This is a genomic window from Vibrio sp. B1-2 (assembly GCF_963888445.1).
GTDB classification, from domain to species: Bacteria; Pseudomonadota; Gammaproteobacteria; order Enterobacterales; family Vibrionaceae; genus Vibrio; species Vibrio anguillarum.
Genome location: NZ_CAWPJH010000022.1, coordinates 57,672 through 288,357, shown reverse-complemented (window position 1 = coordinate 288,357; position 230,686 = coordinate 57,672). Strand labels below are relative to the sequence as shown.

At 44.2% G+C, this 230,686-nt stretch carries 199 protein-coding genes, 2 tRNA genes and 1 pseudogene (2 of these 202 only partly in view); 107 read left to right on the top strand and 95 right to left on the bottom strand.

Translation table 11 applies throughout. From position 1 onward, the window contains the following. From AACQ75_RS09575 to trmY, 7 genes are all read left to right on the top strand, one after another. Positions 1-246, top strand: partial view of a metalloregulator ArsR/SmtB family transcription factor gene (locus tag AACQ75_RS09575; RefSeq protein WP_017046037.1) — the 3' portion only. Its footprint begins 84 nt before the window's first position; only the last 246 of its 330 coding nucleotides appear in the window; the start codon falls outside the window, past its left edge; the stop codon is at positions 244-246. 84 nt (positions 247-330) lie between these two features. After that, the gene (gene arsB, locus AACQ75_RS09570; RefSeq protein ID WP_170888553.1) at positions 331-1,389 is read left to right on the top strand and encodes an ACR3 family arsenite efflux transporter; all 1,059 of its coding nucleotides are present in this window, start codon (positions 331-333) and stop codon (positions 1,387-1,389) included. Between the two features lie 368 nt (positions 1,390-1,757). Next, positions 1,758-2,099, top strand: coding sequence for a metalloregulator ArsR/SmtB family transcription factor (locus AACQ75_RS09565; RefSeq protein WP_088733488.1), 342 nt, complete (start codon positions 1,758-1,760; stop codon positions 2,097-2,099). A gap of 21 nt (positions 2,100-2,120) precedes the next feature. Next, on the top strand, positions 2,121-3,122 hold the full coding sequence (locus tag AACQ75_RS09560) for an ArsJ-associated glyceraldehyde-3-phosphate dehydrogenase (RefSeq protein ID WP_170888552.1): 1,002 nt from the start codon (positions 2,121-2,123) through the stop codon (positions 3,120-3,122). A gap of 12 nt (positions 3,123-3,134) precedes the next feature. Next, a complete protein-coding gene (locus AACQ75_RS09555; RefSeq protein ID WP_170888551.1) occupies positions 3,135-3,632 on the top strand; it encodes a cyclin-dependent kinase inhibitor 3 family protein in 498 nt (165 codons plus the stop codon). 42 nt (positions 3,633-3,674) lie between these two features. Then, the gene (gene arsJ, locus AACQ75_RS09550; protein ID WP_094124586.1) at positions 3,675-4,907 is read left to right on the top strand and encodes an organoarsenical effux MFS transporter ArsJ; all 1,233 of its coding nucleotides are present in this window, start codon (positions 3,675-3,677) and stop codon (positions 4,905-4,907) included. Positions 4,908-4,986: 79 nt separating this feature from the next. Further along, positions 4,987-5,586 (top strand): tRNA (pseudouridine(54)-N(1))-methyltransferase TrmY, encoded by a 600-nt coding sequence (trmY, locus tag AACQ75_RS09545; RefSeq protein WP_170888550.1) that lies wholly within the window; start codon positions 4,987-4,989, stop codon positions 5,584-5,586. On the opposite strand, the gene AACQ75_RS09540 is transcribed toward trmY, so the two are convergent. Further along, positions 5,583-8,459: an HD domain-containing phosphohydrolase gene (locus tag AACQ75_RS09540; protein ID WP_339605552.1), complete on the bottom strand. Its 2,877-nt coding sequence runs from the start codon at positions 8,457-8,459 to the stop codon at positions 5,583-5,585. The genes trmY and AACQ75_RS09540 overlap by 4 nt on opposite strands. Positions 8,460-8,648: 189 nt before the next feature. Here AACQ75_RS09540 and AACQ75_RS09535 point away from each other — a divergent pair, with 189 nt between their 5' ends. Both AACQ75_RS09535 and AACQ75_RS09530 read left to right on the top strand, forming a co-directional pair. Beyond that, positions 8,649-9,392, top strand: a complete 744-nt coding sequence (locus AACQ75_RS09535) for a phosphatase (RefSeq protein ID WP_013868021.1) — start codon at positions 8,649-8,651, stop codon at positions 9,390-9,392. Positions 9,393-9,490: 98 nt separating this feature from the next. Continuing rightward, on the top strand, positions 9,491-9,877 hold the full coding sequence (locus AACQ75_RS09530) for a cytochrome b562 (protein ID WP_013868020.1): 387 nt from the start codon (positions 9,491-9,493) through the stop codon (positions 9,875-9,877). 46 nt (positions 9,878-9,923) lie between these two features. Here the strand turns inward: AACQ75_RS09530 and AACQ75_RS09525 are convergent, their stop codons facing one another. From AACQ75_RS09525 to uhpT, 4 genes are all read right to left on the bottom strand, one after another. Then, positions 9,924-11,258, bottom strand: coding sequence for an MFS transporter (locus AACQ75_RS09525; RefSeq protein ID WP_019281865.1), 1,335 nt, complete (start codon positions 11,256-11,258; stop codon positions 9,924-9,926). Positions 11,259-11,277: 19 nt separating this feature from the next. Next, positions 11,278-12,813, bottom strand: a complete 1,536-nt coding sequence (gene uhpB / locus AACQ75_RS09520; protein WP_069212029.1) for a signal transduction histidine-protein kinase/phosphatase UhpB — start codon at positions 12,811-12,813, stop codon at positions 11,278-11,280. Further along, positions 12,813-13,418 (bottom strand): transcriptional regulator UhpA, encoded by a 606-nt coding sequence (uhpA, locus tag AACQ75_RS09515; protein ID WP_026028260.1) that lies wholly within the window; start codon positions 13,416-13,418, stop codon positions 12,813-12,815. Before uhpA ends, uhpB begins: the two co-directional genes overlap by 1 nt. Before the next feature lie 195 nt (positions 13,419-13,613). Further along, complete coding sequence (uhpT, locus tag AACQ75_RS09510) at positions 13,614-15,008, bottom strand: hexose-6-phosphate:phosphate antiporter (protein ID WP_017048964.1); 1,395 nt, start codon at positions 15,006-15,008, stop codon at positions 13,614-13,616. 344 nt (positions 15,009-15,352) lie between these two features. Between uhpT and AACQ75_RS09505 the strand changes: the two genes are divergently transcribed. Continuing rightward, positions 15,353-15,718, top strand: coding sequence for a hypothetical protein (locus AACQ75_RS09505; protein WP_026028259.1), 366 nt, complete (start codon positions 15,353-15,355; stop codon positions 15,716-15,718). Positions 15,719-15,747: 29 nt separating this feature from the next. Here the strand turns inward: AACQ75_RS09505 and gloA2 are convergent, their stop codons facing one another. Together gloA2 and AACQ75_RS09495 are read right to left on the bottom strand one after the other, a co-directional pair. Continuing rightward, positions 15,748-16,131 carry an SMU1112c/YaeR family gloxylase I-like metalloprotein gene (gene gloA2 / locus AACQ75_RS09500; protein ID WP_017046047.1) on the bottom strand — a complete coding sequence of 128 codons (384 nt, stop codon included), beginning with the start codon at positions 16,129-16,131 and terminating at the stop codon, positions 15,748-15,750. Positions 16,132-16,140: 9 nt separating this feature from the next. Further along, positions 16,141-17,064, bottom strand: a complete 924-nt coding sequence (locus tag AACQ75_RS09495; RefSeq protein ID WP_094127192.1) for a LysR family transcriptional regulator — start codon at positions 17,062-17,064, stop codon at positions 16,141-16,143. A gap of 175 nt (positions 17,065-17,239) precedes the next feature. On the opposite strand from AACQ75_RS09495, the gene AACQ75_RS09490 reads away from it, so the two are divergent. After that, positions 17,240-18,436, top strand: a complete 1,197-nt coding sequence (locus tag AACQ75_RS09490) for a glycine C-acetyltransferase (protein WP_170888548.1) — start codon at positions 17,240-17,242, stop codon at positions 18,434-18,436. Next, complete coding sequence (gene tdh, locus AACQ75_RS09485) at positions 18,433-19,464, top strand: L-threonine 3-dehydrogenase (RefSeq protein ID WP_170888547.1); 1,032 nt, start codon at positions 18,433-18,435, stop codon at positions 19,462-19,464. The genes AACQ75_RS09490 and tdh overlap by 4 nt, the downstream gene beginning before the upstream one ends. 166 nt (positions 19,465-19,630) lie before the next feature. On the opposite strand, the gene AACQ75_RS09480 is transcribed toward tdh, so the two are convergent. Together AACQ75_RS09480 and AACQ75_RS09475 are read right to left on the bottom strand one after the other, a co-directional pair. Next, complete coding sequence (locus AACQ75_RS09480) at positions 19,631-19,990, bottom strand: diacylglycerol kinase (RefSeq protein WP_013868010.1); 360 nt, start codon at positions 19,988-19,990, stop codon at positions 19,631-19,633. A gap of 350 nt (positions 19,991-20,340) precedes the next feature. Then, positions 20,341-20,850: a cytochrome b/b6 domain-containing protein gene (locus AACQ75_RS09475; RefSeq protein WP_017048335.1), complete on the bottom strand. Its 510-nt coding sequence runs from the start codon at positions 20,848-20,850 to the stop codon at positions 20,341-20,343. Between the two features lie 273 nt (positions 20,851-21,123). Here AACQ75_RS09475 and AACQ75_RS09470 point away from each other — a divergent pair, with 273 nt between their 5' ends. Continuing rightward, positions 21,124-23,079 carry an LTA synthase family protein gene (locus AACQ75_RS09470; protein ID WP_038170427.1) on the top strand — a complete coding sequence of 652 codons (1,956 nt, stop codon included), beginning with the start codon at positions 21,124-21,126 and terminating at the stop codon, positions 23,077-23,079. A 110-nt stretch (positions 23,080-23,189) separates the two neighbouring features. Continuing rightward, positions 23,190-23,405 carry a DUF3820 family protein gene (locus AACQ75_RS09465; protein WP_026028377.1) on the top strand — a complete coding sequence of 72 codons (216 nt, stop codon included), beginning with the start codon at positions 23,190-23,192 and terminating at the stop codon, positions 23,403-23,405. Positions 23,406-23,422: 17 nt separating this feature from the next. On the opposite strand, the gene AACQ75_RS09460 is transcribed toward AACQ75_RS09465, so the two are convergent. Together AACQ75_RS09460 and AACQ75_RS09455 are read right to left on the bottom strand one after the other, a co-directional pair. Further along, positions 23,423-23,767, bottom strand: coding sequence for a YajD family HNH nuclease (locus AACQ75_RS09460; protein ID WP_010318547.1), 345 nt, complete (start codon positions 23,765-23,767; stop codon positions 23,423-23,425). A 121-nt stretch (positions 23,768-23,888) separates the two neighbouring features. Next, a complete protein-coding gene (locus AACQ75_RS09455; protein ID WP_088733472.1) occupies positions 23,889-24,371 on the bottom strand; it encodes a L,D-transpeptidase family protein in 483 nt (160 codons plus the stop codon). A 290-nt stretch (positions 24,372-24,661) separates the two neighbouring features. Here AACQ75_RS09455 and AACQ75_RS09450 point away from each other — a divergent pair, with 290 nt between their 5' ends. Then, on the top strand, positions 24,662-26,809 hold the full coding sequence (locus AACQ75_RS09450; RefSeq protein WP_170888546.1) for a GGDEF domain-containing protein: 2,148 nt from the start codon (positions 24,662-24,664) through the stop codon (positions 26,807-26,809). Positions 26,810-26,856: 47 nt separating this feature from the next. Here AACQ75_RS09450 and AACQ75_RS09445 read toward each other — a convergent pair whose 3' ends face one another. From AACQ75_RS09445 to AACQ75_RS09415, 7 genes are all read right to left on the bottom strand, one after another. After that, positions 26,857-27,573 carry an SIMPL domain-containing protein gene (locus AACQ75_RS09445; protein ID WP_026027736.1) on the bottom strand — a complete coding sequence of 239 codons (717 nt, stop codon included), beginning with the start codon at positions 27,571-27,573 and terminating at the stop codon, positions 26,857-26,859. Positions 27,574-27,691: 118 nt separating this feature from the next. Then, the gene (locus AACQ75_RS09440; protein WP_170888545.1) at positions 27,692-29,344 is read right to left on the bottom strand and encodes a BatD family protein; all 1,653 of its coding nucleotides are present in this window, start codon (positions 29,342-29,344) and stop codon (positions 27,692-27,694) included. Beyond that, the gene (locus tag AACQ75_RS09435; RefSeq protein ID WP_170888544.1) at positions 29,338-31,227 is read right to left on the bottom strand and encodes a vWA domain-containing protein; all 1,890 of its coding nucleotides are present in this window, start codon (positions 31,225-31,227) and stop codon (positions 29,338-29,340) included. Before AACQ75_RS09435 ends, AACQ75_RS09440 begins: the two co-directional genes overlap by 7 nt. Then, a complete protein-coding gene (locus AACQ75_RS09430; protein WP_170888543.1) occupies positions 31,220-32,188 on the bottom strand; it encodes a vWA domain-containing protein in 969 nt (322 codons plus the stop codon). Before AACQ75_RS09430 ends, AACQ75_RS09435 begins: the two co-directional genes overlap by 8 nt. Positions 32,189-32,195: 7 nt before the next feature. Then, complete coding sequence (locus AACQ75_RS09425) at positions 32,196-32,666, bottom strand: DUF4381 domain-containing protein (RefSeq protein WP_013867999.1); 471 nt, start codon at positions 32,664-32,666, stop codon at positions 32,196-32,198. Continuing rightward, on the bottom strand, positions 32,663-33,589 hold the full coding sequence (locus tag AACQ75_RS09420) for a DUF58 domain-containing protein (protein WP_017048975.1): 927 nt from the start codon (positions 33,587-33,589) through the stop codon (positions 32,663-32,665). The genes AACQ75_RS09425 and AACQ75_RS09420 overlap by 4 nt, the downstream gene beginning before the upstream one ends. Before the next feature lie 20 nt (positions 33,590-33,609). Then, complete coding sequence (locus AACQ75_RS09415) at positions 33,610-34,566, bottom strand: AAA family ATPase (RefSeq protein WP_064626305.1); 957 nt, start codon at positions 34,564-34,566, stop codon at positions 33,610-33,612. 282 nt (positions 34,567-34,848) lie between these two features. On the opposite strand from AACQ75_RS09415, the gene AACQ75_RS09410 reads away from it, so the two are divergent. Beyond that, positions 34,849-36,765, top strand: a complete 1,917-nt coding sequence (locus tag AACQ75_RS09410; RefSeq protein ID WP_170888542.1) for a methyl-accepting chemotaxis protein — start codon at positions 34,849-34,851, stop codon at positions 36,763-36,765. Between the two features lie 58 nt (positions 36,766-36,823). After that, positions 36,824-37,024 carry a restriction endonuclease subunit S gene (locus tag AACQ75_RS09405; protein WP_013867995.1) on the top strand — a complete coding sequence of 67 codons (201 nt, stop codon included), beginning with the start codon at positions 36,824-36,826 and terminating at the stop codon, positions 37,022-37,024. A 119-nt stretch (positions 37,025-37,143) separates the two neighbouring features. Here AACQ75_RS09405 and AACQ75_RS09400 read toward each other — a convergent pair whose 3' ends face one another. Then, on the bottom strand, positions 37,144-37,824 hold the full coding sequence (locus AACQ75_RS09400; RefSeq protein ID WP_013867994.1) for a DsbA family oxidoreductase: 681 nt from the start codon (positions 37,822-37,824) through the stop codon (positions 37,144-37,146). 272 nt (positions 37,825-38,096) lie between these two features. Here AACQ75_RS09400 and AACQ75_RS09395 point away from each other — a divergent pair, with 272 nt between their 5' ends. Continuing rightward, positions 38,097-39,464, top strand: coding sequence for an alpha-amylase family protein (locus AACQ75_RS09395; protein ID WP_088733463.1), 1,368 nt, complete (start codon positions 38,097-38,099; stop codon positions 39,462-39,464). Positions 39,465-39,539: 75 nt separating this feature from the next. On the opposite strand, the gene AACQ75_RS09390 is transcribed toward AACQ75_RS09395, so the two are convergent. Further along, complete coding sequence (locus tag AACQ75_RS09390) at positions 39,540-41,408, bottom strand: methyl-accepting chemotaxis protein (RefSeq protein ID WP_026028379.1); 1,869 nt, start codon at positions 41,406-41,408, stop codon at positions 39,540-39,542. Between the two features lie 97 nt (positions 41,409-41,505). Continuing rightward, positions 41,506-42,114 carry a hypothetical protein gene (locus AACQ75_RS09385; protein WP_017043337.1) on the bottom strand — a complete coding sequence of 203 codons (609 nt, stop codon included), beginning with the start codon at positions 42,112-42,114 and terminating at the stop codon, positions 41,506-41,508. 176 nt (positions 42,115-42,290) lie between these two features. On the opposite strand from AACQ75_RS09385, the gene AACQ75_RS09380 reads away from it, so the two are divergent. After that, positions 42,291-43,397 carry a 1-acyl-sn-glycerol-3-phosphate acyltransferase gene (locus tag AACQ75_RS09380; protein WP_026028217.1) on the top strand — a complete coding sequence of 369 codons (1,107 nt, stop codon included), beginning with the start codon at positions 42,291-42,293 and terminating at the stop codon, positions 43,395-43,397. Positions 43,398-43,456: 59 nt separating this feature from the next. Here AACQ75_RS09380 and AACQ75_RS09375 read toward each other — a convergent pair whose 3' ends face one another. Then, positions 43,457-44,083: a hypothetical protein gene (locus AACQ75_RS09375; RefSeq protein ID WP_013867989.1), complete on the bottom strand. Its 627-nt coding sequence runs from the start codon at positions 44,081-44,083 to the stop codon at positions 43,457-43,459. A 121-nt stretch (positions 44,084-44,204) separates the two neighbouring features. Continuing rightward, positions 44,205-44,507, bottom strand: a complete 303-nt coding sequence (locus AACQ75_RS09370; protein ID WP_010318562.1) for a YfcZ/YiiS family protein — start codon at positions 44,505-44,507, stop codon at positions 44,205-44,207. Between the two features lie 510 nt (positions 44,508-45,017). Between AACQ75_RS09370 and AACQ75_RS09365 the strand changes: the two genes are divergently transcribed. Beyond that, the gene (locus tag AACQ75_RS09365) at positions 45,018-45,479 is read left to right on the top strand and encodes a TetR/AcrR family transcriptional regulator (RefSeq protein ID WP_013867986.1); all 462 of its coding nucleotides are present in this window, start codon (positions 45,018-45,020) and stop codon (positions 45,477-45,479) included. A 93-nt stretch (positions 45,480-45,572) separates the two neighbouring features. Here AACQ75_RS09365 and nadE read toward each other — a convergent pair whose 3' ends face one another. After that, complete coding sequence (gene nadE / locus AACQ75_RS09360; RefSeq protein ID WP_170888541.1) at positions 45,573-46,403, bottom strand: ammonia-dependent NAD(+) synthetase; 831 nt, start codon at positions 46,401-46,403, stop codon at positions 45,573-45,575. A gap of 104 nt (positions 46,404-46,507) precedes the next feature. Here nadE and AACQ75_RS09355 point away from each other — a divergent pair, with 104 nt between their 5' ends. The 6 genes from AACQ75_RS09355 (at position 46,508) to AACQ75_RS09330 (ending at position 51,781) form a co-directional block, all read left to right on the top strand. After that, a complete protein-coding gene (locus AACQ75_RS09355) occupies positions 46,508-47,020 on the top strand; it encodes a nicotinate-nicotinamide nucleotide adenylyltransferase (RefSeq protein WP_164996821.1) in 513 nt (170 codons plus the stop codon). Positions 47,021-47,060: 40 nt separating this feature from the next. After that, a complete protein-coding gene (locus AACQ75_RS09350) occupies positions 47,061-47,570 on the top strand; it encodes a hypothetical protein (protein ID WP_064626298.1) in 510 nt (169 codons plus the stop codon). A 507-nt stretch (positions 47,571-48,077) separates the two neighbouring features. Beyond that, positions 48,078-48,644 (top strand): diaminobutyrate acetyltransferase, encoded by a 567-nt coding sequence (ectA, locus tag AACQ75_RS09345; protein ID WP_017046068.1) that lies wholly within the window; start codon positions 48,078-48,080, stop codon positions 48,642-48,644. 11 nt (positions 48,645-48,655) lie between these two features. Then, positions 48,656-49,921, top strand: a complete 1,266-nt coding sequence (ectB, locus tag AACQ75_RS09340; protein WP_170888540.1) for a diaminobutyrate--2-oxoglutarate transaminase — start codon at positions 48,656-48,658, stop codon at positions 49,919-49,921. Positions 49,922-49,930: 9 nt separating this feature from the next. After that, positions 49,931-50,317 (top strand): ectoine synthase, encoded by a 387-nt coding sequence (locus AACQ75_RS09335; RefSeq protein ID WP_017048323.1) that lies wholly within the window; start codon positions 49,931-49,933, stop codon positions 50,315-50,317. 48 nt (positions 50,318-50,365) lie between these two features. Then, positions 50,366-51,781: an aspartate kinase gene (locus tag AACQ75_RS09330; RefSeq protein WP_094166021.1), complete on the top strand. Its 1,416-nt coding sequence runs from the start codon at positions 50,366-50,368 to the stop codon at positions 51,779-51,781. A gap of 133 nt (positions 51,782-51,914) precedes the next feature. Here AACQ75_RS09330 and AACQ75_RS09325 read toward each other — a convergent pair whose 3' ends face one another. The 6 genes from AACQ75_RS09325 to proV all read right to left on the bottom strand — a co-directional run bounded on the left by AACQ75_RS09325 (position 51,915) and on the right by proV (position 57,796). After that, a complete protein-coding gene (locus tag AACQ75_RS09325) occupies positions 51,915-53,261 on the bottom strand; it encodes a magnesium transporter (protein WP_017046070.1) in 1,347 nt (448 codons plus the stop codon). Further along, a complete protein-coding gene (locus AACQ75_RS09320) occupies positions 53,258-53,824 on the bottom strand; it encodes a mechanosensitive ion channel domain-containing protein (RefSeq protein WP_013867977.1) in 567 nt (188 codons plus the stop codon). The genes AACQ75_RS09325 and AACQ75_RS09320 overlap by 4 nt, the downstream gene beginning before the upstream one ends. Positions 53,825-53,960: 136 nt before the next feature. Beyond that, positions 53,961-54,491, bottom strand: coding sequence for a MarR family winged helix-turn-helix transcriptional regulator (locus AACQ75_RS09315; protein ID WP_013867975.1), 531 nt, complete (start codon positions 54,489-54,491; stop codon positions 53,961-53,963). Positions 54,492-54,495: 4 nt separating this feature from the next. Beyond that, complete coding sequence (gene proX, locus AACQ75_RS09310) at positions 54,496-55,503, bottom strand: glycine betaine/L-proline ABC transporter substrate-binding protein ProX (protein ID WP_170888539.1); 1,008 nt, start codon at positions 55,501-55,503, stop codon at positions 54,496-54,498. After that, complete coding sequence (proW, locus tag AACQ75_RS09305; RefSeq protein ID WP_170888538.1) at positions 55,500-56,606, bottom strand: glycine betaine/L-proline ABC transporter permease ProW; 1,107 nt, start codon at positions 56,604-56,606, stop codon at positions 55,500-55,502. Before proW ends, proX begins: the two co-directional genes overlap by 4 nt. Positions 56,607-56,608: 2 nt before the next feature. Beyond that, positions 56,609-57,796, bottom strand: coding sequence for a glycine betaine/L-proline ABC transporter ATP-binding protein ProV (proV, locus tag AACQ75_RS09300; protein ID WP_170888537.1), 1,188 nt, complete (start codon positions 57,794-57,796; stop codon positions 56,609-56,611). A gap of 288 nt (positions 57,797-58,084) precedes the next feature. On the opposite strand from proV, the gene AACQ75_RS09295 reads away from it, so the two are divergent. The 6 genes from AACQ75_RS09295 (at position 58,085) to AACQ75_RS09270 (ending at position 66,779) form a co-directional block, all read left to right on the top strand. Next, entirely contained in the window at positions 58,085-58,960 is an 876-nt protein-coding gene (locus AACQ75_RS09295) for a tetratricopeptide repeat protein (RefSeq protein WP_088733455.1), read from the top strand. 187 nt (positions 58,961-59,147) lie between these two features. Then, entirely contained in the window at positions 59,148-61,058 is a 1,911-nt protein-coding gene (speA, locus tag AACQ75_RS09290) for an arginine decarboxylase (RefSeq protein WP_026027469.1), read from the top strand. After that, positions 61,059-61,988: an agmatinase gene (gene speB / locus AACQ75_RS09285; RefSeq protein ID WP_013867969.1), complete on the top strand. Its 930-nt coding sequence runs from the start codon at positions 61,059-61,061 to the stop codon at positions 61,986-61,988. A 266-nt stretch (positions 61,989-62,254) separates the two neighbouring features. Continuing rightward, positions 62,255-64,165 (top strand): methyl-accepting chemotaxis protein, encoded by a 1,911-nt coding sequence (locus tag AACQ75_RS09280; RefSeq protein WP_017043354.1) that lies wholly within the window; start codon positions 62,255-62,257, stop codon positions 64,163-64,165. Between the two features lie 53 nt (positions 64,166-64,218). Next, positions 64,219-65,901 (top strand): pyridoxal phosphate-dependent decarboxylase family protein, encoded by a 1,683-nt coding sequence (locus tag AACQ75_RS09275; RefSeq protein WP_170888536.1) that lies wholly within the window; start codon positions 64,219-64,221, stop codon positions 65,899-65,901. 158 nt (positions 65,902-66,059) lie between these two features. Further along, on the top strand, positions 66,060-66,779 hold the full coding sequence (locus tag AACQ75_RS09270; RefSeq protein WP_170888535.1) for a carbonic anhydrase: 720 nt from the start codon (positions 66,060-66,062) through the stop codon (positions 66,777-66,779). Between the two features lie 120 nt (positions 66,780-66,899). Here AACQ75_RS09270 and AACQ75_RS09265 read toward each other — a convergent pair whose 3' ends face one another. The 3 genes from AACQ75_RS09265 to AACQ75_RS09255 form a co-directional block, all read right to left on the bottom strand. Further along, the gene (locus AACQ75_RS09265; protein ID WP_094151859.1) at positions 66,900-68,615 is read right to left on the bottom strand and encodes a putative bifunctional diguanylate cyclase/phosphodiesterase; all 1,716 of its coding nucleotides are present in this window, start codon (positions 68,613-68,615) and stop codon (positions 66,900-66,902) included. Positions 68,616-68,907: 292 nt separating this feature from the next. Beyond that, entirely contained in the window at positions 68,908-70,212 is a 1,305-nt protein-coding gene (locus AACQ75_RS09260) for an inosine/guanosine kinase (protein ID WP_013867964.1), read from the bottom strand. A 113-nt stretch (positions 70,213-70,325) separates the two neighbouring features. Next, positions 70,326-70,802, bottom strand: coding sequence for a CreA family protein (locus tag AACQ75_RS09255; RefSeq protein WP_026028212.1), 477 nt, complete (start codon positions 70,800-70,802; stop codon positions 70,326-70,328). A 188-nt stretch (positions 70,803-70,990) separates the two neighbouring features. On the opposite strand from AACQ75_RS09255, the gene AACQ75_RS09250 reads away from it, so the two are divergent. The 3 genes from AACQ75_RS09250 (at position 70,991) to AACQ75_RS09240 (ending at position 74,194) form a co-directional block, all read left to right on the top strand. Next, complete coding sequence (locus tag AACQ75_RS09250; protein WP_013867962.1) at positions 70,991-71,500, top strand: hypothetical protein; 510 nt, start codon at positions 70,991-70,993, stop codon at positions 71,498-71,500. Positions 71,501-71,570: 70 nt separating this feature from the next. After that, the gene (locus AACQ75_RS09245; RefSeq protein ID WP_170888534.1) at positions 71,571-73,361 is read left to right on the top strand and encodes an HD domain-containing phosphohydrolase; all 1,791 of its coding nucleotides are present in this window, start codon (positions 71,571-71,573) and stop codon (positions 73,359-73,361) included. Positions 73,362-73,501: 140 nt separating this feature from the next. Continuing rightward, the gene (locus tag AACQ75_RS09240) at positions 73,502-74,194 is read left to right on the top strand and encodes an HAD family hydrolase (RefSeq protein ID WP_029189709.1); all 693 of its coding nucleotides are present in this window, start codon (positions 73,502-73,504) and stop codon (positions 74,192-74,194) included. On the opposite strand, the gene AACQ75_RS09235 is transcribed toward AACQ75_RS09240, so the two are convergent. Continuing rightward, a complete protein-coding gene (locus tag AACQ75_RS09235) occupies positions 74,151-74,363 on the bottom strand; it encodes a hypothetical protein (protein ID WP_010318303.1) in 213 nt (70 codons plus the stop codon). The two genes, AACQ75_RS09240 and AACQ75_RS09235, sit on opposite strands and share 44 nt — an antisense overlap. A gap of 114 nt (positions 74,364-74,477) precedes the next feature. Then, positions 74,478-75,146: a DUF2238 domain-containing protein gene (locus tag AACQ75_RS09230; protein WP_064626276.1), complete on the bottom strand. Its 669-nt coding sequence runs from the start codon at positions 75,144-75,146 to the stop codon at positions 74,478-74,480. Positions 75,147-75,413: 267 nt separating this feature from the next. Between AACQ75_RS09230 and AACQ75_RS09225 the strand changes: the two genes are divergently transcribed. Further along, positions 75,414-76,076: a DNA-J related domain-containing protein gene (locus AACQ75_RS09225; protein ID WP_017048307.1), complete on the top strand. Its 663-nt coding sequence runs from the start codon at positions 75,414-75,416 to the stop codon at positions 76,074-76,076. 166 nt (positions 76,077-76,242) lie between these two features. Here the strand turns inward: AACQ75_RS09225 and AACQ75_RS09220 are convergent, their stop codons facing one another. The 4 genes from AACQ75_RS09220 to tesA all read right to left on the bottom strand — a co-directional run bounded on the left by AACQ75_RS09220 (position 76,243) and on the right by tesA (position 81,980). Next, on the bottom strand, positions 76,243-77,898 hold the full coding sequence (locus AACQ75_RS09220; protein WP_170888533.1) for an ABC-ATPase domain-containing protein: 1,656 nt from the start codon (positions 77,896-77,898) through the stop codon (positions 76,243-76,245). 87 nt (positions 77,899-77,985) lie between these two features. Further along, entirely contained in the window at positions 77,986-79,896 is a 1,911-nt protein-coding gene (locus tag AACQ75_RS09215; RefSeq protein ID WP_170888532.1) for a sensor domain-containing phosphodiesterase, read from the bottom strand. 200 nt (positions 79,897-80,096) lie between these two features. Further along, positions 80,097-81,296: an enoyl-ACP reductase FabV gene (fabV, locus tag AACQ75_RS09210; protein ID WP_170888531.1), complete on the bottom strand. Its 1,200-nt coding sequence runs from the start codon at positions 81,294-81,296 to the stop codon at positions 80,097-80,099. Positions 81,297-81,377: 81 nt separating this feature from the next. Continuing rightward, a complete protein-coding gene (gene tesA / locus AACQ75_RS09205; protein WP_170888530.1) occupies positions 81,378-81,980 on the bottom strand; it encodes a multifunctional acyl-CoA thioesterase I/protease I/lysophospholipase L1 in 603 nt (200 codons plus the stop codon). Between tesA and AACQ75_RS09200 the strand changes: the two genes are divergently transcribed. The 3 genes from AACQ75_RS09200 (at position 81,979) to AACQ75_RS09190 (ending at position 86,851) form a co-directional block, all read left to right on the top strand. Further along, positions 81,979-82,653 carry an ABC transporter ATP-binding protein gene (locus AACQ75_RS09200; RefSeq protein ID WP_013867953.1) on the top strand — a complete coding sequence of 225 codons (675 nt, stop codon included), beginning with the start codon at positions 81,979-81,981 and terminating at the stop codon, positions 82,651-82,653. The genes tesA and AACQ75_RS09200 overlap by 2 nt on opposite strands. Beyond that, positions 82,653-85,094 (top strand): ABC transporter permease, encoded by a 2,442-nt coding sequence (locus AACQ75_RS09195; protein WP_170888529.1) that lies wholly within the window; start codon positions 82,653-82,655, stop codon positions 85,092-85,094. The genes AACQ75_RS09200 and AACQ75_RS09195 overlap by 1 nt, the downstream gene beginning before the upstream one ends. A 275-nt stretch (positions 85,095-85,369) precedes the next feature. Continuing rightward, a complete protein-coding gene (locus tag AACQ75_RS09190) occupies positions 85,370-86,851 on the top strand; it encodes an FAD-dependent oxidoreductase (protein ID WP_445285782.1) in 1,482 nt (493 codons plus the stop codon). A gap of 44 nt (positions 86,852-86,895) precedes the next feature. Here the strand turns inward: AACQ75_RS09190 and AACQ75_RS09185 are convergent, their stop codons facing one another. The 3 genes from AACQ75_RS09185 to AACQ75_RS09175 are packed head-to-tail and all read right to left on the bottom strand — an operon-like array spanning position 86,896 to position 89,338. Further along, a complete protein-coding gene (locus tag AACQ75_RS09185) occupies positions 86,896-87,825 on the bottom strand; it encodes a 5-oxoprolinase subunit C family protein (RefSeq protein WP_170888527.1) in 930 nt (309 codons plus the stop codon). Further along, on the bottom strand, positions 87,822-88,541 hold the full coding sequence (locus tag AACQ75_RS09180) for a carboxyltransferase domain-containing protein (protein WP_170888526.1): 720 nt from the start codon (positions 88,539-88,541) through the stop codon (positions 87,822-87,824). The genes AACQ75_RS09185 and AACQ75_RS09180 overlap by 4 nt, the downstream gene beginning before the upstream one ends. A 53-nt stretch (positions 88,542-88,594) precedes the next feature. Then, complete coding sequence (locus AACQ75_RS09175) at positions 88,595-89,338, bottom strand: 5-oxoprolinase subunit PxpA (protein WP_026027410.1); 744 nt, start codon at positions 89,336-89,338, stop codon at positions 88,595-88,597. A 208-nt stretch (positions 89,339-89,546) separates the two neighbouring features. Here AACQ75_RS09175 and galE point away from each other — a divergent pair, with 208 nt between their 5' ends. Next, positions 89,547-90,563: a UDP-glucose 4-epimerase GalE gene (gene galE, locus AACQ75_RS09170; RefSeq protein ID WP_026029077.1), complete on the top strand. Its 1,017-nt coding sequence runs from the start codon at positions 89,547-89,549 to the stop codon at positions 90,561-90,563. A gap of 95 nt (positions 90,564-90,658) precedes the next feature. Here galE and AACQ75_RS09165 read toward each other — a convergent pair whose 3' ends face one another. Continuing rightward, the gene (locus AACQ75_RS09165; protein WP_026029078.1) at positions 90,659-92,086 is read right to left on the bottom strand and encodes a methyl-accepting chemotaxis protein; all 1,428 of its coding nucleotides are present in this window, start codon (positions 92,084-92,086) and stop codon (positions 90,659-90,661) included. Positions 92,087-92,273: 187 nt separating this feature from the next. Further along, positions 92,274-93,491, bottom strand: a complete 1,218-nt coding sequence (locus tag AACQ75_RS09160) for an aromatic amino acid transport family protein (RefSeq protein ID WP_017046094.1) — start codon at positions 93,489-93,491, stop codon at positions 92,274-92,276. Positions 93,492-94,098: 607 nt separating this feature from the next. Between AACQ75_RS09160 and AACQ75_RS09155 the strand changes: the two genes are divergently transcribed. Continuing rightward, positions 94,099-95,364: a DEAD/DEAH box helicase gene (locus tag AACQ75_RS09155; RefSeq protein ID WP_017046095.1), complete on the top strand. Its 1,266-nt coding sequence runs from the start codon at positions 94,099-94,101 to the stop codon at positions 95,362-95,364. A gap of 10 nt (positions 95,365-95,374) precedes the next feature. Here the strand turns inward: AACQ75_RS09155 and AACQ75_RS09150 are convergent, their stop codons facing one another. The 3 genes from AACQ75_RS09150 to AACQ75_RS09140 form a co-directional block, all read right to left on the bottom strand. Continuing rightward, positions 95,375-96,085, bottom strand: coding sequence for a TetR/AcrR family transcriptional regulator (locus AACQ75_RS09150; protein ID WP_013867941.1), 711 nt, complete (start codon positions 96,083-96,085; stop codon positions 95,375-95,377). A 123-nt stretch (positions 96,086-96,208) separates the two neighbouring features. Further along, entirely contained in the window at positions 96,209-97,213 is a 1,005-nt protein-coding gene (gene ltaE, locus AACQ75_RS09145) for a low-specificity L-threonine aldolase (protein ID WP_013867940.1), read from the bottom strand. A 109-nt stretch (positions 97,214-97,322) separates the two neighbouring features. Beyond that, positions 97,323-97,838, bottom strand: coding sequence for an NUDIX hydrolase (locus AACQ75_RS09140; protein ID WP_170888525.1), 516 nt, complete (start codon positions 97,836-97,838; stop codon positions 97,323-97,325). A gap of 277 nt (positions 97,839-98,115) precedes the next feature. On the opposite strand from AACQ75_RS09140, the gene AACQ75_RS09135 reads away from it, so the two are divergent. From AACQ75_RS09135 to AACQ75_RS09120, 4 genes are all read left to right on the top strand, one after another. After that, positions 98,116-99,774, top strand: coding sequence for an ATPase RavA domain-containing protein (locus AACQ75_RS09135; RefSeq protein ID WP_094133667.1), 1,659 nt, complete (start codon positions 98,116-98,118; stop codon positions 99,772-99,774). Positions 99,775-99,783: 9 nt separating this feature from the next. Further along, positions 99,784-101,229, top strand: coding sequence for an ATPase RavA stimulator ViaA (viaA, locus tag AACQ75_RS09130; protein WP_019283198.1), 1,446 nt, complete (start codon positions 99,784-99,786; stop codon positions 101,227-101,229). Between the two features lie 346 nt (positions 101,230-101,575). Beyond that, positions 101,576-101,662: transfer RNA gene (locus AACQ75_RS09125), tRNA-Leu, on the top strand. A 37-nt stretch (positions 101,663-101,699) separates the two neighbouring features. Further along, positions 101,700-101,773: transfer RNA gene (locus tag AACQ75_RS09120), tRNA-Cys, on the top strand. A gap of 132 nt (positions 101,774-101,905) precedes the next feature. Here AACQ75_RS09120 and choV read toward each other — a convergent pair. The 7 genes from choV to AACQ75_RS09085 form a co-directional block, all read right to left on the bottom strand. Continuing rightward, positions 101,906-103,093, bottom strand: a complete 1,188-nt coding sequence (gene choV / locus AACQ75_RS09115) for a choline ABC transporter ATP-binding protein (RefSeq protein ID WP_170888524.1) — start codon at positions 103,091-103,093, stop codon at positions 101,906-101,908. Between the two features lie 2 nt (positions 103,094-103,095). Further along, entirely contained in the window at positions 103,096-103,944 is an 849-nt protein-coding gene (gene choW / locus AACQ75_RS09110; RefSeq protein ID WP_017048787.1) for a choline ABC transporter permease subunit, read from the bottom strand. Between the two features lie 49 nt (positions 103,945-103,993). Continuing rightward, a complete protein-coding gene (locus AACQ75_RS09105) occupies positions 103,994-104,938 on the bottom strand; it encodes a choline ABC transporter substrate-binding protein (RefSeq protein WP_047689625.1) in 945 nt (314 codons plus the stop codon). Between the two features lie 36 nt (positions 104,939-104,974). Continuing rightward, positions 104,975-106,675, bottom strand: coding sequence for a choline dehydrogenase (gene betA, locus AACQ75_RS09100; RefSeq protein ID WP_170888523.1), 1,701 nt, complete (start codon positions 106,673-106,675; stop codon positions 104,975-104,977). Positions 106,676-106,693: 18 nt separating this feature from the next. Continuing rightward, a complete protein-coding gene (gene betB, locus AACQ75_RS09095) occupies positions 106,694-108,154 on the bottom strand; it encodes a betaine-aldehyde dehydrogenase (protein ID WP_170888522.1) in 1,461 nt (486 codons plus the stop codon). Positions 108,155-108,175: 21 nt separating this feature from the next. Further along, a complete protein-coding gene (betI, locus tag AACQ75_RS09090) occupies positions 108,176-108,769 on the bottom strand; it encodes a transcriptional regulator BetI (RefSeq protein ID WP_017046103.1) in 594 nt (197 codons plus the stop codon). 216 nt (positions 108,770-108,985) lie between these two features. After that, positions 108,986-109,774 carry a lipase family protein gene (locus AACQ75_RS09085; protein WP_170888521.1) on the bottom strand — a complete coding sequence of 263 codons (789 nt, stop codon included), beginning with the start codon at positions 109,772-109,774 and terminating at the stop codon, positions 108,986-108,988. A gap of 749 nt (positions 109,775-110,523) precedes the next feature. On the opposite strand from AACQ75_RS09085, the gene AACQ75_RS09080 reads away from it, so the two are divergent. From AACQ75_RS09080 to AACQ75_RS09055, 6 genes are all read left to right on the top strand, one after another. Continuing rightward, complete coding sequence (locus AACQ75_RS09080; protein ID WP_212755005.1) at positions 110,524-112,089, top strand: AIPR family protein; 1,566 nt, start codon at positions 110,524-110,526, stop codon at positions 112,087-112,089. Positions 112,090-112,674: 585 nt separating this feature from the next. Next, positions 112,675-115,263, top strand: a complete 2,589-nt coding sequence (nirB, locus tag AACQ75_RS09075; protein ID WP_170888520.1) for a nitrite reductase large subunit NirB — start codon at positions 112,675-112,677, stop codon at positions 115,261-115,263. Between the two features lie 2 nt (positions 115,264-115,265). Then, positions 115,266-115,601, top strand: coding sequence for a nitrite reductase small subunit NirD (gene nirD / locus AACQ75_RS09070; protein ID WP_170888519.1), 336 nt, complete (start codon positions 115,266-115,268; stop codon positions 115,599-115,601). 142 nt (positions 115,602-115,743) lie between these two features. After that, entirely contained in the window at positions 115,744-116,556 is an 813-nt protein-coding gene (locus AACQ75_RS09065; protein WP_170888518.1) for a formate/nitrite transporter family protein, read from the top strand. A 68-nt stretch (positions 116,557-116,624) separates the two neighbouring features. Then, a complete protein-coding gene (cobA, locus tag AACQ75_RS09060; RefSeq protein ID WP_017047244.1) occupies positions 116,625-117,380 on the top strand; it encodes a uroporphyrinogen-III C-methyltransferase in 756 nt (251 codons plus the stop codon). Between the two features lie 63 nt (positions 117,381-117,443). After that, on the top strand, positions 117,444-117,917 hold the full coding sequence (locus AACQ75_RS09055) for a LabA-like NYN domain-containing protein (RefSeq protein ID WP_010319683.1): 474 nt from the start codon (positions 117,444-117,446) through the stop codon (positions 117,915-117,917). Here AACQ75_RS09055 and AACQ75_RS09050 read toward each other — a convergent pair. Next, positions 117,906-118,106 carry a DUF2986 domain-containing protein gene (locus AACQ75_RS09050; protein WP_010319684.1) on the bottom strand — a complete coding sequence of 67 codons (201 nt, stop codon included), beginning with the start codon at positions 118,104-118,106 and terminating at the stop codon, positions 117,906-117,908. The two genes, AACQ75_RS09055 and AACQ75_RS09050, sit on opposite strands and share 12 nt — an antisense overlap. A 97-nt stretch (positions 118,107-118,203) precedes the next feature. Between AACQ75_RS09050 and AACQ75_RS09045 the strand changes: the two genes are divergently transcribed. Then, positions 118,204-118,608 carry a nitrous oxide-stimulated promoter family protein gene (locus tag AACQ75_RS09045; RefSeq protein WP_202599014.1) on the top strand — a complete coding sequence of 135 codons (405 nt, stop codon included), beginning with the start codon at positions 118,204-118,206 and terminating at the stop codon, positions 118,606-118,608. A 16-nt stretch (positions 118,609-118,624) separates the two neighbouring features. Here the strand turns inward: AACQ75_RS09045 and AACQ75_RS09040 are convergent, their stop codons facing one another. Both AACQ75_RS09040 and trxC read right to left on the bottom strand, forming a co-directional pair. Then, a complete protein-coding gene (locus tag AACQ75_RS09040) occupies positions 118,625-119,785 on the bottom strand; it encodes an MFS transporter (protein WP_017047243.1) in 1,161 nt (386 codons plus the stop codon). 193 nt (positions 119,786-119,978) lie between these two features. Continuing rightward, positions 119,979-120,413, bottom strand: a pseudogene (trxC, locus tag AACQ75_RS09035) (thioredoxin TrxC). A 189-nt stretch (positions 120,414-120,602) separates the two neighbouring features. Between trxC and AACQ75_RS09030 the strand changes: the two are divergent. Then, positions 120,603-121,694 carry a ketoacyl-ACP synthase III gene (locus AACQ75_RS09030; RefSeq protein WP_088733430.1) on the top strand — a complete coding sequence of 364 codons (1,092 nt, stop codon included), beginning with the start codon at positions 120,603-120,605 and terminating at the stop codon, positions 121,692-121,694. Between the two features lie 89 nt (positions 121,695-121,783). Here AACQ75_RS09030 and glpC read toward each other — a convergent pair whose 3' ends face one another. From glpC to glpA, 3 genes are read right to left on the bottom strand one after another with little or no spacing between them, the layout of a single operon-like run. Continuing rightward, a complete protein-coding gene (gene glpC / locus AACQ75_RS09025; protein WP_094130348.1) occupies positions 121,784-123,010 on the bottom strand; it encodes an anaerobic glycerol-3-phosphate dehydrogenase subunit GlpC in 1,227 nt (408 codons plus the stop codon). Continuing rightward, entirely contained in the window at positions 123,007-124,320 is a 1,314-nt protein-coding gene (gene glpB / locus AACQ75_RS09020; protein ID WP_170888517.1) for a glycerol-3-phosphate dehydrogenase subunit GlpB, read from the bottom strand. Before glpB ends, glpC begins: the two co-directional genes overlap by 4 nt. Then, positions 124,317-125,966, bottom strand: coding sequence for an anaerobic glycerol-3-phosphate dehydrogenase subunit A (glpA, locus tag AACQ75_RS09015; protein ID WP_170888516.1), 1,650 nt, complete (start codon positions 125,964-125,966; stop codon positions 124,317-124,319). The genes glpB and glpA overlap by 4 nt, the downstream gene beginning before the upstream one ends. Before the next feature lie 529 nt (positions 125,967-126,495). Between glpA and AACQ75_RS09010 the strand changes: the two genes are divergently transcribed. Beyond that, positions 126,496-127,350 carry an MIP/aquaporin family protein gene (locus AACQ75_RS09010; RefSeq protein WP_170888515.1) on the top strand — a complete coding sequence of 285 codons (855 nt, stop codon included), beginning with the start codon at positions 126,496-126,498 and terminating at the stop codon, positions 127,348-127,350. 52 nt (positions 127,351-127,402) lie between these two features. Continuing rightward, positions 127,403-128,923, top strand: coding sequence for a glycerol kinase GlpK (glpK, locus tag AACQ75_RS09005; protein WP_026027462.1), 1,521 nt, complete (start codon positions 127,403-127,405; stop codon positions 128,921-128,923). Between the two features lie 149 nt (positions 128,924-129,072). Here the strand turns inward: glpK and AACQ75_RS09000 are convergent, their stop codons facing one another. Both AACQ75_RS09000 and AACQ75_RS08995 read right to left on the bottom strand, forming a co-directional pair. Further along, positions 129,073-129,324 (bottom strand): YgjV family protein, encoded by a 252-nt coding sequence (locus AACQ75_RS09000; RefSeq protein ID WP_010319896.1) that lies wholly within the window; start codon positions 129,322-129,324, stop codon positions 129,073-129,075. A 307-nt stretch (positions 129,325-129,631) separates the two neighbouring features. Beyond that, the gene (locus tag AACQ75_RS08995; RefSeq protein ID WP_010319897.1) at positions 129,632-129,949 is read right to left on the bottom strand and encodes a DUF496 family protein; all 318 of its coding nucleotides are present in this window, start codon (positions 129,947-129,949) and stop codon (positions 129,632-129,634) included. 190 nt (positions 129,950-130,139) lie between these two features. Between AACQ75_RS08995 and AACQ75_RS08990 the strand changes: the two genes are divergently transcribed. The 6 genes from AACQ75_RS08990 (at position 130,140) to luxQ (ending at position 136,510) form a co-directional block, all read left to right on the top strand. After that, the gene (locus AACQ75_RS08990) at positions 130,140-130,343 is read left to right on the top strand and encodes a hypothetical protein (protein WP_026027876.1); all 204 of its coding nucleotides are present in this window, start codon (positions 130,140-130,142) and stop codon (positions 130,341-130,343) included. Between the two features lie 57 nt (positions 130,344-130,400). Further along, positions 130,401-131,054: a YceH family protein gene (locus tag AACQ75_RS08985; RefSeq protein ID WP_013867914.1), complete on the top strand. Its 654-nt coding sequence runs from the start codon at positions 130,401-130,403 to the stop codon at positions 131,052-131,054. Continuing rightward, entirely contained in the window at positions 131,055-131,378 is a 324-nt protein-coding gene (locus tag AACQ75_RS08980) for a GIY-YIG nuclease family protein (RefSeq protein ID WP_013867913.1), read from the top strand. It begins immediately after the preceding gene. Between the two features lie 95 nt (positions 131,379-131,473). Then, positions 131,474-132,625: a conjugal transfer protein TraF gene (locus AACQ75_RS08975; RefSeq protein WP_170888514.1), complete on the top strand. Its 1,152-nt coding sequence runs from the start codon at positions 131,474-131,476 to the stop codon at positions 132,623-132,625. A gap of 222 nt (positions 132,626-132,847) precedes the next feature. Next, positions 132,848-133,948: an autoinducer 2-binding periplasmic protein LuxP gene (locus tag AACQ75_RS08970; protein WP_170888513.1), complete on the top strand. Its 1,101-nt coding sequence runs from the start codon at positions 132,848-132,850 to the stop codon at positions 133,946-133,948. 15 nt (positions 133,949-133,963) lie between these two features. Then, entirely contained in the window at positions 133,964-136,510 is a 2,547-nt protein-coding gene (luxQ, locus tag AACQ75_RS08965) for a quorum-sensing autoinducer 2 sensor kinase/phosphatase LuxQ (protein WP_170888512.1), read from the top strand. A 17-nt stretch (positions 136,511-136,527) separates the two neighbouring features. Here luxQ and AACQ75_RS08960 read toward each other — a convergent pair whose 3' ends face one another. The 6 genes from AACQ75_RS08960 to yccS all read right to left on the bottom strand — a co-directional run bounded on the left by AACQ75_RS08960 (position 136,528) and on the right by yccS (position 143,306). Beyond that, positions 136,528-137,193, bottom strand: coding sequence for a PilZ domain-containing protein (locus tag AACQ75_RS08960; RefSeq protein ID WP_019282225.1), 666 nt, complete (start codon positions 137,191-137,193; stop codon positions 136,528-136,530). A gap of 143 nt (positions 137,194-137,336) precedes the next feature. Beyond that, positions 137,337-138,881, bottom strand: a complete 1,545-nt coding sequence (gene glpD, locus AACQ75_RS08955; RefSeq protein ID WP_170888511.1) for a glycerol-3-phosphate dehydrogenase — start codon at positions 138,879-138,881, stop codon at positions 137,337-137,339. Positions 138,882-139,075: 194 nt separating this feature from the next. Continuing rightward, positions 139,076-140,335, bottom strand: a complete 1,260-nt coding sequence (locus AACQ75_RS08950; protein WP_170888510.1) for a hydroxymethylglutaryl-CoA reductase — start codon at positions 140,333-140,335, stop codon at positions 139,076-139,078. An 87-nt stretch (positions 140,336-140,422) separates the two neighbouring features. Next, positions 140,423-140,722, bottom strand: coding sequence for a hypothetical protein (locus tag AACQ75_RS08945; RefSeq protein WP_170888509.1), 300 nt, complete (start codon positions 140,720-140,722; stop codon positions 140,423-140,425). Between the two features lie 67 nt (positions 140,723-140,789). Next, positions 140,790-141,014 carry a hypothetical protein gene (locus AACQ75_RS08940; RefSeq protein ID WP_170888508.1) on the bottom strand — a complete coding sequence of 75 codons (225 nt, stop codon included), beginning with the start codon at positions 141,012-141,014 and terminating at the stop codon, positions 140,790-140,792. Between the two features lie 138 nt (positions 141,015-141,152). Next, on the bottom strand, positions 141,153-143,306 hold the full coding sequence (gene yccS, locus AACQ75_RS08935) for a YccS family putative transporter (protein WP_094130320.1): 2,154 nt from the start codon (positions 143,304-143,306) through the stop codon (positions 141,153-141,155). Between the two features lie 182 nt (positions 143,307-143,488). On the opposite strand from yccS, the gene helD reads away from it, so the two are divergent. Next, a complete protein-coding gene (gene helD, locus AACQ75_RS08930) occupies positions 143,489-145,552 on the top strand; it encodes a DNA helicase IV (protein ID WP_170888507.1) in 2,064 nt (687 codons plus the stop codon). Positions 145,553-145,655: 103 nt separating this feature from the next. Here the strand turns inward: helD and AACQ75_RS08925 are convergent, their stop codons facing one another. Together AACQ75_RS08925 and torT are read right to left on the bottom strand one after the other, a co-directional pair. Then, entirely contained in the window at positions 145,656-146,111 is a 456-nt protein-coding gene (locus AACQ75_RS08925; RefSeq protein ID WP_026027464.1) for a methylglyoxal synthase, read from the bottom strand. 52 nt (positions 146,112-146,163) lie between these two features. After that, a complete protein-coding gene (gene torT / locus AACQ75_RS08920) occupies positions 146,164-147,165 on the bottom strand; it encodes a TMAO reductase system periplasmic protein TorT (RefSeq protein ID WP_017047230.1) in 1,002 nt (333 codons plus the stop codon). 88 nt (positions 147,166-147,253) lie between these two features. On the opposite strand from torT, the gene torS reads away from it, so the two are divergent. Further along, positions 147,254-150,151 (top strand): TMAO reductase system sensor histidine kinase/response regulator TorS, encoded by a 2,898-nt coding sequence (gene torS / locus AACQ75_RS08915; RefSeq protein WP_249339348.1) that lies wholly within the window; start codon positions 147,254-147,256, stop codon positions 150,149-150,151. 143 nt (positions 150,152-150,294) lie between these two features. Here torS and pyk read toward each other — a convergent pair whose 3' ends face one another. Further along, positions 150,295-151,758 carry a pyruvate kinase gene (gene pyk / locus AACQ75_RS08910; RefSeq protein WP_170888505.1) on the bottom strand — a complete coding sequence of 488 codons (1,464 nt, stop codon included), beginning with the start codon at positions 151,756-151,758 and terminating at the stop codon, positions 150,295-150,297. A gap of 187 nt (positions 151,759-151,945) precedes the next feature. Continuing rightward, positions 151,946-153,325, bottom strand: a complete 1,380-nt coding sequence (locus AACQ75_RS08905; RefSeq protein ID WP_026028333.1) for an MFS transporter — start codon at positions 153,323-153,325, stop codon at positions 151,946-151,948. Between the two features lie 275 nt (positions 153,326-153,600). Between AACQ75_RS08905 and AACQ75_RS08900 the strand changes: the two genes are divergently transcribed. The 3 genes from AACQ75_RS08900 to AACQ75_RS08890 are packed head-to-tail and all read left to right on the top strand — an operon-like array spanning position 153,601 to position 158,556. Further along, a complete protein-coding gene (locus tag AACQ75_RS08900; protein ID WP_094146905.1) occupies positions 153,601-154,953 on the top strand; it encodes an ABC transporter substrate-binding protein in 1,353 nt (450 codons plus the stop codon). After that, a complete protein-coding gene (locus tag AACQ75_RS08895; protein WP_170888504.1) occupies positions 154,950-157,298 on the top strand; it encodes an ATP-binding protein in 2,349 nt (782 codons plus the stop codon). The genes AACQ75_RS08900 and AACQ75_RS08895 overlap by 4 nt, the downstream gene beginning before the upstream one ends. After that, positions 157,288-158,556: a sigma-54-dependent transcriptional regulator gene (locus AACQ75_RS08890; protein ID WP_013867894.1), complete on the top strand. Its 1,269-nt coding sequence runs from the start codon at positions 157,288-157,290 to the stop codon at positions 158,554-158,556. Before AACQ75_RS08895 ends, AACQ75_RS08890 begins: the two co-directional genes overlap by 11 nt. A 181-nt stretch (positions 158,557-158,737) precedes the next feature. Here AACQ75_RS08890 and AACQ75_RS08885 read toward each other — a convergent pair whose 3' ends face one another. After that, a complete protein-coding gene (locus tag AACQ75_RS08885) occupies positions 158,738-159,886 on the bottom strand; it encodes an iron-containing alcohol dehydrogenase (protein ID WP_029189759.1) in 1,149 nt (382 codons plus the stop codon). A 165-nt stretch (positions 159,887-160,051) separates the two neighbouring features. On the opposite strand from AACQ75_RS08885, the gene AACQ75_RS08880 reads away from it, so the two are divergent. After that, on the top strand, positions 160,052-160,933 hold the full coding sequence (locus tag AACQ75_RS08880) for an AraC family transcriptional regulator (protein ID WP_017047225.1): 882 nt from the start codon (positions 160,052-160,054) through the stop codon (positions 160,931-160,933). Between the two features lie 356 nt (positions 160,934-161,289). Beyond that, entirely contained in the window at positions 161,290-164,445 is a 3,156-nt protein-coding gene (locus AACQ75_RS08875) for a chitinase C-terminal domain-containing protein (RefSeq protein WP_170888503.1), read from the top strand. 111 nt (positions 164,446-164,556) lie between these two features. Here AACQ75_RS08875 and glgC read toward each other — a convergent pair whose 3' ends face one another. The 4 genes from glgC to AACQ75_RS08855 form a co-directional block, all read right to left on the bottom strand. Beyond that, positions 164,557-165,771 (bottom strand): glucose-1-phosphate adenylyltransferase, encoded by a 1,215-nt coding sequence (glgC, locus tag AACQ75_RS08870; RefSeq protein ID WP_064626209.1) that lies wholly within the window; start codon positions 165,769-165,771, stop codon positions 164,557-164,559. A gap of 168 nt (positions 165,772-165,939) precedes the next feature. Continuing rightward, on the bottom strand, positions 165,940-167,850 hold the full coding sequence (locus AACQ75_RS08865) for a sensor domain-containing diguanylate cyclase (RefSeq protein WP_170888502.1): 1,911 nt from the start codon (positions 167,848-167,850) through the stop codon (positions 165,940-165,942). A 183-nt stretch (positions 167,851-168,033) separates the two neighbouring features. Beyond that, the gene (locus tag AACQ75_RS08860; RefSeq protein ID WP_017046411.1) at positions 168,034-168,558 is read right to left on the bottom strand and encodes a hypothetical protein; all 525 of its coding nucleotides are present in this window, start codon (positions 168,556-168,558) and stop codon (positions 168,034-168,036) included. Positions 168,559-168,694: 136 nt separating this feature from the next. Beyond that, positions 168,695-169,066, bottom strand: a complete 372-nt coding sequence (locus AACQ75_RS08855) for a YgiW/YdeI family stress tolerance OB fold protein (protein ID WP_026029118.1) — start codon at positions 169,064-169,066, stop codon at positions 168,695-168,697. 157 nt (positions 169,067-169,223) lie between these two features. On the opposite strand from AACQ75_RS08855, the gene AACQ75_RS08850 reads away from it, so the two are divergent. From AACQ75_RS08850 to modC, 4 genes are read left to right on the top strand one after another with little or no spacing between them, the layout of a single operon-like run. Beyond that, positions 169,224-170,699, top strand: a complete 1,476-nt coding sequence (locus tag AACQ75_RS08850) for a cobyric acid synthase (RefSeq protein ID WP_047689695.1) — start codon at positions 169,224-169,226, stop codon at positions 170,697-170,699. Position 170,700: 1 nt separating this feature from the next. Further along, positions 170,701-171,474 carry a molybdate ABC transporter substrate-binding protein gene (gene modA / locus AACQ75_RS08845; protein WP_170888501.1) on the top strand — a complete coding sequence of 258 codons (774 nt, stop codon included), beginning with the start codon at positions 170,701-170,703 and terminating at the stop codon, positions 171,472-171,474. Further along, entirely contained in the window at positions 171,464-172,153 is a 690-nt protein-coding gene (gene modB / locus AACQ75_RS08840; RefSeq protein ID WP_017046414.1) for a molybdate ABC transporter permease subunit, read from the top strand. Before modA ends, modB begins: the two co-directional genes overlap by 11 nt. Then, positions 172,153-173,259, top strand: coding sequence for a molybdenum ABC transporter ATP-binding protein ModC (gene modC / locus AACQ75_RS08835; RefSeq protein WP_170888566.1), 1,107 nt, complete (start codon positions 172,153-172,155; stop codon positions 173,257-173,259). Before modB ends, modC begins: the two co-directional genes overlap by 1 nt. Before the next feature lie 117 nt (positions 173,260-173,376). Here the strand turns inward: modC and AACQ75_RS08830 are convergent, their stop codons facing one another. Then, on the bottom strand, positions 173,377-173,814 hold the full coding sequence (locus tag AACQ75_RS08830) for a DUF3069 domain-containing protein (RefSeq protein WP_017046416.1): 438 nt from the start codon (positions 173,812-173,814) through the stop codon (positions 173,377-173,379). A gap of 138 nt (positions 173,815-173,952) precedes the next feature. Here AACQ75_RS08830 and AACQ75_RS08825 point away from each other — a divergent pair, with 138 nt between their 5' ends. The 9 genes from AACQ75_RS08825 (at position 173,953) to AACQ75_RS08785 (ending at position 183,226) form a co-directional block, all read left to right on the top strand. Further along, on the top strand, positions 173,953-174,900 hold the full coding sequence (locus tag AACQ75_RS08825; protein ID WP_170888500.1) for a diguanylate cyclase domain-containing protein: 948 nt from the start codon (positions 173,953-173,955) through the stop codon (positions 174,898-174,900). 191 nt (positions 174,901-175,091) lie between these two features. Further along, on the top strand, positions 175,092-175,397 hold the full coding sequence (locus AACQ75_RS08820; protein WP_017048759.1) for an Hpt domain-containing protein: 306 nt from the start codon (positions 175,092-175,094) through the stop codon (positions 175,395-175,397). Between the two features lie 4 nt (positions 175,398-175,401). Beyond that, positions 175,402-176,577: an HDOD domain-containing protein gene (locus tag AACQ75_RS08815; protein ID WP_170888499.1), complete on the top strand. Its 1,176-nt coding sequence runs from the start codon at positions 175,402-175,404 to the stop codon at positions 176,575-176,577. Positions 176,578-176,613: 36 nt separating this feature from the next. Then, a complete protein-coding gene (locus tag AACQ75_RS08810) occupies positions 176,614-176,979 on the top strand; it encodes a response regulator (RefSeq protein WP_013867878.1) in 366 nt (121 codons plus the stop codon). Continuing rightward, entirely contained in the window at positions 176,976-177,557 is a 582-nt protein-coding gene (locus AACQ75_RS08805) for a chemotaxis protein CheC (RefSeq protein WP_013867877.1), read from the top strand. The genes AACQ75_RS08810 and AACQ75_RS08805 overlap by 4 nt, the downstream gene beginning before the upstream one ends. A 9-nt stretch (positions 177,558-177,566) precedes the next feature. Beyond that, entirely contained in the window at positions 177,567-178,874 is a 1,308-nt protein-coding gene (locus tag AACQ75_RS08800; RefSeq protein WP_170888498.1) for a sensor histidine kinase, read from the top strand. A 26-nt stretch (positions 178,875-178,900) separates the two neighbouring features. Continuing rightward, positions 178,901-180,232 carry a sensor histidine kinase gene (locus tag AACQ75_RS08795; RefSeq protein ID WP_170888497.1) on the top strand — a complete coding sequence of 444 codons (1,332 nt, stop codon included), beginning with the start codon at positions 178,901-178,903 and terminating at the stop codon, positions 180,230-180,232. A gap of 4 nt (positions 180,233-180,236) precedes the next feature. Further along, positions 180,237-181,895 (top strand): EAL domain-containing response regulator, encoded by a 1,659-nt coding sequence (locus AACQ75_RS08790; protein ID WP_170888496.1) that lies wholly within the window; start codon positions 180,237-180,239, stop codon positions 181,893-181,895. Continuing rightward, positions 181,871-183,226 (top strand): HD domain-containing phosphohydrolase, encoded by a 1,356-nt coding sequence (locus AACQ75_RS08785; protein WP_013867873.1) that lies wholly within the window; start codon positions 181,871-181,873, stop codon positions 183,224-183,226. The genes AACQ75_RS08790 and AACQ75_RS08785 overlap by 25 nt, the downstream gene beginning before the upstream one ends. A gap of 41 nt (positions 183,227-183,267) precedes the next feature. Here the strand turns inward: AACQ75_RS08785 and AACQ75_RS08780 are convergent, their stop codons facing one another. Continuing rightward, the gene (locus tag AACQ75_RS08780) at positions 183,268-184,971 is read right to left on the bottom strand and encodes an FAD-dependent oxidoreductase (protein WP_170888495.1); all 1,704 of its coding nucleotides are present in this window, start codon (positions 184,969-184,971) and stop codon (positions 183,268-183,270) included. 52 nt (positions 184,972-185,023) lie between these two features. Beyond that, positions 185,024-185,209, bottom strand: coding sequence for a YgaP family membrane protein (locus AACQ75_RS08775; RefSeq protein WP_017042380.1), 186 nt, complete (start codon positions 185,207-185,209; stop codon positions 185,024-185,026). A gap of 132 nt (positions 185,210-185,341) precedes the next feature. Between AACQ75_RS08775 and AACQ75_RS08770 the strand changes: the two genes are divergently transcribed. From AACQ75_RS08770 to AACQ75_RS08700, 15 genes are all read left to right on the top strand, one after another. Then, positions 185,342-185,671: an ArsR/SmtB family transcription factor gene (locus tag AACQ75_RS08770; protein WP_013867870.1), complete on the top strand. Its 330-nt coding sequence runs from the start codon at positions 185,342-185,344 to the stop codon at positions 185,669-185,671. 30 nt (positions 185,672-185,701) lie between these two features. Continuing rightward, positions 185,702-186,121 carry a YeeE/YedE family protein gene (locus AACQ75_RS08765; RefSeq protein ID WP_013867869.1) on the top strand — a complete coding sequence of 140 codons (420 nt, stop codon included), beginning with the start codon at positions 185,702-185,704 and terminating at the stop codon, positions 186,119-186,121. A gap of 10 nt (positions 186,122-186,131) precedes the next feature. Continuing rightward, positions 186,132-186,590, top strand: a complete 459-nt coding sequence (locus AACQ75_RS08760; protein ID WP_170888494.1) for a YeeE/YedE family protein — start codon at positions 186,132-186,134, stop codon at positions 186,588-186,590. 56 nt (positions 186,591-186,646) lie between these two features. Then, positions 186,647-187,666: an efflux RND transporter periplasmic adaptor subunit gene (locus AACQ75_RS08755; RefSeq protein WP_411848012.1), complete on the top strand. Its 1,020-nt coding sequence runs from the start codon at positions 186,647-186,649 to the stop codon at positions 187,664-187,666. Between the two features lies 1 nt (position 187,667). Further along, on the top strand, positions 187,668-190,814 hold the full coding sequence (locus AACQ75_RS08750; RefSeq protein WP_170888493.1) for an efflux RND transporter permease subunit: 3,147 nt from the start codon (positions 187,668-187,670) through the stop codon (positions 190,812-190,814). A gap of 231 nt (positions 190,815-191,045) precedes the next feature. Continuing rightward, positions 191,046-192,476, top strand: a complete 1,431-nt coding sequence (locus AACQ75_RS08745) for a transporter substrate-binding domain-containing diguanylate cyclase (RefSeq protein ID WP_170888492.1) — start codon at positions 191,046-191,048, stop codon at positions 192,474-192,476. Between the two features lie 544 nt (positions 192,477-193,020). Continuing rightward, the gene (gene nrdD, locus AACQ75_RS08740) at positions 193,021-195,141 is read left to right on the top strand and encodes an anaerobic ribonucleoside-triphosphate reductase (RefSeq protein WP_170888565.1); all 2,121 of its coding nucleotides are present in this window, start codon (positions 193,021-193,023) and stop codon (positions 195,139-195,141) included. 23 nt (positions 195,142-195,164) lie between these two features. Further along, on the top strand, positions 195,165-195,632 hold the full coding sequence (gene nrdG, locus AACQ75_RS08735; protein WP_013867863.1) for an anaerobic ribonucleoside-triphosphate reductase-activating protein: 468 nt from the start codon (positions 195,165-195,167) through the stop codon (positions 195,630-195,632). Between the two features lie 62 nt (positions 195,633-195,694). Then, positions 195,695-196,876 (top strand): amino acid aminotransferase, encoded by a 1,182-nt coding sequence (locus tag AACQ75_RS08730; RefSeq protein ID WP_170888491.1) that lies wholly within the window; start codon positions 195,695-195,697, stop codon positions 196,874-196,876. A gap of 28 nt (positions 196,877-196,904) precedes the next feature. Then, a complete protein-coding gene (locus AACQ75_RS08725) occupies positions 196,905-197,525 on the top strand; it encodes an ATP-dependent zinc protease family protein (RefSeq protein ID WP_088733400.1) in 621 nt (206 codons plus the stop codon). Between the two features lie 315 nt (positions 197,526-197,840). Beyond that, positions 197,841-198,788: an exopolyphosphatase gene (locus tag AACQ75_RS08720; protein ID WP_170888490.1), complete on the top strand. Its 948-nt coding sequence runs from the start codon at positions 197,841-197,843 to the stop codon at positions 198,786-198,788. A gap of 251 nt (positions 198,789-199,039) precedes the next feature. Further along, entirely contained in the window at positions 199,040-200,857 is a 1,818-nt protein-coding gene (locus AACQ75_RS08715) for an extracellular solute-binding protein (RefSeq protein WP_170888489.1), read from the top strand. A gap of 9 nt (positions 200,858-200,866) precedes the next feature. Further along, the gene (locus AACQ75_RS08710; protein ID WP_013867858.1) at positions 200,867-201,952 is read left to right on the top strand and encodes a microcin C ABC transporter permease YejB; all 1,086 of its coding nucleotides are present in this window, start codon (positions 200,867-200,869) and stop codon (positions 201,950-201,952) included. Further along, positions 201,949-202,992, top strand: coding sequence for an ABC transporter permease (locus AACQ75_RS08705; RefSeq protein WP_170888488.1), 1,044 nt, complete (start codon positions 201,949-201,951; stop codon positions 202,990-202,992). The genes AACQ75_RS08710 and AACQ75_RS08705 overlap by 4 nt, the downstream gene beginning before the upstream one ends. Beyond that, a complete protein-coding gene (locus tag AACQ75_RS08700; protein WP_088733397.1) occupies positions 202,989-204,581 on the top strand; it encodes an ABC transporter ATP-binding protein in 1,593 nt (530 codons plus the stop codon). Before AACQ75_RS08705 ends, AACQ75_RS08700 begins: the two co-directional genes overlap by 4 nt. A 116-nt stretch (positions 204,582-204,697) precedes the next feature. Here the strand turns inward: AACQ75_RS08700 and AACQ75_RS08695 are convergent, their stop codons facing one another. Together AACQ75_RS08695 and AACQ75_RS08690 are read right to left on the bottom strand one after the other, a co-directional pair. Then, positions 204,698-205,489, bottom strand: a complete 792-nt coding sequence (locus AACQ75_RS08695) for an EAL domain-containing protein (protein WP_094163402.1) — start codon at positions 205,487-205,489, stop codon at positions 204,698-204,700. Positions 205,490-205,767: 278 nt separating this feature from the next. After that, positions 205,768-206,403, bottom strand: a complete 636-nt coding sequence (locus AACQ75_RS08690; RefSeq protein ID WP_026027861.1) for a hypothetical protein — start codon at positions 206,401-206,403, stop codon at positions 205,768-205,770. A 341-nt stretch (positions 206,404-206,744) separates the two neighbouring features. On the opposite strand from AACQ75_RS08690, the gene AACQ75_RS08685 reads away from it, so the two are divergent. After that, positions 206,745-207,284 (top strand): cytochrome b, encoded by a 540-nt coding sequence (locus AACQ75_RS08685; protein WP_017047204.1) that lies wholly within the window; start codon positions 206,745-206,747, stop codon positions 207,282-207,284. Next, entirely contained in the window at positions 207,281-207,850 is a 570-nt protein-coding gene (locus tag AACQ75_RS08680; RefSeq protein WP_013867851.1) for a YceI family protein, read from the top strand. The genes AACQ75_RS08685 and AACQ75_RS08680 overlap by 4 nt, the downstream gene beginning before the upstream one ends. Positions 207,851-207,946: 96 nt before the next feature. On the opposite strand, the gene AACQ75_RS08675 is transcribed toward AACQ75_RS08680, so the two are convergent. Next, positions 207,947-209,719, bottom strand: coding sequence for a methyl-accepting chemotaxis protein (locus AACQ75_RS08675; RefSeq protein WP_170888487.1), 1,773 nt, complete (start codon positions 209,717-209,719; stop codon positions 207,947-207,949). A 194-nt stretch (positions 209,720-209,913) separates the two neighbouring features. On the opposite strand from AACQ75_RS08675, the gene AACQ75_RS08670 reads away from it, so the two are divergent. Next, positions 209,914-210,519, top strand: coding sequence for a beta-phosphoglucomutase family hydrolase (locus AACQ75_RS08670; RefSeq protein ID WP_096037098.1), 606 nt, complete (start codon positions 209,914-209,916; stop codon positions 210,517-210,519). A gap of 27 nt (positions 210,520-210,546) precedes the next feature. Here AACQ75_RS08670 and AACQ75_RS08665 read toward each other — a convergent pair whose 3' ends face one another. Next, positions 210,547-211,020: an FKBP-type peptidyl-prolyl cis-trans isomerase gene (locus tag AACQ75_RS08665; RefSeq protein WP_064626184.1), complete on the bottom strand. Its 474-nt coding sequence runs from the start codon at positions 211,018-211,020 to the stop codon at positions 210,547-210,549. A 19-nt stretch (positions 211,021-211,039) separates the two neighbouring features. Beyond that, positions 211,040-211,666 (bottom strand): thiol:disulfide interchange protein DsbA/DsbL, encoded by a 627-nt coding sequence (locus AACQ75_RS08660; protein WP_105976952.1) that lies wholly within the window; start codon positions 211,664-211,666, stop codon positions 211,040-211,042. Positions 211,667-211,820: 154 nt separating this feature from the next. Here AACQ75_RS08660 and AACQ75_RS08655 point away from each other — a divergent pair, with 154 nt between their 5' ends. Next, positions 211,821-212,438 carry an OmpA family protein gene (locus AACQ75_RS08655; RefSeq protein ID WP_013867846.1) on the top strand — a complete coding sequence of 206 codons (618 nt, stop codon included), beginning with the start codon at positions 211,821-211,823 and terminating at the stop codon, positions 212,436-212,438. A 113-nt stretch (positions 212,439-212,551) separates the two neighbouring features. Here the strand turns inward: AACQ75_RS08655 and tkt are convergent, their stop codons facing one another. Both tkt and tal read right to left on the bottom strand, forming a co-directional pair. Beyond that, entirely contained in the window at positions 212,552-214,546 is a 1,995-nt protein-coding gene (tkt, locus tag AACQ75_RS08650) for a transketolase (RefSeq protein ID WP_170888564.1), read from the bottom strand. 75 nt (positions 214,547-214,621) lie between these two features. Beyond that, positions 214,622-215,572: a transaldolase gene (gene tal / locus AACQ75_RS08645; protein WP_170888486.1), complete on the bottom strand. Its 951-nt coding sequence runs from the start codon at positions 215,570-215,572 to the stop codon at positions 214,622-214,624. Positions 215,573-216,027: 455 nt separating this feature from the next. Here tal and AACQ75_RS08640 point away from each other — a divergent pair, with 455 nt between their 5' ends. Continuing rightward, positions 216,028-217,020 carry a sugar-binding transcriptional regulator gene (locus AACQ75_RS08640; protein ID WP_013867843.1) on the top strand — a complete coding sequence of 331 codons (993 nt, stop codon included), beginning with the start codon at positions 216,028-216,030 and terminating at the stop codon, positions 217,018-217,020. A 176-nt stretch (positions 217,021-217,196) separates the two neighbouring features. Continuing rightward, complete coding sequence (locus tag AACQ75_RS08635) at positions 217,197-218,477, top strand: glycoside hydrolase family 18 protein (protein WP_445285783.1); 1,281 nt, start codon at positions 217,197-217,199, stop codon at positions 218,475-218,477. 55 nt (positions 218,478-218,532) lie between these two features. Here AACQ75_RS08635 and AACQ75_RS08630 read toward each other — a convergent pair whose 3' ends face one another. From AACQ75_RS08630 to moeA, 3 genes are all read right to left on the bottom strand, one after another. Further along, positions 218,533-219,363 carry a sulfurtransferase gene (locus tag AACQ75_RS08630; protein WP_170888484.1) on the bottom strand — a complete coding sequence of 277 codons (831 nt, stop codon included), beginning with the start codon at positions 219,361-219,363 and terminating at the stop codon, positions 218,533-218,535. 75 nt (positions 219,364-219,438) lie between these two features. Next, complete coding sequence (gene moeB, locus AACQ75_RS08625; protein ID WP_017046935.1) at positions 219,439-220,188, bottom strand: molybdopterin-synthase adenylyltransferase MoeB; 750 nt, start codon at positions 220,186-220,188, stop codon at positions 219,439-219,441. A gap of 8 nt (positions 220,189-220,196) precedes the next feature. Beyond that, entirely contained in the window at positions 220,197-221,432 is a 1,236-nt protein-coding gene (moeA, locus tag AACQ75_RS08620; protein WP_013867839.1) for a molybdopterin molybdotransferase MoeA, read from the bottom strand. Between the two features lie 152 nt (positions 221,433-221,584). Here moeA and folE point away from each other — a divergent pair, with 152 nt between their 5' ends. Continuing rightward, a complete protein-coding gene (gene folE / locus AACQ75_RS08615) occupies positions 221,585-222,238 on the top strand; it encodes a GTP cyclohydrolase I FolE (protein WP_013867838.1) in 654 nt (217 codons plus the stop codon). A gap of 115 nt (positions 222,239-222,353) precedes the next feature. On the opposite strand, the gene msrB is transcribed toward folE, so the two are convergent. The 3 genes from msrB to AACQ75_RS08600 form a co-directional block, all read right to left on the bottom strand. Further along, positions 222,354-223,487, bottom strand: a complete 1,134-nt coding sequence (gene msrB, locus AACQ75_RS08610) for a peptide-methionine (R)-S-oxide reductase MsrB (protein ID WP_170888483.1) — start codon at positions 223,485-223,487, stop codon at positions 222,354-222,356. Positions 223,488-223,632: 145 nt separating this feature from the next. Further along, the gene (locus tag AACQ75_RS08605; protein ID WP_170888482.1) at positions 223,633-225,381 is read right to left on the bottom strand and encodes a formate--tetrahydrofolate ligase; all 1,749 of its coding nucleotides are present in this window, start codon (positions 225,379-225,381) and stop codon (positions 223,633-223,635) included. Positions 225,382-225,499: 118 nt separating this feature from the next. Further along, complete coding sequence (locus AACQ75_RS08600; RefSeq protein WP_013867835.1) at positions 225,500-225,643, bottom strand: hypothetical protein; 144 nt, start codon at positions 225,641-225,643, stop codon at positions 225,500-225,502. Positions 225,644-225,775: 132 nt separating this feature from the next. On the opposite strand from AACQ75_RS08600, the gene AACQ75_RS08595 reads away from it, so the two are divergent. Beyond that, on the top strand, positions 225,776-226,510 hold the full coding sequence (locus AACQ75_RS08595; RefSeq protein ID WP_047688384.1) for an RNA methyltransferase: 735 nt from the start codon (positions 225,776-225,778) through the stop codon (positions 226,508-226,510). Positions 226,511-226,637: 127 nt separating this feature from the next. On the opposite strand, the gene fdxA is transcribed toward AACQ75_RS08595, so the two are convergent. Beyond that, the gene (gene fdxA / locus AACQ75_RS08590; RefSeq protein WP_010318513.1) at positions 226,638-226,961 is read right to left on the bottom strand and encodes a ferredoxin FdxA; all 324 of its coding nucleotides are present in this window, start codon (positions 226,959-226,961) and stop codon (positions 226,638-226,640) included. 213 nt (positions 226,962-227,174) lie between these two features. Between fdxA and AACQ75_RS08585 the strand changes: the two genes are divergently transcribed. After that, positions 227,175-228,794, top strand: coding sequence for an NAD(P)/FAD-dependent oxidoreductase (locus AACQ75_RS08585; protein WP_170888481.1), 1,620 nt, complete (start codon positions 227,175-227,177; stop codon positions 228,792-228,794). Positions 228,795-228,952: 158 nt separating this feature from the next. Continuing rightward, entirely contained in the window at positions 228,953-229,627 is a 675-nt protein-coding gene (gene yjjG / locus AACQ75_RS08580; RefSeq protein WP_013867832.1) for a pyrimidine 5'-nucleotidase, read from the top strand. 68 nt (positions 229,628-229,695) lie between these two features. On the opposite strand, the gene rnk is transcribed toward yjjG, so the two are convergent. Further along, the gene (gene rnk, locus AACQ75_RS08575) at positions 229,696-230,103 is read right to left on the bottom strand and encodes a nucleoside diphosphate kinase regulator (RefSeq protein ID WP_170888480.1); all 408 of its coding nucleotides are present in this window, start codon (positions 230,101-230,103) and stop codon (positions 229,696-229,698) included. Between the two features lie 173 nt (positions 230,104-230,276). Here rnk and phnR point away from each other — a divergent pair, with 173 nt between their 5' ends. After that, positions 230,277-230,686: the 5' portion of a phosphonate utilization transcriptional regulator PhnR gene (gene phnR / locus AACQ75_RS08570; RefSeq protein WP_026027711.1), read on the top strand. It continues 301 nt past the right edge of the window; the window shows 410 of its 711 coding nt (coding positions 1-410); the start codon lies at positions 230,277-230,279; the stop codon falls past the right edge of the window.

Below are 230,686 nucleotides of genomic sequence, written 5' to 3'. Positions count from 1 at the left end.
TTGTGTGTGTGTGATTTAATGAATGCGTTGCAATTAAGTCAGCCAAAAGTGTCTCGTCATTTAGCTGAACTGAGAAAAAATGAGCTAGTGATTGATGAACGGCGCGGTAAGTGGGTGTACTACCAAATCAATCCTGAGCTGGAAAGTTGGATGGTGCAGATATTGGACATCACGCTGAGCCACAATACCGCATTGATTGCGCAAGAGCTAACGCGTATTGCTGGCCCATCTTGCCAAAATGAATGAAATTTTAGCGTTACTATGTCGCCATGGCTGTAAGTAGAAAGTTGTGCGCGGCTCCCTTTTTAGACTGACCGAGAGATGTGATGTATGAGTGAATTACCTGTCTGCGCAGAAGCCTCTGCAGCCGAAAAAATGAGTCTTCTCGATCGCTATCTAACCTTGTGGATTTTCCTTGCTATGGGGCTCGGGGTAGCGATCGGTGTCTTCTTTCCGCAAGTGGCGCAATGGAATGAAAATATGTCGGTCGGTTCGACCAATATTCCGCTGGCGATCGGTTTGATTTTGATGATGTATCCACCACTGGCAAAAGTGAATTACAGCCTACTAGGTGAAGTGACTCGTGATAAACGCGCCATCACACTCTCTTTAGTGATGAACTGGATTGTCGGGCCTATCTTGATGTTTGCATTGGCGATCATTTTCTTACGCGATTATCCCGGTTATATGGTCGGACTGATCTTAATTGGTCTGGCGCGTTGCATCGCGATGGTATTGGTGTGGAATGATATCAGCGGTGGGAACAAAGAGTACGGCGCAGCGTTGGTGGCGCTCAACAGTGCATTTCAAATTGTCACTTACAGTTTTATGGCGTGGCTATTTATTACTGTTTTGCCGCCGTATTTTGGGCTCGAGAGCTTTGTGGTTGATATTACCATTCTCGATATAGCAGAAAGTGTGCTGATTTATCTCGGTATCCCATTTTTAGCTGGTTTTTTAAGTCGCAAATGGTTGATGGCCGCGAAAGGTGAGCAATGGTACAACGAGGAGTTTATTCCGCGTATTTCACCGATTACGCTAGTGGCACTACTAGCGACGATAGTTTTGATGTTCAGCCTGAAAGGCGAGATGATCATTGAACTGCCGATGGATGTGATACGCGTTGCCATCCCTTTAGTGATTTATTTCTTAGTGATGTTTTTTGTCAGCTTTTTCATTGGTAAAAAACTGGGCATTCCTTACGATCAAAATGCCTCAATTGCTTTTACCTCATCAGGCAACAACTTTGAACTGGCGATTGCCGTTTCGATTGCTGTGTTTGGTTTAAATTCCGATCAAGCATTTGCGGGTGTGATTGGGCCCTTGGTTGAAGTGCCGGTGTTGATTGCCTTGGTCAACGTTGCGTTGCGTATGAAAAAGAAATACTAGCGCTCTCTGAGTCCGAACTTCAGGATATTTTTCTCATTAAATTTCATAACCGTAGACTGTTTTGAAAATGTGAAATGTTTGTGAATGAGTTAGAAACGTCATCTATGTTCTGCTACGCACGAACTCTTGATCCCAATGTTGCGATGCATCGGGGTATGATAGGCGTATCAAAAATAGATCTATTGGGAAATCGATTGTAATCAAAATGCCACAAAAGCCCTGCAACATACCATCAGCTATTTTACTGCTCGCTTTAGCATTGTTCTCTGAAGTCAGCGGTAACTTTTATTTAGCGGTAACTTTTCTATTGACAGCGATTTCTTTTTATATAATACATATGCATATCCGCATATGCAGAGATAAGTAAAATGCTACCTCATCAGTTTTTTAAATTGCTGTCCGATGAAACACGGGTGCGCTGTTTACTCATGATTGCACGCGAGCAACGAGTGTGTGTCGGCGAGTTGACACAAGCGTTAAATGAGAGCCAACCGAAAATTTCTCGCCATCTGGCTCTACTTCGTTCCAGTGGCGTGGTGGTTGATACAAGGCAAGGCCAATGGGTGTTTTATCGGTTATCGGACCAACTACCCGGATGGATGAAAAAACAAATTCAAGGGCTGATGGAATCCAACTGCCTGAAAAAAGAATACCAACAAGATATGCAAAGGCTGGCAGAGATGGAATCTCGCCCAGAATGCTGTGTTTAGAAGGGATAAAAGGAAATAAAGATGTCGATTAAAGTCGGAATTAACGGATTTGGCCGCATTGGTCGTTTAGCATTAAGGGCGTCATTTGATTGGCCAGAGATCGAATTTGTCCAGATTAACGACGTTGCGGGTGACGCGGCGACCTTGGCTCATTTGCTCGAATTTGATTCAATACAAGGCCGTTGGCATCACCAAGTGACAAGCGACGGTAATGCGATCATTGCCAACGGTAAGGTTATTCGTACCTCACAACAAAAAGCGATCAATGATGTGGATTGGTCTGGTTGTGATGTGGTCATCGAAGCCACGGGAAAACACCGCAAATCTGAGTTTTTGAATCAGTATCTCGCGCAAGGTGTCAAACGCGTGGTGGTATCGGCTCCGGTAAAAGAAGCGGGGATTGTCAATATCGTGGTTGGGGTCAATGACCACATCTTTGATCCACAAATACATCAGATTGTTACGGCCGCTTCTTGCACCACCAACTGCATTGCGCCTATCGTCAAAGTGATTCATGAGCAACTGGGTATTGAACATTCCTCGTTTACGACCATTCATGATTTAACCAACACGCAAACCATTTTGGATGCACCGCATAAAGATCTACGCCGCGCTCGTGCGTGTGGTATGAGCCTTATCCCGACCACAACCGGTTCTGCGACAGCGATTGTGGAAATCTTCCCCGATCTGAAAGACAAAATTAACGGTCACGCGGTGCGTGTGCCGCTAGCCAATGCCTCGTTAACCGACATTATTTTTGATGTGAAACGCGATACCAGCGCGGAAGAAGTCAACGCGCTACTGAAAGCGGCTTCAGAAAATGAGCTCAAAGGCATTCTCGGTTTTGAAGCGCGCCCACTGGTGTCGATTGATTACAAAGGCGATCAACGCTCAACGATTGTCGACGCACTCTCGACCATGGTGGTGGGCAAGCGCATGGTGAAAATTTACGCTTGGTATGATAACGAAATGGGTTACGCAACGCGTACCGCAGAATTAGTACGCAAAGTCGGTTTGGCATAAAGGAGCAAAGAAATGACACATCCTACATGGGAACTGCCTGTTGCAGAAAACAGCGCTGGTTTGGTATTGACGCCTTGCCCGGGGACAAAAGATCTTCCTCTGGTTGAGAGTATTGAACAACTGAGATCTCAAGGTGTTACCGTTGTGGTGACGGCTCTAAGTCACGAAGAGATGCAAGAGAAAGGTGTTGGTGACTTGCCTAAAGTGGTTGAGCACGCGGGGCTGCAATGGTTTCACGCCCCAATTGAAGATGATTGCGCGCCCGACCATCAGTTTCAAACGCATTGGCAAAGTATCTCCCCGTCACTTCATCAGGCGCTTGCCAAGGGAGATAAGATTGCCATGCATTGCATGGGTGGATCGGGTCGTACTGGTTTACTTGCTGCTCATTTATTGCTGGAGAAAGGTTGGGAACTGCAAAACATTATTACTCACGTTCAATCATTAAGACCGGGTGCGTTTACCAAAGATGTACAAGTTGAGTACATCAAACAATTTGTTAATCAATAACAGTCCCAAAGAGCTGCCTTAGGCGGCTCTTTTGCAAAGAGAGTGATTATGCTGTCTCAACTCAACCAAAACGTTCGCCAGTACATGCTAGTGACTTTTAATTATTGGAATTTTACCGTCACTGACGGCGCGCTGCGCATGTTAGTGGTGTTGTATTTTTATGATTTGGGTTATTCGACCTTAGCGATTGCGTCTTTGTTTCTCTTTTATGAATTTTTTGGCGTGGTGACGAACCTGATTGGCGGTTGGCTTGGTGCGCGTTTAGGGCTGAATCGCACCATGAATATTGGCCTTGGCATGCAAATATTCGCGCTCTTGATGCTTGCTGTACCTGCTGCATGGTTAACCATTCCTTGGGTGATGGCGGCGCAGGCGTTATCGGGCATCGCAAAAGATCTCAATAAAATGAGTGCAAAAAGTGCGATCAAAACGTTAGTCCCTGAAAATGCACAAGGCGCACTCTATAAGTGGATAGCCATTCTTACGGGTTCAAAAAACGCTCTAAAAGGGGCCGGCTTTTTTCTCGGTGGCGTCTTGCTCTCTTGGATCGGCTTTCAATATGCGGTAGCGGCTATGGCGGCGGTATTGCTGTTGGTTTTTATCGGCAGTTTGCTTAGCTTGCAAGCCGATATTGGCAAAGCCAAAACCAAACCGAAATTTTCAGAGATTTTCTCCAAATCGCGCAGCGTGAATATTTTATCGGCGGCTCGCCTATTTTTATTTGGCGCGCGAGACGTTTGGTTTGTGATTGCCTTACCCATTTATCTGGGCAGCGTTTTTGGTTGGGATCACAGTGCCGTGGGCGGCTTTTTAGCGTTATGGGTGATTGGCTACGGCGTGATCCAAGGGTTTGCTCCTAAAATAACGGGCAGTGCTTCAGACCAAGTGCCAGATGGGCGATCTGCGCTCGGTTGGGCGGCGTTACTGGCGCTGATTACCGGTTTGATCGCCTACAGCATTCAAGCGCAGTGGCATCCGGAAGTCGTGATCATCGCGGGGTTACTGCTTTTCGGCGCGGTCTTTGCGATTAACTCATCGCTGCATTCCTATTTGATCGTGAGCTATGCCAAGGGGGATGGTGTATCGCTTGATGTTGGTTTTTACTACATGGCAAACGCGATGGGGCGTTTAATCGGTACCGTACTTTCCGGGTGGGTTTTCCAACTTTGGGGATTAGCGGCGTGTTTGTGGGTTTCGTTTGGTTTTTTGCTGCTGACCACTCTCATTTCATTGGGGCTCCCGAAAAGCAAAGCTGTGTTGACGAGCGAACCGTAGCTTCACCAGCAGATCACTATTCCAGTGGATGGAGATTGTGATAGAGTCCGTGCTTTATTGAATGAATTGAGTCAGTCACATGAGAGCTTTTGTTGTAAGGGCCCGCGCCGCTTCCACGGATAAACAGACTTTTTTAGCCTCTGTTGGGCAAGAAGCCCACACCGAAATTTTGGCCCACGTACTCATGAACGCTATTTTTACTGCGCAGTCTCATCGTGATGACGTGGTGGTCTATTTGGTGCTGGAAAGTACGCAAGATTTCTCGCGGACTTTATGCTTTGAGTCGAGCCAGTTGCACAATATTGGTGGCTTTCACGAGCAAGCCTTGCTGACCAAAATAGGCCACGCTTTAGATGTTTCTGTGGGTATGGGCAAAGAGCAAACCCGAGAGGTCGAGCAAGGACTCACGGTTGAAACCATCAGTTTTGAAAAGTTGGTGCAACGCCTTTCTGAAAGTTACCACTTGTATTTACTGGATAAAAAAGGCGAAAGTGTCCGTGATCATCAATTTTCTGACGACAGCTGCTTTTTACTTACTGACCACATCCCGATGCCGAAAAAAAGTTGGAACAGTTTAAAGCGCCTTAATACACAGAAAATCAGCCTTGGGCCTCGAATGCTGTTTGCTTCGCAGTGCATTGTGCTGATCCAGAATGAGTTAGATATTCGCGGTCTTTAAAAAGTCTTCTTCAAACTCATTTTTACTTTTTTTATCTGTGCTTCTTTATCAATTGGGCTGTGCTGATCGGAGTGTAAAAACCGATCCGCATAGTCTTGATAAATCTCTTTTTCTAAAAAGAGTAAGTAAAGCTTCGGATCAATATGGCCTGTGGTGGCCATGGTGGTCATGATCGCGATCGATTCGCTGAGCGTTTTGGCCTTTTTATAGGGGCGATCGCTAGAGGTCAGTGCTTCAAACACATCGGCTATTGCCATCACTCGAGCGGGGATGGAAAGCTGCTCTTCATTTAAACCTCTTGGATAACCCGCGCCATCCATTCGTTCATGGTGGCTTCCTGCAATATCAGGAACGTTTTTCATATGTTCAGGATAAGGTAGCCGCTTGAGCATCATGATGGTTTGCACAATGTGATCATTAATCATAAAGCGTTCTTCGTTAGTGAGCGTGCCACGGCGAATGGACAAATTATAGAGCTCACCTCGGTTATAGCGCAGTTCTCCCGGTTGTAAAATAAAGTTTTCTTGCCACAGATCTTGTGGACGGCAACCGTTCACCCAGTGCAACTGGTGTACGGGTTTATCATCAAGCAAGCGCTCCATAGTGGGCAATGGTTTTGACTCTCCTGCACGTTGGTTCTCTATCCAAGAAGTACCGAGTTGATCATCCAAAGTCCGTTTCCACTCTCTTTGCGCAATTCGCTCTAAGCGGGAAAGGTCATCATCGCTCATAAACTCACTGCCAATATTACACTGCGCGACGAAAGCAAATTCCTCATCAAGGATTTGTTGGTTCGTCAGCAACTGCTGCTTGAGATCTGGCTCGTTCTTGCCCTGCGCAACACCTTGCCAGTAGTCCGTTTCAGCTTGACATTTGAGCAGCTCAAAACGCATTCTAATTTCGTGAATTCTGTCGTAGATCGTTTCTAATTTGGTCGCTTTATCAATCACATATTCAGGCGTGGTCACTTTTCCACAATCATGCAACCAAGCGGCGAGAGTGAGCTCTTCCCACTCTTCATTGGTCATGGAAAATTGTGGGAAATAGGTGCTATCGTTTTCCGCCGCTTTAGTGATCATTTTGGTTAATTCAGGAACTCGCTGACAATGGCCGCCCGTGTAAGGGGATTTGGTATCAATGGCTGATGCGATCAATTCAATAAACGAGTTGAGCATCTCCTTTTGCCGCTGCATTTTGTCGATATTGTCTTTAGCGATTTCGGCAAAACTGAGCAGCTCTCGTAAAAATGCATGTTTGTCTTGCTGATCGGGAGTGATGGCCCGTTCGTAGCCTAGGTTTAATACGCCAACCAACTGCTTGTCTCGGTTGAGCAGTGGGAAAAGATAAAGATCAGAATTATACAGCTCATCTTTATGCTTACGCATCGAATTATCGGTTTTAGATAAGTGAACCGTTTGGCCTTTGCGCAGTTCAGAAAGTAGCCACGGCATCTCTTGAGACAACTGATTGATATCAAGCTTAAAGGGAATGATGGCGTGGTTTGCTGCGGTGATAAATTGGTTATTTTCGTTGGCATAAGTGTAGAGCAAAATAGTTTCAGCTCGAGTGATCAAATAGCTTTGATGGGTAATCGTTTTGGCTAACACACCGAATTCTTGGTTGCTGGCGGTTTCGCGTAATAGTCGCAGCAAGTCGTGCAGTGTATGCTCCATGAGCTCTATCGATTGGGTTAAATTGGCAACTTCGCGGATCCGGCTTTTTGGGTAGCGTGTCTTTTTAAATTCAAAGCGCGTGATGTTGTCGGTCAATTGCACTAGGTTACCTAAAGGGCTGGCGAGCCTTTGCGCCACAAAACCAACCACTGCAAAAGCGATAGCGAGCATGATTAACGCGACAAAAATCTGCTGATCTCGCATCGAGAGCAAATCTGCGATCAAATCGTCTTGCGGTACCGCTTCTGCCAGCAACAAGCGTACATTGTCGTTTAAAAGTACCGGCGTTAACGTCACCGACCACGTTGTGCCATTCATATTGACCGTTTCATACAAAGTTTGGCTGCTGACCCGATTCAATATTGGTGCAAAAGTACTTTGCTGTAGCTGCTGTGCAATCTGTGAGGGATCTTGTTGTAGCTCGAACTTAGTATTGTGTTGGGCGAGTGGTCTAAATTGATTATCGAACAAAATGAGCTGAGCACTGTCAGAAAAACCCATCGTACTCATCTGTTTTGACAGTGAGTCAAGCGTGAAATCGGCGCCAAGCACACTCTTTCCATCGGCCGATCTACGTGACAGTGTGACGCCGCTCGTTTGTAGGAAGAAAAAGAAATAAGGTTCCGTTAAGCGTATCGCGCCATCTTGACTTGCCGAGGTAAACCAAGGACGCACGCGAGGATCAAATTTATTGTTGTTATCTTGTTTGTCGAGCAGGCTTTTAAGGTTCTGGTCTAAATAGATAAGGCGGTTAGTGCCATCAACTTGAGTGTAATGGGCCAATAGCTGAGCTTGTGCGGGGGCATCAAAACGCTGTTTGGCTTTATCAAAGCTCAGCGAGCGAAATGTAGTACAAGCTCCAGCTTCGTCACAATAATAGAGCGCGACCAACTGTGGATTACGTTGGAAGGTCAGCCAAACGGTGGCGAGTTGGCGTGGGTCCGAGATGACTTTATCCGGTTGATCAATTACGTTACTAAAAGCTAAAAAATCGAGCGTAGTCAAGATAGGTGCGGCACTTTGTTTAAATGCTGATTCCAGTTTTTTGCTGTTTTCGCTACTTAATCCTTGTGCACTTACCGTCAGTAGTTGCTGACTATGGTGATAACTTATGCCAATCAATACAATGCCGATCACCATGGCGAGCACTAAAAAGAGACTCGTAATGTGAATGCTCAGTGAGTAACGACGTCGTTTCATAACCAACTCCGAATTGGATGACATTGCTAAGTATTGTTCAATGTGGGTAAGTTGCAAAAAACCATTTCACATCGGTGTGTTTTCATCCGGTCAAAAAGTGTCGATATGGTGAATATATCGCCCTTAGATTGAAGTGCCATCAGCGAGGCTGTTACACTGAAGCATCGCTGTTGGAATGGAATAATTAAAATGAATCTTGTCGTTGATACTCATACCCACACTTATGCAAGTGGTCACGCTTACAGCACGCTCATTGAAAACGCGCGTTCAGCTAAAGAAAATGGATTAGCAATGTTTTGCACAACCGATCATGCGCAGTCGATGCCTGGAGCGCCGCATTATTGGTTCTTCTCCAATCAACGTATTTTGCCGCGCTTTTTAGACGGTGTTGCCATTATCCGAGGAATTGAGTCCAACATCATGAATCGTGCTGGCGAGATTGATGTTCACCCTTCTGTTGACCAAAACTTAGATTGGGTGATCGCCAGTTTTCATGAGCCCGTATTTCAGCCTGCCGATAAAGCGGCGCATACCGAAGCGTTGATCAATGTGATTAAAGGTGGACGAGTGGATGCGCTAGGGCACTTAGGTAACCCCAATTTCGATTTTGATTTTGATGAGGTGATCGCCTGCGCCGCCCAGCATCACGTTGCGATAGAAATTAATAACAGCACCTTAAAAGGACACAGCAGGGTAGGGAGTGTCGATCGCTGTTATGAAATTGCTAAGGTGGCGAAAGCGCATGGTGCTTATGTTACCACTGGCAGCGATGCCCATTTTTGTCAAGATATCGGCCAACTTCAACTGGCCAGTGAACTGCTTGAGAACGTTGGTATTGCTGCTGAGAAAGTGATTACGCACAGTGTCGAGCAGTTTCTGGCCTTTTTAGCACTGCGCGGGCGAAAAGCGATCGCAGAATATCAAACACTATAAGCCGTAAAGAGGTCATAAAAAATGACAAAAATTTGTCCCTCTTTTATCTTGAGATCCATTAAACTTGGCACTTCTTGCCAGAATAAAAAGAAATAATTATGAAAAAAATAATGATATTAACAGCTTGTGCATTATTTGCGGCTAGCGTGTCGGCGGCTAATGTTGACTTAAAACAGAACATGAAACAAATGAAGCTTGAATTTAAACAAGCGGCAGAAGCGACCAGCGTTGAAACAATGCAAGCACCCATTGAGAGATTAAGTCAGTTGGTTGAAGAGTCAAAACGGGGAAATTATCCACCGGAGAAGCAAGATCTCTATTTAGAAGGGTTTAATAAGCTTTCCGTGGCATTAGACAAAATCGAAGTGGATCTTGAGCAAGGAAATTTAGAGCAAGCTCAACAAACGCTGCGGACGGTAGACGAACTGCGTGTTGAATACCACGAGCAGCGTAACCCAAGTATCTGGAAGCGCTTATTTGGTTAATCAGCTTTGTGGCCCCCTCACGATAACGTTGGATTGGTTATAACGTTCAATGGTTCGTGGGGTGGTCACTGCTTGAAAACTGAGCTTGTAAGAAAGGCAGCAGTAGTAAGCCGATCACAGCGGCGCAAACAGAAATGGTGACAAAAAAACCTCGCCATTCGAATTGCTCGACAATAATGGCTAACGGGTAACCGGCGAGCGCTGCGCCCATATACGCAAATAACCCCACAAACCCAGTTGCTGCGCCAGCCGAATCTTTGTGAGAACACTCCGCGGCGGCCATACCAATTAACATTTGTGGGCCAAAGACAAAAAAGCCAATCGTAAAAAAGCCAGCGGCTTGGAATACAAACCCCGTTAACGGCATCAGCCACAGCGCTGCCACCGAAAGAAAAATGCCCATTGAAAAAATCAGGTTCATTGGCCCACGGTTGCCGCCAAACAGTTTGTCTGAACCCCAGCCTGCGACTAACGATCCAATAAACCCACCGACTTCAAACAGCGAAAGCGCGCCATTAGCCGTGATCAAATCATAGCCTTGTTGCTCGGTAAGGTAGATATTTCCCCAATCATTGATGGCAGTACGCACTATGTAGACCAGTACATAACTCAAGGCGAGTAACCAAATGTACTTATTTCCTAACACATATGTGTGCAAGATCTGTTTAGTGCTAAGGCCGAGGCCTTCATTTTCTTGCGCCAGTTCAAGGGCGTCATTACGCCATTGACCAACGCTGGGTAAACCTTGGGTCATTGGTTTATCACGCAATCGCCAACATAAGAAAACCCCGCCAATAACGGCTAAACAGCCCGGTACAATAAAACCTTCGCGCCAACTAAAATGGAAAGTGAGAAAGCCAACCAGTAATGGGATCAACGCGCCACCCACGTTATGAGCGGTATTCCATAACGCCCACCAAAAACCACGTTCAGAGCGCGAATACCAAGTTGTCAGGAGTTTAGAGCAAGAAGGCCATCCCCAACCTTGGAACCAAGCATTGAGCACCCAGAGTAAGATGAACATACTGATTGAGCTTGAAAAACCAAACAGAATATTGATAAAACCCGTTGCCATTAACCCTAGGCCCATAAAATAGCGCGGGTTGGAGCGGTCCGACAAAATCCCAGACAGAAATTTTGAGATACCATAGGTGATGTAAAACAACGTGCCCATGATGCCAATATCACTCTTATCTAAACCGAGGTCAGCAATCATCGCGGGCATGGCGTAATTCAAACTTTTACGCGTGAAGTAGAAAAGCGCATAACCGACATACATCGCCATCATGATGTGAAAGCGCCAATAACGGTACTGCTGGTTAACCTCCTGCGCTGATGCAAGAAGCGGTTGCGGTGGTTGAGAGCGTAGAAAATTTATCATAGTGCTTTATATTCCACGATTATAAGTGGGGCAGTGTGACGGTAAGCTGAGTGCCATTCTCGCTTAGATCGTGGTTGGTTGTTGTAGACTGACAGTGGCTAATAATCTGAAAGTGGCCACCCAATGCCTCGACTCGCTCACGCATCCCCCGTAAACCAAAGCCGTTCAGCTGCGCTTGTGCTTTGAAACCGATGCCATCATCGTGAATGCGCAGTGTGACATCACTTGTCAACGAAAACTCAATCACAATGTGGCTAGCTTTCGCGTATTTTAAGGCGTTATTGAGCGCCTCTTGGCACAATCGATAAAGGGTCACCTTGGTGGCATCACTTAACTTTTGCAGTTGAGTGGTTGAGTTCCCCGTCCAAACCACTTGGGTTTGAATGCCGTGCGTCTCAAATTCAAGGTCACGCAGCAGTTGATCCAGTGCTTCGACTAGGCCTAAATCATCTAAGGTTTTAGGGCGTAAACGGGTTAGCAAACTTTTAGTTGTGTCGTAAACATTTAAAGAGAGAGATTCAATGGTTTTAGCACAATTGCTGGTGACGGGCTGAGATTCGACGCGTTGAATAATGCTGGCTTGAGTACGGATAGCGGTAATGTTTTGACCGATCTCATCGTGCAGCTCGCGAGCAATATCGCGCCGAACAGATTCTTCAGCTTTGACTAATTGGCGGGACAAATTTTGGTTACGATCAAGCTGTTGGCGCAGCTTGGTGTTGAGATCTCTTTGTCGCTGCACACCCATTCCCAGCAAAATTCCGGTTAAACTTTGTGCTGAAAGAGAGAGCAGGAGATCAGTGACTTCCATATTAGAGACACCACTACGAGCCGCGATCAATGCAATGCTATTGAGCAGAGTACCGAGCAATGCACCTTGCCAGCCGTAGCGAAAAGCGAGCAAAATGATCGGGATGGCTAAACAAAATGGCGCAAAACGCCGAAGTTCATCAGGTAAACCAATTTGCAGCGCAATGCTTAAAATAAATAGTAAAGAGTAGAGTAAGACGTGACGCGTGCGAAATTCGATATGACGAGAGACTAAGTTCGCCGTCAGTGGAACCCAAGTGCTTTGGAAAAGATAATTCCATATCAAATAGCAGCTTGGCACAATCATTAAGCCAGCTGTGATGCTGACTAACATCACCATTGACGCGGCATGGCCGTGGTAGGTGGTGGCCAGCGTATTAATGATAGCGCTGGCGAGGATCAACCCGCCCATCACAATAAAGCGACGCCACTGACTTCCGTGGTAGTAGCGTTGGGCGAGCAGGTTTAAGGGCAGCGTTGCGATACTGGCGGCGAGTACTGTCAGCCATTGAGGTTGTTCCATTAGCATGGCGAGCGCAATCGTCAGCCACCATTCTGCACCATAAATCGCGGGCCAGTAACGTTGTGGACTGTGCAGCGCAGTGCCTAAACGCAGAGCAAAAGGAAAGAAGAAGATCGCCAGTTCCGGATCGTTGACAAAATAGTAGGCGATAACCCACAAGCAAAACCAACTGCAAGAGAGCAGAAACCAAGCGCAGAGTGACGTAATAAAATAGCGTGGCATTAGAATGAGTCAGAAAAATATTTCGCTAAGGCCACGTTATTGCTCACACCTAACTTATCCATGGCATTGGCGCGATGGACATGAATGGTTTTGTGGCTAAGTCCAAGCTCATTGGCGACCGCTTTCACATCGAGCCCGGCAGCCAGCATTTCACTGATTTGCCGCTCACGTTTGGTCAACTGTGCTAATAGCTTTGCCTCGCGCTTGGGAGAGGTGAGTTTAAGCGCAATATCGGGTGTTAAGTAGCAACCACCATGGGCGCTGGTTCGTACGGCTTGGATAAGTTCATCTGGGCTACAACGTTTGCTTAAGTAGCCTCTTGCTCCAGCCTCCAAGGCTTTTTCGACCATGGCCGCGGAATCGTGAACGCTCAGCATAATGCACGCTATCCCAGAGGGTAGATCTTGAAGCAGCGACAGCCCGCTTTCATCAGGCATTGAAATATCAAGAATACAGACGTTTGCCCCCGTGCCGGGAAGCCCTGCGCGTGCTTCGGCCGCCGAGCTAAATTGGCCGACCACTTGGATGTCGTCTTCAAGGTTCATGAGTTGGGCAAAGCCTGAACGTACCACGATATGGTCATCCACTAGTGCTACTTTGATCATCACAATCCCCGCTGTTTATATTGCCTGAGTAAAAAGGGAGCTTAAACTAACGCCACAGAGACAATTAAACAAGCAATATATCCCTTTGCTATGGATGCCATTGTAGAGGAGTCTAGCGCGTCAAAAAGGAAGGGGTGGCACAATAAAACGCGACACACTCATAAAAGAGAATATCGCGTTTGATTTTGCTGGGAGCTAAGCGGCAGCTGCGGCCAGCTTTAGCCTTTTCTCATGGCGGATCTTACGCTCTTCTGCGATCGCGACAAAAATCAGCAGCACGATACAGATCATCGCTGAAGTGTCGAGCGCAGCAAAGGTGCCCTTCCAGCCGGTGAGGCCAAAAATCGGTGTACCGTCGGCGATCATACCTAGGCCAAGTTTGGCAAAGCTATCACCAATTAAGTAAGCAAAAGTGCCCTTAACACCATCGGCGACACTGATCGCTTTTTTCGGCACAAAGCCAACCGCAGCGACACCAATCAGTAATTGTGGGCCAAAAACAAGGAAACCTAGCACAAACAGTGACCCGAGATACATAAACTCGCTGGTGGCGTGCTGATAGAACTCAAGCGCAACAATGATGAGTCCCAGAGAGACACAGGCGACCAAAGCACGGCGGCCATTAGCAAGATCGGACAGATAACCCCACATTAAAGTGCCGACTAATGCGCCCACTTCAAAGAGAGTGAAGCCTGAAATGGCCGCTTCTTTTGACAAACCAAGTTCTTGATAGGCATACACAGTAGACCACTGGTCGATGCCGATACGCACGATGTAGAGGAAGATGTTGGCAAAGCAGAGTAACCAAATTACTTTGTTTTTCAAAATGTATTCAACAAAGATCTCACGTTTGGTCATTTGGTTTTCTTCCGCGGCAATATCTTCCTCACTGACCGCTTCATCAAACAACTCTTCGACCGTACCTAAACCGTATGCTTCAGGAGAGTCACTACCGTAACGCAAACCAATGAAACCCACCACTAATGCGATGATCGACGGGAACACAAACATGCCCACAACGTGACCATTAAAGAGATAGTTTGCACCAAACAGTGCTACGCCTGCCGCACCTGCGCCGCCGACATTGTGCGACATATTCCATAAACCCAAGTAGGTGCCGCGTTTATTTTTGGGCGTCCATTTGGTGATAGTGGAGTAGCTTGATGGCCCACCAGTACTTTGGAAAAAACCGCTTAGCGCATAAAAAGCAACCATTAGGAAAATGCTGACGCTTGAACCGCCCATGCTCATGCTAAATCCAAGCATTGCAATACCAGAAAGGATCAGCATAAAAGGTAGGAACTGTTTCGTGTTCTTGCCATCGGCGTAGTAAGAGACCACTGTCTTACCAATCCCGTAAGTGATGGAGAAACCAAGACCAATCAGCCCTAGCTGTGTCATCGACAAGCCGTAGGTTGAAATCATATCGTTTTGTGCAACGTTGAAGTTTTTGCGCACTAAATACATCGCCATGTAGCCAATAAACACCACAAGGTATGATTGTAAAAATGGTTTGAACCACATTTTACGGCGTTCTGCTGCGGGGAGATCGAGGGTCGGTAGCCGAACCTGTTGCAAAAGTTTTAGCATGTGAAATCCTTAGAAAATCACGTCAAAGAAATCTCTGCTGTCAGTCAATTCACACCAGAGTCGAATGGCTAGCAACCGTCTGGCTGCATCATAGAGTGATTGTAAAAATCGGCTTGGCGATTGACTTGAGGGCATGGCCTAACTGAGTTAGGAATATTTCCTAGTTTGGGTGGATTGGTAGACAAAGCGTGAATGGAGTCACATTGATATGCATCTTGAAACGTCGTCTTTAAGCTAACGATTTGTAGCGAACTTGAGGGTATTTGTTAAGTTTTTAGCGCTGCCGCACTGTTATTTTTATCATTGCGTTATATAGTGTCGACAAGAAAAAATTGAGTGTTGCTATGATTCGCCTAAACCGTTTTAACAGAATAATGTTGCTCACCAGCGCGCTCAGTTGGGTGCTGGTGTCGCTTATGCCTGTAATAAACGCGCATGGCAATACGGCGGGGGTTTGGGCCACACTGTGCACCATTAATGGTTTTGAGCTGGTTCAAATTGAAGAGGGAAAAGTACAGACACAGCATACGAAACCCTGTCCCTTTGCTCATTTCTCCACCTTTCATCAAGATTCACTTCCAACGACACCTTTACTGACACGACTGAACTTGTTTGTTTCAGACAGCTACACTTTTTTGGCTCTAAGTGTACGATTTGAAAAACAAGTTCCTCGTGCGCCACCATTATTTAATCTGTTGTACTGGCGTTAGAAAATAGCCTTGATTCCTTCCTCTATTCACTATTCAGAATAAAGCTCTAACGGTAAACCATCTGGGTCGGCGAAAAATGTGTATTCGCGACCAGTGAACTCATCAACGCGGATGGGCTCGACGATAACGCCTTTTTCCTCTAAATACGCTTTGACTTCACTGACACTATCCACCACAAACGCTAAATGTCGTAGCCCTTGAGCTTCAGGGAAGCTTGGTCTTGGTGGTGTATTTGGAAATGAGAACAGTTCAATTTGTCCACCATCGGGCAGAGCAAGATCCAGCTTGTATGAATCGCGAGCGGCGCGGTAATTTTCAGCAATAACAGGTAGCCCTAAGATCTGAGTATAAAACGCTTTGGAACGTGCGTAGTCTGAACAAATAATTGCCGCGTGGTGGATTCGTTTTAGCATGATTACCCTTTATTTGTTGAGTTGGCTGACCAAATGTTCAGTGACGTAATCAATGAACACCCGCAGCCTTGCTGGCATGTACTTGGTTTGCGGATATTGCATGGCAATTGAGCCGTAGTAATTACTTTTGATCGTCCAATCGGCTAATAGCCGGACGACGCTGCCTTCAACGAGCGCTTGCTGAATGACAAAATCATGGAAGATGCCGATACCTAAGCCATTTTTCACGCCGTTCAAACGCATTTGTGAGTGGTTTACTGCATAGCGGCCTGAGACGGCCACTGTATGGAACTCATCTTCTTTATGAAAATCCCAGAGATGGTCACGCTCGGTTTCGGCAAGATACAAGCAGTCGTGATCCGTTAATTCGGTAGGGTGGGTGGGCGTGCCTCTGGCCGCTATATATTCTGGGCTGGCGCACAACACTAAGTGGGTTTTGCCAATTTCACGCAGTACCAAGTTTTCATCTGGCTTATCAGTCAGTTTAAACGCCACATCAATATTGTGTTTGAATAAATCGATCGCACCATCTGCAGCTCTCAGCTTAAGTTGAATTTCAGGGTATTGAGTTAGAAAAGGAAGCACAAGGGGTTGCAGAACTGAATTCAAAAATGCTTCAGGTGCCGCAACAGTGAGTGCACCTGCAGGTTCGGTGTGGTCAGAGGTGGAAAGCTCAACCGCTTGCTGCGCAGCGTTGACCATCAACAGACTTTGATCATAAACGCGCTTTCCTGCCTGAGTGATTAAGAGCTGGCGCGTGGTTCGCTCAAATAACTTCACTGATAGCGCTTGTTCTAAACGGGTAATCAATTTACTTAATGCCGAAGGTGTTACCCCCAGCTTTTGAGCTGCTGCCGTAAAGCTACCTTCATTGACGACGAGAATGAAAGCCGCTAAATCAGGCAGCAGGGCGATAAGACGATGCGTGATCATAATTGTATTTGTGCCTGAAGTTCACGAATGGTTTTCCATGTCATGGGATAATAGTCGTAAATGGGATCAACTAAAATACCATTAAGCAATTTTACAGTGTAAATGAAGGGTCTATTTTTCGTTTAGGCTGCCCTACACCATAGCTATTGCGCTATATAAAAATAAGGACGTAGCAATGTCTTCTGCATTTTATCAACAGATCCAAAACCAGCTTGAGGAAATCAAAGCGGAAGGTCTGTATAAATCTGAACGTGTGATTACCTCGCAGCAACAAGCGGCGGTCGAAATTTCTACTGGTGAAGAAGTGTTGAACTTCTGTGCCAACAACTACCTTGGTTTGGCCAATCACCCTGCGCTGGTTGAAGCGGCGAAGCAAGGCATGGACAGTCACGGCTTTGGTATGGCTTCGGTACGTTTCATCTGTGGTACGCAAGATATTCATAAGCAACTGGAACAGAAGCTCTCTCAATTCTTAGGTAAAGAAGATACGATTCTTTACACCTCATGTTTTGATGCAAACACCGGTTTATTTGAAACTATTTTAGATAAAGAAGACGCGATTATCTCTGACGCGTTGAACCATGCCTCAATCATTGATGGTGTGCGTTTATGTAAAGCGATGCGTTTTCGTTACTCCAACAATAACATGCAAGAATTGGAACAGCAGTTGATCGCAGCCGATGCGGCGGGCGCTCGTAATAAGCTCATCGTAACGGATGGTGTATTCTCAATGGATGGCGTAGTCGCAAACTTGCCTGTGATTTGTGATTTAGCCGATCGATACAACGCGCTCGTGATGGTGGATGATTCACACGCGGTTGGATTTATGGGTGCAAATGGCCGTGGCACGCATGAATACCATGATGTGATTGACCGTATTGATATCATCACCGGTACCCTTGGTAAAGCGATGGGTGGTGCTTCAGGTGGCTACACTTCCGGTAAAAAAGAGGTGATTGATTGGCTTCGTCAACGTTCACGTCCTTATTTATTCTCTAATTCGGTTGCGCCAGCGATTGTTGCAGCATCGATTCGCGTGCTGGATTTACTGGCAGAAAGCGCCGCGCTTCGCGACCAACTTTGGGATAACGCCGCGCATTTCCGTACTCGTATGGAAGGAGCGGGGTTCACTATGGGGGGCGCGGATCACGCCATCATCCCGATTATGCTCGGCGATGCCATCGTTGCAGCAGAGTTTGCAGAACGAGCACTAGCTAAGGGCATTTATGTTGTTGGTTTCTCGTTCCCTGTTGTGCCCAAAGGCCAAGCTCGTATTCGTACACAAATGTCAGCCGCGCATAGCCGCGAGCAACTCGACCACGCCATTGATGCGTTTATTGCTGTTGGCCAAGAAATGGGGCTCATTAAATGAAAATTAAAGCATTATCCAAACTCAAACCAGAGCAAGGCATTTGGATGACCGAAGTGCCAATGCCTGAACTTGGTCACAACGATCTGCTGATTAAAATTAAGAAAACCGCAATTTGTGGCACCGATGTTCACATCTATAACTGGGATGAGTGGTCACAAAAAACCATCCCAGTACCAATGGTGGTTGGCCATGAATACGTCGGTGAAGTGGTTGGCATTGGTCAAGAAGTTCGCGGTTTTGAATTAGGTGATCGCGTGTCTGGCGAAGGTCACATTACTTGCGGCCATTGTCGAAATTGCCGTGGTGGTCGTACTCACTTATGTCGTAATACTGTGGGTGTTGGTGTGAACCGCACTGGTGCATTTTCTGAATACTTAGTTATCCCTGCGTTTAATGCTTTCAAGATCCCAGATGGTATTTCCGATGATCTAGCCTCGATTTTTGACCCATTTGGTAACGCGGTACATACCGCATTGTCATTTGATTTAGTCGGCGAAGATGTGCTGATCACTGGTGCTGGTCCAATCGGTATCATGGCGGCCGCAGTGGCGAAACACGTTGGTGCTCGCCATGTGGTGATCACCGATGTCAACGAATACCGCCTTGAGCTTGCACGCAAAATGGGCGTGACACGCGCCGTGAATGTTGCGGAACAAAAGTTAGAAGAGGTCATGAGTGAACTTGGCATGACAGAAGGTTTTGACGTCGGCTTTGAAATGTCAGGCGTACCGAGTGCCTTTAGTTCTATGCTGAAAACCATGAATCACGGTGGTCGTATTGCTTTATTAGGTATTCCACCTTCAGATATGGCGATCGATTGGAACCAAGTGATCTTCAAAGGTTTGGTGATCAAAGGTATCTATGGCCGTGAAATGTTCGAAACTTGGTATAAAATGGCGAGCCTCATCCAATCTGGCCTCGATCTAACGCCGATCATCACTCACCATTACAAAATTGATGACTTCCAAACGGGCTTCGATGCTATGCGCAGCGGGCTTTCTGGCAAAGTTATCCTTGATTGGGAATAATCGAATATTGAAGTTGAAGCGCTCCGGTTGGGGCGCTTTTTTTGAACAGCATTTACTCTGCGACTACAGAATAAACAAGCAAGTTAACTGCGGTGGCAAAATATAGCGCTAGGAGAAAACTAATACCGACGTAAGAAAACGAATAATTTTCAAACGATCATTTCATTTAGCGTACCAAAATAAAAATCCATGTAAATGCAGCAAAAAGTAGTGCAATCAAAACTGCAGCTGATCCTATATCCTTCGCACGGCCACTGAGCTCATGCCACTCACTACCTACGCGATCAACTACAGCTTCCACGGCTGAATTCATAAGCTCAACGATGACAATCAGCACTAAGCTACCGATCATCATTAACTGTTCTAATTCATTGACCGGCAAGAAAAAAGTGATCGCAATTAGAATGATAGAAGCGACGATTTCTTGCCTAAAGGCGGCTTCATTTTTCCATGCAGCCTGAAGGCCTTTCATTGAATAACCTGTAGCGTAAAATAAACGACTTATTCCTGTACGGCCTGGTTTCATAAAGTGAGTAACCTAATAGTTAATAATGAGATAATAAAAATGTCGATAGCTTGAGTTGACTCTCATCTTATTAAAAAGTGCTATCGGATGTAGCATACTGTATCTATCTATTATTTTTCTATATGAAAATTCATTGCCATGTCACTTTTTTGAAATAATACAAAGTTGATGTTATCCCTATTAACAAAAATCGCCATAGTAATGATTAAAATTTAGACGGCCTCTCCGGTCATGAATACTAATTAAAAGTTAAATAGAGCATTAAATACGGATCTTTTTGTAAAGACACCCCTGTTACTTAGTCGATTAAACCTGATGAACCTAAGTACTCAGGTTCAATGAACATATTTCTATTTTTTATGTAACAGCATATTTTTTAAATAATTGTGGTCAGTCCAGTGGCTCATTATCACAATGGCGGCTATATGGCTTATCGTTGCCAGCATCGTCAGATTTGCGAGCGCTCCATGCAATTCGCTGAGCCAGTCATTTGCCGATAACATGTCCAGTTGTGTTGCCCAGCCGCTAAGTCCTGTTAGGAGGAGGCCAGACCACAAGATCCAGACCATCACAGCTCCAGCTGGGTTGTGCCCTTCATGGTGATCTTCTTTTGTTTCTATTACTTGCTTTATGTGAATAAACGCATTGTGTATTGAAGGCTTAAAGGCAGACAAGCGAGCAGGGGAATGGACAATAAGACCCCAAATGAGACGAAGGCATATCGTGATCATCAGTAGATAGCCAATCCATTGGTGTGTTTTACTACCTTCTTCTGTTATGAGGTAGTTGGTTAAGAAAGATCCCGCCACAATCCAATGTGTCAAGCGAACAAATAGATCCCATTTGTAAGTTTTAGGCATTTTAGCGTTCCTCTATTTTGTTTATATTATCAAGATTGAAATGGATTTCTGTCGTTTAATTAATCTAAATAAATCCCGCCATTCTTAATTCTGTCAGTGTTCGATAAAGGAATTTGCCATATTAATCTTAAGAAAAACTTAAGACATTTAACGCATGAAGATAAAATAGGCGATAGTTTTTCGTTTTACAAAATGAAATGGAACTTATTTCTTTTATCAATGCCTTAACGTATTATCTAATCATTCATTTAATCTTAATAGTTGTTGAAATTTATGCTCAATAAAATCAAACCCTACTTAGGGCCTCTCTATCCGATTGCTGCCGTATTCGTGGTGGGGCTAGTTATCTTTTTTGTCTCTCGTTTAGGACTGGCTATCTGGCATTTTGAACGGGTGAGTGATGCTGGTGGATGGCTGACCATTTTCTTAAGTGGTCTGCGAGTTGATATTGTTTCTCTTTGTTATTTGCTTATTTTACCAGCGTTGTTATCTAGCCTACTGTCTGGCGATCATGCTGTCGGTCGGGTCTGGCATTGGTTTTTACGTGTGTGGATTACTGGCGGTTTGTGGTTGATTGTTTACATGGAAGCAGCAACACCGCCATTTATTATTGAGTACGATCTGCGACCTAATCGAATTTTTATCGAATATCTCATTTATCCCAAAGAAGTTTTCAGTATGCTTTGGAGTGGCTATAAATTTGAGCTTTTCCTTGGTGCCGTAGTTTCCACGTTCACACTTTTTGTCGGTTGGAAATGGAGCAAGCAGCTTGTTTCGAACTTAAGCTTTCCTAAATGGTATTGGCGTCCGCTGATTGCTATTTTTGTTGTGGCTATTGGTATTTTGGGGGCGCGTTCTTCACTGGGACACCGTCCATTAAATCCGGCGATGGTGGCTTTTTCTAGTGACCCTTTGGTGAATGATTTAACGTTAAACTCCTCATTTTCAGCGATTTTTGCTGCCAAACAGATGAAATCTGAAGCGAGTGCTTTCGAGTTTTACCCGAAAATGGATAAGCAGGAGATCGTCCAAGAAATTCGTGCATCCATGAATGTCGACAATAAAGACTTTGTCTCTGCACAACAACCTAGCATGGCAATGCATCAAGCGACCTATCAAGGCCAGCCTAAAAATATCGTAATCCTACTGCTTGAAAGTCACGGTGCACGTTATGTTAGCCGCCTTGGTGGTATCGATGCGTCACCCAATATCGATAAACTGATTGATGAGGGGTGGGCATTCACCCGTTTGTACGCAACGGGAACGCGTTCTGTTCGTGGTATTGAAGCGGTGACCACTGGGTTTTCTCCGACTCCTGCCCGTTCGGTGGTTAAGTTAGGTAAAAGCCAAACGAATTTCTTTTCAATTGCGGATTTATTAAAGTCTCGAAATTACCACACACAATTTATTTACGGTGGTGAAAGCCACTTTGACAATATGAAGAGTTTCTTCTTAGGTAACGGTTTTGTCGATATGCAAGACTTCCCAACTTTTGATTCGCCTAAATATGTTGGTTCATGGGGCGCGTCAGATGAAGATCTCTACAATAAGGCAGATCAGCAATTTACTAAGATGAGTCGTGAAGGTAAACCGTTCTTTAGCTTAGTTTTTAGCTCATCGAACCACAGCCCATTTGAATACCCTGATAACGTGATTGAACCGTATAATGAGCCAAAGCAAACGGTGGAAAATGCGGTGAAATATGCAGACTATGCGCTTGGACAGTTCATTGAAAAAGCGAAAAAGTCACCATATTGGGATAACACGGTGTTTGTTGCTGTGGCAGATCATGATGCTAGAACACAGGGTAATCAGCCTGTACCAGTCGATTACTTTCGAATTCCAGCGGTGATTTTTGGTGGCGGCATTGAACACCGCATTGACGATCGTCTAGTTAGTCAAATTGACCTTGCACCCACACTGCTTTCTTTGGCCGGTATCAGTAGCCAAAACCCAATGATTGGGTTCGATTTAACTCATGATGTTCCTGCTGAGAAGCAGCGAGTAATGATGCAGCGAGATAAAAACTATGGCTATATGACAGCAGACAACCAACTGGTTGTTATTCGGCCTGAGCAAGGTATTTCTACTTATCAATATGATTTTAAATCAGATACCTTGACAGAAAAAGAGTTGGATCCAGAAGTGGTTAAACGTGCCCATGCCAATGCTATGTGGGGAAGCTTAGCGTTTAAAGAAAACTACTACACCGCATCTGATTCATATTGATTATATTTTTATCCACCTACAGCGTTATGCGATAAATCAGTACCCAAAAGTGGCTGAGAAACATAAACTGGTTGGACTTAAACAAGTTTAGCCAGTTTGTGAGACGCAAAATGTTAGAAAAAGAGAACCTGATTAAACTTGCGCGTATGCCAATGCCGTTTGGTAAGTATGCAGGGCGAGCGCTTATCGACTTACCAGAAGAGTATTTGCTGTGGTTTGATAAGAAGGGCTTCCCTGAAGGGGAGCTCGGGCGTTTGCTGCAACTTTGCTTAGCGTTGAAAATTGAAGGATTGGATAGCGTGGTTAAGCCACTAAAGCATATGTGATCTAGTGGCTAACCGCGTTATTTTTTCATCAGTTTGGCGAGATCGGCAAAGGGGTTATAGGTCGCGCTTTGATGATCGTCTAATCTCGCAACAGGCTCAGCGCCAAATCGGTCGTGGTCTGAATATTTAGAGTGCTCATGATCGTGACAATAGAGGCATAAAAGCTCCCAGTTACTGCCATCTTCAGGGTTATTGGTATGATCGTGATCTTTGTGGTGCACAGTTAATTCCCGTAAATTTGAATAAACAAATTCACGCGCGCAATTGCCACACACCCAAGGGTAAAGTTTAAGTGCTTTTTCTCGGTAACCGCTCTCTTTACGAGCATAATTGGCACTTGAACCATAAAAATCTGACGACATGTTAATTCCAACCATTGATTAAAAATACTTTTTCGATATTAAAAACCAAAAATCTGCGCTAATCAAAGTTTGTGTGATTTATTTTAATGCACTCCCTCACACCTTAGCGTAAGTGTCACTTTTACCACTCAATCTCAATCGGCGTGCCTTCTTTGACTAGGCTCAAAAATTCATCCATTTCTGAGTTAGTCAGTGCAATACACCCATTAGTCCAATCAAAACTTTGCACATATTCTGGTCGTTGCTTGTCGCCATTTTTTAGACCATGGATTTTTATATCACCACCGGGATTGATGCTTAAGCGCTGTGCATGCACTTTATCTTGATGATTCGGGTAACTGATATGAATCGAACGATAATAGCCAGAATCATTACTGATAGCTTCAAGATAGTATCGACCTTCTGGGGTACGTTGATCGCCTTCTTGCTGTTTATGTCCTTTGGGTTCTTTACCCAAGGCAATTCGATACTCTTGAATGATCTGCTGTCCCGAGATTAAGTACATGCGACGTTTAGATTTATCCACTTTGACCAGATCAATCTCAGCCGCTGCGCTGTTGAGTGAAAAACATAGAAACAAAAGTAGCCTAAAGTATCGGGTCATAAGCGAGTGTCAGTACTGATAAGGTGGCAAAAAGAGAGACATTATGCAGCGGAAGAATGAACGTGGCTAGTTGTTAATGGTGTCTTGTAAATGAGACAATGCTAAAAATAATAGGGTTAACCATGTAATAAATGGAAACAGAATCTCAAAAATGTAGGTTAACTCTAGGATGTAAAAACATAGAGTGCAAATTTGCGGCCGACTTAACAGTGACTTTCTTAAGAGTTTGATTGCACATGATCTTTTGTCTAATTTTGCAATGAAAATTATTACAATGTCAGGCCGCTCATATGTTTTCTCGTACTTTACTCAAACAGATTTCTTCTGCTCGCAACCACCGTATGCTCGCGGAAGCAACGTTTGATTTTCTTCAAAGTTTCATTTCTCCCAAATCAATGCGGATCTTTCATGCACTAACATTAAACAAGCGCCATGAGTCATTATTTGAGTACAACTTACCGACTGCTCTGCAAAATTATCCAAATACCTTTTGGAATTGGGCCGCACAATTTGACACCTCTGATGGTCTAATTCCACTAGCGATCAACACCTGCAATTGGGACTACCGTAGTGTGATGGGCGGTGAGTCTTATCTTTTTATGTTAGATAACCACCCTGATTTAAGAACCTATTTGCTGCTTGAGGCAATTGATAACGTCAATATTCATGCGAAAACAGAATCCGGAGAGCTCGATTGTTTGCAACTGATTGCGGCTCGTTGGCAATGTCTTCGCGCGGAATCTGAAGCGGCAAAGGAGTTTAAAAATAGAGATATCCGCGAAGCAAAGTATTTGGATGAAATTAAACAGCGCGAAATGTTCATTGATAACATGAAGCTGGTTCATCAATTAGCGATTGAACTGGCTAACCCAGACAATTTAGATGCGCTGCACAGAGCGGCCGTTGATGTAACGAAAACACGCTTAGGATTTGATCGAGCCGCTTTTTTAGTTCTTGATATGAAAAAACGTTGTTTTAGCGGAACTTATGGTACGGATGAAAGCGGAAAAACGGTGAGCGAACACCATACCCAATACGATTTGCACCAGCTAGAAGAAAGTTATTTAAGCGGTCTTTCTGATGATACTAAAAGTTTGGTGCTGATCGACGATGCCCCTCTATACACGGCGGGCAATGTGGTAGGACAAGGGTGGAATGGGATGTTAATCCTACGTGATGGTAATGAAACCATTGGTTGGATCGCGATTGATAACTACATTAATCGACAGCCCATTACTGAATACCAAAAGCAGATGTTGGAATCTTTTGGTTCATTGCTTGCGCAAATTTATATTCGCAAGCGTCAGGAGCAAAATGTTCGCATGTTGCATGCGAGCATGGTTGAACTGTCACGTTGTATGACGGTGAGTGACGTGTGCAAATCGGCGGTCGGCTTTGCGATTAACCGCATGGGTATTGATCGTCTGGCGGTGTTTTTGACCGATAAACACTGCTCGTACATTCAAGGAACGTGGGGAACCGATATCCAAGGCAATATCGTGGATGAATCCTATTTCCGTTCTGGAACCACCAATAATATGATTGTTGATATGGCCAAAGCCAACCCCAATGAGGTGGTGTTTGAAGAGTCAGTCCCTATTTATCATGACAGCAACATTGTTGGTTTTGGCTGGACAGCCATGACCATGCTTACCAACAATGGTGAGCCTATCGCTTTCATTGCTGCGGACAATTTGATCCGCCGCTCACCACTGACTTCACAACTGCGAGAAGTGATCCGCATGTTCGCCTCGAATTTAACCGAAGTATTGATGCGCACCAGTGCTCAGCAGGCGATCAGTGAACTGAATGAGAATTTAGAAATTGAGGTGCGTAACCGTACCTATGAGTTACAAAAAGTGAACGACAAACTGGACTTAATGGCCAAAATGGATCCATTAACTCGCCTTGGAAATCGTCGGATGTTAGCTCATTTATTGGAACGTATCGGTTCGAGAGTACAAACGGAAACCGTAAGTTATGGGTTAATTCTGCTTGATATTGATCACTTTGGTTTATTTAATAATTACTATGGTCACTTGGAAGGGGATATTGCTTTGATTCGTATTGGCCATATTCTCAACCAACATGCTCAGGCAGAGAATGAACTCTTTTGTCGAATTGGTGGTGAAGAATTTATATTGTTGGTGGCCAACCGTGATGCAGCAGAAGTGAAAGCGCTGGCTGAAAGCATACGCTTTAGTATTGAACGAGAGCAGATTGAACATAGTGAGAACCCTGATGGTGACTGCTTAAGTGTCTCGATTGGTTACACTATTGCCCAGTACCTTCCCAGTGAACTTAAGTTTGAGGAGATGTACAGCAAAGCGGATAAGGCACTTTACCAAGCAAAAGATAATGGCAGAAACCAAGTCGTTGGTTACTCTGAGCAAAAGTACCATACTCGAAGTGATAAAGTCGCCGCGCCAAATTCATAGTGTTGGCGCGGCGAGTAATGGCAAGGATAATGAGAACAGCAGATTATTCAGTCTGAGAGGTAATATTCAACCGTTGAAACGACGCGTACTTTTTTGATGTAAGGGGTATTGTTATCACGATCCACAATACTAAATTGTCCCTGTGAAGCACGTTTAATCTTGCCAAGTGAGCTTTGCGAATCTTTGGCAAATTTCTCTGCGACTTCTCTTGCTTGTTTGGTCGCTTCTTCAATCATGTCGGGTTTGATTTCATTGAGTCCAGAAAATGAATAATCAACGCGGTTGTTGTAAGGATCTTGATTAAAAACGATGCCTTGTTTTCCTAAATTGCCGAGCTTATTAATGGCCTCGCGCACTAGGTCAACTTGATTGCTGTACACCGTAATGGTTTGGTTCGCTAAATAACGAAACTCGACTAAATTTTCTCCACCATACTGCTGTGCCTTTTTGTCGATCACCGCTGGCGATGATAGCGAGACACTTTTTTCATCTATGCCTTGCTGAGCTAAAAATGCGGTCACCAGTTGGCTCTGCTTTTCAATCGTGTTGAACATAGTGGGTAAATCATTGTCGGCCACACTAAATTGGATCGGCCAAACAACTGTGTCGGCGGGATATTCTCGCTCTGATAATCCTTTAACGGTCACTACGCGCTCATACTCTTTATATTTCACAGCCGTTTGCTGCACAAAGTAACCGAGGGTTGCGAGCCCGAGTATTAAACTCAAACCGATGATCAATGAAGCGCTACTTTTTATTTGCATGCCTTGTTTTCCTTTTGTTGGCAACAGTCCTCAAACGACTTGAAGTCGCAGCGGTGAGTAGTTTGAATATAACAACACACCTTAGATTTGAGATTGTGATTTCGACAGCCATTTTCGGTTAGAGTTTTGCCAGCGATTCTAACTTTTTATGCTGGCGCTTAGTTTGCTTTTTTTGAATGGCATCAATCATAGAGATTAACGCTGAGCCATCCCAATCACTTTTCTGAGGTGCGTACAAAGTTTTAAGTTGTTGGTTGACTTGTGCATCTAGTGCGGTTTTCTCTTCATCACTTAATACGACTGAATCGCGCCAGAGGGTGAAGTAATAGCTGATTTTGGCACCATCTCGGCTTTGTACCGCTTCTTTTAACTGTTGATATGGGTGGCCTTCAAGCGGTTGATGATGAGCGTTGGTTTCTTGTGTTGCTGTCTGTGGTGCGTTACGAAATGACCAAGCGACTACCATAGTCGCCATCCATAACAGTGCAAAAAATGCGGTAAAGTAGGGCCAGTATCCTGCATCTTTAACGGTGACGGTTTGTACTGTTGGTGGTGTCAGCACAGAGGTGGATGGGTTGAGTAATTCACCTGGCGAAACCTCTAGCTTTAGTCCTTTGGCTTGCGCGCTTTGCTGAGATTCGTTTTTGGTGTCCCACCAACTGACGGTGAGATCCGCTAGATCAACCTTACCGACGGTTTTTGGGATGAGTACTTGTTTTAGCGTCATTTGCACATCGCCATTATCTAAGCTTTTAAACTGAGGCTTTTCAGCATAGAGCCGAATTGAGTCTGGATATTGCACTGAGAGGTTAGGCAACTGCGTCTGCGTAAGGCCTTTCACTGTCAGAATCCATTCACGAGTCAACGATTCACCCACTTTGGTTTTAAAGCTCTCGGCGGTGATGATCTGCCCTGTGGCATCTCGCCACGTTTGGTTGAGTGTTAGTTTTGGTGTAGGTAGCCAAGTGCCTTGATAGATATCTGGTTTCGGCAGTACGGTGAGCGAAAAGGTTTTGGCCGGAATATCGACTTGCAGCAAGCGGGTGCTGCCCGTTTGGTTGTTACCATAGATGAGGCCAGCTTTAAACGCAGGGCCGGATAACGTGAAAGTTCCTGCCTCTTGGGCCGTGACTCTAAATTTTTGGTCTACAACGGTGACTTCAACCCCATCCAATAAGCTTTGGTATTGGTTAGCTTCTCCCTCGGTCGTCAGTTCTAATCCTTGTACAGCGGGTGGCGTAATTTGTGGATTTTGCAGCCTTCTTGGGTCAGCTTTGATGATTAGGCGAGCATTGAGAAAAGTGCTTTCACTCGGGTAGAGTTTGCTACGTTCTAGATCGGCTTGTATTTCAACAAGGTCAGATTGCTTGGGCGCTTCACCACCAGCGATAACTTGAATCGCGATCGGTTGAGTAGTTGCCCCATTGACGCTAAAACTAGGAATGGTCAGTATGCCGAGTTTGTTGGCTGCCAACGATACATTCCATTCACTGCGCGTGCTGCGATCGCCATTGATGATGTTCACCGAAGTACCAAAACTTGGGCGACCGAGAAAAAAATCGTCTTCTAACACCTTAAAGTCGATCGCATCGGTCGATACTTTTTCATCGGCAACAATTCGTAATTGGAATACTTCATTTTTCGCGACCTTATTTTTACTGACGCTGGCGTAAAGTGCAGCCGCGTTAGCGGCCGAGCTCAGTAGAGCAACAGAAACTAGGCTGATAATCGCAGCCCAAAATGAACGCTTGATCGATTTCATACTTACCACTTCTTGCTGTTGTTTTGTGGAGGTTGTGCTTGGTCTTCTTGCCGTTGTCTTGCTTGTAGCAACAATTGTGCTTTGAGTAAGCCGCTAGGATCTCGTGCACTTTCGACTTGTTCTAGCTTGCGAAGTTGCGGGTCAACAGTTTGGCTATCGCCTTGCTGTTGCGATTGCTTCTGTGTTTGCTGCTCAAAGGCTTCTTTGTCACTGACCTCATCTTCGTTGTTCATTGATTCATTTGTTTGAGTCGTTTCAGTCGGTTGTTGAGAGGCCGGCGATTCATCCGCCGTGTTGGCCTTGGATCGCTCACCTTGCTCATCTTTACTTTGTGCCGATTGAGGCGAAGACTGAGAGCCGTCGTTCTGCGGTGAGTTATCGCTTTGTTTGTCAGATTTATCTTCTGTTTGTTCGCCGTTTTTATTCTGCGCATTATTTTTATTTTCCGACCGATTTTGATCTTGATTTGGATCGGAAGGCTCACCAGACTGTTGCTGTTGCTGTTGCTGTTGCTGTTGCTGTTGCTGTTGCTGTTGCTGTTGCTGTTGCTGTTGCTGTTGCTGCGCTTTTTTTACGATTTCCAAATTATGCTGAGCATCTTTATGGTTTGGGTCGCGTTTTAACACCTCTTCATACAAGGTTTGGGCCTTTTCCAATTCTCCATTTTGCGCGTAGGCGTTGGCCAAGTTGTATTGCACTCGCACACTGTCTTGTGGCAGTTGAGAGAGGGTCTCCACCGCTGCCTGATATTCTCCAGCCTGATATTGAGCGATGCCTTTCCACTCTAAGTCTGTAAATTGTTCACTGGCCGCTTGATACTCCTTTGCATCAAACGCTTTTTTGGCTTGTTGATTGCTATTTAGCCAAGGTGAAGCCTGTACACTATTGCTGTGCAGTGTAGGGATGAAGAGCAGTAACAAAGAAAAAATGACGCCACGGCGAAACAAAAGCAAACACGGGATAATGAGGAGCAGCACTAACCAATAGCCATTGTTAACGCGCTCTTTCACCATTTGTTGGCTCTTGGTTGTACTGTGTGGCTGTTCGTTTTGGTCTAGCTTAGCGAGCATTGCGACATCGCTATTGTCTAAGCTGATTGGCGTAAATAATCCATTTATATTCTGCGCGAGCGACTGCATATTGGCAAAGTTGGTCTTGGCCACCACAGTCTGCCCTTGTGCATTTTTCAGTAAGCTACCATCGCTGAGCGTAATGGGTGCCCCCGCTTGGGTACCAATGCCTAAGATCACCAATTTCCAACGCGTATTGGTAAGCTGTGTTTCAATCTGAGCTTGCTCTTGTGAGCCGATGTCATCGGTCAATAACACAATGTCACCTTGTGCAAGGCCGGCATTTTTCATCATGTCGATGGCTAATTGAACCGCGCGAGCCGCATCTGCGCCGGGGTAGGGCATAATATCGGGCGATAGATTGGGCACTAAGTTGCTTAGGGTTGCGGTGTCGGTGGTTAATGGGCTAACGGTATAGGCATCACCAGCATAGGCGACAAGCCCTGTACTACCTTCTTGCCATTGTGTGAGTAAGTCGAGCGCTTTATAACGCGCTTGCGTTAAGCGGTTGGGTTTTATATCAGTAGCGTACATCGATAGTGACATGTCCATCACTAATACGCGCGCGTTACTATTGCTGTAACTGGGGCGTGTTTGAGATTCAAAACTCGGACCAGCTAGCGCCAGTACTGCGAGCAGCCAACTGACGCTGATGATCACAATGGCCGCGTTATGCTTTTTATCGCTCAAACCCATTGCCTTAGCCAGATGAGGTGCTATCAAAGAGTGTCGTTTGGCACGCAACGTGAACCAGCCCAGCAGCAGTGCTAAGGGGAATAGTGCGGTTAACCACCAAGGTGTAAGAAAAACAAACTCAGACATGATTTCTCCTTAGTAGCGCTAAGAGTACAGAAAGCGCGAGCGCCATCGCCAACGGATAACCAAACCATTCGCTTTGTGGACGCCAAGTTTGGCTTGCTTGGCTTATTGGTTCTAATTGATTAATGGTGTCGTATATTTTGGCAAGATCTTGGCTATTTCGTGCGCGAAAATATTGGCCACCAGTCATGGTCGCTATTTGTGTTAACGTCTTCTCATCTAAATCTTCCGCGGTATTGATTTTTCGAGTCATAAAAAACTCTTTGACCATCATTTCGCCAGCGCCAACACCGACTGTGTAAATGGTGGCATTGTATTTTTGGGCAATTTTCGCAGCTTCGATTGGGTCGAGCACGCCAGCAGTATTGCTGCCGTCGCTGAGTAAAATCATCACCCGCTGTGGGGCATCACTATCGATAAACGTTTTGGTCGCAAGCCCAATCCCTTCACCAATGGCGGTTTGGGTGCCGATCAGCTTAAGGACGGCTTGATTAAGCTGCTGGCGAATGGTGTTTCTATCCAGAGTCAACGGCGTTTGTAGATAGGCGTGATCGGCAAATAAGACTAACCCAAGGCGATCACCTTCGCGCTTGTCAATAAAATCAGAGAGCACATTTTTAACGGCGCTCAAACGATCAATGTACTGATCGCCAAGCAGCATATCTTCTTGGCTCATGGAGTAAGAGAGGTCAACCACCAGCATCAGATCTCGGTGTTTGGGCTGAGCAATAACCGGGTCGCCAAACCACACTGGACGGGCTGCGGCGATCAATACTAAGCACCAAATAGCGCTTGCAATGATTTTAGCGATGATCTGGTTTGGTGCTTGACGCTGATTATCTTTAGGAAGGTAGGGCAGGTGAATCGCTGCCCTTTCTTTTGCTGGTGGTAAGAATCGATAAACGACCAGCGGGAGTGGCAGCAGACATAGCATCCACCACCACAATAACTCTATATTTGCCAAAGCCTAGCTATCTCCGTTTTTTAGGCGGCAAAGCATCATTAACCCATTGATAGCAGTGATTAATCAGCTCTTGACTGTTTTCTGTTTTCTGCTTTTGGTATAACGCTTGCTGCCACAATGTTTCATTGGGAACAAAAAGAGGGTAAGAAATTTGTGAATCTAAAAAGGTGTACCACTCTTTGCCGGTAAGATGTGCGATTTCCATACGAGGGTAGTAACAAAGCGCGGCTTGACGAAGTAGCTCAATCGCTGAAGAAGGAGTTAAATGCCCAAATTGGGGGTTGAGTAAACGCAGCGCCGTTTTTTTCGGGGCTAAGCGTTTACGACGCCAACGAATGGCTAACACCAGAATCAGCAGACAGAGCAGTATGCCCGCCGCGCTTGCCCACCATCCCCAAGCCAAGGGAAACCAAGAGGGTAGCTCAGGCAGTTGCATCGCGCTTAAATCTAAAAGTGTAGCTATTGATGATTCCTTCATTCTTTATATCCGGATAGTTGTTGCAACAAAGGTTTCTCACTAGAGAGTGAGGTATAAGAAATTGCCATAGTTTGACTCAATGATTTTAGTTTTTCTTTTTGAGATTCAAAGGCTTTTTTTAACCCTAAGCGCGTACTATTTTTCGAAAAGTTGAGCCAGCTCGTCTGTTGGTCATCGGTTACGCGTTCTACACCGCGAAATTGGGTCTCTCCTTGCTCTAATGGATCGTAAATGTGCACAATTTTTACACGATTATGTCTCTGCAATTGGTTGAGTATTGGTTGTAATGTGGCATTGAAATGGACGAAGTCACTGATCAAAATCACTTCACTGCCTTTAGGGCACAAACGATTCAACGCAGTTAGGCCGCGCTGCATGCTGTGTGATTTCGTTTTATCAAGCTCCAGCAGCTGTTGGTTTTGTAGTGTCACCAACTGTTGCAACAGCTGTAATGGCCCTTTTTGGCGGCTAGTCGGTTTTAACTCAACCAGTGTCGAACCAGTATCAATCACCGCGCCCACTCGGTCCTTGTTGGCAATGCTTAACCAACTGAGCAAGCTTGCCATGTGCGCCGCTTGCACTGATTTGAGCATTAACTGCGATCCAAACTGCATAGAGCGGCTCAGATCAACGTAAAGAATGACGGGTTTTTCTCGTTCTTCACTGAACAGTTTGGTATGAGGTTTTCCCGTACGCGCAGTAACGCGCCAGTCGATGGTCCGAATATCATCTCCTGCTTGGTATTGCCTGACCTCAGCAAAGTCCATTCCTCGGCCGAGTTGCTTGCTCTGATGCTGCCCCAATACTTGCGCCCATAAACTTTTAGCAGGTGGCAGCCAGCGAATAGCGTGCTGCTTGTAAGGCAACAGTTCAGCCAATGAAAGTGTGACACCCGTACTAAACGGTGGAAGTGACTCTTGCATAGTAAACCTTAGTCTTAGTGCTAAGCACTACCAACCAGTGAAAGTAAGTGAGTGATAACTTGGTTGGGATGCACGCCCTCAGCCTGTGCTTGGTAGCTCAATAATAGCCGGTGGCGCAAAACCGGAAATACCATCGCTTGAACATCTTCAGGGCTGACAAAATCACGCCCACTGAGCCATGCATGAGCGCGAGCGCATCGATCAAGCGCGATGGTTGCTCGCGGGCTGACGCCCATCTCTAGCCATTGTGCCAACGTGGCATCGTAGTCTGCGGGTTTACGCGTTGCCATGATCAGGCGAATAATATATTGCTCAATAGGTTCGGCCATGTGAATGTTCAGCACCGCTTGCCGAGCACTGAAAATATCGCTTTGGCTTAATGTTGGCGGAGAGACTTTCTCAATTCCCTGCGCTTCCCCGCGGTTCAAACGTAAAATGGCGAGTTCATTTTCAGCGTCTGGATAATCAACATTTAAATGCAATAAAAAACGATCCAACTGCGCTTCGGGTAGAGGATAAGTACCCTCTTGCTCGATAGGGTTTTGGGTAGCCATCACTAAAAAAAGTTCAGGTAATGGGTAGGTTTTTCGACCTGCCGTGATCTGTTTTTCGGCCATCGCCTCGAGCATCGCAGCTTGTACTTTGGCTGGAGCGCGGTTGATTTCATCAGCCAATACTAATGAGTTAAAAATCGGGCCCGCTTGAAATGTGAACTCACCTGTTTCAGGGCGGAAGATATCGGTACCGGTTAAATCGGCGGGGAGCAGATCAGGCGTAAATTGGATTCGATGAAAATCACCTTCTATGCAATCGGCGAGTGATTTCACGGCACGGGTTTTTGCAAGGCCAGGAGGCCCCTCGACCAAAATGTGCCCATCAGCAAGAAGTGCAACTAATAACTGTTTAACCAAACCTGTCTGGCCTATGACTTGCTGATTTAAATAGTGTTGTAGTGATTGAAATGCGTGCGATGGCATTGAATGGGTCTCCTGCTGTTTTGCTGAATTAGTAATTTATTGATTCGAAAAGTTCCATGAAAAGTGTGATACATCAACTGATTGGCGAATTATTATCCATTTGGCGAAACGAAAGAATGTTTGGTCACCATACTCGACTATGCTTAGGAACAACCACTGTTGGCCATGATCACATTCTACGTGAAGATAAATCGATTCTATCAATAAATTTCTCAAGAGAGAGGGTTTGTTGCCGATACAAAAAAGTTATTCATGACAAGCCAATAATAAAGAGCGCAAATAATGTTCAAACTTAATTCGATGAGTATTAAGCAAAAGGTTGTATTAGGAATTACGTTCGCGGTACTCGCTTCGACGGTTATCGTTGGTGTAATGGCGCAGCGTCAAGCACGAGAGGTACTGGAGCACCGATTAATTGATATCGAACTTCCCTCGTTACTTGATCAAATCAGTAGCCAGATAGATCGAGAAGTATCGCAATTGCTCTTTTCTGCTGAGCAACTAGCCAATAATGAATTCATCAAGCAAGCCGTTCAGACGACCGATATTAATGCTGACGCTGAGGCGATGCTGATTAAGCAGCTCAATAATGTACGCGATCAATATTCGTTAAATGATGCTTCTGTGGCTAACCGAAAAACGGCGTATTACTGGAACCAAAATGGTTTTTTGCGTCAGCTTAATCAACAGCAAGATGGCTGGTTTTTTGGTTTTACGCAATCGGGACAAAAGACTATGGTCAGTATGTTCCAAGAGGCAAGTGGCGAAGTGAAAATGTTTGCCAACTATCAAAATGTCAGTGGCGATACGATGTCTGGTTTGTCGAAATCAATGGATGACATGGTGAACCTGCTCAATGGATTTAAAATCGAGGATACAGGTTTTGTCTTTTTGACCAACTCGAAAGGGGAAGTGCAAATCCATCGCCAAAAAGAGAAAGCTAAAGCCTCATTAACACAATTGTACGGCTCAAACGCAAACCAACTATTGAATAAAAGCCGCTTCAACCTGATTTCGACAACCTATCAAAACCAAGATGTTTTTGTCGCTAGTGTCTACGTGAAATCGATGGACTGGTTTGTGATTGGTTCAGTACCTGTGTCGGAAGTCTTCGCCGAATTAAATGCCGTTGCGCAAAAAATGTTGTTCACAACCTTAGCTGTGGCGGGTTTGTTTATTTTGATGGGCCTTTTTCTGGCCAATAGTATTGCCAACCCAATTAAACAGATTGCACAACGCTTTACCGATTTAGGTAAAGGCGATGGTGATTTATCGCAACGGATTGAGGTATTGGGCCGCGATGAAATCGCTCAATTATCAGCGGGCTTCAACGGTTTTATTGAGAAGATTCATCAATCGATGAAAGAAGTTGCTTCTACCAGCCATGCGTTGCAGTCGGCGGCGGGTCGGGTGTCGGAAAAATCGACGCGTACTCATGACAATAGCCAAGAACAGCGTGACCAAACTATACAAGTGGTGGCGGCGATCAATCAAATGGGGGCCACTATCAGTGAAATTGCTTCTAACGCGGCGACGGCAGCTGAAACAGCAAATCACGCGGCTGATAACACTGAAGTGGGGCGCGAAGTGGTCAGTAAAGCCAAAGATGCCATCAGTCGTTTAGCAGCGGATATCGAAAATACGGGTAAAGTGGTGGAGCAGCTAGCATCGACCACTCAAGATATTGGCTCTATTTTAGGTGTTATCCGTGGTATTTCTGAACAAACCAACTTGCTGGCATTAAACGCTGCAATTGAAGCGGCGAGAGCTGGGGAGCAAGGTCGAGGTTTTGCTGTGGTGGCAGACGAAGTACGCAATTTGGCCAGCCGCACGGCCTCTTCAACGGAAGAAATTCAAAAGATGATCAATCAATTACAAAACGATGTAAAAGATGCGGTCTCGGCGATGTCTTCTGGTAAGGCTGTTACACAGGAAGGGGTTGACGCTTCCGATGAAGCGGTGAACGTTTTAGTGAATATTTCAAACAGGATCCACGATATTTCCGATCGGAACACTCAGGTTGCCACGGCGACTGAAGAGCAATCAACGGTGGTGCACACAATCAATCAAAATATTGAAGAGATCAACGCCATCAATGAAGTGACCACCAGCACAGCAGAAGAGTTGGCAGAAGCGAGCCAAGAGCTGCGTGATCTGTCTGGCCGTTTAGATAAAATGGTGGGTAGCTTTAAGCTCTAGAATCATGAGGGGGAAATCGGTACACTTCCCCCATTACGTTTATGTTTAGGTAAGTAAAATGAGTGATTTCGAAAAAGAGTTAGCACAATTGTCGCAACAGGTGGCGGGTGAACCTGAAGTGAAACTGCCTTCGTTGGAAGAACAAAAAGCGATTGTGGCTGAGCTTAAGCAGCTAGAAGCGGAAGGCAAGCTGACGCCAGAAGTGCTGGAAAAGCATTTTGGACAGTTCTTTACAGAAACGGATACTCCCGTCCATTAATTCAAACCCACTTTATTTAATTTAGAGCACACAAGTTTATTTAGAGCACATAATAGTATTTAGAGTACACAATAGTATTTAGGGCACACAGTAGTGGTGCCCTTTTTTATCAGAAAACGTTATTGAGTCATAGGAAGCTGTTGCGCGATATCTTCGAGTGCCTGTTGAAGGATCTCTGTCGTTTGCGCGCCTGAGATAAGATGGCGTTGCTCAATGATCAAGGCTGGCACAGCTTGAATTCCTGCCTCTAACCACTGTTGCTCTGTGACAGAAACGGTTTTCGCCCACGACTCATCAGTTAAAACTGCGCGGCAGATTTCTCTGTCTAAACCAAGGCTCTGTACTAGGTCGAGCAATACATCATCGTCATCTAAGGCTTGCCCGAAAGTGAAATAAGCACGAAATAGTGCCATTTCCAGCTCTAATTGTTTTCCTTGGCTATTCGCCCACATTAATAATTGATGCGCTTTACGGGTATTATAAATACGCATGTCGTCACTAAAGTTGAATTGAAAGCCGACTTCTTGCCCTAGGGCGCTGAGGGTTTGGCGTGCTTGTAAACTTGCTTCTATCGACGTGCCATATTTTTTGGCTAAATGTTGCTGTAGGTGTTCACCACCTATAGGCATAGCAGGGTTGAGTTCAAAAGGGTGCCAATGGATGTCTGCATCGATCGTATCGCTGAGAGCCAGCAGCGCTTGCTCTAACCGCTTATAGCCAATGATGCACCAAGGGCAGACAACATCTGACACGATATCAATGCGTAGTTTTTTCATTTTCTTCCCTACCGCGATTGGCAATTCACTGACCTTAATTATAGCGAGATTATCAGCATAAACTGTGACTTGTTGTGTAGCCCTTTGGAAAGCTAGGCGCTTTTTTATCGCTCTACGCCTTTTCTCTCATACAAACAATATTGCAATAAGGCTGATGGAATTGCTGAAACGCTCTCTATACTCTAAAAACGTTAAATGCAGAGAATTAAACTGCGCTTTGAGAAACAAGTGACGTATTGTGAGGTTTCGCCTCTTTCAACTTGTGAGTTAACCATGATGAACAGGGACATTGACGTATGACAAATGTTCAACCAACCGATGTGATTTTGCATGCTTTTGATTGGCCGTATCGTTTAGTCGCTGAGCGTGCAGAGCAAATTTTCCAACTGGGTTATAAAACGGTGTTGATTTCACCGCCGATGAAATCGTTCAAAACCGCTCAAGGTACAAAATGGTGGCAACGTTACCAGCCGCAAGATTATCGCATCATTGATAATCAACTGGGCAATACCCATGATTTTAAACAGATGGTTGAAACCTTAACCGCATTAGGCTTGCGAATTTATGCCGATGTAGTGTTCAACCATATGGCCAACGAATCCAAATTGCGTTTGGATTTACAATACCCGAGCGCACAAGACTTAGCTTCCTACCAGAATAAAAGCGATGAGTACCAAGCGTTGCGCCTCTTTGGTGATCTGACCCAGCCACTCTTTGATAAAGATGACTTTGTGGAAGCGTTTGGCATAAAAGATTGGAAGGATCGTTGGCAAGTGCAAAATGGCCGCATTACTGGAGGGGCGCATGATCCGGGCCTACCCACGTTGCGTGATAATGAACATGTGGTTGTACAACAACAGGCTTATTTAAGGGCGTTGAAAGCGTTAGGAGTCAAAGGATTTCGAATTGATGCTGCTAAGCATATGTCTATTGAGCATTTGAAGAAAGTATGGGCCGATGACATTACGCAAGGCATGCATATTTTTGGCGAGATCATTACTGATGGCGGTGCAACCAAAGAAGAGTACCAACTTTTTCTCGAGCCTTATCTGCAAGAAACAAAGTTGGGTGCTTATGATTTTCCACTATTTCAAACGGTATACGATGCGTTACAAACAAAAGGTAGCCTGAAATGGCTGATTGACCCTTATTGTTTTGGTCAGGCGCTTTCCAACAACCGAGCGATTACGTTCACCATTACGCATGATATCCCCAACAACGCTGTGTTTGCCGACCTCGTCATGGATGAAGCCTTAGAAAATATCGCCTACAGCTACATTCTTGGTCGCGATGGGGGAGTGCCATTAATTTACACTGATTTAAACACCAGTGGCATTCTGAACCATGCTGGTCTTCCGCGCTGGCAAGAGGCATGGTGTTCGCCACAAATGGCGGCGTGTATTGCTTTTCATAATAAAATGCATGCGTTGCCAATGAAAACGCTAGAAGCGAGTGATGACTTGTTAGTGTTCAGCCGCGGTAAGGAAGGGATAGTGGTTTTGAACAAATCTCAACGCAGTCAGCGCGTTGAAATTGATTGGGCAAATCCAATGCTAGAATTGTTTACGAAGCAGCAGTATCAACCCAATAACCAAAAGATTGTCATGGATATCGCCGCTCGCTCTAGCGCGATGCTTTGTCGGCTATCAAATGATGGTGAATAAAACGGTGAGTCGTTAGAAAAGTAAAGGCGCGTAATCAGCGCCTTTACTGGTCTACCCAGTTGCTGCGGTAGAGGATTAAACGATAAATTTATTCAATATAGCATCTTGCTCTCTGATATTTTCGGTTTGAGCTTGCATGGCGATATTGGCATTGTCAGCAGCGTCTGCAACTTGAACGGAAAGATCTTTGATCTTAACCGTGTTGTTGTTGATCTCTTCTGCTACCAAGCTTTGTTCTTCGGCTGCCGAAGCTATTTGGATATTCATATCACTAATTTGCTGAATAGCATCGCGGATTTTCAGCAGAGCATTATTCGCTTCTTCGGCACGATTGACCGCCTCAGCTGCCGTTGTTTTACTCTGATTCATCGCATTGGCAACAGAAGTAGCGCTCGACTGCAACTTCTCAATCATATTACGGATCTCCGTCGTGGATTGCTGCGTTCTTTGCGCCAGCGTACGCACTTCGTCTGCAACGACCGCAAAGCCTCGGCCTGACTCTCCAGCCCGAGCCGCCTCTATCGCTGCGTTTAGTGCCAGCAAGTTGGTTTGGTCGGCAATGTCGTTGATCACTTTCAAAATGGTTTCGATGTTTGCCGTTGCATTTTCTAGTGCACTTACCTCTGTTACTGCTTCATCAATACGCGTCGAAAGATTATCAATCGCTTGAGTGGTTTGGGTCACAACATTGGTACCAAATTCTGTCGCATCATCAGCATCTTTTGCCGCCGACGCCGCGCCTTGCGCGTTGTTGGCGACATCGCCAGAAGTGGTGGCCATCTCATGCATGGCTGTGGCTAATTGCTCAAGTTCATGGAGTTGATCACGCATCGCTTCGGCCGATTCTTGCAACCCCATCGAGGTCATTTCCGAACCGCGTAAAATTTCTGAACCGATGGCTTTAGACTGGGTAATTTGTTGTTGTAAGGCTTCAGTAAAGGTATTGAAACCGACCGCTAATACCGAGAATTCTTTATCCGTGTCGGTGGCTAAGCGTTGGGTTAAGTCACCACTACCAGAGGCAACGTTCTGTATTGCATTATTGAGTGCATCAAGCGGTTTCATCAACAGACGGATAAGCACAAGCAGTATCGCAATACTGAAGACTAAAGCGATTAACGTATAGATGATCGAACTGTTGCGCAGTGTTGCTAAAGACGCATAGGCGATCTCTTCATCCAAAACGACACCGACGTACCAGTCCTCTCCAGGGACTTTTGAAAAATCGAGTGTGTAGTGTTTGCCATCGATCAGCACTTGTTTAGGCTCTTCGGCGATAACGGCATTGCCTAAGTATTCTTTCATTGGCTTGCCGTTCATCTCTGCTCGGGGGTGGGCTATGGTTGTGCCGTCGGATGAAACAATAAACACATAGCCTGCATCAAATAATTTTACGGTGTTGACCAATTCTGCTAACCCAGCAAGGCTAACATCGTAGAAAATGGCGCCGATAAATTTGCCGTTATCTTTAACTGGGGTAGCAATAGACACCAATATTTCATTAGTGGCAGAGTCGGCGTAAGGCGCAGTAATAATCAGTTTGTCGGCATTTTTTGCATCAATATACCAAGGGCGCACGCGTGGATTCCATGATGCGCCTGGGTTCCAAGTAGGATCATTACTGATGTAAGAGCCATCACTCTCAAAACCGACCCCAGCCAGTAAAAAAGTTTGTTTGACAATCGGCCTTGTGATGACCTTAGACATACTTTCTCGGTTAATGTCGACTTCCAACATGCTGGTGGCGTAAGCGGCAATGGCCTTGCGGCTATTGATCTCTGCACCAGCTGTATTGCTAACCCCATCCACTATTTCAGTTACACTCGCTTCAACTTGTGACTTCACTTCTTTTTGGACGGTGAAGTATTGTTGTATCGTCAGCAGAGTAACGGTGACCAACAGCAGCAAAGATGACGCCGCGACGATCTTATGGCTGAATTTCATGGCAATCCCTTCCATCAATAAATATTAATATTATTAATAAATGTATAGTTAGGGATTAATCATTCAGCCAGTAAACAATCCATTTTTAAGCGAAAAATTACAAATTTCGCCCGAGAACTAAAAGCGCAAGTTGCTGGCACTCTTGTTCATTTCCTTGGAAAAGCTCATCGACGATTTGATTCAGCTTGATGCCAGACAGTTTGCGCTTTTGTGCCTCACGAACACGTAGTGCTATTTGACATTCAATTGGTAGCTCACTTACTTGATGTGGTTGCCACGCTGATAGCTTTTCGCTGAAGTTGTTTAACGATAATTTAGGTTTAAAATGCGTGGCTTCACTTTTTAGTACATGAAGAAGGTGCGAATAAATTTCATCGTTAGGTTGACACTGACTCAGGTGATCACAAGCGGCTTGGCTCAGTTCAGATAAGGTGACGTAACCCGCTTGATGGGAAAAATCGGCGGTTAAACGTACTGAAAAATCGACACGCTGCCACTGCGTATTAGGAAAAATAGTCAGCGAGCATAAACAGTCAAAAGGGATCCAAAAACTCTGCTTTGCTTCAACTGAATATTCATGTTTGCCAAGTTTACACAGTACTAATCCGCTCATTACTCGAATCAAACTGTGTTTGATGACTTTCTTGCGAGGGGTGACAACTAAGTTAGCAGACAGTAAGGCTTCAAATTGAATCGCGTAGTTCATGGTACTTCTCACTGATTTTGGGGCGCTAAGAGTACCTTGTCTCACAGAAAATGCCAAATATGCGAACTAAAATCACCTTATTCTGGTCCGACCTTAGTGAATCTGTTACGACTGTAGCTGCGAGCTACGTCAACTATGCGTAGAATGAGCCAGCTTTTTATTTGATGTATGAATATATGACCACCACAACTGATCCTTATGTGGATATCCGTCCTTACAACGACGATGAGATTCCAGCGGCTATTGACCGTTTAATCAATGATGAAGAATTTATCTCAGCTATTTTGCAACATCGTTTTGATAAACGATCTGCTTGGCTAAAATCGATACTGAGCCCTTTTGTAAAAGCATACTTAAAGTTTAAATGGGCCAAACTCACGTCCGTGGAAGCAATCCAACTTGAAGTGAAGAAATACCTCACGAAAACACTAGAATCAACGACACAAGGTGTCACCTTCAGTGGTCTCGATAAATTGGATAAACAGACGGCTTATTTATTTATCTCTAACCACCGTGATATCGCGATGGACCCAGCATTGGTCAATTATGGTCTGTATATGTCTGGGCATAAAACTGTACGTATTGCGATTGGTGATAACTTATTGAAAAAGCCTTGTGCTACAGAGCTGATGCGTCTTAATAAGAGCTTTATTGTGAAACGCTCGGCTAAAGGCCCGCGCGAGATGATGAAAGCGCTCAGTACCTTATCTGCTTACATTAAACACTCACTTGAAACTGGAAATTCTATCTGGATAGCGCAAAAAGAGGGACGAGCAAAAGATGGTAACGATTTTACCGATCCGGCCATTTTGAAAATGTTCCATGTGGAAGGGCGCAAGCAGAAAATAGAGTTTGCTCAGTATATTCAATCGCTCAAAATTGTCCCGGTCGCGATTTCATATGAAAACGATCCCTGCGATATGGCCAAAGCGTGTGAGTTGTATGAAAAAGCGACGCATGGGCGTTATGAAAAAGGGGAATTTGAAGATATTGAAAGCATTGTCCAAGGTATTGTCGGTGAGAAAGGCCGAGTGCATGTTGGCTTTGGTGAAGTGATTACTCAAGCATTTGAAACGCCAGAAGCATTGGCGCAAGAGATCGATCGCCAAATTCACGCAAACTACAAATTATTCCCGATCAATAAGTTAGCGGCTGGGATAGAAAGTAGTGATATCACGCCAGATATCCGCGCTCACTTAGAAAGCAAGCTGACTCAGATCCCTGAAGGGGCACAGCGCTATTTACTCGATAGCTACGCCAACCCAGTAAAGAATCAGCAATAATCATTAAACGATGAAGAGAGGGGCTCACGGCTTCTTCTCTTCTCTTCTCTTTTTCTAGCCTATCTTGCGACCGCGCCGCCAAGGGTCAGTTTGCTTGGCCATTTACTGATGACATTACCTCCCAAATAAATATTGCCATTGACGGTCATCGTGTCAGGAAATTCGGTGATTTTGGAACCGCCAATAAACAAACTCCCTTCCACAACCAAACCTTCGGGCAATTGGGTTAATGGCGTTCGAATTACGCTCAAATCCCCCTTGACTAAGAGATTCGCAGGCAGCGTTTCAAGCGGTGTATCCGTGAAATTCAGGTAACCACCGACCTTGATTCTCATTGGCCACGATTTGATTTTACTACCCAGTAAGTTCGCATAACCACGAATGGTGGTACCTTTTGGAATATTTTCTAGCAAGCTATTAGATGCTTCTAAACTACCCTGCACATTCAAGCCCTTAGGCAGGGATTTTATCGATGTCTTAGCAATATTTAGGTTGCCTTTGAGCGTGAGATTTTCGGGTAGTGTTGTGTAGGGTTTATTACGCAAATAGAGATTGCCATAATTATCAAGGTGGTTAAGGATTTGATATTGATCGAGCGGCTGTGACCATGCACAAGAGGCATAGAGAAGGTTGCATAATGTTAGTAAAAGCGAAAACTTATTCATAAAGCCTGCAGATGAAGACACGATACCTAGAGTATCGGCAGATTACGGTTAAGCTTCAATAATGCATTGCCTAGGATGAGAAAGCAAAGTGCTTGGGCGATAAAAAAGCGAGCCATGATTAGGCCCGCTAAGAGCAATTAGATTAACGAGCCAAAGAGCGCGACTTCAGTTCAAAAATAAGTTTTTCGGCACTGACTTCAAATTTGAAACGTGCATGCAATTCAGTAGAGTTATCGTCTAACGGTGAAACTTCAAACTCAACATTATCTGAAACCTGTTTGGCAAGAGCGAGGTACTTCTCAAATTCAGCTTCTAGCTGAGCTTTGTTGGGGGCCATGACCATCACTTCGGCAACTTCATCACCTTCTTTGATAATAAAACCAATTTCGCCAGCGCAGCCACATGCTTCGCAGACTTGGATATCAACGTCTTTTTCGATACTCATTGTGAATCCTCTTAGTAAATGTATGGACATTCTAACGGGCAAATCGTTTATCAGCCACAAAAAGCCAATCAGGTTTGGGGTAAATCGCGTCTTATTTTGGTTGTTCGAAAGTTTTTAGCCATCGTTATGAATTAATGAGTGTGATACTGCTCAAATAATCACTAGTTTTTGTGTCATAAATTTGTCAGAACAGTGTTCAGTTCGTTGCGAATTGTTGATGATTGTAAGATTATTCGGTTGAAACAATTATTAATATTATAAATTGCGCTTCATCCATTAGTGGTGATGACTAATAAACTGGAAATTTAAGTTTTATTAGTGATAGCTAAAGGAGTGACAGTAACAAGCCAGTAGATAACGCTTTTAACAAGATAATTCTGGTTTGAATTTACTGTTTTAAAGGATGGTTTTTTAGACAGAAAATGCCATACCACGAGGGGTGATTCGCGAAACGGCACTATCATCGCAATTGAGTTAGATGGATTAATAAAAAAGAGAAGAGTCTGGACCATGCCAAAGCGTAGTAAAGAAGATACTGAAATCACCATTCAGAGAATAATGGATGCTGTTGTCGATCAGCTATTGAGACTGGGTTACGACAAAATGTCGTATACCACGTTGAGTCAGCAAACAGGGGTTTCACGAACGGGGATTAGCCACCATTTTCCAAAGAAAACCGATTTTACGGCCGCTTTAGATGGGCGGATTTTTAAGCTGTTTGTTGAGCATTTAGATTTTGAAAATGACCTTTCAAGCTTTTCAAATAGCTGGATAAATGCGCTGGAAAATGCACAATTTTTGGCTATTTTGCGTTTATTATTTCATCATGTTGTGACGACTGAAAATGCGGATGAATTTGCAGCAAACGGTGTCGATCGGTTATACAAAACGGTGGCTGTACAGTTTGGCAAAGAGAGCGCAAGGGAGCTTGAGTGGCTGATTGGTAAATCACTGATTAAAATGAGTCAATAATTTGGCACTTTGTGCAAGCTTGTATTGTCGACTTTAACACTAAAGCCAACTGAGAAGTTGGCTTTAGTGCTTTTTATAGAGAGATTGTGTCGATCAATCGTACAACGTTGGGATCGGTTGACGTTTATGCTGAGTTGCTGTGTAAATCGCGATAAGACGGTCAATCACGTGCTGGGAAACAGGCTTCCCTTCTAAAAAATCATCGATTTGGTCATAACTTAAGTTTAACGCATCTTCATCTGCTTTTTGTGGTGCGAGCTCTTCTAAATCCGCGGTGGGTGTTTTTTGAACCAATTGTTGTGGTGCGCCTAATTGAGCAGCTACCGCGCGCACTTGACGTTTACTCAAGCCAAAAAGTGGTGCTAAATCACACGCGCCATCACCAAATTTAGTATAAAAACCGGTGATGTTTTCTGCGGAATGATCCGTGCCGAGTACTAACGCACCAACAAAACCTGCAATTTCGTACTGCGCAACCATGCGAGCGCGCGCCTTTACATTTCCTTTCACGAAATCAATTTTGGCACTGTCAGTTGGAGTTAAGCTTGTGCCTTGTAGCGCATCAAGAGAGGCTGAGTGCAGGCCATCTACACCCGCTTTAATATTGACCGAAATTGAGTGTGTAGGTTGAATGAAGGAGAGAGCAAGCTGCGCTTCATCCTCATCTTTTTGTTCGCCATAGGGTAAACGAACGGCGATAAACTGATAGTCGTTAACGGCGTATTCTTGGTTGAGTTGTGTCACGGCGAGCTGGGCTAGACGGCCGCACGTTGTTGAGTCGACGCCACCACTGATGCCAAGCACTAAAGACTTACAACCAGATTCAACCAATTTGCGTTTAATAAACTCAACGCGCCGTTCAATTTCATAAACAGGGTCAATGGATGAGAGAACACGCATCTCATCACGGATCATTTGTTCCATAAGGGTTCCTTTTCCTGCAAGCAATATAAATCTTTGGTGTATCATACCGAAATCATCAGATTAGAAAACCGAGAAAATGGTTTTCAGACTTGAATAGGATTGCTATGACCAAAATTGCCGTCTTTGGGAGTGCTTTTAACCCTCCGAGCTTAGGACATAAAAGTGTGATTGAATCGCTAAGCCATTTCGATTTAATTCTGTTGGTACCGAGCATTTCACACGCTTGGGGTAAGCAGATGCTCAGTTATGAGATCCGTTGTGAACTTATTGATGCTTTTATTCGTGATTTGCAGTCAGATAAGATACACCGCTCAATAGTCGAAGAGGAGCTGCAACAGCCCGGGCAGAGCGTCACAACTCACGCTGTTTTGTCATTACTGCAAAAACAATCACCTGATGCTGACATTACTTTTGTAATGGGCCCGGATAATCTGTTCAATTTTGCGAAATTCTATAAAGCTCAAGATATCTTGCAACGCTGGTCAGTCATGGCCTGTCCTGAAAAAGTCGCGATTCGTAGTACTGATATTCGTCAGCGGTTAGCTGAAAATTTAGATATTGCCGATTTAACGACTATCTCTGTTAGGAAAATCTTGCAGCAAAGAAAACTTTACTAGACAATCCACGCCCTTTTCGTGGTCGGAGCTGTTTGCATCCATGAAGTTAAATGTGGCTGTTTGTGCGTTAATCATGTTTTCGTCGCTGACGGAAGCTTGCGATCTCTATTCCGGTTCATTATTAACGCCAGAGTTAGAATTAACACTAGGTGCAGATAGTAGCCCAGCAATGTTACCAGCATCGGGCGTCTGCTTTTCTATATTAGATAGTATGGGCTACGCATCGAAACAACTGCTGGCTTTAGGTTTATTTGAAGAATCTCCAGCCGACTCTTCTTACTGGGCCGATTGGTTTTTAAAAGCCGATTCTGATCCCCTGTTTACTCAGAAATTGGCCACAAGCTACATTGGCTTTGGAGTCTGGATACCCTCTGAATTGCTTGACGAGCAAAGTGATATGTCAACCGAAGAGTGGTTAATGAGTCACGGCTTACAGCTAAGTATCGGTTTTGGCGAGAAAAAAGCGGGTGAGCCGCGCATGCGTTTTGACTATCGTTGGCATGAAGATTTCGACAGCGTTGTCATGATGCAAATTGAAGTTCCCTTCTAACGTTTTCCCTCAGTAAACACACTCCCTCAGTAAACACACTCCCTCAGAAAACAAAAAAGCCAACCGCAATATTCGCGATTGGCCTATGTAAATTGTGAACAAAGAGTATTCACTAACAACGTCAGTTGGCTAGGTGACCCTCGGCTTAAGAAGGGTCGATAGAGTTATTGCAGCATACGTGCCAAGTTTTATAGCGCTTAGTTGCTATTGTTTCCTTGTTTTTTCAAACTTCACCAAGAAAATTTTTGCAGGCTGCAAATGCAAACTGCAAAAACGACTCAGATTGCTAATGCCGCTAGGTTCAATCACATTCGCTCTGCTATCTTACTTTTATTTGATTACACATCTAACTAATTGGTGGTTTTTTAGTTAAGTATCCAATCTTATTTATTCGTTTTAAATCAGTGCTTTATATCTATTGTTGTTATTTTTTTGAATTTTTGGGTTGAATTTTTCATTTGTACTGTTAGTTTATATAGAGGTTTTTGATTAGAGCTCTAACTATTTATGTGGCAGACAATGATTACAGCAGCACCTTGGGTTGCATACCCGGAAATTATGCAAACAAAGACAGAACAATGGACGTTTCGTACCCCTAATCAAGCCGACGGGCAGCGTGTACATGATTTGATTGGGCTATGCCCTCCCTTAGATGAAAACTCCTCATACTGTAATTTCCTACAAGCGATTCACTTTCAAGAGACCTGCATCTTAGCGGAAAGAAATGGCGAAACCGTGGGGTTTATTTCGGCCTATTTAAAGCCTGACAATTCTGATGAATTGTTTATTTGGCAAGTGGCCGTGCATCCAAATGCTCGTGGGCTAGGGCTTGCCTCACATTTGTTACATGAATTGCTCGCTCGTGACGTTATGGCTGATGTTCGTGTATTGGAAACGACTATCACGAAAAACAATCAAGGTTCATGGAGCCTCTTTAAGAAGTTTGATCGAGCACATGGCGAGCAAGGAGAGGTATCGACCTTTCTCGATCAAACTCGTCACTTTGAAGGTGAACATGATACCGAGTATTTGTACCGCATTCCGCTCAAACCTCGTTCTAACTTAACAGGATAACTATCATCGTTATGGACATTTTTAAAAAGAAAGAATCAAACGTGCAATCTTATGCTAATCACTTTCCCGTGGTTTTCTCTACGGCAAAAGGGAGCTGGCTATTTACCGATTCTGGTGATCGCTACTTAGATTTTTTGGCTGGAGCTGGTTCGTTAAATTATGGTCACAATAACGCCCTCTTTAAGCAGGCGCTATTGGAGTACATTGATAAAGACGGCATTACTCACGGCTTGGATATGCACTCCTCTGCCAAGGCTGAGTTCCTCGCGGTATTTGAAAGTCTCATTCTTGAACCAAGAAACCTCGACTACAAAGTGCAGTTTACTGGTCCAACTGGGACTAATGCTGTAGAGGCGGCAATGAAGCTGGCCAGAAAAGCTACGGGTAGAAGTAATATTGTGGCTTTCACTAACGGCTTTCATGGTTGCTCTTATGGCGCACTTGCCGCAACTGGAAATCAACATCATCGAGGCGGCGCTGGGCTTAGCTTAGGTTGCGTGACGCGGCTCCCTTATGATGGCTATGCCAATATTGATGGCCTGTCGCTATTTGAAAATATGCTGAATGATAACTCATCGGGTTTAGACAAGCCGGCTGCGGTATTATTGGAGGTTGTCCAAGGCGAAGGTGGCTTAAATTGCGCGTCCAACGAGTGGTTGCAACGCTTAAGTCGTCTCTGTAAGAAAAACGACATTTTGCTTATCGTTGACGATATTCAAGCTGGTTGTGGACGTACGGGAACCTTTTTCAGTTTTGAGCCATCAGCAATAAAACCGGACATAGTGACGCTATCGAAATCGCTCAGTGGTTATGGGTTACCTATGGCGATTGTGCTGCTGAAACCTGAGTTAGATGTGTGGAAACCGGGAGAGCACAACGGAACCTTTCGCGGTAATAATCACGCCTTTGTAACCGCTACAAAAGCGCTGGAAACCTATTGGTCAAATGATGATTTTACCACTCATATCGCACATCGAGCCAAGCAAGTGACGCATGTCATTCAAACCACACTGCGTCGTTTCCCCACACTGTTTAACCGCCACAAAGGGCGTGGACTAATGCAAGGCATTGAATGCAGCAGTGGTGAGATCGCCCATAAAATTGCTCGTCGTTGTTTTCAACTAGGGATGGTGATTGAAACCGCAGGCCCAAATGACGAAGTAATTAAGTTTTTCTGCCCACTTACTATCACAGAAACCGAACTTGACCAAGGTTTAGATATTTTTGCACAAGCGGTAGAAGAGCTAGCCTCTCAGTTAATTAAAAAAGCATCTTAGGAATAAAAAATGATTGTTAGAACATTAGAAGAGTGTCGCCAAAGTGAGCGCCGGGTTGTTGCTCAAACTTGGGAAAGCGTTCGTATGCTGCTGAAAGATGACAATATGGGTTTTTCATTTCATATCACGACTATCTTTAAAGGCGGCGAGACCCATATTCACTATCAAAACCATTTGGAATCAGTGTATTGCATGTCAGGTGAAGGGGAAATCGAAGTGATAGGAGGGGAAACTTACCCGATAAAGCCCGGCACTTTGTACATCCTTGATCAACATGATGAACACTATTTAAGAGCTTATTCTGGTGCAGATATGGTTATGGCATGTGTTTTTAACCCGCCACTGACAGGAACTGAAACGCATGATGAAAAAGGTGTTTACCCAATCATTGAGTAATCACTCGCGACGATTCACTGCATTCAATTTAAAAGAAAAGGAGATCCCATGTCTTACACCGTAGAAAAAATCGGTGGAACATCAATGAGCGCTTTTGATGCTGTGCTCGACAATATTTTACTAAGGCCTCATCACCCTTATGATCGAGTGTTTGTGGTATCAGCGTATGCAACTATTACCGATGCCCTACTGGAATGCAAACGCACTGGCAAGCCCGGTATTTACCAGATGATCGCGAAACATGATACGCAATGGCAAGAAGCCATGTACCAACTTGAGCAACGTATGTTGCTGATTAATGAGCATTTGTTCGCCGATCCGATGAGTCGTATTCGCGCGGATAAATTTATTCGTTCGCGGATCTCAGAAGCAGTCAACTGCATTAATAATATTCTAGAAACGTGTCAATACGGGCAGTTTTCATTGCGTCAGTATTTGCCTCAGGTGAGAGAATTTTTATCTTCAATAGGCGAGGCTCATAGTGCCTATAACACCAGTTTGAAGCTAAAAACTCTTGGGATTAATGCATGCTTCATTGATCTCTCCGGGTGGAATAATGGGCAAGCAGGAAGCTTAGATGAGGTGATTTTGACTGCCTTCGAAGACATTGATGTAGCAACGCAATTGCCAATCGTGACTGGCTACGCCTACTGTAATGAAGGATTAATGAAAACCTATGATCGTGGCTATAGTGAAATGACCTTTAGCCGCATTGCTGCATTAACCAACGCAACGCAAGCGATCATCCATAAAGAGTATCACTTAAGCTCCGCAGACCCGAGAATTGTAGGCGCGGATAAGGTTAGCCCGATGGGATTGACGAACTTTGACGTAGCAGACCAACTGGCTAATTTAGGTATGGAAGCGATTCATCCGAATGCGGCAGCTGGGCTGCGTCAGCAGGGGATTGAACTCAGAATCAAAAATACGTTCGAACCAGAGCATAAAGGTACTCTCATTTCCAATGTTCATAAGCCTCAGAACAATAAGGTAGAGATTATTGCGGGCAAGGACAAAGTGTTCGCCTTGCATATTTTTGACCAAAGCATGGTCGGGAAAATTGATAATGCCAGTTATGAATTGATGGAAGTGATCGCCGAAGCTAAGGTACATCTCGTTGGTAAAGAGATGAATGCAAACTCGATGACGTATTACCTCAGTGGCAGCAGCGATAACTTAAACCACGTGTTGTACAAAATAGAGAAGCGCTACCCGAATGCATCCGTATCAGGAAAAATGGTCGCCCTCATTTCCGCAATCGGTGCATCAATGAACACCAACAACGCATTAACGCAAGGTATGCAAGCGTTAGTTAACGCAAAAATTAGCCCTATTGCCGCTCACTCGTCGATGCGTAATGTCAATGTACAATTCGTAGTAGAAGACAACGATTACAATCGCGCGATTTGTGTTTTACATGATGTGTTGATTGCGAAACCGCTATCTACCAAAAAAGCGGCTTAGCGGTTCAGATTGAAGGATCGTTCCCCCAATCGCCCCCCAATCACATAGTAATCTACGTGATTGGGGATTTATTTTCTGAGCGGCTGTTTTTTTAAGTGGTTTAGCTCGCTTAGGTTTCAAGCGGTTTGGAAAGCTACAACATTACTAAACTTGCTGTGCCCAAGAAGGCAAAGAAGCCGACAACATCCGTTACTGTGGTTAAGATGACAGAGCCCGCTAATGCTGGGTCAAGCTTAAACTTATCAAGCGTGATCGGGATGAGTACCCCAAACAGCGCGGCGGTAATGATATTTACAACAATGGCCAGTGAAATGGTGGCGCCAATCATCGCTGACTGGAACCAGAGCCCTGCCAAGGCACCAATGATCAACGCCCATAACAAACCGTTAATGGAACCAATACCAATTTCATTTTTGAGCAACGCAAAACGGTTACCCGGTGTAATTTGGTTCAATGCCATGGCACGTACCATCAAGGTTAAGGTTTGACTTCCCGCAATACCGCCCATCGAGGCAACAATTGGCATCAACACCGCTAACGCGACAACTTGCGAGATGACAGTTTCAAACATCCCTATAGTGACCGAAGCGAGGATGGCGGTCAGCAGGTTGATCCCGAGCCAAAGGCCTCGTTTTTTGGAGCTTTTAATGATGGGTGCAAATAAGTCATCTCCTTCATCCATACCTGTACCGGCCATTAAGCGCGATTCGTAAATCTCTCGTTGTGTACTCAGGGCAAATTGCCAGTCAATTTCACCCACTAAGATTTCATGGTTATCAATGATGGCGACGGTCGGCAATTGGGAATGTTCTAACGCTTCTACTGCTTCAGAAAGTGATTGGTGAGCATTCAGCGTAAAGAGATCATCTTGCTTGATGTTTTTCAGTAAAGTTTTGCTTTCAGCAAGCAAAATTTCTGTATAACTCACGATACCTTGGAATTTTTTTGCTTTGTTGATCAAATAGATATGTTGTGGAGAGTCATAATGATATTTCTCCAATAGTATCTTGGCTTTGTCGACACTGATGCTGAAAGGCAAGGTATACACTTTACGGTTTGCCCAGTGGCCAACTTCAGTATCTTCATAGGCATTGGCTTGATCATACAATTCAAGCTCGTCGCGACTAATTAAGCGCAGCGCTTCACTGATGATTTCATCAGGCAGAGAATCGGCCCATTCGAGCAGAGATAGGTTATCGAGTTTGGCGAGAGTCAGTTTTAGTTCTATTTCTGACAGTGCGTTGATGATAGAAAAACGTACTTCAGCACGCATCTCTGTCAGTACATCAATGTGTAGCTCTAAGGGTAGGCTACGCCACAGACGTACCCGCTGCTCGACAGGAAAAGCTTCTAAGATGATTGCGATCGAGCTTTCATCAAGCCCACTTTCCACGTACTCGCCGAGTAAGTCGATTTGTTGCTGCTCATCGGCTTTTGAAATCGTTTCAATATGCAGTGAAAGGTCTTGATATTCGTTCAACGTTTTACTCCGATAGGAAGTTGTTTCTTCTCGATTTTTTTTACGGCTTTTTCTGGAGTTTTGTTTAATACAATTACAGGGCGAACAATAAAGAGGTTGTTTGGATAGAGCACTGTATTGCCATCAACATTCTCTAATACGACATTGAGTAGGTTCATGTCGACGATTTTACCTTCAACAAAATTTGCGCCATCCACCACTCGCACCCATAAACCGATGCGACAGTGGTTTTGTACAAATAAAACCAGAAATGAGGTGACGTTGCTCAGCAAAGACCAACCTGCAAACAAACCGACGCCAAGCAACGCAAAAAGTGATGAGCCAACAACCAATAACCCACGCAGTTCCACGCCCCACATCATTAGCAGAGTCAACACTAACACCAAGAAGAGTAAGGTCTTCACCAGCCAACGTGCTCGTTTAAGCCGATGAATATCGACTTTGCCTATGACCATATTCTCAAACCATCGCACGGTGTAGCTGGCTGTTTTAGGATAAATAAGCAACGCCATGATCGTGATGATCCATTGATAATTTTTTTGAAATAAGTCTAAGTATTCCATGACGAATCAGAAAAAGGAGATTTGGTTCAAAATAACCGAAATTCAGTCAATTACAACCTCTAATCTGGCTGAGGTTGATAATTGGAATTGGGTTGAGAAAAAAGTAACCAATTTGCTTTAGTCGGTCGAATAAAAACTAGAGAGGGTCATCGGGTTCTAGACTAGACAATAGCGTCGATGCTTCTATTTCTGGTGTTTTCATCATCATCGATAACCGCTGTAAAGTGGAGAGAATGAGAGTTTGTTCCCATGCGTTTAACGCCTGAAATTGTTCAATAAAGCTATCTTTTAGCAGTGTGGGTGCTTTGAGTAATAATTCATCTCCTGTTGGGGTCAACAATGCATGAACTTTACGTTTATCTTGTTGATCTCGCTCTCGAATGATCAGTGCGCGCTTTTCTAAGCGATCCAAAATGCTGGTCGCTGTAGCTTGGCTCATATTAGTATGATCGGAGAGTTGCTTTATGGTCATATCGGCCGAGTTTTGGATCGCACGCATTAACAATAGTTGGGGGCTAGTGAGGCCAAAATCTTTGTTTATTTTTTTGGAATGGAGATCTGTCGCACGAATAATTTGGCGTATAGCGACCAGTACTTCTTCATGAATATCCAATACTTTCCTCCTTGAAAATAAGCAGAGCCACCCTTTTGATATGGGTGGCTCCATATTCTTACTTAGCGGCTTCTTTGGCGGTTTTTATCCACGAATCGAATTCAGATTGGTGAGCTTTTATCCAACCATTGACATGAGCTTCAATATCTTTGGCAGAGTTTTTACCTTTACTCATGATCATGTTTTGCGCACTGATATCATTAATATTCAACTTCATGATTTCAAAAAGTTTTGCTGCGGCTGGGTTTTCTAGAGCGAATTTTTTATTGGCGACAATCAGCATGCTGTTCATCTCAAAGCCGAAGTTCTTTCCGTTGGGTAGGGTTGTATCGATATTTTTGCGCTCACCAGGTAGGGCAGAGAAAGGGACTTCAAGCCAAGTGACATCTTTACCAGGGACCAAAACCCCACTAACCCAATAAGGTGTCCAAGTGTAATAAAGGATAGGGTCGCCTTTTTTGTAGCGTGAAATTGTATCGGCAATGATAGCGGCATAGTTACCTTGGTTGTGAGTCACGGTCGGTCGTAAACCGTAGGCGGTTAAGTGCTCCTCAATCACCATCTCACAACCCCAGCCGGGTGTGCAGCCAGTTAAGTCTGCTTTACCATCGCCATTTGCATCAAACAGCTTGGCGATTTTAGGGTCTTTTAACTGAGCAATATTGGTAATACCGTATTTATCTGCCGTTTTTTTATCAATCAAGTAGCCTTGTGCTGCTCCTGATATATATTGACCTTTTCGATAGAACTTGGCGTCGCCGCCCGCCATCGAGTATTTGTCGGCGTGTAAAGGAAACCACCCAACGGCGAGATAGGTTGCATCGCCTTCGGCAATCGAAGTATAAGCCACGTTGTAGTCGACTTCTTTGGTCGGTTTGACATCGTACCCCAGCGCTTCCATCGCTTTGTTCACGATGAGAGTTTGAAATGTTTCTTCAGCCACTGTCGATTGTACGGGTTGTACACTAATACCTTTGCCAGGAAGTTTATCAGCCCAAGCGCTGATGGGTAATGACGCCGATGCGATTAAACTGGTTGAGATTAACGTCTTCCATGCGTAATTCATTTCTGTTCTCCTAGATTGTTGGCACTCTGATGAGTCAGTTTTTGCTTCAGTAAATAAAAGGGTGAGATAGGGCCGGTTTGATACCAGCGTACTTTTTGATCGCGATTTTCTGTACCGATATGCTGAGTTAGGCGATCAAGTAAGATGGCGAGAATGACAATGCCAAGTCCCCCCACGGCAGCGAGTCCCATATCAAGTCGGCCAATACCACGCAAAACCATTTGCCCTAAGCCACCGACAGCAATCATGGAGGCAATTACAACCATCGACAGCGATAGCATCAGTGTTTGGTTGACACCGGCCATAATGGTCGGCATGGCTAGTGGTAACTGAATACGGTAGAGCATCTGTTTTGGGCTTGCGCCGAATGCATGGCCTGCTTCGATAAGCTCTTCGGGAACTTGTTGAATACCTAAGATGGTTAAACGAACAATCGGTGGCAGGGCGAAAATAATGGTTACCACCACGCCAGGTACGTTGCCAATTCCGAACAGCATCACGATCGGGACTAAATACACAAATGCGGGCGTGGTTTGCATCGCATCCAAAACGGGGCGGATGAATTTTGCAGCCGTTTGATTTCTGGCCAGCCAAATCCCAAGTGGCAAGCCAATCAATAGGCAAAAGAATACCGAGGTCATGACCAAGGCGAGGGTGACCATTGCTTGTGACCAGGCTCCGATTAATCCAATCGTAATCAGCGAGGCTAATGAAGCGATACCCATTTTAGGTCCAGCAAGTTGCCATGTGATCAAAAATAAAATCAACAACATCACAGGCGCTGGCGTTGAAACTAACGTGGTTTCAAATGAACTTAAAATAAAATCAACAGGTACTCTGACAGCTTGAAATAATGGCCTACCGTGTTCCACTAACCAACCCAGCCCGGTTTCAACCCAGTGATCAAAGGGGATAATTGCATCTTGAAATGGGTGCAACCAATCGAAAGGCGCGGGAGCGTCGGTTGCGCCATTTAACCAATCACCTGCTGTAGTTGGAGACGCAGTAGTCGCTGACCAAGGATCGCTGCTGGCAGGCGTTTGCGCGGCAGACGCCCATGGGTCAAGCGCCTCTGTGGATTGAATGTTGGTTTCCGTTGTCATAATTATTCCCTATCCAAAGTCTGCAATAAGCGTGATTTGGTGATCACGCCGTAATAATTTCCCTGCAGATCGACAACAGGCACGGCGTAGGGGACTTCAGCCACTTGGCTGATTAATTCACTAACAGACAGCTCCGGATCAACCGTCACAATATCAGGCAGTAGTGCCGCGCTAAGCGATGTTTGTTGCTTGAGAGCTTGTTTCAGAGAGTCGAGCGACACAATGCCAGAGTATTTATTCGTACGGTCAACTACAATTCCGTAGTCTCGGTCATGATCCATCAGTAACTGCATTGCTGCAGCCGGGCCATCATTGTCGTGTTTTTTAAAAACGGCCGCGGGTTTTTTGCGGGCAATGTCTTTAGCTGAAAAAACACTGGCAACATTAACGCCACGAAAGAATGAACTGACGTAATCGTTAGCAGGATGATGCAATATTTCATCGGGCGTGCCCGTTTGTACGACGATGCCATCTTGCATGATGGCGATACGGTCACCAATTCTCATTGCTTCATCAAGGTCATGAGAAATAAAAACGATGGTTCGCTTATCATCATTTTGCAGGCGGATTAGTTCATCTTGCATTTCGGTGCGGATTAACGGGTCGAGTGCAGAAAATGCTTCGTCCATTAACAAAATGTCAGGGTCGTTGGCGAGTGCACGGGCCAAACCAACGCGTTGTTTCATCCCACCCGATAACTCATCAGGGAATGACTCACAGTAGGCGTCTAAGCCAACCCGAGCGAGCGCTTCTTTTGCACTTTTATTACGTTCATGAGCCACCACTCCTGATAGTTCTAATCCAAAGGCAGCGTTTTCAAGAACGGTCATATGTGGCATGAGTGCGAAGTTCTGAAATACCATTGAGATATTTTTACGTCTCACATCGCGCAGCTCTTGCTCTGAAATATGAGCAATATCCTTACCCTTCAGTAAAACACTTCCTTGGGTTGGCTCAATCAGGCGGTTCAACAATCGAACTAAAGTGGACTTGCCCGAACCGGACAAACCCATAATGACAAAAATCTCCCCTTCATTGATTGAAAGAGACACATCCTTGACCCCAACAGTGAGTCCGGTTTGCTCGAAAATTTGGTCTTTATCCAACCCTTTTTCTAACAGCGGGAAAGCCTGTTGTGGAGTCTCTCCAAATACCTTGTAGAGGTTCTTAACTTCTAACACGGGTGACATGATTTACATCCTTTGTTCTTCATGGCTATTTAATGTTTAGCCGTAAATATGTATAGTACACTAAACATTAATTTGACGGTTTTCAAGTTTTAACCCAGCTGTCATTAGCTATTTTGTCATTAACTTACTGATTTTTTATATCAAAAATAAATTTAAAAAAACAAAAAATAGTTTGAGTTGAAATGGTTGTATATGGATGACAGGCCAGAGAAATTTGAGTCCATCGGTGTGCAGATTTGAAAATGGCGACGAATAAATCGACAACGTGTCTGATGAAAGAGGTAGAGAGTGAGAAAAATAAATGAGCAACCGATTGTGCGGCAATTATTGCCGCTATTCTTGTTCCTGATAGTGCTAACGTCTTTCCCAACGCAGGCACAGGAAGAGCCCTATTCTGAATCACCAATACTGGATCGTCCTTTGGTTGAGCGCTACATATTGGATGAGTTGAAAGCGTTAAGACAAGATCAACAAGATCTTGAACGGCGACTCACGATTCAAATTACCGACAGAGAGCTGTCCGTTGCAGACAAGTCACTGAATTACTCGAATGTGACGGTGACCTATTTTTTCTATGTCATTGCTGGTGTTGCCTCATTAGTTGCATTAATTGGTTGGCAGTCACTTAAAGAAGTGAAGCACAACACGCGTGAACTGGCCGATAAACGGCTAAATCAAATTGCGCAGGAATATGAGAAAAAATTCCTCGCCTTGGAGCGAGATCTTAAGCGCAAAACACGCATCATTACCGAAAACAACCGTGAAATTGAAATTATTAATGAAATCCATAACTTATGGTTGAGAGCGCAAAGTGTCCAAACACCAGAGCAGCGTATTGAAGTGTATGACGAAATTTTAAAAATCCGTCCCGGAGATTTGGAAGCGTTGACATACAAAGCAGATGCTGCGATGGAAATTCGAGAATACTACTGGGCACTGAGTCTATGTAATCGCGTGCTAGAGTTGGATGATGCTAATGCGCCAGCCTTGTACCAACGAGCATGTGCGTATGCGCGTATCGGAGCCGAAGAACAAGCGATTGAGGATTTACAAAGAGCCACGGAAATTAGCGCTTCATTGCGAGATTTAATTGCAGAAGAAGCTGATTTAGAAGGGCTACACGGCAATAAGAAGTTTGACGAGCTGATCAGTAGCAACATTTGATTTTGTATTAAATTTCATCCACTTTTTATAACGAACTGGTGATAATCAAACGTAATCTTAACGACAAATTATTATCATTAGACACACATACGCTTTTAACCGTTAATGCGCCTGACGTTACAGGCGTCAAGTCGTGATATCAGACTTTCTGATTCACTTTTTACTCTCTGTTTTTGTGAGATTAGATGTGGAACAACCATCCAAATTAGATCGCGTTCGCGCTGACTACAATGTTCATTATTGGAGCCAAGGCTTCTTCGGTATTGACAATCAAGGCGAAGTTTATGTTTCGCCGCGCCATGATAAGGCGCACCAAACCCCCTTGAGTTCGATCGTAAAGCAGCTTGAAGCGCGTGATTTAAATTTGCCTGTGCTTGTACGTTTTCCGCAGATCCTGCATCAACGCGTACATAACATTTGTGACGCCTTTAATCAGGCGATTGAAGAATACCAATATCCAAACAACTACCTGTTGGTCTACCCAATCAAAGTGAACCAACAAAAAGAAGTGGTAGATGAGATTTTAGCCAGCCAAGCGCAGCTAGAGACTAAACAGCTTGGATTGGAAGCGGGCAGTAAGCCAGAATTATTGGCGGTATTGGCTTTAGCCCAACAAGCAAGTTCAGTGATTGTATGTAACGGCTACAAAGACAGAGAGTACATTCGTCTGGCCCTGATTGGTGAAAAGCTTGGCCATAAAGTATTCATCGTTTTGGAAAAATTGTCTGAGCTGGATCTCGTGCTGAAAGAAGCGAAAAGCCTAGGCGTGAAACCACGTTTAGGGCTCCGTATTCGTTTAGCTTCTCAAGGCGCGGGGAAATGGCAGGCGAGTGGTGGTGAAAAATCGAAGTTTGGGCTCTCTGCATCTCAAGTGTTGACCGTTATCGAACGCCTTAAAAAAGAGCAGCAATTAGAAGCATTGCAACTGGTGCATTTCCACTTAGGTTCGCAAATGGCGAATATTCGTGATGTGCGTAATGGCGTGAACGAAGCGGCGCGTTTTTACTGCGAGCTGCGTGATATTGGTGCGGAGATTGACTTCTTCGATGTGGGTGGCGGTTTGGCGGTGGACTACGACGGTACACGCAGTCAATCATCCAACTCGATGAACTATGGTTTAGCTGAATATGCACGCAATATCGTAAGCACGGTAAGCGATGTGTGCCAGTTATATAGTCAGCCAAGGCCAGTCATTATTTCTGAATCAGGCCGCTCGATTACCGCGCACCACGCCGTACTTATCACTAATGTTATTGGTACAGAAGCGTATTACCCAGAAGAGATTCCAGAAGTCGGTGAAGAAGCTCCGGTATTGCTACAAAACATGTGGCGTAACTGGCAAAGCTTAAGTGAAGGCTCTGATGCGCGTGCACTGATTGAAATTTACAACGATACGCAAAGCGATCTGTCGGAAGCGCACAACCAGTTTTCGACTGGCGTTATTAACCTTCAGCACCGTGCTTGGGCTGAACAGCTATCGCTGCGCATTTATCACGAATTGACACTGCAAATGAGTACCAAAAACCGTTTCCATCGTCCTATTTTGGATGAACTGAATGAGCGTTTGGCGGATAAGTTTTTTGTTAACTTTTCACTGTTTCAATCATTGCCAGATGCGTGGGGAATCGACCAAGTTTTCCCTGTGTTGCCATTGTCTGGCCTTGAAAAAGTGGAAGATCGCCGCGCCGTGATGCTGGATATCACCTGTGATTCTGATGGTGCCATCGAGCAATACGTCGAGGGGCAAGGTATTGAAACAACGCTGCCAGTGCCAGCATGGAATGCTGATGAACCGTATTTGATGGGATTCTTCCTTGTAGGAGCCTATCAAGAGATCTTAGGCGATATGCATAACCTATTTGGCGACACACACAGCGTGGTGGTGAACATGGCAGAGAATGGAGAAACCGAAATCGTATCGATCAACGAAGGAGACACGGTTGAAGATATGATGCGCTATGTTCATATTGATGTGGATGCTATCCGTAAAAACTACCGCGAATTAGTTAGCCAGCGTGTGGCGGTTGAAGAACAAGAAAATGTATTGCAAGAGCTTGAGCAAGGCTTGAGCGGTTATACCTATCTAGAGGATTTTTAAATGAATGATTTGTTTACTAAAACTGATTATTCCCTGTATTCCAATGCGATGACGTTTGTACGTCGTCCTTATGTTAAAGACCCAGTAAGTGCAGATGCCGATGTCGTGGTACTGGGCGTACCTTTGGATATGGCTACATCAGGTCGCCCGGGGGCGAGAATGGGTCCAGATGCGATTCGTCGCGCTTCAGTGAACCTTGCATGGGAAGGTAAAAAGTTTCCTTGGAACTTTAACTTGTTCCAAGATACCAAAGTGATCGACGCGGGTGATTTGGTGTTTGATTGTGGTGACGCTGAAGATTTCACTTATCGCTTAGAAGCGGCGACTAGCGAAATTCTAAAAAGTGGCAAAACCATGCTTGCTTTAGGTGGTGACCACTTTATCACGCTGCCTATATTGCGCGCTTATGCCAAATATTATGGCGAAATGGCATTGATTCACTTTGATGCTCATACAGACACCTATGCCAATGGCAGCGCTTATGATCACGGCACTATGTTCTATCATGCGCCGAAGGAAGGGTTAATCTCAGCCAAGCATTCTGTGCAAGTGGGTATTCGTACCGAATACAAACAGGAAGGGCACGGTTTTAATGTCATCAATGCGATGCAAGCGAATGATATGTCAGTGGAAGAGATCGTCGCTAATATTCGTCAAACTATTGGTGATAAACCCGTATACCTAACGTTTGATATTGACTGCTTAGATCCCGCTTTTGCTCCTGGAACGGGTACGCCAGTATGTGGTGGATTGAATTCCGATAAAGTGCTGAAAATCATTCGTGCATTGGCCGGTATTAATTTGGTGGGAATGGATGTTGTTGAAGTTTCTCCTCCGTACGATCAAAGTGAGCTAACGGCTTTGGCTGGTGCGACAATTGCTCTAGAGCTGCTTTACGTTTGGGCTTCTAAGCCAAACGTGGCGTCATAAAAAATAAGTCAGCGCGCAGCACCACTGCGCGTTTTTCTTAACCATCATCTCAACGTATTTCCATTAAAAATCATCATCTTGTCTTTCAATGTAAAATTCACTTTGCGCACTCAATAATAAATATTAATGACATAACTTGCATAAGTGTTCGCCGTGTACCAATTTTATTAAGTTGGCTAGGTGTCTCATTGGTCTACCATTCATATTAATAATATGATCAAGTTTCACCTTAATCTTTCTAGCTGTTATACGGTGAGGGTGAATCTATGACTTTAGGTTTTAAAAGCAGAATATATGTGAGCGTAGCACTGCTCGTTGCGATTTCTTTAATCGTTTTGGGCACCATCAACATGCTGTCGTTAAAAGAGAAGATGATTACCTCTTTAACCACAGAAACTCAAAACAAGCTCAACTATCACGTTTCTGAACTCGAATCTTGGGTGAAAACACGTTATCAAGCCGTAGTTAAAGGTTCACAACATTTCCGATCTGCTCTTTCTGATCAAGAGAATGTCAACTTAGTTCGATTGTTAGCTGAGAGTGCGCAAATTTCAAATGTCATTATGGCGTATGACGATGGCCGTGCCTATATGTCGTTTGACAAAGACAACGGAGTTGTTACAGGTCAACAAAATTTCACCAGTAGGGATTGGTATCAGCAAGCAAAAACCTCTCGAACTGCTCAGGTAACTGAAATTTATGAAGATAAAATCACCGGTAAGCAGGTTATTAGTGTAGTTATGCCTGTCTACCAACAAAGCCGTTTCATTGGTGTTTTGCTGGGAGATATCCAACTGGATGAGGTTATTGTCCAAGTCAGTAATATGCGCTTTGCCGGCGGTGCAGCGACACTAACCGACAAGCATGCTGTCTTTTTTGCTAGTGATGATCCTAGTGATATTGGACGAACGCCCTCGCAAGTCAGCCCTAATTTCCTCGAAATGGAGAAACTTTTTAGCCAGCAAGATGCTGGTCATTTGTCATTTCCTTATTTAGGCATTGAGTTTGATGGTTATTTCAAGCGCGTTAACCTAACCGATAATATGTACTGGACCATGATGGTGTTCGTCGACAAAGGTACGGCGTTAGCTAATGTGTATGAAGCGCAAAGTAGCGCTATTTACACTGGGGTGATTTTGCTCATTATCAGCGTCGCGGCAATCTTCGTCATTCTTAATTATATCTACAAGCCTTTGCTACGCCTGAAAAAAGCGGTACTTGATCTTTCGAAAGGCTCTGGTGATTTGACACGCCGCTTGGAGGTGAATGGTGATGATGACTTAGCGCAGATAAGCCAAGGCTTCAATTTATTCTCAGAAAATCTACAAAAAATGATGTTGCAAATATCTGATGCCAGTCAAAACATCTCCTCTAATATTGAGCAGTTAGGTCAAACGGCAAAGGAAAATGAGCGGATGCTGCTTTCGCACTCATCTGAAACAGAGCAAGTGGTGACGGCCATTACTGAAATGAGTGAAAGTGCACGTACTGTGGCAGAGAGCGTCACGCAATCGAATCACATTACTGACTCGGCGAGCAAAGAGGCCAAACAATCGATTATTATTGTGAATAATGCGGTTGAAACGGTCAGCTCATTGGTGAGTGATGTTGAACAGATGTCTGAGCGCATTGCCAATATGAACAAAGATGCGATCAAGATCAGCGAAGTATTGACCGTGATTGGCGCTATTTCAGAGCAAACGAACTTGCTTGCGTTGAATGCGGCGATCGAAGCGGCGCGTGCGGGTGAGCAAGGCCGTGGGTTTGCGGTGGTTGCAGATGAAGTTCGTGCTTTAGCGGCGAGAACGCAAAACAGCACTACTGAAATATCAGATATGCTGGCCAAGCTACTTGAAGGGACGGATAGCGTTGTAGCCGCAATGGACAAAACTAAAAACCAATGTCAAACCACAGCAGATAAAACGTCTGAAGTTTCTGGCAGTTTAAACATCATGAGCACTTCCGTGTCCGAAATTGATGATTTGAGTACGCAGATCGCAGCTGCGACCGAACAGCAAAGTACAGTCGCAGAAGAGCTCAGTCGCAATATGCTAGCGATAAGAGACATCGTTGAATCATTGGTGGTGAGTGGCAGACAAACCGTTAGTGCTACAGAGTCACTCTCTTACTCAAACCATGAGCTTGACCGCTTGGTCTCCAACTTTAAATTAAAGTAATAAAACGCCGCTAACGCGGCGTTTTATTTGGGATTAAGCATGGAGAGAGCATCATGAAAACAGCGTATTATAGCGTGTGGCTAGATGAGCACGGCAACCAACTGAACCCTGCGTTTGAGCAAATTTTCCAGACAGTGAAAGCGCATTTTTTTGCTCGCGATCCCAATCGTTGGCCTTTGTATCGTATTCACGAGATCGCCCGTTGGCTTGAAGAGCGAAAAATTGATGCGCCAACCGTGGTAAATACTGCATTGCAGCAACAATTACGGCATTCAAACACCATTCCTCGACACTCGAGCCACGCCATTCACCCTTTTAACGACTTAGCGCTTTATGCCGCCAAACGTTCAAAAAACTGGGATGACCCTCGCTCAGTGGAAAATGTGATCTCGACACCTTGTGATCCGGCCATTCACGGTGCGCTACTTGCGACTATTGCCAACCCTAACTTGGTTTATAGCGAATATGCGGGAGATGCCATTGAACTGGAAAAATTAGTCGTGCGGCAAATCGCGCATTTAGCTGGTTATGATAGTGATCAAGCGACTGGAGTATTCACACAAGGAGGTACATTTTGTAATTTGTACGGCTATCTATTAGGTATTCGAAAAGCGTTGCCAAAGTCAGCTCTGAATGGTTTGGCGGGCGAAGATTACAGGATATTCAATTCAGAAGCAGGTCACTATTCAAACATGACAAATTTGTCGTTGTTGGGGGTTGATGTTCAAGGTAAAGCGATTCGGATCAAAGTTAAAGATAACAATGAAATGGATTTGGCTGAATTAGACCAACAATTGATTTTCTGTTTTAAAAATGGCATTGCTGTTCCTAGCATAATGCTGACATTTGGCAGTACCGATACCTTCGCAACTGATGATATTGAACAGGTTTATGCGATAAGAGAAAGAAGATGCCAAGAATATGCGATTTCGATAAAACCACATATTCATGTTGATGCTGCTGTTGGGTGGAGTATGTTGTTTTTTCAAGAGTATGATTTTGAACGCAACCCTTTATCGCTTAATCGGGCAACACTGACGGGTATTGAATCCTTATTGCCGAGGATTAAAAGTTTACAATTAGCGGATTCATTTACGGTCGATTTTCAAAAATGGGGTTATGTCCCTTATACTTCCAGCTTGGTGATGCTCAAAAACAAACACGATCTCGCGGTATTAAAAACAGATCCCGGTTATTACTCCTACTTTGAACATGCTCAAAGAGAAGAGAGCCATTTGCAATCGACCATTGAATGTTCACGCAGTGCCGTGGGTGTTTTTTCTGCCTATTCAGCACTGCAACATTTAGGTATCGAAGGCTACCAAACCGTGATTGGTCATACATTGCAAAATGCTAATTATTTACGCTGCCAATTAGCCGCTCTACCACACTGCAAGGTGGCAGCAGTAGAAAACCAAGGGCCAAGTGTTACTTTTCGTCTCTATGACCCACAGAAAGTGACGTGTGCTGAATCGATGTTTGATCAAGAAATGAACGTCGCACGTCAGGGGTCTATGGTTGATTCGATAGTAGAGAATACGCTCTACCATCGTCATCAGTTCTTATCTCATAAAGGCCAGCATCTTAACACCAATTGGGTCGATTCGATTGCGCGCACTCATTATGATGACACTGGACATTGTTTACATATTCCGGGAGAAAAAGCGGTTTTAATGAACCCCAATACCACCCGAAAACATATCGAACAGTTTTGCCAAAACATTGTTCGGCGCTAGCCATGGAAAGGGTGAGCGCGAACTGAAATGAATGACTAGTCACGTCAATGTAATGTTATTTTTCACCACGGATGCGGTATGAAGAATGTATTACCATGTGCGCGTGATATTAACCTGAATGTTACATTTTAGATAACAAGCTGTCTCAAGGAACGATAATGAAAAAACAACTGTTGACCCTAGCAATTAGCGTTTGCTTTACCTATGTGGCGCAAGCAAATGAATGGGGATATGAAGGTGAACGTGGCCCTGAACATTGGGGACATGTTTCTAAAATTTGTGAAATGGGCAAAAATCAAAGCCCAATTGATATCAATGGCCTCGTTGAAGCTGATTTAAAATCTTTAGATATCCACTATTCAGGCGTTGTGGGTGCATTGACCAACAATGGACACACGCTGCAAGCCTCAGTTTCAGGGAAAAATACACTGGTAGTGGATGGTACAGAATTTGAACTCAAACAATTTCACTTCCATACCCCTTCTGAAAACTTAATTAAAGGACATCAATATCCTTTAGAAGCGCATTTTGTGCATGCTGATGCGGCTGGCAATCTGGCAGTTTTGGCGGTGATGTTTGAAACGGGCGCACAGAACGAACCATTAGCCCAGCTTACTGCGGAGTTGCCTAAAGTTGGGGCGAGTGTGCCGTTAGCAAAAGAGTTAGCAGTACAGTCACTGTTACCTAAGCTAGATGAGTATTACCGTTTTAATGGGTCACTCACAACGCCACCTTGCAGTGAAGGCGTGAGATGGTTTGTGGCCAAGCAGCCGAACAGTTTGTCACAGCAACAAAGTGCAGCACTACATAGTGTGATGGGAAATAACAATCGGCCCATACAAGCTCACAATGCTCGCTTAGTGCTAGAAAAAGAATAACAACGCTCTTTGAGCGATTTGAAGTCGCAGTCGGGCTCACAGGGTTTACTATTTCCTTTCCGCTCTGCTTCTTCAAATTTTAGGTGTAAGTGCTTAATTTAGCTAATCTATTTTTTGTGCTTATTCATTGACAGCATTTAATGTATAGCGGCTTGCACTGGCTAAAGATAGTGGTTTTGAAAACCAATAGCCTTGTAAATAAGTTGCCCCCATCTCTTTAAATTTTTGGTACATGTCGCCATTTTCAACCCCCTCAATAACAATGTCGACGCCATTGGTGTGACAAAACTGGATGAGAAAGGCTAAATATTGTTCTGATGCTGGGTTAGTCAGTGTTTTCCATACAATGCTTTTGTCTATTTTAATTTGATTGAGGGGCAAATCAAAGAAGCTATTGAGTGAGCTAAAACCAGCGCCAAAATCATCCAGCGACAGTTGAAACCCCATTTCATTTAAGGAGTGAAGCTGGTTAATCGCATTTTTATCTCCATCGAGTATGACAGTTTCCGTCAGTTCTAACACAATAGAAGAGGGCAATACACCGGAAGCCTTAGCCATTGTTAGTATCTGTTGTGGGAAGTCACTTTTCAGAAGTTGAAGGACTGAAACATTAATATTAACCCGAATATTAACCCCATTTTGTTTATTGTAACGGCCAATAAACTCACAGGCTTTTTTGAAGACAAAATAGCCTAAATCAACAATCAGCCCCTTTTTTTCTGCAACGGGAATAAATTCGTCCGGGAAAATCTCACCAAACTCTTTTGAGCGCCAGCGGACTAAGGCTTCAAAGCTGGATACCTGCCCTGATTGTGCATGAATAATGGGTTGGAATTTCACGGACAATGAACGTTGATCTAATGCTTCCTTTAAGCCTCTTTCGATGAAGAAATAACGATCAACGTTTTTTTGAATTCGGCCACTGTAAATTTCGATACGAGAATGATTTTTGGCACTAGCAAATTGGCAAGTTCGTGATGCAATATTTAACAACTCATCGGCAGATATAGCACGGTTTATCTCAGGATAGACACCAATGCTAATATCATTACCATAGAGGTGCCCATGCTCCGTGGCTGATTTCGAATAGTGCTTCATTATTTGAGAGCAGATATGCTTGAGCTCATCGTATGAGCGTTCTCCTCTAAGTAATATGGCAAAATCGTCAGAGCGAATACGGTAAAAATCAGCAAATTCATCGGGCAGTTCACGCAGTGCACTGACGACGTGATTCAGTAAATCTTTAACAATATCTGAGCCGTATTGATTGAGATAAGACTTAATATCTTCAAGTTGGATGTAGATAAGTGAATAAGGCTCTCCAATTTTGAGTGCTTTCTCATCAATATCGAGCAGTAATTTACTTCGATTATAGAGGCCTGATGAGCTGTCAAAAAATGCAGCTTGATGAATGTAATCTTCCATCAATTTTTGATCGGAGATATCTTTATGGCTACCCACCATAAAATGTTCACCGTTCACACTTTTTGTGACCGCATTCCCCTCTAACCAGATATATTGACCATTTGCTTTTTTGACTCGGTATTGAATCGATTCCCTTGATTCAGTGGTGCTGATATGCTTGTCGACGCGGCTGTTGAGCAGTGCACGATCCATAGGATGGACCAAACTCAGCCAATCAGCATAGGAAATAGTTTCGCTGTTTACACCAAATTGTACATAAAATGTTGGATTATAGAGCACCATGTTTCCATCGCTGCTCATATAAAACAGACCTTGACTAAAAAAATCGAGAACATGAACCAGACGCTGCTTTGCAACGGCACTGTCTAGGTCTGAAATTGAATACTCTTCCTGCGGAAATGACATTGTCATGTTAATCCTAATTCAAGCGAAAGCAGCAATGGATGATAATTGTGAGTCTTGATCCAAAACCTTTATGACTCATCTTTAAAGAGTACTATAACGCTTGTACTAAGATGTCTCAATTATAAAACTATTGATTCATCAATTAGGCACAAGTTATCAGTTTATTTCACGGCAGTTGTTATTTCTGAAACGAAATGGTGAGACTTAAATAACGTAGGATCGCATCGTGCGGTTTATTCGTTGTGGAAAGAATAAAAGCGACAAATTGTCGCTTTTATTCATGTAGAAGTCATACGATTTAACGATCCCAATACGCTTCTTCTAGGCTATCTTCACGTTCTGGTAATGCTCGCGATAAACGAGGAGAGTGCTGTGTGAGCACTTCGTAGCTGACACGGTTTGCATATTTGCAGATCTGAGATAACGAAGAGTAAGTGAGGTACGGCACATCATGTTTGGCAGAGTTTGGAACATTACGTTGATGATAACTATTCGCGGCCATATCGTGCAATAAAGCCGATAGCGCTCCGTCTCCCGCTCCGTTAGTGTTTTTGATTTCCAATGGGCCACCCAAGTAAGGGCCAATGTGTGAATACACTTTTATTGGGTTGAGGCAGTCTTGTTTTCGCATCGCACGGCTAAATTCGTACTTGTTAAATTCAGCAATATTACCCGGTAGGAGAGGTAGTTCAGTTTCGCGCTTTGCACTTTCATCAGTGTAGCTAGCCATATAAAGACCCACGGGCCCCGCGGTGCAGAGGATTAAATCTACCCATTCGAGTGCTTTGTTAGCCGCAAGCAGTGGATCTTTCTCACCAGTTAACGCTTCACCTTCTTCTTCATTCATGGCGACGACTGTGATGTTTTCTTTGATGTAGTCTTGCCACCACTTCGCATTACCTTCAATTACATACTTAGTGCCTAGGGTTAACACCACTGGAATGTGCTTGGATTTAGCGATCTCAATAGCGCGTTTGACCGCAAGTGGCATTGGATCTTCCGGTTTTCCACGCATTAAGTAAGAAGAAACAACTAAAGCGGAAGCTTTTTCAAAAACCTCTTCAGGAACACTATCAGGGCGAAGTTTATTCATATGCCCTTCATTAATGGCGAAGGTGCGCTCTCCATCATCAGAAATTAGGGTGTAGCAACGCCCGATAGGACCATCGACAGTTTGAAGATGGTTTAGGTTCATGCGCGATGAGGTTCTACACAAATAACGATAGCTGTATGAGCCGACTTCAATATTTTTGGACATCACGCCGAGCAAAACGGATTTGCTATCGGCCAACACAGAGTAGTTGTGCAGTGTGTTGCCAATCGTATCTCCCGGGTATTGGTGAGTAATTAAACCTCGTTCGACTAGCTCTTCATAGAGCGCATCGGCTTTGCTCTCTTCGAGCACCAGTGAGTGACCTTTACTCAATTGATGTTTCTCTAAGAACTCATTGTCTACACGGGCTTCAATATCAACAATGGTTTGCCCAACACCGACCACTGTTGGGCGGTGGAGCATAGCCGTTTGTTGAATTTGATTGACGAGAGGGTCACGAGCATGAGTCGGAAAATAGTGCTTAGATTTACGCTGTCCAGGAAACTTCATGTTGAAAAATGAGAATTGAAAATTTCCCGTATCATATCACGGATGTGAAAGGTTCCTTTCATTTTTATTACATAAAAAAGTGAGCTAAATCCAGAGCACCGAGGCGTTAGCGGCTATTTAGTGAGCGTTATGTCCGTACTATAAGCCTTAGTCCCCCAAAGCGGTACGGTCGATAGGCTGTGCTTGAAGCTACCATCTGTTTCTTTGGTAGTATAAGACAAGTAGATCAGGGTTTGATTTTCTGCATCGTAGATACGTCTGACTTTCATTGACTTGAAGAAAATACTTTTTGACTTCTTAAACACGATTTCGCCTGATTTGCTCTTATCAATTTTTGCAATCATCTCTGGCGTAATGTCACCAGTCTGACGACACGAGATTGAGCTATCACTTGGATCAGAAAGACTTAAATTAGCCTCAATTGAAGCAATATGGCACGTAACACCAGTCACAATATCATCACTTAGATTTTCGATTTTTACGTCTTTAAGCGTGAAAAATCCGAGCGATACATCGCCAACTTCATTGCTATCGCAGCCAACTAAACCAAAGCTAAGTATGAATGCGGTGGTGATGAGTTTCTTGTTCATGTCTATAATCCATTTATCCATCTTTCTGCACATGATAGCAGCATCAAAGGAGAATGATATAGGCTGTTATGTTGATGTTTTGGCCTGCATATCTGCAGTTTAGATGAGGATAATGTGAGTAATGGCTTGTCGCATATCGATCTGGTCAGTATCCTGCTTGCAACAATTAGAAGAAGAAGTAAATAACAATGATTAACCAACCTGACGTTGCCGCCATTAAAAACCAATGGCTATTTGACCAAGTGAATGTCGAATTTCCAACAGAGGAGAGCTTACAAGGTCGAGATCTCTACCAAAAAGCGGTTGTTCAACGCAGTTCTCGCCCTTTTATTGAGCTCACTGAGGAGCCTAACCTATCGTTGCTTGAAGAGGTTTATTTGGTTGATTTTCATCGGATGACAATATGGTTTGCTCTGTTGCAAGCAAGCTTATGGAGCGATAAAAACGATCAATCAAAAGTTATCGAATTCTTTACCCAAATCATTTATTCAGCACCTTGCGAGCTTTACTTAGGTTTTCAAAACGGGGAGCCTGTGGCTGCTGGTATCGTCACCTCCACTTCACATGAGATACTCATCTCCGACATCGTTACTCTGGATAAAAATGCATTTGGAGGTGAAGATGTATTCACGCGGTTGTTGCTCGCAAAATGGCGTGCTAATCATGAGTGCAATGGTAATGTTTTTATAGAACAGTAGCTTGTCCTGATGGAATTGGTACTATAGCGCCTGGTTTGGTATTAATTTTAGCCTGCACGGAGAGCTATGTATGAATAAACAGCAAATAACATATTGGCTTAGTTGGACTGCTATGGTCTGTTATGCGCTGTTTTTGTCGTTTCCTGCTAAGTCAACTCGCTGGGAGCCTAAAAATATTCTTGTGCTGCATTCATACGAATCATCTTATCAATGGACATATGAATTTCAAAAGGGCATTGATGCTGTAGTTAAGAGCAGCAAAACACCGATTAAGCTCTCCATTGAATACCTTGATACAAAAAGAATTTATAGCCAAGAGTATCTTGAGGAGGCCAAAAAATACCTCCACGTTAAATATCGTGATTATCCATTCGATGCGGTTATTATTACCGATGACAATGCGTTAAAGTTCACTAAAGGGCTCTCAAGCCTATTTAAACCAGATACGCCTATGGTTGCGGTTGGCATCAACGACAAAAGTGCCACACTCGATGACATGACTAAGTACAATAAAATTATTTATGAATCTGAAGCTATCATAGAAAACTTCCATTTAATCAAATCATTACGGCCAAAACTCAAGAAAATCTATTATTTATCAGATCAAAGTCATACTTCGCAATTGATCCGAAAAAAAGTCGATGAAGTGCTGGCTACGGATCTTTTAAAAGGTATCGAGTTTATCGATATTAACTCCATCACTTTGGCTGAAGCAGAAAAGGTGCTATTCCAGATTTCCCCTGATGATGCGGTACTGCTATCGCACTTTAATACAGAGACAAATCAAGGTGTTTACCATACTTATCAAGAGATTTCCTACCGCCTAGCACAAGCTAGCGCTGCCCCCATTTTTGTACTGTGGGAGTTTTATATTCGTGATGGTATTGTTGGAGGGTATGTTAACCGTTCTGAGCAACTGGGAAATGATATCTTGATGGCGTTAAACCAATTTGTATCATTAGATTTAGCCTCCGCAGTTGACATGCAAATCAGCAGTACAAGAGCGGTTTTTGATTACCAAGCCATGCAGCGACATCAGATTGACATGAAAGCCTTGCCACAGGATGTGTTGGTTCTTAATCGTCCTCTCTCTTATTTTGAACAGCATTGGAAAGTGTTACTCGCGGCTAGCTTTATTATTCTCTGTTTGCTGGTTGTGATTGTTATGCAAGGGGTGACCCTCAGACAAAAAAGAGAGCTTGGCGTCAAAAACCGTAAAATAGTGGTATTGCAAGAGCGTACATTAGCCGTACAGCGGGAAATGATTCATTTACTCGGAGAAGCAATAGAAACGCGCTCTGGTGAAACGGGTAATCATGTTAAGCGGGTAGCAAGGCTCTCTGCGCTGTTGGCTCGCTTGTGCGGGTTAACGCAGCGCGAGGTAGAAATGATCGAGATCATCAGCCCAATGCATGATGTGGGAAAAATTGCGATTCCAGAGTCGATTTTGGATAAGCCTGGAAAATTAGCACCAGATGAGTGGGAAATCATGCAGACTCACACTACCGCTGGTTATAACATCCTCAATACAAGCGAAGGTGATATAACTAAATTAGCTGCGATTGTCGCGCATGAACACCATGAGCGTTGGGATGGTAAAGGTTATCCTAATCAGAAAAAAGGCACAGACATTCATATATTTGCTCGCATTACTGCGATAGCGGATGTGTTCGATGCTTTGCTAAGTGAGCGTTGTTATAAAGAAGCGTGGCCGCTTGAGAATGTAGTAAGTTTATTTGAACGTGAATGCGGTTTTCAGTTTGACCCTACTTTAGTCAATTTATTGCTTAATCATTTGGATGATTTTATCCAAATCCGTAATTTGTATCCCGATACGACAAGCTATTACAGAGCCGGCTAAATACGCCCCATTAAGTATCAAAGAGTGATGTGGCTATAAGTTATGCATATCAACTCTTATCTTCGTTTCATTCTGTTAACTCAATCATTTTATACATTCATCCAGCGGTTAAAATTAAGCATTGGATGAAGGAAGTGTTTATGACTGAGAAAAAAATAAAATGTATTATTTTCGACTGTGAAGGTACTTTAGTTGATAGTGAGCGTTTGTGCTGCGAAGCGCTAGTCAATGTATTGAACCAACTAGGAGCCCACCTTACTTTTGCACAAGTGAGTAACCATTTTGAAGGTGGGAAGATTGCGGACATATTGTTTCAGGCGCTTGAACATACGAATATTAACGCCGATCTTGATCTTTTAGAGAACCTTTATCGGGACAAAGTTAATGAGCTCTTCCAGCAATATCTTTCACCCATGGATGGTGCGATAGAACTACTTGAGTATTTACGCCAGCAGGGTATTGAATACTGTGTCACCTCTAATGCACCTAAAGAAAAAATATCATCAATATTACAACGGAGCGGTTTGCTCCCTTTGTTTGAAGGACGCATTTTTTCAGCCTTTGATGCGAATAGCTGGAAGCCTGAACCTGATTTGATTCGTTATTGTGCAATGAATATGGGATTTCTTTTGCAAGAATGTATTTATGTGGATGATTCAGCAAAAGGGGTTGAAGCGGGTATCAATGCAGAGGTACCAACCGTTCAGCTAGCACCTCTTAACCCACAGGGTTTTTCTCAAGCGCCTAATGTCGTTGTTATCGACACATTACTCGAGCTTAAACCATGGCTCAATGCACATTGTTGGCCAAGCAATGAATGTGTTTATGACTGATTAGCGCTGTGTGTACACCAATCATTTGCTGGACGCTTTGTAAGTGGTCGGTTTTAAAACCACATTGTGCGCAGATAAACTTTTCATTGTTTGTGGAAATAAAGTATTCGTCATGTTGACAAAGTGGACAGCAGTCTATTTTTTCAAGTGTTTTATTTATATTTTTCATAATCAATTCTCAGCAGCAAAAAGGGAGAGTCATGTTCTCCGTACTCACAGAATAAACACTAATCAAAACTTGCTCTCGGTAATATTTACCTTAGTTCCAAAAATTAGAGGCATTTCATACTTCACTGTAAGGAATGTTTGATTTTGGCCTAAACCATAATAGGCAAAGTGCCGTCATTGCCCCAAGGGTATCGCATAACATGTCTTTTTGTGCGTCCCAAATGTCGCCTTGTGAACCCAGAAAAGCGATTCCCTCATCACCACCCGCGATTGAGGCATACCACCATTCAATAATTTCGTAACCTGCTGCGATACTCATGATAGAGAAAAGCCCGAACAATGAGGCAATTAGCGGTTTACAGAGCTGCTTTCTAATTAAATATTCAGCGATAGGGTAGGCATAAAAGCCAATTGAGAAATGAGCGACGCGATCAAAATTATTACGAGATGATCCGATCAGTTCGTTGAACCAAGCAAACGGAACATCTGCAAATGTATATTTAGCCCCAATGGTATGCAAACTAAGCCACACAAACATCAGAATATAAGCCGTTGAGCTAAAGCGTAGTTTTGTTGAAGCCCAATAGACGAGTGCTAAGATTCCTAGCGCAGGGATGATTTCTGCTAACCAGACAGCACGAGAAACCGGCGCGATCGCTGAAAATAGAAAGAGTACACCGTAGATCGCCGTCAAAAATAAAAGCGTGCGTGAGAAGTTGAGAGACATGTTTTTTCCTATCACAAAATACCGATGGATAGTGCCACTATTTTGCACGATGTTCAATTTTGTTGAATTCTGTATCTTATAGACGTAGAAATTTGTGTTTGAGATGTGCGTATCTACCTTCGTTTTGTGATTGATTTTCGCATCGTCTTAGCAAAGAGATCAGCAAGGTGGAGAAGATCATGCAACAACTCGATCTTTCTCTTTTTATGTATTGATAGATAGTGCGTGTGATAAACGGACTCTAGTTCAAAAAGCCAAGATAATATGCGGTAAGAAACTCGACAAAAAAGCGATATTGGATTTGAATGAAGAGAGAACCTTAATATGAACGTCGAGACTATGTCCCAAAGTAGGCCCGAAAGTATGTCTGAAAGCTTAGAACTTACCGCTCAGTTTCAATCTTACATGGAAAATCCGCTGCTTTGGCCAATGTTGGAGGTGTTGCGTAAACAGCCTTCCGGTTGGAAAGTCCATACGTTAGCGGCACATTTAAGTGAACAGGGATTCATGCCTGTACTTGATAGCGCACCTGAAAAAGACCTCTTTAAGCGTAATTTTTTGATCATGAACGCGCTCTATCAGCTTCAAGAGACGCTTTACCCTGAAAAGTGGTTACAAGTATCAGCAATGGACATTGTACTAATGCCTGCGCATCGTGCCGTTAGTTGCGAAATCGACCCAGATGATCCATTGCGTGATTATTACACTCAGTGGAAAAATTATGAGGCTGATGAAGGAGAAGTGCGCCGCTTGTTGAATGAATTCTGGACTCGTTACCGTAAAGCAATGGGTGGAACGAGTAACCTTAATATGAATCGTCTTCAAGCATTGAGGCTGTTTAAATTACCAGCGGAAGCGACGCAAATTGAAATCCGGAAAACATGGCGCAAGTTGGCACTAAAGTGGCATCCAGATAGAGACAATGGCAATGCTGAAACGTTTAGAGTGTTATGTGAAGCATGGAATATTTTGCGGCAAAATAGTTAAAGCCCAAACCTTAAACTCTAGACAAGATATTTGTCGAATAAGGTCAACTGGCACTGTAAGGCATACCTAAGCTAACTACCTGTAATGTACTGAAGCAATAAGGTACTGAAGTAAAAAAGAAGCGATCTCTCGCTTCTTTTTGCTTTTGTTGTAGGGGAGTTAATCTTTACTGGTGGTTTTTAAATTGCGACTTGCGCATACGGTTCAACGCCGCCATCACATCGATGACACGTGGTTTCGCCAAATCACCATGGTTTGGCATATTTTGGTGCCATGTTCCTGCTAATAAAGCCATCATCTCTTTGCTTGGTTGCGCTGACCACCCCGGAGTCTGCGCAAACTGGAACCAAGTCCAGCCAATCGCATTGACTTCAGAAGGTGACTCCAATTGTTCTAACGCATTTAAATCGGTAAATTCTTTGCCAAAGCGAAGCGAATCAAGGCCTTTGGCAGAGACTCGGAATTTACCATCAACCAGTAATTTTTGCAGCGCAGTGCGATTCACAGCGCGTTCTGGGAAAATAGCCAGTGGCGTTTCACATTCGTTGTGACGAGCAGTTGGGTGCTGTTTGATGACTTCTTTAGCTTTGTTAGTCACATCAACAGCGTGGTAGTCATGCATCTGGATGACAGTATCGGCGACATCCAAGTAATCACCGGATCCCCCCATGACGATCAGTGTTGAGATATCCAAATCATCGCGAAGTTGCCCGATACGATCAACCAATGGTGTAATGGGCTCATCACCTTTACTAACCAGCGCTTGCATACGCTCATCACGGATCATGAAGTTGGTGGCGGAAGTATCTTCATCAATTAGTAATGTACTAGCGCCAGATTCAATGGATTCTTGTAACCACGCTGCTTGCGATGTTGAACCGGACGCATCTTGAGTGCTGAAATCGGAGGTTTCTTTACCCATAGGTAGGTGATTGATGTAGTTGGACAAATTTAAATTATGTACGCAACGGCCATCTTCAGCGCGAATTTTCATTGCTTGATGATCCGTAACAATTCGCTCGCGGCCATCGCCGGGAATATGGTTGTAAATTGAACGCTCAATCGCCGTTAACAAAGTCGATTTACCGTGAAAACCACCGCCGACGATAAGGGTTATACCTTTGGGGATGCCGAGTCCTTTAATTTTGCCTTGGTTTGGTGTCTCAAGCTCAACTTCTAACGATGTGGGGGCTTGGAAAGTAACGGCGTCTTTCATCGGCAGATCACAGTTACCTGCCAAGCGAGGTAATACGCTGCCATTGGCCACAAAAGCAACCAGATTGTGCTGTGCCAGTTGTGCACGCATTGCTTCTTGATCTTCGATCACCGCGCAATGCTCAAGTAGGGCATCTTTATCCAGTTCACGTTCAATGGTGGCCCTGCGAATGAATTTTGGCAGGTAGAAGGTGATGATGTTGAGCGCTTTCTTGGCCAGAATGTCACGACCTTCAGCGGGTAAATTGATGCGAAAACGAAGCTCAATACCATGCTCCGTAAAGAGAACAGCTGTACTATCAAGCACCGTTTGGCCCGTCAATGCGATGGCAATATGGTTCTCTTGCTTAGCAAACTCCGCAAAACTACGAGCGATAAAATCTCTTGCGGCCATTTGATAAGCGGGTGATTTCTCTTTTAACCATTCCAGACCGGTCAGAGACCATGCTCGAGTAGCGCGAAAGCGAGATGCAGAAGCGTAAGGGTCCGCTTGGATATGATCGATATGTAAGGTGAAATCACCAAATTCGTATTGACCTTTGATCTGCTGATAGGCGCGGTAGTTCTGTTTTTCTAGCTTTTTGAGAATTGATGTTAATAAATCCATCTCGATATCGCTCGTTTGGAAAGGAAAGGCGGCGATTATAGGAACCGCCACACTGAGAGTAAAGACATGATAAGGGATTCCTTTATCCTACAAAACCTTTGTCTCGGCAGGGTGTGCATAATTTTGGTTCAGTAGCCCAGCCTCAAACTCGTCACAAGGCATCGGTTTACCATAGAAATAGCCTTGGCCAAACTCACACCCTTCACTGATGATAAAGTCTTCTTGGCTTTGATTTTCAATCCCTTCGAGGATCACTTTCAGCTTTAATTTTTTGGCAACGTGAATGATTGAGCGAACAATTTCTTTATCTTCCTCACTTTGATCCAATTGATGTACAAAGCTTTTATCTATTTTTATGCAATCGAAGGGAAATTTTTTCAAATAGCTGAAAGAGGCGTAGCCCGTGCCGAAATCATCAAGTGACAACGTCACACCTAATTGGTGTAGAATTCGCAGTGTGTTGCGAGCCACCACTTCATCCGCAATCAAACAGCTTTCTGTTACTTCCAACTCTAAGTACCGAGCTGGAAGTTGGTAGGTGTTCAGTAGCTCACGAACTTGGTCTGCGAATTGGGCATTCTTTAATTGGACGGCTGAAACGTTAATGGCCATTTTGAAATTATCGACCTGTTTTGCCCATTGGCTCGTTTTTTCGATGGCCGATCGCAGGACAAAGTTACCCACTTCAAAAATCAGTCCATTTTGTTCGGCCATGTGAATTAAGGTTTCATTGGATATATCGCCCAATACGGGATGGCGCCAACGTAGTAGCGCTTCTGCCCCCGTCCAGCGATGAGTGGTTGGAGAGACCTTAGGTTGAAAATAGAGCATGAGCTCATCGTTGCGCACTGCTCGTAATAAGTAGCTTTCTAATTGGTTGATTTGCCGGAGTGAGTCACTGAATACTTGCGAGTGATAGCAAAACTTATGACCGGAATCTTTGCAAGAGACCATGGCAGCAGAAGCTTGTTTGAGCAGTTCTATAGCATTGTCAGTGTCTAAACTCGTTGCAATACCAATATAGGAATGAAGATGAACATTATGGTCATCGAGCTTAAATTCAGAATGACCGATTTCGACCAATTTATGGCACAACTTTTCCAAGTGACGCGCTAATAGTTTTGTTTTGACGATCAAGACTAAATCTGTCGATGTGGGTCGAGCGGTCAATATTTCAATTTTATCGCAGCGGCCTAGTCGCTCACGATATCGAGCGATGACTTGATCCCATGCTCGGTAGCCAAAGTGAGATTGAATATGACGAGCATTAGTGAAACCAATATGAATGGCGGCAACTTCGCTGTGCTGCTTTGTTGCTTGTAAAAGGCTATTTTTGAGCTCCAGTTCAAGTGCGTTGCGATTTAAAAAACCTGTGCTGATGTCATGCCACTTTTGATATTGAATCTGTTGTTCTGCGGCGCGGCGTTTATCGATTTCTTGCGTGAGCGAGTAGTTGAGATCAGCAAGATCTTGTGTTCGGTTATCGACGCGAAGCTGAAGCTCATCATTGAGCTGCTGAAGTCTTACTTGTTGGTATAAGGTGGTGAGCTGGGATTCAATGGTATCGCGAAAACTTTCCAGTAACTGCCGATAGGTGGGGCTAAAATGGTTCTCCTTGCTATCGAGTACGCAAATGGTGCCAAACATATCACCATTCGGCCACTTTAATGGGATGCCACAATAGGCAATCATGCCCAGTGGTACATCTGGATTATGCATCCATTTTTTATCGGCTAAAGCATTCGGGACCAATAGTTCCTGCTGTGTTTGCATCACAGTTTCACAGTACAGACCTTGTCCTAAGGGTTCTTTATGTCTGGTTTGATAGGGGTTGTCGACGTTGGTATTTTTACAGAATATTTCGAGTTTTTGCTGGCTAGCACGCATGATTAATGCGCTCGGAACGTTTAAAATTTCAGCGAGTAAATTCACAATGCGCTGCCATCCATCCATCATTGAAGAGGGGATGAGCATCTCATGTGTCTTTATTTTCGACATATTATCAAATTCCTTTGGACGACAAAGCTTAAAAAAGCCGAGCATTCATTGCTCTAGACTGACGATGACAAGATCCGCTCCTATGACCATAGTATGGTATTAAGAATAAGAACGCGCCGCCAATGTAACAAAAAAAAGCCCCAATAAAATATTGGGGCATTGAGATAGTTAGCTGTGTCTCGTAAATGATACGGAAGGAGTTAATCGGCTTGCTTGATATAATGGTCGATATTAATTTCTTGAGCATAATCAACACAATCAAAGTCGAAGCCATTGAGCTGCATGAATTCTCGCTTAAAGCCCTTGTAATCACCTAGTTGCTTAAAGTTGTACTGATCCATTTTCTCCAGTAAATCGGCCACTTTTTGCTGAGTATCTGGGTTGAGCTCCCAATCATCCATACGGATCAGTCGTTCGCCATCAACGGGTACTTTGCCTTTGCTAGAGAGTTTTTCGCTAAACAGACGCTGCATCTGCTCGATACATCCTTCGTGCGTCTCTTTTTCTTTCATCACCTTATACAATGCGACAATGTAAGGGCTTAAATTGGGAATGAACACGCTCGCCTTCGTGACTAAAGCTTTACAAACAGTCGCATAAGCCCCGCCGCCATAGTTAGACAATTTTAGGTTGAGAGAGTGGCTGGTTTGGTGCAAATCAATTTTGGCGCGTCCAAGTGTACCGTCAAGATAAATGGGGTGAGTAATCTGAGGGCCGATGTATGAAAAAGCAATGGTTTTACACCCTTGTGCAATCGATTCAGTGTTGATCAGCGTATCTATCCAGTTTTCCCAATCCTCGCCACCCATCACTTTCAGTGTACTTTCGATCTCTTCGTCATTTGCAGGGGCAATGGTGGTTTCTACCCACGTATCGTTTTCTAGTAATATCGTCGCACCAGAAACGGCCTCACCAATCGGTTTGATGGCGGAGCGCCAATACTGATCTGAATTGGGTTTTGGTCTCATGCCGCTGGCGATACTGTAAATGACTAAATCGACTTCCCCTTCAAAATAGGTCTCTATCGCTTCAATCACTTGCTCGCGTACTGATGGTGAAAAAACATCCCCATCGATATTGACGGCGACTCGACCCGCTTGCTCGGCCTGTTGTTTAAAAAAGAGATTGTTGTACCAACCAGCACTACCAACCCCTTTTTCTGATGGCGTTTTTTCAAAGGAAACGCCAATCGTATCGGCTTCTGAACCACCAAAGGTTAGGGCAATGCGGGCGGCGAGCCCAAAGCCTGAAGATGCGCCTAAAATGAGAACTCGTTTTGGCCCGTGAGTGATCGGTCTGCAAGATTTTACGTAATTAATCTGTTGTAACACAGCTTGTTCGCATCCGAGTGGATGAGCAGAGCGAGCGACCACACCTTTGATCATAGGTTCAATGTGCATAGTTTGTACCTTTGCGGTTAGGGGAATGGTCTAAAAAATATCGTAAAACTAGGTAAAGTTCATTGAGCTGAGGCATTAAAATCAGAGATGCTCTGCTAAATGTTGCGCAACAAAATTGGCGATCCACGGCTGAGCGTCGACCGTCGGATGTAAGCCATCGGCCATCATCCACTCGGGTTTAATGATCACTTGCTCTAAGAAAAAGGGCAGTAACGGCACAGTATGTTGGAGGCTAAGCTCAGAATAGAGGCTATAAAAGGCATCGCTGTAGCGTTTGCCATAATTTGGTGGAATGCGGATCTGCATCAAAAGAGGTGTTGAGCCTGATTTTTTTATTTGGCCAATGATGGCGGTTAAATTGCTGCTGATCAATTGAGGTGGAAAGCCACGCAATCCGTCGTTCGCACCAAGCTCAATAAGCACTGCATCAGGGGTATGCAGGGTGAGTAGTGACGGTAAGCGGGCTAGGCCATTGCCCGTTGTATCGCCAGAAATACTGGCATTAATGACATCAATGTCTGATTTACCTTCAGCTTGTAACGCATTAGGTAGCAAGCTAGGCCAAGCTTTTTCAATCGGCATTTGGTAACCGGCGCTTAAACTATCACCCAATATCAAGAGTGTGGTACTACTAGCGCTAGCTGAGAATAATAAAATACAAATCAAGGAAAGAAGTCGAGTCATGCAAACATCCGTTATTAGAGCACATTCATTATCTAAAACAGTCTCTACCAATCAAGAGCATTTAACAATCCTAAAAGAGGTAAACCTAGAGATCAAAAGTGGTGAAAGCGTGGCGATAGTCGGAACGTCTGGTGCGGGGAAATCAACCCTGATGACGCTGTTGGCTGGGCTTGATACGCCGACACGCGGAGAGGTAGAGCTATTGGGTCAGCCATTGTCTCAACTGGACGATGAAGGACGTGCGGCGATCCGCAGTCAATCGGTTGGCTTTGTGTTTCAAAGCTTTTTGCTGATCCCAAGCTTGTCTGCGTTAGAGAACGTGACGCTACCTTGTTTGTTAAAAGGCGAAAAAGAGGATGTGGATCGTGCTAAATCCTTGTTGACGGCCGTTGGTTTATCGCATCGAATGCATCACTCTCCTGCACAACTTTCAGGGGGCGAGCAGCAACGAGTCGCGCTAGCAAGAGCCTTTATGATCAATCCGAAAGTGCTGTTTGCCGATGAGCCTACTGGCAACCTTGATCAAGAAACCGCGGCAAAAGTGGTTTCATTATTGTTTGAATTAAATAAGCAGCACGGAACGACCTTAGTGCTGGTTACCCATGATCCCGCTCTTGCGGCTCAATGTGATCGTATTTTCCACATGCAAGCTGGTATGTTGGAGGAGCGGTAATGAGCGAGATGTCGAGCCGTTCACTCAATAAACGATTAATTCGCTGGAGCTTAGGTGAAATCCGCCACGGACAGTTGTGGCCTATTTCAGTGGCGCTAACCTTGATCATTGCTTGTATTTTTGCGCTGACTGCCTTAGCTGAGCGTATGGAGCAAGTGATTGTTAAACAAGGTAAAGACGCACTCACTGCCGATAGTGTGTTTGTTTCCGCAAACCCACCCCCAGCGTCATTGCTCGATCAGATCGAGCGCTTGCAACTGCCGTCTTCACAACTTACGCGTTACGCGACAATGGCATTCAGTGAGCGCGGTATGCAGTTAGTCACTGTCAAAGCAGTGGATAGTGCTTATCCGCTACGCGGTGAAATGCGTCTTTCTGATGATGTGACGACATTTCAGCACCTTGCGCCGAATCAACTGTGGTTAGATGAACGAGTGTTTGCGCAATTAGACGTTCAAATTGGTGATCAGGTCACGCTGGGCGATGCCGACTTTACGGTATCGGGACGCATCCTTGAGGAGCCGGGACTCAGCTTTAATCCGTTTCAACAGATGCCCGCGGTGTTGATCCACCAAGACGATGTGGCTCGTACTGGTGCACTTCAATTGGGGAGCCGAGTGCAATTTAGCGTGTTCATTAATGGTGATGATGGACAGATTGAAGCAGTAAAACAGCCCGTTACTTTAACGCCTAGCGATCGTTGGCGCGACCGAAATAGCGCCAGCCGAACGAATGAGGTTTTTGAACGCACAGAGCAATATTTGTCGTTAACCGTAGCGATTGTGATCATCATGGCGGCAACCACATTAGTCCTGACTTGTCAGCACTATGTTTCTACGCGGCAAAAAACCATCGCCATGTTAAAAAGCCTTGGAGCGAGCAAACGTTGGATCCGCCAATGGTTGTTCGTACAAGTGGTGATTTTGTTTGTTTCTGCTGCGGTGCTTGGGGTATTGATCGGCATTGGCCTAGAGTCTTTATTACGCGTGCCGCTGGTGGATTTATTGCCTACGCCTTTACCGAGTTATGGCGCTAAACCCGCTTTTATTGCGTTGATGGCGAGTGTATTGATCGCTTTTCCTGCACTCGGCATTCCTTTACTGCATTTGCTAGATACCAGTGCGCTCAATGTCATGCAAACAGAGCGAGCGAAACCGAATCATCGCCGTAATGGGCTGCTCATCTTGATTCCGTTAGTGCCGATGCTGTGGGTTTATTGGAATAACCTCTTAGTGTGGATCGTGTTGGCTGGGATAGTGACGCTTTTTGCAGTGCTTGCTGTGGTCAGTGTTTTGGTGGCTCGTAGTTTAGGACGTCTTCCGCTCTCTACCGCGCTTAAATTAGCGCTCAGCCGAATCAATCGTTCGGCAATCACGACCGGAGTCCAGTTTGGCGCGTTAGGATTATCGTTAATATTATTGGCGATCATCTGGTTAGTGCGTACCGATTTACTCTCTGATTGGCAGCGAACCTTACCCAGCGATGCTCACAACGCATTTGCACTCAACATTTCACCAACTGAAGTTAATGATTACCTTAACACGTTAGACAGCGCCAGCATTGTGCGTTCGCAAGCCTATCCGATCATCCGAGGACGTTTATCGACTATTAATGGCATAGAGGCCAAGCAACAAGCTCAAGGTGAAGAGGGGAGTGATGCGTTGAGTCGAGAGCTCAATTTCACTTGGGGAGAATCGCTACCCAGCAATAACCAACTGACGGCAGGAACGTGGACAGAGCAAGGTGGCGTTTCGGTTGAATCCGACGTTGCTCGTGATTTGGGGCTGAAACTGGGTGATAGTTTGGGGTTTGTGATCAATAGCCAAACCGTGGAAGCGAAAGTAAATTCCATTCGCCAAGTCGAGTGGCGAGAAATGAAGCCTAACTTCTATTTCATTTTTACCCCAGACCTATTGCAGGAGATCCCTGCCACGTGGCTGGTGAGTTTCAGAGCGCAAGATCAAGATAACGCCTTGCTTGCCACCCTTGCTCGCACTTACCCTACGGTCAGTTTGATGGATATCCGGGCAATGGGCGATAAGATTCAAACTTTGCTGACGCAAATTATCTGGTCAGTGACAGTGCTGGCTGCAATGGGTGTGATTGCTGGTATTTTGCTGATTTTTACTCTGTTGCGTTTAAGTTTAAGCCAGAGGCAACAAGAAATTCGCTTATACCGCACTTTAGGGGCCAGCAAGCGCCGCGTCGAGCAGACTATTTGGGCTGAATACGGTTTGATGGCGCTCATTGCCGGAGTTGTCGCAAGCCTTGGCTCTGACGCGGTGGTGGCCAGCGTCATGAAGTTCGGTTTTGAACTAGAACCTATGGCGCATTACAGCATGTGGTTGGTGCTACCCTTGGCGACGTTTTGCACATTATCGCTGGTCGTGAGTAGTTTAATTAAGCGGCTGTTAACCCCTATAAATAAAGAGTTTAACTAGCGGTATCCATAATCCCAGACGGAGTTATCCACAAAAACAGTGGATAAAGTTTGGGATAACTCGACGGCTTGATAACGGCCTATTTGCGCTTAGCCCCGTAGTTACCTTGGGTTGCGCAGTTTTGTTATTCACAAGGTTGAAAAAACGTCGTTTTGGCTTTATTGAGTCAAGCAATTTTTTAAGTTATTTGTCGATTATGCGTATTGCTTGTTAGTCGTAAAACAGATAAGACCACGTGAAAAATGTGATTTTAATAACGCTTTACAAGCTTTAGAATGCATCCGGGTTTTCCAGAGTACTCGTATCTTATGTCATATAAAAAGTTCAATACAGATTCTCCATGTGTCGCAATTATTGGTGGGGGTGTGGCTGGTGCCACTGCCGCCGTTCATATGGGAGAACTGGGGCTCAATGTGCTGCTTTTGGAAAAAAGCGCTGGTCTCGTTAATGGGCCGCCGATTTGCCATCTGCACGCGGGCGGTAACCTCTATCGTGAAATTTCGCAGCAGCAGTGTCTTGAGTTACTTAAGCAGTCGATTGAAACCGTCAGGCTCTACCCCCACACGCTGAATAAGCGACCTACTGTGATTGCTGTTCCGCATAGTGATGGCGGTGAGTCGCAAGCCTTATTACCAAGGCTAGAGCTTATTCAGCGCAGCTATCAACAATTGGTTGATGAAGACCCACGTAATCAGCAGCTTGGTCAACCCCAAGAGTATTTCAAACTCTACAGCCGTGAAGCACTGCAGGTATTAGCAACTCAGCAACAGAGTGATCAACCGACATCATTCGATGATTGGGTGATCCCTTTTGCTCAACATGCAGATTTAAATCAGTTGAAGTACCCAGTCATTGCGGTGCAAGAATACGGTTGGAGTGTTTTTCGGCTGGCGGCCAGTGCTGAGCTTGCGTTAGCGGCGATGCCTCATTGCCAAGTTTTAACGCACGCTCAATTAATCAAATCTGATTTTATTGATGAGCAATGGCAGCTCGTTTATCTGGATGCTCAAAAGCATGAACACGTTATTCATGCCGATTATTTAGTCAATGCATGTGGTTATGAAACGGGAATAGTCGATGATTTGGCTAAGGCTCCGCGTCAACGCTTGGTGGAATTTAAAGCGGCTTACGTTACCCGTTGGGCAGAATGCGACCAGCAATGGCCAGAAGTGATTTTTCACGGGCCAAGAGGCACCCCACAAGGAATGGCTCAGCTAACACCGTATGCTGATGGTCTATTTCAGTTGCATGGTATGACCGAGGGAATCACGTTATTTAAAGATGGGTTAGTGGCCTCGCAAGCTGGATCATCACAGCCCGTATTGCCTGATTATCTCGAACGCAAAATTAAGAACGGTTGGCAACAGGACGCACTGCAAGAGCGCAGTGAACGAGCCATACACCACATGAGTCAGTTCATCCCACAGTATATTCAAGCACAAGTAGCTGGTAAGCCACTGTTTGGTGCGCAGCAAATTCCCGGCCAAGATGCCACATTACGAGCCGCTGATGTTACGTTTGAAGCTCATAATTATGCGCGAATCGAAGTGGTCAAAGGTTCATCCGCGTTGGAAGCGGCAACTAAAATTGTTCAGCATTGGCAGTTAGTGAACGATGAAGACTTGCTACAATCGATAGAAGCTCGTCACCCCATCAGCATGAGTTTGGCTCTTGAGCTGGTGGAAGAGAAAGCTATCGCGTTAGCTAAGGCACGCGCTTATCCTGAAGCATTGGCAAAAATTGTCGGTATGGTTTGATTGGTGACACCTTGCGGTTTTCTAAAGGAGCAAGGTGATAGTCGTTAGTAGCCGAAATAACGCGCCCATTGGCACCAAACCTCTTGCAGGCCTTGTATATCACCTTTGACAAAACGTATTTTCTGCCCCGGTTTTGCTTGTGCCAAACGGGGCAGATCAATGCGAGCCACACACCCTAATTTAGGGTAACCGCCGATGGTTTGGCGATCGTTGAGTAAAATGATCGGTTGGCCATCTGGCGGGATTTGAATCGCCCCCAAAGCAATTCCTTCCGATAAAATAGGTGTCGCGGGTGGGGTAACCGTATCGCCATTAAGACGATAGCCCATGCGATCGGCATGCTGACTGACAGTGAAGCTGGTTTGATAAAAGCGATCGAGTTGCTGCGATGAAAATTGCAGGGCTTGGTAGCCTTCAATGACGCGTAATTTAAGTGGCAGATTATAATCAGGCTTATAACGAAAAGTAATGTGTACGGGTTTGTTATCGATAGCGTGGGGATTAAAGTGCAGTGAATCGCCCGCTTGCAGTGGTACACCGTTTTGCGTTAACCCACCAAGCTGTTCTTTGGGTACGGTGGCAACACTACCTAAATGATGAGGCACAATGAACCCTCCGCGCACGGCCAAATAAGCTCTTAAGCCATTTTTGGCTAGGCCAAATTTCAGTGTTTGCCCGGCTTGCGCGCTAAAGCTTCGCCAATTACCAATAACTTTGCCATCTAACGTGGCCGATAAATCACCACCTGCAATTGCCAGCATACATGGATGTTTAACATGAAATTCCGCCTGACCAAGCGTGATTTCAAGCGTTGCTAAATTGACTCGGTTACCCAGTAAATGGTTGGCCCAACTGTAGGCGTAATCATCGACTGGTCCTGATTGAGTAACACCGATATGACTGAGACCAAAGCGGCCAAAATCTTGAATTAAGCTCAGTTGACCGGGTTTTATCACCTGTAGTAGGGGGCTCATGAATGGTGCTCCCACTGCGAGGCTAATTGAGGTATTTCACCTCCTAATGATAAAAATTCCTCGCGAGTCATCGCTGTAAACTTCACTTTAGTTCCAATCGAAAAAGGCGTCATTGGTGTTTGATGAGGAGAAAAGAGCGCATGGGGGCAATTGGCGATGATATTCCATCCCCCGGGAGAGTTGTTCGGATAGACGGCCGTTTGCTGTTCTGCAATCGCGACGCTGCCTTTGGCCACACTAAGGCGTGGGGTGGCATGGCGCGGTAAGCGTAATTGTTCATCTACTTCAGCCATAAAGGCAAAGCCTGGTGCAAAACCGACGGCACAAACGGTGTAGACCGTTTGAGTGTGTAGCGCGATAACTTGTTGCGTGGATAAACCAAGCGCATGGTAGCGCTTCAAATCTGGGCCGACACTTTCATCGTAGTAAGCGCCAAGCTCAACCAAATTGTGGATGGCTTCCACAGCTAAAGATAAGGCCGCGATCGCTGTGATCAATTGCTGCTCTAGCTCCCTTTGAGTTATACGATAAGGAAGGTAATCGATCAAAATGGTAGTGTAAGAGGGAGTGACATTCATCAGGTAAGCAGAAAACTGCACCATGATCTGTTGCGCAACTTGTCCGATATCGAGTGACAGATCGGCCGATGGCGGGTGAGCAAAACGCAATAAGAGGCTGCATTCCGCAACGGGTTCAATGCTGTAGTTCAATGTCACTTAACACTCCTTGTGATGACGTTGTAGCCGCTAGGAGATACACGTGTAATGGTTCAACGCTCTCGTAGACAAATTCGGATTTTCTCTATCAGTTCAATCGCTGCCGGATTATCGCCATGCACGCAAATCGTATCGGCTTCGATAGGGATCACAAAGCCATCCGAACTGGTCACTTTTCCGTAATCAACCAGTTGTTTAATTTGATTGATGATCGCCTCTTCATTAGTCAGCACTGCATTGGCTTGGCCTCTTGGAGTGAGCATACCATTAGCGAGATAAGTCCGGTCGGCAAAGGCTTCAAACAGCAATGGCACGTCATAAATATCGGCGATATCAAGGTAATCTTGGTTATTGCCTGAAGCTAAGATCATCAAGGGCACATTGAAGCAAGAAACTGCATCGACCACTGCGCGAAAGACAGATTTGTCACGCATCATATCGTTATATAAAGCCCCATGAGGTTTGACGTAGCTTATCTCGGCATTTTTGCTCTCACATAATGCCTTGAGTGCACCAATCTGGTAAATCAGTAACTCGCAGATCTCTTCTTCGCTAAAACTCATTGAACGGCGACCAAAACCTTGCAAATCGGGGTAACCCGGGTGAGCGCCAATCATTACATCAAATTGAATCGCCAGCTCAATCGTTCGGCTCATCACGTGTGGGTCAGAGGCATGAAAGCCACACGCAATATTGGCCATGTCAATCCAAGGCATCACCAACTCATCAGCACCCATTTGCCATGCACCGAAGCTCTCGCCCATGTCACAATTGAGAGTGATTGTTCTTTTTGTCACAGGTTGCATCATCCTTGAGTGTCCATGTTGAGTAACTTGCCGTAATCAAAGGCAATATACAGTGATCCGATTCATTGTTTGGCGATAAGTATGGGCCGAAAGATAGCGAATTGGCCTGATAGACAAACATTAAAGCAGATTGATTTATAAGTGAAGTTTAGGTTGAAAGTCGTTAAACTTGCACAACCAATGTCAGAAGGTAAAAACAATGAAAGTATTAGTGACAGGCGGGATGGGGTATATCGGCAGCCATACCTGCATTCAAATGATCCACGCCGGTATGACACCCGTAATTTTTGACAACTTATACAATAGTAAAGCATCGGTTTTAGAGCGCATCGAAAAAGTGTCCGGTGTGAAGCCGCTGTTCGTCCATGGTGATGTACGCAACCAAGCACAACTGGTTGAAGTGATGAAAGCGCAAAATATTCAAGCGGTGATCCATTTCGCAGGCTTAAAAGCAGTCGGTGAGTCAGTAGAAAAACCATTGGAATATTACGATAACAATGTGAATGGCACATTGGTACTGGTGGCGGCCATGCGTGAAGCTGGCGTGAAGGCACTTGTTTTTAGTTCATCTGCAACCGTATACGGTGACCCAGCCTCAGTGCCTATTACCGAAGATTTCCCAACCAGTGCGACCAACCCTTATGGGCGTAGTAAGTTAATGGTTGAAGAGTGCTTGGCCGATTTCCATAAAGCCAACCCAGATTGGAGCATTACACTGCTGCGCTATTTTAACCCTGTAGGTTCACATCCATCAGGCGAGTTAGGTGAAGATCCACAAGGTATTCCGAACAACCTAATGCCTTTTGTCTCGCAAGTGGCTGTGGGTCGAAGAGCATTTCTCTCTGTTTTTGGCAGTGATTACTCCACTAAAGACGGCACAGGGGTTCGCGATTATATTCACGTAATGGACCTAGCCGATGGTCATATTGCTGCGCTGGAAAAAGTAGGCCAACAAGCAGGCTTGCACATTTATAACCTAGGCACAGGAAATGGCTACAGTGTACTAGAGATGGTGAAAGCGTTTGAACAAGCGTCAGGTAAAAGCGTGCCGTACCAATTGGTCGAACGCCGCGCTGGTGATATTGCGGAGTGTTGGGCAGATCCAAGCAAAGCGATGGCGGATCTAGGTTGGAAAGCGACTCGCAGCCTAGAAGCGATGACACAAGATACGTGGCGTTGGCAGTCAAATAATCCACAAGGTTATCCTGAGTCTTAAGCTCTTGCTTCAACTTCTCTGCGATGAATGAAATAAATAGCCAGTCAAATGACTGGCTATTTTGATCTGACTTGATTATTCAAGCAATCCAATGATCAGTTAGTCCGATAACGGCTTAAAATTTCACCAAGGTTGCGCGAAGCGTTTGCAAGGCTAGCGACACCTTGCGATGAGGTTTGCGCAACACTGCGAATCGCATTGGATTGTGTACGAATATCGCTCAGCTCAGCAGCAATATCATTAGCAACGGCGCTTTGCTCCTCGGCTGAAGTTGAAATTTGAATACTCATGTCATTGATCATTTTTGCTGATTCAGCAATTTGATTGACGTTATTGCCGATGTTAGCGACTAAATCACTACTGGTTTGAGCTTGACTAACCGTTTGCTCAGTAATGCGTGCGATATCTTGACTTTCGGTTTGCAGCTTCTCAATCATGGATTGAATTTCAACAGTAGCCGCTTGCGTGCGGCTAGCTAAGGTGCGAACTTCATCAGCTACCACGGCAAAACCGCGCCCTTGTTCACCAGCACGTGCCGCTTCTATTGCAGCGTTCAGTGCCAATAAGTTCGTCTGTTGCGAAATGGCATTGATGGTGGTGATCACATCGTTAATCTGCGCCGTATTTTCATTCAATGTTGAAACCGAATGAGAGGCTTGTTCAATGAATTTTGACAACTGGGAAATTTCATTAATCGCTTGCTGAACTAGCTGTGAGCTCTCTTCCGCTTGTTTTGAATCTTGCTCGGCTTGCTGATTGGCTTGTTGGGAAATGGTCGACACTTCTTGCGCCGAGGCCGTCATCTCTTCCATGGCCGTGGCGACGGAATCCAAGGAAGCGTATTGGCTACTGATTTGTTGCTCGCTCTCTTTCATCTCATGGGCAAAAGAGCTGGATGTTTCACCGAGAGTGGTGGCGTTTTGTTTTACTGAAACTACCAGTTCGGTCAGGGTGTCCATGGCGTTATCGAGCGCGCAGCCAATGGTGCCAAACTCATCTCGACCGGGGTGAAAACCTAATCGTGAAGTTAAATCACCTTTTGAAATTTTCAAGGTTGTTGTGTACAGCACCCACAATGCACCGCCAATAAAAGTAGCGACCCAATAGAGGAAAATAGCAAAAGGGATTGCCCACAAATAGCTCAACAGAAAAGTCGAGAGTGCCGATCGCTGAGCGTCTTTTTCAAGATAAGAGAGATTCTCTGTCAGTGCGTAAACTTTGCCATCGCTGTGTTTTGCTGTGGCGGTAATCACCCCTTTTTGATAACTAGTTGCGGCTAAAGAATGGCGAGTTTCAACCGCTGAAAGGGTTTGTGGATCTGCGCCGCTGGCAAGCAGACCTTGCAGTTTGTACTCAACGGCCAACTTCGATTGCGCTTCTATCTGGGCCAGTGAATCAACATAGCGATTTCCTGCGACAAAGCTTAAAGCGGTGAGGAATAAAGCGAAGATCACCCACATCTTGTCATTAATTGACATTTTAATGAACACGCGGTCAATCGTCCTGAACTGAACTTCTTTCATTGCTGCTCCGATATGCAAAAAAGTAATAGTAAATTTTATAAATATACTAAGGCTAAATGTGTGTGTTCGTGCAGAATTTTATGAAATGAATGTTGACTTAAATGTCAAGATTGAGACTTTGATCTTATTTTAGGTTAAAAAAAGTGGGGAGAGTAATATTACTCTCCCCACTTTTAACTTTAATTGATTAACCCAGAGCGGGTAGCACACCAAGGCTAATAAAGATTTGCGAAGTGACGATCATCAAACCAATGGTTGCTGTCATGGTCAAAGCCAGTTTGCCGCCTCTGACTTGATATTGTGTTTCACCCTGCAGTTGGAATACTTGGTTTGAACGCACTTTAATCACCATCACAATCGGTAAGAATATGGCCAAAATAGTCAACGCAATAGCTGCGTAACCGAGCGCCATAATAAAGCCTTGAGGGTAAAATAGCGCAAAGACTAATGGTGGCAGATAGGTGATGACGGAGGCAGCCATACGGTGCAATGGAATGTTCTTTTTCTTAATCGTATCGCCCATGAATTCAAACAAGCCCAAGCTTACGCCTAAGAATGACGTCAAAAGTGCAAGGTCGGCAAACACGCCAATAATGCTGCTTAAATTGGATTGATGAACGGTTTGCCCTAATGTCACAATTAGCGCACTCAGGCCGGAATTCTCAACCAGCTGAGGTTGGCTAACGACACCTAACGTGACGATCTGCCAAAAAATGTAAATAATCAACGGGATAGCAGAACCAATTAAGATGGCTTTGCGCAGCGAAGGGGTGTCGCCATCTAAGTAATTCACAATCGCCGGAATACTGCCATGGAAACCGAATGAGGTGAAAATGACGGGAATTGCAGCAACGATTAAGCCTTGCTCAAGTGGCATACTAAGCAAGTATGACTGAGAAACATTAGGTGCAAGAAATGAGAGCACTATAATCATCGCGACCATTTTACCGGCAAACAGCAGGCGGTTCACTTTATCAACCGTGCTGGTGCCGATCGTCACCACAAGTGCAACCAGTAAAGTAAAAAGCAAGGTGCCTAGCGGATTGCTGATCTCAATGCCAGCAAACTCTGTCAGGCGATGAGTGAATTGTGCGCCGCCACCGGCAATGTAAGCTGCACAAAGCGAATAGAACAAAAATAGCATAGCAAAGCTCGCTACCCATTTTCCTTTTTGCCCTAAGATCTGTTTAGCCAATGTATGTAAGGTGGCGTCTTTGTCTGCATATTGATGGATTTCAACCATTAACAATGCAGTGAAAGCCATTAATGCCCAGAGGGCGATCATAATCAGTAATGATGTGCCAAAGCCGATACCTGCAGAAGCGAGCGGTAGAGCTAGCATGCCTGCACCGATAGTGGTCCCTGCGATGATCAAAGTACTGCCGAAAATCTTTGATTGAGTCATGGTGTAAAGTTCTTTATACGTTATGTTGTGTTTCAGGGAGTGATATATATGAATACAACGGGGTGTTGACCATTAATCCACTCATTTTGGGCTATATTGTAGAACTTCGGATTCATTTTCAACAGCTTTGTAAAAATAAAAATCCATGAGTGTATTTTTTTGTTTACATGGCAAGGTGGCGGCTAAATAAGAGTGGTCGAAATCGTTTCGCTGTGATAGATATTGTGGTGATGATTAATTTGACTATTCGCTTTCAAAAAACTGTCATATAAATCATTTAAAAAGGATCTTGCGACGTGATAATCCCGTCTCAGTAAATATCAAAGGAGGTCGATTAATGAGTGACCAATATAAAAACGATGAGTGCTTAGAGTGGCTCGACGCCATGGAGATCGGATTTGATTTATCCGATTATGACTCTGTATCTCATGAATGCTCTGAACAGAGCGCAGAATAGTACCAGCCAGCAGCCTATGCTGGCTATGCTCCTTACATTCCCCCCTCATGTATCAATTCCCTAACACTGCTGATTTCCGCTGATTTTGAATAGGCGATTACCTTGCGCTTTGTTACAATCCGCGCCCTGATTTCCAATAGGTAAGCTGCAATGTCTGATACTGTGCACCCATTCCAACGTTTAGGACTTTCAACCACATTAGTTAGCGCTCTGCAATCTTTAGGTTTTGAACAACCGACGGATGTTCAATCTCAAGCTATCCCGCATGTTTTGGCTGGTAAAGATGTCATGGCTGGGGCGCAAACGGGTACCGGCAAAACGGCAGCTTTCGGTTTACCTATTTTGCAACGTTTTCTTGATAACCAAGCCGAGCGAGAAGCCAATAGTAAAGTTGTGCGCGCGCTTGTTTTGGTTCCGACTCGTGAGCTGGCTCAACAAGTGTTTGATAGCTTAAGTGCTTATGCACAAAGCACTACATTGAAGATTGTCACCGCGTATGGTGGAACCAGCATGCAAGTGCAAACACGTAACTTGCGTGGCGGTGCGGATATTTTAATTGCGACGCCTGGGCGGTTAATTGACCATCTGTTTGTGCGCAACATTATCCTGACGCAAACCGAAGCGTTGGTGCTGGATGAAGCCGATCGCATGCTCGATATGGGTTTTTTGCCTGATATCCAACGTATTTTGAAACGCATGAATGATGAACGCCAAACGCTGTTTTTCTCGGCCACCTTTGATGACAAAATCAAAGCATTAGCACACAAAATGATGCGTGACCCTGTCGGCGTGCAAATTTCACCAGCCAATGCGACCGCTGATACTGTAAAACAGATCGTTTATCCAGTGGATAAAAAACGTAAAAGCGAGTTATTAGCTTATCTAATTGGTTCACGTAATTGGCAGCAAGTCTTGGTATTTACCAAAACCAAACAAGGTAGCGATGAGCTAGCCAAAGAACTGAAATTGGACGGCATCAAAGCGGCCTCGATCAATGGCGATAAAAGCCAAGGGGCGCGCCAAAAAGCATTGGATGATTTTAAATCAGGTAAAGTTAGAGCGTTGATCGCTACTGATGTTGCGGCTCGTGGAATTGACATTCAGCAACTTGAGCAAGTGGTTAACTACGACATGCCCTATAAAGCGGAAGATTACGTGCACCGTATTGGTCGCACAGGCCGGGCCGGGCTAACGGGTTTCGCGGTCTCTTTGATGAGCCGAGATGAAGAGTATCTGCTTGAAGCGATAGAGGCCTTACTCAATCAACGCCTGCCACAAGAGTGGTTAAAAGGGTTTGAGCCGAGTTTGTTGGAAGCCTTACCGACTGAGCGTAGCAGCCGTAAACCTAGCCGTTCAGCGGAAAAAAGAAAGATGAAAGCAAAACTAAACATCCATGCCGGTAGAGGTAAGCGATAAAGCGCCCGCTTTATCTGGCCCAGTCACATTCAATATCATACAGCAACTCATTGATGGAGTTCGGACAGAGCGTCTGAGCTTCGTCGATATGGAACTTGGCGATCATCAAGTCATTAAAGAGTTGCCAATGTTTTAGTAAGCATTGGTTCACATCTTGAGTTTCATCTGACCATGTTTCTTTTAAAAATGGCGTGAGGCTCGCCGCGCCGTGCGCGTACATGATCATCTGCCATTTTATCTCCCACACCTTTATTGGTGTGGCTGAAAATTCACGGTTGTATTGCTCGGCAAGTTGTTCGACGAGCTGCTCAATTTCACCTGCGCTGTCGATAAAATAATCAAACAGAGCATCTTCTTGTCTTACCGCATCGGCGATCAGTTGAATCGGCTGTTTGACTGTCAGCATATGCGCGAGCAGCCGTACAATGAACAAATACAACTGCACGTTGGCGGGGGTGTTGGCTGGGATCTCTTTCAATATATGACGTAAATAATTCTCCATATAAAGATGGAGACCATCGCTGATACTGCGCCATATTTGCTCTTTACTACCGAAATGATGACGCAGCAAACTGTGCGAAACCCCAGCTTTTTCGCTGATCGTTCGTAATGACACTCGTGCATAACCTAGCTCGCAAAACAGATCCGCAGCGACCACTAGAATATCTCTTTTGGTTTTTTGGGCATCAGTGGCACTTCGGCGGCCTTGTCTTTTGGTCATTTTTTAACTCGTCTCATTTTTTAACGAGCGCAGTTGTACCAGATTTGAGAGGTAGTTTCACGGAAAAAACGCTTTGACAGTCATAACCGATGATAAGGTTATGACTGCACAATGTTAATTGGATCAGAGATAAAGGGAGAGTTTGCTGATTAGAAAATCAATATCATCGCGTGAGACGTCTTTATGGGTCACAAAACGTACCGGATTACCTGGCGAAACTTTTATTCCATCTTGCGCCAACTGATTGGTAATTGTATGGATATCGATAGAATCAGCTAATTTGGCAAATACGATGTTAGTTTGCACTAAATCTGGATTGACGGAAAACCCGTTTAAGTCCGCTAATTTGCGCGCTAAATATTGGGCATTGTCGTGATCAGTCTTCAGCTGAGTGACTTGTTCAGTCAATGCAAGGTGGCCTGCTGCGGCCAAAATGCCGGCTTGACGCATGCCGCCACCGAGCATTTTTCTTAAACGTCGAGCCTTGGCAATGTAGGTTTTTGAACCTAGTAGTAGCGAGCCGATAGGAGCTGAAAGCCCTTTAGATAAACAGACCGTCATTGAGTCAAAGTATTGCGCAATCTCTTTAACATCCACATCCAGCGCTACAGCGGCGTTGTATACGCGCGCGCCATCTAAATGCAGTGCCAAATGGTGTTGATCAACAAACGTTCGCGCTTGCGCTAAATAGGCGAGTGGTAGAACTTTGCCATTGATGGTGTTTTCAAGGCTAAGTAATCGAGTGCGAGCAAAGTGGGCATCATCAGGTTTAATGGCCGCGCGCAGTTTATCGAAGTCTAACGTGCCATCAGGGTTATTTTCGATTGGCTGCGGCTGAATAGAGCCAAGAACCGCGGCGCCCCCAGCTTCATATTTGTAGTTGTGCGCTTGTTGGCCACACAGGTACTCATCGCCACGCTCACAATGTGACATTAAACCCAGCAGGTTGGCTTGTGTGCCTGACGTGGTAAATAGCGCCGCTTCAAAACCGTGTCGCTGCGCGGCCCACTCTTCTAAGGCGTTGACGGTTGGGTCATCGCCATACACATCATCACCCACATCGGCATTAGCCATTGCTTCACGCATCGCGGCGGTGGGTTTAGTAACGGTATCTGATCGAAAATCCATATAATCTCCTCATGCGTTTTTCTATTTTTGCTAGAAGCATTTTCACTTCAATTCTTATCTGTGCTTGTACTTTATTGATAGCTAAGCACTTTATCGATAGCTAAGTATTTTATAGATAACCACACAGCTTCGCCTTACTTAGGCAGGCAATGGTTTTTGAATCTGTGATTTGCCCAGTGATGATTTTTTGCTCCAATTCCTGGATCGAAAGCGTCACCACCTCAATGACTTCATCATCGTCGCATGATAATCGTGCAGTTCTGCTCAGCTGTTTAGCGACAAACAGGTGCTGTATTTCGTCACAAAATCCAGCTAATGGTGTGACTTGCCCTAAAGTGATCAGCTCACTTGCGCTATATCCTGTCTCTTCTTCAAGCTCACGGTGCGCGCATTCGGCTGGAAGCTCCCCCTTTTCTAAAGTGCCTGCTGGGAGCTCTAACAACCACTTTTTGAGTGAGGGGCGAAACTGATTAATCAGAATAATATCGCCTTGTTCTGTGATCGGCAAAATCACGGCCGCGCCCGGATGGACTATGGTGGTGTGCTCAATGCTTTTGCCCGTAGGAAGGGTGACATCCTCTTGCACTAATGAAATGGTTTTCCATGTATGTATGGTTTTGCTCATGCAAACTCTTCTTTAATTGTGGCTAGCCAATGACTGATATGATGATAAGGGTTCAACCTTACCGAGAATCTGTGGCTAAGACAAAGTAAAACGATAACCTAAGTATCAATATTTCTTGCACAATCAGTGATGTCAGTCTCATATATGCAAACATTGATTTCGAAGAATTTCACAGAAAAGAGATCTGCTATAAGTGGGCGCTTATACTAAAATCTATTTGTAACAAAACAATAACAGTCGTATAAAGTTATGTATACAAACCATTTGGAGCGCTTAAGTGATCAATTTTACTCCTGCATCTCATGCGCAAAAAGCGCTACTTTCAGAGCGCATAAATAAGCTTGCTAAGGCTTTATCGGATGGTGTTTATGAGCGTGAAGACACCATCAAACTTTGTCTACTGGCTGCTTTAGCGGGGGAAAGTGTTTTCCTACTCGGCCCTCCTGGTATTGCAAAAAGTTTGATTGCGAAACGTCTGATCCAAGCCTTCGATAACAGTAGTTATTTTGAATACCTCATGACGCGTTTCTCAACACCAGAAGAGGTATTTGGTCCATTAAGCATTCAAGAATTAAAAGATAATGGGCGCTATGTTCGCCTAACCAAAGGCTATCTTCCTACCGCACAAGTGGTTTTTCTTGATGAAATTTGGAAAGCAGGCCCCGCCATTTTGAACACCTTATTAACGGTTGTGAATGAAAAGACCTTCAAAAATGGGAGCGATATTGAACGTGTACCAATGCGTCTTCTGGTTTCGGCATCGAACGAATTACCGGATGAAGAGAGTGGTTTAGATGCCTTGTACGATCGCATGTTAGTGCGTGTGTTTGTCAACCGTATTCAAAATAAGCAGAATTTCAAATCGATGCTGACTGTCGGTACGCCACAAGAAGCGCGCATCCCTGAAGGGCTTGCGATTACCGATGAAGAGTATCACTCATGGCAGCGACAACTTGACGATTTACTGTTGACAGATGACGTGTTTGAAAAGTTATTTGAGCTGAAAAACATGCTAGAGCATGCCGTTGAAAACCAGCCCGCTGCGGCAAGTATTGATATGTACGTTTCAGACCGCCGTTGGAAAAAAGCGGTGAAGCTGCTCAAAGCGAGTGCGTTTTTTAATGGCCGCGACTCAATCAACCCGCTTGATTTACTGCTGCTGCAAGATTGTCTTTGGAATAGCCCCGATTCTCGCGATATTGTGCGCCGCGTTATACGCGACTTTGCGTTGAAACATGCTTTTGACCAACAAGAAGTTGAACATCAAATCGTAGTGTGTCGTGAAGAGCTGGCTGAGATTCAAGAAGAGCTAGAGTCTGAATTTGGCATGTTGCTCTCGCTGGAAACATCATCCGGTTTGATTAAAAAGCAAGTGCATCAGTTTGATACCAAATCGGCAAAAACCTATCAGGTAGGCACCACTCATGACTTGGTCAAATTGGTATTGCTGCAAAGCAATATGTCCGTCTCTGAGGCCGAAAAAGGCGATAGCCGCTGGGTTTATGTGCCTAAAAGCGAGCTTGAAAGAACGATCAAAGAGGGGCATGGCGATGTGTATGGTTATGTGAATCAAAATACCAATTTGTGCCGTTTAAGGTTTGATTTAGATGCTGGTAATAACCTCGTTCTGAAAGATATTGCTAATCGCTCGGTGTTGGTGAGTTTGGTGACTGAGCAAGGTTTAGACGAAAGTCTTTATCAAGAGTGGCTTACGAAAGCGGATCAAGCCGTTGCACAGTTGCAACATGCCGAACACCATTTGCGTAAAGTACGTTCTAAGTTTCACGGCGCTTTGCCGCATAACTTCATTGATCCGGAGCTGCCCACCGCTATGGAAGCGACGCTGCAGCATCTGCAGCAATTACTTGAATCGACTCATACCGAATGCGAAAAAACGGTGCTTCGTTTTAAAAACCTAAACCAGTTTTTTGCGTAAGGAGAGAAGATGCTTGGTGCCGATGGTTTAAATTTAGCGTTAATGATTGCCGACTCGGGCATCATTGATACGGCAGTGAATGATTTGCTTGCGCGCTCGCAAGTGATGATGATGGCTGAAAACCGCGGCGTGGCGAATTCAGTTAAAAATCACCTAACTAAGTGGCGTGGTAGTGTCAAAAAACGCATTACAAAAGTGTGTGAAACTGAGCGTTTTCAACAAGAGCTGACCTTATATCAAGAAGTAATTCACTGGGATGAAGAGACCTTCTTTACCCGGATTAACGAGATAATCAAACAGTTGGAATGGCACTCAGCATTTTATCTCCAAGCACGTCGTTTAATCGAAAAAAACAAGGGGTTGCATAACCCCATGTTCCCTCATTTCTTTTGTGACCAATGGTATCAAAGCCTTTGCCATGCGATTAAACAAGCGCAAATCAACGAACTTGAAAGTAACAAAGAAAAAGTGTTGGCCGATTTGTACCAGCGTATGGAAACCATGAAAAACATGGATAAAGTCACGGAATCGGGTGATGAAAGCAGCGTCGGTCGCTTGTGGGATATGGCATCGGCGAAGCTCAGTAAAACAGACATTAGTGTCATGAAACGCCATGCAGAATTTTTGAAAAAGAACAAAGGATTGCAAGAGATTGCTGAACAGCTTGGGCGCATGGCTGGCGAAGTAGATGACCCGGATCTCAACCGCACTCCAGCCGAAGCGCTGCAAATGGTGGAGGAGAAATCGGACGAAGCGACGGATGACATCGTCGGCATCCACGAAAGTGATGATCTGAACAAGCTACTGCCCAACGAAACCATGTTTCTTGCCTATCCTGAACTTGAGGTGGTTTTCTACAAGCATTTAGTGGATAAGCGCTTGATGAACTATCGCATGCAAGGCAAGTCTCGCACCTTGCGTAAAGTCAAAGCGTACCAACCAGAACACAAACAGTTTGAGATTGAAAAAGGGCCGTTCATCGTATGTGTGGACGCTTCTGGTTCCATGAGTGGTTTCCCAGAACAGTGTGCAAAAGCGATGGCTTATGCTCTGATGCAGATTGCGCTTGCTGAGAGGCGCGAGTGCTACGTGATGCTGTTTTCTACTCAGCAAATTACCTATGAGCTGACCAAGCAAGATGGCTTGCGTGAAGCGAGTGATTTTTTAAGTTATTCATTTCACGGCGGAACGGATTTAGACCCTGTGCTAGAACAATCGGTTGAACTGATGAACAGTGACAAATACCGCAATGCAGATTTGGTCGTATTGTCGGATTTCATCGCACCTAAACCGCCGGAAGCTCTGCTAGAAAAAATCGCGACCTTAAAACATCAAAAAAATCGTTTCCATGCGGTGAGTTTGTCTCGCTATGGTAATCCACAGTTGATGGCGATGTTTGATCACTGCTGGGCATACCATCCTAATCTCGTCGGGCGACTGATGAAAAAATGGTAACGATTACTTGATAAGAACTGATGGATTGTTGCTCTAATTGTTCGCCTTCTATCCTTTGCGGGTCGATTCTTAGTCACTTGATTCATAAGTGGAAAATTTATTGTTGACTCATTTTCTTAATCCGTTAAAGTACGCCTCGTTCTCACGGCAAAGCTCGAAAGAACAATGTCAGGAGTTAGTTGCTCAGCAAGATGAGCAGAGTTATTAAAAGCTGCAAAGCAATGTTTAATAACAAATGTTTTTAATAACCAAATGTTGTTAATAACAAAGCTAGCGAATGTACTTCAAAAAATTTTCGATGGTGTGTAACTGATTCAGTTGACGGCATCGCAATCCAGAATTGCGTGCCCTGGTGGTGAAATTGGTAGACACAAGGGATTTAAAATCCCTCGACTTTCGAGTCGTGCCGGTTCAAGTCCGGCCCGGGGCACCATCTATTCTTTGCTCATTAAGAGCAACAAAAAATTAAAGGCGCGATGGCAGACTGGTTATGCAGCGGATTGCAAATCCGTGGACCTCGGTTCGACTCCGGGTCGCGCCTCCAAAAACAAAAAAAGACGCTTTTTAGCGTCTTTTTTTGATCTATGTGATTAAGAATCAACAGCCTGCTTAGAAAATAACGCCATCGGTATGATGGCGTTAACATGACATTGACAGCAATGCACAGAGGTGAGTGTTAAGCCGCCTTTTCGGTTTGATAATTTCCCAGTAGGGCACTGTAAATTTCTTGGTCGCTTAAGACGCCGACGAGCTGATTATTTTCCATCAGAAGAATCGGATTTTGAGTTCGATGTTTCAACTCAATCGCGCTACGCATATCAATATCAGGTGTTGTAATAATCATCATCGATGAATCAATGTTCGACATATCGCTGACTTGGGTATCCCAGTGGATAAGAGCGGTCGACGTTGCTCCATATAGTGTCAGAGTTTTATCATGTTGTGCGACCCAAACATCCTGTTTTTTGCAGACCTGCCAACGTTCGTCTTGTTGCTTTAACTGTTCGATGGGCTGCATTAACGAACGTCCTTTTAGTACGTTAAGAGGGTTAGTGTGTGCCACAAACTCTTTAACGTAGTCCGTTTTGGGTGTAAGGACAATTTCTTCTGGTTTACCGTGCTGAATCAGTTTTCCTGACTCCATAATCGCGATGTTATTACCTATTTTTAGCGCTTCATCTAAGTCGTGGCTAACAAATAAGATGGTTTTGTTGAGTTTGCTTTGTAGCTCTAATAACTCATCTTGCAGTTGTGCACGAATCAGCGGATCAAGTGCTGAGAACGGTTCATCCATTAATAGGATGTCACTGTCCATTGCAAAAGCACGTGCTAAACCGACACGTTGCTGCATGCCGCCAGAAAGCTCATGGGGGAATTTATCTTCCCATTCAGCAAGGCCAACCATCGAGAGCTGAGCACGAGCACGTTGGTGGCGTTTTTTCTTACTCATTCCTTGCATTTCTAAGCCAAATGCCACGTTATCTAAAACCGATAACCAAGGCATAAGGGCAAACTTTTGAAACACCATCGAGACACGATTTGTTCTTAAATGCTGAAGCGTTGCTTTATCACAGCTGGCAAGGTCAACAAAGCGTTCGCCATCTTTTAATTCTAATGATCCCCGGCTGATGGTATTCAAGCCATTCACCGCGCGTAGCAAGCTCGATTTCCCTGAACCAGACAGCCCCATCAAGACGCAAATCTCGCCTTCTTTAACAGTAAGGCTGACATTGTTTACCCCTACGACTTGACCGCAGGTATCGATAATCTCTTGGCGAGATTCACCCGCATCGAGTCGTTGCAGTGCTTCATTTGGGTTCTGACCAAAGATAACATCGAGGTTTTTAATGGTAATTGCGTCCATGATTATGCGTCCTTATTATTTTGATGTGGGGTTTTGCATAAACGATCAAGAATGATGGCGACTAAAACAATGGCTAAGCCTGCTTCAAAACCTTGAGAAATATTGACGGTGTTGAGTGCACGAATCACGGGTTTGCCAAGGCCGTCAGCCCCAACTAAGGCGGCAATCACAACCATTGAGAGTGATAACATAATGCACTGAGTGATCCCTGCCATTATGCTGGGTAGCGCTGCTGGCAACTCCACTTTGAGCAGTAAGTTCATACGGCTAGAGCCGAATGCTTTACCCGCTTCAACTAACTCTTCCGGTACCTTAGTTATCCCAAGATAGGTGAGGCGAATGGGGGCGGCGATGGCAAAGATAATGGTCGAAATGAGCCCCGGAACAATACCCAAACCGAACAGAACTAGCGTTGGAATGAGGTAAACAAAGGTTGGTACCGTTTGCATTAAGTCAAGAATTGGGCGCATCAGCGTATAAAGCCATGGTCGATGCGCGGCGATAATGCCCAATGGTACGCCAATTAATACGGAAATCGTTGTCGCGGCAAACACCAAGACAAAGGTTTCCAGCATTTCTTGCCAGTAGCCAAGGTTTAGAATAAGCAGTAGGGCAGCAATAACAAATACCACCAATGAAATCTGACGATGCAGATACCATGCAATGGCTGCGGTGACTAAAATCGGCACGGCAGGGGGCATCCATTTAAACACATCAACTAAAGATAAAATGATGGTCTCAAGTAAGTAGGAAACAGTATCAAAAAATGTGGCTGCATGGATGGTCAGCCAGTCAACGCCACTTTCCATCCAACGACCTAAGGGGATTTTGTTCTCTGTAATAAAATTCACGGTATAGCCTTTTGGAAGGTGAAATGCTCACCTCCTCCTTTAAATTAATTTATGCTTTAAATGGCGCTAAATAGTTGCTGATAGCTTGTTGTGCAGGTGTTCCAGCTTTAGTTTTTACATTCTTTAGCCATGGAACAATACTTTCTGGATGTTTGATTAACCATTGGCGAGCGGCTTGTTCTGGTAACACGCCTTGGTTGAGAATGGATTCCATCAGTTGGTTTTCCATTTCAAGCGAGAAGGATAGGTTTTTTAATAAATTACCGACATTTGGGCATTGTGCTAGGTAGTTTTGACGCACATTGGTGTAGACATTTGCACCACCGTAGTTTGGGCCAAAGTAATCGTCACCGCCATCAAGGTATTCCATTTCAACATTGCTGTTCATTGGGTGCGGAGCCCAACCTAGAAACACAATCCACTGATTACGACGTACTGAGCGTGCCACTTGTGACACCATGCCCGCTTCACTTGACTCAACAACGCTAAAATCTTTCAGCTCAAAAGCGTTTTCATCAACCATCGATTGGATCAAGCGATTACCGTCATTGCCCGGTTCAATACCATAGATTTTGCCGCGAAATTTATCTGAAAATTGAGCGATATCAGCAAACGATTGGACACCGGCATCATAAACGTACTTAGGCACAGCGAGTGTGTATTTTGCTCCTTCCAAGTTAGCGCGTAGAGTTTCAACCGTTCCAGCTTCACGGTATTTGGCAATATCGCCTTCCATGGTTGGCATCCAATTACCGAGGAATACATCAATGTCACCGTTCGCCATAGATGAGTAGGTCACGGGTACTGAGAGTAAATCGATTTTTGTCTGATAACCTAACCCTTTGAGCAACTCTGTGGTTATTGCCGTCGTGGCGGTGATGTCTGTCCAACCCACATCAGCAAAGCGTACCGTATCGCATTGATTGGCGTAAGCGTTGGCGCTGAGCAGAGTCGTCATTGCAAGTGTGAGCACGGTTTTTTTAGTAATAGACATGTTATTTCCTTGTATTTTTGACTGACTTTATAAATTTTATGAGTAAGCGTCCGGCTTTCTCATTGGTGGTTTTATTCTTTGTTTGGTTTGCCAGTCTGGTGCAATCCATACTGGAGCTTCAGTACTGGCTAATAGCGGTTTGCCTAAAATAAGATCGGCGGCGCGCTCTGCGACCATGATGGTTGGCGCATTCAGGTTCCCGTTGGGAATGCTTGGGAATATCGAGGAATCCACCACGCGTAAAGCTTGAATTCCGCGCACTTGGCATTGGTCATTCACCACGGCCATTGGGTCGTCATCTGCGCCCATTTTGCAGCTGCAAGAGGGGTGATAGGCGCTTTCCACATTCTGTTTGACCCATGAATCAATATCGTCATCGCTTTGGATCTCTTCACCCGGTTGAATTTCTTCACCCCGATAACTATCCAATGCTGGTTGCGCTAGAATTTCGCGGGTGAGACGAATGCAATCGCGCCAATCTTGACGATCTTGTTCGGTTGATAGGTAATTAAATGCGATAGAGGGTGAAACCGTTGGATCGCGAGAGACAATTTGTACTTGTCCTCGGCTTTCTGGCTTATTGGGTCCCACATGAACTTGGAAGCCGTGACCATCAAAGGCCGCTTGGCCGTCGTACCGCATCGCAGCAGGTAAAAAGTGGTATTGAATATTTGGCCATTTGAGCCCTGCGCGAGAGCGAATAAACGCGCATGACTCGAAGTGGTTGGTTGCCCCTAATCCTTTACGAGTTAAGATCCATTCAGTGCCGATAAGCCCTTTGTTGATTAAACCGAGTTTACTGTTTAGTGTGATCGGCTGTTTGCAGTGGTATTGAAAATAGATCTCTAAGTGATCTTGCAGGTTTTGACCCACGCCAGGCAGGTCTTGCTCCAGTTTCACACCAACTTGTTCAAGCAACGCTTTAGGGCCAATACCTGAAAGTTGCAAAAGTTGAGGAGAGCCAATAGAACCAGCACTTGAGATCACTTCTCGCAAGCAAAACGCTTGTTGGATCTTGCCTGATTTTTCAAACTCAACGCCGATGGCCTTTTGCTCTTCAATCAAGATTTTATGTGCCACAATTCCTGTTTTTACGGTGAGGTTCGGGCGCTTCATCGCGCGGCGTAAATAGGCATTGGACGTTGAGGCGCGAACTCCAGAATCTACCGTCATATGCATTGGTCCGAAACCTTCCTGCTGATAAGCATTGTAATCGTCAGTTTCTGGATAACCGGCTTCTTTGCCCGCATCGATGAAGGCTTGATAAAGTGGGTTCAATTGCATGTCGTTACCGTTACAAGTACCGACAGGCCCATTGCCGCCACGATAAGCGTTATCGCCACCTATCCAAGATTCAGCGCGGCGAAAATAGGGTAAACAATTTTGATAATTCCAACCCTCAGCGCCCAGTGATTCCCATTCATCAAAATCGCAAGCGTGGCCACGAACGTACACCATGCCATTAATAGACGAGCTGCCACCGAGTACTTTTCCCCGTGGGCAATGTAACTGACGCCCGTCGAGATCGGGCTCTGATTCGGTTTCAAATTGCCATGCGTATTTTTCGCTGTTCATCGGGTAAGAAAGGGCGGTGGGCATTTGAATAAAAATGCTTTTATCGCTTCCGCCAGCTTCGAGCAGTAAAACCTGATGTTCGCCAGACTCGGTTAAGCGATCGGCAAGAACACAACCCGCTGAGCCCGCACCGACGATAATGTAATCAAAGTGATTTAACATAGAAGGCTCCTTTGACGATTAAGCATATGGGCTAGCAAAATCATCTAGCTCCACTAAAATGCTCTTGGTTTGGGTATAATGCTTAAGGGTTTCTATGCCATTTTCACGACCAATTCCGGAATGCTTATAACCACCGACAGGCATTTCTGCCGGAGAGTCTCCCCAGGTATTTATCCAGCAGATCCCGGCTTGAAGTTGGTGAATTACTCGGTGTGCACGAGAAAGGTTCTGTGTGAACACTCCTGCAGCTAAGCCATATTGAGTGCCATTCGCGCGCGCGATCACTTCGTCTTCATCGCTAAACTTAAGCACTGACATCACAGGGCCAAAGATTTCTTGCTGCACGTGAGCCATGTCATCAGTGCAATCAATGAAAACAGTTGGTGCAACAAAATTGCCCTTATTTAGGCCGTTATCGGTAACTTGATAACCACCAGTGAGCAAAGTTGCTTGGCTAGCTTTGGCTTGTTCAATGGCTGTGAGCACTTTGTTTAAATGAGGTTTGGAAATTAACGCGCCAATCTGGGTGTTGATATCCATAGGATCGCCAATCACTAATTGTTCAGTACGCAGCTTAAGCTGAGCGACAAACGCATCGTAGAGGCTGTCGTGCACGAAAACGCGCGTCCCATGGGTACATACTTCACCTTGGGTATAAAAGTTTGCCACCATGGCAGCGGAGACAGCTTGATCAAGCTTGGCATCATCAAAAATAATGAGCGGTGACTTTCCGCCTAATTCCATGGTGACAGACTTCAAGCTGCGAGCGCTGTCTGCCATTACGGTTTTCCCGGTACCCGATTCACCGGTAAAAGAGACTTTGGCAATATCTGGGTGGGCCGTCAGCATTTGACCTACGCGGTAATCACCTTGAACCACGTTAAAGACGCCGTCTGGCACTCCGGCTTCACTGAAGATCTCTGCCAGTTTTAATGCGCTTAATGGCGTTTCCTCTGAGGGCTTGAAAATCATCACATTGCCGGCAGCCAGTGCTGGCGCTGATTTCCACATCGCGATTTGAATCGGATAATTCCATGCGCCAATGCCCGCGCAGATGCCTAATGGCTCGCGTCGAGTATAAAAAAACTGATGTTCATTGAGCTGCTGTTGCTCGCCTTGAAGCGATGGGGCTAAATTTGCAAAGTACTCAATGACGTCTGCGCCAGTCGCAATATCAACGCAATTGGCTTCTTGAATCGGCTTACCGGTATCGAGAACTTCAAGTACAGCAAGTTCATCGTTTCGTTCTCTAAGTATTTTTACTGCTTTTAGCAAAATACGGCTGCGTTCTGTTGCGGTCATTCTTGACCATACCGCGAATCCTTGCTTGGCAGAGGTGATAGCTTGTTCAATGTCATTGGCACTGGCGTGCTGCAATCTTGCTATCACTTCACCTGTTGCTGGGTTGTAGGTATCGAAACGTTCTCCTGAAGTCGCAGATCGGAGCGTTCCGTTGATATAAAGCGATTGTATTTCCATTTTAAGGCCTGAAGTGGGTTGTTATTGCGCGTAAAACGCTAATTGTTTATTGAGGTAATCGTTAATGATGGAATGTGCTTGAGCAGGGTCGATCCCTTTGGGGTTTAATGCTCCGCGTAGCCAAATGCCATCAATCAGTGACGCGATACCATGAGCCACGAGGTTGACTTGTTCTGATGGGAGCAGCGGCTTGAGTTCAATCTTAAGATGAGAAAGTAAACGCTGTTCATTGACGTATTGCAGGCGATTTAACTGTGCGTCGTGCATGGAGTAAGCCCAAAACGCTAACCATGTTTTAACAACTTGGTTTTCCGCTTGGAACCCTTTGAAATTGCCGGTTACGATGGCATTAATGCGTTCGTAATGAGCCTCTTTTGGGAGTTGGTTTAAATGCTGAGTGATGGTGGTTGAAAGCTCACGTAAAACAACACGCATTGTCTCTTCCAATAATCCATGCTTGCCGCCAAAGTAGTGATTGATAATCCCTGTCGAGACACCTGCTTCTTTGCTGATTAAAGCGATACTTGCGCCATGTAATCCAACGCGCTCAATGACTGTCATTGTTGCGGCAACAAGTTGAGGTTTGCGTATGTCTGGCATCCCTACCTTTGGCATAATTCATCCTGATTATTTTATATTGAACGATTAGTTAAATATAAAATGCCATGATAATGTTTAGAGTTCAAATCTATTTTTGGATGATAATTGCCATTAAATTTATATGGTTAATGATAAATATTGCTTTAATTCAATTAATTACAATTAATTTTTCATAATTGTTTAGTGTGAAAAATATTTGAAGTCACCGTGTTTTTTGTTCGGTGCTAGCTTCTATCGTTCATCGAAGAAATCCTTATTACGGATGTATTTACTCATGAGGTGATAAGAGAAGGGGCGAACTAGCCAGCTCAATAAAGATCGACCTAACCGGATGAACGTTGGTGTGTTTTCGTAAATACGCCCATTGTAAAGCCACAGCAATTTACCCACATGCCAATAGATTAAAGGAATGGGTGGCATAAAGGTGACGATGTCGAGGTCACAACAAATACGATAGGTTTTGTGGCTAAGCGCGTAGCGTTGACGAAAACGCCAATTACCAATCGCGGGTTGGCCGAATGTCACAATGCGTTTGATGCATTTTGGGTATTTCTTTTCGATGTAGTCAGCAAAGATACACCCAATAGCCCCACCCGAAGAGTGACCAGTGATGGCAATGCGTTTGCCGCTCTCGATCAGAGGAACAACGACGGCTTCCAGCCGTTGTAAAACCGATAGGCCGAGTTTATCTTCGTTGCGCGTTGGCAGGCTCTCTTGATGCAGGAGATGGTAAAAGCCCGCATGAATACGGTAATCCAATCCTAAGTGCTGACAACTGCGTGTCCACATTGCAAAGTTCAAAAGCCAATCACTGACACTGTGCGAACCTTTGATGACGACCACCGCCTCTTCTTGGTTTTTACTCCACAGCACTCGAATCATGATTTTACCAAACTGGTTACGGATGATGTGCTGACCGTTCGGGTCAAAACCGTAACGTGTCTGCCTAAACACTCTGAGATAAGCAAGGTTGCACAGCACGGCATAGCGTTCGTATTGATAGCGTTTAAGTGGTTTCACATGACGGCTCTCGAAGATATTGAGCTAACGTAGCGATTGAATGTGAATGCTTTATGAACGGTGCAGTTTTGGGTGGAGGAGTATTTATATTTAAATGCTGTCAGCCATAAAGATGCGAAGGACAGAATGTCACATTAATTATGTGGGATTCGTCAAGAAAATCTTTCATAGAAAGATACCGCTACCTCTCAACGCTCACGAAACTAATTCCCTCCCCTTTAAGGGGAGGGGTAGGTTGGGGTGTTTCTTGGTTGCTGACACCTCTGCACACCCCCTCCTAACCTCCCCCTTAAAGGGGGAGGAACAGAACGGTTCAGCTTCCACTCTGGAGCATAATGTGGCAAAAATGAGCCAGCGAAGATCGGCCTGACACAAGTTTGGACAACTCCGAGTTAAGGTTGGCAATATCGGTATGTATCTTCGAATTAGATTTAGTTAGGGAAACAACGAGAAAATAAATTTTGTGATGTTAATCACCTAAAGCGTAATGCATAATTTGAAAACATAACAACAACCCTAAAGTCATACTTTTTTGCGCACCATTATATGCAGCTGTGATATAGTTGAAAAAATCATTAGTTTAGAGGTTTTATGTCTGGTGTCGCTAGTTTAAACGATTTCAAGTTATTAAATATAAAATATAAAATATAAAATGTAAAAAGTATTTTGACCTTTACTCAAAAGGTGCTGTCTTTTCTAAGCAACCCGAGAATGACAAGCTAAAGGAACGATTTGGTTTTTACCTGTTTATGCTTGAAAGTTTGTGTGATGAGAAAGATCTTGATCGTATCAGTGATAATATCACTGATACTGAATACAACGCATACCTCACGGGTAATCGATTTAATGATCAAGGTATTGATGCGATTTATATTAATGATGAAAGTAAAGAGATATTACTATTCAACTTTAAATTTAGAGAATCATTTAAACCTGGTCAGATGCAAAGCTCAAATGAAGCTTTTGTTTCAACAAAACTAGTAAATTGCATCTTAAATGGAAATTCTGATGGTCTAGATGGAAAGTTAAAGAGTTTAGTTGATGATGCGATAGAAAGACTCAATAGTAATGATGTTTGGAAGACCTCTCTTTATATGTTAAGCAATGAAGCTGTTCCAATAAATATTGATGAGACGGCGATTCAGCAACTGAAAGATTTTTATGATATGGAAGTTATTTCTATCTGTCTTCCACAAATTAAATCAATGATGTCCATTCGACCAAAGCCAATATCTTCAGAGCTTATAATCGACAATGACGCTTTAATGTCTTATTCGGAAAACACCATTTCAACGTCAAAGTCTTATATAGTAAGATTAAATGCGGCAGATATAATTAGAATAACATGTAAAAATCAAGAACTAAGAAATAACTACAATTGTGAACAAATTGAAGTGTTAGCTAAAGAACGAATAGACTATGGAGTTTTATTCGACAATGTTCGAGGCTTTGTTCAAAAATCAAAATATAATGAAGCCATAGCACGTTCTCTAAAAGAAGATCCTAGCAAATTTTTCATGTATAACAATGGCATGACAATTGTTGCTAAAGATATTAAAGCAGAGCCTGTTAATGGTAACAAAAAAGTAAGAATTTCCATCAGTGACTTCCAAGTACTAAACGGAGGGCAAACACTCCGAACACTTCATAATTTCAATGCTCAAGATGATTCATATATATCTGAGTTTTTATCTAAAAGTGAAGTCTTGGTTAGAATATTCAATGCTTCAAATAGTGATGCCGTTAACAAAATCGCAGAATACACTAATAGCCAAAACTCAATCTCAAACGTAGATTTAAAGTCTTTGAGCACCCTACAGATTCAACTAGAACAACTTTTGGATGAACATGATATTATCTATTCAAGAAAGAATGGAGATACTGGCATGAATGACCAAAAAGATTACAAGTACAAAATTAGCATGGAGTTATTTGGACAGATACTATTTGCAATTCAAGGTAATCCTGAAAAATCTTCCAATCAAAAACAACATATCTTTGGTAAGTATTATGACGACATCTTCTCGGAAAGAAATTTCAATATCTCTGATGCGCCAGTGATTATAGAAAGCTACTTTGACATTAAAAAATCATATGACTCAGTAACAGAAAGCCTACAGAAAATTGAGCAAAAAGTATTCTACATACTATATATGAAAAAAGTTCGTAGCGATCTTGATAATCAGGCGTGTATTGATGAACTTGAACGTATACTAGAGCTGTTTGAACCGTCTAAAAAAACGATTACTGATGCTCGTAAAATGATTCAAGTTCGTTTTAAAGATTTTCTTAATGAGCAATTATGCTTAGGTTAGTATAATTTTTAATACCTGCCAAATAGGGAGTGATTTACGGCTCCCTATCTAAATTTGAAAAAGCCATAATACCAAATGTTCCTTACCATTAATTAAAGCTTTCAAAATCCGAATTCTACTATTTACTCTGATGTCGCGGGTAACTCAATTTGGGGCAAAAACATTCCAACAACCTATATCGCTCATCATAAATAAAATACCCAATACTCACGAAATTAATTCCCTCCCCTTCAAGGGGAGGGTTAGGGTGGGGTGAACACCCCGTCATAAGCTTCTACTCTAAAGCATAATGAGCGTGTTTACGTTGCGTATATAACTTCTGCCAAGTGTTTTGACAGAGGAAAGCTGACAAGTTTTGTTGTAAATGATCAAGTTTGATTAGAAGCGATCATACTATATTAATTATTTTCCTATACCTGTCGGCCCCTAGTATTTACGATAAGGTGTTTATTTCTCTCTGATATTCCTCTTTATGGCTACCTCTTTAGGGTAGTTTGAGTTTGTAATTGATTTACATCAGTAATTCATTTTCTTTCATAATTAAAAATCTCGCTCAATGAAACGTTACCATAATTAGGAACCCATATGAGCAGGATGAAGCTGGTTGTCATCGGTAATGGCATGGTTGGCCATCGCTATATCGAAGATTTGGTCGAAAAAATGGAGGCATCGGCTGTTGATGTCACGGTTTTTTGTGAGGAACCGCGTGTTGCCTACGATCGCGTCCATCTTTCTTCCTACTTTTCACACCATACCGCTGAAGAGCTTTCGCTTGTTAAGCCGGGTTTCTATCAAAAGCATGCGATTAATGTCTTGATGGGCGAGCGGGCGGTTAACATTAATCGCGAAAAGCGCGTGGTCTATTCAAATACTGGCCGTGAAGTGAGCTATGACAAATTAGTCTTGGCGATGGGCTCTTATCCCTTTGTACCGCCGATCAAAGGCAATGAAAGTAAAGACTGCTTTGTCTACCGCACCATTGAAGATCTAAAGGCCATCGAAACGTGCGCGAAAAAGAGCAAAAGTGGCGTAGTGATAGGCGGTGGTTTACTTGGCCTTGAAGCGGCTGGCGCGCTGAAAGCGTTGGGCGTACAAACCCATGTGATTGAGTTTGCTCCGGTATTAATGGCTGAGCAACTTGACTTGCAAGGCGGTTTACAACTGCGTAATAAAATTGAGCGGATGGGGGTGCAAGTTCACACTAGCAAAAATACGCTAGAGATCGTTGCTCAAGGCGAGACCGCTCGTAATACCATGAAGTTTGCCGACGGTTCGGATTTGGAAGTTGACTTCATCGTATTTTCCGCAGGGATACGTCCTCAGGACAAATTAGCTCGTGATATGGGTCTAGACATCGCGCCGCGTGGTGGCGTTGCCATTAACGATCACTGCCAAACATCCGATCCTGATATTTACGCGATTGGCGAATGTGCTTCTTGGAATCAAACTTTCTTCGGTCTGGTCGCTCCTGGTTACAAAATGGCAATGGTTGCGGTTGATCATCTTGTGGGCAATGAGAGCCAATTTAGTGGTGCAGACATGAGCGCCAAGCTCAAACTGCTGGGTGTGAAGGTGGGATCGATTGGTGATGCCAATGGACGAACGCCCGGTTGTAAAAGCTACGTCTATCAAAATGAAGAAGATGAAGTTTATAAGCGCATTATCGTTTCTGAAGACGGTAAAAAATTGCTTGGTGCAGTTTTAGTTGGCGACACGTCAGATTACGGCGATTTACTGCAACTCAAACTCAATGATATTGAGCTACCCAAACACCCAGACACCTTGATTCTACCCGCGCATGCTGGCGCTGAAAAACCGGCATTAGGCGCGGATGCACTACCTGATACTGCGGTGATCTGTTCTTGTTTTGATGTGACTAAAGCGAAAATTGCCCAAGCCGTGGTCGATGGTCATCATACGCTCGGCGCGATTAAAGCGGTGACAGGGGCAGGAACCGGTTGTGGTGGTTGCGTGCCTTTAGTGACGTCGGTTCTGAATGCTGAATTGGCTAAATCGGGTGTGGAAGTCAAAAACGACATTTGTGAGCACTTTGCGTATTCACGCCAAGAGCTGTTCCATTTGATCCGCATTAACGGTATCAAACGTTTTGATGAGATGTTGGCAAAACATGGACGCGGTTATGGGTGCGAAGTCTGTAAGCCAACAATTGGTTCGATTCTGGCCTCGTGTTGGGGGGATCATGTGCTCTCGCCATCGCTGGTCAGTTTGCAAGACACCAATGATAACTTCTTGGGTAACATGCAAAAAGACGGTACTTATTCGGTGATCCCACGCATGGCGGGTGGTGAAGTCACACCACAAGCGCTTGCGGTGCTGGCGAATGTCGCTCAAGAATACAAACTTTACACCAAAGTGACGGGCGCGCAGCGCATTGGTCTGTTTGGTGCTCAAAAAGACGATTTACCTGAGATTTGGCGCAAACTGATTGATGCTGGATACGAGACAGGCCAAGCCTATGCCAAAGCTCTGCGCATGGCAAAAACGTGTGTCGGTAGTACGTGGTGCCGTTTTGGTGTGCAAGACAGCGTCGGTTTGGGTGTGCTGATTGAAAACCGCTACAAAGGTATCCGTACACCACACAAGATGAAGTTTGGTGTCTCAGGCTGTACCCGCGAATGTGCCGAAGCGCAAGGGAAAGATTTAGGCCTGATCGCGACCGATGCGGGTTGGAATATGTATGTCTGCGGTAATGGTGGTATGAAGCCTCGACATGCCGATCTGCTGGCCTCTGATTTAGATGAAGCAACACTACTGAAATACATCGACCGTTTCATGATGTTCTACATTCGCACAGCCGATAAATTACAACGCACCTCAGTGTGGCTAGACAACCTAGAAGGTGGTGTTGATTACCTGCGTGAAGTGATTGTGGACGATAAGTTGGGCATTAACGATCAACTCGAAGCGGATGTGGCGAAGCTTATTGCTGATTATCGCTGTGAATGGACAGAAACGCTTAATCATCCTGAGCAATTAACTCGTTTTACTCACTTCATTAATTCTGATTTACGCGATGAGAACGTCGTGTTCGTCAGCGCTCGTGAGCAGCACCGTCCTGCGACTTATAGCGAAAAACACCCAGCAGCGAAAGGCGATATATTCCACATTGCGCTTGCTGATTCGGCAATCTCTACCCCTGTTTTGGAGAAATAACCATGGCCAATAACACAGTATTTCAAGCCATCTGTGACATTAATGACATTGTTCCCGGAACGGGTGTGTGTGCACTGGTGAATGGTGAGCAAGTGGCTCTCTTCCGTCCGACTGAGGCGCAAAAAGTGATGGCGATAAGCAATATGGATCCCTTTGCTCGAGCCAATGTGTTGTCACGCGGTTTTATTTGCCAACATCAAGAGCAGTTCTGGGTAGCAAGCCCGCTTAAAAAGCAGCGTTTCAATCTCATAACAGGCCAATGTATGGAAGATGAACGCTTTAGCGTGAAAGCTTATGCCGTGCGAGTCACCGACGGTGTGGTCGAAGTCGCGGCTTAACAGCCGCTTTTGAGACGATGAGATTCAATAGCAAAAAGGTTCCTTGTTCATCGAGTTCTCTTGGTGAAGCATCGATGGCTGGGAGCCTTTATCTATTCAATTTCCCTTTTTAATTTTAACTTTGGTGACAATAAGGATCATTATGTCTTATGTAAAACCTGCCGATTTTGTGCAAACAATGATTGACGCTGGCGAAAGCAAAATCTTCATGTCAACGCGCGATACCCTGATTCGCGGCATTATGGCGGGGGCAATTCTTGCTATCGCTGTCGCTGTGGCTATTACTGCGGCTGTGCAAACCGAAGTGCCTATTGTTGGCGCACTGGTCTTCCCTGTGGGGTTTTGTATTTTGAACCTAATGGGCTTTGATTTATTAACGGGTGTTTTTGCTTTAGCGCCTTTAGCTTTGTTTGAAAAACGCGCCGGAGTAACCAAAGCAGGCGTTCTACGGAATTGGGGCTTGGTTGGGCTAGGTAACTTAATCGGTGCCGTTGCCGTCGCCTTTTTAGTGGCGCTAACCTTCACCATGAATTTCAGTATCGAGCCGAGCTCGGTTGGGCAAGCGTTTATCAAAGCGTCTACTGCTCGCACTCTTGGCTTTGCCGAACACGGTATTAATGGCTGGATCACCGTGTTTGTGAAAGGCATCTTGTGTAACTGGATGGTGTGTCTAGGTGTTGTCGGTGCTATGACATCAACTACTGTGAGCGGCAAAGTGGTCGCGATGTGGCTACCTATTTTTATTTTCTTCGGTTTGGTTTTTGAACACGCCGTAGTGAACATGTACCTGTTCCCACTTGGCATGATGTTGGGCGCTAAATTCACCATCGTCGATTGGTTGGTGTGGAACCAAATTCCGGCCACATTGGGTAACTTAGTGGGCGGCTTGTTATTTACCGGGTTAAGCCTTTACATGACTCACGGTAAAACCTTGCCACAACGCAACCTTGGCTAACCATTGTTAAGTGAGGTTTAACCTCGCTTAATGGCGATATCCTTTTGTCGATAAGGTAGAGAGTAATCATGGTAAGCAGTGTAACGAGTCGCGGTTTTGTCTCTTTAGTGGGCGCAGGGCCGGGCGATCCCGATCTACTGACGGTTAAGGGGCTACGCGTGATCAGCCAAGCGCAAGTGGTGGTGTATGATCGTTTAGTTTCGCAAGCGATTTTAGATCTGGCGCCAAGCAGCGCGGAGATGATCTATGTTGGCAAACAGTTGGATTTTCATTGTGTGCCGCAAGATCAGATCAACCAAATTCTGGTCGATAAAGCCAAAGAAGGTAAAAAAGTTGTCCGTTTGAAAGGCGGTGATTCCTTTATTTTTGGCCGAGGTGGTGAGGAGCTCGAAACGCTGGCTGAACATCATATCGCTTATGAAGTGGTTCCGGGGATCACGGCAGCAGCAGGCTGCACGGCTTACGCGGGGATTCCGCTGACGCACCGTGATCACGCGCAAAGTGTGCAGTTCATTACGGGTCACTTACAAAAAGAAGGTAAAGCGATCAATTGGCGATGTTTAGCGCAAGATAATCAAACCTTGGTTTTTTATATGGGGTTAAAGCAGTGCCCGAATATCACACGAAACTTGTTGGATGCTGGCCTGAGCGCAGAAACGCCTTGCGCGATTATCGAACGCGGCACTACAGATAAACAGAGAGTATTGACGGGCTCGCTTGACGATTTACCCCTTTTAGCGCAACAAGCACAAAGCCCAGCCTTGATTGTGGTCGGCAGTGTGACTCGCTTGCACGACAAATTGAAGTGGTTTGGCGTATACTAAGCGCAATTTGCAAAGCAGCGGCGAACAAGCCGCTGTTTTTGTTTCTATTTGAGAAGAGAGCTCATGGAAAAAGTTGCCATTCTTGTCGACGTTCAAAACGTCTATTACACCTGTAAAGAGAAGTACCGCCAGCATTTTGATTACAACCAATTTTGGTATGTAGCCACTCAAGGGCGAGAGGTGATTAAAGCCAATGCCTATGCGATTGCTAGCCAAGATCCTAAGCAGCGCCAGTTCCACCATATTTTGCGCGGTATTGGTTTTGAGGTTCAGCTTAAGCCCTTCATTCAGCGTCGTGATGGCAGTGCAAAAGGGGATTGGGATGTCGGTATTACTCTCGATGCGATTGAGCTGGCAGAGCAAGCGGATGTGATTGTTCTGGTATCAGGAGATGGTGATTTCGAGCTATTGGTCGAACGGATTAAACAGCGTTTTAACAAAAAAGTAGAAGTGTACGGAGTACCAAGGCTGACGGCTCAAAGCCTTATTGATGTCGCCAGCCAGTTTGTTCCAATCGAGCAAGACTTACTGTTGTAGCTCACCTTCAGCAGGCACAATCTCACTATGTTGGGTATCTACCGTGCTGGTTGAAGCGGCTTGCTCTGCGTCTAATTTTTCACGTTCAGCTTTTGAAATATAACGAGGCTTATTGCTGCCGTGCAGCTTGGCATGCTTCTTTTTAAGATGCTTTTGCAGTGTTTGGTTAATTTTCTTTTTGCGGTTCATAGTCGTCTGCTCTTTGACACAAAGTCTTGGGTACATGAGGAACAAGGTGGCGCAGGATACTTGTTTTTATCTGCGATCTCAATGGGAGTTATTGGCAATGGAAAAAATGCATAGCGATCTTTTAACGGGAGAGCTACTCAGTGAGTTTCGCACCGTAGAGGCGATGGTGAACATTTATTGTCAGCGCCATCATCGCTGTCAATCTGGCCTCTGTACGTGTTGCAAAACCTTGTTGGAATATGCGCAAGTACGCTTAGATCGCTGTCCTTATGGCCAACATAAACCCACCTGCAACCGTTGCCCAATTCATTGCTATAAGCCTGAGCCGAAAGAACAAATGAGATTGGTGATGCGTTACGCAGGGCCAAGAATGTTGCTCTCTCACCCTATATTGGCGATCCGCCATCTGCTGCATGAAAAACGTGCACTACCAGAAAAACCAAAGGCGCATGCATCAAATCGCCATCAACGATTGAACCGTGCGCCTTGCGATAAAATATGATCCGCTTTGCTGCGACTTATTTCCCCGCCACCCACTGGCGTTTGGTTTTGAGGCTTGAAGCCAACATATAAATACAAGTCGCAAGTAAAGCAATAAAGAGATAACCCATTAAGCCTTGCGATCTTTGCATAAACCAATCAGCGATCACGGGGCCAACCACAGAGCCGATACTGTAGCTAAACAGCATAACTTGTGTCGCTGAGACAATGTAATTGGCATCGAGCTTATCACAACCTAAGTTGATGGCGATTGGGTACAGGGCAAACGTCGCCATGCCTAAAAAAAACAAGCTGGCAGCTAATATCATCATCGTTGAATCGAACAAGGTTATGGTAATCGCCGCAGAGCCAATCAAGCAAAACAGTGCCATTAATAGTGTTCGGCCCAAAAACTTTGATAGCCAAGGCACCATAGGTTGCACCGCCATGCCACCCAAAACTACAAGCGCCATTAAGCTACCAATATCGGTATGGCTGATACCGCGTTGTTCCAATTCAACAGGCATTAGACCGTAGATAGCCCCCAAAGTGAGCCCTGAAACTCCGCAACCGAGCAAGGCGGCATGGTTTAGTTTGAGTACCTGTTTCAGTGATAGGCTGACGGCATGCTGCGTTGAAGGTTGGTCAGATTCGCCATAAATCAGCACCACACTGGCGATTAATAGCAAGGTAATGATGGCAATGAAAGGCACGCCGCCTGATACGCCTAAATAACCAATCCCTAATTGGCCCAATGCCGTTCCGCCGTAAAGCGCCGCCATATAAATACCAAGGCGTTTTGCTCGGCCTTTTTCATCACCATGCAATAGCCAAGACTCGACGACTACAAAGACACCAGCCACCGCAATACCAGCAACAAAACGTGCCACTAACCAAGCACTGGCATAGTGCAGAGCAGGTAAGGCAAAAATGGTTAACATGAGTAGCGCTAAGCACCATACAAAAGCGTTTCGGTGGCCAACGCGGTTGACAACAGGTTCAACGACTAATGCGCCGATCAATAAGCCAGCGTAAAAGGCACTGGCAAGCCAGCTTGCCAATGAGCTCTCAAGCCCGTAGTGCGGCAACATCAATGGGATCAGGCTCATTAAATAGCCTGAGGCAATCGCATAAAGCGATAGCGCAATGACCGGAACGGAAATGCGAGGTGAAGACGCGTTCACAGTGATGTTGTCCATTGACTTTGCCTCAAAACCAGAATTGATGGGATATTTTGCGGCGAATATGGAGCTGATATTGAGAAAGGTAAAACGAAAAATTATGTTCTTAACGATTAATTTTATTAATCGAAAATAAAGCAAGAGAAATGAGCAGTAAAGTTGGCATAAATCGATAAAAAATGCCAACTTTATTATTGGTTATAATGATGGATTATTTCAATATAGCTTGGTTTAACCATTGATTAAATTGACTTTTTGGTAAAGCGCCATTGATCATATCGACTCGTTGACCATTTTTAAACACCATAATGGTTGGAATGCTGCGAATTTGAAATTTTGTGGCGAGGCTTTGTTCACTTTCAGTATCAATTTTTATAAAGCGAATGTTTCCTTTTCGTTCCGTCGCAGCATCACTGAATACCGGAGCAAAACCAACACACGGATTACACTAAGGTGCCCAGAAATCGACGACAACGGGTTGGCGACTATTAAGCAGTGCTTCGAAATTGGCTTCCGTTCCTTCAATGGGCGCTCCATCAAATAGGGGAGCTTGGCATTTACCGCAGTTTGGGCTTTCTGTCACTCGTTCTATCGGAACTCGTTTCATTGCGTGACACGAAGGGCAACGAGTATTGAATGTTGACATGGTTTCCTCTCTTTATTTTTGTGTTTTGCTCCAGCCGCATTTAACGCACTAGACTTAACGTCGGAGCAAAAGCGCGTATACTGACTGACATCAAAAGGACCTTTTGAGTCTCATTTCTCTTTCATACGATGAGTTTTTAATTTTAGGTCTTTGGATTGCATTAGAAAATACAACAAAAACAGGTTAACAATGACAAAATTCTATGCCGAAATTACAGGTTGGGGTAAATGCCTACCACCTGCAACGCTCTCAAACCATGATCTTAGCACCTTTATTGAAACTTCCGATGAGTGGATTAAAACTCGCACCGGGATTGAACAGCGCCGCATTAGCCATGTGAATACCTCGGATTTAGCTACGGTGGCCGCCCAACACGCCATCGCTTGTGCTGGGATTGATGCAACTGAGATTGATCTCATCATCATCGCAACCTGTTCGCCAGATTCTCTTATCCCAAATATTGCCTCGAAAGTGCAGCAGAATCTTGGGATTAAAAATGCAGCCGCTTTTGACTTAAATGCAGCCTGTACCGGTTTTGTTTATGGATTAGAAACTGCGACGCGTTTAATGCAAGCAAGCCATTACCGCCATGCGTTAGTGGTGGGTGCTGAGCGTCTCTCTTTTTACATTGATTGGACCAAACGTGATACCGCCGTGTTGTTTGGTGACGGTGCTGGCGCTGTTGTCTTGAGTAAAAGCGATAAAGTAGTGGGTTTGCAAGATGCACAAATCGGCTGTGATGCAGAAGGGCGTGATATTTTGGCGGTGCCTAAATTTGGCTCATCGATGGATCGTTTTGCCGCTGACAATGGGTATTGGGATTTTGATTTTGTTGGGAAAGAGATTTTTAAACGTGCGGTTCGAGGCATGGGCGCAGCGGCGCAAACTGTGCTGGCGCGTTCCGGTCTTTCAACCGAGCAAGTTGATGTGGTGATCCCGCATCAAGCGAATATTCGTATCATTCAAACCTTGTGTGACTTATCAGGTATTAGCCAAGATAAAGCATTCGTTAACATTCAACACTATGGTAATACGTCTGCCGCGACCGTACCTATTGCATTGTGTGAAGCGGTTGAACAAGGGAAAATCAAACCGAATGATAACCTGCTGGTGGCCGCTTTCGGGGCGGGCTTAACTTGGGGGGCTGGGCACATCAAATGGGGCGAGCGTGTTACCGCGATTAGCCGTAGCCAAGCGCAGTTACCAGAGTGTCAGTCCAGTGCGTTAGAATTATTGGCCAATGCAATTGAGCACTGCCAGCAGCGCCCGCTATCTAAATAACGTTTAGAAAACGAATGTTCACACAGTACAAGCAGTATGAGAACAGGCCACAATGTGGCCTGTTTTACTCTCAATGCTAGGTGTGTAAACTAGGCAATCGCCATGGCGAGCAGGCTAATTGGATGAATGGTTTCTAACGCGGTATTTTCTTCAATTTGCCATTTACAGGTTTCACAATCGGTAATCGCATAGTCAGCTTGCGATGTTTTGATTGCATCAAACAGGTGTGCGCCAATTTTCATTGAAACGTCATAGTTCTCTTCTTTAAAACCGTAGGTTCCCGCTAAGCCGCAGCATTCGCTGTCTAAGACCACTAACTCCAATCCTGGGATCATTTTTAATAATTCAATGGTAAAAATGACATTACCGCTGCGTTCAAGGTGGCAAGGGGTGTGGTAAACCACTTTCAAGTTAACGGGTTTCATTTTAGGCGCATTACCGCTCATGAACTCTTTGAGTAGAAAGCGCGTGACGTACTCGATTTGTTTGACCACCTTACTATTATCAACCCCTAAAACATGAGGATATTCTTGTTGTAAGGTAAATGAACATGTTGATGAGGTGGAGAGGAGCGTTGTTTGACGATCAACTACCGCGGCTTCGATATTTTTCACATTCAATAACGCATTTTTACGTGCTTTATCGTGAAAACCATTGGCAATCAGCGGTACACCACAGCATTTCTCGTTATCCAGTAACCGTACGCCGATATTCATCGCATTCATCACAGAGACAAAATCTTTACCTAACTGCGGGTGGTTATAGTTAACGTAGCAGCCGTGGAAATAGGTCACTTGCCGGTTATACAGGGGTTGGCGTGTGCAGTTCTGCTTAAACCAACGACGAAACGTGCCGTGTGAATATTTGGGAAGTGATTTATGATCGTGCACACCAATGGTCTTGTGCATCAGTCTTTTTACCATCGGCATAGCCGTAGCAGCGTTCACTATCGGTGCAAATGGTGTGGCGATCGTGCCAAAAAGATCGGTATGGCTCAGCACGTAATCACGCACCAGCTTTGGACTCAGCGTTTTTTTACCATGTTTGCCACGCGCCACAGCAATGATATCGCCAATTTTTACTCCGGAAGGACAGGCGGTTTCACACCGTTTGCAGTTGGTGCAGAGCTTGAGTAGGTCGTCATAATACTCTGCGCTTTTAATCCTCAAGCGTTCGCCATCCGGTCCGCACTGTTTTGGCCCCGGATAGAGTGGGTTTGCTTTAGCAACCGGGCAATAAACGGTACAAACAGTGCATTTGATGCATTGATCAAAAGAGGTATTTTTGGGTGCGGCTTCAACAAAAGAGGTGCTCATGCTAATACCTCCTGAATGGCTGGTCGAGATTGAGTTTGAGCCATAATTTGAGAGGTAGCGTGGTAAGCGCTGGCAATAGCAACGCCTCCACCGCTGCCTTCAAAGACAGGATCATAACCCGCGAGCATCGAACCACAGCAGTATAAATTGGTAATGATATTACCTTGATGAGTTGGGTTCAGTGACGTGTTGGTCAGCACACCAAAGGTCATGAAAGGGTGAGAGTTTGCTGAGAAAAAGGCATGATTTCGCCATAGAGCGCGATCATGACAGCTCTCCGTCTCTAATTGGAACACGGGTTCGCTAATACCGTGATGAGAAGCCTGTAAACCTTGGCTGAAATAGCTCCCTGTAGCCATCACGAAATGGTCAGCTTGAATCGGCATATCATTGAGATTTTGAGTATGAATGGCGGTCAAACGGTTGCCATCAAATTCACCACTGATGACTTTATCGCCTTTTAAATGGGTACCACCCATAGTTAAAAAAGCTCGGCTGAGTGTCACTTCAATGCGGATGCCCATTAATGATGGCGGCATGGTCGGGACTTCATGCAACTGCAAGTTGGTTTCCAATTTGAGTTTGTTCAGTAAGGTTAACCCATCACCATTGCCCATGATGGCAGGTAGGATCACTAGATCTTGCACAGTGGCATGACGGATCAGTTGATCACAAAAACTGCGCCATGCATGTGGCTGTTTGAGCAAACGAGCAATATCGATGGAGCGCAGTTCGTTGGGGTTATGGCGAAGTGCTTCGAAACCCGGAATCGTGATATTGATGATCTCACTTGGGATAGTCGAAAATGCAGGTAGAGCGCGTAAGTTATCTTGCAGCATATGTGGTTGAAAATCTCGATAACCATCGATGGCGAGCAGCACAATACGCTTAAAATCAGCATTCGTTTTATGTTGATAAACATAAGGTTGTGATAACCAAGTGGCTTTCAATGTCCCCATCGGAGTTATGCGATAGTGGTTACTATTATCCGCTTGGTGTGTCAGCGGCATGCCGCGTTGCTGCAGCGTTTTTTGAAACCACATTAACCCTTGCGAAATAGTGTCAGCGCCAATTTTACTGTAAGGGTGATTCGGGGCTTGTTGACGTAATGCTTCCATGGCGAGCAAAGGGGATTCAACCGCTTCGCCGCTAGGCAGTTTACCCAGAACATCGATGGAACCGGATGAAAAATGCAGAGCACTTTGGCCTTGACTGATCAGTGCTGTTTTTAGGCCCGCTTGTAAGCAGCGAAGACCTGCACTGTAACCTGCAATTCCACCACCGATAATTGTGACGTCGTATTTCATCATAACGTCTCCTCACTTTCATTTTGCTTGTGTTGCGTTGGAATGTCATTGGCTCCGAACAAGCCTTCGTAAATCCAGTAACTGAATTCAGCCTCGCGCAGTGCATCTCCCCAGAAAATCGGTTTAATGCCTTTCCAGCGCTCTTCTAAAAACTCAACCAACAGTTGGCTCGATTGGTTTCCCGAAACGTGACCATATTCTTGAAATAAGCTGGCGGCGCGATAGCTGCAAAGCTCTCCTTGGCACGGCCCCATACCTAAACGAGTACGGCGACGTAAATCGACCAAGTTATTTACATCGAGTTGTTTAATTGCGTATTCAATTTCGCCCGCGGTCACCATTTCACATTCACAAATAACCGCTTGGCTCTTTGCATCATCAGATAAGAAATTTTGTGCGCGCTCACCATGGCGATAAATAGCCGATTCATAGACGGGTTTGGCAATGCTGGCGGTTTTTTTGACCTGTTTTGGGGTTTCGTTGGAGCCGGGTAGGGCGCGAGTATGAGTTTCGCAAGGAGTATTATTGCCCAGTTTTTTAGCGACTAAATCGGTCGCCCATTCTGCCATTAGGCGGTAAGTCATTAATTTACCGCCTGTAATCGTGGTGAGGCCTTTCAATCCATCGCGTTGTTCGTGGTCAAGTAATACGATGCCGCGACTGATGTTTCGGCCGCTGCCATCATCATTAATAGAGACCAATGGACGCACACCCGCATAAGCGCGTAATACACGAGTATTCGCCATGATGGGGGCCAGTTTCGCGCCTTCGGCCAGTAGTATATCAACCTCTTTTTCAGTCACGTGCAGGTTGTCAATTTGGTCGTAGTCAATGTGTTCAGAGGTAGTACCGATCAGTGAAATGGTATCACCAGGGACAAGAATATCGGCATCAGAAGGCTTGCGACAGCGGTTGATCACAAGGTTGTTGATACGATAGTCAAGGATCAACAATGAGCCTTTTGCGGGGAACATTTTGATGTTGAGATCGGCGTATTCACAGATGTTTTGTCCCCATATTCCAGCTGCGTTAATCACTTCTTTGGCGAAAATCTCATATTGTTGATGAGTGCTCAGCTGTAAACAGCGCACGCCTAATACTGTGTCACCTTGGCGGATCAGTGACGTCACAATGGTTTTGTTCATGATCCGCGCACCATGCTCTTTGGCGTCTAGCACATTGGAAGCGCATAAACGAAAAGGATCGAGTGTGCCATCGGGTACTTTGATCGCGCCAACAAGGTTTGGATTAACGTGAGGCTCTAAACGCAGTGCTTCTTTGGCAGAAAGCGGCTCGGTTGTAATCCCTGCTTGAGCGCACGCGTCGATAAACGTGCTTTGAAAAGCAAGATCGTCTTCAGGCAGAGTAATGAACAGGCCGTCGGTTTTCTCTACACAATGTCTAGCGATATTTTTTAAAATTTTATTCTCTTGGATGCACTCTTTGGCCGATTCAGGATCGGTAACTGCGTAACGTGCCCCTGAGTGTAATAAACCGTGATTTCGCCCGGTGGTACCAGAAGCAATATCATCCTTTTCTAGCAAAATACACGCAATGCCGCGCAGTGCGCAGTCGCGCATGATCCCAGTACCGGTTGCTCCGCCACCAATGATAACAACATCGGTTTCAAATCGTGTGGTTGTGGTCATGGTGAAACCTTATTCGATGAAAAACTTATATTTAGTGTGGCATTTTCAATAGAAAATGTTCGATATGTTGCTCACAAAAGCGCGAATGAGCGAAATTGTGTTTCATTTTGGCGGTAATTTTATCTTTGTATGTTATTTCATATCAAAATGATGAACGGTTTAACAATTTAGGTTGTGTTAATTTAACAACTGGAGTGGATTTTAGAGAACAAATGCGCTTACGAGCTGATCCGATGACTTCATCATCATGCCTCTCTTAGCAGTATGAAATCATATCTCTATCCGTTATTGCACTTGATTATGTCGTTGTTTATAGAGACACCCTTAGTTTCCTATCATTTGTTAAGCTCTGCGTTAATGAGCAGAAGATCAAAATAATGAGTTAATTAACAAAAAACGATATTGCAAGTAACAAAATTGTGTTCGAACGCTCATAAATGCGGTTTTTTAATTTTCGTGGGAAGAAAAATGTGCAAAATTTGCCACACACAAACATTGTGTACACAAAAAATAAACAAGGACACTTACTATGACTCGAACAAAACAACATACTCTTCTCGGAGAGTGTATCGCGGAGTTTATCGGCACCGGATTGCTGATTTTTTTCGGTGTAGGCTGTGTTGCTGCCTTAGTTCTTACTGGCGCACAATTTGGTCAGTGGGAAATCAGCATCATGTGGGGCTTAGGTGTGGCAACTGCCATCTATTGTACTGCGGGTGTTTCTGGAGCTCACATTAATCCGGCGGTGACCATTGCACTGGCCGCCTTCCACGGCTTCAACAAAGCAAAAGTACTTCCCTATATTGCGGCGCAAATGCTCGGTGCATTCTGCTCTGCTGCTCTGGTTTACGGCTTGTACAGCAACCTTTTTACTGATTATGAAATCGCACACAATTTTGTACGTAGCAGCCAAGAAGCGTTAGCCACAGCGGGTATTTTTTCTACCTACCCTAATGCTTCATTATCATTTGTTGGTGCATTGGCGGTCGAATTTGTCATCACAGCAGTATTAATGTTCGCTATTTTGGCACTAGGTGATGAAAATAACGGCGCACATCGCAATGCAATGAACCCATTGCTGATTGGTATTCTGATTGCGGTTATCGGTGGTTCACTTGGCCCATTGACTGGCTTTGCGATGAACCCTGCGCGTGATTTTGGCCCTAAATTGTTTGCCTACTTAGCTGGCTGGGACTACGCACTAACAGGTGCAAAAGATATCCCATACTTCATCGTACCTATCATTGCTCCTATTGCTGGTGCCTGTTTTGGGGCATGGGCTTACCCTAAATTTATTGGCGCGTACTTACCCACTGTCGGCGTAGGCTGCACCATTCCAAACCAGTGTGATGACGTAGAAGAAAGTGAGCAAGCTCACGTCTAAAATAACGACAACACTTCATAAAACGATTAACGTGAAAGATAAGGAAAAGACCATGACTGAGCAGAAATATATTGTTGCCCTTGACCAAGGAACAACAAGCTCACGTGCTGTAGTGTTAGATCATGATGCTAACATTGTCAGTGTTTCTCAGCGTGAATTTACCCAGATCTACCCTCAAGCTGGCTGGGTTGAACATGATCCACTGGAAATTTATGCGACGCAAAGTTCGACGCTAGTAGAAGCACTTGGCAAAGCTGGTATTCGCAGTGATGAAATTGCGGCGATTGGTATTACCAACCAACGTGAAACTACGGTGGTGTGGAACAAAGAAACGGGTAAACCAGTCTACAATGCGATTGTATGGCAATGTCGACGTACCGCATCCATTTGTGAAGAATTGAAAGCACGCCCAGGGCTAGAAGAGTATATCCGCGAGAATACAGGCCTAGTGCTTGACCCTTACTTCTCTGGCACCAAAATCAAATGGATTTTGGATAATGTCGAAGGGGCTCGTGAAGACGCCGAGGCTGGAAAATTGCTGTTTGGTACGATTGACTCGTGGCTCGTTTGGAACATGACACAAGGCCGTGTTCACGTTACTGATTATACCAATGCATCTCGCACTATGCTTTTCAATATCAATAACTTGCATTGGGATGAAAAGATCCTAAAAGAGTTTGATATTCCTTTGTCTATGATGCCTGAAGTGAAGAACTCTTCCGAAGTTTACGGCCAAACCAACATTGGTGGTAAAGGGGGGACACGTATTCCTATTGCTGGGATTGCGGGTGACCAGCAAGCTGCACTTTATGGGCAGATGTGTGTTGAGGCGGGCCAAGCAAAAAATACTTACGGCACTGGCTGTTTCTTATTGATGAACACAGGTAAAGAGAAAGTCACCTCACACAATGGCTTGCTAACAACTCTGGCTTGTGGCCCTGCTGGTGAACCTTACTATGCACTTGAAGGTGCAGTCTTTATGGGCGGTGCATCGATTCAATGGTTGCGTGATGAATTGAAACTGATTTCAGATGCGCATGACTCGGAATATTTCGCTACGAAAGTTGATACGGCCAACGGCGTTTATGTTGTGCCAGCGTTTACTGGTTTAGGCGCGCCATATTGGGATGCTTATGCCCGTGGTACGATTGTCGGTTTAACCCGTGGCGTGAATTCGAACCATATTATTCGAGCGACCTTGGAAAGTGTCGCTTACCAAACACGTGATGTACTTGATGCAATGCAAGCTGATTCTGGCATTAAACTGTCTGCGTTACGTGTAGACGGTGGCGCGGTAGCCAATAATTTCTTAATGCAATTCCAATCTGATGTGCTTGCTACCGAAGTGCACCGTCCTAAAGTGACAGAAGTGACCGCGCTAGGGGCAGCCTATTTAGCTGGTCTTGCGGTTGGCTTTTGGGGAAGCTTGGATGAGCTTGCTGATAAAGCCGTGATCGATAAAACATTCGTTCCTCATCAAGATGAAGAGAAGCGCGATCGTCGCTATAAAGGTTGGAAACGTGCGGTGAAATGTGCGCAAGCTTGGGCAACTATGCACGATGACGAAGAGTAATACTTAGCCTTATGGCCTCTATGTATCCCCCTGCTAGAGGCTTTTTGCTTGGCTATCTATGTTTTTGCTCTCTGATTTATCGATAAAAAATGCTCTGTCATCGTGGCAGAGCATTTTTTTACACGTCAATTTTTATTATTTTGGGTTTATCATGCAGCGTTTTTGGCGTCAGCCGTTTTTTTTTCTCGCTGCATCTTTGCTAAAAAGTATATGTTTACGCAGGCGATAAAGCCGTTGGTGAGCACTACAGGCCATGAGTCAATCATTAGTCCGTAAGCGGTAAACAGTGCACAACCAACAAAATTAAGAATACGCAGTTTAACGATATCTTTCATTGTCAGCGAGATTGCCACCATGATTGAGGCGGCATAGCCTAAAATTTCAACCACATTCATTTCCATAATTTGACCCTCTTAATATATGCCGAACGATGTCGGTACCAATCTTCTCGCCGTGAGATAAGTGAGGAAGCTCCGTGCCTCGAATGGTCATAATTGATTTACTGTGTATAAATATAACAATAGCTAATATGTGATAAAAGACTCAAAACTAGGTTCGGTGAAGGTTAGCGATTACGCAAACGTTTAATGTCTATCACATAAAATTTATCGCACTTTTTGTTGATAGAAATATTGATTTGTTTTGTGAATGTTTTGGCCATAAAAAAACCCGTCTTAAGACGGGTTTCGAAGATGGTCGGCATCAATTTTACTTTTTGCCTTGAGTCATTTGTTTATCTTTATCGGTCAGCTCGCGAATACGACGGCTAATATCACGGCGCTCTTTTGAAATTTCTGCGCTTTTGATGATGTGATCATCGACGCGATCTTCGTAATCGGCTTTCATGTTATTGATGATCGCCATGACTTCTTCGTGGGTCATATCCGGTTTCATATAATCGAGTAAGTTTTCAAGCAGTTCAACTCTTTTACGGTTATCACGAACTTTTTTCTCGTTATCTAGCAGTTCACGTTTCAGTTTATTTTTACGGCGAGCTTGGTTAACAATTTCAAATACGATACTCATAGGTTCCTTTTCCCAACTTGAATGTCAATGCCATTGATTAAATCATATCGAGCTGATTCATAACAGCCTTTAGATCAATCCTGACTCACTCTTGATTAAGAAATAATCACTCTAGTCATGAGTGATTGTATTGGTACGGATAGGCGCTATATCATGTACCTTTCAAATCGCTATCTTATGGTATTTAGAGATGCAACTTTCAGAAATTTTAGTACCTAAAAGAAAAGATGTACCTGCAAACGCTGAACTGCATCACAGTGTTAAATTGCGTGAAGCTTATATTAGCGAGCGTGAGAAGCTGGAGATGACCGAGTTAGAGTTAAGCCGTGCAAAGATTGTGATGATTGATAGCAATGGGAAAATCATCCGAATTTCACTGTTGTTAGAACACTAATGCAACATCGATTGTGGCCTCGATTAGGAAACTCCGCTTAGAAAAAAGGAAATTATAATGAACATTGAGCTCTCTCCCCTAGAAGCACGAATTATTGGCTGCTTAATTGAAAAAGAAGTGACCACGCCTGATTACTACCCATTAACGCTCAACAGCTTGACCACCGCATGTAACCAAAAAAGTAACCGTGAGCCAGTGCTGTCATTAACCGAAGCTGAGGTTCAAGATGCCGCTGAGGGCTTGATCGCTCGTCACCTGATGAGTGATGAAAGTGGTTTTAATAGCCGAGTGAGCAAATATCAGCACCGTTTCTGCAATACCGAATTTGGCGATTTAAAGCTGTCAAATCAAGAGCTTGGTTTGGTGTGCTGCATGCTGCTGCGTGGGCCACAAACGCCGGGAGAGTTGCGCACTCGCACTAACCGATTATGCAGTTTTACCGATGTAAAAGAAGTCGAAACTATTTTAGACGGTTTAGCCAACCGTGAATCAGGCCCGCTGGTGGTGAAGCTGCCACGTGAACCGGGTAAGCGAGAGTCGCGTTATCAACATCTCTTTTCTGGAGAGGTTGACGTTGAAAGTTTAGAGCAAACCTTTGCTCATGCTCCGGAAGGTGGGGCGACTGCTCGTATTGATCAGCTTGAACAGGAGGTTCACGCATTAAAAAATGAAGTCGCCGAGTTACGCGCTTTGGTGGAAAGCTTACTGTAAGTGAATAAGGTTTCCCACAAAGATAGCCCGGACTGGTGGGTTTATTTGGTTCGAACCCGCCATCAAGCACTGTATTGCGGTATTACAACGGATGTTGAACGACGCTTTGTACAACACCAAACAGGGAAGGGTGCAAAAGCGTTACGAGGTAAAGGGCCGTTATTATTGGTTTGGTCTCAACGTGTAGAAGGCGGTAAAAGCCTCGCTTTAAAAACTGAGCTAGCGATTAAAAAACTGACCAAATTGCAAAAAGAACAGTTGGTGGCAGGGCAAGAGAATGTTCATTTCTCTGTTAGTGGCATGGATGATTTTGGTGACGATTAGGTTTGGTCAGCGGCATTATTCGCCAATTTCATGTGCAATGTAAAAAATTGTATTAACCTTGTTTAGGGAATAATAACAACAAGGTTGGTTGCAATATGAACAGTTACAACAAATGGTCAGTGGTCTCGTTGCTCTTGTTGGCTTGTGCTTCTGCGCAAGCGGCGAACACGATAGCTGACGCACGTGGTAATGGAATGGGGAATACTGGCGTAACAACGGCCGATTATCTGCTAGCTCCATTCTATAATCCTGCTTTGGTGGCCGTGTATCGGAATAATGACACGTTTGGCGTGCTTTTCCCTGCGGTAGGTGGTGCAGCTAGAGACCCAGATAAAAGCCTAAAATCCATTGATGACCTGCAAGATAGCATCAAAGCGTTTGAAAATTCCGGTACACCCAATCAAAGTGATATTGATAAGCTCAATCAGTATTTGGACCAGCTTGCCGATGACAAGCCTCTTGCTGCATCGGCGGGCATTGGTATGGCGATAGCAATTCCTCTCGATCTAGTTTCACTTAATATTTTTGCGCGTGGACACGCGGAGGTGATTGCGCGTTCTGATATTGCGGCAAATACAGGCAGTAGCGGCACCGACGTTGAGAATCGTTATAAAAATTCAACCGTTGATCTGATTGCATTTGGTTACTCAGAATTTGGCCTAGCACTGGCCAAAATATACAACATTCGTGGCCAACAATTTTCATTTGGCATTACGCCTAAAATTCAACAATTAAGAACCTATAAGCAAAATGTTTCGGTAAAAGAATTTGATCTTGCTGATTATGACAAAAGCGAAACGAACGATAATGCCTTCAATCTTGATTTAGGGGCTGTGTGGTTAATTAACGATTTTCGAGTGGGTGTTGCGGTAAAGGATCTTTTTGCTCAAGAATTAAAAACCATTGACGGTTTAAGCTCATATGATTTGGATACGCAAGTCACAATCTCGGGTGGATATGTCACTGAGTTTTTCACTGCTGCAATCGATTTAGATGCAACAAAGCAGAATCGTTTCCAAGACCAAAAAGATGATACACAATACCTACGCTTTGGCTTAGAAGGTAATGCTTGGGGATGGGCACAGCTTCGTGCGGGTTATGAAATCGATTTAGAAGATACTTTGGACAACGCCGTGACGTTTGGCATTGGCATCAGCCCCGGAGATCTTATCAGTTTCGATCTTGCAGGAAACTATGCTGGAGATAATCAATTTGGCATTTCTGGAAATTTAGCTTTCACCTTTTAAGTAGGAAAGCATTCTGATGCTTTTGTTTAGTAAATGAGCGGTTATGAGTGCAAGTCAGCTTTTTTAGTGGTTTGCACTATCATTTATGAGGAACATACTTAATAATCAAGATGATATACGGGCTACTTGTTTGATCCTTCATTGGGTAGTCCGAGAATATGATGAGTGCGAAATCAGCCATTGTGTGTCATTAAATCCAGAAGTTAGTGTAATGAGAATGCCATGAGAAAAATCCTGCTCCTTTCATTTGTGTTCAGTGTCAGTGTGGCAGCCTCCACTCAGGCTGCAGCGCAAGTTTTAAATGGCTATTGGCGATATCAAGAGTTTTTAGATCTTAATCCTGCGCAACAGGCTCTTACCGACCAGATGATACAGGCAGTGCGTCAACCTCCCGCTGTACTCTCAATAGAGCAAGATAAACCTATTCATATTTCTGTTGTTTATCCAGGTCAACAAGTTTCCGATTATTGGGCGCGCAATATCAAAGCCTTTGAGATGCGTTTAGATGAACTTGGGATTAGATACCAAATTAACCAAGTATTCACTCGTCCGAATGTCGATATTCGCCAACAAAGTTTATCGTTGATGGAAGCGATTAGAAACAAATCCGATTACTTGGTGTTTACGCTTGATACCATCCGCCACCGTAAATTTATCGAGCAGTTGTTAAGTTCAAATCAAACCAAAATTATTCTGCAAAATATCACTACGCCGGTAAAAAGTTGGGGAGATCGCCAGCCTTTTATGTACGTGGGGTTTGATCATGAAATTGGCACAATGAAACTGGTGGATTACTACAAAAAGTCGGCGCCAAAGAATAGTGCTTATTCCGTACTCTATTATTCTGAAGGCTATGTTAGCGATGCTCGCGGTGATAGTTTTATCCAAGAAATGAGTCGAGACAGCAAATATCACTTGGCCTCTTCGTTTTATACAAAAGCGACACGAGATAGTGCATTTGATGCAACTTTGCGTATTCTTAAACAAACACCAGATATTAATTTTATTTACGCATGCTCTACTGATGTTGCACTCGGTGCCATGGATGCGTTGCAGCAGCAAAATAGAGAAGATATTACGTTAAACGGCTGGGGCGGTGGTGAGGCTGAATTGGACGCGCTGCAAAATAGCACACTTGATGTGACTATCATGCGTGTCAATGATGATGCCGGTGTTGCTATGGCGGAAGCCATTAAGTGGGATCTTGAAGGAAAGCCGGTACCTACGGTTTACTCAGGTGATTTTGAGTTGGTAACCAAAGAGGTCTCTTCAGCGGATATTGAAAAGCTCAAAAAACGAGCATTTCGTTACTCTGACCATTGATATATCGAGTCATTAATGAGTTTAAGGTCAAGCACCGTCAAGAAAAAACAAAAGATAGCTACCGTGATCACCAAATCAATGATTGCGGTGATTGGCGCATTGACGCTCAGCGTTTTATTTCAAAGTTATCAGATCAGTAGCAAAATCATTGCTCAAGAAGTGCAACGTACGGCTTCTCAAACCTCTAGTCTCATCCAGAACCTCTTTAACTTCCGTCTTTCATTACTGCAGATAAACCAAGATAGCAGCGCAAAAAATGCAGGTTTAGTTAAAGCAATTCGTAAGGGCGATAATGACAGCATTGATCAGTTCTTTTTTGGAGTTGACCAGCTAGAAGTAGCCAACACACCTGACATTCGTTTCATTTCTGATTCTGACAGCCTGATGTGGGAAGATGGCAATGCTCAGTTTTATGGTATTGAACAAAACGAGCTGGTAAACATGTCTCGTAAAGTCGCGTTAAGTAATAACTGGCATATGATCAAATCGCCCTCTCAATTGGGCTATGCCTACCTAATGGTCAGACGTACTCCCGTTATTGACTCGCAGTCCGGAGAGGTGATTGGTTTTTTGCATCTTGCTACCGTACTTAACAACAATTACGTGCTGGCAGAAACATTACGTGAAGGGAGTAACTCAGAAAATCTCGTGATGACGACGGGTGAAAAGGTCTTAGCCTCAACAATTAATGGTGATGAGACCTACACGGAACGTGATGTTTTAGAAGATAATTTTGACGCCTATAGTTTTGCCGATTACATGGTAAGCCGTACCGCGTTAACCATAGAAGGCGTACCAATTTATATTAACGTCCTCAGTGTGCAGAGCAATGAGAACGTATTGCAATTACGTGAAAATTATTTTTTTTGGATGATTTTTGCCCTTTTTGCGATGGTGATAGTCTCTATTTTGACTCGTTGGTGGTTACAGCAGCGAGTCAAAAATGAAATCAGTAGCTTGATGAATTACACCCACAAAGCGGCTGAAGCGGGGAGTTATGAGCTTTTTTCTGGTTCTAAAATCTATGAATTTGATCACTTCGGAAGAACGCTAGAACACACATTTCAACGTTTATCTGAGCAAGAAAAACAATTTGAAGATCTGTTCAATTTTTCACTTTCGCCCATCATAGTATGGAGTATCGACGGTGATATCATCAAAATGAATCCATCAGCAAAAAAATATTTCATGCGTCGTAATGATCAACAGCAATGCATTTTTGATGCATTAAAGCAAGAGCTGCAGCCAAAGATACGCCTTGCGGTTGAACAAGAAACGTTCCGAGAGATAAACGTTGAAGTCGGCAATAAGGTTTTTCGCTGGAATTTATCCCCCATTATTTTTGAGCAGAGAATTGAGTCAATCATCACTCAAGGACAAGATATTACGACAATCGCTGAGGCGGCCAAACAGAGCCGACTCGCAAGGCAAGAAGCGGAAGAGTCGGCGCGTATTCGTGCTGAATTTCTTGCAAAAATGAGTCATGAGCTGAGAACACCATTGAATGGAATTTTAGGAGTTTCTCAATTACTTAAGCGTGAAATCAGTGACCATGAGCAACTTGAACAAGTGAATGTGTTATGCAGTAGTGGTGAACATTTATTGGCGGTGCTGAATGATATCCTTGATTTTTCAAAGATAGAGCAGGGACAGTTTAGAATTCAAGAGTCTGACTTTAAGCTGGTTGAGGTCATCTCTGCCGTGGAAAGTATCTATCGGCCATTATGTGCTGAAAAAGAGATTGAATTCAGCCTAAAGAGCAATATTCCGCCTGATATGATGATCCATAGCGATCAAGTTCGCCTGAACCAAATTCTGTTTAATTTATTAAATAATGCGACTAAGTTTACCCACCATGGGTTGATTAGCATTGAGTTCCAGCAAAAGAATAACCACCAATTGTTTATTTCGATTAGTGATACAGGTATAGGTATCAGAGAGCAAGATCTCGCGCTTATTTTTGAGCCTTTTACTCAAGTAGAATCAAACACCACACGAGAATACGGCGGTAGTGGTTTGGGGCTTGCGATTGTCAAAAGCTTAATTGAGATGCTTGGTGGTGCCGTAAACGTGAAAAGCCAATTTGGAGTAGGTACTACATTTTCTGTTGAACTCCCGCTGGTTGTCGTGAGTGACTGCGGGAAGGATATACCATCTTATGAGCGCGCGCCGCCACATGAAATGTTTGAAAAACCAATCAAAGTGTTGCTAGTCGAAGATAATCATACCAACGCTTTTATTGCTCAAGCATTTTGCAAAAAATACGGTATGGAAGTGACAAGAGTAGAGGATGGTCTACAGGCGATTGATTATGTGAAAGATCATCCAGTGGATCTTATCTTAATGGATAACCAACTGCCTTACTTAGGTGGGGTTGAAACAACCCATTTGATCAAACATGAGTTGATGATGGATGTACCTATTTATGCGTGTACAGCTGATGGTATGCAATCGACTAACGAAGCATTTATGGCCGCAGGTGCAGAGTATGTGATAGTTAAACCTATCAAAGAGAAAGCATTGCATGAGGCTTTTTGTCACTTCCAAAAACGGCAGAAATAAAGCACCGCGCAACATTCTTATACGCTACCAGCCATAAAAGCGCGTTCTAATATTTCTTTTTTCAATGCAGCTGTCATTGCAATTGATTCAAGAAATTTAACGCCTACTAACATTCCTTTACCTTGTTGACGCACACTGACGATTTGGCAAGCGAGATCTTGTGGTAGAAGTGGGGAGAGTGTGGACTTTATCTCAATAAACATATCTTTTTCTAAATGGTGCAAGCCAGGAATAAATAGCGCGCAGCCAGAAATAGAAAAGTCGATCAATTTCCCTTTAAATTGATGCTCTCCTTCATGCATAACGGCTGGCAAAGAGAGTTTATAGCGCTCGTGCTCACGGATTGGTTTGGTCACAAAGTGCTTAGGAAACTTGATAAACAGTAATCCGAACGGTTTAGAAATACTACGAATAATCGAGGTTTTGAACGCGAGTATATGACCTAATTCAGTGTCACAAATCCCACGCAAAATGATTTGGATATTAACTATTTTTCGCATCACCAAGTCTTCACGAGCTTTAACGGGCATATCGATCAGTACGTATCTTTCACGTTTGCATCCGACAATTGTCGTTGAAAAGCTGTAAGAATCCTCAGGTCCGAATTCAATAGTGACGAGGATTTTCATGCATGGCTTAAGGAGTTTGATGAGATCGTCGCTGTTAGTATTCGGAATTGGCATTGAGTGGCATCGTCGTTACGGAAATATAGCCTTACTATACCCCGTGATTTTTACGTCACCTACTAAGAAAAAGTAAAAAACTCTCAGAAGATCATGTTTCTAAGAGCTTTTCTCAAGTTTAATTCTAGTGGCTACATCTTGTGCTAAGCACTGATGCGTTGACATTCGCAAGTTGATGATTGGTCGATATAATCATTTAACTGATCAATTTGTTCAGTGTTAAATGTTAAGCCGAGTTTACTTCTGCGCCATAGGATATCTTCACATGAAGAAGCAAATTCATAATGTAAGAGATAATCGACTTCGCATTGATAGAGCCCAAACGCAAAATGTTTACCCAGATCAGCACTACTTTGCACATTATCGAGCATCACCGAAGCTCGGCTACCATAATTAGTGATCCAGCGGTTAATGGTCGCTTTATCAAGATCTGGGAAGCGCTGCTCAAGCTGCTGTTTGAGCTGTGCTGGATAAAAGGCTTCTCCACCAGGCAGTGGTTTGTTTGCGGTCCAACTGTCAGACATTTGATTAAAAAATGGTTTTAATTGACCCATAGCAGATTCAGCTAACTTGCGATAAGTGGTTAACTTTCCACCAAAAATAGAAAGTAGTGGCGCATTATCAGCTTGTTGATCCAATGATAGTGTATAGTCCCGAGTAATGGCTTGTGGTGAGTCAGACTCGTCATCACATAGCGGGCGTACACCGCTGAAGTCAGCCACAATATCATCTAATGTGAGCTGATGGATAAAGTGCTTATTCACAACATCCAATAAGTACTGTTTTTCTTCGACGCTAATTTTCACTTGACGAGGATCACCTTGGTATTCGACATCAGTGGTGCCTATCATTGAATAATGATCAAGATAGGGGATCACAAAGACGATCCGTTTATCTTCGTTTTGTAAAATATATGCTTGCTCTTCATCGTGAATTTTCGGCACGATAATATGTGATCCTTTGATAAGCCGGATGCCGTAGGGTGAAGTAATTTCAATCTGTTCATCAATGAACTGTTTAACCCAAGGACCTGTTGCGTTGACAAGCGCGTGGCTGCGGCGAGTAAAACGAGTTTGTGTTTTTTCATCAAACAAAGTCACATGCCATAACTCGTCAACACGACGAGCTGATTCAACGCGGCAATAGTTTTTTACTTCGGAGCCGAGTTCACGTGCTTGCATCGCATTCAGTATCACTAAACGAGCATCATCGACCCAGCAGTCTGAGTATTCGAAACCCATTTTCATCTCATTTTTAGTCACCACACCCGCGTTAAGGGCTATTTTTTTGCTGGCAGGTAGTGAGGTTCGCTTGCCTAAATGGTCATAAAGAAAAAGTCCGGCACGAATCATCCAAGCAGGTCTTAGAAAAGGGCGGTGTGGTAGACGAAATCGCATTGGTTTTGCAATGTGAGGCGCTTTGCGCAACAGTACTTCGCGTTCAGCCAATGACTCACCGACTAAACGAAATTCATAATGTTCTAGGTATCTCAACCCACCATGAATTAATTTTGAGCTCGCAGAAGAGGTAGCGCTAGCAAAGTCTTTTGCTTCATACAGGCCAACTTTCAGCCCGCGGCCAGCAGCATCTACGGCGATGCCTGCCCCATTGATACCGCCACCGACAACAATAATGTCGAGCACATTGTTTTCGGCTTCAATCGAGTTGCAAACAGAATGGTTGTTCATTGAGCGTACCTATTTCGTTTTTGTTCTGTAATGTTCGTATGAAACCATTTTTTAGTCGAAATAGTTAGTTTTTTGTTTTTTTATTTTGATCTCGATCATTATTTTCTAATGCATATGCTCACTTAACCAATAAAAAAGGCGTTACGTGAATACGTAGCGCCTTTTTTATTGTGAGAGGCAATACCTTAACGACCTTAACGAGCGAGTTTGCGATGGGCGCGTGAAAAATGGCCAGCGCAGAACGCACCGACAATAGAAAGTTCACCAGCCAGACAGAGTGATGCTGCCACTTCGGCTAACGCTTGCGAATGACCAGTACCGTGCAGACCGAGAATATCCAAACATGCTTTTTGACTCGGTAACCCTGTACCGCCACCAACGGTCCCTAACATTAAATTGGGTAAGGTTACACTGGCGTACAAACCACCATTTTTGTCCACTTCCATGCGTGTCATACCAATTGCCGATTCAGCAACGCAAGCGGCGTCTTGCCCACAGGCAATATACAAAGCAGCGAGTGCATTAGCGTAATGCGCGTTAATGCCTATCGCGCCGCTTAATGCCCCACCAACAGTCGTCATTTGGCCAAATTGCATCATAGACTGTGGCGTCGTATGCAGATGTTTATGGATGAGTTCGGCAGATAAATGCACCTCGGCAGTCACTTTTTTTCCTCTCACACTACGCAGTGTTTGGCTAGTGGCTTTTTTATCACCCGATAGGTTGCCATCAAGGAATGCGTATTCAGGCTGCACAGGAGTATTCGCCAGAATGGTTTGGAACACGGCATTGGTGGCAATAGTGACCATGTTTTGCCCTGATGCATCGCCAGTTAAAAACTCAAACACGAGGTAGACATGGTTCCCTTCAATATTGACATTAATGTCTGACAGTTTTCCGTGTGCTGTCGTGTTTTCTGCAACTTGTCTAAAGTGGTCATATTGAGTCACTATCCACGCCACAAACTGCCCAGCTTCGATTAAGTTATAAAATGCAAAGCCTGGCGTGCGAGTAACGCCTTCATTTAACAACATGGCGCTTGCACCTCCTGCCGCAGTGAGCAGTTTTGCCCCACGATGATAAGAGGCAACCAAAGCGGCTTCGGTTGTCGCTAACGGGACGAGATAATCACCTTTGGCAAACAGTCCGTTGACTCGTAATGGCCCTGCGATCCCAACTGGAACTTTGACTGTGCCAATAAAATGCTCAATATTTTTGTGGTAGCTGAGCATATCTTGCTCTGTTGAGTCATCTAAAAGCGCACTTTTGTTCGTTCGCGTGTTAAGTACTTGCCAACGGCGTTCTACATTTTTTGCGGTTAAATACGGACTTGGTGTTAATTTGAGCGTTGGAGAAGTGAGCTTGGGTTGGAGTATTTGCTCTAGCTGCTGGGCTGATATATCACCACCCAAAATAGAAACATAATCTCTTCGATGCAGGTTTAGCTTAGGCATAGCGAATCATGGTAAAGAATTTGCGGGCATTGTACTAACCATGCACATAAACACAATATTTGCTTGTGTTGCAAGTTGTGTGAAGAGTTAGGCTTGGATATCCAATATTGAACCCAGCATGTCTTGATCTCGTTGGATAATATTGGTGCCAATGCGGTTGTATTGTGTAGCTTGGTTCAATTTTAGTAGGCTATCAATTTCTTCAGGTTTTTCTTCAGCTTTAGCAACAACTTTATCAAACTCAACTTTATTAAAAGCAAGCGCTTTGTCCGCTTTATCAACAGGAGAGGTGTCTTTTTCCATATTGAGCTCACGAGCCGCATCCTCAGCCATTTTATTTGACTGATTGATCAGTTGATAGCCAGAATGAACACCAGATATAGACATAAGCTTACCCTCGTCGATGTCTAAAGTTTAGGCTCCGTTTACTTTTTGCACAAGAAGAAATTCGTGACTAGGAAAAGAGGCTCGAAAGCACATTCAGCTCATCATCAGTGAGCAAATTATTCGATTCATTTTCCAAAGAGTGCTTTATCTCGCCTTGTAATAAACGCAGTTGTTGGGGTGTTAAATGCTGTAATTGTGATTTTAAAGACTCAAATTGATTATGCGTCATCGACTCATGCCTCAGTAAAAAATGCGCTGCCTTCTCTCCGCGGTAAGTTTGATGTTCTTTCATGGCCTTACACCTGTAAGAAAATACTTAGTCTGAGATTATTCTCGATGTGGCGTTTTTTTGTCCGAAAAATGTCAAGTTATAACAAGAGAAAGGTGAGAGCCGCCCGAAATTGAGCCGCTCTCATTATTACGACAATTGCTAGTTTACACGGACGGCAAACTTACTGGCGAGAGAGTGAAGCTCAGGTAGCATGCGATAAATAAGGTGCAGCTGTTGTAAGACCATTCTTACCGAGCTTTCATCTTCTTCACGCCATTCGGCTAAGCGTTTCTCTAAGCCTGCATCGTCAATGTCGCTGGTATCGCATTCATCACAATGTTCATAAAGTTGTTTGTGCAACACCTCTAAGTGTTGGTGGATCACTCGGTGAGTTTCAAGTACCAGCTGGTGCGTTGCTTCATCTTCGATGCGTGTCCGATGGGCCCCAAGAGCGGAGATATAGCTGAGCAGTGCATGGTTCAGTGTCAGAAAACGGAAACTTTCATCGATTGCCGCGCGATATTTACCCGGTTCTGCCAGCATATTACTGATCGCTGCGGTTAAATTTGCGTCTTGGTTGTGGGCATTGCGCCGTGAGATGCGATAGCTCAAGTTGTCTTTTTTACCGATACGGTACTGACCAATAATCTGTCCTAAATAGGCTTTGTTGGCATCGATCGCATCCGCCATGACTTTATGTAATCGTTTTGATTGCCAGTCAGGGAGGATCAGCACTACCGCTGCGACGGCCAATGCGCAGCCAATCAGAGTATCGGCAAGCCGAGGCAGTACCACGGCGTAACCTTCACCCAATTGATTAAAGCAAAACAGCACTAAAAGAGTAATAAAGCCAGTCGCATAGCCGTAGTTGTTTAGTCTAAAGGCGAAAAACATCACACCTGATAGTACGATAAAGACCAATTGGCTTTCTGGCGATGGGAACAAGGTTAAGAGCAGCACGCCTAAAAACAGCCCCGATAACGTGCCAATGATTCGGGCCGTCAGTTTTTGCCGAGTGGCTGAGTAGTTTGGCTGACAAACAAACAGTGTCGTGAGTAAAATCCAATAGCCTCGTTCAATACCAAAACCTTGGATGATTCCGTAACCGATAGTGAGTGCGATAGACATACGCAGCGCATGACGAAATAGCATCGAATCTTTATGCAGATTTGCCCTCACCCGTAACCACATGGCTTTAAGAGTGTGGGCTTCCGTATCATACAACATACCCTCTTCGAGCTTGTTAGCATCAGGGTTGTTAACGTTATTGAGTTGCTTTTCTACGGTTGCTAAGTTATTGAAAAGATAACCTAATTGCGCTAGTGACACCCGCCAGTCAGGGCGTTGTTGTTCTTGTAGGTAGTTTAATGAGCTTTGCAATTCATCCAGAGCCATGATTGACTCTGAATGGTGCTGATAGCTTCGCCCTAACTGAATCGATTGGGCTATTTCACGGCAGGCTTTGGCCTGTGTTTCTAATAAATGTTTAAAGCGAAACAGCACATCTGAGCGGCCAAAGTGTTCGGCAAGCTCTTGATAGCGATAATGACTTGAATTGACACGTTCATGGATATCTTGTGCCATGAAATAGATGTTGAGAAATCGGTCACTGGCACCATCAATATGGCCTCTTTTTGAACGACTCAACAAAGTGGCTTTACATTGATTGAGTGCGGTAACCGTTGCCGCGTTTAAATTGGCTTCAGCAATTCGATATGGCTGAGGGACTAAGTTCGATACGGGATGGAAGAGATGGCTTTTGGACTCAAGATAATTGGCCAATTGCAAAAAAACATTCGCTAAGCTTTGCTGTACTGGTTGCATTGGCCAAAACATATGCCAAATCATCGACATGAAGTAATACCAAGCGGCACCCGTCAGGAGCAAAACGGGTTGAAACCACAAATTCACGCTTTGGTGTGCACCCAACATGGTGTAGATGGCGATAAGTAAGGAGCCAAAGGCGATGCTGGCATAACGTGGGCCAATTGCGCCAAGAATGATAAAACCAAACGAGGAGATGAATAACCCAATCGCAAACAGTGGCGGGGTATGGAAAAGCAGTTCGATAGAAAATGCAGCGATAGCAAAGCAGATAAATGTCAGAGTGAGGGATTTTAACCGTCCACTGAAACTATCATCACTTTCAGCCAGTGCTGCGGCAATCACGCCAAGGATCAGTGGCGTAATCCAAGTATTGAGGTTGTAGTGCCACGCAGGAATGACCACACCTAATAGAGTGATCAAAATGAGAATGCTGTAATTGACAGTTTTATTCGCCCAATAAAGGCGAATTTTGCTAGAGAGCGGCACGATACTTCAACATCCAAAAAGAAAACCATAGTGTAGCAGAAGCGTTGATTAACACTCTGATCAAGATAAAGAAAAACGTCTACTTGATTACAAAATCAACAACAGTAATCTTGACATTAATTTTTCAATGCCCACTGTGATTGGTATATCATATTCACATTCTTATAAAAGAGCATAAAACCATGCAGCTGAGCGCAAATAAGCCTGCACAATTTCTCATTCAAGACGAATATAACCAAGTTGAACTTGACCAACAGCGTTTGATTATCTCCTCGGCTGTCAGCGAAGAGCGGATCCCGTTCACGGTTTGGAACGGTAAAGTCCGTATTAAGCGTGGTTTGTTTTGGGGAGCATTGCAGTTTTTTGCGCATGAAGATGAAGGCGTTCAGCAATCATGGTTGGTACAAGGTTTGCCTTGGCCCGAATGCCGACAGTTTGCCCATACGGCGGTAGCGGCTTATCAACAATGGCACAATCGTCAATGTGTGCAGTTGAGTCAGTATCTGCCTCGCTGGGAGCAAGAGCTCAATCGCTTGAAGCGTTTACCCTCTTTTTTGCCGCACTCCTTATTGGATGTTTGGGCTTTGCAAGTGGAAGCTGATTTTTCGACGATGGACATGAAATTAGCCGAAGCACGTCAACGGCTACCTGATGCTATTGCTCAGCTCTCGCCTTGGCTTACGGATCGCTCGGCGTCCCTTGCCCAGCGAAATCAACACTGGCTTGAATTGGAACGTCAAAACTGGGAAGTCTTATTCTCTCAAGTTGAAAGTTCTCCACTTAATTTGTCGCAGCAACACGCAGTGCTACTCAATGATGATCACAACCTCATCCTCGCGGGTGCAGGTTCGGGCAAAACCAGCGTTTTGACGGCGCGTGTTGCGTATCTACTCCAAAGTCACCTTGCACAGGCCCACGAAATTCTACTGGTGGCTTTTGGTCGCGATGCGTCGAAAGAGATGGAACAGCGATTAGATAGCAAAATCGGCATGGCGGCGGAGCACGTTCGCGTTAATACCTTCCATCAGTTAGGGCTGAAAATTTTAAACGAGGTCGAAGGGCGAGAAGCGATCATTTCGCCTGTAGCTCTAGACAGTAACTTAAAGTTGGCATGGTGTATTGATTGGTTGAAGAAACATTGGATGACGCCGACCAATTTTAAGCGTTGGCAGAAGCATTTATCTAAATGGCCAATTGCTTATTTAGCTGGTGATGATGAACTGGGCAGCCATGTTGAAAACCCAAAGCTGATTGCATGGTTGGAAAAGCAGCTTGAGCAACTGGCTATGCTTGGTCTTGGGAAAAAGGAGCTGCAACAACGTTTGATTGACCATCCAGACTATTCACGGCTGAACAGTGAGCTCTCTTTGTGCTGGCCATGTTACCAAGCTTGGTTACAAATGCTCAAAGAGCAAAATCAAATCGATTTTAATATGATGATCAGCCGCGCAACGGAATATGTTGAAAAGGGCAAATTTAAATCGAATTGGAAATTCATCATGATCGATGAATACCAAGATATTTCACCACAGCGATTGGCGTTGATCCAATCTTTGTGTGAGCAGCAGCCAGGAGCGTGTAACTTGTTTGCAGTGGGTGATGATTGGCAGTCAATCTATCAATTTGCTGGTTCTGACGTTGATCTTACGACTGGGTTTAGTGAACGCTTCCCACACTCGACGGTTCATTATCTGGATACGACTTATCGTTTTAATGATCAGTTGGGTGCGGTGGCTAACCAGTTTATTCAAGCCAATCCGAATCAGTTACCAAAAACACTTAACAGCTTCAAGCAGCAAAAACAAAAATCAGTTTTTATTGCACCAAGTAACAACATTGAAAAGATCTTGGATCAGCTCAATCGCCAAGCGAATGGTACACAATCTGTGCTATTGCTTGGACGAAACCATTATCATAAACCAGAGCTGCTTAACGACTGGAAAAAGCATTACCGCTCACTCAATATAGAATTTATGACTTGTCACGCCAGTAAAGGTAAAGAAGCCGATTTTGTGATTGTGCTCGGTGTTGATGAGGGACAGTTTCCGGCTCGAGTGAAAGCACTGCATATCGATAGTGCATTGAGCCAATCGAATGATGATTTCCCCTATGCCGAAGAGCGCCGTTTATTCTACGTTGCAATGACCCGCGCTAAAGAGAAAGTGTGGATCACGCACTCGGGCAGTGGCTCGGTTTTTGTTCGCGAATTGCTATCAGGGGATTACCCAGTGGTGAAGCAGAAATAACGCATCCTTTGAAAGGGGATGCGTTCACGCAGGCGATCAAGTTGTTTTATGTGGTGATTTGGATGTTGACTGTGTGTCTCTGTGCGTATGTAAAGGTTATAGGTTACATGCGTTCAGCTAGATAAGCTTGGTAATCAGGGATCTCGATATCGACCTCTTGCTCTATCAACTGTGAAGAGAACAAAAATTTAGCACTGGCGCGGTTTGTGGCAACTGGAATGTTCCAAACGCTGGCAATTCGTAGCAGAGCTTTTACATCGGGATCATGCGGTACGGCATTGAGTGGGTCCCAGAAGAAGATCAATACATCAATTTTGCCTTCAGAAATCAACGCGCCAATTTGTTGGTCGCCACCCATCGGACCGCTGATCATGCTTTTTATAGCAAGGCCAGTCTCTTTGCTGAGCATGTTGCCGGTGGTTCCTGTCGCGTATAAAAAATGGCGCTGTAGTTTTTCTTTATTTTCTTTTACCCAGCGAAGTAGTTCCGGTTTGCAGTTGTCGTGAGCGACGAGAGCGACATGCTTATGCGCAGGCATAGTCCGAGTCGTTGTTTGCATTGAAGAGTTCCTATGATTCAAATCAGTATGTTAAATAGCGAAATCGCCACTTTTATTCAATCTCTTTTACGCTAAAAGTCGGCCTATATTCAGATGGAGATAACGAATCTGCAATTATCTGCGGATTGAGTGACATAGGCGTTAAGGATTCGATAATCGGTGCGGCTTTTTTTTCATAAGGTTGCTGATTGAAAAAAGCCGCAGCTTGTTGAATGGAAAGCCTGCCTTGCTCGACCATTTTATCCGTTGGCGCAAATTCGACTCGGCCACGCAGCAGCCCGCGGTAGACGCCATGACTTAAATAGGTTGCCACCAAACCGATGTGGTTTGTCATCCCTGAGGTTCTCAATTCGCTGATCGCCGCTTCAATCGCGACGGCGCTGCCCACAATATAGCGAAGGTCAGCTCGCTCCAGCGCTTGTTGTACTAAATTACGCTGCAGTTCTTTATCATTATCTGCCCATAGGCTTTCCACTACGTTGATATCGCTGTCTTGTATTGCGCGATAAAAACCTTGGCTAACGGGTTGAGTACCACCACTGGTTTTCGGGCCAAGTAGCAAAGCTATATTGGTTTTCCCACTGCCTTGTGGGTGCTTATCAGCAAGATATTTTCCCGCGTAGTATCCCATCCAATACCAATCGACACCCACTTGACCTTGTAGCCGCGCAGCCTGCTGTTGATTGAGAATGAGCTGATTAACCGTTGCAAACACAGGCGTAGAAGCGACGTATGTGCTTAAGTCCGTTGTGTAAAGATCCGGCGCAACAGTACCGAGAATGATCGCATCAGCGCCCCAACGAACGCACAATGAAAGCTGTTCTTTTTGTCGTTCATGATTAGGATAACCACCCGATTCTAACACGCGTAAATTCAACTTCTGTTTTCTCGCCTCGTCAACCATTCCATAGTTGACTGATAACCAATAGGAATCTTTGAGGTGAGGGTATAAAGCGCAGACTTTCTTATGGGGTTCGGCGAATGTTGTGCTGCTAACCAAGCTTAAAATCAGCAGTAAAAGCGTTGGGGAAATAAGGTTTAAGATCAATTGCATTCGCTATTCGTTGGCATAACGTGAGTAAACACTGCAAAATATAGCCCATTCCGTGTTGCTTAAGAAGTAATGTTTGAGGTTGGGTGCCATGTTGTTAGCCAAAGCCAGTATTGGCCGAAAATTAATGTTGTCCTTTTCGGCAATGGCCCTGCTCGTTTTGTTATCGGCGTTGATCGGTGTGTTTGGTTTTTCGCTGGTGGCTAAAACCGAACGTAATGTGGTGAATTCTGCCATTCCTTCGATGCTGGAAGCGCGTCAAGTGTCGGAGTTAAGCACACGAATCATTACGTCTGTGCAAATGTTAACCAACTCTAAAACAGAGCAAGAGCGCCAGCAGTATGGCAAAGCGCTTTTCGATCAGCTTCAATCTTTGCTTAATCACATCAAGCAGTTGGGTGCCGATTCCTTTGATTCAGAACTGCTGACGCGCCTAGAAAATGATGTTCAAAGCGTTATCGATACACTGGCTCAGCTTGGTATTACGGTTGAGCGTAAGTTGTATCTGGCACATGACTTAAGTGTTCGAGTGGAAGAGATGCGACAACTGGCGCTGCAATTGGAAGAGCTGACGCGCACTCAAGTGCTCAATACCAGTACTATCGCAGTGGCGAATGTGACGCACATTTATGATTTGCTGCAAGCCGATAAAACGTCACAAGCGTACAAAGCGTTAGACGCTTTAGTGGAAGTGGACCTCGATCTTTCAGAGCGCTTGCATGAGCTTCATTTGCTGGCGTTCAAAATGCTCAGCCATATCGAAGAGACACGCACGGTTACCGATGTTGAGCGTATCCAACAGATCCAAACCGAGTTTTTGCATAATCTCACCATCATGCAGCGCAGAGTACGCGCGGTAGAAGACCCGACGCGTTCGAAGCAAATGACAGAGCTGCTTAATGAGTTAGAAAAGCGCAAAGTGGTTTTTAGTGTTTTGCAGCAACGTTATGATAACGAACAGGTCGCGAAATCGCTCACACAAAACACCTTAGTACAGTTTTCAGATCTCAATACTACCGTCAGCCGCTTAGTGGATGACTCCAATCGTACAACGACTCACGCTGTTGCGCAGCTCTCTACAACCTTGAACATGGCACAGTATACATTGACCTTATTAACCTTGGTTGGCCTTCTCATTGCAGCTTTCATTATGTGGAAGGTCGTCTATCTGTCGGTAGTAAAACGTTTAGCCGAATATTCATCGGCACTGTTATCCATCGCAAAAGGGCAACTACAGGTTGAAGTGGCAGTCCAAGGAGAGGATGAACTGGCGCAAATGGGGCAGGCGATCATCACGGCTCGCAATATCGCGCAGTCTCTTAAAGTGGTGGCGGAAAGTGAAGCGCAGGCGAGAGAGGCGTTACAAGAACATAAAGAGCACTTAGAGGAAGTGGTTACCGAGCGAACAGAACAATTACAACACACCAATGAGAAACTCAATATGGAAGTGTTGAATCATGCTAAAGCTCGCAACTTAGCCGAACAAGCCAACCGCGCTAAATCGGCATTTTTGGCCACCATGAGCCATGAAATCCGCACACCAATGAATGGCGTATTGGGCACGGCTCGTTTATTACAAGAGATGCCATTAACGGTTCAACAGCGCCAGTATGTGGACGTGATTAACCGCAGCGGCCACACCTTGCTGTCCATTTTGAATGATGTGCTGGATTATTCAAAAATTGAGGCCGGACACTTAGAAATTCGCAATGCCAACTTTAATTTGCACCAAGTGGTGGACGATGTTTACCAACTGATGAAAGGACGTGCTGAAGAAAAGTCGCTTGAATTTACCAAGCAGATTGAACTGGATGTTGCTCCTTTTTGGGTGGGTGATATGACTCGCTTAGGTCAAGTGCTGACTAACCTTGTGGGTAATGCCATCAAATTTACCGATCAAGGTTATGTGGATATTTATGTCAGTCTTGATGCTGAAATGCCTAATCAAGTGACATTTGAAGTGTCGGATTCCGGTGTTGGAGTCAGTGAACAGGATCAAATCAGGCTGTTTGATGCGTTTACTCAAGCTTCCAGTGAGCAAAGTTACAAAGGCGGTACTGGGCTTGGTTTGGCTATCAGCAAACGGCTTGTTGAAGCCATGGGCGGCGAGCTTAAGCTTGAATCAGATTTAGGCAAAGGAAGCCGTTTTGAGTTTACTGTTCCTTTACAGCGAGGAGAGGCAGTGAATGAAGTGGTTAAAAGGCCGATAGCCGCGACGCGAGAGGCCAACATCTTGCTGGTAGAGGATAACCCTGTTAACTGCATGGTTGCTGAAGGGTTTTTGACCAGTCTCGGTCATAATGTGCTCACCGCGAAAACAGGCGCTGAAGCTCGGGTTCTGTTTAGTGAACACCGGTTTGATATCGCACTGCTCGATATTAATCTACCTGACATTAATGGTGTTGAGCTGTTGGCGCAGCTCAAACTTATCGAAAATGAACAGTATTCGCATCTACGCCCCACACCGATGATTTCTATTTCGGCGCATGTGTTTAATGAAGAGGTGGAAAGCTATTTAGCGGCTGGTTTTGATGGCTATTTGCCCAAACCTTTAGTCAAAGAAGATCTTGCACAACTTGTCCAGCAACGTATTGAACACAATACCTTACCCGTTGAGTTGATTGTGCCTACGCACGTAATCTCTGATAGCCAAAAATCCGCTCGTCCGATTATGGACGAGCGGATCCTACTCGCGGATATTGAAGTGCTAGGGCGTGACAAGATGAATGAAATCATTGAGCTGTTCGCCGATTGCACGCATGAATACCTACACGAGTTTCGTCAATCGAGGGAACAGGCTCAGGTCGTTAAGTCGTTAGCACACAAATTGAAAGGTTCAGCTGGCAGCTTAGGTTTGCATGCCTTGTTTGATCTGTGTTTAGTCATTGAGAAAAGTGCTGACTCTGCGCAAACTTATCAAGAGCTACAAGCGGAATTAGAAGCCTTAGCTGCTCAATCCATTCATTCACTCAGGTTACTGTTTATATAAATAATTGGCTGTTGGCATCATTAAAAAGGGCCTGCGACAAGCGCAGGCCAAGTTCCCTGTGGAGCAAGGTTTTTTAGGGGGAGGTGTTGAGATCACTGAATAATTTTAATGATCTCATGATTAGCGGCGCAGAACCCTACATTCTACGCGGCTAATTCTTTTACTACTGGCAACGTCAATAAACGACAGACGTTAATATTACCCACGCCTTCGATCGATTCTAATTGTGTCATCAAAATGGATGAAATATGGCGGTTAGCTGCGTCTTGTGCCAGAGCGTTAAGCACTTGCTGAGACAGCAAATCCGCTTGTGTCGCTAATGATGGAATATAGGTTGGTGTAACGCCGCGCAAAATGGTTAATTTACGCAGCAGTTCAGGCCTGTCGGAGAGTGCCCAAATGGTAGCTTGGCTTTGACAGCGAGACATCAACAGGGGTGTTTCTCCCTGTTGAGTTAAAATGGCGACCCCAAGATCTCTATGAACCTTAGTCGCCGATATCATGGAGGAAAGCGCGAAGCTTTTGCCCGCATCGCTGCACAAATGATGCAGTTTATCCCATGAATTTTGCGCACAGCCTAACTCTTGTTCTGCACCGTGAGCGATACGCACCATCGCTTCCACTGCTTCAATGGGATAGCTTCCCGCCGCTGATTCTGCTGACAGCATAATAGCGTCAGTGCCATCAATAATCGCGTTCGCTACATCAAGCACTTCTGCGCGTGTTGGCAGCGGGTTGTCAATCATCGACTCCAGCATTTGTGTTGCGGTGATAACGGGTTTGCCTAAATAGTTTGAGCGCGCAATCAACGCTTTTTGTACGCCGGGTAGGCGAGCATCACCGATTTCAACGCCTAAATCACCACGAGCAACCATCACAACGTCGGATGCATTGATGACCGCATCCATATTTTTTTGATCGCTCACCACTTCGGCTCGCTCTACTTTGGCGACAATGTGTGCATGACAGCCGGCTTGTACCGCTAACCGGCGCGCTTCATGTAAATCCTGGGCATTACGTGGAAATGAGACGGCTAGAAAATCGGCTTGGAGTTTCGCGGCAGTGATGATGTCTCGTTTGTCTTTGTCCGTCAGTGCCGGCGCGGAAAGACCACCACCGAGTAAATTAATGCCTTTGCGATTAGACAGCTTACCGTTGTTTATGACGCGAGTTTTTACCCACTGCTGTGGTTTGTTGAGTTCTTCGACCCGGAGTTGTACTCGGCCATCATCAAGCAGTAAAGTATCACCCAATTTCAAGTCTTGAATCAGCTGCGGGTAATCTAAGCCCACACGTTCTTGGTTACCAGCCATTGTGGGGTGAAGCCCATCGAGAATAAATGAGTCACCCGCTTTTAGAGTGATCGCACCGTCTTCAAAACAGGAAATACGGATCTTAGGTCCTTGTAAATCGACTAATATGCCGACACTGACACCAAGCTTTTGTGAAATGTCACGTACTAACATCGCGCGTTCAATATGCTCGTCAGCGGTGCCGTGAGAAAAGTTTAAACGTACAACGTTAACACCAGCATTAATGAGCTTGGTGATCATCTCACGGCTTTGGCTTGCAGGGCCAAGCGTTGCAACGATTTTTGTTTTACACATAGTGGTATCCTATAACGACACTCGCTATAGCCATTTTACTTGAAGTGATGGTGGTGCAAATTGCACTTGTCCATTGCTCTCGGCCGACATTTGGTCGATTTTTCAAGTGATTTGGATATAGAAAATAAGAATGAAAATAAGAAAATAACAGGGAGGATTATCCTCCCTGTATCAAGGGTGTTATAGATTAGAGACTTGGTTTCGTTTCCAGTATCTGGCCCGTAGGAGCATCAATATCCGTTACTTTCTTGGCATTCCATACCGTAGTCGCAAGCAGTAAAGAAATCACGCCAGCGGCCAACCAGAAATATTGTGCTTGCGTAAAGTCATATTTGGTTACGCCATCCACTTCCGTCATTTTAATCAGTGATGAAGACACCAGTTCTTGAGCCGAAGCGGCTAAGTAAGAGAACAAACCAATAAAGCCCTTTACGGCACCGACGGCATTTTTAGGCATTAAGTCACAAGCCGTTAGGCCAGCAAGAAATACGACAAGCCCACCAATCGCAAAACCAATTAAGCCTAGAGCAACAGCATCTACCATACGGTTATCGGGGCCGAAGAACATCAAGCACATACCTGCAATGTTGGCAAATCCGTAAAGTAGCGTTGGGATATGACGGTTAGCGTTGAATACTTTATCTGAAATGATACCAGACAAAATAGCGCCCGCGAGGCCTGCAATAGGGTAAGTGGACATTGCAAAACCAGCATCAATCAGTGAATAGCCTTTGGTTTCTTGTAGGTATAACACCGCCCAAGAAGACATCGCATAGCGAGAGATATACATCGCGGCACAAGCAGCGGCAATCAGCCAGACAGTCGGCTGCTTCAAAATGAACAGTTGAGCGCGACGTGTTTCCTTTGGATCGTTGGCTTTTTTGAACTCGGGCTCTTCACCAAATGCTGTTGCAACATCAGGTAAACCATAGGTCTGCGGACGATCTTTCAGTACAAAGAACATAATCAATGCAGCGATGATGGCAGCAATGCCCGCACCGATGAAACCTGCTTGCCAGCCTAAATAACTCACTAGCGTTGCTGTTAGAATCCAAGTGATGCCTTCGCCGATATTTCGAGATCCTCCCCAAATTGAATAACGGCTTCCGCGTTGTTTAGGTGAGAACCATTGGAAAAGCGAGACGCAAGAAGGCGCAGAACCCACCGATTGGAACCAACCATTGACGGCCCAAAGTAACACAAAGAAGAATGCCGTGGTGTTCAACCCCATGAATATGGCAGTGGCACCAGAAAGCAGTAGTGAGAACGACATAAATCGGCCGATGTTGGCGTAGTCAGAAAGGAAACCGTTCGAAAACTTACCAAATGCGTAGGTGAAGAAGAAGGCTGATCCCATGATCCCGAGTTCTTCTATCGATACGATGCCCGCATCAAGCATCGGTTTTTTAACGACGCCTAAACTCATACGAACCACATAGAACATGGCGTATCCAAAGACTAAGCCTAAGAATACTTGCCATTGAAAACTTTTGAAACGCGATTGCATTGCGCCCTCAGAGCTATCCGATAGCGGTAGATCTGGGCGAGTTTTAAAAAAGTTAAGCATGGAGCTCTCCATTCATCAAATACTAAATAGGGTTATTACTAAATAGGGTTGTTTCGTTGTCGGAATGCATCTTCAAACAAATGGGTATGGGGCTCAAAAGTGCCAATTTGAGGCAGAAATGACTCAAATTGAGAGTGTGAATGGGTCAAAAATGGGAATTCAGCGAAGGGTAAATTATGTTTTGCTGATAAAATTGAAATTGTAATACGCTGTTTTGCGTCATAACTGACACAAATGTTTAATAATTTATTTTTAGCTAAACGGTAGAGTTTTGAGTGAACGCACAATTTTTAGGGTTTTGTGATTTAAAAGCGGTTTCCCGTTCTTGTACCTTATTACGCTGGTGCAAATGGATGGTGCTATTAGGATCGATAGCGGCGGCTATCAATACCGCTTATGCAAAAGAGAATGAGTTAGTCATACTGACTACATTTTCACGTGAACCCTTGCTACCTCTTATTGAAGAGTTCAGCAAACAGTATCAAGGGGTTGATGTGCAAGTTGTCCACCGTAGAGCACAATCGAGTATTCAACTGCTTAATAAAAGCTATATCCAGAATATTGATGTAGTGCTGAGCTCATCGCCTTTTTTAATGCAGCATTTAGCAAATAGCAATAAGCTCGCAACCTTACCTGCCCATTTGCAACCACCAGAATGGTTAAAACCCTACATGTTACCGCCAACTGATAAAGTCGTGACGATAGGCTATTCTGGCGCTGGTTTGGTATGGAATCGTGACTATCTCAGCTTACATCATTTACCGACGCCTACGTCGTTCACCGATCTGGCTAATTTTATCTACTTTGACCACATCACGATGAGTACCCCAACACGTTCGGGTACTACTCAGTTAATGGTCGAGAGCATTCTTGCTAAATATGGTTGGCAACAAGGGTGGCGGATTTTACTGAACGTGGGGGCAAATTTAGGGACAATTTCCTCACGCAGTTTTGGTGTGAGTGATTATGTAGCCAAAGGGCAATTTGGGATAGGCCCAACGATTGATAGCTATGCCAGCATATTAGAACGAAAATTTGAGCACGTTCAATTTCGCTATGATGAAAGTTTTACCCTAATGCCCACATACGTCGCCCAAGTGAGCCTGCGTGAAAATGATCAATATGCGAAGGCATTCATCGATTTATTGATGTCAAAATCGGTACAAACGAATATGGATAGCAATGATTTTTCTAAACATGCGATAAACGATAAATCCCTGTTTAATGAGGCATATACACAGTTGTCCATGGCATCCATTACACATCGTGAGGAGTTAGTTAACTTATTGTTTGAAATTGCGATTACCAAACGCTTACCTCAGTTAAAAGACACTTGGCTCGCAATCAATCATGCTAAAACCAAGTACGCACACAATGAACCCGCTCTGAAGCTCATTGAAAATATTGAAACTCGAGTGTTCTCTTTACCTGTGACCGAAACAGAGTTAGCCGTGGTATATCAGTCATGGCAAAAAATCAGTGTTGATGAGGCGCAGTATGAGACACACTCCGCCGCCATTTCTATGCAAGTAGCGGAGCTGACGCATCGTTGGAAGATGCAGTTAGCATTAACCTTAGAAGAAGCTTTGTCCGATCTAAAAAACTTGGACCGGGTCGATACGCCATGATTTTTCCGAAATACAACACGATTGGCGCGAGACTGGTTTTAGCCTTTGCTTGTAGTACCTTGCTGTTGACGATTGTCAGCATCGTCGCATGGGGAACATGGAATAGTTTAGATAATCAAGTGAGCGAGCTGCTTGATAAAAGTGTTCCTAAATATAATGCCAGTTATCTGCTCGAAAGCAGTAGTTCGGAAATTAAAAGACGGATCGAAATCATCTCAAATACGCGTAACAAAGTTGAGTTGGATGAGCAACGGCAACGTTTGGATAACAATTTAACGACGATCAGCAAAATATTAAGCGAGATTGAATTGAACAGCGAGCAGCAACGGCTGCTTGCTGGGTATCAACGGCTACGTAATCTTAGTGAGCAATTTGGTCTTCTGGTCGGGCAACGGATTGATCAAAGTCGTCAAATTGAGTTACTTCAAGAGCAGATCCAATGGCTACATCAAGATATTGGTTCTGAGTTGACTCCGCTGCGCCAAGAAATACAGTGGCAGCTAGAGCGTAAAATGAAAGGCAATGAAAGCGACATGCTGTTTGCGAGTTTAGGGGCTGTCCAGTCTATCCTAGATGGTGAGGCTCAAACGTTTATGTTCGCAAAAGAGCTCATCCAATCTAAGCATATTAGCCAAGTGAATAATGGCATGAAAGTACTACAGTACCGCCTTGAAGAACTGTACGCACAGAGTGCGCCGATTTTTTCACAACCTGCAACCATCGCCTATCAACAATTACTCAGTGAGCTAATGGATGTATTGAGTTTGAATGGCTCTTTCCATCAAAACTTACGTTCTATGGTGCGTTTAAATGCCCAGCTTGATGATATTCGAGCTGAAGTTCAGCAACAGCTTCTCCACCAACATACTGATATTGCTATGTTGGTCGCCAACGCCGATGAGTCGTTTGTTCAAGCGAAAAAAGAGACCACGGAACTGGTTTCTCATGGTAACCGTATTCTGTTTGTCTGCTTTAGCTTATCGATCATTATCAGTTTGTTTTTGACTTACTATTTCATCAATCGTCGGATTGTGGGCCGACTTAACCGCCTTAGCGACAGTTTAGATGCCATCATTCATAATGATCTTTCACACCCTATTGTGGTAGACGGCAGAGATGAAATTGGCCGGATCAGTGAAAAATTGGTTCAGTATGGTAAAAAAGTGGAGGAAATGGACCGAACCAACGCACTGAGTTTGATTAACAATACGCAAGCGAGTTTAATCACTTGTGATTTGGATGGTTATATTGAATCGGCTAACTTAAGCGCTCGTGTTCGCTTGAATATAGACCAGAATGAGGACCCGAAAGCCTTTTGGCTCTGTTTTTCAACGTCAACTCAATCGCAGTTGCAAGCACTGTTTAACCCAGAGGCTAAGTTGATCGAAAATGGTGCAGATGTCATTACGCTATCGTTAGGCGATGTGGATAAACCTTATTACTTGCGCTTGTATTTACGTAAGTATACCCACGGTTTAAGCGATAAAGTTATCATCACGATTACGGATGTTACCGATCAAGAGCACGCTAATCGATTATTAGAAGAGCGAGTTCGAGCAAAAACTCATTCATTACGTGAAAAAAATCATCAGTTACTCGCTGAAATTGAGCAGCACCACCGGACCGAAAACCATCTTAAAAAAACACAAAGTGAGTTAGTACAAGCCGCTAAAATGGCGGTGGTCGGGCAAACGATGACCAGTTTAGCGCACGAATTGAATCAACCATTAAGCGCAATGTCGACTTATCTCTATAGCGTAAACCTTGCTTTAGAGCAGAAGAAAACAGAGCAAATCAGACATTCCATCGATCATATTGAACATTTAACAGAGCGAATGGGCAAAATCATCAATGGGTTACGTCATTTTTCTCGTAAAAGTAGCAGTGATGAAACCCTTATCCCTGTCTTGATTACTGACGTTATCGGTCAGGCTATGTTGTTGGTTGAAACGAAAGCGAAACGTCAACAGATAGTATTGCAAAGCCATATTCATCAACCAATTCAAGTCATTGCAGATCAAATCGGCTTGGAACAGGTATTGATTAATTTATTGGTAAATGGCTGTGAAGCGGTTGTGGGATGTGAGCACAAAAAAGTTGACGTGATATTGCTGTCGAGTACGCCAACGCATCACGTTGTTGCAGTATGCGATTCAGGGGCTGGATTTGCTCATGATGTCGTTGAAAAACTCTTTACGCCCTTTACCACGACCAAAGAAGTAGGGTTGGGCTTAGGGCTGAATATTTGCCGCTCGCTCATAGGAAAAATAAAGGGTCAAATTTATCTTGCCTCGACAGTCAGTCGAGGTGCAATGGTCGTGCTGGAGTTGCCTTATGAATCATAATTATTCTGTTTTATTGATTGATGATGACCAAGATGTCCTTGACTCATATTCGCATCTTATGTCGATAGCTAATTTGCCGTCAAAAGCACTTCTTAACCCCACCAAAGCGTGTGAGTTTATCCATTCTGATTGGGCTGGAGTGATATTGCTTGATGTCTATATGCCACAAATGAACGGCATTGAATTGCTTAAAGCGATTAAATCGATTGATGAGCATATTCCTGTGATTGTCATTACTGGCCACGGAGACATTCCTATGGCGGTAGAGGCGGTCAAAATAGGGGCATGCGATTTTCTTGAAAAGCCAATCAATCCTGCGGAGTTATTGAGCTTAGTGAAGAAAAATCTCGATATTCGTCGTCATTTTGTACAACAAAAAACGGCTATGGCCAACTCAATCAAATGCGAACTCATCGGAAAATCCGCTCAAATGGGGCAAATTCGCCACCATGTTGCTCAGTATTCAATGCTCAACAGTCATGTTGTTATTTGTGGAGAATCGGGTGTTGGGCGGCATACTATTGCATATCTCATCCACCAACTGACACAGGGTAATCATGCTTCATCTCTGGTGGAATTAACCGTTTCATCAGCGACCACGCTCGCACAGATTGAACAAAAATTAGATGCAAGTGAAAACGGTACATTGCTAATAGACCACATCGAATTACTTTCTGAAGAATTGCAGCGTTATTTGACTCAGAGGATGCTTAACCAAGAACGCCTAAGCAAAGCTCGAACGCGCGTGATTGCTATTTTAGGTACGGAACCTGAGGCCTTGATTACGGCTAATCGGTTGCAGCCAGAGCTCTATTATTTGTTAAACCAAGGCGTGATAGAGGTGCCTGTACTTCGACATCGTCCCGATGATATCGCTACTTTGTTCCATTATTTTCTCAAGCAGAGCTGTAATAAATTGGCGAAACCTTTGCCAGCGGTAGAACTGAGTTATTTGTCGCTACTGCGTGCACATCAATGGCCGGGAAATGTACGAGAGCTGAGAAATGTAGCTGAATTATATGCGATAGGTATTGTAAAACTGACGGGAAAAGAGCGTTTGTACAATCAGTCTGATCTTTTATCACCGCTTGATGAATTGGTGGATGATTACGAAAAGCAAATTATTGAAGATGCATTATTTCTCCATTCTGGTCGCGTCGCTGATGCCGCAAATTATCTGCAAGTACCGCGTAAAAAGCTCTACTTACGAATGAAAAAACATGGTTTAGAAAAGGATGACTTTAAAAGTCGTTATTAGTTTTTCAATTTTAGGTGGTGGATCAGTTTGATAATGCTGGCATGGTAATGAAAGGCCGCTACATAAAGTATCCAATACAAAAAAAGTACAAAAAAAGCAGCGCCCAATTGCGCTGCTTGATGTAGCTGAATCTATGCTATTGGAATGTGGAAATCACTATTCACTCGTCTAAAAAATGAGGCTAAATGATAGCTTGTTCCAAAATTTCCCGTGATTTTTCAAGCGTGATGGCTTGCTGTTCACCCAAAACAAGCATTCCATGTGCGTTCAGTTGAGCGATAACTGCGTCTATGGCCGCTTGCTTACTGCTATTATGATCCGCAAATTGAGTTGGAACATTCAAGCTGTGGTAGAAGGCTTCAATCGCATCGATTGTGCGTAAGGCAAGATCGCTAGTTTGATTGAGTCCAAAGACATTTTTGCCCATTTGCTCAAGTTTAGCGCGTTTGTTCTCAAGTTGATTGCGCAGCAGAGAAGGTTGCACAATCGCTAGTGAACGGGCGTGATCAACATGCCATAATGCGGTGAACTCGTGACCAATCATATGAGTCGCCCAATCTTGTGGAACGCCAGTACCGATCAGGCCATTTAGTGCTTGGTTCGCTGTCCACATCAGGTTTGCTCGCCATCCATCATTATCACGCTGGTCATATTGTTGACCCAATACCAGCAAGTTTTTAAGTAAAGTTTCGGCATAGCCGTCTTGAACCATCGCATTGGTTGGCAAGGTTAAATATTGCTCGCAGACGTGTACCCAAGCATCAACAATACCGTTGATCAACTGGCGCTCAGGCAGTGATTTCATTACATCTGGATCAAGCACTGCGAACTTAGGCTGTACCGCTGGAGCCATAAAGGCCAGTTTGTCTTGTGTTTGTGCTTTGGTAATTACCGCGCCCATGTTGGATTCAGAACCGGTTGCTGGCAGAGTCAGAATTGCACCGATAGGCGTAGCTTCAGTAACTTGATGTTTACCCACCATGATGTCCCAGCCATCCCCATCATACTTAGCCGCCGCGGCAACGTATTTTGAACCATCGATAACCGAACCACCACCCACGGCAAGAATAAAGTCGATGTCCTGTTCTTTGACGATAGCAACCGCTTTATCTAAGGTTTCTTTGGTTGGGTTTGCTTCTACACCTGAAAACTCGACCCATTGGTGGTCAGTGAGTGCACTCACGACTTGGTCATAAACACCATTTTTTTTGATCGAACCGCCACCGTAGATCACCAGTACTTTTTGGTCATTTGGAATCGCCTGACTGATCGCCGAGATTTGGCCTTGGCCGAAGTGAATTAGAGTAGGGTTAACATAAGTAAATTTCATTATTCTCACCTTTGCTTATAGAAAAGGAGGCGGCGCCTCCAAGGCAGTGTTTTACGATGTGCATATTAGTATTAATTATCCAGTTAATATAGACCAATTTCTCGAAATTAATTGCCTAATTCTCTAATTGTCGTATTCTTCCTTCAGTTTTGATAAGGGGGCATTATGAGTAAACTGGCGCAACTGATGCAGCAATACATTGAAAAACAATCTTTAGATCATTTGGAAGGTATTCACCAAACGGCAGTGCCGGGCGTATTGTTTTATCGCAGCAGCCGCGGTAATGGTAGACAACCCCTTGTGTATCAATCCGGTATCATATTGTTGGGGCAAGGACATAAACGCATTCATATTGGTAGCCAACCCGTAAATTATGGCCCCAATGATTACTTGGTTGTTGGGGTACCTTTACCACTTGAGTGCGAAGCTTTTGCGTCAGAAAGTGAACCGTTATTGGGCTTGACTATTAATATCGATCACTCACTTCTCCTTAAACAGGTTGATCGACTTGAGGCTTCTGGTTTTTTATCTGATTGCATAGACAAATCAAAATGCGGGCTGAAATCAGTAGAAATGGGCGCAAAGATGCAAGCAAGTGCGATTCGTTTGATGTCGGCATTGGTTGATGATCTTGAAGCTAAAGTGCTTGGCGAAAGCTTAGTCGAGGAGATTGTGTTTCGGGCATTAACCAGCGAGCACGGTTATGTGCTTTTTGATCTCGCTCATCAAGAAGGACACTACGCCCGGATAGCCAAAGCGTTGAGTAAAGTACATCAAGAATATGATCAGTCCATTACCGTTCAGTTACTCGCCGAAGAAGCCAATATGAGTGTTTCGGCGTTTCACCACGCCTTTAGGCTGGTGACGTTAGAATCTCCTTTACAATATTTAAAAAAAGTCAGGCTTAACAGAGCGAAAGAGCTGATTCGTGTGGAAGGCAAGCGTGTGAACGATGCCGCTCGCTTAGTTGGTTATGCCAGCGCATCTCAGTTTAGTCGAGAATATAAGCGACATTTTAATGAAACCCCAAGAGGAGTACAGCGTTAGAAATAGCGCATAAAGTTAAACTCTACATTTTTGTAACAATTAGTGTTGTTGCATATTTTTTGCTCTTTTTGATAGTGTGTAAGTTAAATAACCGGCAGGCAGTCCGTATATTGTTCTGATTTCGGCGCTTTTTTTAGAATCGGAAAATTAACCAATAATTAGTTGTTGATGCAAAATAACGATGTCTCTTTTGCAGAAATAGTGCAACTTGTTGCGAGTGATTTTTGATATTTGAACAAATTGAGGTGCTTATTTATCGCTCTGTCCTACAGTTGTTTCACGTGAGAATTAAAGTCTGGTTTCTTCTTGATACGAGGCTTTTTATAGTGAAACAATAACTTAAGGAATGAGCAGCTATGCATTTAAACAACAGGACAGTGGCAAAGGGTGTTTTTACACTGAGCACTTTAACGGCCTCTTGCTTGATGGCTTTTAACAGCTATGCAGCCGTTGATTGCACGACACTAAGCCCTTGGGAATCGTCAAAAGTTTATACTGGCGGTAACAAGGTTCAGCACAGTGGTACCGCCTACCAAGCTAACTATTGGACTCAAGGTAACGATCCAGCCAACTTTTCCGGTGATTATGCCCAGTGGAAAGTGTTGGATGTTTGCGCCACTTCCGGTGGTGAGAACCTGCTACCGACCGCGAATCTTTCTTCACCTTCCGCGGCAGATGTGATTACTGTCGGTGATACCGTAATATTAAGTGCGAACGCAACCGATAGTGACGGCAGCGTTGCTCGAGTCGAGTTTTCTGTCGATGGTGCAATTGTGGGTATAGTCACCACGGCACCTTATAAAGCCACGTGGGTCGCAACCGCTGGTCAGCATGAATTCAGTGTTGTAGCCATCGATGATAAAGGTGATGCCAGCGTGAAAAGTGCAACGACCTTAACGGTGAAAGAGGCACAACAACCAGGCAACCAGGCTCCAACTGTTGATATTACGCTTTCTGCGGTTTCCGTTGACGTGGGGGCTTTAGTCACCTTAACCGCAAACGCTGCTGATATTGATGGAAGCGTCGATAAAGTTGATTTCTTCGTTGCGGGAACGCTGGTTGGAACGGCTGTTAGTGCTCCGTATACCTTAGAATACACCGCGACAAAAGCGGGTAACTTGGCGGTGTTTGCACGCGCCACTGATAACTTTGGTGCGACGACAGATTCCACGTTAGCGACTTTAACAGTCAATGGCGCGCCAATAGCTAATAATTGTCGTCCTGATGGTTTATATCAAACTGAAGGTGTGAATGTACCTTATTGCACCGTTTACGATGCGGAAGGTCGTGAGATCATGGGGGCGGATCATCCACGTCGTGTGATCGGTTATTTCACCAGTTGGCGTGCGGGTGATGATCCGCAATCGGCTTACCTTGTAAAAGACATCCCGTGGGAGCAGCTCACGCACATTAACTATGCCTTCGTCAGCATAGGTTCCGATGGTAAAGTGAATGTGGGCGATGTGAACGATGCCAATAATGCGGCAGTGGGCAAAGAGTGGCCAGGGGTTGAGATTGATCCTGCATTAGGCTTTAAAGGACATTTTGGTGCGTTGGCAACAGCGAAGAAAAAATTTGATGTTAAGACCTTAATTTCTATCGGAGGCTGGGCTGAAACTGGCGGGCACTTTGATACGGCTGGCAACCGTGTCGCCGATGGTGGGTTTTATACGATGACAACCAACGCTGATGGCTCTATCAACCACGCTGGTATTGAAAAATTTGCAACATCGGCTGTTGAAATGATTCGTAAATATCAATTCGATGGTGTCGATATCGACTATGAATATCCAACCTCAATGGCGGGCGCAGGTAATCCAGATGATAAAGCGATTATGGAACCTCGCCGTGCTTATTTATGGGCGTCGTACCAAGAGCTCATGAAGGTACTACGTCAGAAGCTTGATCAAGCATCGGCACAAGATGGCCACCATTACATGCTGACGATTGCAGCACCGTCTTCTGGTTATCTATTGCGTGGTATGGAGACGTTTGATGTCACTCAGTATCTTGATTATGTGAACATCATGTCTTATGACTTACACGGCGCATGGAATGATCACGTGGGTCACAACGCGGCTTTGTATGACACTGGTAAAGATTCAGAGTTAGCACAGTGGAACGTATATGGTACGGCTCAATACGGTGGTATTGGTTACCTCAACACTGACTGGGCTTATCATTATTTCCGTGGTTCTATGCCCGCAGGGCGTATCAACATCGGCGTTCCTTACTACACGCGCGGCTGGCAAGGTGTCACGGGTGGAGAGAATGGTTTATGGGGGCGAGCGGCATTACCTAACCAAGCTGAATGTGCTCCGGGCACTGGTGAGGGTGAGAAAAACAACTGTGGCCACGGCGCGGTGGGTATTGACAACATGTGGCACGACACCGATCCGAAAGGAAACGAGATGGGCGCAGGTTCAAACCCAATGTGGCATGCCAAAAACCTAGAGAAGGGGATTTGGGGCTCTTACGCCCAAGCTTATAACCTTGATCCAGTGAATGAGCCTGCCGATCAACTTGTCGGTCTTTACCAACGTCACTATGACAGCGTTGCCGTCGCGCCTTGGCTGTGGAATGCCGATAAAGGGGTGTTCTTATCTACTGAAGATAAAGAGTCTATCAACACCAAAGCCGATTATGTCATCGATAAAGAGATCGGCGGCATCATGTTTTGGGAGTTAGCGGGCGATTATAACTGTTATGTCTTGGACGCTAATGGTCAACGCACTCAAGTGGATTCAACAGAGCAAGCTTGTGCAAGCGGAAATGGCGAATACCACATGGGTAATACCATGACGAAAGCAATTTATGACAAGTTTAAGTCGGCAACGCCTTATGGTAACACGCTTGCAACAGGAACGATTGCCAGTGAAACCGTAGACATCGCGGTCTCCGTTGGTGGATTTAAGGTGGGTGATCAAAACTACCCAATCAATCCGAAAATCAGCTTTACTAATAACACAGGTCAAGAGATCCCAGGTGGTACTGAGTTCCAGTTTGATATCCCCGTATCTGCACCTGATAATGCTAAAGACCAATCTGGTGGTGGTTTGAAGGTGATTGCTTCTGGCCATACTCGCGCCAACAACGTCGGTGGCTTAGACGGTGTCATGCACCGCGTAGCGTTTAGTTTACCGAACTGGAAAGCTCTGCCCGCAGGCGGCGTGTATGAGTTGGATATGGTTTACTACCTCCCTATTTCTGGGCCTGCAAATTACAGCGTAAACATTAATGGTGTCGATTACGCCTTCAAGTTTGAACAACCGGATCTTCCACTTGCTGACCTATCTTCTGGTGGCAGCGACGGTGGAGATACTGGTGGTGGCGATACCGGTGGCACCACGAATCCTAGCAATGTCATTACTTGGGTTCCCGGATCCACACAGGTGAAAACTGGCGATGTTGTGACTTACAACGGGAAATGTTTTATTGCCAAAAACAACCCTGGCGTTTGGGAGTCACCGACTCAGTCAAATTGGTTTTGGGATGCAACAACGTGCCCATAACCGAGCGTGATTAATCAGTATGTTTTGAACTCAGTGTAAAGTAAGAAGCCTTAGCGTGTGCTAAGGCTTCATTTTAATGAGGGATAAATTGAGTGGGCAAAAAATATAGGTTTAGAATTGATAACTTTCGGGTACCACAACAATGCCATTTTCTGAAATACGAAAACGCTGGGCATCTTCAACAGGGTTTAAGCCAATTTGAGTATGTGGAGGGATTTTTACATGTTTATCAATAATACACCTCATGAGCTGACACCCTGCGCCGACTTCAACATCATCAAATAAAATGCTATCGACCACTGTTGCACCATCATCAATTCTGACGTTTGAAGAAATAATGGAGTGTTGTACAGAACCTCCAGAGTTAATCACACCGTTTGAAATAATCGAATTAATGAATATACCTTCGTTACCTGTTGCAGAAGAAACCGTGCGCGCAGGTGGGTATTGCGCTTCGTATGTTCGAATGGCCCAGTTTTTTTGGTATAAGTTCATTGGTGGAACGGGTTCGAGTAAATCCATGTTAGCGTTATAAAAAGAATCAAGTGTTCCGACATCACGCCAGTAACAATCTTTAGCGACTCGCCCTCGGTCACCGCAAAACTCATACGCATAAACAGCATGGCTTTCAATCAATTTGGGAATGATGTCATTGCCAAAATCGTGACTCGAGTTTTCCAGTTCAGCATCATTAATCAAAGCACTTTTTAATACTTCCATATCAAAAATGTAGATCCCCATAGAAACTAAGCTGCGATGCGGATTATTGGGCATGGAGGGTGGGTCACTTGGTTTTTCGATGAATGAGGTGATCTTGAAGTCATTATCCACATTCATCACGCCAAAGGCAGAAGCTTGTTCTCTTGGGACATCCATGCAGGCGATAGTCAGTGCAGCATTTTTTTGCTTATGAGCTTCGAGCATAGAGGCATAATCCATCCGGTAAATATGATCACCAGATAAGACGACAACGTATTTATCGTCACTGCGTGAAAGCAACCACATATTATGATAAATCGCGTCTGCTGTTCCTTCGTACCACTTTCCTCCTTTTCTCATTTGCGGGGGGATCACAGAAATGAATTCGCCGAGTTCTGGATTGAAAATAGACCAGCCATCACGTAAATGTTTTTGTAATGAATGAGATTTATATTGAGTCAGAACCAAAATCTTTCGCAGCCCTGAGTGTAGGCAGTTGGTGAGTGTAAAATCAATGATTCGATATTTTCCACCAAAGGGTACAGCCGGTTTTGCTCTGTCATCAGTTAGCGGAGATAGCCGCGAACCGACGCCACCTGCTAACACAACGGTTAGTGTTTCTTGCATCTTATTTCTCCCTAAATATGTGCAATCTATTTACCATATTAGAGAGTAGTACAAGTTTTAAGCCAAAAGTAAAAATGATAGCGAACAATATGTTACAAACTGAGTTTGTGATAATTGCACGAAAATAAACCCGTTTTATTCCTCAATGAACTTAAATGGTGCTAATTGTTAAGCAAATTCTTCCATCTCGACACTGGTCAATACCGAGACAAGATTACGCCCCGAAGCTTTTGACTCATACAATGCAATATCGGCCCGTTTATACACTTCTTCTGGTTTTTCTGTAATGTCAGTGATGCCACCGCTGATCGACACTTCTAAACGATGATTTAAGTGAACGGCTACTCGTAAACGGTGCATGACCAACTCAGCTTCTGCCAGTGGTGTATGAGGCATAATGATGGCAAACTCTTCGCCTCCGATGCGAGCTAAAAAGTCCGTTTCTCTTAGGTGCTCACTTAATTGTGTTGCGACAGAACGAATGATCTTATCGCCTTCTGCATGGCCTAATTTATCATTAATGCGTTTAAAATGATCGATATCAATAATCGCTAAGCACGACTGCACTTGAGCTTGGTAACGTTTTACGCGTAAGCATTCGGATCGCATTTCTTGATCAAATTTCCTGCGGTTCCAAATGTTGGTGAGCGCATCTTTCTCGCTGAGCTCACGCAGGCGATTTTCTAGCTCTTTGCGATGGCTAATATCAACAAATGAGGCCACATAAAACTGAATAATTCCGTTTGAATCGCGGATGGTTTGAATTCGCAAAATCTCGGTTTGCATAGAACCATCTTTGCGTTTATTAATCACTTCTCCTTCCCATAACCCTTCGTCTTGTAGCACTTTCCACATATTCATGTAAAAAGCTTGATTGTGTTTGCCGGAGGAAAAAACGGAAGGTTGTTGACCTCTCACCTCGGCTAAGGTGTAGCCGCTGATCCGGGTAAACTCATTGTTTACTTTGATAATGCGGTTACTACGATCGGTAATCACCATAGCGGACATACCATTCATCGCCGCCCTAGCCAGCTTGCTCTCAATACTGTTTTTATCGTGGTTTGCGTTCCAACGAATAAAACCGGCCGCAATCGTCATTACTAATAGCGCTATGCCAACCGCTTGAAAGCTAATTTTTAGCTCTGTGGCAGAAAGCAATTTATTGAGCGCATCACCATTTAATGGCTGAATTAGGTAAATTGGCTCCATTTCAGGGAATATGGATTGCAAAGGAACCTGAGTAAAACTATACCAGCGGTTGTTATCCCATACCGTGCCAGAAGCTTGCTCTTGCATACTTTTCCAGAGTATAGGGGCGACACTGTTCATATTCAGCATGTAGTATTTCGACGGGTTTTCTTGCGGAGACAAGATCTCATTTTCATGATGAATATACTGACCCTTGAAACTGATGATGTCTGGGCGACTCAGTGAATTTAAACTCTGGTTAAATTTTTTGTACAACTGGGTTAAGTTAAGATTTGCTACAAAATAGCCTTGCCTTTTTCCATCAAAATTTATTGGTGCAATAATCCTAAAGACTGCTGTTATCTGGGAAGTAGCACCATAATTTTCTTCTTCTCTTTCACTATCAACACCGAAGATCCCAATTTGGTTTGGGGAAAGGTTTTGCGCATACTGAAAATAGTCTCGGTGCAATTTGTTTTTTAGTTGTGAACTTGGTACTGCTTCTGTTGATCCATTACTCTGATTCACGCGAATTAATTCGTTACCCGCTATATCAAAAAGCCTGAGCCGAGAATAAAGGGTTTGAATACGAGCTGCTAATAACCAAAACGCCTGTACCGCTTCGATATTTTCGGTGGAGGGAAGACGCAATGCGCTGTACAACATGGTGTTGTTTGACAATATTTGAGTGGAATTGTAAACGTCATTAAACGCAGTAAGCAGTTCGTGCTTATTGTATTCGAGTTGAGAATGGCTTTTTTGTTCGATCATTTGCACAGTCTGTTCGTGAGCTTTGTCGAATTCTTTGACGAAATAAAGAAAGGGCACAACCCCAAGCACGACACTAACAAATAGCCATTGAGCTAAGTATTTATAGAAAGAGCGAAACATAGCGGCACATATAAGTTATTGAGTGCATAGTATATCGCTGATATATGAGAAGTCGCTTCCAAATATCTGATATCGTGGAGTACATCAAATTTGTGGGGTAATTCTGTTGATACAAAGAGTAAAAAGAAGCGCACAAGTAGCGAAGAAGCATTATGCGCTTAAGCCTGAAGGCCGCTTTACGTTTTAGAACTGAAAACGAACATTCATGACGATCTGTGGGCCGTAAACGCCGTTGTTTTTGGTTTCAGCTCCTAACGATAATTGTTCGGTAGAGTGAAAACGTAATCCAGCGCAAAATACCGAGTGTTCATCGTTCTTACCCAGTTTAATATTGGCTTCAATTTGGCTCGATAACCAGATCCGGCTGCCAATATTAAACTCCAACTGGGTTTCGCTTTTGCCACCCTGTTCATCGGTAGGTCTAATGTGGTGAACAAGCATTTGTCCGTAGACATCAGCAAATTGGTTGATTGGACCGTTAAAGCCAATTCCGCCAGCGGCATCCCAATCTCCGTCAAATCTCGAATCGTAACGAGCGACCAGATGTGTATTATCGGTTAAATAAGTACTAAATTCTGCACCTGAGGATTCAGGGCTGATAGCGGTTCTGACTTCAAAAAAGTTATAATTAAAATTGTTAGCTTGCGCAGAGAAAGAAAGAACACATGACAAACCGACTAGGCCTAGTGAGTACGCTTTTTTATACATGTACGCTTCGTCCTGAAAAGATGAAAATTAAGCTGAATAAGATACAGCAATGGCCTGCAAATTACAGGCCATTTTCACAAAAAAATCCATCTTATTTTTTGTGTTTTACCATCAAGTGAGCAATAAGCAGTAATGATTATAGAACTTGGATCTGATCCACTTCGATTTCAGGTGTCAGCCCTCCTTCATATTCGCCATAAAGGCGAACCTTAGTCTCTGCATTGAGTGGCGCTGTGAAGTGGATATCATCATCCAGTTCTACTTGAATCTCACCGTTGCCATCACTGAATACGAATGTGTCTTTTCTGATTTGACGAATCAACTTTCCTTCAACCACAACATGCTTTTCTGTAAACATATTGGTGTCTTTTAGCAACGATTCCACAGACGTAAGTTCGATAGGACCATTGTAATTGATGGTATTACTGTTTTGGTTATGGTTACCTGCAAAAGCGAAAACAGGAGCAATAATCATCGAAGCTGCTAGGGCTAGTGTTGTACGTTTCATTTTTAATTCCTCTATGGGTTTGTTGTTTTGATGAAGCGATTTAAACACTAAGATGTTGAACACACTCTGAGCGGAACATTAATATTCCATTCATTTTATTGAGTGAGTAGCAGCTGTGACGGTATGATTACCAGCAAACGCCTATCGTAGAGTTAATATGGAATCAACATTAAGGTCATTGATGGTGCAGGGCACCACTTCCGACGCTGGAAAAAGTGTGCTAGTTGCAGGCTTATGCCGAGTGTTAGCACGTCGAGGAATAAAAGTAGCCCCTTTTAAGCCGCAAAACATGGCGCTCAATAGTGCGGTGACGGCCGATGGTGGCGAAATCGGGAGAGCGCAAGCTGTTCAGGCTCAAGCGTGTGGCGTTGAGCCATCGGTACACATGAACCCTGTATTACTCAAGCCAAATTCAGACACGGGTGCGCAGGTTATCCTGCAAGGCAGAGCGCTCTCGAATATGGAAGCTACGGGTTATCACGATTATAAAAAAGTCGCGATGAATACTGTGCTTGATTCCTACGCTCGGTTACAAGCCGAGTATCAAAGTGTCATGATTGAAGGGGCGGGAAGCCCGGCTGAAATCAACCTACGCGAAAATGACATTGCTAACATGGGGTTTGCTGAAGCGGCCGATGTACCTGTGATTATCATTGCCGATATTGATAGAGGCGGTGTATTTGCTCATCTGTATGGCACGTTAGCACTGCTTTCTGAATCGGAACAGCTGCGTGTAAAAGGGTTTGTGATTAACCGCTTTCGAGGTGATATTGCGTTACTGCAATCTGGCCTTGATTGGTTAGAAGCAAAAACGGGTAAACCCGTCATTGGTGTGCTGCCTTATTTACATGGCTTTGATTTAGAAGCTGAAGATGCGATCACTCAAGCGCAAACCCTCAGCAGCAACAGTAAATTGAATATTGTGGTGCCAGTGTTGACTCGCATTAGTAACCATACTGATTTTGATGCGTTGCGTTTAAATCCTGATGTTGACTTACGTTATGTGGGAAAGGGTGAACGGATCGAAAATGCGGATCTGATTCTGCTTCCGGGCAGTAAATCTGTAAGGGACGATCTTGCGTATCTTCGCTCGCAAGGTTGGGATCAGGATATCAAACGTCACTTGCGTTTCGGAGGCAAAGTGATGGGCATTTGTGGTGGTTACCAAATGTTAGGTCGGGTAATTCGCGATCCACTCGGTGTTGAAGGTGAAACGGGCGAAAGTGAAGGACTGGGGTTGTTGAACGTCAGTACAGAACTCACCGCTGAAAAAACGCTCAGGAATGTTCAAGGCGAGCTTATTTTACCGCAAGGTAAAGCGAAGGTCTCAGGCTACGAGATCCACGTTGGACGCACAACGCTCGATGATGCATCATCCTCAGCAATCATCACGTTAGACAATGGCAACCGTGACGGTTTATTAAGTGATTGCCAGCAAGTGTTGGGGACTTACATGCACGGAATTTTTGATAGTTTTCCTGCAACTGAGCTTATCTGTCGCTGGGCTGGTGCCGCTGATATAAGTTATTACGATCATGTGGCGCAAAAAGAACAAGCCATTAACCGCATTGCGGATGCGATTGAAGAGCATTTGAACTTGGCCTTATTATGGCCAGAATTAACGGAGCGTTAACATGAGAAAAATACTGCTCTCTATCGTCGCCATGCTGTGCTGTACGGCGGTTTATGCACAAGAGAAAATCACTGTTTATGCAGCGTCATCCATGACGAATGCGGTTAATGAATTGATTGCGGCTTACCAGCCGAAACAACCGTTAGATATTGTGCCCGTTTATGCGGGTTCATCCGCGCTTGCTCGTCAAATTGAGCAAGGTGCACCAGCGGATATTTTTATTTCAGCCAATGATAACTGGGTTACTCACTTGCTTAACAAGAACATTGTGACGAGCGATAAGGTCACATTGTTGGCTGGAAATCAGCTGGTGCTTATCGCCCCTCAATCGTCGAAGCTCAATTCGCTGGTGGTAAATGATGTTGCGGCATGGCTTGACGCCTTGAACGGTTCACGTTTAGCGATAGGTAACACAATGGCAGTGCCTGTGGGAATGTATGCCAAAGAGGCACTAGAAAAGTTAAAAGTGTGGTCGTCGCTCGCCCCTATGCTGGCTCAAAGCAATAACGTACGTTTAGCGCTTGCGCTAGTGGAACGTCAAGAAGCCGCACTTGGTATTGTATATAAGACGGATGCATTGATGAGCCATAAGGTCAAAGTGGTACACGAATTTGATTCAAGCCTACACAGCGCCATCCATTATCCTTTAGTGCAGCTAACTGAGCGTGATACGGTGAATCAATTCATGCTTTTTTTACGCAGCGATCAAGCAAAAAGTATCTTACAGAACTACGGTTTTAGCGTGATGATAGGAACGGATTCCTTTGCTTTCTGAGTACGAATGGGTTGCACTGCAACTGAGCTTAAAAGTCGCGATTTATACCGTGCTTTGGCTCTTACCGCTGGGAATGTTTTTTGCGTGGCTACTCGCCAGAAAGCAGTTTTGGGGTAAAAGTATACTGGATAGTCTAGTGCATTTGCCGCTCGTATTACCGCCAGTGGTTGTGGGGTATCTTCTGCTGATCACCATGGGTAAACAAGGCGTAATTGGACAGTGGCTTGATAATATGTTTGGCTTGCGTTTCAGCTTCAGTTGGCGTGGAGCCGTGTTGGCGTGTGTCATCATCGCACTGCCCTTGATGGTTCGTGCGATTCGTTTAAGCCTTGAAAGCGTCGATCCTAAGTTAGAGCAAGCGGCTCGAACCTTAGGCGCTTCACCACTCAAAGTTTTTTTGACCATTACATTACCCTTAACGATACCCGGGCTGATCACTGGCGCGATGCTCTCTTTTGCTCGCAGCCTAGGTGAGTTTGGAGCCACCATTAGCTTTGTGTCCAATATTCCCGGTGAAACACAAACGCTTCCTCTTGCGATGTATAACTTTTTAGAAACGCCAGGAGCCGAAATGGAAGCGATGCGTTTGTGTATTATCTCCATCGCGATTGCATTGGCTTCGTTATTCATTTCTGAAGTGATTAGCCGCCGAATGACTCGGCGCTTAGGGACTCAATGATGAGTGGGTTAAAGATTCAATTTGAAAAACAGTTAGGTGATATCAAGCTTAATGCGGATTTGGTTTTACCAAGCCGTGGTATTTGTGCGGTTTTCGGGCGTTCAGGGGCGGGGAAAACCTCCTTCATCAATATTATTAGTGGATTGGTGAAGCCTGAACTTGGTGAAATCGAGATCAATGGCCACATCCTATTTAGCCAACGAAAAAAGATTAACTTGCCTGTTGAAAAGCGCAATGTTGGTTACGTTTTTCAAGATGCTCGATTGTTTCCACATTACACCGTTCATGGCAATTTAAACTATGGTGTCAAAAAAAAGGATGCCGACCACTTCGCCGCTATCGTAAAATTATTGGCTTTAGCGCCATTACTTACACGTTATCCGCATGATTTATCGGGTGGGGAGAAACAGCGAGTAGCGATTGGCCGAGCCTTACTATCCAAGCCCGATATTTTATTGATGGATGAGCCGTTGGCATCGCTCGATATGCCGCGCAAACGTGAAGTGATGCCTTTTTTGGAAGAGCTGGCTCATAGCGTGCATATTCCAATTCTCTATGTGACGCACAGCATGAATGAAATTTTGCGTCTGGCTAATCATTTAGTTGTGTTAGAGCAGGGCGCTGTGCTGATAAGCGGTGAGCTAGAGCAAGTGTGGTCTTCAAATTATATGCGTCCTTGGCAATCATTTGCCGACCAAAGTAGTCTGTTTTCTGCCCACATCTGCCAGCACAACAAAGATTATGCGCTCACACAGGTCTCGCTTGCAGATGATGTCAAACTTTGGGTGCAATATGTGGAAGGCGAGGTAGGCTCTGCACTGCGATTACAGATCCGTGCAAATGATGTTTCGGTGGCGCTTGATAAGCCAAACCGGACGTCAATTCGTAATATTCTGCCTGCGCAGATTTGTCAGATTGAAAAGCAGCCTCAAGGTACTGATAAACAGAGTGTGGGGATAAAACTCAAGTTAGGCGAAGGGTGTTACCTGTGGGCTACGGTAACCAAATGGGCGGCCGATGAGCTACAACTGGATGTTGGTGATTCGCTGTATGTGCAAATTAAAGGCGTGAGCGTGTCGCAGCGTGATATCGTCTTAACGCATTAATATTTTTCATTATTAATGTATTGATTCAATAACCTAAGCCTCTCTTATCTCGAGTTCAGGTTCAATAGAAAAAGCCGTCATATAAAATTGACGGCTTTATGCTCAATGGTGTGCGTTTTATTTTGCAAACACGTCTTTAAAATCGCGTTTTAGAATCGGGTCGCGGCGTGCTTTTTTGATCTGTTTAACCATATCTTTCACACAGTTATGCAGCACTTGATCAAGAAGCTCTGCTCGGTATTCTTCTTTATCTTGGTCTGTCATCTCTTTCGGTAAATTCAATGTTGGGAACTCCTCCATGACATTGACACCGGCAAAAGCTTGGCTAACAGAGATCAACGCATGAAACTGTTCAAAATTATCCAACACATTTTGCGCACTGGCTGGTAGAGAGTTCCAAGACTCGCGTACCGCTTCTTCAGAGACTTCATGTATAGACACGACCATGTAGTACATCTCTTGTGGCACTTGATCAAATTCAATTACTTGGCGCAATTCTGGCGAGATGGCGTCTAAGTCCACTACAGGTTGTTCGGTTTGCTTTACTTCAGACATGAAGATATCTCTTTAGGGGAAAAGCTACATGCTAAAAATTTATAGCGAAAAGTCAATATTGTGCGCAAAATTAAACAAAGAAAGTGAATAAATCTATGTTATACGTAAGCATATGATTGAAATTTAAAGGGGTTACAGATGGTAAGTTCGGGCTCTTCTATGAGGATCTTACTGGTCGATGACGTACAACTGGATCGAATGCAACTCACCATTCGTCTTAAGCAGCTCGGTCATCACGTGGAGGCGGTTGCCAGTGGACAAGCGGCATTGGATAGCTATTGCCAATTTGATCCAGAACTGATTCTGATGGATATTTCGATGCCCGGCATGAATGGTTTTGAATTGTCGAAAAAAATACGTCAGCAATACCATGAATGGGTACCTATTATCTTTTTAAGTGGGCATGATGAACCGTCGATGATCGCGCAAGCGATAGAGGCAGGCGGTGATGATTACTTAACCAAGCCAGTCGATAAACTGGTACTCAACTCCAAATTATTAGCCATGCAGCGTATTGCAAGTATGCGTCGAGAGCTTAAACGCGCAACGGTTAAACTTGAAGAGCTAAATCGTGTTTTGCAGCAGCAAGCAAATGAAGATGGCTTAACGCAAGTCTTTAACCGTCGATTTATAGATGACAAGCTTAAAGAGATGATCAGTTGGCATGGGCGGCACAAATTTCCAATGAGCCTCATTTTAATCGATGTGGACTATTTCAAACGGTTTAACGATAACTACGGCCATATAGAAGGAGATAACTGCTTGATTACCATTGCGCAAACGGTGAATCAGTTATTTGTGCGTACTGGTGAGTATGTAGGGCGATATGGCGGTGAAGAGTTTTTAGTGCTGCTGGGCAATGCCAATTATGAACAAGCACTGATTGCCGCTGAGCGAATCCAACAATCAATGATTAAAGCACACTATCCTCATCAATACAGCGAAATTGCCGATCATGTCACCTTATCTCAAGGTGTCATCTCGTTAACGCCGAATGGCACTGAGTCTATCGCTAATATTTACAATCTGGCCGACGAAGCCTTGTACCAAGCAAAGCATCAAGGTAGAAATTGCTTTATTTCTTAAGATGTTACCAATGCAGCATTAAGCTAATACACACACTTCACTCGCTCTTTTTTGTTAGCACTTAAGCAATATGGTCTACACTAGTACTAACGCTTTGGATTAGAAGTCAGGATGCATATATCAACTTTTTTGGCTCATGGGTGCACTTTATGGACGGATTGCAGTATTTTTCACCAGATAGGGTGGCGGACATGGTGGGTGAAGAGAATGTGAATGAGATGCTGTGCGGCTATCGAACAAGCCTATTGGAAGCTTTGAATAAACTTAGCAATGCGTTTTGTGGCAACCAAGTTGAGGTGATTCATCACATTTCACACACGATGAAATCGTCATCTCGGTTTGTCGGAGCGGATGTATTAGCATTTGAATTCCAGAAACTTGAAGCCGCAACTGATAATCTAACCAATGTTACTCAAGACACCGAGTTTTCAATCAGTTCTATCAATGATCAAAGTAAGTTGTTGTTGGACGAAATCAACCAATATATGAATAAATAAAACAATGAAGCTAAGTGAGAATCAAATGGAAAAAGTACATTTGAAGGTCATGTGCATAGATGATGATGTTTTTATGCTTAAAGCCATTGCTCGTTTGATCAGGCGTATTCGTCCAGAATGGGAAATCATACTGGTTTCGGAGCCGCTAAATTGGTTGTCAGAATGGAATAAGCATAATTGCCAACCACCAGCCATTATCATTTCAGATTTACTCATGCCGCATAAATGTGGCGATGAGCTGTTAGAAGAGGTAAAGCAGACTTACCCGCAAGTAGTGAGAGCTCTTTTAACTGGTAATACGCAGGAAAATCTGCCTCAAAAAGCGCATGCGTATTCCCACTTCGTTCTGCCTAAGCCATTCACACAAGAGGACTTTGAACGCTTATTTGAATGTACCGAACGTCTTTATCAAATGCCGTTTAACAATGAGTGCCGAACTAAACTCGGAAGTTTGAAAGATCTTCCGGTATTACCCAATTCGATACACCGTTTACAACAAACGATTGCCTCTCCTACTTGTGATCTTCAATCGATCGCAGACACCATTAGCCATGAGCCTGTATTAGTCGCACGAGTGTTTCAAATTGCCAATTCTTCTTACTTGGGTTTTCGTCGAACCACTGATTCACTATCGGAAGCTGTTGGACGTTTAGGCGCGACTTTAGTGGAGAGTATCGCCATATCGTTATTGAGCCATCACGCTAACAGCTTAGTTTCAAAAAAGGCCCACCAAGATATTTCAGAACAGGCGCTGAGGGTGAGCTATATATCCCGTTTACTGGCTAAAAACTTGGGGTACTCCCTACAAGATAAAGATCGGGTGTTTGTCTCAAGCTTGCTTACCGCAATCGGAAAATTGATTTTGATGGAGGAAGGCGCTGATATCCATAATGTTGATTCTTTCTTAGAGCTTCAACAAGAATATGCTGATTACTACATAGTAACGGCATACATGCTGATGATATGGGGATACGGTTCAGAGATTGGAGAGATCGTTCTTAATCAAAGTAAGAGTGATTTTTTTTCAGATGACAAATCTGTTGTACTTGGAAGTATTGTGGGGCTTGCAAATCGCATAGAAGCATGTAGGGGAAATGAGAGCTACCAAACACTGATTGATGGTGTACCAAGTTCCATTGCAAGCGTATTAGTTGAGCTAAAACCCATATTTATTGAGTAATTATATAATTACTTTTTTTGATTAGAGGGAGCGAGCATGGCAATTAAAATTACAATAGCAGACGATTCAAAGATGTCGAGAAAAGCGGTAATGAGGGCGATTCCTGAAGAGTGGGATGTAGAAATCAGCGAAGCCCAAAATGGCAAAGAAGCCCTAGTCAATTACCAAAATGGGTGCGCTGAAGTGATGTTTTTAGATTTGACCATGCCAGAAATGGATGGCTTCCAAGTCCTAGAATATCTGCACAGCGTTGATGCTAAAAGCATTGTCATTGTCATTAGTGCCGATATTCAACCTTTTGCTCAGCAGCGCGTAAGAGAACTCGGTGCAGTCACCTTTTTGCAAAAACCACTTGACCCAGCACAGCTAAAACAAACATTGCACGAGGTAGGACTATTATGACAATGGCACTTTCAGAAGACCATAAAGACGCCCTGCAAGAATTTATGAATATCTCAATGGGCAGAGCAGCAAATAAACTGGCTACCTTGCTTAATTTGCACGTCACTATATCTGTACCCAGTATTGGAGTGGCAACGGATGAGGATTTAGCGCAACTGCAATCTTATGAAACCGATTATTACTACACTCGGCAGTCTTTTTTTGGTGGCATGGATGGTGAGTTAGTGACTTTAATGAGCAGAAAAGGCTGTGAACAGATAGTGAGCGATCTAAAACAATCAACAGGTGATGCTCAAGATGTAGTGAGCCTAGAGGAGAGCATTTTAGATATCTCGAATATTTTATCTGGTGCAAGTCTAAAGGGTCTATGTCAGCAAATAGACATAAAAACTAAAATTCAGTCTCCAGTGCTGTTTTATCCGTCAACACAGCCGCTTCCCATTTCTCAGTGGAAGCTATCTTTAATTATGGAAATTTCTTTTTTAGTCGAAAAAGCGTCATTCTCTGCTAAAACCATCATCTGTTTTGCAGACAACGAATTGGATAAGGTACTCATTCACCTCGATGAGTTGATGTAGGAGTTTGGAATGGGAAAAAGCCGCTTACTGCTTTCTGATCTGCTGGATCAACTCTCTTTTGCGTTGTGCATAGTACGACAGGATTACATTATCGTGAAAGCTAATGACTATTTCCAATCCCGAGTCATTTTTGATGGTGATGTGATGCAAGGAAAGAACATACTTGAACTATTTCCCCATTCCGCAGACTACCTTAAACGAAAAATTGATACGGCATTGGTGATTGAAACTTCAAGCTTTAGTAGCTGGGAGCAAAAGCCTCATCTACTGCCCTTTAAAAGCTCCCGCCCTGTATCGGGCGAAGAAGATCAGATGTATCAAGATTTGGAGATCATCCCTATTCATAGTGAAGATGGGGCCATCGAGCATGTTTGTATATGTGTCTATGATGTAACGATACAAGCTAGCCAGCAGCAGGAACTTAAGCGCATTTCTTATCAATTAGAGCAAGAACATCAAGCGCAAAAAGTGTTGATTAAAAAACTCGAAGATGCTCAAGGACAACTACTGCAATCAGAGAAAATGGCCTCTATTGGGCAGCTTTCGGCAGGCATTGCTCATGAGATCAATAATCCAGTGGGTTTTATCACATCCAATATTCAAACACTTAGTGACTATTTTCAAACGCTAGCCGCCGTTTTAGAAGGGATAAAACAGCAGGTTTCACAAGCAAATGATACCGCTCTAGCGGCAAAGTGTGAGTCATTACTACAAGAGAAACAGATTGATTTTATTTTAGAAGATACGGCAGATTTGATTTCAGAATCACTAGAAGGTTCATCTCGAGTAATGGCCATTGTGAAAAATTTGAAAGAGTTTTCACACGTTGATGGTTCTGAATGGAGCTATGCAAATTTGGAAAACTGTATCGAATCAACGCTGAAAATCATCAATAACGAAATCAAATACAACATTACTTTAGAGAAGATATATCAAGAAAACGTACCTGACGTGTATTGCCAGCCAATGCAGATTAACCAAGTTCTTCTTAATATTCTTGTCAATGCAAGTCAGGCGATTGTCGGAGAAGGCACCATCACCATCTCATTAGCTAAGTTAAATGAGAAACAGGTTGAAATTCGCATTAAAGATACGGGAAGCGGTATTCCTGATGCGATTAAAGATCGCATCTTTGAACCCTTCTTTACCACCAAAGCGGTTGGGTCCGGCACAGGATTAGGTTTATCAGTTTCGTACGGGATCATCAATGGTCATAAAGGCACCATTGCAGTTCATAGCGAAGTGAATAAAGGTACTGAATTCATCATTACGTTGCCGATAGACGCAATCGAATTGGCTACACTAGCAATAGAGTGAAAATTATCGTTATTTGATTAGGGAGTATGCATGTGAGTAAAACCCAGCAACAGGAAGAGAATAGACGCTTTCAAGAAGAACACAGCTTGGACTCAACATTTCACTACGTCGTACTTTCTTTGCTAGGAGTTATGTTTTCAAATCAATCACAAGAAGACAAGTTAGATCAGTTTATTACTCATGTTCAGCCTTTATTCCCTAATACACATATCGTGCTATTTTCTTACAATTCTGAGCAGAGGCTCAAGATACTGCGTTCTAGTTTCCCAATCACCGATGCAATGAAGTCAGGCACATACCCGGCCTTAGCCGATACGGAGTTTAGTTACTTCCCTGATTTAGCCAATGATGCGGGGAAATTCTCAGACTATCACAATGACTTTCCTGTTTGGAAAAGTGGCGTTACCTTTTCCGTCTCCTCACTGACGCGGCGCTATAGCCTGTTTCTTGCGCGAACAACGCTGAATGCTTTTGACTTAAGTGAATTAGAAAAAATCCAAGAAGGCATGTTACTGGTTGAGATGGCCTTAAAATTACTGTCGTCTATGCGGGAGAGTAGTAGTGATCTTCAACGAAATGAGCAAGATGCAAAAAGGGTTTCTTTAGGTAAATTGGCCGCCGGTGTTGCGCATGAAATCAATAATCCACTCGGCTTTGTGATGAGTAATTTCAACACGTTAAGTTCCTATCTTGCCCAAGTGAAGGCACACCCAGAGATCCAGCAGATCAACGACCGTCAGTTGGCAGAAATACTTGATGATAGCGAGTCTATCATTGTGGAAAGTTTAGAGGGGCTTTCGCGTATTAAAAACATTGTAGCGAGCTTGAATGTTTATTATCACGAGTCCAAATTATCAGTTGGAATGGTCGATTTAAGAGACGTGGTTAGCTCTGCAACTAATATGGTGTTGGGTGAGATGAAGCTGAAAGCACGCTTAAATTATGAACCTCCTCAAATACCATTTTATGTTCTAGGGCAAACCCATAAGCTCCAACAAGTACTGATTAATTTGTTAGTCAATGCGTTACAGTCATTCTCTCATACTGATGGTGAAGTCACTGTCGCCTTGTATATGGAAAACAGCTTATTAATCGAGAATAAATCGAGTGTCTGTCTATCGGTATGCGATAACGGTAAAGGCATTTGTCCGGAAGATTTAGTGTACGTTTTTGATCCTTTTTTTACCACCAAGCGTATCGGTGATGGCGCAGGACTTGGATTATCTGTTGCGAAAGAAATCATAGAAGAGCACCTCGGTAAAATTGAAATTCAGTCGACGATAGGTCAAGGAACCTGCGTCTATATTCGTTTACCGCTTTATGTTGCACCTCATCATTCGATGAAAGGATTGGGGTAATTGTATGTTTCGATATAAAGAAATTCTGCTTGTAGATGATGAGCCAGCGGTACTTAAAGCTTTAACTCGTGAATTCAAACCGCATTTTTCTGTGGTTCATTGTGCGAGTAGCGGCCTTGAGGCTCTGACTATTTTAGAGCGGCACCCTATCGAAATTGTGATTTCTGATTATCGAATGCCTAATATGGATGGGACAGAGCTGGTCGTCAATATTCGCAATAAGTATCCTCATGTTGTAACCATTATTCTCTCTGGTCAAGCTGACATCAAAGGTTTGTCTCGTGCTTTGAACGAAGGGAAATTGCATCGTTTTCTCCAAAAACCATGGGATAGAGAGGAGCTGATTGAAACCATACGTTTGAGTTTATTGGAGCGTGAAGCATTGCTAGGTAGTGATGTGCTGACGAACTTAAAAAACCGGCGTACGTTAGATGAACAGATTATCGAATTGAAAAAACATGGTGACTCCTCATACGCTTTGGTTATGGTGAATATTGCTAATCTAGATGAAATTAACCATCAACACGGCGGAGCGCTTGGTAATCAATTTATTAAAACGCTAGCGTGGCATCTGAGTGATGGTAATACAGAGCCGGAAACCATATATCGCTACAAAGATAAGCTGTTTATGTGCATTCCATACAGCCCCAAAGGTTATCAAGTTGTGATGCGCCTATGTTCGCGACTCTCTCAGCCTGTTGAAGTCGACACACATCTTATTAAAACCAGATACACGGTTTTGCTCTGTGATGTTAAATCGTTGCATCAAGTCGATGATATATCTATTGCTGACCTTAATGAACGCTCGCGAGTGCGTTTGCACCATCAACTGCCGATTTACTGGCTCGATAATGATCCTCAATCCCGAGAGTTATTGGCGCTATTTTCTGTATTAAACGATATCGATAGACGCTATTTCTGCGCGTTTTATCAGCCTCAACTGTCGACGGTAACTGGTGATGTTTGTGGATTTGAAGCATTAGCTAGGCGCAAAACAGTTGAGAATGAGTGGCAATATCCAGCCAGCTTCTTACCCATAATTGAACAGTATGGTTTAACTAAAGTGTTAACCGAAAAAATATTGGAAGACGTACTGATGTTCATCAAACAACATCAGAAACTAATTAAAGATCGAAATATCAGTGTTAATGTGCCTGGGAACATGTTGATAAATGGGCAATTTTACGAATTATTGACTAAGCTAACTACAAAGCTCAGTTGCGGTTTGAATAATTTGTCAATAGAGATAACGGAGCATGACTTTATTGAGGATTTTATTCAGGCGAAACAAGAACTCAGTAAACTGAAAGGGTTGGGATTGAGCTGTGCACTGGATGATTTTGGAACTGGATATGCGGGCTATGAATATCTGTGCGAAATGCCTTTCGATGTACTTAAAATTGATGGACGATTTGTTCAAGCAATTGGCAAATCAGCGTCCAATGAAGTTATTCTGAGGGCAATGATAGACAGTGCTGAATCACTTGAAATGGGAGTGATCGCCGAATGGGTTGATACTCAGGAGCAAGCGGATAAATTGAAAACCTTGGGCTGTTCCATTATCCAGGGGCATTTGGTGAGTCAGGCATTATCATCAGACGACGTGGTCAGTTATTTGTCTAGAATGGAGGAGGAACGATGGAAAATGTCGCACAAAAAATAGCGATTGGTGGTGATAGACTTAGCCTTCTGCTGCTAGATGATGAGAGCGAAATTCTAAAATCACTAACGAGGGTTTTGCGTACAGATTATGACATAGTTTCTTTTAATAGCGGAAAGGAAGCCTTGGAATATTTAGAGCAACATGAGGTCTCTATTATTATCTCTGATATGCGGATGCCAGAGATGGATGGTGCCGATTTTCTCGCAAAATCAAAAGAATTATATCCTGAGACGATTCGTATCCTGCTTACTGGATATAGTGATATTCAGTCAACCGTCAGGGCAGTAAATTCCGGCGGAATTCATACCTATATTGGCAAACCATGGGATAACGAAAACCTAAAATTGATCGTTTCAAAAGCAGCGGAGTTTTATCGTCTGACAAAAGAGCGAGAACATTTGGCTATCGAGTTAGAAAAACGCAATAGCGAGCTCGAAGTGGTGAATCTAGCCTTGGAAGACAATAATCGTAAGCTGGCTGAATTTAATCAAGATTTAGAGCAGAAGGTAAAAGAGAGAACGTTAGAGCTGCAATCATCTAATAAAAAGTTAGAACATTTATTGATAAGTCGTAACAAGACGTTTAAAGACATATTGGGTATGGTTACTGCGATCATTCAATATCGAACGGGACACCCAGCCGATCACGCAGAGCGTATTGCTAACCAAGCGAAGGTAGTAGCGCAGCGGTTAAAACTACCTGAAAGCCAAGTGAGTCATGTCTATTTGTGTGGTTTGATGCACCAAATAGGATTAATCGGCGCGAAAGATAAAGAACTTGAAAAGTTGATTGTTGATCCAGAAACCTCAATTCCTCAGAGTCCTAATGCCAATTCTGTATTAGGTGCCGAGATTTTAGGCCGAATTAAGCGCTTTGAACCACTAGTTGAGATCATTCGCCACCAAGATGAGTTGTATGACGGTACTGGTAAGCCAGGACATTTACATGGTGAAGAAATACCTTTGTGTTCACGTATTATTAAAGTGGTTAAAGATTATGACTACTATATTGCATCACCAAATAATCCACGTCGTATGCATACCAAAAGTGCGCAGAGTTATATAAAAGAGCAGGCTGGAACCTTATATGATCCTACAGTCGTGGATGCTTTTTTAATGGTAGTAACTTCGTTAAAACACTTGGAGGATGGCCTAGAATTGTGCATTGGTTTGAGTGAAGTGAAACCGGGTATGAAAATTAAGCGTGATTTGTACTTACCCAATGGAAACTTAATGTTGACCGCTGGCAATCAAATTAACTCAGCTTTGTTGGCGAAATTAAAAGAGCTTGAAGAACAGACTAATATGCCAATCGCGGTTTACATCGGTTAACTTAAAAAGAGTGCCGCATCAGCAGCACTCAATTGAATCTTTTATTGTTTTGCAAACAGATAAGTACGGAACCCACCAATCAAGTTACGTGCTTTAAAGCCATTATTGGCCAGTTGGCGGTAGGCTACATTACCGCGCAACCCGACTTGGCAATAAATGATGATCTCTTTGTCTTTAGGCAGTTCATCCATACGTTGACGAAGTTGGTCAACCGGAATATTGATGTCGCCTTTGAGATGATTACCATTTTCACGTTCACTTGGATTACGTACATCCAAAATAATATGCGTGTCACTTAGCGAATCGATTTGATCAAAATGGATGGCTTTTGCATCGCCTTTCATTATATTTGTCGCGACAAAAGCTGCTTGGTTAATCACATCTTTCGCGCTGCCGTATGGTGGCGCGTAAGTCAGCTCTAAGTGTTGTAGTTGTTCTACTGTCATACCTGCACGTTGAGCGACAGCCATCACGTCGATACGCTTGTCGATGCCATCTTTACCAACCGCTTGTGCCCCGAAGATTTTGCCTGATTTTGGATCGAACAGCATTTTGAACGACACCACTTCAGCGCCCGGATAGTAGCTCGCATGGCTGGCTGTGTGAACGTACACTTTTTCGTAATCAACGCCGTCACGTTTTAGTTGCTTCTCATTTTTGCCTGTGGATGCCACGGCTAAGTCGAATATTTTACAGATTGCGGTTCCTTGTGTTCCTTGATAGGTTTCGTTACGACCAAGCATGTTATCAGCTGCCATGCGACCTTGGCGATTGGCAGGACCTGCGAGTGGAACCAGCGTTTGTTTGCCTGTAACAAAATCCTTTTCTTCGATCGCATCGCCGACGGCGTAAATCGCTGGATCGCTGGTCTGCATCTGTTCGTTCACCCAAATGCCACCAAGTTCACCGAGTTGTAAGCCCGCTTCAGCAGCCAGTTTGGTTTCTGGACGCACACCAATCGCCATAATCAGGATGTCAGTGGTGAGTATTTCACCATTGCTGAGCACAAGATCCAGTTCACCTTCGATGTGTTTGTGCTCCAGAGTTTCACCCGATTCTGTGCTAGGTAACGTCGTCGCTGGTTTATATTCGACCGATTTCAAGGCAACACCTAAACGTAAATCGATGCCTTTAGCGCGAATTTCCGCATGAGCAAAGCCCGCCATTTCACTATCGACAGGTGTCATTACCTGATCAGCCATTTCGATCAGCGTGGTTTTGATACCAAGGTGATGGAACGCTTCCATCATTTCCAAACCGATAAAACCACCGCCGACGACAGTTGCATGCTCAGGTTTATTCATTTGCAGCGTCTGGATGATTTTATCCATATCTGGAATGTTGCGCAGCGAATGGGTCAGTGGGTTTTGAATCCCAGGAATCGACGGGACAATAGGACCCGCTCCAGGGGAAAGCAGCAAAAAATCATAACTTTCTTGGTACTCTGACTGATCCAGCAGATTGCGTACAGTGATGGTTTTCGCTGCACGATTAATGCGCAGCACTTCATTCATAGTGCGCACATCTACATTAAAACGCGCTAAAAAGCTTTCCGGTGTTTGTAGCAGCAAATTGCTGCGCTCTTTGATGTCACCGCCGATGTGATATGGCAAGCCACAGTTAGCAAATGAAACGAAGGGGCCCCGCTCAAACATAATGATTTCAGCTTCTTCGCTGAGTCGACGAGCACGAGCCGCTGCGGATGCACCACCCGCGACACCACCAATAATCACAATCTTAGTCATAAATTACTCCAGTAAAATTAAACAAAAGCGGCATGGTAAGGTAAGTAAATCCTCAGTGCAGGCCAAGCTTTTTCAAGAAAAAGGCCGCTGGACAAATCCCTGTGAAAGCGCTTTGAATTAAGTTCACTCCAACAAATACCGTTAGCCAAATAAAGTTTGAATGGACAAACACAGTTAAAACGATCGACAGCAGTACCATGCTGCCCGCCAATATTCTTACCCCATTTTCAATCGTCATGTTGTTACCCTCCGTTGTAAATTAAAGTCACTATAAATTTATTGATTAGCAATGTCTAATGTTAATTTATCTAATTTTGGATAAGCTAAATAAGCGTTGACTAAAGCTCATTCATTAGTATTATCTAATTAAATGCAATGCGAAGGGGGAATGATGGAGATCACATCAGTCAATGTGGAGCAAATGAAAACAAATGCGATAGAGGTTTCAGAGTTGCTTAAAACGATGGCCCACCCTGAGCGTTTGATGGTGCTTTGCCAGTTAATTAATGGTGAGGTGGGCGTTGGAGAATTGCAGCAAAGCTCGATGTTAAGTCAATCAGCCTTTTCGCAACATTTAACCGTGCTTCGTAAGCAAAATATGATCAAAGCAAGAAAGGAGTCACAGCAAGTCTTCTATTCGCTATCGGATCCGCGGGTTGTACAGCTTATTCAAAGTTTGCAGACCGTTTTTTGTAATTAGTTCATTTGTCATAGGTTAAAAGGATAAATAATGTTGTTTTCTATTCCTTGGGAATCGTTGTTAGGTGGTGTTTTACTAGGGATATCAACTTCACTCATGTTGCTGTTTAACGGCAAAATTGCTGGGATAAGTGGGGTATTAACGGGATTGATGACGCCTAAAACGCGTGATTTTGCATGGCGTTTGTTATTTGCACTTGGCATGGTAACTGGTGGTGCTATTGCCGTTTGGTTTTTAAATGCACAAGTGCCGCAAACTTTTAACTTTAATAACGGTGTTTTGGCGCTTGCTGGCCTATTAGTTGGGGTAGGCACTCGATTAGGAAATGGTTGCACCAGTGGCCATGGCATCTGTGGTGTTGGTCGACTATCCACTCGCTCTATTGCGGCGACAGGTACCTTCATGGGCGTTGCTGCCATTACTGTGTTTGTGCGCCTTCATCTTCTATAAGTGAGTCAAAATGAATCAGATGTTGTTTAGATTAACCTCGTTAGTGGCAGGTATTTTGTTTGGTGCGGGTATGGTTATCTCAGGAATGGCCAATCCAGCCAAAGTCGTAGGTTTTTTGGATGTGGCTGGTGCTTGGGATCCAAGCTTAATGTTTGTGATGGGAGGCGCATTAGCCGTTTTTATGCCGACCTATTTCATCGTTATTAAAGTAAGACAGCAGCCTATAAACGCAGAAAAATTCTGTTTAGCGACGACTCGCAGTGTTGATACCCGGCTTATCTCTGGTGCTGCGATTTTTGGGTTAGGTTGGGGATTAGTGGGCATCTGTCCAGGGCCAGCACTATCAAGCCTTGCACTGGGTAATATTGAGGTATGGCTATTCTTTGTCTCAATGATGGTTGGGCTTGGTGCAACTAATTTGTTGATCTGCATTAAGAATAATAAACAACAGCAAACGCAAACGGTTTAATCTAACTAGAATTCAATAAGCAAGTGGAATCGTAACGATCAACATGAGGGATGGGTATGAAAAGGCGAATTTGGATTGCGTGTATTGCCTTAATCACGAGCGGTTATTGGGCCGTTGGCTATGCTGATGATCGTTATATCGTGACCTATGAGCAGATACCACAGCAGATTGCATTTGAAGGTGTTGTCCAGCCAGTTAACAAAGGGACAGTTGCGGCTCAAACCTCTGGTCGAGTCGTTGGTGTGTATGTCGACGTTAACGATTTTGTTAAAAAGGGCGACGTGCTATTAGAAATCAGCGCTATTCAGCAATCGGCTTCTTTAGACGCATCTCAAGCTCAGTTAACCAGTGCAGAGGCTCGAAATCGTGAAGCTCAAGCTCAACTAAAGCGTTATCGACTGCTGTTTCCTAAAGGTGCGATTTCACAAGACCAAATGGATGGCGCTGAAGCTCAAGCTCGAAGTGCTGCTGCGGCCGTCAAGGCGGCAAAAGCCGCGGTCGTGCAGGCGAAGGAGTCACTTGGATACACCAATATTACCGCCCCTTATGATGGTGTCGTGACGGAGCGACATGTAGAGCTGGGTGAAACGGTGGCTCCGGGTACTGCGCTGCTCAGTGGTTTCTCATTCAATGAGTTGCGTGTTGAAACGGCCATTCCGCAGCGCTATCAGCCTGCAGTCACCAATGTTGCTCAATTCCAAGTCATTATGCCTACGGGCGATAAAATAACCCCAATCGATTACAGCTTATTCAGTTATGCCGACCCTCAATCACATACATTCAAAATCCGTCTTGAGCTGCCTCGTGCAGATCAAACTAACAAGTCCGGGCAAGTGATGCCAGGAATGTGGGTCAAGACAGAGTTTAATTATGGTCAACGTGAGGTGATGCTCATTCCTGTTGCCGCTGTGATTCGCCGAGCAGAACTGAGTGCCGTATATCGCATCGTTGATGATAAACGACTGCTAAATCCAGTGCGATTAGGGCAAACCTATGGTGAATATGTGGAAGTATTATCTGGCTTGGAACAAGGCGATACGGTTGCAAGCCGTGTATTTACACAAGTAGGTGAGTGATATGGATAATCGTTTAGGCGTCTCAGGACGTATTGCCAAAGCTTTTCAGACTTCAGCGATGACGCCGTTGCTCGCGATTGTTGGGTTACTGATGGGCGTTTTTGCGGTAATGGTTACTCCTAAAGAAGAAGAGCCGCAAATCGATGTTACCTTTGCCGATGTGTATATTCCTTTTCCCGGAGCTTCTCCGGCGGAAGTGGAAAGTTTAGTGACGAACCCAGCAGAGCAGATCATCTCTGAAATTGAGGGAATTGATAAAATTTACTCTTTTTCACAACCCGATGGTGCGATGATTGTGGCTATCTTTGATGTCGGCGTTCCTAGAAACGACGCCGTGGTTCGTATTTATAATAAACTCTATTCCAATAAAGATTGGATGCCAAAAGGCGTTGGGGTGGGCGAGCCGATCATCAAACCTAAAGGCATTGAAGATGTGCCTATCGTCAGCATTACGTTATCCGATAAAACGGGCACTTTGGACAACCAGCAGTTAACGCAAGTGGCCCATGGTTTAGAAACAGAGCTCAAACGCATTAATGGTACACGAGATATTTATACGATAGGTCGCCACCCTACTATTGTTGATGTACGTTTAGACCCCGTTAAAATGAACAGCTTTGGCATCACGTTAGATCAACTGAATCAGCATCTTCCTGCGGCGAACCACAGCTCTCCAATGTTGAAACTGACGCATGAAAATCAGCAATTTCCCGTCCAAATTGGTAAGTTTTTAACAAAAGTTGAAGAAGTAAAGCAATTGGTGATTGGGCTGCATAACCAGACACCGATATATTTAGCGGATGTCGCTACGGTTCAATTGGGTGTTGATACATCAACCCAACAAGTTTGGACCAGTGATAAGCAAGGTATTTATCCAGCAGTTACCTTAGCCATCGCTAAAAAAGGAGGCGAAAACGCCGTTCGTGTGGCTGAGATGGTTGAAGCTCGAGTTGCAGAACTTGAAAATCAGTTAATTCCACACGGAATCAGTGTTGAAATCACGCGTGACTACGGGAAAACCGCCGCCGATAAAAGCAATACATTGATCGGTAAATTGATTTTTGCAACCACTGCAGTCGTTATTTTGGTGGTTATTGCGATGGGATGGCGCGAGGCTATCGTGGTCGGTATGGCTATTGTTGTCACCTTGATGATGACACTGTTTGCATCATGGGCATGGGGTTTTACACTCAACCGGGTCTCGCTTTTTGCGTTAATTTTCTCTATTGGCATTTTAGTGGACGATGCCATTGTTGTTGTGGAAAATATCCACCGTCATATGGCGTTAGGTAAGCGCAAGCTGGTGGATCTCATTCCTACGGCGGTTGATGAAGTGGGTGGACCCACAATCCTTGCCACCTTAACCGTGATTGCCGCACTATTGCCAATGGCCTTTGTCTCTGGGCTTATGGGCCCGTATATGAGCCCAATTCCCATCAATGCTTCGATGGGAATGCTGATTTCATTGGCGGTTGCATTTGTCTTTTCACCTTGGTTAGCGGCCAAGTTTCTTAAGCCTTCATCGCATCAAGCACAATCTCAATCAACTCAAGGCATCTTTCACCGAATCATGAATCCTTTCGTGGTCTCGGCTGCACAAAGACGTAACCGGCTTTTCTTGATGCTTGCGGTATTTGCGCTTATTGCTGGCTCCCTATTATTGCCAATCACGAAGGCCGTGGTTTTAAAAATGCTGCCTTTCGATAATAAATCAGAGTTTCAAGTGGTATTGGATATGCCTGAAGGGGCGTCGCTTGAGAAAACGCAACGCGTTTTATTTGAACTTGGCGCGGTGTTAAATAGCGTGCCTGAAGTCAGTGGGTATCAGATTTACGCAGGTACAGCCGCACCGATCAACTTCAATGGCCTTGTGCGTCATTATTTTATGCGCAATCAAGCCAACCAAGGTGATATTCAGGTGAACCTGTTAGGGCGAAAAGAGCGCGATAAAGATAGTCATACGATTGCAAGTGAAGCACGCCCCAAGCTTAATGAGGTTGCCAGCCGATTTGGCGGTAAAGTCAAAGTCGTTGAAGTTCCACCGGGGCCACCCGTTTGGTCACCTATTTTAGCGGAAGTTTATGGTCCGACACATGAGATTCGGGCACAAGCGGCAAGGATGCTACGCGGGATCTTCCACGAAACAGCGGATATTGTCGATATCGATATGTATCTACCGGAAGTGCATCAAAAATGGCAAGTAGTGATTGATCGCAGCAAAGCGTCACACTATCAAGTACCTTATGCTTCGATAGTCGATGCTTTGGTGACGGCCGTCGGTGGAAAGCCGATCACCTATTTGCACAGTGAGCACAGCAAGTACCCAATCCCCATTCAAGTGCAAGCTAGTGAAAATGTCAAAGTCCGATTAGATCAAGTGTTGAACATGAAAGTAGGGAGCACTGCGGGCAGTGCATATCCACTGTCTGATTTAGTCACTATTCGCCAAACTCAAATGGATGACTACATTGTGCATAAAAACCTGTTACCAATGGTGATGGTGGTGGCGGACATGACGGGTGAAATAGACAGCCCCTTATACGGTATGTTTGAAATGGTGTTCAACATCAATGCACTTGGCCTACCTGTGGAACAGTATTATATCCACCAACCTACAGGGTTAAATGGTGTCGAAATATTCTGGGATGGTGAATGGACGATCACTTATGAAACATTCCGCGACATGGGCATTGCCTACGCGGTTGGGATGATCCTTATTTACTTACTGGTTGTCGCGCAGTTTAAGTCCTACCTTGTTCCGTTGATCATTATGGCTCCAATTCCACTGACGATTATTGGCGTCATGCCCGGCCATGCGTTACTTGGTGCTCAGTTCACCGCCACGTCGATGATTGGGATGATAGCACTCGCGGGGATTATTGTACGTAACTCCATCTTGCTGGTTGATTTCATTAATCAGCAGGTTGAAGAAGGTGTGGCATTTTCCGAAGCGGTTATTCAGTCTGCGGCTGTTCGTGCTAAACCCATCATGCTTACCGCTTTAGCGGCCATGATCGGGGCAGTATTTATTTTAGATGACCCCATTTTTAATGGCTTAGCCATTAGCCTGATTTTCGGCATCTTTGTTTCTACCGTCTTAACTTTATTGGTGATTCCTGTTTTGTATTATACGGTTATGCGTCATTGATCTTTCTGTTCTAACTATTCCCTTGCTCTAACTATCAAAAGGGCGCTGAGTAGTCAGCGCCCTTTTTATCAGCTTTAAAATGTCAGCAGGCAATGGATATTAAAAATGCAGTTTTAAATAGGTAGATTACGGATAAATTCGCTATGATTATAACTAAAGGTGTTTCATAACAAGAAAAGCGGTGCGAGCTTAATCGTGTTTGAGTCAACTAAACTCCCCAGTTAGGAAAACATGAAACTGAAATCTGCGTTATTGATAATATTTTCTCGAGTGATGGCTGTATTGGCGCTGCAGCTTCCAGTCATCGCTTCTACGGCAGAAGTCGGCGAAGCGCTCTCCAGCGAGCATGATCTTTCTCAACCTCTGGTCATTACAAGCTCAGCCAAGTGGAAACCGTATTCGTATATTAATAAGCAAGGAGAGCCTGCCGGAATCTTAGTCGATTATTGGAAAGTTGTTGCTGAGCAAAGCGGGTTCGATGTTGAATTTAAACTAGTAAGCTGGAACGAATCACTAGAGCTGGTCAAAGATGGGCAAGCCGACGTTCATGCGGGTCTAATTCAATCACCTGAGCGAGATCTGTTCCTCGATTTTGGACCTGAAATTATGGCGATCGAGACGCACGTATTCTTAGATCAACACTTACTCGGTACGGATTTTGACAAAATATTTTCAGGTGAAATCGATATTAAGGTTGGCGTTGTATCGGGTGGCTATGAGGCGTATTACGCAGTTCAATATTTACCTAAACTAAACTTGGTCCACTTTGCCACGAATGAAGATATGTTGTATGCCGCTTCCAGTGCAAAATTAGAAGGGTTTATTAGCGATTATCAAGTCGCTAATCTCTTTATGTTTACAGAAAATAGCCCGAAAAAATATGTGCCAGTTAAGTATCTCTATTCTGAGCCGTTGCGCTTTGGGGTGAAAGAGGGCAATGACGTTCTTTGGCAGAAGCTCGCAAATGCGACAGATAAGGTATCTGATGCCTCTAAAATGCAGTTATTTAGTCGCTGGATCTACATGGAGACGGTTTACCCAAAATATTTTATCCCGATCATCATTAGCGTAGCTCTGATGGTTCTCTGTATTTACATCTTGATGTTAAGACGCGCAATCATACATAAAACCATCGATTTAGAGAGAGCAAATCACTTGCTAGAGAAATTTGCGCAAACTGATGAGCTAACAAAAATCAGTAATCGCCGACACTTCCAATCAAAGATAGCAGAATTGCAAGGAACTCCCGTCCCCTTCACCTTATTGGTGTTTGACATTGATAACTTTAAGCTAATCAATGATCAGTTTGGTCATGAAGTGGGTGATCAAGCCATTATTCATGTGGTTAGACATGTGCAGAGAAAGTTATCCAATAATGACTTTATTGCTCGTTTAGGTGGAGAAGAGTTCGCCATTATTCTTACTCTCTATACCTTTGAAGAGGTCAAATTGAAAGCTCAATATATCTGTCAATCTGTCTATGAAAATCCAATGCGAGTAGCCAGTGATACCATCACGCTCAGTATCAGTTTGGGTGGCGCCTATTACGATCTTGTTCCTGATAAGGTCTCACTTACTGTTGCGGACAGTTTAATGTACCAAGCCAAGTCGGCGGGTAAAAATCGTGCTGTAGTTGTTAAAGTTGATCAATGTGCGGATTGATCATTCCAATTAACTTCATTTCGGTCATGTATTATCACTTGGCTCGCCCGAGGGCAGTATTTCAAGAAAAGCCATTCCAAGAAAAGTATGGATGATGTTTTTTGTCAACGAAATGACCTCGATTAATCATGAAATAGTGTGCTGGAATTCGACATTCCATGTCGCTAATGTGAGACTTTGTGCCCTAGTCGCGAAAGAGGGAATAAAGAGTATTGCTGCCGCTAATCGACATACACATTTTGATTTTAACATCGCAATACCTCACTGATCGAATCCGAAGGCTTAGCCTATCAGGTTCGGTGAAATTTCAAGAGGGAAAATCAAAAATTTGCAATTTTCATCGTTTCTTTTCTAAGTGAGATCTACTACTCCAAGATCGCATTGATCTTGTTCAATGCTCGGTTTTTATTGATCCAAATCAATACCCTGAGTTGGGAGTTTTCGTTAAATGCACCACAATATATTGTGTCAGTCGGATAATAAACTGCTCTATATAGTGTATTTGTGGATAACTCTGTGAGTATGCTAGGGGTAAGGAGAAATGGTGAAACCTATCGTAATCAAACGTGACGGATCGAGAGCCCCGTTCAACCGTGATCGCATTCAATCTGCCGTGGAAAGTGCAGCTGAACATATTGATAAAGAGATCGCTATTTACGCACTCAATGTGGCGTTGGCGGTAGAACTGAAGCTCAAAGATTACGATGAAGTCCATATCGCCGAGATTCAAACCTTAGTAGAGAACGAGCTAATGCAAGGGCCCTATAAAGCATTAGCTCGTTCATACATCGAGTACCGACACGATCGTGATATCGCGCGTGAAAAGCAAAGTGCCTTGACGCAAGAGATTGAAGGTCTTATCGAAGAAAGTAATGCCGATCTGCTCAATGAAAATGCGAATAAAGACGGCAAAGTTATCCCAACGCAGCGTGACTTACTGGCTGGTATTGTGGCGAAACACTACGCTAAAACCCGCATTTTACCGCGTGATATTGTGCAAGCGCATGAAGAGGGTGATATCCACTATCATGACTTGGATTACGCTCCCTTTTTCCCAATGTTTAACTGCATGCTGATTGATTTAAAAGGCATGCTCACTCATGGCTTTAAAATGGGTAATGCGGAAATTGATACGCCAAAATCAATTTCAACCGCCACCGCAGTGACCGCGCAAATTATCGCTCAGGTTGCGAGCCATATTTACGGCGGCACCACCATCAACCGTATCGATGAAGTGCTTGAACCTTATGTGACAGCCAGTTACGACAAACATTTAGAAATAGCAAAAGAGTGGGATATTCATCATCCCGAAGCCTTTGCTATGTCCCGTACAGAAAAAGAGTGCTACGACGCATTCCAGTCACTTGAATATGAAGTCAACACTTTGCATACCGCGAATGGGCAAACTCCGTTTGTCACTTTCGGCTTTGGTCTAGGGACCAGTTGGGCCTCTAAATTGATTCAACAGTCAATTTTGAAAAATCGCATTGCTGGCTTAGGCAAAAATCGTAAAACGGCTGTATTCCCTAAATTGGTATTTGCCATCAAAGATGGCTTAAATCATAAAACGGAAGATCCAAATTATGACATTAAACAACTCGCATTAGAGTGTGCGACCAAACGCATGTACCCGGATATTCTCAACTACGACAAAGTAGTTGAAGTGACTGGTTCATTCAAAACCCCAATGGGTTGCCGCAGCTTCTTAAATACATATGAAGAAGGTGGTGAGCTGATTCACGAAGGGCGGAATAATTTGGGGGTAGTCAGTCTCAATTTACCTCGTATCGCGCTGAAAGCGGGCCGAAATATTGAACAGTTCTACACATTACTCGATAAAAAATTAAAACTGGCTCGCCGTGCTTTAGAAACTCGCATCAGCCGCCTTGAAAAAGTCAAAGCACGCGTCGCACCTATTTTGTATATGGAAGGGGCGTGTGGTGTTCGTTTAAAAGCCGATGATTCTATTGCCGATATATTCAAAAATGGCCGAGCATCTATCTCTTTGGGCTATATCGGTGTGCATGAAACCATTACCGCGCTCTATGGCAGTGATACACATGTTTATGATGATAGCGAACTGCGAGATCGCGCGTTAGATATCATTAAATACCTGAAAGGGGCCGTTAACCAATGGGCGGAAGAAACCGGTTACGCATTCAGTTTGTACGGTACGCCAAGTGAGAACCTCTGCAGCCGTTTCTGCCGTATTGACACCAAAGAATTTGGTGTGATTGAAGGTGTAACGGATAAAGGTTATTACACCAATAGCTTCCATTTGGATGTGCAAAAGAAAGTTAATCCATACGATAAGATTGATTTTGAGATGCCATATCCAGAGGTTTCAAGTGGTGGATTTATCTGTTATGGAGAGTTCCCGAATATGCAGAAAAACATAGAAGCGCTTGAAAACGTTTGGGATTACAGTTACAGCCGTGTTCCTTATTATGGGACCAATACGCCAATTGATGAGTGCTATGAATGCGGTTTTACTGGCGAATTTGAGTGTACGAGTAAAGGGTTTACCTGTCCTAAATGTGGTAACCACGACTCATCCAAAGTCTCCGTAACCCGCCGCGTGTGTGGCTACCTTGGTAGCCCAGATGCTCGTCCGTTTAACTTCGGTAAACAAGAAGAAGTTAAACGTCGCGTTAAACACTTGTAAGTGATAGTGAGTAACCTGTTGGCATGAATTATCACCAATATCATCCGATTGATGTTGTGAATGGCCCGGGGACGCGTTGTACGCTGTTCGTCTCCGGCTGTGAACATCAGTGCAAAGGATGTTACAACAAAGGGACTTGGTCGCTGCATTCTGGCCACACTTACAATGAGCAACTAGAGCAGCAGATCATCACCGATTTGAACGACACGCGCATCAAGCGCCGAGGATTATCCTTGTCGGGTGGCGATCCCTTACACCCGCAAAACCTTACTTCTATTTTGCAATTGGTTAAACGAGTAAAGACTGAATGTGTGGGGAAAGATATCTGGTTATGGACGGGATATACCCTAAACGAACTCAGTGATGCTCAAAGACAAGTCATTGAATATGTTGATGTCTTGATTGATGGAAAATTTGAACAGGATAAAGCCGATCCAAGCTTAGAATGGCGAGGCAGTGCCAATCAAATAATCCATCAATTTAAACTGTAAAAATTATGTATCTAGTGCTAACTTGAAGGTCATTACTTGAATTTCAAAGGGTTGTGACCTTCATGTTTTCACATTTACCAACACCAACACTCGATCCAATACTTTCATTATCGGTTGCATACCGCAACGATCCTCGCAGCGAAAAAGTTGACCTAGGCATTGGCGTTTATCGTAATAGCGAAGGAGAGACGCCGATTATGCGCGCTATTGCCAAAGCGCAAGAGCACGTGATTGCCACACAAACCACTAAATCGTATGTTGGACTTGCTGGGTGTGAAGAGTTTAACCAAAGCATGGTGAACTTATTATTGTCTGGCACTTCAGTGCTTGATCGTGTGGCTGCGATTCAAACGCCCGGAGCAAGCGGTGCGCTGCGTATGCTCGGTGACTTAATGCACGTAGCACAACCAGAAACGACGGTGTGGATTACTGACCCAAGTTACGTCAATCATAAACCTGTGATGGAAGCGGCGGGTTTAAAAGTGAAATATTATTCTTACTTCTGTCGCGAGACTAAGCAAGTCGATACGGCACGGATGCTTGATGATTTATCGCAAGCAGGGCCAAAAGATGTGGTGCTTATCCATGGTTGCTGCCATAACCCAACTGGCGCGGATATTGATTTCGCCGCATGGCAAGCGATCACCAGTCTTGCGCAGAGAAATGGCTTCATCCCTTTTGTTGATGTTGCCTACCAAGGGTTTGGTGAAGGTCTTGAAGAGGATGTGAAAGGGCTGCGTTTTATGGCAAACAACGTCGAAGAGATGTTGATCACCACCTCTTGTTCAAAGAACTTTGGTCTCTACCGAGAACGAACTGGTGCCGCGATTGTTGTCGGTAAAAACGCACAAGATGTAGCGAATGCAAAAGGTAAATTACTAACGTTAGCCCGTTCGACCTATACTATGCCGCCCGATCATGGTGCTGCACTGGTGAAAACTATTTTACAAAATCAAGCATTAACCGCGATTTGGAAGCAAGAGTTAAGTGAAATGCAACAGCGTTTGTTAAACCTGCGTCAAACCTTGTGTAATCATTTGAGAAATCAGCACAATACTTCACAATTCGATTTTATCGAAAGTCACAAAGGGATGTTTACTGTGCTAGGCTTTACTCCAGAACAGATGGCTCAGCTACGTGATCAATATGGAATCTATGGGGTAGGTGATGGCCGAATTAACATTGCAGGCTTATCAGAACAACATATTCCGTATGTTGCTCAAGCCATAGTGAATGTCTCTTAAATATTTATCAGTTTGATTAGGTGGGTCAATGAAACAACACTTGAAACTTATTGCTCTTTTAATGTTGAGTACTGGTTTGATGGCATGTAGTACGCTAAACCAAACCTCAACACAACCAGAGCAAAAGCCAAAAGTTGAAGAGCCAAAACAACACAATACTGAGGCACAAAAACCGGTTGAAAAACCCTCGAAAGAGCCAGTGGTGGTGAAGGCCAAAAAAACCTCTGATGGTAAGCTTATTTTGGGCGAAAAAGAGTGGGTTTATGTGCCGAGTTTGAACGAAAGCTTCAAAGCGCGTATCGATACCGGGGCGGCCACCTCTTCAATTAGTGCCGTGGATGTTGTTGCTTTTGAACGCGATGGAAATGATTGGGTCAAGTTCAGGATTGAACACGATGACATCAAAAGTGATGAGATAAGTTTACCTGTTGAACGCTGGGTCAGAATTCGGCAATCCAGTGCCGAGGGTACACAAAGACGTGCGGTCGTTGTCGCTTGGATTGAAATTGGTGATCTCAAAGAGAGAACCGAATTTACGCTTGCCGATCGTACACATCTGACTTACCCACTGTTACTTGGTCGTAGTTTCTTTAAAGATGTAGCGCTTGTTGATGTGAGCCGAAAGTACGTGCAGGATAAACGTAAATAGAGATACCTCACTTCTTAGCTCAACCTAGCAGCCAGCACTTGTTGCTGGCTTTTTCTTACCTCCAATTCCCTAGTTGTAACAGCAGTCTTCATTCCTCATTACTTTATTCGATATTTGCTCAATAAAATGATGCGCTGTGTTGAATAATGTTTGAAAACCATTGTGTTAAGTTTGTTAAAAAGACGATGGCGTCTAAAATGAAAACATACCACCTGCATTGGTAAACCTAAAAGGTGTTAACTCAGGATCTGATATACAAAACACTGCTTAAACCCACGCCGAGCAGTGATATGACTGCTAATAAGGAAATTGTCTATGTCTGAGCATCAACAAGCTGAAAGTAAATTTAGATTAGTGACACGCAGCGATTTTGATGGGCTGGTTTGTGCCGTGTTGCTCAAAAAACTCAACCTAATTGACGAGATCGTATTTGTTCACCCAAAGGATATGCAAGATGGGAAGGTGACGACAACTGAGCGTGACATTGTCACCAACCTGCCTTACGTCGCTAATGCTCACTTAATTTTTGATCATCACCTATCGGAAACTATTCGCAATCAAGGTGAAAGGCCGAATCATATTATTGATCCAAACGCGCCGTCTGCCGCGCATGTAGTATGGCAATATTATGGCGGACTGGATACGTTTCCCTCTCAGTGGCAAGAGATGCTGATTGCTGTCGACAAAGGTGACTCCGCGCAGTTTACTCGGGATGAAGTGCTTGATTCTGCAGGATGGAATTTACTGAATTTCCTGATGGATGCAAGAACAGGTTTAGGGCGCTTCCATGAATTTCGTATCTCCAATTATCAGTTAATGATGGATCTCATCGACTACTGTGCGAACCACTCCATTGCTGAGATTCTTGCTCTGCCGGACGTTCAAGAGCGCGTTACTTTGTACCGTGAGCATGAAATTCTATCTAAACAGCAGATTCAACGTTGTGCCAAAGTCTATAAAAACCTTGTCATTCTTGATTTGACGGGTGAAGAAATTATTTACGCGGGGAATCGGTTTATCATTTATGCCTTATTTCCCCAGTGTAATATCTCGATTCACAAAATGTGGGGCTTTCAGAAGCAAAATATCGTGTTTGCTACGGGGAAATCTATTTTTGATCGTGGCTCGAAAACCAATGTAGGCGGATTAATGCTCAAATATGGTGGTGGGGGCCATCAAGCGGCTGGAACGTGCCAAATTGCTCTTGAAATGGCCGAGCAGGTAGAAAAAGAGCTGATCAGCCAAATTACCATAGATGGCTGAAGCTGGTGGAGCCCTGCATGGCGGGGCTTTTTATCTCATCGCGGCGTTTTCTATACGTTTCGTTCCTAAAACCACAAAGTTACCAGTTCTTATTGAGACGCACCACTTACCAGCAATGCCAAGTTGTTTCGTTATAATTGCAGCTTGGGGTTTCGTAAATCTTATTTTTCTCTATACTTACCCAAGTGACTGAATTATTAATAGTTTACACCGATGGAATGTCGCGAAGTTATCAATGGAAGGATTCTAGTATGAGAAAAATTAAGCCTACGCTGTTAGGTGTGACTGTGCTGCTGATGAGTGCTTTGGCGACTGCGGATGTTGTAGAAACCACAACATTATCCGGCGTTGGGCAAGCCAAATATCCCGCCAATTTTTCTCATTTCGATTATGTTAATCCAAGCGCACCTAAGTACGGAAAAGTAACTTATGGCGAGGTAGGTACTTACGACAATTTTAACCGCTTTGCTTCCCGAGGCGCTCCGGCGGCAGGCAGTGGTGAGCTTTATGATCCACTGATGTTTGCGCCCAGCGACGAAATTGATACCTATTATCCATTGATTGCTTCTAAAGTTCGTTATTCTGATGACTATTCGTGGCTAGAACTAGATATCAACCCGAACGCACGTTTTCAAGACGGTAAACCGATCACCGCGCAAGATGTTGAGTTTACGTTCAACAAGTTCATGACAGAAGGAGTGCCTCAATATCGACTGTTTTACAAAGCGGTTAAATCGGTAACGGCGATCCATCCTTTAACGGTTCGTATTGAGATGTCAGAACCTAATAGAGAAAAGCTTTTTAGTTTGGCTCAATCAACTCAAGTGTTGCCTAAGCACTATTGGCAGGATAAAAACTTAGCAGAACCATTAAATGAACCGCCAGTCGGCAGCGGTCCTTACAAAGTCGTACGTTATCAAACTGGGCAGAGTGTCACTTATGAGTTGCAGAAAGATTATTGGGCTGCCAACTTACCAGTCAACATTGGGCGGCATAATTTCAAGCAGATCCAATACGACTATTACCGCGACGATACCGTAATGCTTGAGGCATTTAAAGCTGGGGAATTTGATATTCGCCAAGAGAGTTCGGCGAAGTTTTGGGCCAGCTCATACACTGGATTGAACTTTGATAAAGGATTCATCAAGAAAGAAGCGATCGCGCATAATAGCCCAGCTTCAACCCAAGGTTTTGTATTTAATATTCAACGAGAAGTGTTTAGTGATCCGAAAGTGCGCGAGGCTTTGACCTATGCGATGGATTTTGAATGGATGAACAAAAATATGTTCTACGATCAATATTCACGAACGCGTAGCTATTTTCAAAACACAGAGTATGAAGCGAAAGGTCTTCCCTCTACTGATGAACTTACTATTCTTACACCACTAAAAGATAAGATCCCAGAACGTGTTTTTACCCAAGAATACCAACCACCAGTGACGGATGGGTCTGGTCGTATTCGTCAACAACTACGAGTCGCTTTTCAATTGCTCAAAGAGGCGGGGTGGGAGCTGAAAGATAAAGTGATGACCCATAAAGAAACGGGTAAAGCGTTTGAGTTTGAGTTATTGATCTACAGTCCGACCACGGAACGCATTGCTATTCCTTTGCAAAAAAATCTAAAACAGCTTGGTATCGAGATGAAGATTCGCTCAGTGGATACCACACAATATCTTAAGCGTTTGCGCGATAGAGATTTTGACATGCTTTCGTCGGCCTATGCGGCGAATCCTTACCCAAGTCCTAACTTGTTGATTATCTGGAATTCAAACTACATCGATTCCACGTACAATCGTGCTGGAGTGGCAGACCCAGTTGTCGACTTCCTCACTGAACAAATTGCCGCCAATCAAGAGCATCCAGAAAAATTATTGCCTTTAGGCCGAGCATTAGATCGCGTTCTACAATGGAATTTTTATCTGATCCCACAGTGGTATCTGAGCCAATATCGTATCGCAACTTGGGACAAATTCGAGCGCCCTAGTGTGATGCCAAAATATGATATTGGTCTTGATACTTGGTGGGTTTCGGAGCAGAAAGCGCAATTGCTACCAGAAAAACGCCGTTAAGAGGATGCAATGACTGCTTATATTTTCCGCCGATTGCTGCTCGTTGTGCCCACGCTGTGGGCGATTATTACCATTAATTTTTTTATCATCCAAATTGCCCCCGGAGGCCCAGTTGAGCAAGCGATTGCACAAATGGAAGGACATGGTGACGGAATTATGGAGCGATTTACTGGAGGCGGCCAAGAGGTGGATATGTCGCTGTCGGCTAACACTGGAGGATATAAAGGTTCTCGAGGTTTAGACCCCGAGGTAGTCGAAGCGATAAAAAAACAGTTTGGTTTCGATAAGCCACTTCATGTCCGTTATTTTGAAATGCTAAAAAATTACGCAACCTTTAATTTTGGTGACAGCTTATTCAAAGGGGGCAATGTTATTGATTTGATCACTGAGCGTTTGCCCGTTTCGATCTCTTTAGGGCTGTGGAGTACGCTGATCATCTACCTTATCTCCATTCCTCTCGGAATTTTAAAAGCCATTCACCACGGTTCAAGGTTTGATGTATGGTCAAGCGCAGTGGTTATCATCGGTTACGCCATTCCTGGCTTCTTATTTGCGATCATTTTGATCATTATTTTTGCCAGTGGAAATTATTTCAGTTGGTTCCCACTGCGTGGTTTAGTATCAAATAATTTTGCTGATCTGACTTGGTATCAACAAATTGGCGACTATTTTTGGCATTTGGCTTTGCCCATCTTTGCAATGGTGATCGGTGGGTTTGCCACTTTGAGTATGCTAACGAAAAACTCATTTCTTGATGAGATCAACAAACAGTATGTGGTGACGGCTCGAGCAAAAGGACTGGATGAAGGACGTATTCTTTATCAGCACGTTTTTCGTAATGCGATGCTGATTATTATTGCCGGTTTTCCGAGTGCTTTTATCAGCATATTTTTCACCGGTTCGATGCTGATTGAAGTGATGTTTTCACTGGAAGGTATAGGGCTACTTGGTTTTGAATCGACCATTCAACGGGATTATCCTGTAGTGTTTAGTTCTTTATACATCATGACGTTACTTGGATTAGTCCTCAGCATCATTTCCGATTTGACCTATATTTGGGTTGATCCTCGAATCGACTTTGAGGCTCGTTCATGATGGTAAAAAAAAGGCTGTCCAACCCATTAAACGTATTGCGCTGGCACGGTTTTAAGTCCAATCGGCGCGGTTTTTATTCACTATGGTTGTTTACGCTTTTATTTGTGGTGAGCCTATTTGCTGAGCTGATTGCAAATGATAAACCCCTTTTGGTTGAGTACGATCAGCAGTGGTTTTTCCCGACCTTTCAACAATATGCAGAAACTCGTTTTGGTGGTGAGTTTGAAACCGAAGCGGATTATACCGATCCTTACGTCATCGATCTGATTGAAAAAAAAGGCTTTATTGTTTGGCCATTGATCCCATTTAGTTACGACACCATCAACTTTAATATCAATAGTGCAGTGCCGTCAGCGCCAGATTCAATGAACTGGCTTGGTACTGATGATAAAGGGCGCGATGTGTTGGCTCGTATTATTTACGGGTTTCGCATTTCGGTTTTGTTTGGCTTTGTATTAACACTCGTCTCGTCAGTAATAGGCGTTATCGTTGGTGCCACTCAAGGTTATTATGGCGGTTGGCTTGATTTACTTGGGCAACGTTTTATTGAAGTTTGGTCAGGGATGCCAACGCTTTTTCTGCTGATCATTTTATCGAGTTTCGTCGAACCGAATTTTTGGTGGTTGCTCGGTATTATGGTTCTTTTTAGTTGGATGAGTTTAGTGGGCGTGGTGAGAGCGGAGTTTTTACGCTGTCGTAATTTTGATTATGTGCGGGCTGCGCAAGCGATGGGTGTGAGTGATCGCCGCATTATGCTTCGCCACATGCTACCTAACGCGATGGTGGCTTCTTTAACCATGATGCCTTTTATTCTTTCAGGCTCAGTTACGACTTTAACATCCTTAGATTTTCTCGGTTTTGGCTTGCCAGTCGGCTCGCCCTCTTTGGGCGAATTATTGGCGCAAGGGAAAGCCAATTTACAAGCTCCATGGTTAGGTATTTCAGCATTTGTGGTGCTCTCGTTAATGCTGACATTATTGGTCTTTATCGGCGAAGCGGTACGCGATGCCTTTGACCCGCATTCGACAGGGAGAAGATGATGAGTAAAATCGTACTCTCTATCCAAAATCTTTCGGTCGGGTTTGGTCAAAAAGACAATCTTGAACCTGTGATTAAAGCGGTGTCACTTTCTCTCTCTGCAGGGGAAACTTTAGCGCTGGTGGGGGAAAGTGGTTCTGGTAAATCAGTGACGGCGAATGCCATTTTGAAGTTGTTACCGAAAAGTGCTGCCCACTATTTGCAAGGGGAGATCTTTTTTGATGGTATCAACACGTTGAACTGTAGCGAGAGGCAATTAAGAGGTATACGAGGCGGGCGGATTGGTATGATTTTCCAAGAGCCAATGGTCTCACTCAACCCTCTGCACAAAGTTGGTAAACAGTTGATCGAAGTTGTTGAGATTCATCGAGGACTAAGAGGCAGCAAAGCACGTCAGTTGGCCATTGCATGGTTAGAAAAAGTGGGTATTCGATCGCCAGAAATTAAGATCAATGCTTATCCACATGAACTTTCTGGGGGAGAACGCCAGCGAGTCATGATTGCGATGGCTTTGATCAATGAGCCTGAATTACTGATTGCTGATGAGCCAACCACTGCGCTTGATGTTTCTGTGCAGGCGCAAATATTAGATCTACTTAAAAACCTGCAACAAGAACTGGGTATGGCCATGTTGTTCATTACTCATGATCTCAGTATTGTTAAGCGTATCGCTGATCGCGTTGCCGTAATGCAAAATGGGCAAGTGATCGAGGTGAATGATGCCAAAACGCTGTTCTCATCACCCTCTCACTCTTATACCAAAAAATTGATTGAATCCGATCCTCGAGGTTTGCCCGTTGACGTAAACCCTGACAACCCAATTCTAGTGCAGCTTCAGCATCTCAAAGTATGGTTTCCCATCACTGGCGGCTTATTCAAGCGCACGGTCTCGCATATTAAAGCTGTCACCGACATGCAGTTTAAGCTTAAAAGAGGACATTCATTAGGAATTGTTGGCGAGAGCGGTTCGGGTAAATCGACCACTGGCATGGCGATACTAAAATTAGTCCATTCGGAAGGCTCGATTTGTTACGACAATAATGAGCTGCAAGGGTTAGATAGGAAAGCTATGTTACCTTATCGCAGCAAGATGCAAGTCGTTTTTCAAGATCCATTTTCAGCACTGAATCCGAGAATGTCGGTGGCGCAGATTATTGGTGAAGGGTTAGAGGTTCATAGCCGTTATGATAGACAAACTGTTGAACGAATGATTTGTGATGTGATGCGAGAAGTTGAACTCGACCCAGCCACTCGCTACCGTTATCCCAATGAGTTTTCAGGTGGGCAACGACAACGTATCGCGATTGCTCGGGCATTGGTGCTTAAACCTGAGTTCATTTTACTTGATGAACCAACTTCTTCTTTAGATCGTACGATTCAAGCGCAAGTGTTGGATTTGCTTAAATCGCTGCAACAAAAATATGGATTAACGTACTTGTTCATTAGCCATGATTTACATGTGGTGAAATCATTATGCCACTACACTATGGTGATGAAACAGGGTGAAGTCGTTGAGCAAGGGGAAACGCAACAGCTGTTTCTCAATCCTCAGCACCCTTATACCCAAGAGCTTATTTCCTTTTCTTATTAAACATCACGCTATGTCATACAGTTAAATAACGTGATGTTGTCGCTAGGAAAACAGTGAGTGAATATTGAAAGTAGCGGTAAAGTTGGGGCGCTACGCGCATGTAAAGAATATCGTTATTAAATGGCCATCTTAATGGCTGGTACTATCGCTTCCGGCATGGCTAAAAAATAGCCTTGAAACATATCAATATCGAGTTTTTGCATTGCTTCGAGTTGCGCTTGGGTTTCGATGCCTTCTACAACGGTATTGGAACCATTCTGTTTCGCAAGGGTAATGCCATCCATAAGTGGGTCACAATCACCTTGCATATATTTGAGTAATAAGCTTCGATCAAATTTGATGATATCAGGCGTCACCAAATGAACCCGTTGTGGTGTTGAGGCTTGAGTACCAAAATCATCAATGGCAATTTTAAAACCATTTGCAGCCAGACTTTGCGTTGCGCATTGCAGCTTGCTTTCATTTTCTGAATCGATTTCAATCAATTCCATGACCAGTTGATTATGTTCTATATGCAGTTCTTTGAGGCGATCGCATAGCAATGCTTTGTTGATGTCGCTGATGGCAAACAATTCACCTGCGACAGGCAGTAAGTTTAGAAATAATTGGCATTGACGATATTCGGAAAGGGCATAGTTTCGGATGTGGATAACTCGGCTGAGTCTTTCTACGTTAAGTTTGTCGATGGGATTAATAGTGTCGGAATGGAAAAAACAATCGGGGCGAATGGTCGTGCTGCCATTGGCGGTTATTCTCACTAGGGCTTCAACGCCCACAATACGGTTATCCCGCGAGAATATCGGCTGGAAAACGCTTCGCAGCACAAGATGTTGGTAATGAGCAATAAACTGGCCATCGGAATCCAGAGACATGCATTTTGAAAACTGAGTTTTGTTAGTTAAAAGCATACAATTTTCGACATCCTAATCATTAATTTTTGCTTGAAGCATCCGAGCGCCAATATGCCATGCCATATTATTGACTCACCTTGACCTTTGTCAATTGTACCTTTGGCTAAGATGAAAATTTGTGGGTTGTCAAAACAGCGTCACAAATATTGAATTATTTAGTGAATGTGATGCGGCAGGCTCAATTGATTGAGAGTGTGCTAAATCAGAAGACAGCCCAATGAAGAGGGTAATATAAAATCTAGAATTTGGAAGAAAATGAGGGCGGTTTGTTTACGTTACGCCCATTGTAATACGGCATATAATTGAACGTATTTTCGGACTAGTTGCTGGTTTTTAGAGCGTTTTAAAGGATGGCTAAATTTAATATAACAAGGGCTAATTTGAAAACGGTTCTCTAAAGATTGAGTTAGCAATGAGTCACTTTCATACAGCGTGATACCTTGTGCGAGGTATTGATCTATTTCATCGGGTAATTGCCCTGTCCACCAATGAAGTAACTCGCGACTTTTTTGGCTACGACTGATCCAGTGATCGGTCAGTAATAACAGTAAATCATTCGGTTGAATCGCGTAAGCGTACTCATATTTCCACTGCGCAATGTCTTGCATCAACTTTTCTCGACAGGTTTTACCAGCACTGACCATATGGTGAGTCAGGATCCATACTGTTCCTGCATCACTACTCACTCGGTAGTGGTGTGGCATGTCTCGCTGAGGGATTGATTCAATAACAGAATAGTGGCATGGGTGCCCAAATTCACTGAGTGTACGAGCCAACCTGCGAGCAAAAGCTAGTCCTAAGTGATGTTCACTCATTCCTTGGTTGTGTATGGTGGGGTAGTGCTTTTCACAAAGTTTTAGACAGTCAGCTTGAAATTCGTTGACGCTTTGCGTGAGTATGTCCAGTAGCAACTCGTTGTTCTCCTTTAATAAAGCCAAGCAAGATTACCACAGTTATCAACAAGCACGAGCAGCAAATGGCGAGTTCTTGATCTTTCACACTATTCTTCTAATACGAGCATTCTACAGGTGTTAAACCCTTATGATTTGAAGCTACCGTTGTTTCAAGTTGTTTGAGCCTAAGTCGTGGTTATCTATATCCACAATAAGTTCCTTCAGTTTTTTCGAATAACTCAATCAGTACTAAAGTATGTCCACAATGTAAAGTATGGTAAATACTGTGTTAATAATTTAGGCTAGAATATAGATTCAATTCACTTTGTTGCTGTTTCACTTGCTGGTTTAGAAAATTTATGACAACTGAAGTTAAAAATTACAACTTAGTCACGCGTCTTATCCATTGGTTATCCGCACTCGTTATCATCGGTATGTTTGGTGCTGGGATCTGGATGGTTGAGTTAACCTATTACAGTCAATGGTATAACACCGCGCCACATTGGCATAAATCTGTCGGTTTGTTGCTGCTCGCGGTCACCCTGTTCCGCATACTATGGAAGTTGGTGAGTGTCTCTCCTGCCATTGGTGGCGGCCACTATGAGCGCATTGCGGCTAAAGCGGCGCACGGATTAATGTATTTATTATTGATGACGCTGTTTGTATCAGGCTATTTGATCTCAACAGAAGATGGCCGAGGGATTGATGTTTTCAATTGGTTTACTGTACCAAGTATGGGCTTGTTGTTTGAAGGACAAGCCGATCTCTCTGGTACGGTTCACTTTTACGCAGCTTGGACGCTGATTATTTTAGCAGGCGTGCACGCTGTTGCCGCACTCAAGCACCATTTTATTGATAAAGACGATACGCTACGAAAAATGATAGGAGCTTCTAAATGAAGAAAACGTTACTTGCTACTGGATTGGCTTTCGCAACACTCATGCCGCTAGGTGCAAACGCTGCTGACTATGTTATAGATACCAAAGGTGCGCATGCTTCAATTAACTTTAAAGTCAGCCATCTTGGTTATAGCTTTACCAAGGGCCGCTTTAACAAGTTTGATGGTGAGTTTTCCTACGATCCTAACGACCTTGCAAGCTCAAAAGTGAAAGTTAATGTGGATACTCGCAGCTTGGACAGTAACCATGCTGAACGTGATAAACATATTCGTAGTGCTGATTTCATTGATGCATCAAAATATTCACAAGCCACGTTTACCAGTACTCAAGTGGTTGATAAAGGGAATGGTAAACTAGAAGTGCTCGGTGATCTTACTCTGCATGGTCAAACCAAACCCATTACTATTGATGCAGAATTTATTGGTGCAGGTAAAGACCCATGGGGTGGCCAACGCGCTGGTTTTTCGGGGACAACACGTATCGAACTCGCGGATTTCAATATTGCAGTAATGGGCGCTTCAAGCTACGTCGATATGGAACTCTATGTTGAAGGAATACAAAAGTAATCCACATCTTGTTATGCTTTAAGCAAACATGAATAAAAGGGTCTAACTCTAGACCCTTTTCACTAACTCTCGCTATATTTTATCTCTATACATTGGCTAACTGACGGATTTCTGAGTCTGGAATTCGGCGACCGCGTTGTCCATGTCGTTTGCTTGTTTGGAAACGATATCGACTTCAATCAAACACTGTTTAGCTGAGTGCATATTATTATCAGAGATAGAGTTAAGTTCGGTGATCGATTCACTGACTTGGTTCATCACAATGCCTTGTTCTTCAATTGCAGAGGCTATTCGCTCAGAGTTACTTTGTATCATTTCCATGTCAGAGAGAATCTGACGTAAACTATTATCCAGTTCTCCTGAAGCCGTTAGCGTCGCATGGCCTTGAGTGTTGCATTGTGCAATATCAGTGACAACGGTGCTCATTTGGCTTTGAATTGCAGAAACGACATTGGTGATCTCTTCCGTTGACTGATGCGTGCGGCTGGCAAGTGCGCGGACTTCATCGGCGACCACAGCAAAGCCTCTTCCTTGTTCTCCGGCGCGAGCGGCTTCAATCGCGGCATTTAATGCCAGTAAATTGGTCTGCTCTGCGATACCTTGAATGATGTTAACAGCACCGCCAATTTGTTCGACATGCTTGTTCAATGAGGCGATGGAGATTTGACTTTTTTCCAATGTTCGTGAGAGTTCATCGACATTTTTTACCGTTGATTCCACCACTAAACGCCCTTGCTGAGCATTGTGCGCGGCTTTGTGTACACCTTCTACTGCTACACTAGTACTTTCTGAAATTTCGCTGATGGTGGACACCATTTCTTGAACGGCCGTTGCCATTGTCGTGGTGTGGTCAGCCTGAACGTGAAACTGTTCAATCACATCTTCTAATTCGTTATGCATACTTGATGTACTGTTCGATAGCTGGTGAGACTTTGTTTGAGAGCCAGCGATAAGAGTTTCGAACTTATCGAGTAAGGTATTAAAATAAGTTGCGATCGATACCAACTCGTTGCGGCCAGTCAGCTCAACACGCAAACTGATGTTGTTGCTGTTTGAAATCATTTGCATCACTGATAACAACTTACTCACTTGCACGTTAATGGAGCGCGCTATTTGGAGAATAAATCCAAGGATTAGCACGATCACTAACGCACTGAGCCCTTGCTTCACATAGTTAAGTTCTTGCTCAATACTTGTAATCTCTTTATTTAACACTTCAGAAAAGGTGACAAACTGTTGTTCAACATTATGAGAAAGGTTACGTACTTCACCAAGTAGCCCTTGATTATATTTCAAACCAATCACTTTTTTCTGATCGACAAGCTGTTGGGCGGCCTGTGCTAATGCCGGAAAACGGTTGGTCACTGTGCTGTTTTGCAGCTCTCCAACCTGCACGCTTTGATCAAACGCCATTAGCTCTAAAAGTAATGCATCATCAGCATTAGGTTTTATGGTTTCCAATGCTTGTAAATAAGTGGCTAAAAGGCCGGATTTTTCATTTAATCCGTATAGGCTATAAGCCTGCACCAATTTTTCAAAACCTTGTTTATAAGCCAAAAGATCTTGTCGGAGTTGGCTACTAGAGGGGAGATCTCGATCTAACAGGATGAGGGAAAGTTGCTGTTCCAGATCTAAAAAAAGAGTGCTGTTTTTTTTAAAGGTTTCAAGGTATTTCACGTCGCTTCGCAGAAGAAAATCTTTCTCATTGCGCCGCAAATTGAGCAGTCTAATTTCAAGTTTATCGACTAAGTTAATGGCTTGATTGAGCGTTTCGGCGGTTTGGGAAAAATGTGTGGTAGTGGCTAACATTACCAGAACCCCGATAACCGCAATAGCACCCAGTGAATATAATTTTTGTTTGATACTCATGAGATTATACACCTAAGTAAAATGACAATAATTGATGAAAATGTAATTATTAGTATGTTTAATTAGAATGTTAGGATTAAATGAAGCGTATATCAATGAACGCAAAAATATAAATTACATGCATTATCGTGACACAATAGTGGAACTTTTATTTTGTTGATTCCCATAGAATTTGTTAGAGGCGCTCTGTAAACATGATTGAATTAGAAAATTACCAAGGACTTATTTTTGATATGGATGGTACGTTGCTTGACACCATGCCAGCGCATTTAGAGGCTTGGTCAAAAACAGCGCAACATTTTCGTTTCCCATTCTCAGAACAGTGGTTGCACAGTTTAGGTGGCATGCCTAGCGCTAAAATCGTTTCACAAATCAATAAGCTGCACGATCTCAAATTGGTGCCAGAGCTGGTCGCTCAATTTAAAATGGCGGCATTTTCTTCTATCGAAAATAGTGGCGAGGTAATTTCTTGTACTCATGAAGTTGTTGAGCAGTTTTATGGTAAAAAGAAGCTTGCGGTTGGGACTGGAAGCCAAAGGCAAAGTACACTCGCATTACTTAAAAAGTCTGGGCTATTAAATCGCTTTGATGCTGTAGTAACGGCGTCTGATGTTGAAAACCATAAGCCGAATCCAGATACATTTTTGCGTGCAGCCTTTTTATTAGATCTCGAACCTAAGCATTGTGTGGTATTTGAAGATACTCATTTAGGTAAACAAGCCGCTCACGCTGGAGGAATGGATTGTGTGATGGTAGAGGAAGGAAAACTGGTGTTTTATCCAGTCCCTTCTCAAGAATAGAGCCGCGTAATGCGGCTCAACACCGCTTTACTGGATTTCAATTAATTCCACATCAAAAATCAGTACGGATGCAGGTGGGATAGGGCCGCTGCCACTTTTGCCATAACCTAAATTACTGGGTATAAACAGGCGCATTTTTTGTCCTTCCACCATCAGTTGTAGACCTTCCTGCCAGCCTTGAATCACCTGCTTCAAACCAAACACAATCGGGTCGTTACGTTCAACTGAGCTATCAAACACCGAACCGTCAAGTAAAGTACCGTGATAATGCACTTTTACACGACTGTTGGCTTTCGGATGAATGGTGCCAGTACCTTGTTGGAGTACGAGATATTGTAGGCCACTTTCGGTTGTTATCACGCCATCTTGCTGAGTATTTTCAGCCAAAAACGCTTGGCCTTTAGCAAAATTTTCATCGGCAATTTTGTGGTTATTCCACGTACGATAGATGAAAAAGCCAGCCAGTAAAAAAATAATAATTGGAAATACAAATTTAGACATATTTTTAAAGCCTTGTGGATTAGGGGTGAGTCAATAAATATGAGATGGTATTCGCGATATCTGCTACATCTTTATGACCGGAGGTGATGACTAAATATTTGCCTTTCACAATAAAGGTTGGAACGGCATTGATTTGGCCTTTCACTGAAATATCATCAGCGAGCTGAATCTCTTGGAATAACTGTTTTTGCTGCTCATCATCTAACGAATACGGGCTGATTAGCCCTCGTTGGCTGAAGGCCAAATCAATCGCTTCTTTACGCTCACTTAACGTTACTTCTTCGTCCATTTGCACGACCGAAAATAGCTGTTCCATCATGGCATGATCGGGAATTGCTCCCAGTTGCATCACGGCTGAATAGTAAATCATGGCTCCAATCTGTGCGCCTTCGTTAAAGGTGACATGCAGTTTACCAAATGTTTCGCCTGTTATTTTCTCTAGCTCTGGGATGACCTTTTCCATTGAACGACAGTGTCCGCAAGTCAGCGAAAACACTTCCGTGACGGCTGGCAGGCGGTATGTTGCAAGACTTACGGGAAGCTCATCATATTGTTTCCCTTTTTGTGGCGTAGTGTTGTCACCGCAGCCTGCTAGAATCAGTAGTGTTGTGATGAGAGCCAACCAATAGCGTGTGTTTTTTTTCATAACGAGTATTGAGTTAAAAAAGAATACTCGAATTCTAACGGCTTACCGTGACAAGGAAAACAGAAACAACCACGAAATTGCTACCAAATATATATAAAGTTTTACAGTCTTGGCCGATACAGTTTAGGTAGTAAGAGAATGGAGTGATGCTTGAATGAAGTATTTAGCCTTACCGTTATTGATGTTGTTAACGGGGTGTGGAACATTAGCCACCGCAGATCGAATGTTTAGCGACAATCTATTGGATGCAGCGCCAAAAGGTGATTTTGACGTGCTCTACCCTGAATGGGGCTATGCGCCGAAGATTGCTTCAACAGGTGTTCAAGGCCCGATGGGACAGCAGCGCGTGAGTAGCTATGATTCTTTGCAAAGTTTTTTATTGAAGAATGGCGTTGATTACGAGGTTCTCCCGGGTAACCACATTATGGTTAAATTGAAAGATACGGTGAAATTTGAAACGGGCTCGTCCACCGTCTCCTCTGGCTCTGGTGACTGGCTTACTATGATGGGACGTTATTTAGCCTCAGAACCCGGTATTGATATTGTGATTGATGGCCATACGGATAGTAGTGGAGCGCCCACTTTTAATGATGGTTTGTCTGAACGTCGAGCGAAAGCGGTAAAGAACACTTTAGTGAAAAGTAATGTGGCGATGGACTCTATTTTTACCCGTGGATATGGTGAATACGTTCCGGCTTGTACGAATAAAACCAATGCAGGTAAAGCATGTAACCGTCGTGTGGAAGTGTTATTTATTGTTTCCAATAATTAAGTTATGCCTTTTGGTGGCGTGCCTTTTAAGTGATGTATTTCTTTTCACACGCGACAAGATCAAAAAAGCCCAGCGAATGACTCGCTGGGCTTTTGCATTAAAAATAAGAAGGCTTAAGCAAGCAGCTCTTGTGCTTGTTTCACCACGTTTTCAGTTGTAAAGCCGAACATTTTAAACAGTTGATCCGCCGGTGCTGACTCACCAAAGGTAGTCATACCGATGATCTTGCCGCCAAAACCAACGTACTTGTACCAGAAATCCGCGATACCCGCTTCAATAGCGATACGCTTAGTCACGGCTGCTGGTAGTACGGCTTCGCGGTAGGCTGCGTCTTGTTTATCAAACGCATCGGTTGATGGCATCGAAACTACACGCACTTTCTTACCTTCGGCTGTAAGTTGCTCTGCGGCTTTCACCGCCAGTTCAACTTCAGAGCCAGTGGCAATCAGGATAAGCTCAGGCTGACCCGCGCACTCTTTTAGGATGTAACCACCTTTCGCGATATCCGCAACTTGCGCTTCGCTACGTGGTTGCTGCGCTAGGTTTTGGCGAGAGAAAATCAGCGCTGATGGGCCATCTTTACGCTCAATCGCCAACTTCCATGCGACGGCTGATTCCACTTGATCACACGGACGCCATGTGCTCATGTTTGGTGTCAAACGCAGTGAAGCCACTTGCTCAACCGGTTGATGGGTTGGGCCATCTTCACCCAAGCCAATCGAGTCATGGGTGTAGACTTGGATGTTCTGAATCTTCATCAGCGCGGCCATTCGCATTGCATTACGGGCGTATTCCATAAACATCAGGAAGGTTGCGCCGTAAGGAACGAAGCCACCGTGCAGCGCGATACCATTCATGATGGCAGTCATACCGAATTCACGCACACCATAGTGAATGTAGTTACCCGAGAAATCTTCCGCCGTGAGCGATTGAGAGCCCGACCACATGGTGAGGTTAGACGGTGCCAAGTCCGCCGAGCCGCCCATAAATTCTGGCAGCATTTTACCAAACGCTTCCAGCGCATTTTGTGACGCTTTGCGTGACGCAATATTGGCTGGGTTAGCTTGAAGGTCAGCAATAATTTGACTCGCTTTCGCTTCCCATTCTGCTGGCAACTCGCCATTTACGCGGCGTTTGAACTCAGCGGCTTCGGCTGGGTAAGCGGCGGCGTAGGCTTCAAACTTGGCGTTCCAAGCGGTTTCTTTTGCTTGGCCAGCTTCTTTGGCATCCCACTGCGCGTAAATGTCGGCAGGGATGTGGAAAGGTGCATGCGGCCAACCCAAGAATTCACGCGCCGCTTTGATTTCTTCAGCGCCTAAAGGGGCACCGTGACAGTCGTGTGAGCCCGCTTTGTTTGGCGAACCAAAACCGATGATGGTTTTGGTGCAAATCAAGGTTGGACGAGGGTCTGCTTTTGCAGCCTCAATCGCAGCATTAATCGCTTCAGCGTTATGGCCATCAACCGCAGCAATAACATGCCAGCCGTACGCTTCAAAACGTTTTGGCGTGTCATCAGAGAACCAGCCTTCCACATGACCATCGATAGAGATGCCGTTGTCATCCCAAAACGCAATCAGTTTGCCAAGGCCCAGTGTGCCGGCCAGAGAACACGCCTCGTGCGAGATGCCTTCCATCAAACAGCCATCACCCATGAATACATAAGTGAAGTGGTCAACAATGTCGTGACCCGGTTTGTTGAACTGCGCCGCCAGTGCTTTTTCAGCCATCGCCATGCCGACCGCATTAGTAATACCTTGGCCTAGTGGGCCCGTGGTGGTTTCAATGCCCGGTGCGTAACCGTATTCTGGGTGACCCGGTGTTTTTGAGTGCAATTGACGGAAGTTTTTCAAATCATCAATCGACAGCGCGTAACCGCTCAGGTGCAATAAAGAGTAAATCAGCATTGAGCCGTGGCCGTTTGACAGCACAAAACGGTCGCGGTCAGCCCATTGTGGGTTTTGTGGGTTATGGTTTAAGTGACTACGCCAAAGAACTTCGGCGATATCGGCCATACCCATCGGTGCACCGGGGTGACCAGAGTTAGCTTGTTGAACACCGTCCATACTAAGAGCACGGATGGCATTGGCTAATTGTTTACGTTCCATAATAATTACCGATAAATAATAGAGTTAGAAAGGAAAGGGGAACGTTAATCGTTCCCCAAATTTTAATTCGTGAGTGGATTACAGCTTGGCTGCAATCATGACTTCAAGTTTGCCTTGGTCAATGGCAAAGTTACGGATGCCTTCCGCCAATTTTTCTACTGCCATTGGGTCTTGGTTGTGTTCCCATAGGAATTCAGCATGCGTCATTGCTGCAGGGCATTCTTTGCTGCCTTTAGAATCAAGCAATTTTTCAACCACTTCGCCTTCAGCTGCTTCGAGTTCTGCCAGTAAAGAAGGGGCAATAGTCAAACGATCACAGCCTGCTAGCTCTAAAATTTCACCGATGTTACGGAAGCTTGCGCCCATTACTACTGTCTTGTAGCCATGTTCTTTGTAGTAGTTGTAGATAGCAGTAACTGACAATACACCTGGATCTTCTTGCGGTGCAAAATCACGGCCTTCTTTGGCTTTGTACCAGTCCATAATGCGGCCAACGAATGGAGAAATCAGGAACACGCCTGCTTCTGCACACGCGCGTGCTTGAGCAAAGGAGAATAGTAAAGTCAGGTTACAGTTGATGCCTTCTTTTTCAAGGATCTCTGCTGCGCGAATACCTTCCCAGGTTGAAGCCAGCTTGATCAAAATACGGTCGTTAGTAATGCCAGCATCGTTGTACATTTTGATCAGTTGGCGCGCTTTTGTCACGCTACCTTCCATATCATAAGAGAGGCGAGCATCGACCTCGGTAGAAATACGGCCCGGAATCGTTTTTAGGATCTCTTTACCGATATTGACAGCAAGCATGTCACAAGTATCTTGAACTTGTTGAGCCTTGTCTGAGCTCTGTGTTTTTGCGTATGCGATAGAAGCATCAATCAGTGGCGCGTATTCTGCAATTTGAGCCGCTTTAAGAATGAGAGATGGGTTAGTGGTCGCATCTTCTGGTTGGTATTTTTTGATTGCGTCAATTTCACCAGTGTCAGCAACAACAGTCGTCATTTTACGAAGTTGCTCTAATTTATTGCTCATATCGATCATCCTATTTCTTTGGGCCAAGCCAGATTTTGAGTTTGCTGGGCATTTGCAAGCGGGTTAGCAATCACATAGTCATGTCTTACACATGCCAGAAAAGCTAACTCAATTATTTCCAGCGACCGAACATTTGTGTTGAACATTTGCTCGATCGTTGAGTAAATGATGTAGCCATATTTATCTTATCCACTGGGAAAGTCAATCGCTGTTCTGAGGTTATAGTGATATCAATCAACTATTTTTTTGTGAATTAATCTAAGTGCTGATAAATAAACGTTTGCTTAGATTTATCAAGGGTTGAAAGCGAACGTTACTGTGCATTGATTAGAGTGAGAAAATGTAATTTCCGTGAGCAAATGTTGCAAAGTAAATGAGGCTTAACCTATGCTAGGTCAATGAACAAATGCTCAATTGTCGTTATTCTGCGCACAATATTGACCATGAGATCCCGTATGACCACTCCCAATCAAGACATTTCTATCGAAAATACTGACTTATTAACTGAAATTTCAGTGGCTTATTACCAAGATGGTGCAACTCAAGAAGAGATTTCGAAAAAGTTTTCTCTTTCACGAGCCAAAGTAGGACGAATGCTTAAACAGGCACGCGATGAAGGGATTGTCGAAATTACGGTGAAATATCACCCTGTTTTTAGTGCCAAAATTGAGCAGCGACTGATTGAACGCTTTGGCGTAAAACGTGCGCTGGTTGCACTTGACCAACCTAGCGAAGAGTTGCAGCGCCAACAAGTGGCGGGGTTGGTTTCCAATTACCTGACCAGTACGCTAAAAAACGGCATGGTTGTGACCGTTGGTCAAGGCCGAAATGTATCGGCCGTTGCGCATCATATTGGCGTGATCACACCGCGAGAGTGTAAGTTTGTCTGTAGTATTGGTGGCATTCACCCAAGAGGTGGGATGTTTAATGCGGATCATATCTGTCGGCAACTGGCCAAAAAATACGGTGGAAGCTCTGAAACGCTTTATGCGCCTGCCTATGCTGAAAATCGCGAACAAAAATTGGCGTTTATGCAAAATGCAACCGTCAAACAAACCTTAGATTTAGCACGTAAGGCAGACATTGCGTTAGTGGGTATTGGGGATATGAGTGAAAACAGCTACATGGTCGACCTCGGTTGGTTTACCGCCGATGAAGTGGTGCAGTCGCGTTTACAGCAAGGTGTAGTGGGGGATTTCGCTGGTTATGATTTTTTTGATATCCACGGTAAAGCTGCCAATACGGTGATGAGCGATCGTGTGATTGGGTTAGGGATTGACGAATTTCGACCGATTGCTGAGGTGATCGCTATCGCGGCTGAAAACAGCAAACCTTTAGCGCTGCTTGGGGCGCTACGCACCGGTGCAATTGATGTGATTGCCACCAGCGTAAGCAACGCGTTAACGGTATTGAATTTAGATGAGCAGATACAAACCGTCATTGGTTAGTGGATTCAGGTTAGTGGATTCAGGTTAGTGAATTTAGGCTCATAAATTAATCTGCAATAACTGTAACGTGATTTTAAGATCTGAGTTTGGCTCGCATTGGCTGATTATTTTTAAACTTAAAATATATTTCTCTGCTGTATTGACGCAAACCCAAGGAGAAACTTATGAACAAGTTGATGATCGCCCTTCTCGTTGTTGCGTCATTTAACGCCACCGCAGAGACAACCAAACCCGTCGTGGCGGGCTACTTTGCTGATTGGCAATATGAAAATGAGCAAAACCCCTACACAGTTAAAGATATTCCAGCAGAGAACTTGACTCATGTTATTTACGCCTTTTTGAGTATGTGTGGCCCCCATTCTGGAGCCAGTGAAACCGTACAAAAGCAAATCGCTAAGCAATGTGAAGGAAAAGCACCATTTAGTGCGATTGTTGTTGATACTAAATCCGCACTAGAAAAAGAGTTTGGTGCAGTCGATGTACCAGTTCCTTACAAAGGTCACTTCGCTCAACTTGCGCAAATGAAGAAAGACTATCCGACGCTTAAGATTCTGCCTTCATTTGGCGGCTGGACAATGTCTGAACCGTTCCACGCAATGATAAAAGATCCTGCTACGATCAAGCATTTTTCCAAAACAGCGGTTGAACTTATAGAGCAGTACGCCTTCTTTGACGGCATCGATATCGATTGGGAATATCCGGGTGGTGGCGGTTTAACTACTTCGCCTTGGAATCCTGATACGAAATTGACCGACGAACAAAAAGAAGTAGAAAAACAAGCCTATACCGAGCTGATGAAAACATTACGTGCTGATTTGGATGCGTTGAGTAAAAAGACGGCTCGCCACTATGAACTTTCTACTGCTGTTGGTGTTGGAGCGAAAGCGGCTCAGATAGATTGGCCCGCCGTATCCCCTTATTTAACCAATATGTTTGCGATGACTTATGATTTTCTGGGTGGTTGGGGAACGCAAACGGGCCATTTAACCAATTTACATGCGACGGATCGCAGTTGGTGGGGAATGGGAGCCGATGTGTTTATCAATCAAATGATCGAATTGGGTATACCAAGCGAGAAATTGGTTATCGGCGCGGCATTTTATGGACGTGGTTGGCAAGGCACTCAAGATTATGAGGGTGGTTTGCCTACGGCTGATCTTGTGTCTGAGCAGGGAGCGCCGTTTGGGACAGGTGAAAATGGCTATTTCATGTTCTGGGATTTGATGAAAAATTATCGCGCGGCACAAGGTTATCAATATGGTTACGATCAAGAATCGCAAGCACCATATTTATGGAATGCAGAAAAGAAAGTATTTATCTCGTATGAAGATGAACGTTCAGTGCGCGCCAAAGCCAAATGGGCAAAATCAGCGAAGCTAGGGGGAATTTTCACATGGGAACTTTCAGGTGATCCTTCAAATGAATTGATCAAAGCAATGGCTGATGAGTTGAAATAACACGCTTTGTAAAACATGATCAAATCCCCACAATGATGGGGATTTGATTCAGAGACTAAAGCTCAATAGGCAGCTCAGTGCGTTGCCCCCATTCTGTCCACGAACCATCGTAAACGCACAGTTTTTCGTAGCCGCAAATTTGCGCAGCCAGCAGCACAATACAGGCGGTTACGCCTGAGCCACAACTGAAAATGTATTGCTTTTTTCCAGCAGCCAGCGTCGCTTGCATAATAGGTTGTAGATCTTGCGGTGATTTAAGCTTATGCCCATTCATCAACTCTGTAAAAGGTAAGCAAATAGAGTGAGGAATATGGCCGCTGCGCACGCCTTCTCTTGGTTCTTTCACTTGACCCAAAAAACGGGCTTGTGAACGTGCATCAACAGTTAAGCTCTCTGGGTTCTCTATTTGTGCAAGCACATAGTCTGCGTTCACAAAATAGCGAGGATCGAGCGTGCCATGGAAGTTTCCGTGTTTAAAGGCATGTGTGTACTCTTTTACAACGGGTAAACCTTGGCGTTTCCATTCGGTTAATCCACCATCAAGAACGTATACCGACGCATGTCCCATCGCTTTGAGCATCCACCATGCCCTCGGTGATGCAAACGTCCCGCTATTGTCATAGACAACGACGATCGAATCGTGGTTTAAACCGATCGATTGTGCTAATTGGTTAAAGCGATCTTCACTAGGCATCATATGAGGTAGTGGCGATTGTAGGTCACAAAATTCATCATCATAATCAAAGCGCCGAGCGCCGGGAATGTTATGCAGAGTATCTTTCTCAGTTTCACTGGGAATTTGGAATTCAATACTGCAATCAAGAATAACGGTGCGCGGGTCGCCTAACTTTTGTGCTAGCCATTGGGGGGAGACGAGTGGTGACATGAGTTTAACTCTCCTATTGTGTGGGCGGATGCGGTGGACGAACGAGAAAGATATTATTGAGTCTTTGTCGTTCATTTACTGGCAAGTCTGGCAGTGAGCGAGTTTGATTAAGTTCATTTCTCTCCACGTCATTGAAAGAGCGTCCAATATCAAAATTTTGCCTTGTTTTACCTGCCCATATTGGGCGATCACTTTGATCGCTTCCATCGCTTGTACCGCGCCAATAATCCCGACGACAGGGGCCATTACGCCCGCTTCGACGCAAGTGAGTACGTTACTACCAAAAAGAGCGCTTAAACATTGGTAACAGGGCTCGTCTGGGTGTTGATACATAAACACGCTGACTTGCCCTTCCATACGAATCGCAGCACCAGATACCAGTGGTGTTTTAGTTTGAAAGCAGAGTTTATTCAATTGGTTACGAGTATCAAGGTTATCTGATGCATCCAGCACCAAAGAATGCTGTTCAATTAATGCTTTCAATTGTGCATCTTCAAGGCGTTGATCAACGGTATTTACCGTTAAATACGGGTTAAGCATACGCAGTGACTCTGCCGCTGAGTCTACTTTTTTACGTCCAATATCGGCATCACTATGCAGCACTTGGCGCTGTAAATTAGAGAGCTCAACCACATCATCATCGATGAGCGTGAGTGAACCAACACCTGCCGTGGCAAGGTATTGGCTTGCAGCGCAGCCCAATCCTCCTGCGCCAAGAATTAAAATAGAGCTTTGTTTAAGTGCTTCTTGTCCTTCAAAATCAAACTGTTTGAGAATGATTTGTCGGTTGTAACGCAGTAGCTCTTGATCAGATAGGATCTCCATAGTGATCCTTAATACAAGCTGGGATTAAAAAGTTGGATATTGACGGTTTCGCCCACTTCCACTCGGCCACGATCTTGTTCTAACACCACAAAACAGTTGGCGAGACTCATCGAACGAAATGCCCCCGAACTTTGGTTTCCGGTAGTTTCAACAACAAACTGGCCATTTTCAATTGTGTAAATACCGCGTTGGTAGTCAGTACGGCCCGGTGATTTTTTAAAGGCATTTTTAGTGATGGCTGGAATGGACTCCGGTGCTTTCCAGTGAGTGTGTCCAGCCAATTTAGCCAGCATAGGTTGCACCAAGACGTATAGGGTTAATACGGCTGAAACGGGGTTGCCAGGTAAGCCACAGAACCAAGCATGATCTAATGTTCCAAATGCAAACGGTTTGCCCGGTTTTATTGCCAGTTTCCAAAAACCGATTTCTCCGAGTTCTTGCAAAATATCTTTGGTATAGTCAGCTTCGCCTACACTTACGCCGCCAGAAGTAATAACCACATCGGCCAAATGTTGAGCTTTATCAAAGGTAGCTTTTAAAGTGGCAGGGCAATCAGCAATGATCCCAAGATCAATCGCTTCACAACCAAAATTCTCAATTAATGGTTTAATGCCATAACGATTGCTGTCATAGATTTGCCCCTCAGCAAGAGGTTCACCGAGTGGTTTTAGCTCATCTCCAGTTGAGAAAAAGGCCACTTTGGGTTTACGAAAAACGGTCACATGGCTGATGCCGAGTGTGGCAATCATTGGGATATCACGCGAAGTCAAGCGAGCTCCTTTGTGTAGCACTACATCGCCTTGTTTGATGTCATCACCAGTGGGGCGAATATTTTGCTGAGGCTTTGCATTCGGCTGTAGAAAGCAGATACCATTTTCGTTTTCGGTCGTTTGCTCTTGCATGATCACCGCGTCGCAACCAGCTGGAATTTTCGCGCCAGTCATAATTCGTACGCAACTGTTGGCTGGCCACGGCCCTTCAAATGGAAGACCGGCAAAAGATTTGCCAGCCAGCGGCAGAGTGGTTGACTGTTGCAGATCAGCTAATCGAATAGCGTATCCATCCATCGCTGAGTTATCGAAAGGCGGCACAAAAATGGGTGAGAGTAACTCTTCGGCCAACACATAGCCTAATGCGTCGGCTAGCGGTAGTTTCAGCGTCGTTTGGATGGGTTTGATATTCGCTAGCATTGTCTCTAACGCTTGTTCGATAGGCATTAAGCCCGGTGAATCACAACAGCCCATGATCGGTTCCTATAGCTTTTTTCTTTGCGAGGACTTTATCATACATTGCTTACGGGCAATAATGACCATCCTTAAAATATGGATGTAATTATTCAAAATTCCGAGTATCATTGTCTGCCATCCGAAAGGGGTAAAAAGTAAGAGGAATCGGAATGCTAGGTCTTAGCGAATCAGCAAAGTTGGTCAAAGATGCGCTAGAGAGCCGAGGTTTGGAAACGCCTATGCGTCCAAATGAGGTTACTCGTGAAGAAAAGAAAGAAAAAATCGAACACCATATGCGTGAGATCCTCACACTACTCGGTCTTGACCTGACCGACGACAGTTTAGAAGAGACGCCCCATCGAATTGCGAAAATGTATGTGGATGAAGTGTTTTCCGGCCTCGATTATCAAAACTTCCCCAAAATTACTGTGATCGAAAACAAGATGAACGTCAGTGAAATGGTGCGCGTAAAAGAGATTACCGTGACCAGCACCTGTGAGCATCATCTAGTGACTATCGATGGTAAAGCCGCGGTGGCGTATATCCCAAGAGGCAAGATAATTGGTCTTTCTAAGATTAACCGTATTGTACGTTTTTTTGCTCAGCGCCCCCAAGTTCAAGAGCGAATGACACAGCAGATTCTGGTGGCTTTGCAAACCTTACTCGGTTCAGACGATGTCGCAGTCACTATTGATGCCACTCATTACTGTGTTAAGTCACGTGGTGTTATGGATGCGACCAGTGAAACGACTACCACAGCATTAGGCGGTATTTTTAAATCTAACCCTGCCACCCGCGCCGAATTTTTCCATGGTTTACATTAATCGAATCTCAGTTGAGTCCATCTATTAACGTTGCTCAATGAAAAAAGCCCTCGCAAGTGAAGCCGAGGGCTTTTTTCATTGAGCAACGCACGCTTTATTGAAACAGAGCCAAATTTTATTTAAACAGAACCAAGTACTCGCCATAGCCTTCAGCTTGCATCGCCTCTTTTGGTACAAATCGCATCGCGGCAGAGTTCATGCAGTAGCGTAAGCCGGTTGGTGCTGGTCCATCCTCAAAGACATGGCCTAGGTGAGAATCTGCAAAACGGCTGCGCACTTCGGTTCTGGTATAAAAAAGCCGAGAATCGCTTTTGGTCGCAATATACGCTTCATTAATTGGCCGAGTAAAACTGGGCCAGCCTGTACCAGAACGGTATTTGTCGGTAGAAGAGAATAATGGCTCTCCGCTGACCACATCGACATAAATACCATCGGCTTTGTTATCCCAATACTCATTGTTAAATGCGCGTTCAGTACCTTCTTCTTGCGTCACGTAATATTGCAAATCAGTCAATTTGGCGCGTATCTTTTCATTCGAAGGTTTGGTGTATACCTTAACGTTGTTTTGCATTTTTTGCGCTTCGATCAATTGACGTAAGGTTTTTGGATGCTCATTACGATCTTTACCGAAGATGGTATCAAGATATTGATCACGTCCGGAAGCATGACGATAGTAGGTGTAACGTACTTTGCTCTTTTTATAAAAATCTTGGTGGTACTCTTCAGCAGGCCAAAATTGGCTGTATTGAATCAGCTCTGTTTTGAGCGGCTTTTTGAAGATCCCTAGCGCATCGATTTCTTGCATAAAGCGCTGCGCGGTCTGCTTCTGTTCACTGTTGTGATAAAAAATGGCAGGCCGATACTGTGGGCCTCTATCAACAAACGAGCCTTGATCATCCGTTGGATCAATGTGGCGGAAAAAATGATCCAATACATTCTCGTAGCTGACAACTTGCGGATCAAAGGTCACTTGAATCACTTCAATGTGGCCCGATTTTCCTGATGAGACTTGTTTATAGGTTGGATTTTCAAGGCTGCCACCCGCATAACCAGAGACAACGCTAATGACACCGTTGAGTTTTTCAAGATCAGATTCTGTACACCAAAAACAGCCCCCAGCTAATGTCGCGACTTGCTGATTACCAATGCTGGGCATGGTTTTGGGCTGAGTTTCTGCTTGGCTAAATAGCGAAAACAGAATAGGCACAATAAGCGCTATTGAGAATATAAAGGGAGTAAAACGTTTCATAACCGACCTTACTTATTTTTTATTGGTACTGGTAAAGAACGGTGAAAAGCGCAAAAAATTACAGAGAAAGAAAACAAATAGCGTGAAGAAAACCTTTCTGAGCCCGAAGATTTGTGTTCAGAAAGGTTAATTTCGAACAATAATATCAGGTTAGGCCGATAATATTTCCTTTAGAATCAATGTCTAAATACATGAAGGCGGGTTTTTCAGGAAGGCCCGGCATGGTCATCACGTTGCCGCATAGCGCATAGATAAAGCCAGCACCCGCACAGAGCTTTAATTCGCGGATCGGTACATCAAAACCTTTTGGTGCGCCTTTAATCGCAGCGTTGGTTGAAATTGAAAGTGGCGTCTTCGCCAAACAGACAGCAAGCTTCCCGTAACCTTGCTCTTGCATGTTGTGCATTTGACGTCGTGCTTTATCACTAAAAGTGACGCTTGCCGCGCCATAGCCCTTTTTCGCCACGGCGTTGATCTTATCTTCGATCGTCTGCTGTGCTTGGTATAACGGTGTGAACGTACTCACTTTTTGACACTGCTTAATGACTTTGGAAGCAAGCTCAGTCGTCCCTTCGCCTCCAAGAGCAAAACCTTCACTCAGTGCTACCTCCACCTGATAAGGTAGTGCGTGAATCATCATGGCGAGCTGCTCAAGCTCTTCTTGGCTGTCTTGTGGAAAGCGGTTAATGGTAACCACGGCGGGTATTCCATACTTACTCACATTTTCAATATGCCATTTGAGATTTTCAAAACCGGACACCAACGCGGCATGGTCTGGCTGAAATAGAGTGTCGGGAACTGGCTGGCCGGGACGCAATTCATACAGACCAGAGTTCGCTTTTAAGCCGCGAAGTGTGGTGACGATAACGGCGCAATCTGGCGCTTTCCCAGATGTCGCTGCTTTAATATTGCACGCCTTTTCAAATCCCATATCAGAGCCAAAGCCGCCTTCTGTTACAGTAAATTCGGCTAACCTTGTGGCGATGTCATCAGCGATAATAGAAGAGTTACCGTGCGCGATATTGGCAAAAGGCCCGGCGTGAATCAGTGTCGGTACGCCTTCTAACGTTTGCATTAATGTAGGTTCAATCGCCTCTTTCATACTGACAGCCATCGCCCCAGCGACTTGTAAATCTTCGGTGGTAATCGGTGTACCATGGTGACTATAGGCGACGACAATCCGCCCAATCCGTTGACGCAGATCGTTTAAGTTTTTGGCTAATGCAAGAATCGCCATCAGCTCAGAAGCCGCTGAAATATCAAAACCATCTTCACGCTCAAAGCCATTGATTGATTTATCCGTTTCATTTCGGCCAACGGTAACCATGCGCAATGCGCGATCGTTGTGATCCATCACTCGCTTCCAAACCACATTATTTGGGTCGATACGCAGTGCTTTCATTGCGGTGCGCTGCTCGAAATCGTCATAACCAAGGCGCTGTTCGTGATAGATCCGGGCATCTATCGCCGCTGCCGCTAGGTTATGCGCGGCTGTGACGGCGTGGATATCGCCAGTGAGATGCAAATTGAGCTCTTCCATTGGTGCCACTTGTGAATAACCGCCGCCAGCGGCTCCGCCCTTAACACCAAAGATTGGTCCCATTGAGGGTTGACGAATACATGCCATCACCGAATGACTCAATTTTGCCATTCCTTGTGATAGTCCTATGGTCGTGACGGTTTTTCCTTCCCCTAATGGCGTTGGGGTAATAGCAGTCACAAGGATTAACTTTCCAACCGTTTGTGTTTGCAAACGTTCAAGGCAACTTAATGAAATTTTGGCCTTAAAGCGGCCTTGGCTGTGGAATTCGCTGGCGGTGAATCCTGCTTTGTTAGCGATAGCCTCTATGGAGGTTAATGAAGTGGCGCGGCAAATTTCAATATCAGGCAGCATAAAACCCTCATTATTTAGTATTGTACGGGTTGGGAAAACGTTTGCGTCGCGATAATAACGTCAAAAAATGGGTTGTAAAGTTATTTAATGAGTGGATTATAAACTAATGTCTGAGCTTTTAGCTCGATTCTTCGTTCTCTTTTGTGTCATTGTCGTTGGGCTCTTTATGATGATCATCTTCAAGTTGATCACTATCTTGTTGATCATAATGCTTGACGACAAAGGGGGTTAACATAACGGAAGAGGGAAGAAAACGTTTCATATGGATTTCCTTGTTTGTTAGTAACTGAACATATGGTATTGAAACTCGACTTACACTGCTTTAGCTCTGACGGCCTTTACTCTATAATGCGGCGTTTTTACTAGGCCAACCTTACCTCACTGCGGATATTTTATGATTTCAAAAAACCAACTGAAACTACTTCGTGCTTTAGGCCAAAAGAAACAGCGCAAGGCTCATGGCCTGTTTTTAGTGCAAGGCGAAAAGAACGTGTTGGAATTGATTAACAGCCAACTGACGGTAAAGCAGGTTTTTGCCACTGCGGAGTTTATCGCACAAAACCGCGTTGAGCTTAGTGTTTTTGAATGCATTGAGGCCACATTAGATGACTTAACCAAAGCCAGCACTTTGGTGAGCAATAATGCGGCAATCGCCGTCGTTGAGATCCCCGAAGTGACGGTGCCTGAAGCAAAAGGATTGATGATCGCTCTCGATGGTGTTTCTGACCCCGGTAATTTAGGGACGATTATCCGTGTCGCTGATTGGTATGGCATTAAACACATTGTCGCTAGCCACGATTGCGCCGATCCATACAATCCGAAGACCATCAGTGCCACCATGGGTAGCTTTGGGCGTGTTACGGTGAGCCAAGTGGATTTGAGTGCTTATTTACAGAGTTCAAATCTACCTGTTTATGGGGCTTTTTTAGAAGGTGAGAGCGTACATCATACGAAATTTGCAGCAGAAGGGATTTTATTGATGGGCAGTGAATCGCATGGTATTCGTGCCGAAGCGGCTCAATATGTCACCGACAAAATCACCATTCCCGCCTTCGGGGGAGCAGAGTCACTTAACGTAGCAATGGCTACGGGTATTATTTTGGATAACCTGCGCCGCCAACATCACTAGATCAAACCAAGATCACTCGGTCAATAAGTAAAGCTTAAAAGTTGTTGCTTTGGATTGTCGTCAAAAAGCGTGATAACGGATGCCGTGTTTGCGCTTTTTTTATAACGCTAGTTATAAAAAGAAAAGACTACTTCTCTAACATCCCCAGTTTGTTTGGCACGCCATTCCATTTTTCAGCATCATCCATGGCTGGTTTGACTTCGGTTTGCACCGGCCATATATCGGCAAGCTCAGCATTGAGTTCGATGTAAATCTTCTGATCTTCTGGGAGTTCATCTTCTTGAAAGATAGCTTGAGCTGCACATTCAGGAACACATAAACCGCAATCAATGCATTCAATGGGGTTGATCACCATAAAATTGGGGCCTTCGTGAAAGGCATCTGCAGGGCATACCGCGACACAGTCAGTAAATTTACATTGGATGCAATTATCCGTTACGACAAACGCCATGATGATCAGCTCTTAGTTAGTCAAAAATGAAGAATGGGGATAATACGCATCCCAAGTTAAATTTCAACATCCAACGCTATGAATATCTAGCGTAACGTGTGATGAATTCGGGATTTAGTATGACAGATAACGCTATTTCCCGTAAAATGCGCGCCATTGTGAGCGGGCCGCTTGCGGCTTTGGCTAAGACACCGACTAAAACGAGACACCGACATGATACGTTTAACCGAAATTAAACTTCCTTTGGACCACGAGGAAGGGGCAATTTTTGCTGCTATTACTGAAAAACTTGGTATTGCTGATGAACAAGTTCTTTCATTCAATATGTTTAAACGTGGCTACGATGCTCGTAAGAAAACGAAAATCATGCTGATTTACACGCTAGATGTGAGCGTGGAGAATGAAACAGAGTTGCTTGCTCAGTTTGCTGATGATCCGCATGTGAAAGTGACGCCGGATATGGAGTACAAATTCGTTGCTCAAGCGCCAGCGAATCTTACTGAGCGCCCAGTGGTGATAGGCTTTGGCCCTTGTGGTCTATTCGCAGGACTGATTCTTGCTCAAATGGGGTTTAACCCAATCATTGTCGAGCGTGGTAAAGAAGTGCGCGAACGCACCAAAGATACCTTTGGTTTTTGGCGTAAACGTACATTGAATACTGAATCTAACGTGCAGTTTGGCGAAGGTGGAGCGGGAACTTTTTCTGATGGAAAACTCTATAGCCAAGTGAAAGATCCTAACTTCTATGGTCGTAAGGTCACTACAGAATTTGTCGCTGCGGGCGCACCTGCTGAAATCATGTACGTGAGCAAACCGCACATTGGCACGTTCAAATTGGTGACCATGATTGAAAAAATGCGTGCCAAAATCATCGAATTAGGCGGTGAAATTCGTTTTAGTACTCGTGTTGATGACATTCACATCGAAGAAGGGCAAATTACCGGGCTTACGCTGTCAAATGGTGAAGAAATTAAAACACGTCATGTTGTCCTTGCGGTCGGTCATAGCGCACGTGATACCTTTGAAATGTTGCATGAACGTGGCGTTTATATGGAAGCCAAACCCTTTTCAATAGGGTTCCGTATTGAACATAAACAATCAATGATTGATGAAGCGCGTTTTGGTTCGAATGCGGGTAACCCCATTCTTGGCGCGGCGGACTACAAATTGGTTCACCACTGTAAGAATGGCCGCACTGTTTATAGCTTCTGCATGTGCCCCGGTGGCACGGTAGTGGCGGCTACTTCTGAAGAGGGGCGCGTTGTGACCAATGGCATGAGCCAATATTCTCGCGCAGAACGTAATGCTAACAGTGCGATTGTGGTGGGTATTGATCCTGAACGTGATTATCCCGGTGATCCGCTGGCGGGCGTGCGCTTCCAACGTGAGCTTGAATCAAGAGCTTATCAACTTGGCGGCGAAAACTACGATGCGCCAGCACAAAAAATTGGTGACTTTTTACAAGGTCGCGATCCGAGTGCGTTAGGTGATGTCGAACCCTCTTTTACACCCGGCATCAAGTTGACAGATATTTCAAAAGCGTTGCCTGATTTTGCCATTGAAGCCATTCGTGAAGCGATCCCAGCGTTTGATAAGCAGATCAAAGGATTTGCCTCTGATGATGGTTTGTTAACTGGAGTAGAAACTCGCACGTCATCACCTATTTGCATTAAACGGGGTAAAGATTTCCAAAGCATCAACCTGAAAGGCTTTTATCCGGCAGGTGAAGGTGCAGGTTATGCTGGCGGGATTTTATCAGCAGGCATTGATGGTATTAAAGCGGCCGAAGCATTGGCGCTTTCTATGGTTAACGAAGCTGAAAAAGCATCATAATTTGCAATATTAAGCATAAGAAAAGGCTCATTGGAGCCTTTTTTATTACAGGGACGATTGGATTCGTTATCACATTGAATTTTAAAAGTTTTTTCTGATAGAGATTATCATTTAACTAAAAACAATCTAAACTAGCCCGAACATTATGAGGAGAGATCATGAAGTACGACTGGATTTTATTTGACGCTGACGAGACCTTGTTTCATTTTGATGCTTTCAAAGGTATGCAGCTGATGTTTGAGCGCAAAGGAGTGTTGTTTACTGAACAAGATTTTGCGCAGTACCAAGAAGTTAATAAACCACTGTGGGTCGATTACCAAAATGGTGATATCACGGCGGCGCAGTTGAAGCATACTCGTTTTGCAGAGTGGGCAGAAAAGCTCGCGACGACAACCACGGAATTAAACAGCGCATTTCTTGAAGCCATGGCTGATATCTGCACTCCACTACCAGGAGCAAAAGAGTTATTGGATGCCCTTACAGGTCGAGCGAAACTTGGCATCATTACTAATGGTTTTACCGAACTTCAAGCGATTCGTTTGCAAAGAACGGGGATGAGTGAATACTTTGACCACGTGATTATTTCAGAAGAGGTTGGTGTAGCGAAACCTGATCACGGGATTTTTGCCTACGCGCTAGATAAAATGGGTAACCCTGCTAAAAATCGTGTATTGATGGTAGGGGATAACCCGCATTCCGATATTCTAGGTGGCTTGAATTTTGGTATTGAAACCTGTTGGTTAAACTCTACTGGCGCAAGTGCTGTTGATGGCATTGAGCCACACTACCATGTGCGTTCATTGCACGAGCTTAAAGATATTTTGGTCGCATAATTATTTACAATGATGTGGCTTGGGGTGTGGAGTGATGATATCGACCTCCACACCAACAAATAGATTCGTTAGCGGTTGAATTCACCGTCACGCTCAGGTTGATAAACTACATCAAGAATCTCAATCACTCTTTCTTTACCACCTGGCATTGGCCAACTGAGCTGTTGACCAACAGCTAGGCCCAACAATGCACTGCCTACTGGGGCAAAAACAGAGATATCTTGACTGCTTTTCACTTCATGCGGATACACAAGATTTTTTTCGATCACTTCATCACTGTCGATAAACTTGAAGCGTACGGTCGAATTCATGCTCACCACATTATTTGGCATCTCTTGTGGGGCGACAATGGTGGCTCTATCCAACTCAGCCTCGAGCTTTTCTAACTCTGGCGTTAGTTTAGGCATGCCATCCAGTAATGCGGATATTCTGTCCATATCAAGGCTTGAAACTAAGACAGGTGCTAAGTTTGACATTTTTAATACTCCAAAAAGAAATACCGCCCAAAAGCTAGGCGGTATAAAAATTAACGTCAATGTTATTGCGATTCAGGCTATGACATTAATCTTGTTCGACATAGAATGCAAATAATACGGTATCAGTTTGTTATGAATTTGGCATGCACGTATTTAGGCTGGGAGTGGATGTTGTGCAGTACGTAAAAATTAAAGATGTGATTGTTGAACAAATCGATGCTGGCATGCTTGCCCCTCGTCAAAAATTACCTTCTGAACGAAAACTTGCAGAGTCGTTTAATACCACACGCGTTACCCTGCGTGAGGCTTTGTCTCTGTTGGAAGCGGATGGCAAGATCTACCGAGAAGATCGGCGAGGTTGGTTTATTTCTCCCGAGCCGATACGTTACGACCCAACCCAAACTCTGAATTTTACCAACATGGCTTTAGCACAAAACCGAGTACCAAAAACGGAACTGATGATGGCAAAAGCGCTATTAGCCAATAAACAAGCATCGCTCTTATTGGGATTAAAGCCATTTTCGGATGTTTACCAAATTGATCGTGTGCGTTATTTAGAAGATCGCCCCGTGGTCTATGTGAC

Bases quoted from the DNA above. Each gene is read 5' to 3' on its own strand.
- arsB (WP_170888553.1), top strand. From the start codon at position 331: ATGAGTGAATTACCTGTCTGCGCAGAAGCCTCTGCAGCCGAAAAAATG.
- AACQ75_RS09565 (WP_088733488.1), top strand. From the start codon at position 1,758: ATGCTACCTCATCAGTTTTTTAAATTGCTGTCCGATGAAACACGGGTG.
- AACQ75_RS09560 (WP_170888552.1), top strand. From the start codon at position 2,121: ATGTCGATTAAAGTCGGAATTAACGGATTTGGCCGCATTGGTCGTTTA.
- AACQ75_RS09555 (WP_170888551.1), top strand. From the start codon at position 3,135: ATGACACATCCTACATGGGAACTGCCTGTTGCAGAAAACAGCGCTGGT.
- trmY (WP_170888550.1), top strand. From the start codon at position 4,987: ATGAGAGCTTTTGTTGTAAGGGCCCGCGCCGCTTCCACGGATAAACAG.
- AACQ75_RS09540 (WP_339605552.1), bottom strand. From the start codon at position 8,459: ATGAAACGACGTCGTTACTCACTGAGCATTCACATTACGAGTCTCTTT.
- AACQ75_RS09535 (WP_013868021.1), top strand. From the start codon at position 8,649: ATGAATCTTGTCGTTGATACTCATACCCACACTTATGCAAGTGGTCAC.
- AACQ75_RS09530 (WP_013868020.1), top strand. From the start codon at position 9,491: ATGAAAAAAATAATGATATTAACAGCTTGTGCATTATTTGCGGCTAGC.
- AACQ75_RS09525 (WP_019281865.1), bottom strand. From the start codon at position 11,258: ATGATAAATTTTCTACGCTCTCAACCACCGCAACCGCTTCTTGCATCA.
- uhpB (WP_069212029.1), bottom strand. From the start codon at position 12,813: ATGCCACGCTATTTTATTACGTCACTCTGCGCTTGGTTTCTGCTCTCT.
- uhpA (WP_026028260.1), bottom strand. From the start codon at position 13,418: ATGATCAAAGTAGCACTAGTGGATGACCATATCGTGGTACGTTCAGGC.
- uhpT (WP_017048964.1), bottom strand. From the start codon at position 15,008: ATGCTAAAACTTTTGCAACAGGTTCGGCTACCGACCCTCGATCTCCCC.
- AACQ75_RS09505 (WP_026028259.1), top strand. From the start codon at position 15,353: ATGATTCGCCTAAACCGTTTTAACAGAATAATGTTGCTCACCAGCGCG.
- gloA2 (WP_017046047.1), bottom strand. From the start codon at position 16,131: ATGCTAAAACGAATCCACCACGCGGCAATTATTTGTTCAGACTACGCA.
- AACQ75_RS09495 (WP_094127192.1), bottom strand. From the start codon at position 17,064: ATGATCACGCATCGTCTTATCGCCCTGCTGCCTGATTTAGCGGCTTTC.
- AACQ75_RS09490 (WP_170888548.1), top strand. From the start codon at position 17,240: ATGTCTTCTGCATTTTATCAACAGATCCAAAACCAGCTTGAGGAAATC.
- tdh (WP_170888547.1), top strand. From the start codon at position 18,433: ATGAAAATTAAAGCATTATCCAAACTCAAACCAGAGCAAGGCATTTGG.
- AACQ75_RS09480 (WP_013868010.1), bottom strand. From the start codon at position 19,990: ATGAAACCAGGCCGTACAGGAATAAGTCGTTTATTTTACGCTACAGGT.
- AACQ75_RS09475 (WP_017048335.1), bottom strand. From the start codon at position 20,850: ATGCCTAAAACTTACAAATGGGATCTATTTGTTCGCTTGACACATTGG.
- AACQ75_RS09470 (WP_038170427.1), top strand. From the start codon at position 21,124: ATGCTCAATAAAATCAAACCCTACTTAGGGCCTCTCTATCCGATTGCT.
- AACQ75_RS09465 (WP_026028377.1), top strand. From the start codon at position 23,190: ATGTTAGAAAAAGAGAACCTGATTAAACTTGCGCGTATGCCAATGCCG.
- AACQ75_RS09460 (WP_010318547.1), bottom strand. From the start codon at position 23,767: ATGTCGTCAGATTTTTATGGTTCAAGTGCCAATTATGCTCGTAAAGAG.
- AACQ75_RS09455 (WP_088733472.1), bottom strand. From the start codon at position 24,371: ATGACCCGATACTTTAGGCTACTTTTGTTTCTATGTTTTTCACTCAAC.
- AACQ75_RS09450 (WP_170888546.1), top strand. From the start codon at position 24,662: ATGTTTTCTCGTACTTTACTCAAACAGATTTCTTCTGCTCGCAACCAC.
- AACQ75_RS09445 (WP_026027736.1), bottom strand. From the start codon at position 27,573: ATGCAAATAAAAAGTAGCGCTTCATTGATCATCGGTTTGAGTTTAATA.
- AACQ75_RS09435 (WP_170888544.1), bottom strand. From the start codon at position 31,227: ATGTCTGAGTTTGTTTTTCTTACACCTTGGTGGTTAACCGCACTATTC.
- AACQ75_RS09425 (WP_013867999.1), bottom strand. From the start codon at position 32,666: ATGAAGGAATCATCAATAGCTACACTTTTAGATTTAAGCGCGATGCAA.
- AACQ75_RS09420 (WP_017048975.1), bottom strand. From the start codon at position 33,589: ATGCAAGAGTCACTTCCACCGTTTAGTACGGGTGTCACACTTTCATTG.
- AACQ75_RS09415 (WP_064626305.1), bottom strand. From the start codon at position 34,566: ATGCCATCGCACGCATTTCAATCACTACAACACTATTTAAATCAGCAA.
- AACQ75_RS09410 (WP_170888542.1), top strand. From the start codon at position 34,849: ATGTTCAAACTTAATTCGATGAGTATTAAGCAAAAGGTTGTATTAGGA.
- AACQ75_RS09405 (WP_013867995.1), top strand. From the start codon at position 36,824: ATGAGTGATTTCGAAAAAGAGTTAGCACAATTGTCGCAACAGGTGGCG.
- AACQ75_RS09395 (WP_088733463.1), top strand. From the start codon at position 38,097: ATGACAAATGTTCAACCAACCGATGTGATTTTGCATGCTTTTGATTGG.
- AACQ75_RS09390 (WP_026028379.1), bottom strand. From the start codon at position 41,408: ATGAAATTCAGCCATAAGATCGTCGCGGCGTCATCTTTGCTGCTGTTG.
- AACQ75_RS09385 (WP_017043337.1), bottom strand. From the start codon at position 42,114: ATGAACTACGCGATTCAATTTGAAGCCTTACTGTCTGCTAACTTAGTT.
- AACQ75_RS09380 (WP_026028217.1), top strand. From the start codon at position 42,291: ATGACCACCACAACTGATCCTTATGTGGATATCCGTCCTTACAACGAC.
- AACQ75_RS09370 (WP_010318562.1), bottom strand. From the start codon at position 44,507: ATGAGTATCGAAAAAGACGTTGATATCCAAGTCTGCGAAGCATGTGGC.
- AACQ75_RS09365 (WP_013867986.1), top strand. From the start codon at position 45,018: ATGCCAAAGCGTAGTAAAGAAGATACTGAAATCACCATTCAGAGAATA.
- nadE (WP_170888541.1), bottom strand. From the start codon at position 46,403: ATGGAACAAATGATCCGTGATGAGATGCGTGTTCTCTCATCCATTGAC.
- AACQ75_RS09355 (WP_164996821.1), top strand. From the start codon at position 46,508: ATGACCAAAATTGCCGTCTTTGGGAGTGCTTTTAACCCTCCGAGCTTA.
- AACQ75_RS09350 (WP_064626298.1), top strand. From the start codon at position 47,061: ATGAAGTTAAATGTGGCTGTTTGTGCGTTAATCATGTTTTCGTCGCTG.
- ectA (WP_017046068.1), top strand. From the start codon at position 48,078: ATGTGGCAGACAATGATTACAGCAGCACCTTGGGTTGCATACCCGGAA.
- ectB (WP_170888540.1), top strand. From the start codon at position 48,656: ATGGACATTTTTAAAAAGAAAGAATCAAACGTGCAATCTTATGCTAAT.
- AACQ75_RS09335 (WP_017048323.1), top strand. From the start codon at position 49,931: ATGATTGTTAGAACATTAGAAGAGTGTCGCCAAAGTGAGCGCCGGGTT.
- AACQ75_RS09330 (WP_094166021.1), top strand. From the start codon at position 50,366: ATGTCTTACACCGTAGAAAAAATCGGTGGAACATCAATGAGCGCTTTT.
- AACQ75_RS09320 (WP_013867977.1), bottom strand. From the start codon at position 53,824: ATGGAATACTTAGACTTATTTCAAAAAAATTATCAATGGATCATCACG.
- AACQ75_RS09315 (WP_013867975.1), bottom strand. From the start codon at position 54,491: ATGGAGCCACCCATATCAAAAGGGTGGCTCTGCTTATTTTCAAGGAGG.
- proX (WP_170888539.1), bottom strand. From the start codon at position 55,503: ATGAATTACGCATGGAAGACGTTAATCTCAACCAGTTTAATCGCATCG.
- proW (WP_170888538.1), bottom strand. From the start codon at position 56,606: ATGACAACGGAAACCAACATTCAATCCACAGAGGCGCTTGACCCATGG.
- proV (WP_170888537.1), bottom strand. From the start codon at position 57,796: ATGTCACCCGTGTTAGAAGTTAAGAACCTCTACAAGGTATTTGGAGAG.
- speB (WP_013867969.1), top strand. From the start codon at position 61,059: ATGAATGATTTGTTTACTAAAACTGATTATTCCCTGTATTCCAATGCG.
- AACQ75_RS09280 (WP_017043354.1), top strand. From the start codon at position 62,255: ATGACTTTAGGTTTTAAAAGCAGAATATATGTGAGCGTAGCACTGCTC.
- AACQ75_RS09275 (WP_170888536.1), top strand. From the start codon at position 64,219: ATGAAAACAGCGTATTATAGCGTGTGGCTAGATGAGCACGGCAACCAA.
- AACQ75_RS09270 (WP_170888535.1), top strand. From the start codon at position 66,060: ATGAAAAAACAACTGTTGACCCTAGCAATTAGCGTTTGCTTTACCTAT.
- AACQ75_RS09265 (WP_094151859.1), bottom strand. From the start codon at position 68,615: ATGACAATGTCATTTCCGCAGGAAGAGTATTCAATTTCAGACCTAGAC.
- AACQ75_RS09260 (WP_013867964.1), bottom strand. From the start codon at position 70,212: ATGAAGTTTCCTGGACAGCGTAAATCTAAGCACTATTTTCCGACTCAT.
- AACQ75_RS09255 (WP_026028212.1), bottom strand. From the start codon at position 70,802: ATGAACAAGAAACTCATCACCACCGCATTCATACTTAGCTTTGGTTTA.
- AACQ75_RS09250 (WP_013867962.1), top strand. From the start codon at position 70,991: ATGATTAACCAACCTGACGTTGCCGCCATTAAAAACCAATGGCTATTT.
- AACQ75_RS09245 (WP_170888534.1), top strand. From the start codon at position 71,571: ATGAATAAACAGCAAATAACATATTGGCTTAGTTGGACTGCTATGGTC.
- AACQ75_RS09240 (WP_029189709.1), top strand. From the start codon at position 73,502: ATGACTGAGAAAAAAATAAAATGTATTATTTTCGACTGTGAAGGTACT.
- AACQ75_RS09235 (WP_010318303.1), bottom strand. From the start codon at position 74,363: ATGAAAAATATAAATAAAACACTTGAAAAAATAGACTGCTGTCCACTT.
- AACQ75_RS09225 (WP_017048307.1), top strand. From the start codon at position 75,414: ATGAACGTCGAGACTATGTCCCAAAGTAGGCCCGAAAGTATGTCTGAA.
- AACQ75_RS09220 (WP_170888533.1), bottom strand. From the start codon at position 77,898: ATGGATTTATTAACATCAATTCTCAAAAAGCTAGAAAAACAGAACTAC.
- AACQ75_RS09215 (WP_170888532.1), bottom strand. From the start codon at position 79,896: ATGTCGAAAATAAAGACACATGAGATGCTCATCCCCTCTTCAATGATG.
- fabV (WP_170888531.1), bottom strand. From the start codon at position 81,296: ATGCACATTGAACCTATGATCAAAGGTGTGGTCGCTCGCTCTGCTCAT.
- AACQ75_RS09200 (WP_013867953.1), top strand. From the start codon at position 81,979: ATGCAAACATCCGTTATTAGAGCACATTCATTATCTAAAACAGTCTCT.
- tesA (WP_170888530.1), bottom strand. From the start codon at position 81,980: ATGACTCGACTTCTTTCCTTGATTTGTATTTTATTATTCTCAGCTAGC.
- AACQ75_RS09195 (WP_170888529.1), top strand. From the start codon at position 82,653: ATGAGCGAGATGTCGAGCCGTTCACTCAATAAACGATTAATTCGCTGG.
- AACQ75_RS09190 (WP_445285782.1), top strand. From the start codon at position 85,370: ATGCATCCGGGTTTTCCAGAGTACTCGTATCTTATGTCATATAAAAAG.
- AACQ75_RS09185 (WP_170888527.1), bottom strand. From the start codon at position 87,825: ATGAGCCCCCTACTACAGGTGATAAAACCCGGTCAACTGAGCTTAATT.
- galE (WP_026029077.1), top strand. From the start codon at position 89,547: ATGAAAGTATTAGTGACAGGCGGGATGGGGTATATCGGCAGCCATACC.
- AACQ75_RS09165 (WP_026029078.1), bottom strand. From the start codon at position 92,086: ATGAAAGAAGTTCAGTTCAGGACGATTGACCGCGTGTTCATTAAAATG.
- AACQ75_RS09160 (WP_017046094.1), bottom strand. From the start codon at position 93,491: ATGACTCAATCAAAGATTTTCGGCAGTACTTTGATCATCGCAGGGACC.
- AACQ75_RS09155 (WP_017046095.1), top strand. From the start codon at position 94,099: ATGTCTGATACTGTGCACCCATTCCAACGTTTAGGACTTTCAACCACA.
- AACQ75_RS09150 (WP_013867941.1), bottom strand. From the start codon at position 96,085: ATGACCAAAAGACAAGGCCGCCGAAGTGCCACTGATGCCCAAAAAACC.
- ltaE (WP_013867940.1), bottom strand. From the start codon at position 97,213: ATGGATTTTCGATCAGATACCGTTACTAAACCCACCGCCGCGATGCGT.
- AACQ75_RS09140 (WP_170888525.1), bottom strand. From the start codon at position 97,838: ATGAGCAAAACCATACATACATGGAAAACCATTTCATTAGTGCAAGAG.
- viaA (WP_019283198.1), top strand. From the start codon at position 99,784: ATGCTTGGTGCCGATGGTTTAAATTTAGCGTTAATGATTGCCGACTCG.
- choV (WP_170888524.1), bottom strand. From the start codon at position 103,093: ATGGACGCAATTACCATTAAAAACCTCGATGTTATCTTTGGTCAGAAC.
- AACQ75_RS09105 (WP_047689625.1), bottom strand. From the start codon at position 104,938: ATGTCTATTACTAAAAAAACCGTGCTCACACTTGCAATGACGACTCTG.
- betA (WP_170888523.1), bottom strand. From the start codon at position 106,675: ATGTTAAATCACTTTGATTACATTATCGTCGGTGCGGGCTCAGCGGGT.
- betB (WP_170888522.1), bottom strand. From the start codon at position 108,154: ATGGAAATACAATCGCTTTATATCAACGGAACGCTCCGATCTGCGACT.
- betI (WP_017046103.1), bottom strand. From the start codon at position 108,769: ATGCCAAAGGTAGGGATGCCAGACATACGCAAACCTCAACTTGTTGCC.
- AACQ75_RS09080 (WP_212755005.1), top strand. From the start codon at position 110,524: ATGCTTGAAAGTTTGTGTGATGAGAAAGATCTTGATCGTATCAGTGAT.
- nirB (WP_170888520.1), top strand. From the start codon at position 112,675: ATGAGCAGGATGAAGCTGGTTGTCATCGGTAATGGCATGGTTGGCCAT.
- nirD (WP_170888519.1), top strand. From the start codon at position 115,266: ATGGCCAATAACACAGTATTTCAAGCCATCTGTGACATTAATGACATT.
- AACQ75_RS09065 (WP_170888518.1), top strand. From the start codon at position 115,744: ATGTCTTATGTAAAACCTGCCGATTTTGTGCAAACAATGATTGACGCT.
- cobA (WP_017047244.1), top strand. From the start codon at position 116,625: ATGGTAAGCAGTGTAACGAGTCGCGGTTTTGTCTCTTTAGTGGGCGCA.
- AACQ75_RS09055 (WP_010319683.1), top strand. From the start codon at position 117,444: ATGGAAAAAGTTGCCATTCTTGTCGACGTTCAAAACGTCTATTACACC.
- AACQ75_RS09050 (WP_010319684.1), bottom strand. From the start codon at position 118,106: ATGAACCGCAAAAAGAAAATTAACCAAACACTGCAAAAGCATCTTAAA.
- AACQ75_RS09045 (WP_202599014.1), top strand. From the start codon at position 118,204: ATGGAAAAAATGCATAGCGATCTTTTAACGGGAGAGCTACTCAGTGAG.
- AACQ75_RS09040 (WP_017047243.1), bottom strand. From the start codon at position 119,785: ATGGACAACATCACTGTGAACGCGTCTTCACCTCGCATTTCCGTTCCG.
- AACQ75_RS09030 (WP_088733430.1), top strand. From the start codon at position 120,603: ATGACAAAATTCTATGCCGAAATTACAGGTTGGGGTAAATGCCTACCA.
- glpC (WP_094130348.1), bottom strand. From the start codon at position 123,010: ATGAGCACCTCTTTTGTTGAAGCCGCACCCAAAAATACCTCTTTTGAT.
- glpB (WP_170888517.1), bottom strand. From the start codon at position 124,320: ATGATGAAATACGACGTCACAATTATCGGTGGTGGAATTGCAGGTTAC.
- glpA (WP_170888516.1), bottom strand. From the start codon at position 125,966: ATGACCACAACCACACGATTTGAAACCGATGTTGTTATCATTGGTGGC.
- AACQ75_RS09010 (WP_170888515.1), top strand. From the start codon at position 126,496: ATGACTCGAACAAAACAACATACTCTTCTCGGAGAGTGTATCGCGGAG.
- glpK (WP_026027462.1), top strand. From the start codon at position 127,403: ATGACTGAGCAGAAATATATTGTTGCCCTTGACCAAGGAACAACAAGC.
- AACQ75_RS09000 (WP_010319896.1), bottom strand. From the start codon at position 129,324: ATGGAAATGAATGTGGTTGAAATTTTAGGCTATGCCGCCTCAATCATG.
- AACQ75_RS08995 (WP_010319897.1), bottom strand. From the start codon at position 129,949: ATGAGTATCGTATTTGAAATTGTTAACCAAGCTCGCCGTAAAAATAAA.
- AACQ75_RS08990 (WP_026027876.1), top strand. From the start codon at position 130,140: ATGCAACTTTCAGAAATTTTAGTACCTAAAAGAAAAGATGTACCTGCA.
- AACQ75_RS08985 (WP_013867914.1), top strand. From the start codon at position 130,401: ATGAACATTGAGCTCTCTCCCCTAGAAGCACGAATTATTGGCTGCTTA.
- AACQ75_RS08975 (WP_170888514.1), top strand. From the start codon at position 131,474: ATGAACAGTTACAACAAATGGTCAGTGGTCTCGTTGCTCTTGTTGGCT.
- AACQ75_RS08970 (WP_170888513.1), top strand. From the start codon at position 132,848: ATGAGAAAAATCCTGCTCCTTTCATTTGTGTTCAGTGTCAGTGTGGCA.
- luxQ (WP_170888512.1), top strand. From the start codon at position 133,964: ATGAGTTTAAGGTCAAGCACCGTCAAGAAAAAACAAAAGATAGCTACC.
- AACQ75_RS08960 (WP_019282225.1), bottom strand. From the start codon at position 137,193: ATGCCAATTCCGAATACTAACAGCGACGATCTCATCAAACTCCTTAAG.
- glpD (WP_170888511.1), bottom strand. From the start codon at position 138,881: ATGAACAACCATTCTGTTTGCAACTCGATTGAAGCCGAAAACAATGTG.
- AACQ75_RS08950 (WP_170888510.1), bottom strand. From the start codon at position 140,335: ATGCCTAAGCTAAACCTGCATCGAAGAGATTATGTTTCTATTTTGGGT.
- AACQ75_RS08945 (WP_170888509.1), bottom strand. From the start codon at position 140,722: ATGTCTATATCTGGTGTTCATTCTGGCTATCAACTGATCAATCAGTCA.
- AACQ75_RS08940 (WP_170888508.1), bottom strand. From the start codon at position 141,014: ATGAAAGAACATCAAACTTACCGCGGAGAGAAGGCAGCGCATTTTTTA.
- helD (WP_170888507.1), top strand. From the start codon at position 143,489: ATGCAGCTGAGCGCAAATAAGCCTGCACAATTTCTCATTCAAGACGAA.
- AACQ75_RS08925 (WP_026027464.1), bottom strand. From the start codon at position 146,111: ATGCAAACAACGACTCGGACTATGCCTGCGCATAAGCATGTCGCTCTC.
- torT (WP_017047230.1), bottom strand. From the start codon at position 147,165: ATGCAATTGATCTTAAACCTTATTTCCCCAACGCTTTTACTGCTGATT.
- torS (WP_249339348.1), top strand. From the start codon at position 147,254: ATGTTGTTAGCCAAAGCCAGTATTGGCCGAAAATTAATGTTGTCCTTT.
- pyk (WP_170888505.1), bottom strand. From the start codon at position 151,758: ATGTGTAAAACAAAAATCGTTGCAACGCTTGGCCCTGCAAGCCAAAGC.
- AACQ75_RS08905 (WP_026028333.1), bottom strand. From the start codon at position 153,325: ATGCTTAACTTTTTTAAAACTCGCCCAGATCTACCGCTATCGGATAGC.
- AACQ75_RS08895 (WP_170888504.1), top strand. From the start codon at position 154,950: ATGATTTTTCCGAAATACAACACGATTGGCGCGAGACTGGTTTTAGCC.
- AACQ75_RS08890 (WP_013867894.1), top strand. From the start codon at position 157,288: ATGAATCATAATTATTCTGTTTTATTGATTGATGATGACCAAGATGTC.
- AACQ75_RS08885 (WP_029189759.1), bottom strand. From the start codon at position 159,886: ATGAAATTTACTTATGTTAACCCTACTCTAATTCACTTCGGCCAAGGC.
- AACQ75_RS08880 (WP_017047225.1), top strand. From the start codon at position 160,052: ATGAGTAAACTGGCGCAACTGATGCAGCAATACATTGAAAAACAATCT.
- AACQ75_RS08875 (WP_170888503.1), top strand. From the start codon at position 161,290: ATGCATTTAAACAACAGGACAGTGGCAAAGGGTGTTTTTACACTGAGC.
- glgC (WP_064626209.1), bottom strand. From the start codon at position 165,771: ATGCAAGAAACACTAACCGTTGTGTTAGCAGGTGGCGTCGGTTCGCGG.
- AACQ75_RS08865 (WP_170888502.1), bottom strand. From the start codon at position 167,850: ATGTTTCGCTCTTTCTATAAATACTTAGCTCAATGGCTATTTGTTAGT.
- AACQ75_RS08860 (WP_017046411.1), bottom strand. From the start codon at position 168,558: ATGTATAAAAAAGCGTACTCACTAGGCCTAGTCGGTTTGTCATGTGTT.
- AACQ75_RS08855 (WP_026029118.1), bottom strand. From the start codon at position 169,066: ATGAAACGTACAACACTAGCCCTAGCAGCTTCGATGATTATTGCTCCT.
- AACQ75_RS08850 (WP_047689695.1), top strand. From the start codon at position 169,224: ATGGAATCAACATTAAGGTCATTGATGGTGCAGGGCACCACTTCCGAC.
- modA (WP_170888501.1), top strand. From the start codon at position 170,701: ATGAGAAAAATACTGCTCTCTATCGTCGCCATGCTGTGCTGTACGGCG.
- modC (WP_170888566.1), top strand. From the start codon at position 172,153: ATGAGTGGGTTAAAGATTCAATTTGAAAAACAGTTAGGTGATATCAAG.
- AACQ75_RS08830 (WP_017046416.1), bottom strand. From the start codon at position 173,814: ATGTCTGAAGTAAAGCAAACCGAACAACCTGTAGTGGACTTAGACGCC.
- AACQ75_RS08825 (WP_170888500.1), top strand. From the start codon at position 173,953: ATGGTAAGTTCGGGCTCTTCTATGAGGATCTTACTGGTCGATGACGTA.
- AACQ75_RS08820 (WP_017048759.1), top strand. From the start codon at position 175,092: ATGGTGGGTGAAGAGAATGTGAATGAGATGCTGTGCGGCTATCGAACA.
- AACQ75_RS08815 (WP_170888499.1), top strand. From the start codon at position 175,402: ATGAAGCTAAGTGAGAATCAAATGGAAAAAGTACATTTGAAGGTCATG.
- AACQ75_RS08810 (WP_013867878.1), top strand. From the start codon at position 176,614: ATGGCAATTAAAATTACAATAGCAGACGATTCAAAGATGTCGAGAAAA.
- AACQ75_RS08805 (WP_013867877.1), top strand. From the start codon at position 176,976: ATGACAATGGCACTTTCAGAAGACCATAAAGACGCCCTGCAAGAATTT.
- AACQ75_RS08800 (WP_170888498.1), top strand. From the start codon at position 177,567: ATGGGAAAAAGCCGCTTACTGCTTTCTGATCTGCTGGATCAACTCTCT.
- AACQ75_RS08795 (WP_170888497.1), top strand. From the start codon at position 178,901: ATGCATGTGAGTAAAACCCAGCAACAGGAAGAGAATAGACGCTTTCAA.
- AACQ75_RS08790 (WP_170888496.1), top strand. From the start codon at position 180,237: ATGTTTCGATATAAAGAAATTCTGCTTGTAGATGATGAGCCAGCGGTA.
- AACQ75_RS08785 (WP_013867873.1), top strand. From the start codon at position 181,871: ATGGAAAATGTCGCACAAAAAATAGCGATTGGTGGTGATAGACTTAGC.
- AACQ75_RS08780 (WP_170888495.1), bottom strand. From the start codon at position 184,971: ATGACTAAGATTGTGATTATTGGTGGTGTCGCGGGTGGTGCATCCGCA.
- AACQ75_RS08775 (WP_017042380.1), bottom strand. From the start codon at position 185,209: ATGACGATTGAAAATGGGGTAAGAATATTGGCGGGCAGCATGGTACTG.
- AACQ75_RS08770 (WP_013867870.1), top strand. From the start codon at position 185,342: ATGCAATGCGAAGGGGGAATGATGGAGATCACATCAGTCAATGTGGAG.
- AACQ75_RS08765 (WP_013867869.1), top strand. From the start codon at position 185,702: ATGTTGTTTTCTATTCCTTGGGAATCGTTGTTAGGTGGTGTTTTACTA.
- AACQ75_RS08760 (WP_170888494.1), top strand. From the start codon at position 186,132: ATGAATCAGATGTTGTTTAGATTAACCTCGTTAGTGGCAGGTATTTTG.
- AACQ75_RS08755 (WP_411848012.1), top strand. From the start codon at position 186,647: ATGAAAAGGCGAATTTGGATTGCGTGTATTGCCTTAATCACGAGCGGT.
- AACQ75_RS08750 (WP_170888493.1), top strand. From the start codon at position 187,668: ATGGATAATCGTTTAGGCGTCTCAGGACGTATTGCCAAAGCTTTTCAG.
- AACQ75_RS08745 (WP_170888492.1), top strand. From the start codon at position 191,046: ATGAAACTGAAATCTGCGTTATTGATAATATTTTCTCGAGTGATGGCT.
- nrdG (WP_013867863.1), top strand. From the start codon at position 195,165: ATGAATTATCACCAATATCATCCGATTGATGTTGTGAATGGCCCGGGG.
- AACQ75_RS08730 (WP_170888491.1), top strand. From the start codon at position 195,695: ATGTTTTCACATTTACCAACACCAACACTCGATCCAATACTTTCATTA.
- AACQ75_RS08725 (WP_088733400.1), top strand. From the start codon at position 196,905: ATGAAACAACACTTGAAACTTATTGCTCTTTTAATGTTGAGTACTGGT.
- AACQ75_RS08720 (WP_170888490.1), top strand. From the start codon at position 197,841: ATGTCTGAGCATCAACAAGCTGAAAGTAAATTTAGATTAGTGACACGC.
- AACQ75_RS08715 (WP_170888489.1), top strand. From the start codon at position 199,040: ATGAGAAAAATTAAGCCTACGCTGTTAGGTGTGACTGTGCTGCTGATG.
- AACQ75_RS08710 (WP_013867858.1), top strand. From the start codon at position 200,867: ATGACTGCTTATATTTTCCGCCGATTGCTGCTCGTTGTGCCCACGCTG.
- AACQ75_RS08705 (WP_170888488.1), top strand. From the start codon at position 201,949: ATGATGGTAAAAAAAAGGCTGTCCAACCCATTAAACGTATTGCGCTGG.
- AACQ75_RS08700 (WP_088733397.1), top strand. From the start codon at position 202,989: ATGATGAGTAAAATCGTACTCTCTATCCAAAATCTTTCGGTCGGGTTT.
- AACQ75_RS08695 (WP_094163402.1), bottom strand. From the start codon at position 205,489: ATGCTTTTAACTAACAAAACTCAGTTTTCAAAATGCATGTCTCTGGAT.
- AACQ75_RS08685 (WP_017047204.1), top strand. From the start codon at position 206,745: ATGACAACTGAAGTTAAAAATTACAACTTAGTCACGCGTCTTATCCAT.
- AACQ75_RS08680 (WP_013867851.1), top strand. From the start codon at position 207,281: ATGAAGAAAACGTTACTTGCTACTGGATTGGCTTTCGCAACACTCATG.
- AACQ75_RS08675 (WP_170888487.1), bottom strand. From the start codon at position 209,719: ATGAGTATCAAACAAAAATTATATTCACTGGGTGCTATTGCGGTTATC.
- AACQ75_RS08670 (WP_096037098.1), top strand. From the start codon at position 209,914: ATGATTGAATTAGAAAATTACCAAGGACTTATTTTTGATATGGATGGT.
- AACQ75_RS08665 (WP_064626184.1), bottom strand. From the start codon at position 211,020: ATGTCTAAATTTGTATTTCCAATTATTATTTTTTTACTGGCTGGCTTT.
- AACQ75_RS08660 (WP_105976952.1), bottom strand. From the start codon at position 211,666: ATGAAAAAAAACACACGCTATTGGTTGGCTCTCATCACAACACTACTG.
- AACQ75_RS08655 (WP_013867846.1), top strand. From the start codon at position 211,821: ATGAAGTATTTAGCCTTACCGTTATTGATGTTGTTAACGGGGTGTGGA.
- tal (WP_170888486.1), bottom strand. From the start codon at position 215,572: ATGAGCAATAAATTAGAGCAACTTCGTAAAATGACGACTGTTGTTGCT.
- AACQ75_RS08640 (WP_013867843.1), top strand. From the start codon at position 216,028: ATGACCACTCCCAATCAAGACATTTCTATCGAAAATACTGACTTATTA.
- AACQ75_RS08635 (WP_445285783.1), top strand. From the start codon at position 217,197: ATGATCGCCCTTCTCGTTGTTGCGTCATTTAACGCCACCGCAGAGACA.
- AACQ75_RS08630 (WP_170888484.1), bottom strand. From the start codon at position 219,363: ATGTCACCACTCGTCTCCCCCCAATGGCTAGCACAAAAGTTAGGCGAC.
- moeB (WP_017046935.1), bottom strand. From the start codon at position 220,188: ATGGAGATCCTATCTGATCAAGAGCTACTGCGTTACAACCGACAAATC.
- moeA (WP_013867839.1), bottom strand. From the start codon at position 221,432: ATGGGCTGTTGTGATTCACCGGGCTTAATGCCTATCGAACAAGCGTTA.
- folE (WP_013867838.1), top strand. From the start codon at position 221,585: ATGCTAGGTCTTAGCGAATCAGCAAAGTTGGTCAAAGATGCGCTAGAG.
- msrB (WP_170888483.1), bottom strand. From the start codon at position 223,487: ATGAAACGTTTTACTCCCTTTATATTCTCAATAGCGCTTATTGTGCCT.
- AACQ75_RS08605 (WP_170888482.1), bottom strand. From the start codon at position 225,381: ATGCTGCCTGATATTGAAATTTGCCGCGCCACTTCATTAACCTCCATA.
- AACQ75_RS08600 (WP_013867835.1), bottom strand. From the start codon at position 225,643: ATGAAACGTTTTCTTCCCTCTTCCGTTATGTTAACCCCCTTTGTCGTC.
- AACQ75_RS08595 (WP_047688384.1), top strand. From the start codon at position 225,776: ATGATTTCAAAAAACCAACTGAAACTACTTCGTGCTTTAGGCCAAAAG.
- fdxA (WP_010318513.1), bottom strand. From the start codon at position 226,961: ATGGCGTTTGTCGTAACGGATAATTGCATCCAATGTAAATTTACTGAC.
- AACQ75_RS08585 (WP_170888481.1), top strand. From the start codon at position 227,175: ATGATACGTTTAACCGAAATTAAACTTCCTTTGGACCACGAGGAAGGG.
- yjjG (WP_013867832.1), top strand. From the start codon at position 228,953: ATGAAGTACGACTGGATTTTATTTGACGCTGACGAGACCTTGTTTCAT.
- rnk (WP_170888480.1), bottom strand. From the start codon at position 230,103: ATGTCAAACTTAGCACCTGTCTTAGTTTCAAGCCTTGATATGGACAGA.